169 protein-coding genes, 1 tRNA gene and 3 pseudogenes (1 of these 173 cut by a window edge) are annotated in these 230686 nt (G+C 68.4%); 109 read left to right on the forward strand and 64 right to left on the reverse strand.

Going from position 1 to position 230686, the window contains the following annotated elements; translation table 11 throughout:
- Positions 1 to 114: 114 nt before the first annotated feature.
- Positions 115 to 2145, reverse strand: coding sequence for an AMP-binding protein (locus ACSVDM_RS03275; RefSeq protein WP_439262696.1), 2031 nt, complete (start codon positions 2143 to 2145; stop codon positions 115 to 117).
- Positions 2146 to 2407: 262 nt separating this feature from the next.
- On the opposite strand from ACSVDM_RS03275, the gene ACSVDM_RS03280 reads away from it, so the two are divergent.
- Genes ACSVDM_RS03280 through ACSVDM_RS03295 form a run of 4 tightly spaced genes read left to right on the forward strand, consistent with a single transcriptional unit; the run spans position 2408 to position 7517 of the window.
- On the forward strand, positions 2408 to 6142 hold the full coding sequence (locus ACSVDM_RS03280) for an ATP-binding protein (RefSeq protein WP_439262698.1): 3735 nt from the start codon (positions 2408 to 2410) through the stop codon (positions 6140 to 6142).
- A complete protein-coding gene (locus tag ACSVDM_RS03285) occupies positions 6139 to 6552 on the forward strand; it encodes a roadblock/LC7 domain-containing protein (RefSeq protein ID WP_011207200.1) in 414 nt (137 codons plus the stop codon). The genes ACSVDM_RS03280 and ACSVDM_RS03285 overlap by 4 nt, the downstream gene beginning before the upstream one ends.
- 7 nt (positions 6553 to 6559) lie before the next feature.
- The gene (locus ACSVDM_RS03290; protein WP_067492470.1) at positions 6560 to 6934 is read left to right on the forward strand and encodes a DUF742 domain-containing protein; all 375 of its coding nucleotides are present in this window, start codon (positions 6560 to 6562) and stop codon (positions 6932 to 6934) included.
- The gene (locus ACSVDM_RS03295; RefSeq protein ID WP_174550224.1) at positions 6915 to 7517 is read left to right on the forward strand and encodes a GTP-binding protein; all 603 of its coding nucleotides are present in this window, start codon (positions 6915 to 6917) and stop codon (positions 7515 to 7517) included. Before ACSVDM_RS03290 ends, ACSVDM_RS03295 begins: the two co-directional genes overlap by 20 nt.
- A gap of 49 nt (positions 7518 to 7566) precedes the next feature.
- On the opposite strand, the gene ACSVDM_RS03300 is transcribed toward ACSVDM_RS03295, so the two are convergent.
- Positions 7567 to 8109, reverse strand: coding sequence for a hypothetical protein (locus tag ACSVDM_RS03300; RefSeq protein WP_439262701.1), 543 nt, complete (start codon positions 8107 to 8109; stop codon positions 7567 to 7569).
- Positions 8106 to 8381 carry a helix-turn-helix transcriptional regulator gene (locus ACSVDM_RS03305; protein ID WP_067640988.1) on the reverse strand — a complete coding sequence of 92 codons (276 nt, stop codon included), beginning with the start codon at positions 8379 to 8381 and terminating at the stop codon, positions 8106 to 8108. The genes ACSVDM_RS03300 and ACSVDM_RS03305 overlap by 4 nt, the downstream gene beginning before the upstream one ends.
- 77 nt (positions 8382 to 8458) lie before the next feature.
- Here ACSVDM_RS03305 and ACSVDM_RS03310 point away from each other — a divergent pair, with 77 nt between their 5' ends.
- Both ACSVDM_RS03310 and ACSVDM_RS03315 read left to right on the forward strand, forming a co-directional pair.
- A complete protein-coding gene (locus tag ACSVDM_RS03310; RefSeq protein ID WP_439262703.1) occupies positions 8459 to 9961 on the forward strand; it encodes a carboxyl transferase domain-containing protein in 1503 nt (500 codons plus the stop codon).
- Between the two features lie 92 nt (positions 9962 to 10053).
- Entirely contained in the window at positions 10054 to 10908 is an 855-nt protein-coding gene (locus tag ACSVDM_RS03315) for an aldo/keto reductase (protein ID WP_439262705.1), read from the forward strand.
- On the opposite strand, the gene ACSVDM_RS03320 is transcribed toward ACSVDM_RS03315, so the two are convergent.
- Complete coding sequence (locus ACSVDM_RS03320; RefSeq protein ID WP_439262707.1) at positions 10889 to 12007, reverse strand: NAD(P)-binding domain-containing protein; 1119 nt, start codon at positions 12005 to 12007, stop codon at positions 10889 to 10891. The genes ACSVDM_RS03315 and ACSVDM_RS03320 overlap by 20 nt on opposite strands.
- A 91-nt stretch (positions 12008 to 12098) precedes the next feature.
- On the opposite strand from ACSVDM_RS03320, the gene ACSVDM_RS03325 reads away from it, so the two are divergent.
- The 5 genes from ACSVDM_RS03325 (at position 12099) to ACSVDM_RS03345 (ending at position 16842) form a co-directional block, all read left to right on the forward strand.
- The gene (locus ACSVDM_RS03325) at positions 12099 to 12827 is read left to right on the forward strand and encodes an enoyl-CoA hydratase (RefSeq protein WP_067492584.1); all 729 of its coding nucleotides are present in this window, start codon (positions 12099 to 12101) and stop codon (positions 12825 to 12827) included.
- Entirely contained in the window at positions 12827 to 13960 is a 1134-nt protein-coding gene (locus tag ACSVDM_RS03330) for an MBL fold metallo-hydrolase (RefSeq protein WP_439262709.1), read from the forward strand. Before ACSVDM_RS03325 ends, ACSVDM_RS03330 begins: the two co-directional genes overlap by 1 nt.
- A 60-nt stretch (positions 13961 to 14020) precedes the next feature.
- Entirely contained in the window at positions 14021 to 14269 is a 249-nt protein-coding gene (locus tag ACSVDM_RS03335) for an antitoxin (RefSeq protein ID WP_067492586.1), read from the forward strand.
- Between the two features lie 51 nt (positions 14270 to 14320).
- Positions 14321 to 16588, forward strand: a complete 2268-nt coding sequence (locus tag ACSVDM_RS03340) for an ATP-dependent DNA ligase (protein ID WP_439262711.1) — start codon at positions 14321 to 14323, stop codon at positions 16586 to 16588.
- 74 nt (positions 16589 to 16662) lie between these two features.
- A complete protein-coding gene (locus ACSVDM_RS03345; RefSeq protein WP_225281792.1) occupies positions 16663 to 16842 on the forward strand; it encodes an antitoxin in 180 nt (59 codons plus the stop codon).
- 79 nt (positions 16843 to 16921) lie between these two features.
- On the opposite strand, the gene ACSVDM_RS03350 is transcribed toward ACSVDM_RS03345, so the two are convergent.
- The 6 genes from ACSVDM_RS03350 to ACSVDM_RS03375 form a co-directional block, all read right to left on the reverse strand.
- A complete protein-coding gene (locus tag ACSVDM_RS03350) occupies positions 16922 to 17557 on the reverse strand; it encodes a hypothetical protein (protein WP_067640999.1) in 636 nt (211 codons plus the stop codon).
- Positions 17558 to 17768: 211 nt separating this feature from the next.
- The gene (locus ACSVDM_RS03355) at positions 17769 to 18509 is read right to left on the reverse strand and encodes an energy-coupling factor transporter transmembrane component T family protein (RefSeq protein WP_067641001.1); all 741 of its coding nucleotides are present in this window, start codon (positions 18507 to 18509) and stop codon (positions 17769 to 17771) included.
- Entirely contained in the window at positions 18506 to 20599 is a 2094-nt protein-coding gene (locus tag ACSVDM_RS03360) for an ATP-binding cassette domain-containing protein (protein ID WP_439262714.1), read from the reverse strand. The genes ACSVDM_RS03355 and ACSVDM_RS03360 overlap by 4 nt, the downstream gene beginning before the upstream one ends.
- 101 nt (positions 20600 to 20700) lie before the next feature.
- Positions 20701 to 21480 (reverse strand): metallophosphoesterase, encoded by a 780-nt coding sequence (locus tag ACSVDM_RS03365; protein WP_439262716.1) that lies wholly within the window; start codon positions 21478 to 21480, stop codon positions 20701 to 20703.
- A gap of 226 nt (positions 21481 to 21706) precedes the next feature.
- A complete protein-coding gene (locus tag ACSVDM_RS03370) occupies positions 21707 to 22468 on the reverse strand; it encodes an RluA family pseudouridine synthase (RefSeq protein WP_439263201.1) in 762 nt (253 codons plus the stop codon).
- Between the two features lie 64 nt (positions 22469 to 22532).
- On the reverse strand, positions 22533 to 23519 hold the full coding sequence (locus ACSVDM_RS03375) for an adenylate/guanylate cyclase domain-containing protein (RefSeq protein ID WP_439262718.1): 987 nt from the start codon (positions 23517 to 23519) through the stop codon (positions 22533 to 22535).
- 193 nt (positions 23520 to 23712) lie between these two features.
- Between ACSVDM_RS03375 and ACSVDM_RS03380 the strand changes: the two genes are divergently transcribed.
- Positions 23713 to 24609, forward strand: a complete 897-nt coding sequence (locus tag ACSVDM_RS03380) for an NAD(P)-dependent oxidoreductase (protein WP_439262720.1) — start codon at positions 23713 to 23715, stop codon at positions 24607 to 24609.
- On the opposite strand, the gene ACSVDM_RS03385 is transcribed toward ACSVDM_RS03380, so the two are convergent.
- A complete protein-coding gene (locus ACSVDM_RS03385) occupies positions 24573 to 25307 on the reverse strand; it encodes a MerR family transcriptional regulator (protein WP_439262722.1) in 735 nt (244 codons plus the stop codon). The two genes, ACSVDM_RS03380 and ACSVDM_RS03385, sit on opposite strands and share 37 nt — an antisense overlap.
- Before the next feature lie 61 nt (positions 25308 to 25368).
- On the opposite strand from ACSVDM_RS03385, the gene ACSVDM_RS03390 reads away from it, so the two are divergent.
- Positions 25369 to 25800: a DUF6194 family protein gene (locus ACSVDM_RS03390; protein ID WP_439262724.1), complete on the forward strand. Its 432-nt coding sequence runs from the start codon at positions 25369 to 25371 to the stop codon at positions 25798 to 25800.
- Here ACSVDM_RS03390 and ACSVDM_RS03395 read toward each other — a convergent pair.
- The gene (locus ACSVDM_RS03395) at positions 25789 to 26409 is read right to left on the reverse strand and encodes a TetR/AcrR family transcriptional regulator (protein WP_439262726.1); all 621 of its coding nucleotides are present in this window, start codon (positions 26407 to 26409) and stop codon (positions 25789 to 25791) included. The genes ACSVDM_RS03390 and ACSVDM_RS03395 overlap by 12 nt on opposite strands.
- Before the next feature lie 149 nt (positions 26410 to 26558).
- On the opposite strand from ACSVDM_RS03395, the gene abc-f reads away from it, so the two are divergent.
- From abc-f to ACSVDM_RS03410, 3 genes and pseudogenes are all read left to right on the forward strand, one after another.
- Positions 26559 to 28160, forward strand: a complete 1602-nt coding sequence (abc-f, locus tag ACSVDM_RS03400; protein ID WP_439262728.1) for a ribosomal protection-like ABC-F family protein — start codon at positions 26559 to 26561, stop codon at positions 28158 to 28160.
- 17 nt (positions 28161 to 28177) lie between these two features.
- Positions 28178 to 28816 (forward strand): annotated as a pseudogene (locus tag ACSVDM_RS03405) (CatB-related O-acetyltransferase); the annotation flags it as partial.
- Positions 28817 to 28848: 32 nt separating this feature from the next.
- A complete protein-coding gene (locus ACSVDM_RS03410; protein WP_084457272.1) occupies positions 28849 to 29016 on the forward strand; it encodes a DUF4236 domain-containing protein in 168 nt (55 codons plus the stop codon).
- Positions 29017 to 29045: 29 nt separating this feature from the next.
- Here ACSVDM_RS03410 and ACSVDM_RS03415 read toward each other — a convergent pair whose 3' ends face one another.
- Together ACSVDM_RS03415 and ACSVDM_RS03420 are read right to left on the reverse strand one after the other, a co-directional pair.
- The gene (locus tag ACSVDM_RS03415) at positions 29046 to 29720 is read right to left on the reverse strand and encodes a potassium channel family protein (protein WP_439262730.1); all 675 of its coding nucleotides are present in this window, start codon (positions 29718 to 29720) and stop codon (positions 29046 to 29048) included.
- Complete coding sequence (locus ACSVDM_RS03420) at positions 29710 to 31050, reverse strand: TrkH family potassium uptake protein (protein WP_439263203.1); 1341 nt, start codon at positions 31048 to 31050, stop codon at positions 29710 to 29712. The genes ACSVDM_RS03415 and ACSVDM_RS03420 overlap by 11 nt, the downstream gene beginning before the upstream one ends.
- A 268-nt stretch (positions 31051 to 31318) precedes the next feature.
- Between ACSVDM_RS03420 and ACSVDM_RS03425 the strand changes: the two genes are divergently transcribed.
- The 5 genes from ACSVDM_RS03425 (at position 31319) to ACSVDM_RS03445 (ending at position 41375) form a co-directional block, all read left to right on the forward strand.
- Positions 31319 to 31939 (forward strand): GNAT family N-acetyltransferase, encoded by a 621-nt coding sequence (locus tag ACSVDM_RS03425; RefSeq protein ID WP_439262732.1) that lies wholly within the window; start codon positions 31319 to 31321, stop codon positions 31937 to 31939.
- Positions 31940 to 31954: 15 nt separating this feature from the next.
- Entirely contained in the window at positions 31955 to 38260 is a 6306-nt protein-coding gene (locus ACSVDM_RS03430) for a type I polyketide synthase (protein WP_439262734.1), read from the forward strand.
- Positions 38257 to 39615: an aminotransferase class I/II-fold pyridoxal phosphate-dependent enzyme gene (locus ACSVDM_RS03435; RefSeq protein ID WP_439262736.1), complete on the forward strand. Its 1359-nt coding sequence runs from the start codon at positions 38257 to 38259 to the stop codon at positions 39613 to 39615. The genes ACSVDM_RS03430 and ACSVDM_RS03435 overlap by 4 nt, the downstream gene beginning before the upstream one ends.
- A gap of 63 nt (positions 39616 to 39678) precedes the next feature.
- On the forward strand, positions 39679 to 41016 hold the full coding sequence (locus ACSVDM_RS03440) for a DUF1254 domain-containing protein (RefSeq protein WP_439262738.1): 1338 nt from the start codon (positions 39679 to 39681) through the stop codon (positions 41014 to 41016).
- A gap of 95 nt (positions 41017 to 41111) precedes the next feature.
- Positions 41112 to 41375, forward strand: coding sequence for a hypothetical protein (locus tag ACSVDM_RS03445; protein ID WP_439262740.1), 264 nt, complete (start codon positions 41112 to 41114; stop codon positions 41373 to 41375).
- 29 nt (positions 41376 to 41404) lie between these two features.
- Here ACSVDM_RS03445 and ACSVDM_RS03450 read toward each other — a convergent pair whose 3' ends face one another.
- Positions 41405 to 42040, reverse strand: coding sequence for a TetR/AcrR family transcriptional regulator C-terminal domain-containing protein (locus tag ACSVDM_RS03450; protein WP_439262742.1), 636 nt, complete (start codon positions 42038 to 42040; stop codon positions 41405 to 41407).
- 70 nt (positions 42041 to 42110) lie between these two features.
- Between ACSVDM_RS03450 and ACSVDM_RS03455 the strand changes: the two genes are divergently transcribed.
- Positions 42111 to 43070 (forward strand): zinc-binding alcohol dehydrogenase family protein, encoded by a 960-nt coding sequence (locus tag ACSVDM_RS03455; protein ID WP_439262744.1) that lies wholly within the window; start codon positions 42111 to 42113, stop codon positions 43068 to 43070.
- A gap of 313 nt (positions 43071 to 43383) precedes the next feature.
- On the opposite strand, the gene ACSVDM_RS03460 is transcribed toward ACSVDM_RS03455, so the two are convergent.
- Both ACSVDM_RS03460 and ACSVDM_RS03465 read right to left on the reverse strand, forming a co-directional pair.
- On the reverse strand, positions 43384 to 43767 hold the full coding sequence (locus ACSVDM_RS03460) for a hypothetical protein (RefSeq protein ID WP_439262746.1): 384 nt from the start codon (positions 43765 to 43767) through the stop codon (positions 43384 to 43386).
- Complete coding sequence (locus tag ACSVDM_RS03465) at positions 43764 to 47777, reverse strand: CHAT domain-containing protein (RefSeq protein ID WP_439262748.1); 4014 nt, start codon at positions 47775 to 47777, stop codon at positions 43764 to 43766. Before ACSVDM_RS03465 ends, ACSVDM_RS03460 begins: the two co-directional genes overlap by 4 nt.
- A gap of 409 nt (positions 47778 to 48186) precedes the next feature.
- On the opposite strand from ACSVDM_RS03465, the pseudogene ACSVDM_RS03470 reads away from it, so the two are divergent.
- Positions 48187 to 48755, forward strand: a pseudogene (locus ACSVDM_RS03470) (Uma2 family endonuclease).
- 52 nt (positions 48756 to 48807) lie between these two features.
- On the forward strand, positions 48808 to 49131 hold the full coding sequence (locus ACSVDM_RS03475) for a hypothetical protein (protein ID WP_439262750.1): 324 nt from the start codon (positions 48808 to 48810) through the stop codon (positions 49129 to 49131).
- Positions 49132 to 49206: 75 nt separating this feature from the next.
- Here the strand turns inward: ACSVDM_RS03475 and ACSVDM_RS03480 are convergent, their stop codons facing one another.
- Positions 49207 to 49854: a Uma2 family endonuclease gene (locus ACSVDM_RS03480; RefSeq protein ID WP_439262751.1), complete on the reverse strand. Its 648-nt coding sequence runs from the start codon at positions 49852 to 49854 to the stop codon at positions 49207 to 49209.
- A 209-nt stretch (positions 49855 to 50063) separates the two neighbouring features.
- Here ACSVDM_RS03480 and ACSVDM_RS03485 point away from each other — a divergent pair, with 209 nt between their 5' ends.
- Together ACSVDM_RS03485 and ACSVDM_RS03490 are read left to right on the forward strand one after the other, a co-directional pair.
- The gene (locus ACSVDM_RS03485) at positions 50064 to 50657 is read left to right on the forward strand and encodes a type IV toxin-antitoxin system AbiEi family antitoxin domain-containing protein (protein ID WP_439262753.1); all 594 of its coding nucleotides are present in this window, start codon (positions 50064 to 50066) and stop codon (positions 50655 to 50657) included.
- A 131-nt stretch (positions 50658 to 50788) separates the two neighbouring features.
- Positions 50789 to 51676, forward strand: a pseudogene (locus ACSVDM_RS03490) (exodeoxyribonuclease III).
- A 163-nt stretch (positions 51677 to 51839) separates the two neighbouring features.
- Here ACSVDM_RS03490 and ACSVDM_RS03495 read toward each other — a convergent pair.
- Genes ACSVDM_RS03495 through ACSVDM_RS03505 form a run of 3 tightly spaced genes read right to left on the reverse strand, consistent with a single transcriptional unit; the run spans position 51840 to position 54241 of the window.
- Positions 51840 to 52187, reverse strand: a complete 348-nt coding sequence (locus tag ACSVDM_RS03495; protein ID WP_439262755.1) for a YciI family protein — start codon at positions 52185 to 52187, stop codon at positions 51840 to 51842.
- Positions 52184 to 52828 (reverse strand): CatB-related O-acetyltransferase, encoded by a 645-nt coding sequence (locus tag ACSVDM_RS03500; protein WP_439262757.1) that lies wholly within the window; start codon positions 52826 to 52828, stop codon positions 52184 to 52186. The genes ACSVDM_RS03495 and ACSVDM_RS03500 overlap by 4 nt, the downstream gene beginning before the upstream one ends.
- Positions 52829 to 52852: 24 nt before the next feature.
- Positions 52853 to 54241 carry a DHA2 family efflux MFS transporter permease subunit gene (locus tag ACSVDM_RS03505; RefSeq protein WP_439262759.1) on the reverse strand — a complete coding sequence of 463 codons (1389 nt, stop codon included), beginning with the start codon at positions 54239 to 54241 and terminating at the stop codon, positions 52853 to 52855.
- A 191-nt stretch (positions 54242 to 54432) separates the two neighbouring features.
- Between ACSVDM_RS03505 and ACSVDM_RS03510 the strand changes: the two genes are divergently transcribed.
- Positions 54433 to 55002, forward strand: a complete 570-nt coding sequence (locus tag ACSVDM_RS03510) for a TetR/AcrR family transcriptional regulator (protein WP_439262761.1) — start codon at positions 54433 to 54435, stop codon at positions 55000 to 55002.
- A 147-nt stretch (positions 55003 to 55149) separates the two neighbouring features.
- On the forward strand, positions 55150 to 55440 hold the full coding sequence (locus tag ACSVDM_RS03515) for a hypothetical protein (protein ID WP_439262762.1): 291 nt from the start codon (positions 55150 to 55152) through the stop codon (positions 55438 to 55440).
- 15 nt (positions 55441 to 55455) lie between these two features.
- On the opposite strand, the gene ACSVDM_RS03520 is transcribed toward ACSVDM_RS03515, so the two are convergent.
- From ACSVDM_RS03520 to ACSVDM_RS03530, 3 genes are all read right to left on the reverse strand, one after another.
- Positions 55456 to 55531, reverse strand: a tRNA-Arg gene (locus ACSVDM_RS03520).
- Positions 55532 to 55596: 65 nt separating this feature from the next.
- Complete coding sequence (locus ACSVDM_RS03525; protein WP_439262764.1) at positions 55597 to 56307, reverse strand: DUF1542 domain-containing protein; 711 nt, start codon at positions 56305 to 56307, stop codon at positions 55597 to 55599.
- 100 nt (positions 56308 to 56407) lie between these two features.
- Positions 56408 to 57547: an acyl-CoA dehydrogenase family protein gene (locus tag ACSVDM_RS03530; RefSeq protein ID WP_067641039.1), complete on the reverse strand. Its 1140-nt coding sequence runs from the start codon at positions 57545 to 57547 to the stop codon at positions 56408 to 56410.
- A gap of 154 nt (positions 57548 to 57701) precedes the next feature.
- Here ACSVDM_RS03530 and ACSVDM_RS03535 point away from each other — a divergent pair, with 154 nt between their 5' ends.
- Positions 57702 to 59336, forward strand: a complete 1635-nt coding sequence (locus tag ACSVDM_RS03535; protein ID WP_067641041.1) for a long-chain fatty acid--CoA ligase — start codon at positions 57702 to 57704, stop codon at positions 59334 to 59336.
- A 63-nt stretch (positions 59337 to 59399) separates the two neighbouring features.
- On the opposite strand, the gene ACSVDM_RS03540 is transcribed toward ACSVDM_RS03535, so the two are convergent.
- Positions 59400 to 59792, reverse strand: a complete 393-nt coding sequence (locus tag ACSVDM_RS03540; protein WP_439262766.1) for an SCO5389 family protein — start codon at positions 59790 to 59792, stop codon at positions 59400 to 59402.
- 84 nt (positions 59793 to 59876) lie between these two features.
- Positions 59877 to 60908 (reverse strand): nitronate monooxygenase, encoded by a 1032-nt coding sequence (locus ACSVDM_RS03545; protein WP_439262768.1) that lies wholly within the window; start codon positions 60906 to 60908, stop codon positions 59877 to 59879.
- 261 nt (positions 60909 to 61169) lie between these two features.
- On the opposite strand from ACSVDM_RS03545, the gene ACSVDM_RS03550 reads away from it, so the two are divergent.
- The 7 genes from ACSVDM_RS03550 to ACSVDM_RS03580 all read left to right on the forward strand — a co-directional run bounded on the left by ACSVDM_RS03550 (position 61170) and on the right by ACSVDM_RS03580 (position 103331).
- Positions 61170 to 62030 carry a M23 family metallopeptidase gene (locus ACSVDM_RS03550; protein WP_439262770.1) on the forward strand — a complete coding sequence of 287 codons (861 nt, stop codon included), beginning with the start codon at positions 61170 to 61172 and terminating at the stop codon, positions 62028 to 62030.
- A gap of 304 nt (positions 62031 to 62334) precedes the next feature.
- Positions 62335 to 69543 carry an amino acid adenylation domain-containing protein gene (locus tag ACSVDM_RS03555; protein ID WP_439263205.1) on the forward strand — a complete coding sequence of 2403 codons (7209 nt, stop codon included), beginning with the start codon at positions 62335 to 62337 and terminating at the stop codon, positions 69541 to 69543.
- A gap of 81 nt (positions 69544 to 69624) precedes the next feature.
- Positions 69625 to 75420 (forward strand): amino acid adenylation domain-containing protein, encoded by a 5796-nt coding sequence (locus ACSVDM_RS03560; RefSeq protein ID WP_439263207.1) that lies wholly within the window; start codon positions 69625 to 69627, stop codon positions 75418 to 75420.
- Between the two features lie 140 nt (positions 75421 to 75560).
- The gene (locus ACSVDM_RS03565) at positions 75561 to 82898 is read left to right on the forward strand and encodes an amino acid adenylation domain-containing protein (protein ID WP_439262772.1); all 7338 of its coding nucleotides are present in this window, start codon (positions 75561 to 75563) and stop codon (positions 82896 to 82898) included.
- Positions 82899 to 82960: 62 nt separating this feature from the next.
- Positions 82961 to 100681: an amino acid adenylation domain-containing protein gene (locus tag ACSVDM_RS03570; RefSeq protein ID WP_439262774.1), complete on the forward strand. Its 17721-nt coding sequence runs from the start codon at positions 82961 to 82963 to the stop codon at positions 100679 to 100681.
- A 205-nt stretch (positions 100682 to 100886) separates the two neighbouring features.
- Positions 100887 to 101909 (forward strand): alpha/beta hydrolase, encoded by a 1023-nt coding sequence (locus ACSVDM_RS03575; RefSeq protein WP_439263209.1) that lies wholly within the window; start codon positions 100887 to 100889, stop codon positions 101907 to 101909.
- A 183-nt stretch (positions 101910 to 102092) separates the two neighbouring features.
- The gene (locus ACSVDM_RS03580; RefSeq protein ID WP_439262776.1) at positions 102093 to 103331 is read left to right on the forward strand and encodes a TetR/AcrR family transcriptional regulator; all 1239 of its coding nucleotides are present in this window, start codon (positions 102093 to 102095) and stop codon (positions 103329 to 103331) included.
- Here the strand turns inward: ACSVDM_RS03580 and ACSVDM_RS03585 are convergent.
- Positions 103314 to 104813 carry an aldehyde dehydrogenase family protein gene (locus tag ACSVDM_RS03585; protein WP_439262778.1) on the reverse strand — a complete coding sequence of 500 codons (1500 nt, stop codon included), beginning with the start codon at positions 104811 to 104813 and terminating at the stop codon, positions 103314 to 103316. The two genes, ACSVDM_RS03580 and ACSVDM_RS03585, sit on opposite strands and share 18 nt — an antisense overlap.
- Before the next feature lie 214 nt (positions 104814 to 105027).
- On the opposite strand from ACSVDM_RS03585, the gene ACSVDM_RS03590 reads away from it, so the two are divergent.
- Genes ACSVDM_RS03590 through ACSVDM_RS03600 form a run of 3 tightly spaced genes read left to right on the forward strand, consistent with a single transcriptional unit; the run spans position 105028 to position 107662 of the window.
- Positions 105028 to 106029 carry a daunorubicin/doxorubicin resistance ABC transporter ATP-binding protein DrrA gene (locus tag ACSVDM_RS03590; RefSeq protein WP_067491227.1) on the forward strand — a complete coding sequence of 334 codons (1002 nt, stop codon included), beginning with the start codon at positions 105028 to 105030 and terminating at the stop codon, positions 106027 to 106029.
- Between the two features lie 5 nt (positions 106030 to 106034).
- On the forward strand, positions 106035 to 106838 hold the full coding sequence (locus ACSVDM_RS03595; protein WP_439262781.1) for an ABC transporter permease: 804 nt from the start codon (positions 106035 to 106037) through the stop codon (positions 106836 to 106838).
- On the forward strand, positions 106835 to 107662 hold the full coding sequence (locus tag ACSVDM_RS03600; protein WP_067641594.1) for an ABC transporter permease: 828 nt from the start codon (positions 106835 to 106837) through the stop codon (positions 107660 to 107662). The genes ACSVDM_RS03595 and ACSVDM_RS03600 overlap by 4 nt, the downstream gene beginning before the upstream one ends.
- 40 nt (positions 107663 to 107702) lie before the next feature.
- Here the strand turns inward: ACSVDM_RS03600 and ACSVDM_RS03605 are convergent, their stop codons facing one another.
- Genes ACSVDM_RS03605 through ACSVDM_RS03620 form a run of 4 tightly spaced genes read right to left on the reverse strand, consistent with a single transcriptional unit; the run spans position 107703 to position 111544 of the window.
- Positions 107703 to 108878, reverse strand: a complete 1176-nt coding sequence (locus ACSVDM_RS03605; RefSeq protein WP_439262783.1) for a lycopene cyclase family protein — start codon at positions 108876 to 108878, stop codon at positions 107703 to 107705.
- Positions 108879 to 108926: 48 nt separating this feature from the next.
- Positions 108927 to 110093: an ABC transporter permease gene (locus ACSVDM_RS03610; protein WP_439262785.1), complete on the reverse strand. Its 1167-nt coding sequence runs from the start codon at positions 110091 to 110093 to the stop codon at positions 108927 to 108929.
- Between the two features lie 52 nt (positions 110094 to 110145).
- Complete coding sequence (locus tag ACSVDM_RS03615) at positions 110146 to 111018, reverse strand: ABC transporter ATP-binding protein (protein WP_439262787.1); 873 nt, start codon at positions 111016 to 111018, stop codon at positions 110146 to 110148.
- Between the two features lie 49 nt (positions 111019 to 111067).
- Positions 111068 to 111544 carry a hotdog fold domain-containing protein gene (locus tag ACSVDM_RS03620; RefSeq protein ID WP_067491156.1) on the reverse strand — a complete coding sequence of 159 codons (477 nt, stop codon included), beginning with the start codon at positions 111542 to 111544 and terminating at the stop codon, positions 111068 to 111070.
- A 449-nt stretch (positions 111545 to 111993) separates the two neighbouring features.
- Between ACSVDM_RS03620 and rpsJ the strand changes: the two genes are divergently transcribed.
- The 12 genes from rpsJ (at position 111994) to ACSVDM_RS03680 (ending at position 117552) form a co-directional block, all read left to right on the forward strand.
- Positions 111994 to 112299, forward strand: coding sequence for a 30S ribosomal protein S10 (gene rpsJ / locus ACSVDM_RS03625; RefSeq protein ID WP_003938093.1), 306 nt, complete (start codon positions 111994 to 111996; stop codon positions 112297 to 112299).
- 14 nt (positions 112300 to 112313) lie between these two features.
- A complete protein-coding gene (rplC, locus tag ACSVDM_RS03630) occupies positions 112314 to 112979 on the forward strand; it encodes a 50S ribosomal protein L3 (RefSeq protein WP_067491154.1) in 666 nt (221 codons plus the stop codon).
- Positions 112976 to 113650, forward strand: a complete 675-nt coding sequence (rplD, locus tag ACSVDM_RS03635) for a 50S ribosomal protein L4 (RefSeq protein WP_067491153.1) — start codon at positions 112976 to 112978, stop codon at positions 113648 to 113650. The genes rplC and rplD overlap by 4 nt, the downstream gene beginning before the upstream one ends.
- Positions 113647 to 113952 (forward strand): 50S ribosomal protein L23, encoded by a 306-nt coding sequence (gene rplW / locus ACSVDM_RS03640; protein WP_019045018.1) that lies wholly within the window; start codon positions 113647 to 113649, stop codon positions 113950 to 113952. Before rplD ends, rplW begins: the two co-directional genes overlap by 4 nt.
- A 33-nt stretch (positions 113953 to 113985) precedes the next feature.
- Positions 113986 to 114822 carry a 50S ribosomal protein L2 gene (gene rplB / locus ACSVDM_RS03645; RefSeq protein ID WP_067491152.1) on the forward strand — a complete coding sequence of 279 codons (837 nt, stop codon included), beginning with the start codon at positions 113986 to 113988 and terminating at the stop codon, positions 114820 to 114822.
- Between the two features lie 15 nt (positions 114823 to 114837).
- Complete coding sequence (rpsS, locus tag ACSVDM_RS03650) at positions 114838 to 115119, forward strand: 30S ribosomal protein S19 (protein ID WP_067491151.1); 282 nt, start codon at positions 114838 to 114840, stop codon at positions 115117 to 115119.
- Positions 115116 to 115529: a 50S ribosomal protein L22 gene (gene rplV / locus ACSVDM_RS03655; RefSeq protein ID WP_067491149.1), complete on the forward strand. Its 414-nt coding sequence runs from the start codon at positions 115116 to 115118 to the stop codon at positions 115527 to 115529. Before rpsS ends, rplV begins: the two co-directional genes overlap by 4 nt.
- Complete coding sequence (gene rpsC / locus ACSVDM_RS03660) at positions 115530 to 116327, forward strand: 30S ribosomal protein S3 (RefSeq protein ID WP_067491148.1); 798 nt, start codon at positions 115530 to 115532, stop codon at positions 116325 to 116327.
- Positions 116328 to 116330: 3 nt separating this feature from the next.
- Complete coding sequence (gene rplP / locus ACSVDM_RS03665) at positions 116331 to 116747, forward strand: 50S ribosomal protein L16 (protein ID WP_067491147.1); 417 nt, start codon at positions 116331 to 116333, stop codon at positions 116745 to 116747.
- Positions 116747 to 116986: a 50S ribosomal protein L29 gene (rpmC, locus tag ACSVDM_RS03670; RefSeq protein WP_019045024.1), complete on the forward strand. Its 240-nt coding sequence runs from the start codon at positions 116747 to 116749 to the stop codon at positions 116984 to 116986. Before rplP ends, rpmC begins: the two co-directional genes overlap by 1 nt.
- Positions 116983 to 117252 carry a 30S ribosomal protein S17 gene (gene rpsQ / locus ACSVDM_RS03675; protein WP_067491145.1) on the forward strand — a complete coding sequence of 90 codons (270 nt, stop codon included), beginning with the start codon at positions 116983 to 116985 and terminating at the stop codon, positions 117250 to 117252. Before rpmC ends, rpsQ begins: the two co-directional genes overlap by 4 nt.
- A 108-nt stretch (positions 117253 to 117360) precedes the next feature.
- Positions 117361 to 117552: a hypothetical protein gene (locus ACSVDM_RS03680; protein WP_439262797.1), complete on the forward strand. Its 192-nt coding sequence runs from the start codon at positions 117361 to 117363 to the stop codon at positions 117550 to 117552.
- Between the two features lie 108 nt (positions 117553 to 117660).
- Here the strand turns inward: ACSVDM_RS03680 and ACSVDM_RS03685 are convergent, their stop codons facing one another.
- The 6 genes from ACSVDM_RS03685 to ACSVDM_RS03710 form a co-directional block, all read right to left on the reverse strand.
- Positions 117661 to 119787: a hypothetical protein gene (locus ACSVDM_RS03685; protein ID WP_439262799.1), complete on the reverse strand. Its 2127-nt coding sequence runs from the start codon at positions 119785 to 119787 to the stop codon at positions 117661 to 117663.
- Between the two features lie 122 nt (positions 119788 to 119909).
- A complete protein-coding gene (locus ACSVDM_RS03690; protein WP_439262801.1) occupies positions 119910 to 120746 on the reverse strand; it encodes an SDR family oxidoreductase in 837 nt (278 codons plus the stop codon).
- A gap of 10 nt (positions 120747 to 120756) precedes the next feature.
- Positions 120757 to 121485 carry a CPBP family intramembrane glutamic endopeptidase gene (locus ACSVDM_RS03695; protein WP_133733959.1) on the reverse strand — a complete coding sequence of 243 codons (729 nt, stop codon included), beginning with the start codon at positions 121483 to 121485 and terminating at the stop codon, positions 120757 to 120759.
- A gap of 46 nt (positions 121486 to 121531) precedes the next feature.
- On the reverse strand, positions 121532 to 122473 hold the full coding sequence (locus tag ACSVDM_RS03700) for an RluA family pseudouridine synthase (RefSeq protein ID WP_439262803.1): 942 nt from the start codon (positions 122471 to 122473) through the stop codon (positions 121532 to 121534).
- A 49-nt stretch (positions 122474 to 122522) separates the two neighbouring features.
- Positions 122523 to 123101 carry a putative glycolipid-binding domain-containing protein gene (locus ACSVDM_RS03705; protein ID WP_439262805.1) on the reverse strand — a complete coding sequence of 193 codons (579 nt, stop codon included), beginning with the start codon at positions 123099 to 123101 and terminating at the stop codon, positions 122523 to 122525.
- 35 nt (positions 123102 to 123136) lie between these two features.
- On the reverse strand, positions 123137 to 123328 hold the full coding sequence (locus ACSVDM_RS03710) for a hypothetical protein (RefSeq protein ID WP_067491136.1): 192 nt from the start codon (positions 123326 to 123328) through the stop codon (positions 123137 to 123139).
- Between the two features lie 180 nt (positions 123329 to 123508).
- Here ACSVDM_RS03710 and ACSVDM_RS03715 point away from each other — a divergent pair, with 180 nt between their 5' ends.
- The gene (locus ACSVDM_RS03715) at positions 123509 to 125347 is read left to right on the forward strand and encodes an ABC transporter ATP-binding protein (RefSeq protein ID WP_439262807.1); all 1839 of its coding nucleotides are present in this window, start codon (positions 123509 to 123511) and stop codon (positions 125345 to 125347) included.
- Complete coding sequence (locus tag ACSVDM_RS03720; RefSeq protein ID WP_439262809.1) at positions 125344 to 127080, forward strand: ABC transporter ATP-binding protein; 1737 nt, start codon at positions 125344 to 125346, stop codon at positions 127078 to 127080. Before ACSVDM_RS03715 ends, ACSVDM_RS03720 begins: the two co-directional genes overlap by 4 nt.
- Before the next feature lie 50 nt (positions 127081 to 127130).
- On the opposite strand, the gene ACSVDM_RS03725 is transcribed toward ACSVDM_RS03720, so the two are convergent.
- Together ACSVDM_RS03725 and ACSVDM_RS03730 are read right to left on the reverse strand one after the other, a co-directional pair.
- Positions 127131 to 127550, reverse strand: a complete 420-nt coding sequence (locus ACSVDM_RS03725; RefSeq protein WP_067641067.1) for a TIGR03667 family PPOX class F420-dependent oxidoreductase — start codon at positions 127548 to 127550, stop codon at positions 127131 to 127133.
- A 63-nt stretch (positions 127551 to 127613) separates the two neighbouring features.
- A complete protein-coding gene (locus tag ACSVDM_RS03730) occupies positions 127614 to 128321 on the reverse strand; it encodes a siderophore-interacting protein (protein WP_357147406.1) in 708 nt (235 codons plus the stop codon).
- A gap of 105 nt (positions 128322 to 128426) precedes the next feature.
- Here ACSVDM_RS03730 and ACSVDM_RS03735 point away from each other — a divergent pair, with 105 nt between their 5' ends.
- Complete coding sequence (locus ACSVDM_RS03735; RefSeq protein WP_439263211.1) at positions 128427 to 129701, forward strand: SidA/IucD/PvdA family monooxygenase; 1275 nt, start codon at positions 128427 to 128429, stop codon at positions 129699 to 129701.
- Between the two features lie 119 nt (positions 129702 to 129820).
- On the opposite strand, the gene ACSVDM_RS03740 is transcribed toward ACSVDM_RS03735, so the two are convergent.
- Entirely contained in the window at positions 129821 to 130495 is a 675-nt protein-coding gene (locus ACSVDM_RS03740; protein WP_439263213.1) for a GNAT family N-acetyltransferase, read from the reverse strand.
- Positions 130496 to 130749: 254 nt separating this feature from the next.
- Here ACSVDM_RS03740 and ACSVDM_RS03745 point away from each other — a divergent pair, with 254 nt between their 5' ends.
- The 6 genes from ACSVDM_RS03745 to ACSVDM_RS03770 all read left to right on the forward strand — a co-directional run bounded on the left by ACSVDM_RS03745 (position 130750) and on the right by ACSVDM_RS03770 (position 146408).
- The gene (locus ACSVDM_RS03745; RefSeq protein ID WP_067641071.1) at positions 130750 to 131502 is read left to right on the forward strand and encodes a thioesterase II family protein; all 753 of its coding nucleotides are present in this window, start codon (positions 130750 to 130752) and stop codon (positions 131500 to 131502) included.
- Positions 131499 to 132812 (forward strand): polyketide synthase, encoded by a 1314-nt coding sequence (locus ACSVDM_RS03750; RefSeq protein WP_439262812.1) that lies wholly within the window; start codon positions 131499 to 131501, stop codon positions 132810 to 132812. Before ACSVDM_RS03745 ends, ACSVDM_RS03750 begins: the two co-directional genes overlap by 4 nt.
- The gene (nbtC, locus tag ACSVDM_RS03755) at positions 132805 to 136131 is read left to right on the forward strand and encodes a nocobactin polyketide synthase NbtC (RefSeq protein WP_439262814.1); all 3327 of its coding nucleotides are present in this window, start codon (positions 132805 to 132807) and stop codon (positions 136129 to 136131) included. Before ACSVDM_RS03750 ends, nbtC begins: the two co-directional genes overlap by 8 nt.
- A 13-nt stretch (positions 136132 to 136144) precedes the next feature.
- Positions 136145 to 141220 (forward strand): amino acid adenylation domain-containing protein, encoded by a 5076-nt coding sequence (locus ACSVDM_RS03760; RefSeq protein ID WP_439262816.1) that lies wholly within the window; start codon positions 136145 to 136147, stop codon positions 141218 to 141220.
- Between the two features lie 112 nt (positions 141221 to 141332).
- Positions 141333 to 145931: an amino acid adenylation domain-containing protein gene (locus tag ACSVDM_RS03765; protein ID WP_439262818.1), complete on the forward strand. Its 4599-nt coding sequence runs from the start codon at positions 141333 to 141335 to the stop codon at positions 145929 to 145931.
- Between the two features lie 144 nt (positions 145932 to 146075).
- The gene (locus tag ACSVDM_RS03770) at positions 146076 to 146408 is read left to right on the forward strand and encodes a VOC family protein (protein ID WP_067491115.1); all 333 of its coding nucleotides are present in this window, start codon (positions 146076 to 146078) and stop codon (positions 146406 to 146408) included.
- Position 146409: 1 nt separating this feature from the next.
- Here ACSVDM_RS03770 and ACSVDM_RS03775 read toward each other — a convergent pair whose 3' ends face one another.
- Positions 146410 to 147111: a TetR/AcrR family transcriptional regulator gene (locus ACSVDM_RS03775; RefSeq protein ID WP_439262820.1), complete on the reverse strand. Its 702-nt coding sequence runs from the start codon at positions 147109 to 147111 to the stop codon at positions 146410 to 146412.
- A gap of 55 nt (positions 147112 to 147166) precedes the next feature.
- Between ACSVDM_RS03775 and ACSVDM_RS03780 the strand changes: the two genes are divergently transcribed.
- Both ACSVDM_RS03780 and ACSVDM_RS03785 read left to right on the forward strand, forming a co-directional pair.
- Positions 147167 to 147787 carry a DUF998 domain-containing protein gene (locus ACSVDM_RS03780; protein ID WP_439262822.1) on the forward strand — a complete coding sequence of 207 codons (621 nt, stop codon included), beginning with the start codon at positions 147167 to 147169 and terminating at the stop codon, positions 147785 to 147787.
- 114 nt (positions 147788 to 147901) lie between these two features.
- Positions 147902 to 148606 carry a histidine phosphatase family protein gene (locus ACSVDM_RS03785; RefSeq protein WP_439262824.1) on the forward strand — a complete coding sequence of 235 codons (705 nt, stop codon included), beginning with the start codon at positions 147902 to 147904 and terminating at the stop codon, positions 148604 to 148606.
- 56 nt (positions 148607 to 148662) lie between these two features.
- Here the strand turns inward: ACSVDM_RS03785 and ACSVDM_RS03790 are convergent, their stop codons facing one another.
- The 11 genes from ACSVDM_RS03790 to ACSVDM_RS03840 form a co-directional block, all read right to left on the reverse strand.
- Positions 148663 to 149436: an ESX secretion-associated protein EspG gene (locus tag ACSVDM_RS03790; protein WP_439262826.1), complete on the reverse strand. Its 774-nt coding sequence runs from the start codon at positions 149434 to 149436 to the stop codon at positions 148663 to 148665.
- Positions 149433 to 150809: a PPE domain-containing protein gene (locus tag ACSVDM_RS03795; protein ID WP_439262828.1), complete on the reverse strand. Its 1377-nt coding sequence runs from the start codon at positions 150807 to 150809 to the stop codon at positions 149433 to 149435. The genes ACSVDM_RS03790 and ACSVDM_RS03795 overlap by 4 nt, the downstream gene beginning before the upstream one ends.
- Entirely contained in the window at positions 150809 to 151201 is a 393-nt protein-coding gene (locus ACSVDM_RS03800) for a hypothetical protein (RefSeq protein WP_439262830.1), read from the reverse strand. Before ACSVDM_RS03800 ends, ACSVDM_RS03795 begins: the two co-directional genes overlap by 1 nt.
- A gap of 19 nt (positions 151202 to 151220) precedes the next feature.
- Complete coding sequence (locus ACSVDM_RS03805; RefSeq protein WP_439262832.1) at positions 151221 to 151769, reverse strand: DUF3558 domain-containing protein; 549 nt, start codon at positions 151767 to 151769, stop codon at positions 151221 to 151223.
- 544 nt (positions 151770 to 152313) lie between these two features.
- Positions 152314 to 152766, reverse strand: a complete 453-nt coding sequence (locus ACSVDM_RS03810) for a hypothetical protein (protein WP_439262834.1) — start codon at positions 152764 to 152766, stop codon at positions 152314 to 152316.
- A gap of 272 nt (positions 152767 to 153038) precedes the next feature.
- On the reverse strand, positions 153039 to 153248 hold the full coding sequence (locus tag ACSVDM_RS03815; RefSeq protein ID WP_439262836.1) for a WXG100 family type VII secretion target: 210 nt from the start codon (positions 153246 to 153248) through the stop codon (positions 153039 to 153041).
- A complete protein-coding gene (locus tag ACSVDM_RS03820; protein ID WP_439262838.1) occupies positions 153245 to 153748 on the reverse strand; it encodes a YbaB/EbfC family nucleoid-associated protein in 504 nt (167 codons plus the stop codon). The genes ACSVDM_RS03815 and ACSVDM_RS03820 overlap by 4 nt, the downstream gene beginning before the upstream one ends.
- Positions 153749 to 153843: 95 nt before the next feature.
- Positions 153844 to 155193, reverse strand: a complete 1350-nt coding sequence (locus ACSVDM_RS03825) for a SagB family peptide dehydrogenase (RefSeq protein WP_439262840.1) — start codon at positions 155191 to 155193, stop codon at positions 153844 to 153846.
- A gap of 27 nt (positions 155194 to 155220) precedes the next feature.
- Positions 155221 to 156198 carry an ABC transporter substrate-binding protein gene (locus tag ACSVDM_RS03830; protein ID WP_439262842.1) on the reverse strand — a complete coding sequence of 326 codons (978 nt, stop codon included), beginning with the start codon at positions 156196 to 156198 and terminating at the stop codon, positions 155221 to 155223.
- A 75-nt stretch (positions 156199 to 156273) separates the two neighbouring features.
- Positions 156274 to 158310 (reverse strand): M13 family metallopeptidase, encoded by a 2037-nt coding sequence (locus ACSVDM_RS03835; RefSeq protein WP_439262844.1) that lies wholly within the window; start codon positions 158308 to 158310, stop codon positions 156274 to 156276.
- Positions 158311 to 158407: 97 nt separating this feature from the next.
- Complete coding sequence (locus ACSVDM_RS03840; RefSeq protein ID WP_439262846.1) at positions 158408 to 158827, reverse strand: hypothetical protein; 420 nt, start codon at positions 158825 to 158827, stop codon at positions 158408 to 158410.
- Positions 158828 to 159129: 302 nt separating this feature from the next.
- Here ACSVDM_RS03840 and rplN point away from each other — a divergent pair, with 302 nt between their 5' ends.
- From rplN to ACSVDM_RS03860, 4 genes are read left to right on the forward strand one after another with little or no spacing between them, the layout of a single operon-like run.
- Positions 159130 to 159498: a 50S ribosomal protein L14 gene (gene rplN, locus ACSVDM_RS03845; RefSeq protein WP_019045060.1), complete on the forward strand. Its 369-nt coding sequence runs from the start codon at positions 159130 to 159132 to the stop codon at positions 159496 to 159498.
- 1 nt (position 159499) lies between these two features.
- Entirely contained in the window at positions 159500 to 159817 is a 318-nt protein-coding gene (rplX, locus tag ACSVDM_RS03850; RefSeq protein ID WP_067491085.1) for a 50S ribosomal protein L24, read from the forward strand.
- Position 159818: 1 nt separating this feature from the next.
- Complete coding sequence (gene rplE, locus ACSVDM_RS03855; RefSeq protein ID WP_067491083.1) at positions 159819 to 160382, forward strand: 50S ribosomal protein L5; 564 nt, start codon at positions 159819 to 159821, stop codon at positions 160380 to 160382.
- Positions 160383 to 160386: 4 nt separating this feature from the next.
- Positions 160387 to 160572 carry a type Z 30S ribosomal protein S14 gene (locus tag ACSVDM_RS03860; protein ID WP_040731429.1) on the forward strand — a complete coding sequence of 62 codons (186 nt, stop codon included), beginning with the start codon at positions 160387 to 160389 and terminating at the stop codon, positions 160570 to 160572.
- A 133-nt stretch (positions 160573 to 160705) separates the two neighbouring features.
- Here the strand turns inward: ACSVDM_RS03860 and ACSVDM_RS03865 are convergent, their stop codons facing one another.
- Positions 160706 to 162277, reverse strand: a complete 1572-nt coding sequence (locus ACSVDM_RS03865) for an alpha/beta hydrolase (RefSeq protein WP_439262849.1) — start codon at positions 162275 to 162277, stop codon at positions 160706 to 160708.
- Between the two features lie 390 nt (positions 162278 to 162667).
- On the opposite strand from ACSVDM_RS03865, the gene ACSVDM_RS03870 reads away from it, so the two are divergent.
- The 14 genes from ACSVDM_RS03870 to ACSVDM_RS03935 all read left to right on the forward strand — a co-directional run bounded on the left by ACSVDM_RS03870 (position 162668) and on the right by ACSVDM_RS03935 (position 174345).
- Positions 162668 to 163312 (forward strand): YoaK family protein, encoded by a 645-nt coding sequence (locus ACSVDM_RS03870; RefSeq protein WP_067641123.1) that lies wholly within the window; start codon positions 162668 to 162670, stop codon positions 163310 to 163312.
- Positions 163313 to 163552: 240 nt separating this feature from the next.
- The gene (gene rpsH, locus ACSVDM_RS03875; protein ID WP_067491077.1) at positions 163553 to 163951 is read left to right on the forward strand and encodes a 30S ribosomal protein S8; all 399 of its coding nucleotides are present in this window, start codon (positions 163553 to 163555) and stop codon (positions 163949 to 163951) included.
- 15 nt (positions 163952 to 163966) lie between these two features.
- Entirely contained in the window at positions 163967 to 164506 is a 540-nt protein-coding gene (gene rplF, locus ACSVDM_RS03880; RefSeq protein WP_067491075.1) for a 50S ribosomal protein L6, read from the forward strand.
- A gap of 2 nt (positions 164507 to 164508) precedes the next feature.
- Positions 164509 to 164916 (forward strand): 50S ribosomal protein L18, encoded by a 408-nt coding sequence (rplR, locus tag ACSVDM_RS03885; RefSeq protein WP_067491072.1) that lies wholly within the window; start codon positions 164509 to 164511, stop codon positions 164914 to 164916.
- A gap of 31 nt (positions 164917 to 164947) precedes the next feature.
- Positions 164948 to 165601 carry a 30S ribosomal protein S5 gene (gene rpsE / locus ACSVDM_RS03890; protein WP_067491070.1) on the forward strand — a complete coding sequence of 218 codons (654 nt, stop codon included), beginning with the start codon at positions 164948 to 164950 and terminating at the stop codon, positions 165599 to 165601.
- 1 nt (position 165602) lies between these two features.
- Positions 165603 to 165782 (forward strand): 50S ribosomal protein L30, encoded by a 180-nt coding sequence (gene rpmD, locus ACSVDM_RS03895; RefSeq protein WP_067491217.1) that lies wholly within the window; start codon positions 165603 to 165605, stop codon positions 165780 to 165782.
- A gap of 1 nt (position 165783) precedes the next feature.
- Positions 165784 to 166227, forward strand: a complete 444-nt coding sequence (gene rplO, locus ACSVDM_RS03900) for a 50S ribosomal protein L15 (protein WP_067491068.1) — start codon at positions 165784 to 165786, stop codon at positions 166225 to 166227.
- A 166-nt stretch (positions 166228 to 166393) separates the two neighbouring features.
- Positions 166394 to 167716 carry a preprotein translocase subunit SecY gene (gene secY, locus ACSVDM_RS03905; protein WP_067491066.1) on the forward strand — a complete coding sequence of 441 codons (1323 nt, stop codon included), beginning with the start codon at positions 166394 to 166396 and terminating at the stop codon, positions 167714 to 167716.
- The gene (locus ACSVDM_RS03910; protein ID WP_067491064.1) at positions 167713 to 168258 is read left to right on the forward strand and encodes an adenylate kinase; all 546 of its coding nucleotides are present in this window, start codon (positions 167713 to 167715) and stop codon (positions 168256 to 168258) included. Before secY ends, ACSVDM_RS03910 begins: the two co-directional genes overlap by 4 nt.
- Entirely contained in the window at positions 168258 to 169055 is a 798-nt protein-coding gene (gene map / locus ACSVDM_RS03915; protein WP_067491062.1) for a type I methionyl aminopeptidase, read from the forward strand. The genes ACSVDM_RS03910 and map overlap by 1 nt, the downstream gene beginning before the upstream one ends.
- Positions 169056 to 169139: 84 nt before the next feature.
- Positions 169140 to 170231, forward strand: coding sequence for a BMP family lipoprotein (locus ACSVDM_RS03920; protein ID WP_439262854.1), 1092 nt, complete (start codon positions 169140 to 169142; stop codon positions 170229 to 170231).
- Between the two features lie 10 nt (positions 170232 to 170241).
- A complete protein-coding gene (locus tag ACSVDM_RS03925; RefSeq protein WP_439262856.1) occupies positions 170242 to 171759 on the forward strand; it encodes an ABC transporter ATP-binding protein in 1518 nt (505 codons plus the stop codon).
- 28 nt (positions 171760 to 171787) lie between these two features.
- Positions 171788 to 173056: an ABC transporter permease gene (locus ACSVDM_RS03930; RefSeq protein WP_439262858.1), complete on the forward strand. Its 1269-nt coding sequence runs from the start codon at positions 171788 to 171790 to the stop codon at positions 173054 to 173056.
- Positions 173053 to 174345: an ABC transporter permease gene (locus tag ACSVDM_RS03935; RefSeq protein WP_439262860.1), complete on the forward strand. Its 1293-nt coding sequence runs from the start codon at positions 173053 to 173055 to the stop codon at positions 174343 to 174345. Before ACSVDM_RS03930 ends, ACSVDM_RS03935 begins: the two co-directional genes overlap by 4 nt.
- Here ACSVDM_RS03935 and dtd read toward each other — a convergent pair.
- Complete coding sequence (gene dtd, locus ACSVDM_RS03940; protein WP_439262862.1) at positions 174342 to 174785, reverse strand: D-aminoacyl-tRNA deacylase; 444 nt, start codon at positions 174783 to 174785, stop codon at positions 174342 to 174344. The genes ACSVDM_RS03935 and dtd overlap by 4 nt on opposite strands.
- Before the next feature lie 137 nt (positions 174786 to 174922).
- On the opposite strand from dtd, the gene ACSVDM_RS03945 reads away from it, so the two are divergent.
- Positions 174923 to 175135, forward strand: a complete 213-nt coding sequence (locus ACSVDM_RS03945; protein ID WP_439262864.1) for a hypothetical protein — start codon at positions 174923 to 174925, stop codon at positions 175133 to 175135.
- Between the two features lie 50 nt (positions 175136 to 175185).
- On the opposite strand, the gene ACSVDM_RS03950 is transcribed toward ACSVDM_RS03945, so the two are convergent.
- A complete protein-coding gene (locus tag ACSVDM_RS03950; RefSeq protein ID WP_439262866.1) occupies positions 175186 to 176685 on the reverse strand; it encodes a hypothetical protein in 1500 nt (499 codons plus the stop codon).
- Between the two features lie 281 nt (positions 176686 to 176966).
- Between ACSVDM_RS03950 and ACSVDM_RS03955 the strand changes: the two genes are divergently transcribed.
- Both ACSVDM_RS03955 and ACSVDM_RS03960 read left to right on the forward strand, forming a co-directional pair.
- Complete coding sequence (locus tag ACSVDM_RS03955) at positions 176967 to 177290, forward strand: hypothetical protein (protein WP_225281878.1); 324 nt, start codon at positions 176967 to 176969, stop codon at positions 177288 to 177290.
- Between the two features lie 16 nt (positions 177291 to 177306).
- Positions 177307 to 177807 (forward strand): YbaB/EbfC family nucleoid-associated protein, encoded by a 501-nt coding sequence (locus tag ACSVDM_RS03960; RefSeq protein WP_067491046.1) that lies wholly within the window; start codon positions 177307 to 177309, stop codon positions 177805 to 177807.
- Between the two features lie 50 nt (positions 177808 to 177857).
- On the opposite strand, the gene ACSVDM_RS03965 is transcribed toward ACSVDM_RS03960, so the two are convergent.
- Positions 177858 to 178757 (reverse strand): hypothetical protein, encoded by a 900-nt coding sequence (locus ACSVDM_RS03965; protein WP_439262868.1) that lies wholly within the window; start codon positions 178755 to 178757, stop codon positions 177858 to 177860.
- Positions 178758 to 180098: 1341 nt separating this feature from the next.
- Positions 180099 to 180983 carry a hypothetical protein gene (locus ACSVDM_RS03970; RefSeq protein ID WP_439262870.1) on the reverse strand — a complete coding sequence of 295 codons (885 nt, stop codon included), beginning with the start codon at positions 180981 to 180983 and terminating at the stop codon, positions 180099 to 180101.
- Here ACSVDM_RS03970 and ACSVDM_RS03975 point away from each other — a divergent pair.
- The 16 genes from ACSVDM_RS03975 to ACSVDM_RS04050 all read left to right on the forward strand — a co-directional run bounded on the left by ACSVDM_RS03975 (position 180939) and on the right by ACSVDM_RS04050 (position 208051).
- Positions 180939 to 196997 carry a hypothetical protein gene (locus ACSVDM_RS03975; protein ID WP_439262872.1) on the forward strand — a complete coding sequence of 5353 codons (16059 nt, stop codon included), beginning with the start codon at positions 180939 to 180941 and terminating at the stop codon, positions 196995 to 196997. The two genes, ACSVDM_RS03970 and ACSVDM_RS03975, sit on opposite strands and share 45 nt — an antisense overlap.
- A gap of 33 nt (positions 196998 to 197030) precedes the next feature.
- A complete protein-coding gene (locus ACSVDM_RS03980) occupies positions 197031 to 197309 on the forward strand; it encodes a hypothetical protein (RefSeq protein WP_439262874.1) in 279 nt (92 codons plus the stop codon).
- A gap of 16 nt (positions 197310 to 197325) precedes the next feature.
- Positions 197326 to 197823, forward strand: a complete 498-nt coding sequence (locus ACSVDM_RS03985) for a DUF6301 family protein (protein ID WP_439262875.1) — start codon at positions 197326 to 197328, stop codon at positions 197821 to 197823.
- Positions 197820 to 198260, forward strand: a complete 441-nt coding sequence (locus tag ACSVDM_RS03990) for a TY-Chap domain-containing protein (RefSeq protein ID WP_439262877.1) — start codon at positions 197820 to 197822, stop codon at positions 198258 to 198260. Before ACSVDM_RS03985 ends, ACSVDM_RS03990 begins: the two co-directional genes overlap by 4 nt.
- A 41-nt stretch (positions 198261 to 198301) precedes the next feature.
- Entirely contained in the window at positions 198302 to 199909 is a 1608-nt protein-coding gene (locus tag ACSVDM_RS03995; protein ID WP_439262879.1) for a hypothetical protein, read from the forward strand.
- A gap of 174 nt (positions 199910 to 200083) precedes the next feature.
- Positions 200084 to 201943, forward strand: a complete 1860-nt coding sequence (locus ACSVDM_RS04000) for a hypothetical protein (protein WP_439262881.1) — start codon at positions 200084 to 200086, stop codon at positions 201941 to 201943.
- Positions 201940 to 202725 carry an ESX secretion-associated protein EspG gene (locus ACSVDM_RS04005; RefSeq protein WP_439262883.1) on the forward strand — a complete coding sequence of 262 codons (786 nt, stop codon included), beginning with the start codon at positions 201940 to 201942 and terminating at the stop codon, positions 202723 to 202725. Before ACSVDM_RS04000 ends, ACSVDM_RS04005 begins: the two co-directional genes overlap by 4 nt.
- A gap of 12 nt (positions 202726 to 202737) precedes the next feature.
- A complete protein-coding gene (locus ACSVDM_RS04010; protein ID WP_067491034.1) occupies positions 202738 to 203085 on the forward strand; it encodes a hypothetical protein in 348 nt (115 codons plus the stop codon).
- A 25-nt stretch (positions 203086 to 203110) separates the two neighbouring features.
- A complete protein-coding gene (locus ACSVDM_RS04015; RefSeq protein ID WP_181699504.1) occupies positions 203111 to 203410 on the forward strand; it encodes a YbaB/EbfC family nucleoid-associated protein in 300 nt (99 codons plus the stop codon).
- A gap of 99 nt (positions 203411 to 203509) precedes the next feature.
- Entirely contained in the window at positions 203510 to 203827 is a 318-nt protein-coding gene (locus tag ACSVDM_RS04020; RefSeq protein ID WP_067491029.1) for a type VII secretion target, read from the forward strand.
- A complete protein-coding gene (locus ACSVDM_RS04025; RefSeq protein WP_439262886.1) occupies positions 203824 to 205176 on the forward strand; it encodes a hypothetical protein in 1353 nt (450 codons plus the stop codon). Before ACSVDM_RS04020 ends, ACSVDM_RS04025 begins: the two co-directional genes overlap by 4 nt.
- 33 nt (positions 205177 to 205209) lie before the next feature.
- Positions 205210 to 205545, forward strand: coding sequence for a PE family protein (locus ACSVDM_RS04030; protein ID WP_067491026.1), 336 nt, complete (start codon positions 205210 to 205212; stop codon positions 205543 to 205545).
- Entirely contained in the window at positions 205542 to 206531 is a 990-nt protein-coding gene (locus tag ACSVDM_RS04035; RefSeq protein WP_439262888.1) for a PPE domain-containing protein, read from the forward strand. Before ACSVDM_RS04030 ends, ACSVDM_RS04035 begins: the two co-directional genes overlap by 4 nt.
- On the forward strand, positions 206528 to 207319 hold the full coding sequence (locus tag ACSVDM_RS04040; protein ID WP_439262890.1) for an ESX secretion-associated protein EspG: 792 nt from the start codon (positions 206528 to 206530) through the stop codon (positions 207317 to 207319). Before ACSVDM_RS04035 ends, ACSVDM_RS04040 begins: the two co-directional genes overlap by 4 nt.
- An 89-nt stretch (positions 207320 to 207408) precedes the next feature.
- Positions 207409 to 207714 (forward strand): WXG100 family type VII secretion target, encoded by a 306-nt coding sequence (locus ACSVDM_RS04045; protein WP_067491020.1) that lies wholly within the window; start codon positions 207409 to 207411, stop codon positions 207712 to 207714.
- Between the two features lie 43 nt (positions 207715 to 207757).
- Complete coding sequence (locus tag ACSVDM_RS04050; protein WP_067491018.1) at positions 207758 to 208051, forward strand: type VII secretion protein EsxR; 294 nt, start codon at positions 207758 to 207760, stop codon at positions 208049 to 208051.
- Between the two features lie 175 nt (positions 208052 to 208226).
- On the opposite strand, the gene eccE is transcribed toward ACSVDM_RS04050, so the two are convergent.
- Entirely contained in the window at positions 208227 to 210026 is a 1800-nt protein-coding gene (gene eccE, locus ACSVDM_RS04055) for a type VII secretion protein EccE (RefSeq protein WP_439262893.1), read from the reverse strand.
- A 120-nt stretch (positions 210027 to 210146) separates the two neighbouring features.
- Here eccE and eccB point away from each other — a divergent pair, with 120 nt between their 5' ends.
- Positions 210147 to 211658 carry a type VII secretion protein EccB gene (gene eccB, locus ACSVDM_RS04060; RefSeq protein ID WP_439262895.1) on the forward strand — a complete coding sequence of 504 codons (1512 nt, stop codon included), beginning with the start codon at positions 210147 to 210149 and terminating at the stop codon, positions 211656 to 211658.
- 48 nt (positions 211659 to 211706) lie between these two features.
- Here eccB and eccA read toward each other — a convergent pair whose 3' ends face one another.
- The gene (eccA, locus tag ACSVDM_RS04065; RefSeq protein ID WP_439262897.1) at positions 211707 to 213539 is read right to left on the reverse strand and encodes a type VII secretion AAA-ATPase EccA; all 1833 of its coding nucleotides are present in this window, start codon (positions 213537 to 213539) and stop codon (positions 211707 to 211709) included.
- A 251-nt stretch (positions 213540 to 213790) separates the two neighbouring features.
- Between eccA and eccD the strand changes: the two genes are divergently transcribed.
- The 5 genes from eccD (at position 213791) to ACSVDM_RS04090 (ending at position 222508) form a co-directional block, all read left to right on the forward strand.
- Positions 213791 to 215263 carry a type VII secretion integral membrane protein EccD gene (eccD, locus tag ACSVDM_RS04070; RefSeq protein ID WP_439262899.1) on the forward strand — a complete coding sequence of 491 codons (1473 nt, stop codon included), beginning with the start codon at positions 213791 to 213793 and terminating at the stop codon, positions 215261 to 215263.
- On the forward strand, positions 215260 to 216657 hold the full coding sequence (gene mycP, locus ACSVDM_RS04075) for a type VII secretion-associated serine protease mycosin (RefSeq protein WP_439262901.1): 1398 nt from the start codon (positions 215260 to 215262) through the stop codon (positions 216655 to 216657). The genes eccD and mycP overlap by 4 nt, the downstream gene beginning before the upstream one ends.
- A gap of 12 nt (positions 216658 to 216669) precedes the next feature.
- The gene (gene eccCa, locus ACSVDM_RS04080) at positions 216670 to 220734 is read left to right on the forward strand and encodes a type VII secretion protein EccCa (RefSeq protein ID WP_439262903.1); all 4065 of its coding nucleotides are present in this window, start codon (positions 216670 to 216672) and stop codon (positions 220732 to 220734) included.
- 143 nt (positions 220735 to 220877) lie between these two features.
- Positions 220878 to 221228, forward strand: coding sequence for a hypothetical protein (locus ACSVDM_RS04085; protein WP_378668286.1), 351 nt, complete (start codon positions 220878 to 220880; stop codon positions 221226 to 221228).
- A gap of 20 nt (positions 221229 to 221248) precedes the next feature.
- A complete protein-coding gene (locus ACSVDM_RS04090; RefSeq protein ID WP_439262905.1) occupies positions 221249 to 222508 on the forward strand; it encodes a hypothetical protein in 1260 nt (419 codons plus the stop codon).
- A 55-nt stretch (positions 222509 to 222563) separates the two neighbouring features.
- Here ACSVDM_RS04090 and ACSVDM_RS04095 read toward each other — a convergent pair whose 3' ends face one another.
- Positions 222564 to 222953, reverse strand: coding sequence for a hypothetical protein (locus tag ACSVDM_RS04095; protein WP_439262907.1), 390 nt, complete (start codon positions 222951 to 222953; stop codon positions 222564 to 222566).
- A 253-nt stretch (positions 222954 to 223206) separates the two neighbouring features.
- Between ACSVDM_RS04095 and ACSVDM_RS04100 the strand changes: the two genes are divergently transcribed.
- From ACSVDM_RS04100 to ACSVDM_RS04115, 4 genes are read left to right on the forward strand one after another with little or no spacing between them, the layout of a single operon-like run.
- Positions 223207 to 223563, forward strand: a complete 357-nt coding sequence (locus tag ACSVDM_RS04100) for a hypothetical protein (RefSeq protein ID WP_356985001.1) — start codon at positions 223207 to 223209, stop codon at positions 223561 to 223563.
- An 11-nt stretch (positions 223564 to 223574) separates the two neighbouring features.
- Entirely contained in the window at positions 223575 to 223874 is a 300-nt protein-coding gene (locus ACSVDM_RS04105; RefSeq protein ID WP_439262909.1) for a YbaB/EbfC family nucleoid-associated protein, read from the forward strand.
- 40 nt (positions 223875 to 223914) lie between these two features.
- Positions 223915 to 224226 (forward strand): type VII secretion target, encoded by a 312-nt coding sequence (locus ACSVDM_RS04110; RefSeq protein ID WP_181699468.1) that lies wholly within the window; start codon positions 223915 to 223917, stop codon positions 224224 to 224226.
- Positions 224227 to 224261: 35 nt separating this feature from the next.
- The gene (locus ACSVDM_RS04115) at positions 224262 to 225710 is read left to right on the forward strand and encodes a hypothetical protein (protein ID WP_439262912.1); all 1449 of its coding nucleotides are present in this window, start codon (positions 224262 to 224264) and stop codon (positions 225708 to 225710) included.
- A gap of 45 nt (positions 225711 to 225755) precedes the next feature.
- On the opposite strand, the gene ACSVDM_RS04120 is transcribed toward ACSVDM_RS04115, so the two are convergent.
- The 4 genes in view from ACSVDM_RS04120 to ACSVDM_RS04135 are tightly spaced (at most 46 nt apart) and all read right to left on the reverse strand, a layout consistent with a single transcriptional unit that may run on beyond the window.
- The gene (locus tag ACSVDM_RS04120; protein WP_439262914.1) at positions 225756 to 226508 is read right to left on the reverse strand and encodes a hypothetical protein; all 753 of its coding nucleotides are present in this window, start codon (positions 226506 to 226508) and stop codon (positions 225756 to 225758) included.
- Positions 226509 to 226520: 12 nt separating this feature from the next.
- A complete protein-coding gene (locus ACSVDM_RS04125; RefSeq protein WP_439262916.1) occupies positions 226521 to 226985 on the reverse strand; it encodes a TY-Chap domain-containing protein in 465 nt (154 codons plus the stop codon).
- Entirely contained in the window at positions 226982 to 227473 is a 492-nt protein-coding gene (locus ACSVDM_RS04130; protein WP_439262918.1) for a DUF6301 family protein, read from the reverse strand. Before ACSVDM_RS04130 ends, ACSVDM_RS04125 begins: the two co-directional genes overlap by 4 nt.
- Before the next feature lie 46 nt (positions 227474 to 227519).
- Positions 227520 to 230686: the 3' portion of a hypothetical protein gene (locus ACSVDM_RS04135; protein WP_439262920.1), read on the reverse strand. The gene runs 2479 nt beyond the window's last position; the window shows 3167 of its 5646 coding nt (coding positions 2480–5646); its start codon lies beyond the right edge, outside the window; its stop codon occupies positions 227520 to 227522.

Here is a 230686-nt window from a genome sequence, read left to right on the forward strand (position 1 = left end):
CGCGGTTCTCGGCGCTTGACTCCGCCTCTTCCCTCCCTCCGGGCACTCCTTCGTCGCACCCTCCGGTCAGTCCAGAGGCGGAGGCGCGCCGAGAACAGGGGAAGCCGGGCGGTTCTAGGAGGTAGGCGCTACATGGTCGCCGTCGGGGGTGGTCGGCCTGCCGAGCGGGGGGTTGGCGAGGATGCGGTCGGCCAGGGCGGTGAGGACGGCCGGGTCCTCGATGGTGGCCGGGGGTTCCACGTGTTCACCGGCGGTGAGCTGGCGGATGGTCTTGCGCAGGATCTTGCCCGAGCGGGTCTTGGGCAGGCCGGTGACGACGATCGCGTCGTGCAGGGTGGCGATGGCGCCGATCTGCTCGCGCACCCGTTCCACGAGCTCGTCGCGCAACTGGTCGGGCTCGATGTCGATGCCCTGCTTGAGCACCACATATGCCAGCGGCAGGCTGCCCTTGAGCTCGTCGGGCACGCCGATCACGGCGCACTCGGCGACGGCCTCGTGCCCAGAGATGGCGGCCTCGATACTGCCCGCCGAGAGCCGGTGCCCGGCGATATTGATGACGTCGTCGGAGCGGCCGAGGACGTAGAGGTAGCCGTCTTCGTCGAAGTAGCCGGAGTCGCCGGTGAGGTAGTGGCCGGGGAACGCCGAGAGATAGGAGCGCACGAACCGCTCCCGGTTGCGCCACAGGCCGCTCAGGCAGCCGGGGGGCAGCGGCAGGCCGATGACGATATTGCCCTCGGTGCCGTTGGGTACCGGGTTGCCGCTGGCATCGAGCACCCGCAGGCGGTACCCGGGCACCGGCACTCCGGCGGAACCGGGCTTCACGGGCAGTTCCTGCAGGCCGAGCGGGTCGGCGCAGATGGGCCAGCCGGTTTCGGTCTGCCACCAGTGGTCGACCACCGGAGTGTCGGGATGACCGGCGAGCAGGGTGTCGCTGGCCCACTCGAAGGTGGCGGGGTCGAGCCGCTCGCCCGCGCAGAACAGCGCACGCAGCCGGGACAGGTCGTGGCGATGGGCGGCGGTGGCCTCCGGGTCGGCGCGGCGGATGGCACGCAACGCCGTGGGGGCGGTGAACAGCACCCGCACGTCGTGTTCGTCGACGATGCGCCAGAACGCGCCCGCGTCGGGGGTGCCGACGGGTTTGCCCTCGTAGAGCACCGTGGTCGCGCCGACGAACAGCGGCGCGTAGACGATGTAGGAGTGGCCGACCACCCAGCCCACATCGGAGGACGCGAAGAACACCTGACCCGGGCCCACGTCGTAGATATTGCGCATCGACCAGGCGAGGGCCACCGCGTGGCCGCCGTTGTCGCGCACCACGCCCTTGGGCTTTCCGGTGGTCCCCGAGGTGTAGAGGATGTAGAGCGGGTCGCAGGCGCCCACGGTCACCGGCTCGGCCGGTTCGGCGTCGGCGACGGTGGCGTCCCAGTCCAGCCAGCGCGCGGCGACGGTCTGATCCGAGGCGGGCAGCACGTCGGTGGCGGGCTGGTCCTGGGCGAATTCGATGGTCGGGAACTGTGGTCGCTGTTTGACGAGCACCGTGCGCACCGAGGTGCTCTCGGCCAGGTCGAGGGCCTGCAGCACGATCGGCGGGTACTCGATGCGGCGGCCCGGCTCGAGCCCGCCCGACGCGGTGACGACGAGCACCGGCTCGGCGTCGTCGATGCGGGCCGCCAGCTCGGGTGCGGCGAACCCGCCGAAGACCACCGAGTGGACCGCGCCGATGCGGGCGCACGCGAGCATGGCGATCACGGCCTCCGGGATCATCGGCAGATAGATCACCACCCGGTTACCGGCGACCACGCCGAGATCACGCATCGCCCCCGCGAAGCGTTCCACCTCGCTGAGCAATTCCGCATACGTATAAGTCGTTGTGGTGTCGGTCATGGCCGACACATAGATCAACGCGGCCTGATCCGAACGTCCACCTTCGGCGAGAGTTCCGCCGCGCACATGCCGGTCGAGGGCGTTCACACAGGTATTGAGCTTGCCGTCGGGATACCAACGGGCCGAACGTTTGTCGGCGGCGTCGAGAGTGTGCTCGGGGGCGAGATCCCACTCGATCTCGCGAGCGGCGGCTGACCAGAAGTCGGCTGGATCGACCAGGCTGGTCTGATAGACCGGCCGGTACTCGTGTTCGGTGTCCAAGCCTGTGACTCCTAGCCTCGCTTCGTGCCCGCTCGATAGATCCTGATGATTGTGGCAGACTTCACGCGACACCCGAGGGGGTGCCGCGACCTTTGGTTTTGCCTGTAACGGGCAGGTCATCGCGCGGACCTCTACCGGGAGTCGGCCAAGAAGTTATTGATCCGTTAGAATCTGTTGTCACTTATTCGGGCAGTCGTAGACGCAATTTCTCGGCCAGCCGCAGTTCTCGGCCAGCACCGTCTGGCGAGCCACCATTGCGCCTGTGGAGGTTCGTGATGGCGCACGGTACGAGGCCAGTTTGGAAAGTGAGTGGGAGATGCGTGACGCCGCTAGGTCCGGCAGCAAGCGCTGGGCGCTCGGCAACTGGGACCTGCGTTGGAAGGTTACGGCCGTCTTGGCTGTGCCTCTCGCGGTCGCGGTCGGGCTCGGCGTGTCGAGGATTACCTCCGAGTTCACCGAGGCCAACCGGCTTTCGAGCATCAACGAGCAGGTAGACGCGATTCCGTCGGTCACCTCGCTCAGTGCTGTGACCGCGCGGGTGACCGGTAGCCAGACGGTGCCCGCCGGTCCTGGGGTCACCCTGGTGACCGACCAGGACCTCGTCGACCTCGACGCTGCCATCGCCGAGGGCGAGGCCGAGCTCGGTCGACTCGTCGACCTGCCGAAGGCGCACTCCGCGCTCGAGCGGATGATCGCCCAGGCCAAGAATGTGCGTGCCCAAGGCAAGGGGCTCACGGCCTCGCCCGATACCGCGCTCGCCTCGGTCGAGCAGATGCGCAAGGACAGTGTCTCGATCGTCGAGTCGACGATCGCCCAGGTGAGCAACCCGGTGATGGACACGGCCAAGCTGCGCCTGGTCGACTCGCTCAACACCCGGTCGATCCTCGTCGATCAGCTGGCCGCGATCTCGGAGATGCTGCGCGGATCGCCCGCGGGCCCGCAGAACTACCTCACCGGCGTGGCAACCGAGCGTCACCTGCTCGACGTGCTCGCCAACCGCTTCCCCGACGGCGACCAGGTGCTCGCCGACCTCAAGACCCAGGCCGACATCCGCCAGAACCTGGTGAGCGGGCCCGACGTGGCCGCGGGCAAGCTGCCCATCGGCGAGATGCGTACCTCGCTGGTCACCAGTCTCGTGGCCTACGAAACCGTCGTCGACGAGTCGACCAAGGCCATCGAGACCTCGATGGACGAACTCACCACCTCGGCCGCCACCGGCGCCTGGACCTACACCGCGGTCGTCATCGCGACCATCCTCGCCGCGCTGCTGCTCGCCGTGTTCGTCGCGCGCTCGATGATCGTGCCGCTGCACCGCCTGCGCCTGGCCGCGCTGCGCGTGGCCGAGTCCGACCTGCCCCACGAGGTCGCCCAGCTCCGCAACGGCGCCGCCCCCGAGGACGTGCCGCTCGAGCCGATGCCGGTGCGCTCCGACGAGGAGATCGGTCAGCTGGCCCGCGCCGTCGACGACATCCACGGCCAGGCGCTGCGCCTGGCCAGCGACCAGGCGCAGATGCGTTCGCAGGTCAACGACATGTTCGAGACGCTGGCGCGGCGGTCCAAGTCGCTCGTCGACCATCAGCTCACCCTCATCGAGGCGATGGAGTACGACGAGAAGGACCCGCGCCTGCTCGAGAATCTCTTCCGCCTCGACCACCTCGCCGCGCGTATGCGCCGTAACGGTGACAACCTGCTGATCCTCGCCGGCACCAAGCAGCGGCGGTCGAAGTCGGCCCCGGTCGAGATCGCCGACGTGCTCCGCGCCGCGATCTCCGAGGTCGAGGACTACGAGCGCGTCAAGCTCGGTGCCACCCCGCGCGGTTCGCTCGTCGAACCGGCCGCCTCCGACCTGGCGCACCTGTTCGCCGAGTTGCTCGACAACGCGCTGCGCGCCTCTCCGCCGGAGACCGACGTCAAGTTCACCTTCGCCCAGGCGCACGACCAGGGTCTGCTGATCGAGGTAGCCGACCGGGGCATCGGTATGCCGCCCGCGGAGATGACCGACATCAACCGCAGGCTCGAGCAGGCCGCCGAGCCCGGCCCCGACACCGCCCGCCACATGGGTCTGTTCGTGGTCGGCCGTCTGGCCGAGCGGCACGGTCTCACCGTCCGCCTGCGCCCGACGTTCGACACCGCGCGCGATCCGGGTGTCACCGTCACCGTGCACGTGCCGGTCGGCCTGATCGTGTCGGGTGCCGGTGGCGCGGTCGTGCCGCCGAACCAGCTGCAGAAGCAGCAGCAACCGCCGCAGCCGCAGAAGCCGCAGCCCCAGCAGCCGCAGCAGCCGAGCACCATGCAGACCCGTGCGATCACCCGTACCCCGGGTGGCAACATGATGGTCACCGTCGACCCGGGCGTGAGCCCGCCGCCGACCGGTCCCGGTGGATTGCCGCAGCGTCAGCCGGGCAATGCCATGGCGCAGACGCAGGACGGCAACGAGCAGTCCACGTCGTTGCGCCCGGCCACCCCCGGTCAGGGCAATGTGCCGCAGCGCGGCAAGCTGGCCGCGGCCAACCTGCCCAAGCGCAATCTGGCAGCGGGTGGTCCCGGCGCGCCGCAGCGTCCGCAGCCACCCCAGCCCCCGCAGGGCAAGCCGGGCGAGGCCAAGCCCGCGCCGACGGCCGGTGGCCTGCCGCAGCGTCAGCCGGGAGCCAACGGTGCTCCCGCCCGCGAGCAGGGTCAGCCCCCGCGTGACGCGGCACCCACCCGTGAGGGCGGCCTGCCGCAGCGTTCGCCTGGCGCCAACGGCGCCCCGCCGCGTGACCCGTCGACCGGGCTGCCGCAGCGCGACTCGTCGAACCGCGCGCCGCAGCGCGACCAGAGCGGCGGCCTCCCGCAGCGTGACCCGGCGGCCGGCCCGCAGTCCGGCGGCCTACCGCAGCGCTCGCCCTCGGGCGGTCTCCCGCAGCGTGACCCGTCCAACGGTCTGCCGCAGCGGGAGCAGACCGGTGGTCTGCCGCAACGTGATCCGTCCACCGGCCTGCCGCAGCGTGCGCCGAACAACCCGCCGACCGGACTCCCGCAGCGTGGCGGCCCCGTGCCGCAGCGTGATTCCGAGCCGGTGCAGCGCGATCCCTCGACGGGCCTGCCGCAGCGTGGTGGCCCTGCGCCGCAGCGTGATTCCGAGCCGGTGCAGCGCGACCCGTCGACCGGTCTGCCGCAGCGTGGTGGCCTGCCCCAGCGCGAGCCGACCCCGCGTCTGCCGCACCGCGAGCAGTCCGGCGGCCTGCCGCGCCTGGACAACCCGGCCGGCGGTCTGCCGCAACGGGATCCGGCCAACGGGCTGCCACAGCGCAACCCCGCCGGTGGCCTGCCGCAGCGCACCCCGTCGGAAACGCCCGCCGCCCACCGGGATCCGGCCGACGGCGGCCTGCCGCAGCGCGCGCCCGGTCTCCCGCAGCGCGGTGAAGCCGCGCCGGAGCGCCCACTCGGACCGAATGGGCTGCCCCAGCGTGCTCCCGGCGCTACTGTGGTACCGCAGGCGAACGCCGGGCCGGGAGTGGCTCTGCCGCAACGGGATCGGGATCCTGCGGAGCCGGGGAACGCTGCGTCGGCAGGGCGTGATCCGGGACGGCACAGCTATCGGTCGAATCCGGCCAAGGCCGCGTCGTTCTTCCAGACCAGGTTGCAGCCGGCACCGGAGGGCGATTCCGTGATGGGCGGAACGCCGATCTTCGCGGAGATGATGTCGGCGTGGCTCACGGACGAGAATTCCGACCGGTCCCAGCTGGCCGCCGCCTTCGAATCACCCGGTGACGAAGGTTGGCAGGCCGCGCGACGGGCCGCCGAGGCGCAGGCCGAGGCCCGCACGGCCGCCGGCTTGCCACAACGCAATCCGGGCGGAAGGCTCGTGCCCGGTGGCGTGACCGGTAACGCCGACCGCACACCGAAGCGCGACCCTGAAACCATCAGGTCCAGCTTGAGTCGTCACCAGCAGGGCGTCCGGGATGGCCGCGCAATGAAGGCAATGAACCTAACCGGAGATAAAGGAGACCGATGAACCCCGATCTAGGTGGTACGAACCGTCAGCTGGATTGGCTGGTTTCGAACTTCGCCAACGAGGTTCCTGGCGTAGCCCATGCTGTCCTTGTCTCGGCCGACGGCCTGCTGATGGCCGCCAGTGCCCAGCTACCGGTCGACCGCGCGGAGCAGCTGTCTGCTGTCACCGCCGGTCTGGCCAGCCTGTCCGTCGGCGTGTCGAATCTGTTCGAAGGCGGTACGGTACTGCAGTCCGTCGTCGAGATGGAGCACGGATACCTGCTGCTGATGGCAGTGGGCGACGGCTCCTATCTCGCGGTCCTGACCAACACCTCGTGTGACATCGGTCAGGTCGGCTACGAGATGGCTCTGTTGGTCGAGCGTGTGGGCCAGACCGTCCAGGCCACGCCACGCGTCACGATGGGTTCCTGATGGTGGGATGGACATAGACGATCACCGCATGGGAAGCGCCGAGCCAAGCCTCGTTCGCCCGTACTCGTTGACTTCCGGCCGTACCCGGCCGGCAGTCGAGTTGGCGTTGGAGGCTCTCGTTGCCTCGCATCCGGTCGCCATGGAGCGGCAGTTCGAACTGAACAACCTCGAAACGTCCATCGTGGAGTTGTGCAGACAATCGCCGTCCGTCGCCGAGATAGCCGCCCAGCTGCGCATCCCCATCGGGGTTGCGCGGGTACTGGTGGCCGACCTCATCGAGGCCGGTCATGTTCGGGTCTCGGCGACTTTGAAAGACGATTCCAGCGACGATGAACGTCGCGAGCTGATCGAAAGGGTTCTCAGTGGACTCCGGCGTATTTGATTCGACGGCGCAGGTCGACACCCGCACGAGCAAGCCGACTTCGGCGAAGATCGTTGTTGCCGGTGGCTTCGGTGTCGGTAAGACCACGTTGGTCGGTGCGGTGTCGGAGATCGTTCCGCTGCGCACTGAGGCGTTGGTGACCAATGCCAGTGCCGGAATCGACAACCTCACCGGCATTCCGCAGAAGTCGACCACCACGGTGGCCATGGACTTCGGCCGGATCAGCCTCGCCGACGACCTGGTCCTGTACCTGTTCGGTACGCCGGGCCAGTACCGGTTCTGGTTCATGTGGGACGACCTCATCCGCGGCGCCATCGGCGCCGTGGTGCTGGTCGACACCCGCAGGCTGGAGGACAGCTTCGCGGCCGTCGACTACTTCGAGGCACGTGGCCTGCCGTTCCTGGTGGCGCTCAACGAGTTCGACGACGCACCGAAGTACCCGCTCGAGGACATCCGCCAGGCCCTCGCGGTCCCCGCGGATGTCCCGATCATGTCGATCGACGCCCGCCGCCGCGAGCCGGCCAAGCAGGCTCTGGTCTCGCTCACCGAATACGCGCTGCGCAAGGTGATGCAGGGCTACTGATCGGCGGGTGGGGCTGCGTCGATGAAGGCCGCAGCCCCGGTCTCACCCGTCAGGGTTCCGGTTCGGGATCGGGACGGGTCCAGCCGATGATCATCGCGGGCGCGCAACCGCCCGCCATGATCGCTGCCAGCAGCATGAGTCCCCCCGCGTAGGCGGTTCGATACGCATCGGCTTCGGGGTCGATAGCGCTTGCCCCGATCAGGAAGAACAGACCCGGCAGGGTCAACGACTGGGTGAGCGCGAGGCCGACCGAGCGGGCTTTGTTGCGCTCGGCGATCTCGAATTCGTCGAGCATCTGTTCCGGCGCGTAATCCTGTCCGCCGCTGGCGATTCGCAGCATGGTCCAGGCGGGCAGGAACAGCAGGAGCGAGATCGTCGCGATCACGACCGGCACCACCTGCAGGTCGAACGCGCACAGCACGCCCGCGATCGCCACTCCGGCAAGCGCGGTCGCGGTGCCGATCACCAGTAGCCGCCGACGTCGTTGCGGCCGCCAGCTTTTCAGCATGCCCGCCGTGCGCTGTTCCTGCACGAGCCAGCGCCGCACCCGATAGTCCTGATAGCGGTCGATCAATCCGGTCGCGCTGGTCATGACGTGCCTTTCGTTCGTGGATACACCTCGGCCGAGAGCGGGCCGAATTCCGTGCGGGAGAAGACCGCCTCCACCGGCAGGGCGAACACATCGCAGATGCGCAGCGCCAGGTCGAGGCTGGGGTAGTGGTCGCCGCGCTCGAGCGCGCCGATCGTCTGGACATTGACATTCACCGCGTCGGCCAGGGCCGCCCGGCTCATCCGCTGTTCGGCGCGCAGCACCGCGATGCGGTTGTAGATCGGGAGGGTTTCCCCTCGTCTTACTGGGCTCACACAACATAGTGTTGTAAAAACCCAACAGACTGTCAAGACTATCCGCGACATCGTGATCGCCCGGCTACGCTCTGCTCGTGCAGATTTCGGCGAATGAGGTGATCGCGCGGCTGCTCGACGTCGATTCGTTCGTGAGCTGGGATCGCCCACCGATCGTGCGTGCCGCCTCGCCGCGCTACCGCCAGGAGCTCGTCGACGCGAGCCGCCGGGCGGGCACCGACGAATCGGTGCTCACCGGCGAGGGTCTGCTGCGCGGGCGGCGGGTGGCCGTGATCGCCTGTGAATTCGGGTTTCTCGCCGGGTCGATCGGGGTGGCGGCGGCCGAGCGGATCGTGGCGGCGGTGGAGCGGGCGACCGAACTCGGGCTGCCGCTGATCGCCTCGCCGACCTCGGGCGGCACCCGGATGCAGGAGGGCACAGTCGCTTTCGTGCAGATGGTGAAGATCGCCGGTGCGGTCGCCGTGCACAAGGCGGCGGGGCTTCCGTACCTGGTTTACCTGCGCAATCCGACGATGGGCGGCGTGTTCGCGTCGTGGGGATCGCTGGGGCACATCACCTTCGCCCAGCCGGGCGCCCTCATCGGCTTCCTCGGCCCGCGCGTGTACGAAGCGTTGTACGGCAAGGCGTTTCCGCCCGATGTGCAGACCGCCGAGAACCTCTACCGCAACGGTGTGATCGACGGCGTGGTGCCGATCGAGGTCTTCCGCCGGATCGCCTATCGCGCGTTGAGTGTGTGCGCCGGCCTGCCGCTTCCGTTGTCCGCCGAGCCGGGTTGGGCTGCGCCCGTGCGTAATCCGGGGGTCCTGGCGAATCCCGCGGCCACAGCATGGGATTCGGTGCTCAGTACCCGGCGCCCCGGCCGCCCGGGCATTCGTGACCTGCTTCGCCATACCAGCCAACGGGTTCCGCTCTCGGGCACCGGCCAGGGCGAAACCGACCGCACCGTCCTGCTCGCGCTCGCCCGGTTCGGCGGGCAGCCGTGCGTGGTGTTCGGGCACGACCGGTCCGGCCGCCTCGAGGAGCAGACGATGAGCCCCGCCGCGCTGCGCGAGGCCCGCCGGGCCATGGCGCTGGCGGGGGAGTTGCGGCTGCCGTTGGTCCTGGTGATCGACACTGTCGGCGCCGCGCTGTCCAAGGAGGCGGAGGAACGCGGTCTGGCGGGCGAAATCGCCCGCTGTCTGGCCGATCTCGTCACCCTCGACACCCCGACGGTGTCCGTGCTGCTCGGTCAGGGCACCGGCGGTGGCGCCCTCGCCCTGCTCCCCGCCGATCGGGTGCTCGCCGCGCGGCACGGCTGGCTCGCGCCGCTGCCGCCGGAAGGGGCGAGTGCCATCGTTTTCCGCGATATCGAGCATGCGCCGGAACTCGCCGCGGCCCAACGCATTCGCTCCGCGGATCTCCTCGAGGACGGCGTGGTTGACCGGATCGTGGAGGAGTATCCCGACGCCGCCGACGAGCCGGTCGCCTTCGCCCGCCGCGTCGTCCTGGCGATCGCCGAGGAACTGGCCGCCCTGCGCACCCACCCACCCGAGGAACTGCGCACGCTGCGCCTGGCCCGCTACCGCCGCATCGGCCGGTGAAAAACCGACCTCCGCCCCGGTTCGCACACCTGGGGAAACACGCGAGGTCGCGTCGTTGACGCCACCGGCAACCACTTCTACCCTTCGGTAGGGTGACCTTCCGCAGCGAAAGCAGTCCTGTTCCCACCATCGTGCTCAACGATGGGAACGTCATACCGCAGCTCGGCTTCGGTGTGTTCCAGGTGCCGGAGGAAGACGTCACCACGGTGGTCGCCGAGGCGTTGAAGGTCGGTTACCGCAGTATCGACACGGCCGCGATCTACGGAAACGAGGAAGGCGTAGGTCGCGCGATCCGTGCCTCGGGGATTCCCCGCGACGAGATCTATGTGACAACCAAGCTGTGGAACTCCGAGCAGGGCTACGACAGCACGCTGCGCGCGTTCGACACCAGCATGCAGCGGCTCGGCCTGGACTATCTCGACCTGTACCTGATCCATTGGCCGGTGCCGAAGGCCGATCGCTTCGTCGACACGTTCCGGGCGTTCCAGGCATTGAAGTCGCAGGGCCGGGTGAAATCCATCGGCGTCTCCAACTTCCGGATCCCCGATCTGGAGCAGGTGATCGCCGAGACCGGCGAGATCCCCACCGTGAACCAGATCGAGCTGCATCCCACCCTCGCCCAGCCCGAACTGCGCACCTTCCATGCGAACAACGCCATCGCCACCGAGGCGTGGAGCCCGCTCGGGCAGGGCACCCTGCTGGACGATCCCACCATCGTGAGCCTGGCCAAGGAGCTCGATCGCACGCCCGCGCAGGTCATCATCCGGTGGCACCTGCAGCTGGGCAATATCGTCATCCCGAAGTCGGTGACGCCCTCGCGCATCGCCGAGAACTTCGACGTGTTCACCTTCGAACTCGACGTCGACGCGATGGCCGCGATCAACCGTCTCGATCGGGGCACCCGGGTCGGCCCCGATCCGGCCACCTTCAGCGCCGGTCTGGACTGATCCCCAGGTAGTCGCTCAACTCCCGGGCGGCCGCGCGGCCGGCCCGGTTGGCGCCGATCGTGCTGGCCGACGGCCCGTAGCCGATCAGGTGCACGCGGGGGTCGACCGCGACCTGGGTGGCCAGACGGCCGGTCATCGTGATGCCGCCCCCGGGCCCGCGCAGCCGCAGCGGGGCCAGATGGTCGAGGGAACTGCGGAAACCGGTCGCCCACAGGATCACGTCGGCGGGCTGGAAAGTGCCGTCGGACCAGCGCACACCGGTCGGCTCGATCCGTTCGAACATGGGCAGCCGGTCGAGTACGCCTCGGTCGCGGGCGGCGCGCAGCCGGTCGTCGAGCGGCAGGCCGGTCAGCGACACCACCGAGCCCGGCGGCAGACCACGGCGCACCCGGTCCTCCACCGCGGCCACCGCCGCGCGTCCGTCCGCTTCGGTGAACGGTGTCTCGCGCCAGCGCGGCTCGGTCCTGGTCACCCAGGTCGTCGAGGTGACCCGGGAGATCTCGTCGAGCAACTGCACCGCCGAGATACCGCCGCCGACGACGATCACGTGCTTGCCCGCGAATTCGTCGGCACTGCGGTAGTCGCGCGTGTGCAGCTGACGTCCGGCGAAGCTGTCGGCGCCCGGATAGCGCGGGATGAACGGGTGTTCCCACGTGCCGGTGCCGTTGATCAGCCCGCGCGTGCGCAGGGTTCCGGCACTGTCGGTTTCGACCTGCAGCACCTCACCGCGTCCGGCGCAGCTCTGCCCGTCGGCGGTCCGGTCGCAGACCACCCGCACCGAAACCTGACGGCGAACCCGCAGGTCGAAGCGCTTCTCGTAGAGCTCGTAGTAGTGCGGGACGGCGGTCGCGGCCGGTGCCGAGGACGACCCGGGCGGCAGGGTCTCGGCGAACGACATGCCGGGCAGGTCGTGCACCCGGTTCACGGTGGTCAGGGTGAGCGAGGGCCAGCGGAACTGCCAGGCACCGCCCGGTCCCGGCGCGTGGTCGACGATGACGAAGTCGCGTTCGGGCACCAACCCCAGCCGGCGCAGGTGATAGCCCGCCGACAGCCCGGCCTGGCCAGCGCCGATCACCACGATGTCGAAGTCGGTTCCCACAGCCGCCGATGGTATGCCTTACCGGGCGCCGACCGCTGACTGTGGCAGAGTGAAGACAACCACGTGATCCGGTACTTCTGTGGAGGAATTCATGCTCGGCGTGACCCGCGATGGCGACGTGATCACCATCGAACTGCAGCGCGAACAGCGACGCAACGCGCTCAACGAGGAGCTGGTCGCCCAGCTGCGCACCGCCATGCTCGAGGCCGTCGACCAGGGGGCGCGCGTCATCGTGCTCACCGGCCGTGGCCCGATCTTCAGCGCGGGCGCCGACCTGTCCGGTGTGTACTCCGAGACCTTCCTGACCGGTTTGCTCGACATGCTGCACACCATCGAAAGCCTTCCGGTGCCGGTCATCTCGGCGATCAACGGTGGCGCGATCGGTGCCGGTGTGCAGCTGGCGCTCGCCTCGGACCTGCGGGTGATCGAGCCCGACGCCTACATCGCGGTGCCCGCCGCCAAGCTCGGCATCTCGGTGGACCGCTGGACCGTCGCCCGGCTGGCCGCCCTGATCGGCGGCGGCCCGGCCCGCACCATCCTGCTCGGCGCCGAAACCGTCAGTGCCGCAGACGCTTACGCGTTCGGCTTCGCCAACAAGATCGGCACCGTCGCCGACGCCAAGGCCTGGGCCAAGTCGATCGCCCAACTCGCGCCGCTGTCACTGCGGGCCATGAAGCTCATGCTCAACGACGACGGCACCCGCGCACCGGCCAGCGAGCAGCTGGAGACGGCACTGTCGGCGGCCTGGACCAGCGACGACGCGCAGGAAGGCCGGCTGGCCCGGCAGGAGAAGCGCCCGGCGAAATTCCAGGGGCGCTGATGAATCCGGCACGGGTCGCGGGTTCGGTGGCGAGTGCGCTCGGGCTGGCCTGGGTGGCGCGTGCCGTGTGGGGGCTGCCGAGGGCACTCGGCGCCGGGCCGTCGGAGATCGCGCCGACGGCGCTCGGCAAGTCGTCGTATCGGGACGGCCGTTTCCACAACACCGAGGCCAGCGCGATGATCGCGGCCGGTTCGGCGGCCTCGCTGGTGTGGTCGGGGCTCACCCAGGGGCGGGTCGGGCGGCCGCGGCGGCCGGTGCCGCTGGTGACGCCCGCCGTACCCGAGCAGGCGGAGGAACTGGCCGTCACCTGGTACGGGCACGCGAGCGCGCTGATCGAACTCGACGGGTACCGCGTGCTGACCGACCCGGTGTGGAGCGAGCGGGTCTCGCCGTCGCCGGTGATCGGCCCTGCCCGGTTGCATCCGGTGCCGGGCGCGCTGTCCACCCTGCCGCGCGTCGACGCCGTCGTCATCTCCCACGACCACTACGACCACCTCGACAAGCCGACCGTCGACGAGCTGGTCCGCGCCCAGCGCGCGCCGTTCGTGGTCCCGATGGGAATCGGCGCGCACCTGCGGCTGTGGGGCGTTCCGGACGACCGCATCATCGAATTGGATTGGGGCGGTTCGGTTTCCCTCGGGCACAAGGCTGGCGACCGTGGCTTGACCATTACCTGCGCCGAGGCCCGCCACTTCTCCGGCCGCGGCCTCGCTCGCAACACCACCCTGTGGGCGTCGTGGGCGTTGGCCGGACCGACCAAGCGGGTGTATTTCGGCGGCGACACCGGGTACACGAAGGCGTTCGCGCAGGCCGGTGCGGTGCTCGGCCCGTTCGACCTCACCCTGCTCCCGATCGGCGCCTACGACGAGCGCTGGACCGATGTGCACATGACCCCCGAGGAAGCGGTGCGCGCGCACGCGGCCCTGTGCCTCGGCGACCCCGGTTACGGGCTGCTCGTCCCGATTCACTGGGCCACCTTCAACCTGGCCTTCCACGGCTGGGCCGAACCGGTGCACCGGCTGGTGTCGGCGGCCGCCGCGGCCGGAACCGCGATCGCGGTGCCCAAGCCGGGTGAGCGGGTGGTTCCGAATGACCTCCCACCACGGGTTTCGTGGTGGGAAGATGTGGAGTGAACCTTTCGGCTTAGTGCAGCGATGGGCGATCGCGCGAAACTGGGAAAGGAACATCGGCAGATGAGTCTCGTGGACACCTTGAAGGGCTTGCTCGGTAAGGGCAAGGAGGCCGCCGCGCAGAACGCGGACAAGATCAACGATGCGGTCGACAAGGCAGGCACCTTCATCGACGACAAAACCAAGGGCAAGTACAGCGACAAGATCGAGAAGGGCAAGGAAGCCGCCAAGAAGGCCGTGCCCCCGCAGCAGCCGGGCTCGGGACCTGCCACGGGCGGCACCACCCCGACCGATCCGGGGCCGAAGGCCTGATCCGGTGCGCGGGGGCCGCGACGACGCGGCCCCCGCCGCCGGGCCACGTCGATGGTCCGCCGCGAGTTCCGTGGTGCGCCGGGTGAACCGGATGTCGAGGTCGAGCTCAGCAACCTCGACAAGGTGTTGTACCCGGCCACCGGAACGACCAAAGGTGAAGTGATCGCCTACTATTCGGCGATCACCGATGCCATCGCGCCGCATATCGCCGGTCGTGCGGTCACCAGGAAGCGGTGGCCCAACGGGGTGGATCACCCCGATTTCTTCGAGAAGAACCTGCCCGAGCACGCGCCCGCGTGGTTGCACCGCGCCGCGCTCGAGCATTCCAGCCGCCGGGTGGTGTACCCGCTCATCGATTCCGAGGCGGCGATGGCCTGGCTCGGGCAGCAGGCGGCGCTGGAAATCCATGTGCCGCAATGGCGTTTCGAGGCCGGCGAGCGCGGTCCGGCCACCCGCATCGTGTTCGACCTCGATCCCGGGCCGGGTGCGGGTCTGGTCGAATGTGCCACGGTGGCGCTGGCCGTGCGGGACATGGTCGGGGAGATCGGGATGCGCGCCTTTCCCGTGACCAGTGGCAGCAAGGGAATTCACCTCTACGTGCCGCTGGACCGGCCGGTGAGTTCGCGTGGCGCGTCGACGGTCGCCAAACAGGTGGCCACGAATCTGGAGAAGCTGCACCCCGACCTCGTCACCGCGACGATGGCGAAGTCGGCGCGGGGCGGCAAGGTGTTCCTCGACTGGAGCCAGAACAACGCCGCCAAGACGACCATCGCGCCCTATTCGCTGCGCGGACGCACCGAACCCAATGCCGCCGCCCCGCGCGACTGGGCCGAGATCGAGGACGCGAAGTCGTTGCGGCAGTTGCGTTTCGACGAAGTGCTCGCCCGCTGGAAAGCCGACGGCGACCTGCTGGCCGACCTCGACCCACCGCTGCCCGCCCGCCCCGACTCGCTCACCAAGTACCGCAGCATGCGCGACTCGGGGCGTACGCCGGAACCGGTCCCCGCCACCGCCCCCGAGCGTGGTTCCGACGACCGGTTCGTGATCCAGGAACACCACGCCCGCCGCCTGCACTGGGATGTGCGCCTCGAACGCGACGGCGTCCTCGCCTCCTGGGCCGTCCCGAAGGGCCCACCGACCGAGCCGAAACACAACCGCCTGGCCGTGCGCACCGAGGACCATCCGCTCGAATACCTCGACTTCCACGGCACCATCCCCAAGGGCGAGTACGGCGCAGGGGAGATGACGATCTGGGATTCGGGCACCTACCGCACCGAGAAGTGGCGCGACGACGAGGTGATCGTCGAGTTCGACGGCAAGAAGGTGCGTGGTCGCTACGCCTTCATCCAGACCAAGGGCGACCAGTGGCTGATGCACTACATGCGCGACCAAGGCGCCCGGGAAACGCTGTCCGACACCGGTTCCCGGTCGTTCCCGCACGGCTTGTCGCCGATGCTCGCGACCGCCGGGGACGTGGAGTCGTTGCAGCCCCCGGAGTGGGAGTTCGAGACCAAGTGGGACGGGTTCCGGGTGATCGTCGAGATCGACGACGGCACCGTCACCGTGCGCAGCAGGCGCGGCAACACTGTCACCGCCCGGTACCCGCGCCTGGCCGCGCTGGCCGCCGAACTGGCCGGGCACCGCGTGGTGCTCGACGGGGAGGCGGTTGTCTTCGACGACAACGGGCTCTCGGATATCTCCGCGCTCCAGGCGGATTCGGCCCGCGCGATGTTCGTCGCCTTCGATGTCCTCTACCTCGACGGCACCTCGCTGCTCCGCAAGAAATACAGCGACCGCCGGGTGGTCCTCGAAGCATTGGGGCAACTGGCGCCCTCGATGCGGATCTCCGAACGACTCGGCGGTTCCGGGGCCGAGGCGATGGAGCAGAGCCGTGAACAGGGCCAGGAGGGCGTGGTCGCCAAGCGCGTCGACTCGGTGTATCAGCCGGGCAAACGCAGCCAGACCTGGATCAAACAGCGCAACTGGCGATCCAGGGAGGTGGTGATCGGCGGGTGGCGGTCGAGCGCGGCCCGCCCGTTCAAGTCCTTGCTCGTCGGCATTCCGCACGATGACGACTTCGTCTACGTCGGCCGGGTCGGCACCGGGTTCGATTCCGAACAGCAGCGCCGCATCGCCGAGCAGCTGCAACGCCTGCGCCGCAAGACCTCACCGTTCACCAACGAGATGACGGCGGAGGAGATCAAGGACGCCGAGTGGGTCACGCCGAGCGTCACCGGCATCGTGCGGTTCCAGGCGTGGACCGATACGGGACGCCTGTGGCATCCGATCTGGGACGGTGTGACAAGTTCGCCACGATGATGCTCGCGCGTGAAAGCTGCGCTGTTGCTAGGGTGATCGCGTTGTACCCGGTTCGAATCAGCGAGGAGTACGCGGTGGATTTCAAGAACCTGGCGGACAAGGCGATGGGCCTTGCCTCCCAGCACGCCGACAAGGTCGACGACGTCATCGAGAAGGCCGGTGACGTGGTGGACAACAAGACCGGCGGCAAGTTCGCCGGTCAGGTGGATTCGGCTCAGGAAGCGGCGAAGAACGCGCTGCGCGACAAGGCCTGAGGCCGACGGCGGGCCGGCCGCCACCGGCCCGCCGGACCAACGCGCTGAGAGTTTGCTCCCAGCGCGTTGCCTGCGGGGATTACCCGGTCTGCGCCCAGCGGGTGGTGCCCGGGGGAGCGGTCAAGGTGTTGATCAGGTCGATGCCCGCGACGATCAGGGTCGGCCCACCGGCGACGATGGTGCCGATGATCGCACCGACGGACGCACCGGTGATGAGACCCGGAAGTGCGCCCACGCCGCCCGCGGCCGCGCCGACGACGAGGCCGATCACCGCGCCGATGGCCATGCCGACGAAGCTGCCGATGGCGGTGGCCAGGCCGAAGGTCGAGGCGAAATTAGCCTGTGCCGCATAGTTTTCCGAGGGCGAGGCGACCGGGGTGAGGTTCGGGCGCGCGGTGGCAGCGTCCTTCACGGCCGTCAGTTCGAGCTTGCGGCCCTCGTCGCTGACCGCGTGCGGCAGCGGGTACTCGAGGGCGCCGTCGCGCACCGAAAGCGGCAGCGACAGCAGGGTGGCGCCCGCTTCGTCGCGGACCTGGACGGCGCCGTCGGTGACGGTGAAGGTGCCGTGCGTGAGGGTGGTGACAACAGTGTTGCCGATGAGTTCGGTGCGGTACTCGACGCTCGGCGGCACCGGTTCGGCGTTCGCGACGCCGGTGCCGACGAGTGCTGCCGCGAGCACCGGAATGGCGACCGCGGCGATCTTACGGATGATCATGTGAACATTCCCATCTGGTTTTCATCAGGAGACGTGCCCAAACGAAGGCGCCGCGTTCGTTGCTTCCCCCGAGAAGCGAGCGTCGGCACGTGAAAGCGGTCCAGCTCGGTTGTCGATTGAACGCTAGTCGTCTCGATGGTGTCTCACAGGGGAATTCAGATTTTAAACATGAAATTCCTCATAGATATACGCTATTACGAGCCGTGCTCGTTCACAGTGCGGCGTTGAGCCCGAGCGCACCCGCGCAGACCGCGAAAACGATCATGAGGGCAACGGCATCGCGCCTGGTAGGGGCGCTGGGATGGGCCGTGAGCATGCCTGTGCCACCACGCGCGGTGATGGCCTCGGCCAGCTCGCCCGCGCGGCGTGACGACACCGCCATGCACGCGGTGAGGATGTCGATGAGTGGATTCGCGTCGGAGGCGCGATGCAGCAGGCTCTCCTTGGGGCGCAGCTTGCGAGCCGCGCGCAGCACCCGGATCTCGTCGAGCAGCAGCGGCAGCCCGCGCAGGGTGAGCGCGACGACCACCGCCCACTCGTCGACCGGCAGCCGCAGCTTGCGCAGCGGGGCGCCGAGCTTGGCCAGCGCCGGGGCCACCTCACCCATCGGGGTGGTGAACGCGATCAGCAGCGAGGCCGCGACCAGCACCAGGCCGAACACGACCACCTGTGCGTAGACCAGCACCCCTCGCGTTCCGTTGGGGATGTTGACCAGCGCGCCGAGCACGATCAGCCCCCAGAACCACAGCGGCAGGCGCGGCAGCGCGCCGAGCGGAATCCTGGCCAGCACGGCGATCGCGATCAGGAACGCGATGATCACGCCGAGCACCGGCCACGCGGGCCAGAACATCAGCAGCAGGCTGATGGTGAACGCCGCGATCATCTTGGTGCCGGCCCACAGGCGGTGCACCACGCTGTTCACGGGTACCTCGCGCAACAAAACGGTGCTCATCGGGCCACTCCGTTCCCCGGTTCGTTGCGTGAATTGTCCAGTCGCCACAGCGGTTCGGTGTGCGCGGCGACAGCGCCCACGGTCTGGCGCGCGGTCTCGACGATCACCCCGGAATCCAGATGGACGGTGCGATCGCACACCACCGACACATCGGCCACATCGTGGGAGATGACGATCAGGGTGAGGCCCGAATCACGCAGGCGGGCAAGCAGTTCCACCACTTCGGCGCGGCCCTGCGGGTCGAGCCCGGCCAGCGGTTCGTCCAGGACGACGACCTGGGGATGGCTGGCGACCATCGCCGCGAGCACCACCCGTTTGGCCTGACCGCCGCTGAGTTCGTCGACCGAGCGGGCCGCGAAGGCCCGGTCGAGGCCGACCGCGTCGAGCGCGCGGCCCACCGCGCCGGAACCGGTGGCCTTGCCGCCCCAGTCGGCGATCTCCTCGCCGACCGTCTGCTTCTGCAGTTGCAGGCGGGAATGCTGGAACGCCAGGGTGACGCGACCGATCTGCTTGTCGACCGGGGTGCCGCGCAGTTCGCAGCGGCCCTCGCTCGGGGCGATCAGGCCGGCGATGATCCAGGCCAGCGTCGACTTGCCCGACCCGTTGCCGCCGACCACGAGCAGTGCCTCGCCGCGGCGCACCGACAGGTCGACACCGTGCAGGGCCGGTGCCTCCCACGGTGTGCCCCGGTTGTAGGTGTGGCGCACGTCGGTGAGCTCGAGGATGGGTTCGCCCATCGGTGCCCGGCGCCGGTCGCGGGCCGGTTGCGGCCAGGCCGCGAGCCGGTCGACCATGCGGCCCTGCGCCAGGTGGATCACCCGGCCCGCGGCGCTCGCGTCGGCTTCGTGGTGGGTCACCAGGACCACGGCGGTGCCGTGCCGCTCGGGCAGCCGGGCCAGCAGGGCGACCAGGTCGCGGCGGCCGTCCGGATCGATCATCGAGGTGGCTTCGTCGGCGATCAGCAGGGCCGGTCGCCGGGCCAGGGCCGCGGCGACGGCGAGGCGCTGCTGCTGTCCACCGGAGAGGGTGGCGGTTTCGCGGCGGCCCATGCCGTCGAGGCCGACCTCGGCGAGCAGCGCGTCCACGTCGACCTGGGCGGCGAGTTCGGGCGGTAGGCCCCACACCACGTCGTCGGCGACGGAGACACCGAGGGTCTGGCTCTCGGGACGTTGCAGCACCAGCGCGGTGCCGCCGAGTTTGCCGAGGCCCGCCGAGCCCGGCCGGTCGACGGCGCCGGAGGTCGGTGGTCTGCCCGCGAGCACCCGGGTGAGCGTGGATTTGCCCGACCCGTTGTGCCCGACCACGGCGACGAACTCGCCGGGCCGGATGGTGAGGTCGATATCGGCGAGCGCGTCGGTGGCGGCTCCCGGATACCGGAAACCGACGCCGTGCAGGGAGACGGGCAGCGGCGCGATCTGCCGGTCGTCCTCGGGTGCGTCGAGGCGGTCGCTGCCCGGCAGCCACCGCAGCCGGTCGAGCACCGAGCCGAGCACGAACCAGGAGACGACGGTGCTCACGAATACGCCGAGCGCGACCGAGCCGCCGATGTAGAGCCACCACCAGCGCAGCACGGCATCGGTGGCCTCGGTCGACATCCGGCCGAGCGGTTCGAGCTGCGCCTGTCGTTCGGCGAGGTTGTTGATGCCCTCGGCGGTGCTGCGGATGGCGTCGAAGAACAGCTGCCTGGTCCGGGCGAACAGCAGCAGACTCGCCACGGAGAACAGGCCCCAGCCGAGGCCCGCGACCAGCCCGAGCGCCAGCACGGCGGCGAATCCGCCCCCTCGTCGTTTGACGATGCCGACGATCCCGGCGATGGTCGCGGCGCCGAGCACCCCGAGCGCGGGCATGATCCCCGCCGCCACGAACGTCACCAGTCCGGCGGCGACGGTCGCGGTGACCAGCGCCCGCAGCCGGTACCGGTGGGCCAGCAGCCCGAGCGGAACGGCCGCGACCAGCTGCAACGCGGCCGCCATCGGCACCAGCGACCCCACGGTGATGAGACCGACGGTGAGCCCCGCCATCACCGCCCCGGTGGCCAGCTCGATGGGACGCAGTGGTCCGCGAGGAAGATCCGCGGGCTTGTGATTCACGTGTCCAGTCTGCCAGGGGGTTGCCCCACCGGGATATGCGCGGCGTGTGGATTGTGTGTGGATCCGGTGTGCCCACCTGGTGGTAGGCACGGCGCGCAGGCTCAGATCCGGGGTTCCGCCAGCCAGCCGCCCATCGCGACTGTTCGGAAATGGGTTGTCAGAGCGTGGTTTTCGTCGATGACATGCAATGCGATGGCCGGGTCGGGCGCGTAGTCCATCACGCGGTGCGGCGGGGTGATCTCCCATTCGCCGCCGAGGACCGAGGCGGTGCTCGGGCCGGTGATCATCGGCTTGCCCGCGAAGGTGGTGGCGATGGGGGAGTGTGCGTGGCCGGTGAGGACGCCGATGATGCGCTGGTCGCCCGCGACGATGGCGGCCAGGCGACCGGGATCGGCCAGGGCGATCACGTCGACGATCGGGCTGAACAGGTGGTTCGGCGGGTGGTGCAGGGCGATGAGGATCGGGCCGTCGGCGGGCGCCTCGGCCAGGGCGGCGCGTAGCCATGCGTACGTGTCCTCGGACAGCGCACCGCTCGGCTCGCCGGGGATGCTGGAATCGAGCATGAGGATCGTCAGCGGGCCGACGCGGTTGGCGCTGTTGATGGGTGCCGTCGAGGCGGGCTCGCCGAGCAGGCCGGTGCGGAAGTTCGCGCGGTCGTCGTGGTTGCCGGGGAGCAGATAGACCGGGATGTCGGCGGTCAGGGCCAGGCGCGCCTCGGCGTACTGCTCGGGTCTGCCGGAATCGGTGATGTCGCCGGTGACGAGGATGACGTCGGGCCTGCGCGGCAGGTCCGCCAGATAGCCCATCACCGCCTCGACCCGTTCGGTATTGCGTGCGCTGAGGTCGAAATGGGTGTCGCTGAGCTGAGCCGCCAGGATCATCGGCAGTCGCTTTCTTCTCTGGGATCGCTCCGTTGCGTCAGAGTGCGCCGGGATGACTCATCGGCACCCTTCAAGGCTAGATGACCTGCGCTTATTCGTCTGCATGAGCCGCACCACGGACCGAAACCCATCGCCTGGTCTGTGTGCGTTTTCACCGCGCGAAAGCTCACGTTCCCCTGCGCGAATCAGCCTGCTGTAGTAAGCAGCTGGGAAATCGTCGGGTAGGTCAGAATGCTGTGCGGCGGTCGGCTTCGGTGAGCAGGTGAGCTGCCTCGTCGGGGTCGGCGGTGAACGGTGCCCAGAAGTCGGGGCCGGGGGTGGCACGCAGGTCGAGGACCGGTGGGGTGAGCCAGTCGGCGTCCAAACGCAGCCGCCAGGAGTGCAGGTGAGTGCGGGTGAGGGCGGCGGTGCGGTCGAACAGGGGGTCGCCGAGGATCGGGTGGCCGGTCCAGGCGAGCTGCACGCGGATCTGATGTCGTCGCCCGGTCACCGGTCGCAGGGCGAGCAGGGCTCGATCGTCCTTGCGCGCGACGGTGGTGAACCTGGTGAGCGAGGGGTAGTTCTTGGCGGGCAGCAGGTCGGCGTCGTCGACGAACCAGCGCTCGCCGTCACGGCGGATGGCCTCGCGCGGCGCGGCGATCCGCACCCGGTTCTTGCGTCCCACGCTCAACGGCAGGTCGAGTTCGCCCTGGTCGGGCAGGTCGTCCCCGGACACGATCGCCAGATAGGCCTTGCGCGCGGTCTGCTTGTTGAACTGGCGGGTGAGCTGCCCGTGCGCCGCCAGCTCGGTCGCCAGCAGCACCAGCCCGGAGGTCACCTTGTCGATCCGGTGCACCGGGTACACCTGCGTCCCCGCCGCCTGCGCGATCTCGACCAGATCGGTGTCGTGCCGCTCGCCGGTCACCGAAATGCCCGACGGCTTGTTCAGCGCCACCACCGCGTCATCGGCGAACACCGTGTACGCCTCGCGCACACTCAGCCAATCCATCTCCACCACAACACCCTAGAGAACGGTGTCCCGTACCCCTTCGACACGGTGCTCCGAGCCGAATTCACGCACGGCGGAGGCGGTGGGGGCGCAGGCGGTTGAAGCCGCGGACGCGGACGCTGCGCAGGTGACGGATGGCGAATTCGGGGTGGTCGGCGAGGGCTTCGGCGGCGGCGTCGTCGATGAGGATGTTGGCGGGGCGGGCGACGCCGGTGAGGCGGGCGGCGATATTGACCACCGAGCCGTACAGGTCGCCGAAGCGTTGCAGCACCTCACCGTAGGCGAAGGCGACGCGCAGTTCGGGGGTGCCGCCGACGAGCATGGTCGACTCCTGGATCGCCAGCGCGATCCGGGCCGCGTCGACCGCGTTCTCGGCGGCGAACATCACCTCGTCGCCCACGTTCTTGATCACCCAGCCGCCGTTGTCGGTGATCGCGGCGGTGGTGGTCGACTCGAAAGCCTCCAGCAGCGTGGACAATTCGTCGGGATGCAGGTGCCGGGTGAGCCGGGTGAAACCGACCATGTCGGCGAAGCCGACGGCCAGGGTGCGGGTGGATCCGTCCCCGGCGTCGTCGATGGAACGGGCGATGGCGGCCACCAGATGCCTGCGCCACACATACGCCTGCAACTGCTCGACCTCGACGAGGGTGTCCTCGGCGGCCGCCCTGATCCGCTCGGCCACGGGCAGTGCGGGATCGGCCGCCTCCGCGCGGACCTTGACCTCGGCGAGCACCAGGTCGGCCTGCCATTCCGCCAGCCGCGCCAGGCCCTGACCGATGGTGCGCGCCGCCGCCGCCTGCTGCCGGAGATTCGACGCCGCAACCACTTTCATGCCGCGGAAGGTGCTGACCGAGTCGATATCGATCTGGGCGTAATCGACGGCCTCCTCGGAGTTGGCGGGGAAACCGAGCGCCGTCCACAGCCGTCGGGATTCGCTCTCCGGTACGCCGGAGAGCTCGGCCACCTGGGTCCGGTTGAACCGTCGTGGGCCGCCCAGTAGCGCCTCCTCGACGATGCGCTGTACCAATTCGGTCATCTCGGGCTCCGACATACCTGAAACTTTACGGCCACCGGCTGTACACCCGGGGATGCTCACCTCCGGCCTTGGCATGGTTCACAACAATGACGCCCCACACAATTGTTCAGCCACCGGTGCCCTGACCTGGACGATTACCTGTGGGTGAGCTAGGGACGGGAAAAGTGCGTACTTCTGTGCCGCCCGGATGGCGCCCACACTCGGATCCATGAACAACGTGACCGTGCTCGGCACCGGCGCGATGGGCACCGCGATCGCCCAGGCCTTTCTCGCCGCCGGCTACCGCACCCATGTCTGGAACCGCAGCCCCGAGCGCACCACGGCCCTGGTGGCGGCGGGTGCGATCGCCCATCCCGCCGTCGCCGATGCCGTCGCCGCGAGCCGGGTGATCGTGACGACCATGACGACATTCGCCGCCACCCGCGACAGCCTGGACGGCACCGGTGAACTCGCGGGCCGCGATCTCATCACCCTGAACAGCGGAACACCGGCACAGGCAAGGCAATTCGCGCGCTTCGCGCATTGCGTGGGCGCGCGTTACCTCGGTGGCGCGATCAAGAACGTGCCATCGGCCGTCGGAAACTTCGACACCCTGCTGTATTTCGGTGGCGACCGCGCCGTCTTCGACACCCATGTCGAGACCTTGCGCGTACTCGGCGGCGACGTCGAATTCCTCGGCCCCGATCCCGACCTGGCCGCACTCTACGAATCCGCCGTCGGCGCCACGCTTCTGCCCACCCTGCTCGGCATCTTCGAGGGTGCGGCGATCCTTGCCTCCCGCGGAATCCCGGCCGAGGCGATGGTCGGGTACTCGGCGAAATGGTTGCGGATGATCGAATCCCTGCTGCCGATCCTGGCCACCGAGATCGACACCCAGGACTACAGCCGCCTCGGCGCCACCGTCAACCTGTTCCACACGGCGGTCACCGACGACACCCAGCTCGCGGCGGAGACGGGCATCGATATGAGCTGGCACGAACCCATCAACCACCTGCTCCGTTGCGCGGTCGCCGAGGGGCGTGGTGACCAGAGCATCACCGCACTGTTCGAGTTGCTCGCCGCCGGTACTCAGCAGAGCGCGCGAGCTCGGGGGTTGTGCGGCTGATCCCGCAGGACCTCCGTCAGGGCCGCCGCCGCTTCGACGAGTGCCCTGGACCGTCGGGTGAGCGCGGCCTCTCGGGTGGCGAGGGCGTCGCGTAGTTCTCCCGGCCCGCTGCGCCGGAACTGGGTGAGCACCGTGCGCAGGGTGGTTATGCCGTAACCCGCACGCCGCAACTGGTGCACGATCCTGGCGTCGCGCACCTGTTCGGGCGTGTATCGCCGCGCGCCTTTCAAGCGCTGGGGAACGACCAAACCCGCTGCGTCCCAATGCCGCAGCGTGGAGGTCCGGATGCCGAGCGCGTCGGCGAGTTCGGCGATGCCGAGTGCGTCGGAGTCGCGCACATCCGCTATCGGTTCGGCTCCGATACCGGCCGCCGCCCACACCGCGAGTGCCAGCTCACCGCGTTCGGTGTGCAGGGCGGCGTGGGCCGCGTCGAGCCCGGCCAGCGCCCGCTCGGTTTCCCCGGCGACGGCATCGCGCATGATCGCCTTCGCCGCCACCGGCCCGGTCCCTTCCGCCAGCGCGCGGTAGGCCCGGGCGGCCGCGACATGCGCGTCTCGATAGTTCCGGTGGCCGCCCGGCGACCGTTGCGCGGCGGGCAGCACACCGTCGTTCTCGAGGTCGCGCACCTGCTGCACCGAGTAACCGGCTGCCCGCGCCACATCGACCGTCCGCATCCGGTGCGAATGTAGCTTTGTCATGAGTTCTCCTGGCGGTATCGCGTCCAAGTCCACATAAGCACTTCAATGTGACGCTTGAAGCATGCAGATTACCGAGATCGACGACTTCGTGAGCGGACTCGACGGTGTGCTCGCCCTGCGACCCACCGAGGGCAGCGACTTCCCCGAGATCAGCTGGGGCGATATTTTCTACTACTACGCCCCGGACGGCGTGGTGCCCCGTGGCCAGCCCTTCGCCACGATCGTCACCAAGAACTATCCCGACGACACCGCTTCCGGCCTGGACAGGCCCGGTGCCTTCCGCGTCAACGTCGCGGTCGGCACGGACACCTTCGCCGAATACGCCGACAACCCGCTCGCCGACAACACCTTCGCCCCGCATCCGCAGTACGCCCGGGCGCACTGGCTTTCGATCACGAACCCCGGCCCGGACAACGCCGAGCTACTGCGTGAAATGTTGCGAGAAGCACATGGCCGCAACAAATCACGAGCCGAACGCCATTCAGGACATTGACGGTCGAGTGGTGTGCGGCGACCCGCGGAACGCCCCCGCGCGGGCGGCGAGCGCAGTGCCGGCCGCCGCCCGCTCCGGCAACCCCGGATCCGGCGGGGTGCGCAGCAACATCAGGCAGTGGTACACCGGGGCCGTCGCCGCGATGAGCAGCGCTCGGGCATCGGTGTCGGCGGGGATCTCGCCCCGCTCCACGGCTCGCTCCACGACGATCTCGCACTGCGTGTAACGGTCCTCCCACATCCGTGCGAGCCCCTGCGCGGCCTCCGTCGACCGGAACGACACCGCGATCAGCGCCGACGCGATCGACGGTTCCGCGAGCAACGACTCCTGGATCTCCTCGTTCAGCGCGGTCAGATCCCCGGCGAGCGAACCGGTATCGCGCGGCTGCCAGTCCAGATCACCCGCCGCCGCGATGACATCGGCGAGCAGCCCGCCCACATTGCGCCACCGCCGGTACACCGTGGTCCGATGCACACCGGCGCGCTCGGCGACCGAGTCGATGGTCAACGCGTCGTAGCCGTTCTCGGCCAGTTCGGCGCTGACAGCGGCCAGTACCTGCTCCCGGTTGCGGGCGGTGCGGCCACCCGGGCGCGGTTTCGGTTCGCTCATGAATCTTCTTCTTGCTCGCGGGGAAATCCTGTGGCACGATACTAATGCAATTGTTGTCGCACTAGTGAGGTTGCCGATGCTCCTTCGAAGCGTTCATCACGTCCTGCGGTCCGCTCGGTCCGCGTCCTCGAATGCTTCGGAGTACTTGTATGCCAACTCAACTCACCGCTCGTGCGGTCAGCAAATCCTTCCTTGGGCGCCCGGTCCTCGATGAGGTGACGTGTGCGTTCGCCACGGGCGAGCGCACCGGGATCATCGGCGAGAACGGTTCGGGCAAGTCCACCCTGCTGCGCCTGCTGGCCGGCCGCGAACTGCCCGATTCCGGCGAGGTGACGGTCCGGGCCGACGGTGGCGTCGGCTACCTCGCCCAGGACGAGGAACTTCCACCGCACCTCACCGTGCAGCAGATCATCGACCGCGCCCTCGCCGACCTGCGCGCCATCGAGGATCGCCTGCGAACGCTGGAAGCCGCGATGGCCGATGGTGACGGCCTGGCCGAATACGCGGAGCTGACAACTCTTTTCGAGCTGCGTGGCGGATACGACGCCGAAGCCGAGGTGGAACGGGCCCTGCACGGTCTCGGTCTCGGACTCGTCGCCCGCGATCGCCGCGTCGGCGACCTGTCCGGTGGCGAACAGGTCCGATTGCGGTTGGCCTCGGTGCTGGCGGCGGGCACCGAGGTGCTGCTGCTCGACGAGCCGACCAACCACCTCGACGACACCGCCATGACCTGGCTCGAAGACCACCTGCGCACCCGTCGCGGCACCATCGTCGCGGTGTCGCACGACCGGCGGTTCCTCGAACGCGTCGCCACCGACCTGCTCGAGGTCGACGCCGACCGCAGACGAGTGGTCCGCTACGGCAACGGCTACGCGGGCTATCTCACCGAGAAAGCGGCGGCCAGGCAACGCTGGGAGCAGGCCCACGAACAGTGGCAGGCCGATATCGCCCGCCTGCGCGAGACCGCCGCGACCACCGCCCGCGCGGTGGCACCGGGCCGGGCCATGAAGGACAACAACAAGATGGCCTACGACCGGGCCGGGGGTCGCGTGCAGCAGTCGTTGGCCAGCCGTGTCCGCAATGCGGAGGAACGTTTGCGGCGGCTGCTTGCCGACCCGGTACCCGCACCGCCGCAGCCGCTGCGGTTCACCCCGGTGCTGCGGACCCGGCGGGTGCAGGGGCCGGTGCTCGAAGCGGTCGACGTGGCGGTCGAGGGTCGGCTGCACCGTACGAGCCTGTCGATCGCGGCGGGGGAGCGGGTGCTGATCACCGGACCCAACGGCGTCGGAAAGTCCACGCTGCTCAGGGTTCTCACCGGCGAAGTCACGCCTGACGCCGGCACCGTGACCCGGCGCGGGCGCATCGGCTATCTGGCACAGGAGCCTTCGTTCCCCGACCCGTCGCAAACCCTGGCCGCCGCCTTCGCGCACGGTCGCGCGGGCGACGCCGGTGAGCACACCGAGCAACTACTCGCCCTGGGCCTGTTCGATCGCGCGCAACTGGATACCCGCGTGGCCGACCTTTCCACCGGCCAACGCCAACGCCTGGCCCTCGCCCGCCTCGTCACCGAGCCGGTCGACGCCCTGCTCCTCGACGAACCGACCAACCACCTCTCGCCGGCCCTGGTCGAAGACCTGGAAACCGCCCTGAGCACCTATCGCGGCGCACTGCTGGTCGTCAGCCACGACCGCCGCCTGCGCTCGCGCTGGCGCGGCGCCCACCTCGCCCTCGGCGCCACCGCCACCGTCTGAATCCCGAAGGAGCCCCCGTGCCCGCACCCGACCCGACCACACCCCACCCCATTCCCGACCGCACCCGGGTGATGCTGCTGAAACCGCACGTGACCTCACCCTGGATCGAGGTCGGCGACTTCACCTACTACGACGATCCCGACGACCCGACCGCCTTCGAAACCCGCAACGTCCTCTACAGCTACGGTCCGGAGAAGCTGGTCATCGGCAAGTTCTGTGCCATTGCCACCGGTGCCCGGTTCATCATGAACGGCGCCAACCACCGCATGGACGGCCCGTCGACCTACCCGTTCCCGGTCCTCGGCGGTTCGTGGGCCGACCACATCGACCTGGTCATGGACCTGCCGAGCCGTGGCGACACGGTGATCGGCAACGATGTGTGGATCGGCAACGGCGCGACCTTGATGCCCGGCGTCCGTGTCGGCAACGGGGCGATCATCGGTACCGGCGCCGTGGTCACCGCCGATGTGCCCGACTACGGGATCGTCGGCGGCAACCCCGCCCGGCTGATCCGAACCCGTTATCCCGCAGCCGAAGTCGAGCGCCTGCTGGCTTGTGCCTGGTGGAACTGGCCGCTCGACCACATCACCCGCCATATTCGAACTATCATGGCCGGTAGCGTCGATGCACTGGAATCGGCTGCCGCCGAGCTCGATTCGGATCGACGCGCCGAACCGAAAGGCCAGCAATGCCCATCCGATTCCGCCAGCGCAAATCCTTCGGCCCCCTGAAGTTCAATTTCACCCAGTCGGGCCTGTCGTCCTGGGGGATCAAAATCGGCCCCTGGTCCTGGAACTCGCGCACCAGGAAGAACGCCGTCGACCTCCCCGGCCCCCTGAGCTGGCGCCAGCGCTGAGACCCCGGGGCTTGTTGGTCTTCGCCGCGTCAGGTCAGATCGGAGAAGCGTTCGACCTCTTCGATGCGCCCGGAGACGATCAGCTGATCGCCCTCGGCGACCACGGAATCCGGCGTGGCATAGGTGAATTCGCCGCCTCGGTGTTTGATGGCGACGACGGTGATGTCGAAGTGCTTGCGCAGACCGCTGCCGGTGAGGGTCGCCCCGACGGCCGATCGGGGCGCGGTGGTCTTGGCCATGGCGTAGTCGGTGTCGAACTCGATGTAGTCGATCATCCGGCCGGTGACCAGGTGCGCGACCCGTTCACCCATGTCGTGTTCGGGCAGCACCACATGGTGTGCGCCGACGCGTTCGAGGATCTGCCCGTGCTGACGACTGGTCGCCTTCGCCCAGATCTTGGGAATCCGGCAGTCGGCGAGCAACGAGGTGGTGAGGATGCTCGCCTCCATATTGGAGCCGATGCTCACCACCGCGTGCGGGAAGTCGGGCACCCCGAGCTGCTCCAGCGCCGTCATATCAGTGGTGTCGGCCACGGCCACGTGGGTCAGCAGGTCCGAGTACTGCTGCACGATAAGCGGATTCGAGTCGATCGCGAGCACCTCGGAACCGTGCGTCACCAATTCGCGGGCCAATGCCCCGCCGAAGCGGCCGAGCCCGATGACGACGACACGAGTGCCGTGTTTGCGTGTGGTTCTACCCGACAATGGGGCGCTCCTCCGGTAGTTCGTAGCGGCGGCCGCGGTCGCGCAGCGCGAGCGCGGTGGCCAGGGTGATGGGTCCGAGACGGCCGAGGAACATCAGGGCGACCAGGACGATAAGGCCGGAGTCGGGGATGGCGGCGGTGATCCCGGTGGACAGGCCGACCGTGCCGAAAGCCGAAACCACCTCGAACAGCACGGCATCGAGGTCCATCCCGGTGATGGTCAGCAGGGTCAGCGTGCCGACGACGACAGCGCCGACCCCGAGCAGCGCCACCGTGATCGCCTGCCGTTGCACCGGCGCGGCCAGCTTGCGGTCGAGCACATGCACGGTCGGTTCACCACGAACCTCCGCCGCGATGACGAACGCGAGCAGCGCGAAGGTGGTCACCTTGATCCCGCCCGCCGTGCCCGCGCTGCCGCCACCGATGAACATCAGGATGTCGTTGACCAGCAGGGTCGAGGAGTGCATCGCGCCGACATCCACCGAATTGAAGCCCGCGGTGCGCGGTGAGAGCCCGTGGAAGCCGCCGACCAGCAGTTTCTGCAGTGAACCGAGGGGGCCGAGGGTGCCGGGGTTGGACCATTCGAACGCGGTCACCGCCACGATGCCGAACACCGCGAGCGCGAAGTACGTCCACAGCGTGAGCCGGGTGTGCAGCGTCCACCGATGATCGCGGGTGCGGCGCCGCAACCACCTGCCGACCTCGAACAGGACCGGGAAGCCGAGGCCGCCGAGAACCAGGGCGACGGTGATGGGGACGATGATCCACGGATCGGTCGCGTAACCCATCAGACTGTCCTGGTATAGCGCGAATCCGGCGTTGTTGTAGGCCGAAACGGCGTGGAAGATTCCGAGATAGACGCCGTGCCAACCGCCCTGGTCGTACCCGAACACGAATCGCAGCGTCAACGCGATCGCCGTGATCGCCTCGACCACCAGGCTCATCCGGATCACCCCGATGACCACCCGCCTGCTCTCCCCGAGCCGCAGCGCCTTCGTCTCGGACTGGGCGATCAGCTGCATCCGCAGCCCCATCCGCCTGGCCACCAGCAGCCCGAGCAGCGAGGCCAATGTCATGATCCCGAGGCCGCCGATCTGGATCAGCCCGAGGACGACGAGTTCACCGAACAGCGACCAGTGACTCTCCGTATCGACCACGACGAGCCCCGTCACGCAGACGGCCGAAACGGCGGTGAACAGCGCCGTGACCGGTGCCGTCGCGGTGCGCGATTCCGCCGCTACGGGCAGCATCAGCAGCAGCGTCCCGACGAGCGTCGCGGCGCCGAATCCCAGGACGACCAGCCTGGCCGGATGGTGCGGGCTGGGGAGCATGCGCACCAGGTCCCGGGAAGAAATCACGATGGGCCAGCCTAATCGCCCGACCGGCCCCGGCATCCCGACGCGACCGTAAGGATTTCGTCAAGAATCGGCGCGGACGACCAGTGTGTCTATCTCCCTTGACGCGTAGCGACGTCGCGAAAACCGACAAGTCGTTCCGAATTCTATGCTTGGCAGATGTGCTGAGATAGCCTAACGAAACACAGTCTGCCCGAACGAGTTCCGTGGTCCGGCACAGTGGATCCATTGAGGTACAACAGCGTTGAGTTCAGGAAAGAGTCTGATCGTCCGCCCGGCCATCAGGGCCGACATCGACTCCATGGTGGAAGTGCTCGCCGCCGCTTTCGCGCAGGACGATCCGATCGACGAGTACGTCTTTCCGGACGAGACCGTCCGGTATCGACGGGCCCCGCGCATGTTGCGCGCCATGATCCGGCACCGCTTCCTGCCTGCGGGCGGGGCCGAGGTGGCGGTGCTCGACGGCCGCGTGGTGGGAGTCCTGCTGTGGTACCCGCAGGGCTATCGCCCGGGCGGTTTGCGCGAACTGGTCGCCGGCCCGGAGCTGCTCGTCGCGATGGGGTCCGCGGTGCGTCGCGGTATCGAGGTCGACGCGGCCATGGATCGCGCCGCTCCGCCCGAACCGCACTTCTTCCACGTCTACCTCGGCGCCGACCCGAGCCTGCAGCGCAGCGGGGTGGGCCGGGCGCTGTACGCCTCGTTCACCGACAAGGCCGACCGGCAAGGTGCGTCGATCTGCGGCATCTGCAAAGACGCCAATGTCGGCTACTACGAGGCGCTGGGCAACGAGCGCACCGGATCCGTCCGGCTCGGTGCGTCCGGCCCGGAACTCAACATCATGATTCGCCGCCCGCGGCCGCTCTGACCCCGAGGAATGCACATGACTGACATCGCCATCGTCGGCATCGGCTGCCGTTATGCGGGCGGCATCGACTCACCGGAATCGTTCTGGGACTTCGTGATCCACAAGCGCGACGGCGTTCGCGAGATACCCGAGGAGCGCTGGGACTGGCGCCGCTACTACGACGAGGACCGGCGCGCCCCCGGCCGCATGTACACCAAACGCGGTGCCTTCATGACGGGCGACCCGTGGGCCTTCGACCCGGAATTCTTCGGCATCTCCCCACGCGAGGCCACCAGCATGGACCCGCAGCAGCGGTTGATCCTCGAGGTGGCCTGGGAGGCGCTCGACGACGCGGGCGTGGCCGGACGGGCCGCGGGGTCCTCGCTCGGGGTGTACGTGGGTGCCTTCACCCTCGATCAGATGGTGGTTTCGGCGGGTGCCGCGCTGCCGCACGTCGACCTGCACACCGCCGTCGGTGTGTCGTACACGATGCTGTCGAACCGGCTCGCGTACGCGCTCGACCTGAAAGGTCCCGCCGTGACGGTGGATACGGCCTGTTCGTCGTCGCTGGTGGCCCTGCACCTGGCGTGCCGGGCTATCGCCGACGGTGACTGCGAGGTCGCGATCGCCGGTGGCGTGAACGTGATGGTGCAGCCGGAAACATTCGTCACGATGTGCAAGGGCGGCTTCCTCGCCGCCGACGGGCGGAGCAAGCCGTTCGACGCCGCGGCCGACGGCTACGGCCGGGGTGAGGGCGCCGGGGTGGTGGTCCTGAAGAAGCTGGCCGACGCCGAACGCGACGGTGACCGGGTCTACGCCGTGGTCAAGGCCACCGGCACGAACCAGGACGGGCGGACCACCGCGATCACCGTGCCCAATGCGGAATCCCAGGAAAGCCTTGCGCGCGAGGTGATCCGGCGCTCCGGCATCGATGTTCGCGATGTCACCTACGTCGAGGCGCACGGTACCGGCACCCCGGTCGGCGATCCGATCGAACTGCGGGCCATCGGCCGCGCCTACGGCGCACCTGCCGGACGGCCGGGGCAGCTCGGCGTCGGGTCGTTGAAGGCCACGCTCGGGCACACCGAGGCCGCCTCGGGTGTCGCGAGCATCATCAAGTCGGCGTTGGCGATTCGGCATCGCACGATCCCGCCCCAGGGCTGGCTGGACACGCCGAACCCCGATATCCCCTTCGACGAGTGGGGGATTCGAGTACTCACCGAGGCCGAGCCGGTCGGCCCCGACGTCGAGCGCATGGCCGTGGCGGTCAACGGGTTCGGTTACGGCGGGACGAACGCGCACGCGATCCTGCAGGAGTACCGGCCGAGCGCCGAAACCGTTCGGCCACCCGTGCATTTCGGCGTGCTGCCGCTGTCGGGACGTTCCGAGGGTGCGGTACGTGAGCTGGCGCGTGGGTTCGCCGAACGCATCGCCGACGGTGCCGATCCGCAGCGGCTGGCGGCGGCGGCGTGGCGGCGGCGTCAGCATCATCCGGTGCGCACGGGCGTCGCCTTCGGTGACGACACCGAGCTGGTGCAGGGGCTGATCGACCTGGCGACCGGATCGGGCCGGGTCGCCAAGACCGTCGCCAAACGCGCCGGTGAACCGGTGTTCGTCTGCACCGGCATGGGCCCGCAATGGTGGGGCATGGCACGTGAGCTGCTCACGGCGGAGGGCACTTTCGCTGTCGAGGCCAAGCGGGTGGACGCGGAGTTCCAGGCGGTGGCCGGCTGGTCGATCATCGAGGAACTGTTGCGGCCCGAGGAAGAATCGAGGGTGCCCTCGACCGCCGTAGCGCAACCGGCCAATTTCCTGGTGCAGGTCGCGCTGTTCGCGACGCTGCGGGAGCGGGGGATCGAGCCCGCGGCCGTCGTCGGGCACAGTGTCGGCGAGGTGGCAGCCGCGTACCTGACCGGCATGTTGTCGCTGGGCGACGCCGTTCTCGTCAGCTACCACCGTTCGCGGCTGCAGGCGACCACGGCGGGCACCGGTGGCATGCTCGCGGTCGGGCTCGGGCCGGACGAGGCCGGTGCGCTCGTGGCAGGTGAGGACGCGGTCGATATCGCGGCGATCAACAGCCCGTCGGCGGTCACCCTCGCCGGTGCGGTCGACCGGCTCGACGCCATTGCCGAAACACTCACGGAGCGAGGTGTATTCGCGCGTCGTTTGCAGGTCGAGGTGCCGTATCACAGTGCCCTGATGGACCCGATCCTCGACGAATTGCGTGCCGCGCTCGCCGACATCACCGTCGCCGAACCACGCCTCCCGCTGTACTCCACCGTTACCGGCGAACTGGTCACCGGCGCGGACTGGGACGCCGACTACTGGTGCGCCAATGTGCGCCGGCCGGTGCGTTTCGCGGCGGCGGCCACGGCGCTCGTGAAGGCGGGGCACCGCGTGTTCCTCGAAGTCGGCCCCCACCCGGTGCTCGGCGCCAATATCCGCGAGATCCTCATCGGTGCGGGCGAGACGGGCACGACCATCGCCACCCTGCACCGCAAACAGGGCGACGCGCACAGCATGCGTCAGGTGCTCGTCGACCTCTACGCCGCGGGCGCTCTCGACATCGACGCCCTGTTCACCGAAACAGTCCGCCCGACACCGCATATCGACCTGCCGCGCTACCCCTGGCAGCGCACGGTGCTGCGCTCGGAACTGCCCGAACTGCGAACGCAGCGGCACGGCACCCCGGACGCGCACCCCCTGCTCGGCGACCGGCGCCCCGACGACGCGAGCACCTGGCGGCTCAACCTGTCGACCGCCGCGCTGCCCTGGCTCACCGACCATGTCGTCGGCGGCACCGCGATCATGCCCGGCTCGGGCTACCTCGACGCCGCGCTCAGCGCCGCGGCCGTGCGGGCCGAGTCCGAGCAGGTGGGGCTCGAGGACGTGCGGTTCGTCGCGCCGCTCGTCGTCGACGGTGGTGACGCACCGATCGTCGAACTCCACCTGGAGGTTTCGACCCGTCGCTTCACCATCCGTTCGCGCGGCGCCGCCGGTTCGGTGTGGACCGTGCACGCGACCGGACGGCTCGTCGAGGGCGCCTACGCGCCGGTCGGCGCCGACGTGCCCGACCTCTCCGCGATGACACCGGTCGAACCCGCCGACTTCTACACCGGTCTCGTCGCGGCCGGGCTCGAGTACGGTCCGGCGTTCCAGCGGGTGACCGCGATCCGGCTCGACACGGACACCGTTGTCGCGCAGGTGAACGGTGAAATCGACCGGGATGCGCGCCATCTCGCGCACCCCGCCGTGGTCGACGCCGCCTTGCAAACGGTCGCGGCATTGCTCGCCGGGCGTGCCGCCGAAGGGGCGATGGTTCCCGTCGGCGTCCGCTCGGTGCGCCGACTGGCCGCACTGCCCGCCGAGATCACGGTGGTCACCCGGATGTCCGGTGACGCCGCCGACATCGACCTGCTCGGCGCCGACAACGCTGTCTGCCTGCAGTTGCGTGGCGTGCGCTTCGCCTCGCTCACGCCGGGTGCGGGACCACTGCAGCGGATGAGCGACTTCTTCTACGAAGAACGCTGGGAGCTGCGCGAACCGGTCGACACGACCGCGCTGCCCGGCAACGACGGACTGTTCACGCTGGTCCTCGGCTACGGCGAGGGCGTCGAGGACCGCGTCGAACGGGTGCACCAGGCCGTGCGCACCGGTGCCGCCGGTTCGGCCGCCGTCCTGCTCGACGACGCCGAGCTGGAAGCGAACCTCACCGCCCGCCTCCGCGACCTCTTCGCTCTCGAAGCGGTTGAGCGCGTGCATGTTTGCGTGGTTCCCGGCGCCTCGGCCGACGGCGATATACCCACCCTGTGGACCCTTCGCCGGGTCGCGGCCACCCTCGAGAGCTTCCTCGACGTCCGCGCGAACGAACTCGCCGTCGACCTGCCGATGACCGGCGACGGGTCACTGCACGCGACCGTCGTCACCGCCAACGCCTACGCGCACCCGGCCGACCCGACGCCACCCTCGCTCACCCAGGCCGCGATCGCGGGCGCCCGCCGGGTACTGCTCAACGAACAGTCCCGGTTGCGGTGGCGGCTCGTCGATATCGACGCTCGGGTCACCGAAACCGAACTGGCCGCCGAACTCGCCGTGCCGGGTGCCTTCACCTACGACCGCAGTGACGAGGTGATCCTGCGGGACGGACTGCGCTGGGTCACCGTCGTGGACCGGACCATGCCGCAGCGCCTCGAAACGCTCGACACGGCGGAGCCGCTCACCGATCCGGAGGCGAACTTCGAACTCGAGCTGCCCCGCTCGCGCACCTTCGCCCGGCTGGGCTGGCGGCGGTGCGAACGCCGTGCACCCGGACCCGGTGAGGTCGAGCTGCGCATGCGCGCGGTCGGCCTGAACTACAAGGACGCGCTGAAGGTGATCGGCGTGCTCGGGGAACGGGAGCTGGCGCCCACCTATTTCGGCACGGTGCCCGGTATGGAAGGAGCCGCGACCGTCGTCCGGGTCGGTGCCGGAGTCACCGACGTGGCCGTCGGCGACGAGGTGACCGTGACCTCGAAGGGCATGATCGCCCGGTTCCACACCACCGACGCCGCCCTGCTCGCCCGCGTGCGCCCCGGCACCGATCCCGGTCGCTGCACGAGCGGAACGGCCTTCGCCACCGCCGAACACTCCCTGCTCGAGCTGGCCAGGATCCAGCCGGGGGAGACCGTGCTGATCCACGGCGCCGCCGGTGGTGTCGGCACCGCCGCGGTGCAGATCGCCAAGCAGCACGGTGCCGTGGTGATCGGCACCGCGAGCACCGAGCAACGCCGTGCGCTCGTGTCGGCCGAAGGCGCCGATCACGTCCTCGGTTCACGCTCGCTCACGCTCGTGGACGAGGTACTCGCGCTCACCGACGGCCGTGGCGTCGACGTGATCCTCAGTACCGCACCCGGTGAGCTGCAACGCCAGAACTTCACGATGGTCGCCGAATTCGGCCGCATCGTCGAAATCGGCAAGGCCGACATCTACGCCGGCGGCGTGCTGGAACTGGCCGCCTTCGACAAGAACATCGCCTATTACTCCTTCGACCTGGACCGGATGGCCCGCGTCCGGCGCGACCGAGTGCTCGACCTGGTGCGCGGAATCAACGCCCGGCTCGACGACGGCACCTACCGGGCGCTGCCGTTCACCAGCTACGGCACCGCCGAGGTCGGCGAGGCCTTCGAGGCGGTGGCCCGGTCCACCGGGACGGGGCGCGTCGCGCTCGACCTCACCGAAGCCGAGCCCCTCGTCCGCCCCGCCCTGCCACAAGTGCGTATCGAAGCGGACGCGAACTACCTGATCACCGGCGGTTTCGGGGCCTTCGGCCTGGCCACCGGACGGTGGTTGGTCGGCAACGGCGCCCGCCACCTCACGCTGCTCGGCCGTCGCGGCCCCACCACGGGAGCGGCCGTCGCGCAGCTCGCGGCGTGGGCGCAGCAGGGCATCACGGTGGTCAGCGAACTGGTCGACATCACCGATGCCGAGGCCGTCGCCGGGGTGATCGACCGAGCGCACACGGCCGACCATCCGCTGCGCGGTGTGTTCCACACGGCGGGCGTGATCGACGACAAACGCGCCACGGTGATGGACATCGACAGTCTGTCGGCGGTGTATCGGCCGAAGGTGGACGGCGTGCGCGCCCTGGCGGCCGGTCTCGAGGCGGCAGGCGTGCGACTCGACCACTTCGTGCTGTACTCCTCCGGCTCGACAATGTTCGGTGCCGTCGGACAATTCGCCTACACCGCAGCTAATTCCGCGCTGCAGGCGATGGCCGAATCGGTTGTCCGCACAGGCGGCACGGCGCTCGCGGTCGGCTGGGGTCACATGTCCGGCGGCGGTATGGCCGCCGCCGACGAGCACATCACCCGGTATCTGCGCACCACCGGCTTCGATCCGCTCGACATGGACGAGGGCGCGCAGTATCTGGAACAAGCGCTGCGCCTGGGCATTACGCAGGCGGCGATCATTCCGATCGACTGGGCCAAGGTCGATGCCACCGCGCCGTTCTTCGCCAAGACCGGACGGCTCGAGACGATGATCGCCGCTGCGGCGCAGGATGATTCGGCGGCTAGCAAATTGCGTATCCAGCTCGCCGAACTCGACGAGGACAAACGCGGGGAGGTGGTGGCGTACATGCTGGCCGAACAGCTGGCGCAGGTGATGGGCGTCGCGGCGGATTCGATCGACCTGAGCGTTCCGGTTCCCGAACTCGGCCTGGATTCGCTGATGGCGGTGGAATTCGGTGCGCTGGTGTCGAAGTCGCTCGGTGTCGAGCTGCTGACCTTGCAGATGGGCCGTTCGTTCAGCCTCGAACAGGCGGGAGCGCGGGTGGCGGAGGCGATCGTCGGGATGCGGGCATGAGCGAGTCGGCGCGGGAACTGGCCAGGAAGCTGCTCAACGACACGGTCGGCGAGGGAGTCTCGCGGGCACCGTCCACGCCCCCGCCGGTCACGCGACGGCGCCGGCGCGGTCCGGGTCGCCAGTTCGCCGACCACCCCGAGGTGGCGGCGATGGCGAAGAAACGCGCCACGATCGCCGAACTGTACGACCGATTCGACATGCCGAACCCCGTCTTCCTGCTGCGTGAGAGCGCCAACGACACCGTGATCCGTTGGCGGGGACGCGAACTGGTGAACTTCGGCGCCTACAACTACCTCGGGCTGAGTAATCATCCGAAGGTGGTGCAGGCGGCCAAGGACGCGCTCGACACCTACGGCGCCTCCGCCTCGGCCTCGCGCATCGTCGCCGGGGAGATCCCGCTCTACGCCGAACTCGAGCAGCGCCTGGCCGGGATGTACGACGTCGCCGACGCCCTGGTGACCACCAGCGGATACCTCACCAATGCCGGGGTGATCGGTTTTCTGTTGCGTGACGGCGATGTCGCCATCTGTGATTCGCTGATCCACCGCAGTGTGGTGTCGGGCGTGCAGTGGTCGGGTGCGCGTCAGCTCACCTTCCGGCACAACGACCCCGAGTCGCTGCGGTCGGTGCTGCGGATGGCGCGCGCCAATTTCGACCGTGCGCTGGTGGTGATCGAAGGTCACTACAGCATGGACGGAACCATCGGGAAGCTGCCCGAAATCGCCGCTGTGGCGAGGGAATTCGATTGTGCGGTAATGGTCGACGAGGCGCATTCGCTCGGTGTGTTCGGCGCGAACGGCCGAGGCGTTCGCGAACATTTCGGCCTACCGGGCGACGCCGTCGACATCTGGATGGGCACCCTGTCCAAGGCGCTCGGCAGCTGCGGTGGATTCGTCGCCGGCGACGGCGACCTGATCGGTGCGATGAAGGTCGCCGCACCGGGCGTGGCGATGCTGAGCGGTGGCCCCGCGCCGTCGACGATCGGTGCCGCCCTGGCCGCCCTCGACATCCTCGACATGGAACCCCAGCGCCTGACCCGCCTGTGGTCCAATACCGAGTTCTTCCGCAGCCTGCTCGTCGAACATGGCCTCGACCTGGGTGTTTCCGAGGGCACCCCGATCTTCCCGGTCATGGTTCCGCAGGAGTTCCGCGCCGGTTTCGTCTCGGCGCGGCTGCTGCAACAGGGCATCTACACGGGCGCGATCACCGCCCCCGCCGTCCCGGTCGGCAGCGAACGGTTGCGCTTCTTCCTGACCTCCGAACACACCACCGACCAACTCCGGCACACCGCCGACGAGCTGGCCGAGGCGGTGCGGGTCGCCGAAGCGCTGCCCGCCGTGAACGGCATCGGCTGACGGTTCCCGATCTCACCCGGAACGGGTGATGTATCGCGACCGGCCGGGCGTGACGATTGCCCGATGACTACCGCGGCGTCGAAACCGGATCTGGCAGCACTGGCCGCGGAGGCCTTCGTCTACGGGTATCCGATCCTGGCCGACCTGGACAAGGTCGCCGAAGCGGTGCGGAACGGTTTGGGGGCGACCGCTGCCGCCCCGTTCAACCAGTTCGCCAATGCGGCGTCCCTGGCCGGGCCGGATACGAAATTCGTGTCCGTCAACAACGACACCGTCTATTCGAACGCGATGGTCGACACCAGTGGCGGCCCGGTGCGGTTCGACGTGCCCGAAGCCGACGGCCGCTACTACGTCATGCAATTCGTGGACGCCTGGACGAACAACTTCGCCTACGTCGGCCACCGTGCCACCGGAACCGGGGCCGGATCGTTCCTGCTCGTGCCGCCCGGATGGACCGGTGACGCGCCCGGTGACGTCACCGTGATCCACTGCCCGACCGCGGTCGTCTCGATCGTCGGCCGCTGGGCGGTCGACGGCGAATCCGACCTGCCTCAGGTGAAGGCGCTGCAATCCGGGCTGCGGCTCACCCCGACCGGTACCGGAAAGGGACTGCCGACGCCGGCCACCGGTGTGCCCGACGACCTGCTCTTCTTCGAACAGTTACGCGTCGCGATGGCTGCTTTCCCACCCGCCGAACGCGACAAGCGATACCAGCAGCGGTTCGCCCCACTCGGGTTGCTGTCGGACGAATCCCCTTACCGCGCTGCCGATCCCGACCTCGCCGCGGCGCTGGTCGAGGGTCTGGTGGCGGGCAGGAAGAACCTCGAGTCGGAGCTCGAGCACGCCAGCGGCCCCGTGCAGAACGGCTGGAACCTGGCCTACCACATCTTCGACTACAACCTGGACTTCTTCGAAGTCGGCGCCCTCGACGATCCGGAATGGAAGGTGCCCGATACCGCTGCCCGCTACACGCAACGCACCGCGGCGGCGCGCGGGGGACTGTGGGGCAATCACGGCTACGAGGCCGCCTACGCGATGGTCTACGTCGACAGCGTCAGCGCCGCACTGGACGGATCACAGCGATACCAGCTGACCTTCGCCACTCCACCGCCATGCGGTGCTTTCTGGTCGATCACGATGTACGACGCCGAGAACTTCTACCTCGTCGATAACCCCATCAACCGCTACTCCATCGGCGACCGCACTCCCGGGCTGGTCACCGCCGCCGACGGCTCCCTCACCGTCACCCTCCAGCACGACGAGCCGACCGACCCGACGCAACGTGCCAACTGGCTCCCCACACCCGCCGGCCCCTTCCGTCCCCTGTTGCGTGTGTACGAACCAGACCCCAGCGTCCTAGACGGTTCCTACGAACTCCCACCGATCATTCGACAGCTCTGATCGGTGACCGGAACTCCCGACATCGCAGACTTGATGCGGGCCGCTGGAGCACTTCCCGACGTAGGGTGAGATCGCCTCCGATCGGAAGGGACGCCGTGCCCGAAGTGGTCGTCGCCTACACCCACCTGTTCCCAGGCCTGGAACTCGACCTCCCCGGCGACCGCTTCGACCTCGTCTTCGCCGACGGCAGCGAAGCGGCGGCCACCCTCACCGAAACAGGCGGCGACCCGGCCATCCTGGTCGACGCCTACCGCACCCAGGCGGGCACGGAAATCGCCGAAACCCTCTGGCCTGTCCGGCGTTCGGCGAACGACGAGCGCCGGGTGAAACTCGGGAAGGCCCTGCGCTCGACCAGCTAGGGCCGCAGTGCTCGAGCGAGCGTCGGCCGTCAGTGCAACCGGGTCGCGAGCCCGTCGAGGACAACGGCGAGTTGTCGTTCGAACCTCGGGTCGCCGTCGTCGCGGAGATGTCCGGCGGCCTTGACCAGTTCGGCCCCTTCGCCGAGCCACGCATCACGTTCGGCAAGCGAGTATCGAGCGGGGTCAGCGCTCGTGGATGGGCGGCGCTCCTGCTCTTCGATGACGAAGCCGACCACGAAGGCCGTGAGCAGGTCGAGGGTGTCGTCGGCCTCGGGCAGTGAGAACCCGGCCGCTGTCAAGCGCTCGAGCCACGATTCTTTCGCCTTCACCACGTCGGGGTCGGCGAATCGCGTGCCGCTGAAGATGCGCGCCCCGTCCCGGTGCCTCAGATATTCCGACCTAAGGACGCGGGCGTAGGCGGACACGTCCTCACGCCAGTCGGCGCCGCGCGGGATCGCCGCGAGGGCATCGGTGACGCGGCGCATGACGAACGTGGCCATCTCGTCGAGGAGTTCCTGTTTGTTGCGCACATGCCAGTACAGGGCGGGAGCCTTCACGTCGAGCCGGGTGGCGAGCGCGCGGACGGTGAGGGCGTCCATGCCCTGCTCGTCGAGCAGTTCGAGTGCGGTCGTCACGATCTGCTCCCGGGTGATTCCTTTAGCCACGGTTGACAGCTTAACAAAGTTAAGGCACCGTTGACGGCAACGGAAATTAACTTAGTTAAGGAGCCATCTCATGCGTGCTGCTGTCGTCGAAACCCCTGACGCCACACCGGTTCTCGCGGACTTCCCTGATCCGCAACCGCAGCCGGGCCGGGCACCGCTGAGGCTGGTCGGCGCCGGTTTGCACCACGTCGTCCGTGGGCAGGCCTCCGGGCGCCACTACTCCGGTGGCCCGGCACATCCCCTCGTACCGGGCGTCGATGCCGTCGCCCGCACCGAGGACGGGCGGCTGGTCTACACAGGTTTCGCCCGGGCGCCGTGGGGGACCATGGCGGAATGGATGGTCACGCCGTTCGAGGCGGAACTTCCCGCCGGGGCCGATCCGCTCGCCGTCGCCGCCGGTATGAACCCGGCCCTCTCCGGCTGGATGCCCCTGATCGCCCGGCGCGAGGAGGCGGGCGAACTCGGGACCGTACTCGTGCTCGGCGCGACCGGCGCCTCGGGCGGTCTGGCGGTGCGGGCCGCGCTTGCCCTCGGCGCGAAACAGGTCGTCGCGGTCGGCCGCGACCGCGCGGCGCTGGAACGACTGCGCGGCCCGGGTGTAGTGACCGTCGCACTCGCCCCGGACGCACCCGACACCTGGTCGACCACCCTCGGTGCGGCCGTCGCCGACACCCAACCCACCCTCGTTCTCGACTACGTGTGGGGCACCGTCGCCGAGGCTGCCTTCGCGGCAGTGGGAAATTCCGGCCCGTCCGCCACCAGCGTGCCGCTCGATTACGTGCAGATCGGCACACTCGCCGGAACCGATGCCTCGCTCCCCGCAGCGCTACTGCGCAGCCGCCGCATCCGGATCAGCGGCAGTGGCCTCGGCTCGGTCTCGAAGGAACAGATGATCGCCGAAATCCCCGCCATCCTCACCCGCTTCGCCGACGGCACCTTCGACCCGCCGTACACCACATACCCCCTCAGCCGCGTCGGCGAAGCCTGGGCACATCAGGGCCGCCCCCGCGCCGTCATCGTCCCGGACTGATCGCGGCGTTCCCTACCTGAGCGGCCGGCTACCGGGTTGCGGGTGGGCTACCCGGAGCGGTATCCGGCACCTGTGTGCCGTCCTTCGACGCGCAAACCTGTTGTGGGGCACGGGGATCGACGAACGTGACACTGTCGCAGTTCAATTCGATGTTTCGCCGGAGCAAGTCGAACGCGACCGTCAAGGTCCTACGCGCTCCCGTCAGTCTGCCGAAGGTGCTCCCGTCAATCTGCCGGATAGTGTGTCGTCGATCTGCCGGGAAGTGCGCCGTCAATCTGCCGTCAGGCGACCGGGTTCGCATAGGCGGATGTGGCTACTCGTCGGTGTTCCGGTCGAGCAGTTGATCGGGGGTCAGTGCGGTGATCTCTGGGGCGCTGTCCTGAGACGCGAAGGTGATGGTGACGCCTTGGGTGCTGAGTTCACGAATGTGCTCGAGGAACTGCTCAGCGCGACGCCGTTTGCTGATGCGATCGGCGATGTCGAGGACGGCCAGTGCGGCGGAGGGGATGGACACCACCAGCGCGGTGAGAGCGACAGGGTCGACGCCCTTCTGCCCGTAACCGTTCTGTTCGGAGTTGTTTGTGTCGGAGGTAGAAGATACGTCTGAAGATTCTTGATCCCATTGGCGCAGAAGATCATCGAGCCGCTCTTTGGCGCGGACGGGGCTGTCAGCGGTACCTTGGATTCGGATTCTCATTCTTCCTCGTTCCCGTTCGCTCGATCGAGCAGTTGTTGTACTGATGCGATGAGTTCGTTGTCGCCGATCTTGTGGGCGGCTGACAGGCTTGCAGCGAGGACGTCCTGCGCAAGGTCTGGCTGGCCAACGGCCACAAGTACTTCGCCGAAAGTCTTACCCACAACTGCGATGCCGTCAGCATTCTCGAGATCGCGAAGGCTGCGAAACGCTTCGGCGAGGTTCCCTAGGACAGAGTCGTGATCCTGCCTCGCGATAGCGATCTGAACGAGCCCCCATCGAGCGGTGGCTATGCCTTCAGGATTGCTCAGCTTCGTCTCCGCTTCGAGCTGCTGGTTCCGGAGTCGGACTGCAAGGTCGTACTCTCCGCGTAGTCGGGCGATGTCGGCTTGTTTTCCCCATGTGATTGCAGCCGAGCGGGTGTCGCCGAGGTGTTCGTAGACCGGCAGTTCGTTTTCGCGTCGGATTCGTTCGGCTTCGTCAAATTCCCCGCGCAGTTGGGCGAGGTCGGCCAACTGTCCCCATGTGATCGCAGCCGAGCGGGTGTCGCCGAGGTGTTCGTAGACCGGCAGTTCGTTTTCGCGTCGGATTTGTTCGGCTTCGTCGTGTTCGCCGCGTTGCTGGGCGAGGTCTGCCAGCCTTCCCCAGGTGACCGCGATCGAGTGGACGTCTCCGAGGCGTTTGAGTACCGGCAGGGTGTCGTTGCGGAGGATGCGTTCGGCTTCGTCGAGTTCGCCACGTCGCTGGGCGAGGTCTGCCAGCCTTCCCCAGGTGACCGCGATCGAGCGTATGTCTCCGAGGCGTTTGAGTACCGGCAGGGTGTCGTTGCGGAGGATGCGTTCGGCTTCGTCGTATTCGCCGCGCGCTTCGGCGAGGTTGGCCAGTTTCGCCCTGGTGATCGCGACCTCCCGGATGTCGCCGAGGCGTTTGAATACCGGCAGGGTGTCGTTGCGGAGGATGCGTTCGGCTTTGTCGTATTCGCCGCGTTGCTGGGCGAGGTCTGCCAGCTTCCCCCAGATGACCGCGATCGAGTAGACCTCGCCGAGGCGTTTGAATACCGGCAGGGTGTCGTTGCGGAGGATGCGTTCAGCTTCGTCGTATTCGCCGCGTCGCTCGGTGAGGTTGGCTAGTTTCCCCCAGACGACCGCGACCTCCCGGATGTCGCCGAGGCGTTTGAATACCGGCAGGGTGTCGTTGCGGAGGATGCGTTCAGCTTCGTCGTATTCGCCGCGCGCTTCGGCGAGGTCAGCCAGTCTTGCGGTGACGGTGGTGGCTTCCAGTTCTGAACCGCCATCGGTGAACAGCCGTTGTGCCCTCTTCCACAGTTGTTCGGCATCGCTGAGATTGCCGGTGCGGAGATGGAGGTCGGCGCGGGTGGCCAGCGCACGAGCAGGCTCTAAGCCGGCACTTTCGTCAGTGGTATGCAGTGCCCGGTCGAGCAAAGATTCGCCAATGTCCGCGGCGCCGCTGGTCAAGGCTGCCTCGGCAGTGCGGCGAAGTAGCAAGAGAGGAATCCGCGTTTCATGGCGGTCCAGCAGTGCGATCGCAGTGTTGCCGAGTGCCGCGGCGTCCTCGGCGGGGCCGTCACTCAACCGCATTACCGCGCGAGCGGCGCAGGCACTGACCACGGTGGGGTCCTCGGCCGCCACAGCAAGCCGCGTAAGCTGAAGATCCAGCGCGCGGTCACGCGGTAGCGCAGGGTACTCGCCACCCCAAGTGGCGTACAACACCCTGACGATGGCGGCGGCGACAGAGGTGCGTTCCTTGTCGGTTAGTGGCTCCAGTCGTCCCACGACCAGAGGGTTCACTCTTGTGGCGACAAGGTCGGGGTTGTAGGGGTCACGCTGGGGTTCGAGAAGACCCAGACCGCTCAGGCGAGTGGGGGAGCCCCCAAGCTGATCGGTGAGGATGCCGATGACGGATTCGGGTATCGGCAGGTCGAACAGGTTGGCGGCGCGCAGCAACGCCAGGTTCGCGGGCCCGGCCTCATTCATCAGGGTGTCGAGTGCGAGGTTTTCCAGGAACGTGCGAACCTCGGCATCCGACGGCAGATCTCCTTGTCTCAGATAGGTCTCCATCCCCTTGACCGTGTCTTCGGCATGGGTGTAAAAGACGTTCTCGTTGTAGACGATGTGACGGCAGATGAGGTCTTGCAGTCCGGGATTGCCGCGGCTGGCGGCGACCGCGCGCTCGGCCAGCTCCGCGCGTTCGGTGCGGCAGTGCTCCGTGGTGAGGGCTTGTTGGCGGCGGTGGAGTTTGCGTTGGGCTACCGGTGACATCGACCGTAGTTGGACAGGCGCGAGGCGGGTCTCCACCCCACCGAGGGTGAAGGTGAATCGGCTGGTGATCAGCACTCGGCTGTCGGTGTCGGACGTGTCGAATGCTCGCAGCACCGCGGCCAGCGTCGTGGCGTGGGCGGGGCTCACGCGATGTGGGCCGTCGGGGTCGTCCTCGAGGATCTGTTCGAGGTCGTCGATGATCAGCAGCAGTGGTTGTTGCCCGGGGCCGGTTTGCGCGCAGGGGCCGGCCAGCAGGTCGATCAGCACCGCTCCGATGGCTTGCGGATCATGGCGCACTCGCGCCGATTCCCGTTCGATGAGTTCGCGCGCGTCGCGGTTGGCGTGGACCGCGGTCGCGACCGCGTCCAGGATGGTCATCGCGTCGTAGCGGCCGAACACGACCGCGACGGCGTGGTCGGAGTACCGGTCGGCGATCCGCGCCGCCAGACTCGACTTACCCAACCGGCCCTGCCCGTGCAGCAGTACGCCCGCTCGCTGCCCGTCACGCAACGCCCGCAGGGCGGCCTGCAGTTCGAGGCGGCGACCGACGAACATTCGTGGATCTGCCACTCGCACTTGCTGTTTGCGGTCGAGGAACATCTCTGTGCCCCTGGTGGCCCGCACCAGAGACCGCTTGCGCCGACCCGTCACCAACCGGCCACCACCGGTGGGCCCCAACCACACTCGGGCCATGTGCCAATCAGGATGTGCCGCTGAATCCGTCTCCCGCAGGAGTGCGCGGCGGGCGTCGCCCACCGCGACTGCGAGGTCGGCCCCGTTGGCCACATCGCGATACAGCGTCTTCGCGAACAACGTCGCCGCTCGATCGCCGACCGAACCGTCCCAGCCGATCACCGCTGGGGCTCCGGCGGTGACCAGCGCTGTCACCAGCGAATGCACCAAGCCGCCACCGGTTCCGGCCTCGAAGATTCCGGATGCTGGTGCGTCGGCCCCGGTCGCGGTCAAGCACGCCGACACGAACATCAGCGGCGACATGGTCGGTAGCAGCCGTATCAGTTCACCGGCCGTTGTCGGGCGCGGTCCACCGATGTCGTTCTCCAGCAACAACACCGGTACACCGGAATCGCCGGACTTCCAGTTGTTGCGTCCGTGGCACGACACGTGTACGGCGGTCATTTCGTCGGCCTCGGCCAGCCGGGCACCCAGTTGCTCGGGGTTGCCGGTGTCCTCCACCAGTAGGTCCACCCGCCCGTCCCCGACCGCCTCGAGTATCGCTGCTTCCTCGGCCTCGAAGTCGAGTTCGTGCTGTCCCCACGGGGCGGAGGCCATGAACGCCAACCCCAACCGGAAGTCACAGGGTTCGGGTCCGGATGCCGCCTGTCCGAGCCGCCGCACCACACTGAACCGGACCAACTCGTCCGCAGCCAGAAACCCTGTTCCCGCCGCGGCCAACAACTCCCACGGTGCGCGCAGCATCGCCCACGCCGACTCCGTGGGCGACCGCGGCCCACGTACCTCGAACACCAACGGCGCCGGAGCTCTGTCCAGCAACCCACTCAACTGCCGCTCGGGTCCATCCAGCCAATCGAACAGCTCCCGCCCCACACTCAGCAGCGCACCGTCTTCAGCGCGAGAATGCACCAGGCGCGCGTACCGGGCGGTCAGTTCGTCGAGAAGCTCGACATCGTCCGTCTCGACCACCCGCCGAGGCCCGATTCGCGAATCACCTACCAGCACATCGAATCCGCCGTCGTCGACAACCAGACCGATCATCACAGCTCCGCTCATCCCCGACGGAATCGCTCGCGCGAACAAATCGAAAGACCCACCGCCGCAACAATAGAACCCCAGACGGTCCTCCGGCGACGATCCGACCGACACCGTTCGCCGGGAGGCTCGAAACCCTCGAGCTTCGACGAGTCGACGATCGAGGTGACCGTTCGGCCGAGGAGTTCAGCTCGGCGGGCCGGCGTCCTGAGTCATCGACTCTGCGTCGCCCACTCGGTGTCGTGTGCGCCAGACGCCGCCCCTTCGTGGGCTCGCGTACGTAGAGTCGCGTGCCACACCAGGCGCTACAAGCGGTGCTCGGCTGCGACCAGCATGGGGTTCCAGCAGTGCGAACCCACTAGTATTGGTTCAACTGCTCGGGCCGAGACCGAGGGAGGAGGTGGCCCGCATGGCGATGCCCGTGCCTCACAATGATTATTGGACCGCCGCCGATCTCGATGATCTACCCGAAGACGGCCTGCGATACGAGGTGCTGAATGGCCAGCTCGTTGTGGATGCCGCCCCGAAGCCACGCCACCAACTGCTGATCCAGCGGTTGGTTCGCGTTCTGGTCGATGCGGCACCCGTGGACTCGCTGGTACTCGACGGAGTCGGCGGGATCATCGGAGAAGACGAGCCGATTCCGGATGTCATGGTCGCCACAGGCGCAGTCGACTTGGACGCCGTGGGGTACCGGTCGCGCAGGTCGACCTGGTCGTGGAAGTGGTCTCCAGGTCGACAACCATGACCGACCGGGTCGTCAAGCCGATCATGTACAGCACGGCTGGCATCGCCTCCTACTGGCGATTCGAAATCAACCCTTTCGCGGGGCAGTTCCCTGGTGAAGAGCTCCCGGTCCTTTTCGCCTACCGGCTCGGTCCCGACGGCGGATACGAGCAAACCCACCGCGCTGCCGCAGGCGATACCGCCGACCTTCGCGCGCCGTTCCCGGTCACCATCGCCCCCGCGTCCCTGCTGCCCTGAACAGGGCACGCCGCCGAAGCGGCACCGTCGAAAGCCGAAGGAGGAGAACAATATGTCGGAGCACTGTGCGGTGCCATCAGAGAATTCCGACGCGCAGGCGCACATCGACTTCGCGCATACGTGCTCGGGTTATGCGGGGTTCGGCGGACCGGAGGGGCTCGGCGTAGCCGTACGGCTGATCCGTAGCGATTGGGAAGAGGCAGGCGCACTGCCCGATGACGTACTGATGCTGCGCCGCTGCCTGTTCTACGAGGTCAGGGCGCACAGACACAGTGGCGGCTACACACCGTTCAACGAAGACCAGTTCGTCCTCGATCTTGTGTCCCGCATTCGACTCTTGTCCGGCGGATCAGTCCCGATTCTGGACTTCCGATAACACGAGTACGCCTGACCAGCGTGTGGCCGGCCCCTGGTAAGGGCGGACCGGCCTACCCGGAGTTGAAGACCCTGCTCAATATTCGAGGTCGGCCCACTCCAGGGTGAGGGGGAAGGGGTGGTTCAGTGCGATCTGGGGGTGGACGGTGGGGGACCATTCGCTGACCAAGGCGTACTGGCGCGGGCGCAGCGGGGTGACACCGGTCGGGAGGTCGGTAGGGGTGGCCAGGACGTAGGTCAGGATGGTGTCGATGTGGCGGCCTTCACGGTTCAGGAGGACTTCCCAGTACTCGCTGATCCCTGCTTCGGCGTAGCGGGCCTGTTTCGTCAGCATCTGGCCGATGTGGTTGGAGGGCGAGAGTACTTCGCCAACAATGACGACGTCCTCGGCGAAAATGGGACTCCATGGTTCGTCGGGGCAGTGGTAGACCATGAAATCCGGAGTCAGGAAATCGTCCTTGGCACGGCTGAGGAAGACATTCGTCTCGGTGTCCACCTGCCAGCACTCGCCAAGATTCGCTTTCATACTGCGCCGGGCCGCATTCTCGAGGGCATTGCGCAGGCGAGTAGCGAAACGTTGATGCTCCGGAGGGCCGGTGCGGACCCAGACCGGGCGACCTTTGACCAGTTCGATACGTTCCGACTGGTCGGGCGGTAGGGCGCTCAGCTCGTCCCAGGTCATACGGTCGGGCAGCGCAGGGAACCCGCTCGACGGGTTCGACATCGCTACCCTCCTTGCGTCAGGCGAATTTCTGGTGCCCTCGGCGGCGCACATCGAAGATGGTAACGCGGGCAACCTGGGAATTCACTCCGGTCGATTGATCGTCGTGGCGGATTTCGCGCTGAGCTTAGCGGCAACGTCGAGAGGGACGACTGATCCGTTGGCCCGGCGAATTCTGGCGGGCGCCCCTTCGGACCCTTCGGCCGCAGGATTTGGTCGACATCTACGCACAACCGCGCCCTGAGATCGCGCGGCTCGTCGAACGGGGCGCACTGCATCGCGTCGCTCATGGTTACTACGTGATCGTCGCGCCGGACCATGTCGGCCGGACCTGGCTGCCCGCACTGGAGGCCGTCGCCGCAGGTATCGCGACATCGATTTACGGGCCGGATCAGGCCATTGTCATGGGAATCAGCGCAGCTCGCGCACTGGGAGCAGTGCCACGTGCGCTGGCCACAGCGATCGTCGCAGTTCCGCGCCAGCATCGGCCGATCGCACTGACCGATCGCTCGGCCCGAGTCCAGTTCGTTCGCCGCGATACCGGCGCACTCGACGCCGAGCGTGTCGAAACGCCGCTGGGCCATGCGCTGGCCACGACGCCGGAGCAGACGGTGCTCGACCTGGCCCGACGTCCTGAGCTGGGCAATGCCGAGCCGGAAGTTCGTCCGGCGATCGAGACGCTCTACCGTCGTAGCGATCCGGTGAGGCTCGCGCAGCTCGCTACTGATCAGCGACTGGGGGCGCCCTTCGACGCGCGCAAAGCTGGGCGCGGGCTCGAGAATCGCCGACGTGCCGCCTGGGCGTGAATTCCGAACAGCTGCTGAGCCTCAGCCGTTATCGGTGCTCCCGGTAGGATTCGAACCTGCGACATCCTGGTTTCAGGTCGTGTTCCGGAGCTGCCCGGGCGGGTGACAGGGGGCTCCGGCACAGTGTTGCCATGGGTTCGTCGGTCGCTGACTCTTTCACTGTCGCCACATTCAATGTCAACGGAATTCGCGCGTCACGTCGTCGTGGTTTCGACCAGTGGTTGGGGGCCAGGTCGGCGGATGTGGTCGCGCTGCAGGAGTTGCGTTGTTCCGCAGCCGATGTGGGAACCTTCCCGGGCTATTCGGCGGCAGTGGACGTCGGTTCCGTGGCCGGTCGCAACGGTGTGGCCGTACTGACCAAGGTTCCCGCCGCTGCCGTGCGGACGTGGGTGACCCACCCACCCAGGGCCCGCGGACTCGGTGAGTTCACCGCGCAGGGACGTTATATCGAGGTAGACCTGGCCGACCGCCCGGTGACGGTGGCCTCTCTGTATCTCCCCAAGGGTGGTCTGCCCGCGCATCTCCAGCGCCCGGGATCAATGCGCGAACAGCCCGACGGTGGGGTCAAGTACGAACGCAAGCAGAGGTTCCTCGCTGCGTTCGCCCGCGAAGTGCACCGGAACCGGCTCGCTGCGCTGAATGCGGGACGCGAGTTCGTCCTCACCGGGGATCTGAACATCGCGCACACCCCGCACGATGTGACCAACTGGCGTGCCGCCCGCACGATGGACGGCTTCCTGCCCGCCGACCGCGAGTGGTTCAGTTCGATTCTCGGCACGCGCCGGCTCGTCGACGTGGTGCGACAGGTGCACGGCGATCGCCCGGGTCCACTCACCTGGTGGAGTTGGGCGGGGCAATCGTTCGCCAAGGATGTGGGTTGGCGAGTGGACCACTAACTCGCGACACCCGGCCTCGCCCGCCACGCGAGGTCTGTCGTCGTCGACAAGGAACCGTCACCCGCCGAGCGCCTCTCCGATCACGCGCCCCTCGTAGTGACCTACTCGGCGATGCCCGACTGAGAAGTTCTGGTGCCCTCGGCGAGGCACGCAAAACATGGGCAGCTGGAAAACGCCTGGTCATCGCGGATTCTTATCCGATCTGACAGGACGAGTGGACGGGGGTGCGCGCGATCGGGCGAAGCCGAGCGCCAGCAGTGGTGGGTTGGTCCGATCTCAGTGTTTTTCAGGCGGATTCGAGGATTGGGCGGACCTCGACGGTCTCCGGCGTCGGCAGGGACTTGGCCAGTTCGATGGCTTCCGCGCGGTCGGATACCTCGACGATGAACCAGCCGCCGAGGGTTTCCTCGCCTGCGTGCGCGGGGCCGTCGGTCACCGTTGACGTCCCGTCGGCGGCAGTGCGCACGGTCGCGGGAGCGGTGTGTTCGGTCTCCAAGGCGTCACCGCCGACCAGTTTCCCGGTCGCGGCGAGGACGCCGATCCAGCCTTCGTATTCCGCGCGGTACGCGGCCCGGTCGGCTTGGATCCGGCGGCGTGACTCTGCCGTCTCGAAGATCACGAGTGCGAATTTCATGGGATTTCCTCTCCGGCGATGCGGGCGATGTCGGCCGGGGTTCCGGCCATGATCGTGCGGGCGTGCTCGGTGACCTGGTCGACCGGCCAATCCCACCAGGCGGCGCGACGTAGCCGCTCGATGTCGGCGTCGTCGAAGCGCTGCCGGATGGGTCGGGCCGGGTTGCCGCCGACGATTGTGTAGGGCGCGACGTCGGCGGTGACCACCGCGCCTGCCGCGATGATCGCGCCGTCACCGATCCGGACACCGGGCATGACGGTCGCCCGATGGCCGAACCAGACGTCGTTGCCGACGATGGTGTCGCCGCGGCTCGGCATGGCGGTGACGATGTCGAGAGTCTGGTCGGTCCACCTGCCGCCGAACATGGTGAACGGGAAGGTGGAAACCCCCATCGTCGGATGTTCGGCTCCGGCCATCAGGAAGGTGGTCCCCGAGGCGATCGCGCAATACTTGCCCATGACGAGCCGCTCCGGACCGTAGGCGTACAGGACGTTGCGGTGCTCGAAATCCGTTGCGCCGTCAGGGTCGTCGTAGTAGGTGTATTCGCCCACGTCGATATGCGGTGCGGTGACCAGTGGCCGGAGGAACACCACGCGCTCGTGTGCGGGCAGCGGGTGAATGGTTGTCGGATCAGGTGACAAAACAGAGTTCCTTTCGTTGGCTGACTAATTCGAGCTGGTCGCGAAGGCCACGTTCGAGGCGGTGGCGGTGGAATCTCGGGGTGCGGGCTCGGATCGCACGAGCCACAACCCGGTGCCCACGGCGGTGACCACGGTGATGGCGCCGGCCACGAGGAAAGCGGTGTCGAGGCCGGTCTCGAAGGAAGCGCCGCCGGATTGCTGTGTGCGGACAACGGCGCCGAGTGCCGCGACGCCGAGCACCGCGCCGATCTGCCGGGTGGTGCTGCTGATACCGGAGGCGAGGCCACCTTCCTGCGGGCTGACAGCCTGGATGGCAGCTCCCGTCAGCGGCGACATGGTCAGGCCGAAGCCGATGCCGATGACTCCCAGCCGCCACCAGACGTTCGCGTAGCCGGTGTCGGCATGCACCATGCCCAGCGTCAGCAGGCCGAGACCGGCCAGCGCCAGGCCGGTGGTGGCCACGATCCGGAAGCCGTACCGGGCGGCGAGCCGACCGGCGTACGGGCTGACGATCACCATGGCGAGCGAGAGCGGCAGGGTCTGCAGACCGGCGCGCAGGATCGAGCTGCCCTGGACGTAGACGAAGAACTGGGAAAAGAAGAACGACGAGCCCATCAGCGCGAACCCCACCACGATCATGGCGGTGTTGGACACGGTGAACAGCCGCTGCCGGAACAGCCGCAGCGGCAGCATCGGTGCGCGGCGACGCGCTTCGACGGCGACGAACGCGGCCAGCAGGATCGCCGCGACGGCGAAACTGCCCAGGATCAGCGGCGAGGTCCAGCCGCGGGCGCCACCCTCGATCAGCCCATATGTCAGCACCCCGACACCGAGGACGGACAGTGCTGTGCCAGGGAGATCGATGGCGGGGGAGTTCGGATTGCGGGTCTCGTCGAGGGTGCGCAGACCGGCCAGCAGCAGGATCGCGCCGATGGGCAGATTGACCAGGAAGATGGCGGGCCAGCCGAAAGCATCGGTGAGCACGCCGCCCGCGACGGGGCCCGCGGCCAGGCCGATTCCGCTGAGCCCGGCCCACAGCCCGATCGCCTTGATTCGCTCTTGCGGCGCGGGATAGGCGGCGGCGAGCAGTGCCAGCGAGGCAGGGCTCAGCGCCGCGGCCCCGACGCCTTGCAGCACCCGACCCGCGACCAGCCAGCCGAGCGAGGGCGCGAGGCTGCACAGCACCGAAGCGGCGGTGAACACCGCAACACCGGTCAGGTACACCCGTTTGCGGCCGAACCGGTCGGCGAAGATGCCGCCGGACAGCAGCAGCATGGCGACCACCAGCACGTACGCGTCGACAATCCACTGCAGGCCGGTCAACTGGGTGTTCAGTCTGTGCTGCATATCGGGCAGCGCCGCCCCGACGATGGTGTTGTCGAGCAGGACCATGAATTGGCCGAGGCAGGTCACCGTGAGTAGCACTGCTCGGTGTGATCGACCGCCCATGGGCGTCGGCGTTACCGCCATCTGGATACCTCCAATCGCGAGTTGCGCTTGTCCGGAGTCGATGTCGGCAGCGCATTAATGCAGTTGTGACTGCGTTAGAGGACTGTAACGACGCGGGCGCACAAACGCAAGCGAAACTGCGTTAAGGTATCGGCATGAATGATCGACAGCGAGCCGTACGACCCGGCGGTCGCAGCGCTCGCGTCGGCGCGCAGGTGCACGAGGCGGCCACCGCCCTTATCCGTGAGCGCGGCTACGGCAACTTCACCGTCGGCGAAGTCGCGGCCCGCGCGGGCGTGGCCGACAGCAGCATCTACCGACGGTGGGGCAACCTGGAAGCCCTGCTCGCCGACGTGACGCTGGCCCGCCTCAACGCCCAGTCGCCGATGCCCGACACCGGAAGTCTCGACGGTGACCTGCGCGCCTACGCGGCCAACGTGGCACGAGAGATCACCGGACCCGACGGATTGGCGGTGGTTCGTTTGGCAGTCGCCCTGTCCAGCAACGGTCTCGAGGGCCAGCGGCCTTTCGCGGACCTCGGCGCCGAGCGCATGCGGCAATTGCAAACCATGCTCGACCGTGCCGGCGAACGGGGTGAGCGAGCACCCGACGCGTTGGGCGTGCTGGACCACATCCTGGCCCCGATGTACATCCGCGTCCTGTTCGGGATGGTCCCCCTTACCCCGGACTACCTCGACGGGCTGGTCGACCGATTGCTGCGGTGACGCTTCCCGCTCTCCAGCGCGTGAGTAGACCCCGGGTAGTACCTCGCGGTCGTCGCGGCCACCGGTCTGTGCACGTGATCACCGCGAGCCGGCTCGTGGCGGACTGGAAAGACGCGCTGTTCGCCGAGTACGGCAATATCATCGGTGATGGTCGAGACCGCGCTGCTGGTGTTCCCGAAACTGGCGCTGGGACTGTCCGGATTCGAAACCGGCGCCGCGGCCATGCCTTTGATCAAAGGCGGCCCCGGCGACAGCGTCCCGAAGGTGTGCAGCCGGCATCGTTTTGTATTTCGAATGGACCGAGGGCAACCCGATCGTCAACCTGCTGAGGTGCCAGGAAACAGGTCAGCCTGCACGTTTGCGCCGAAAAGGCTCAACGATGTCATGGTTCCTGATGGGATCGAAGCTGCAACGTCAAAACATCCCTCTACCTGCTGAAATGCAGGTGGAGGGTGGTGCCCTCGGCAGGATTCGAACCTGCGACACCCGCTTTAGGAGAGCGGTGCTCTATCCCCTGAGCTACGAAGGCGGGGGGCTCGCTCGGCGGGCCGAGGTGAGTATAACGCGACGCGGTGGGTGGGTTGGTGGGCTCGGTCAGAAGGCGGGGTAGGTGCCGGTGTCGTAGCCGGGGTCGGTGAGGTCTGTGGGGGTGGGTGTCGCGGCTTGGCCGGTGCCGTCTTCGAAGGCTTCGGCGTCGTAGCCGATGCCGTGCATGCCGGCGAACAGGGCCGAGAACAACAGGACCGAGCCGGCTCCCCAGGCGCCGGCGAGGAGGGCGGGTTTCCACCAGGGTTCGGAGTACCAGCCCGCGGGGACGGGGCGGCCCGCGACTCGACCGCCGGGGTAGTAGTGGCCGGTGGTGGGGGAGTGGTGGGGGGAGGCGGTGATGCGGCGGCCGTTGTAGTCGATGGTTCGGGACTGTTCGACGCGGCCCGCGATGTCCTGGCCGTCGAGGGCGGGGATCGGATCGCCGGGGTCCATGTTCATCGCCTGCCGGGCGGCGCGGATGTAATAGAGGCCTTCGAGGGCGGTGCGGCGAGCGAGGTCGGCCTGGTGGGGTGAGCGCGCGCGGTCGAGTTGGGCGGTGGCGGCGGTGTGGCGTTCGGCGGCGTCGGCGAGGGCCTGGCGGGCGGCTTCGTTGCGCGGGGTGAGGGCGTAGACCTGGCCGCCGAGGCGTTCGATGCCCACCCTGGCCTCGGCTCGTGCCTCGTCGAATTCGCGGGCGGTCCGCTTGTTCTGCTCGGCGCGCAAGTACAGCAGGGCGCCCACCGATACCACCAGGATCAACACCAGCCACCACAGCATCGCACGCCTCATTTCGTCGAGGTGTCGAGATGCCGTCCAGTTTACTGACCGGTTGCGGCGAACGCGCTGACCGTCGGTGATCAGCGCGTTGCCGGATTGCTCAACCGGCGAGATGGCGGGCGATCACCAGGCGCTGGATCTGATTGGTTCCCTCGAAGATCTGCATCACCTTCGCCTCGCGCATGTAGCGCTCCACGGGGAAGTCCTGGGTGTAGCCGTAGCCGCCGAACACCTGGACGGCGTCGGTGGTCACCTTCATCGCGGCATCGGTGGCGGCGAGTTTGGCGACGCTGGCCTGACGCGAATAGGGCAGACCGGCGTCGCGGCGGCGGGCGGCGTCGAGGTAGGTGGCGCGGGCGGTGTCGACGGCGGCGGCCATGTCGGCGAGCACGAAGCCGAGGCCCTGGTGGTCGATGATCTTGCGGCCGAACGCTTCTCGCTCCTTGGCGTAGGCGACGGCCTCGTCGAGCGCGCGCTGGGCCACACCCGTGGCGACGGCGGCGATGCCGAGGCGGCCCGCGTCGAGGGCGCTGAAAGCGATCGAAAGACCTTGTCCCTCTTCGCCGATACGGCGTTCGGCGGGCAGGAACACGTCGTCGTAGGCGGCGGTGGTGGTCGGGATGCCGCGCAGACCCATCTTCTCCTCGGGCTTGCCGAAGCTCAGACCCTCGGTGCCCGCGGGCACGAGGAAGCACGAAATGCCGCGCGAGCCTTCACCGGTGCGTGCGAACAGGGTGTAGAAGTCGGCGCGGCCACCGTTGGTGATCCAGGCCTTGGTTCCGGTGATCCGGTAACCGCCGTCGACGGGGGTCGCGCGGCAGCGCAGGGCGGCCGCGTCGGAACCGGCGTGCGACTCGGAAAGGCTGTAGGCGCCGATGGTTTCGCCCGACAGCATCCCGGCCAACCACTGCTGTTTCTGTTCGTCGGTGCCGTAGGTGAACAGGGGATGGCACGACAACCCGTGCACGCTCACCGCCACCGCGACCGCCGCCCACCGGCTCGCCAGTTCCTCGAGCACCTGCAGGTACACCTCGTACGGCTGCGCGCCGCCGCCGAACTCCTCGGGGTAGGGCAGGCTGAGCAGTCCGGCCGCGCCGAGGGCGGGGAAAACACCCTCGGGAAAGACCCCGGTCTTCTCGCTCTCGGCAACGCGCGGCTCGAGCACTTTGTCGGCGATCTCACGGGTCAGCTCGATCAGATCGCGCGCTTCTTCGGTGGGCAACATGCGGTCAACAGCCATGGCCGTCACATTACGGCGGAGGCCGTCGAACGGTTCGCGCCGACAATGTGTCCGCCGGAATCTTGGCTGGGAGAACCGTTGCCCAGGCCAAACCTTTCGGTAACATCCCGTGTGACGTGGATCATTCCGCGGCGAGGGATTCGAAGGAGCACCGATGCTGAGCACAATGCAGGACGACCAGCTCTCGCTGGCAAAACTGCTCAACTATGCCGCCACATTCCAAGGCGACTCCACTGTGTCCACCTGGACCGGCGACGGTGTTCGCACCATGACCTACCGCGAGCTCGGCGCGGATTCCGCTCGGCTGGCCAACGCGCTGCGCGGGCTCGGCATCGAAGAGGGCGACCGGGTCGGCACCTTCATGTGGAACAACAACGAGCACATGACCGCCTACATCGCGGTCCCCGCGATGGGCGCCGTCCTGCACGCGCTCAACATCCGGCTGTTCCCGGAGCAGCTGGTGTTCGTCGCCAATCACGCCGAGGACCAGGTGGTGATCGTCGACGGCACGCTGGTTCCGCTGTTCGCCCAGTACCTGCCGAACCTGAAGACGGTCAAGCACGTGATCGTCGCCAACGGTGACCCGGCCGCGCTCGCCGCGCCTGAGGGAGTGCAGGTGCATTCCTACCGTGAGCTGCTCGACAGCCAGTCCGCCGAGTTCGACTTCCCCGTCGTCGACGAGCGTTCGGCCGCCGCGATGTGTTACACCTCGGGCACCACCGGTGACCCGAAGGGTGTCGTCTACTCGCACCGCTCCAACTGGCTGCACGCCATGCAGGTGAACTCGCCCAACGGCATGGGTTTCCACGGCGGCGACTACGTGCTCGCGATCGTTCCGCTGTTCCACGCCAACGCGTGGGGCCTGCCGTACGCGGCGCTGATGTCGGGCGCCAACATCCTGATGCCGGACCGTTTCCTGCAGCCCGCGCCGCTGCTGGAGATGATGGCCGCCGAGAAGCCGAGCTTCGCCGCCGCGGTGCCGACCATCTGGGGCGGTGTGCTCGCCGCGCTGGCGGCCGCGCCGCAGGACATCTCGCACCTGCGCACGGCTGTCGTCGGTGGTTCGGCGGTTCCCCCGTCGATGATGCGTGCCTTCGAGGAGAAGCACGGCGTGCGCATTCTGCACGCCTGGGGCATGACCGAGACCTCGCCGCTGGGCAGCGTCGCGCACCCGCCCGCCGGTGTGGAGGGCGACGAGGCCTGGGAGTACCGCTACACCCAGGGCCGCTTCCCGGCCAATGTGGAGGCCCGCCTCGTCGGTGACGACGGCAAGGTCGTCCCCAACGACGGTGAGTCCCTCGGTGAGCTCGAGGTGCGCGGCGCCTGGATCACCGGCTCCTATTACTCGCCCACCGGCGCCGAGGTCGACCCGGACAAGTTCGACGACGGCTGGCTGCGCACCGGCGATGTGGGCAAGATCAGCCCCAACGGCTACCTGACCCTGGTCGACCGCTCCAAGGACGTCATCAAGTCCGGCGGCGAGTGGATCTCCTCGGTCGACCTGGAGAACGCGGTGATGGGTCACCCCGCCGTCGCGGAGGCGGCCGTGATCGGCGTGCCGGACGAGAAGTGGGACGAGCGCCCGCTGGTCGCCATCGTGCTGGCCGAGGGTGCCGCCGCCGAGGCCACCGAGCTGCGTGACTTCCTGGCCGACAAGTTCGCCAAGTGGCAGCTGCCGGAGCGCTGGACCTTCATCGCGGAGGTGCCCAAGACCAGCGTCGGCAAGTTCGACAAGAAGCGCCTGCGCGCCCAGTACGCCGAGGGCGAGCTCGAGGTCGTCACGGTCTAGAACGACGAAAAGGGCGGGCGCGGAATCACTTCCACGCCCGCCCTTTCTGCGGCCGCCGAAGATTCAGCAGTTACGGAGCTCGGGACTCTGGTTCAAGAGCTGGGCGCGTGGGCTGATGTAGCGGGTGTAGGTCTCCCCGCCGACCGCCGAGAGCGGGAAGGCCGCGACCCGGTGGCAGTTCTGGAAGGCCAACTTGACCCCGAAGTGGCGTTCCAGGCCGCCGCGGATGGCGTCGGAGGCAAGGGCGCGCAGCAGCTGACCACGGGCCGCCTCGTCCGGCGGCGGGACCCGGTTGTCGGCGTATTCGTCGGTGCCGGCACGCAGATCACCGGCGACCCGGCTCACCACTTCCCAGGCGTAGGGCAGCGACCGGCGGACACAGTCGACGAATTCCGCGTCGTCGATATCGCCCTGTTCGGCGCGTTCAAGTAAGGCGGCGGGAACATCGAGGGACATGGCGCTCTCCTCCTGCTCGAAGTGTTTCGATGGAATGCGATGCCCGGCCGAGTGTAAACGAAATCCGTTGTCGATAAGCGGGGTTCAGTCCGAAAGGGCGCGGCGCAGCGAGGATTTCGCATCCGACCACAGGGTGGTGACCAGTTCGCCCGCTGGTTGCTCGGTGCTGAGCGAATGTGCTTGCCCGGCCCACAGATTCACCTGATCCGGGTTGCCCGCCGCCCGGCCCTCGGCGCGCAAAGGGGAAGTGGCGTAATGGATTTCAGGATAGGCGGCGGGCGCTCCCGCGGTGTGGTCGACGAGGAACCGGTTGCGGATGCCGCGCGCACGCCGACCGGTGAAGGCGCGGGTGAGCATGGTCGGTTCGGGGGAGCCGATCGCGCCGCGGTGCACCGCGTTGGTTCCGGCTTCCGGGCAGCGCAGCAGGGCCGTGCCGACCTGCGCCGCCCGTGCGCCCGCGGCGAGGACCGCCGCGACCGCCGCGCCGGTCGCGATGCCACCCGCGGCGACGATCGGACGATCGGTGGCGGCGGTGAGCAGTTGCAGCAGGGCGAGCAGGGCGAGGGGGTCGATCGGGTCGTCAGCCGGATCGTCGAGGAAGCACGCGCGGTGCCCGCCCGCCTCGGCTCCCTGGGCGATCAGTGCGTCGGCGCCCGCGTCGAGCGCGATGGCGGCCTCGGCGGGCGAGGTCACCGTCACCCAGACCTCGGAGCCGACGGCGTGCAACCGGTCCACCTCCACCGCGGTGGGGCAGCCGAAGGTGGTCGACACCACTGCGACCGGCTCCTCGGTCAGCAGGTCGAGCTTGTCGGCCCAGCCGTCGGTGTCGTGCTTGGGCGTGCCGAGCGGAAACTCGATCCCGAGTTCGGCCAGGTAGCCCGCGTAGGAGGCCGGATCGGCGACCGGACCAGGCGCGAAGAGGTTCACGCCGAACGGTCCGGGGGTGAGCGTCCTGGTCGCGGCGATCTGCGCGGCCACCGCCTCGGTGCCGAGGTATCCGGCGGCCAGCTGTCCGAATCCGCCCGCGGCCGACACCGCGGCCACCAATTCGGGAGTGGACGGGCCGCCCGCCATGGGTGCGGCGACGACGGGGACGCGCAAGCTCTCGATCACCATGCCAAGAGTGTGGCCCGGCGAACCGGTGTCCACCCCCCGCGACACCGTCGGCAACACGCCTCGAACCTGGGCCCGTTACTGATCAACACCCGATTCACCTGGGAATTTGCCACCGAAGGTTGCGGAATGATCACGGCGCGGTACAGTTCACATCACGACGGATGCCGAACCGTTACACATAGTCCGGCATCGGGAGAGATCCCAGGTCGATCGCGAGATCGGCTTCGTACCGTCATTGTCGCCGGACGCTAGGACGAAACCTTGTCGCAGCACCGTATGGGCCCCGATTCGATCTCCGTCAAGGCTCTGTTGGCCGACGGTGGCGCCGGACGCCCCAGCCGGCACCGCGCCGCGCCCTCGCGCACCGAGCGGGTGCGGGCTGCCGCCGGTGCCGCGGTCGCCGCGGGCGCCCTGGTCGGGACCGCCGCGCAGGTCGTCCCCGCCATCGCCTACGCTGCCCCGCTGCTGCCGACCACCCAGGACGACGTCGAGGAATCCGTCGTTCCCGAGTCGGCCCGCGAAGACGTGAACCTCGTCGCCGCGCAGGAAGTCGCCTCCCACGTCGAGGCGCCCGCGCCGATGCAAGCCGTCGCCGCCCCCATCGCCGCTCCGGTGGCCGCCCCGTTCGGTATCGGCAACCTGCCCCCGGAGATCTCCGGCCCGCTGGCGCAGGTCGAAGACATCCTGCAGGGCATCCAGCACCAGGTCGCGCCGCCGCAGGCCGCCCGCCCGGTCGCCGGTCCCATCAGCTCCGGCTTCGGCGCCCGCTGGGGCGCCATGCACAGCGGCATCGACTTCGCCGACTCCATCGGCGCCCCGATCCACTCGGTCATGAACGGCACCGTCATCGAGGCGGGCCCGGCCTCGGGCTTCGGCCTGTGGGTGCGGGTGCTGCAGGACGACGGCACCACCGCGGTCTACGGCCACGTCAACGACATGCTCGTCAGCGAGGGCCAGCGGGTGAACGCGGGCCAGGTCATCGCGACCGTCGGCAACCGCGGCCAGTCCACCGGCCCGCACCTGCACCTCGAGATCTGGGATCAGGGCGGCGCCAAGATCGACCCGCTGCCGTACCTGGCTTCCAAGGGCGTTCCGATGGAATGGGGCCCGTCGGCTCACTGAGCGGATATCGCCCGCAAACAGGCACGATCGAGTGACGGTGGTTCGTATGAGCCCCGTCACTTTGCCGTTGAACGGGCAACAGTGACAAAGCCTGCGCCGATACTCCTCTGGGCCCGAGATTCTGGGGGCTACCGGCGCGATCCCGGTATGTGTGTGGACGGTCGATATGATGGCTCGATCTGCACGGTGCGGTTGTGGCCGCGCGTCAGGCTCGATGAGAGGTGAATGATCCCGCATGGAAACTGCCCGTCGTTCTGCCCGCGGTAACCGCCGTCGCCGGTCGAGCAGTCCGACTTTCGGGCAGTTGCTGACCGCCGCTGTCGAGTCGTCGGCCGATCGGGTGGCAGTCCGGTTCAATCCCACCGGCGAGCCCACCGATCAGCGCGAGCTCACCTATTCGGAGTTCGACCAGCGGTCGGCCCAGCTGGCGCGGGAACTGATCGGACGCGGCATCGGCCCCGGCGACGTGGTCGCCATCGGCATCGCCCGCAGCATCGAATCGGTGCTCGCGGTATGGGCCATCGCCAAGACCGGCGCCGCCTACGTGCCGGTCGACCCGAACTACCCGGCCGACCGCATCGCCCACATCCTGTCCGACTCCGGTGCGGTCCTCGGCCTCACCACCACCGCGCACCGCGCGGTCCTCGGCACCACGCTGCCGTGGCTCGAGCTCGACGACTCCGCGACCGCCGAGCGGATCGTCGCCCAGCCCGCGCACCCGGTGTCCTACGCCGACCGCGTCCGGACGCTCGACGAGCGTCATCCGGCGTACCTGATCTACACCTCCGGCTCCACCGGCAAGCCCAAGGGCGTCGTGGTCACCCACACCGGCCTCGCCCCGCTGGTCGCCGCCGAACGCGAGCACTACGGCGTCACCGCCGACTCGCGCGTGCTGCACGTGTGCTCGCCGAACTTCGATGTGTCGGTGCTCGAGCTGCTGCTGGCGTTCTCGGCGGGCGCCACCCTGGTGATCGCGCCGCCGCAGGTGTTCGGCGGCTTCGAACTGGCCGACCTGCTGCGCCGCGAGCGGGTGTCGCACATGCTCATCACGCCCGGTGCGCTGGAATCGGTGGAGGCGGCCGATCTCGACGATCTGAAGGTCGTCGTGGTCGCGGGTGACAAGTTCGGCCCGGAACTGGTCGGCCGCTGGGCCGTCGGCGATCGCCGCTTCTACAACGGTTACGGCCCGACCGAGGCGACCATCCTCGCCACCAGCACCTCGCCGATGGATCCCGCCGCCCCGGTGACGATCGGTTCGGCCATCGCCGGAATCGGTGCGTTCGTGCTCGATTCGCGGCTGCGACCGGTGCCCGCCGGGGTGATCGGCGAGTTGTACCTGTCCGGTCCCGCGCTGGCGCAGGGTTATCTGAACCGGCCCGCGCTGACCGCGGAGCGTTTCGTCGCGAGCCCGTTCGGCGCGCAGGCGGGCGACGCCAACGCCCGGCTGTACCGCACCGGCGACCTGGTGCGCCGCAGCGAATCCGGTGACGGTGTCATCGAATACATGGGCCGCTCGGACTTCCAGGTGAAGATCCGCGGCTTCCGCATCGAGCTCGGCGAGATCGACAACGCCCTCACCACGCATCCCGACATCGACTTCGCGGCCACTCTCGGCAAGACCTTGCCCTCCGGCGTCACCGCGCTGGTGTCGTATGTGCTGCCGCGCGCGGGCGCCACCCTCGACATCCCCGCCGTCGACGCGTTCCTCTCGGAGTCGTTGCCCGGCTACATGATTCCGGCCGCCATCATGGTGCTCGACCGGATCCCGCTCACCCCGGTGGGCAAGCTCGACCGCAACGCCCTGCCGGAACCGGTGTTCGCCGCGCGCGAGTTCCGCGCACCGTCCACCCCGGTCGAGGAGATCGTCGCCGACGTCTTCGCCGCCCTGCTCACCACCGGTGGCGACGAGGAGATCCGGGTCGGCGCCGACGACGACTTCTTCGAACTCGGCGGCAACTCGCTGCTCGCCGCCCAGGCGGCCACCCGCATCGGCGCCGCGCTCGACACCAGGGTGCCGGTGCAGGTGCTGTTCGAGGCGAGCACCGTGTCGGCGCTGGCCGAACGGGTGGAACGCCACATCGGCACCGGCTCCGGCCAGGAACTGGTGCCCCAGGAGCGGCCCGAGATCATTCCGCTGTCGTTCGCGCAGCAGCGGATGTGGTTCCTGAACCGGTTCGATCCGGCCAGTGCCGTGAACAACATGCCCATCGCGGTGCGGTTGTCGGGCGCGCTCGACGTCGACGCCCTGCGCGCGGCGGTGCGCGACCTGGTGACCAGGCACGAGGTGCTGCGCACCATGTACCCGCAGGTCGACGGGGCCGGTCAGCAGCTGATTCTGCCGGTGTCCGATCCGCGCGCGGTGCCGGAGATGGTCTGCGAGCAGGTCGCCGAGGAGCAGGTGCCCGGGCTTGTCGCCGAGACCGTCGGTGTCGGCTTCGATGTGTCGCTCGCGCCGCCGATCCGGCTGCGGCTGCTGCGGCTCACCGCGCAGGAGCATGTGCTGATCTGCGTGGTCCACCACATCGCCGGTGACGGTGTGTCGATGGGCCCGCTCACCCGCGACCTGATGACCGCCTATGTGCAGCGCAGCGCGGGGTCCGAACTCCAATTGCCGCCGCTGCGTGTGCAATACGCCGACTTCACGCTGTGGCAGCGCGCCGTGCTCGGCACCGAGGACGACCCGGAATCGGTGCTGTCGCAGCAGATCGGCTACTGGCGCACCCAGCTCGCCGGCCTGCCCGACCAGCTCGCCCTCCCGGCCGACCGGCCGCGCCCGTCGGTGACCACCTACCGTGGCGCCACCTTCGACTTCCGCATCCCCGCCGACGTGCACGCCGGGCTGGACAAGCTCGCGCACACCCACAACTCGACGCTGTTCATGGTGGTGCACGCGGCGCTGTCGGCGCTGCTGGCGCGGCTGTCGGGCAGCACCGATATCGCGATCGGCACGCCGGTGGCGGGCCGTGGTGACGCCGCCCTCGACGACCTCATCGGCATGTTCGTCAACACCCTCGTGCTGCGCACCGAGGTGGATCCGGCGATGGGCTTCGAGGAACTGCTCGCCCAGGCCCGCGCCACCGATGTGGCCGCGTTCGGCCACGCCGACGTGCCGTTCGAGCGGCTGGTCGAGCTGCTCGATCCGGCCCGTTCCACCGCGCGGCACCCGCTGTTCCAGGTGATGCTCGCCTTCCAGAACATGGCGCGCACGGCGCTCGAGCTGCCGGGGATGACCGTGAGCGGGGTGGATCTGAGCATCCCGTTCGCCAAGTTCGACCTGCAGTTCGAGATGGTCGAGGACACCGACCGCCACGGCGTACCGCACGGCATCGCGGTCGGCCTCACCTATGCGACCGACCTGTTCGACGCGGCGACCGTGGAAGGTATCGCCGCCCGGTTCGTCCGCCTGCTCACCGCCGTCGTCGCCGACCCGGCGGCCCCGCTCGGCGGGCACGAGCTGATGGAGCAGGCCGAGCTGGATCGAATCCTGCTGGGCTGGAACGACACCCGTCACGAGCTGGCGCCCGCGCTGCTGCTCGACGGTTACCGCCGTGCGGTGGCCGAACACCCCGATGCGGTCGCGCTCGCCTACGAGGGCACCGAGCTTACGTACCGGGAGTTCGACGAGCGGGTGAACCGCTTGGCGCGCAAACTCGTCGCCGACGGTGTCGGGCCGGAATCGTTTGTGGCGCTGGCCGTTCGGCGTTCGCTCGATCTGGTGGTCGGCATGTACGCCATCGTCACGGCCGGTGGCGCGTACGTGCCGCTCGACCCGGACCACCCCGCCGAGCGCATCGCCCACATTCTCGACACCGCGCAGCCGGTGTGCGTGCTCACCACCACCGCCGACGCGGTCGAGGTGCCCGCCGGAACGCCGGTGATAGCGATCGATACCGTTGCGCTGCAGGGCTTCTCGGCCGAACCGCTCACGGCGTCCGAGCTGGCGAGTCCGGTCCTGCCGCAGCACCCCGCCTACGTGATCTTCACCTCCGGCTCGACCGGCAGGCCCAAGGGCGTCGCGGTGTCGCACGCGGCGATCGAGAACCAGATCGCCTGGATGCTCGCCGAATACCCGCTCGGCCCCGGCGATGTGTACCTGCAGAAGACCGCGACCACCTTCGACGTGTCGCTGTGGGGCTACTTCATGCCGCTGCGCACCGGCGCGAAGCTGGTCGTCGCCACCCACGACGGGCACCGCGACCCGGCCTACATCGCCGAAACCATTGCGGCGCAACGCGTCACGATGACCGACTTCGTGCCGTCGATGCTCACCGTCTTCGCCGCGCACACCGCACCGGGCAGCATTCCCACCCTGCGCGATGTGTTCGCGATCGGTGAGGCGCTGCCGCCGGAGACCGTCGCCGCCATGCGCGCGGTCTCGGACGCCCGCGTGCACAACCTGTACGGCCCCACCGAGGCCGCCGTCTCGGTGACCTACTGGCCCGCCGACGACCCGGGCCGCGGCTCGGTGCCGATCGGTGTGCCGGAGTGGAATACCCAGGTGTACGTGCTGGATTCGCGGCTGCGCCCGGTTCCCGCGGGTGTCGTCGGCGAGCTCTACCTCGCCGGTGATCAGCTCGCACGCGGGTATGTCGCCAGGCCGGACCTCACCGCCGACCGCTTCGTCGCCAATCCCTTCGGTGTGAACGCGCGCATGTACCGCACCGGCGACCTGGTGGTCTGGCGCACGCAGCCAGACGGCCGTGGCACGCTGGAATACCTGGGTCGCACCGACTTCCAGGTGAAGTTCCGTGGTCAGCGCATCGAGCTCGGCGAGATCGAGACCGCGCTGCTCGGCCAGCCCGCGGTGAGCCAGGCCGTGGCGATCGTCGCGGATTCGCCTGCGGGAGAACAGCTCGTGGCCTACGCGGTGCCCAAGCCGGGCGCCACGATCGAACCGGCACCGCTGCTGGCCGCTATCGGTGAGATCCTGCCGTCCTACATGGTCCCGGCCGCGCTGGTCGCGCTCGACGAACTGCCGCTCAACCCCAGCGGCAAACTCGATCGCAAGGCGCTGCCCGCCCCCACCTTCACCGCGGGTGAGTTCCGGGCACCGGCCACGCCCACCGAGGAGATCGTGGCGGGCGTCTATGCCGAACTGCTCGGCATGGCCCGGGTCGGCGCCGACGACGACTACTTCGCGCTCGGCGGCAACTCGCTGCTGGCCACCCGCGCGATCGCCAGGATCAACGAGGCGCTCGACGCCGACATCAGCATCCGCGACCTGTTCGAGGCGCCGACGGTGACCGCGCTGGCCGCCCGGATCAGCGCGAGCGGTGCCGGCGCACGGCCCGCCCTCGTCCCCGCTGCGCGCCCGCAGCGGATTCCGCTGTCGCTGGCGCAGCAGCGCATGTGGGTGCTCAACCAGGTCGATCCCGCGTCGGGCGCCTACAACCTGCCCTTCGCGCTCCGCCTCACCGGTGACCTCGATGTGGCCGCGCTCGACGCCGCCATCGCCGATGTGCTCGGCAGGCACGAGTCGCTGCGCACCCGTTTCCCCGCCACCGACGGCGAGGGCGCCTACCAGGAGATCGTCGCGGTCGCCGAGGTGCTGCCCGACGGCCTGGTCGTGGAGACCACCGACGACGTGCTCGGCCGGGTCGCCGAACTCGCGACCGCCGGATTCGACGTCACCCGTGAGGTGCCCGTGCGGACGCGGCTGCTCACCGACGGATCGTCGGACTCGCTGCTGGTGTTCGTGGTGCACCACATCTCCGCCGACGGTGCCTCGCTCGCCCCGCTGGCGCGCGACCTGATCACCGCCTACGTCGCCCGTACGGGTGGGCAGAGCCCGGCGTGGACCCCGCTGCCGGTGCAGTACGCGGACTTCGCGCTCTGGCAGCGCGAAGTGGTCGGCGCCGACGACGAGCCGGGTTCGGTGGCCGCCGCCCAGCTCGACTACTGGCGCACCCAGCTGGCCGGGATGCCGCCGCTGCTCGAGCTGCCGCAGGACCGTCCGCGCCCCTCGGTGCCGAGCCTGCGCGGCGCGACCACCGAGCTGCGGTTGCCGGCCAAGGTGCACGAGCAGCTGAATCATCTTGCGCGCGAGCACAAGTCGTCGCTGTTCATGGTTGTGCACGCGGCGCTGGCCGTGCTGCTCGCCCGGCTGTCGGGCAGCACCGACATCGCGATCGGCACCGCTGTCGCCGGTCGTGGTGAGCGGGCGCTCGACGAGCTGGTCGGCATGTTCGTCAACACGCTCACGCTGCGCACCGCCCTCGACCCGGCCGGTTCGTTCGACGAGGCCGTCGACCTGGCCCGCGAGACCGATCTCGGCGCGTTCGCCAATGCCGATCTGCCGTTCGAGCGGGTCGTCGAGGTGGTGGCGCCGGGCAAGGGCAGCGCGCACAACCCGCTGTTCCAGGTGGCGCTGACCTTCAGCAACAACGAGACCGCCGCACTCGAACTGCCCGGCCTCACCGTCGCCGCGCTCGACACCGGGGTGTCGGCCAAGTTCGACCTGCAGGTCGACGTGGAGCCGCGCTACACCGACGAAGGCGCGCCCGGTGAGCTGGTCGCCCTGTTCAACTACGCCACCGATCTGTTCGACGAGGCGACCGTTCGTTCCATCGGCACGCGCTTCGCTCGCATCCTCACGGCGGTGGCCGCCGACCCGCAGGTCCGCGTGGGCGACATCGACATCCTCGACGAGAGCGAACGGGCCCGCTTGCTCGCAGGCGCCGCCCAGGCGCCCGCGCCGACCACCGCGACCGGCGGAACCACCCTCACCCAGGCGTTCACCGCCGCCGCCGAGGACGACCCGGACGGCCCGGCGCTGGTCTGGGGCGACGAGCAGCTCGGTTTCGAACAGCTCGACGCCCGCTCCTCGCGCCTGGCACGCCTGCTGATCGCGCGTGGCTTCGGACCGGGTTCCGGTGTGGCCCTTGCTCTTCCGCGTGGCGCCGACTGGGCCGTCGCGGTGTGGGCGGTGCTCAAGGCGGGCGCGGCGATCGTGCCGTTCTCGCGGGAGACGGCGGCCGAGCCGACGGCCAAGATCGGCATCACCACCGGCACGGCACCCTCGTCGGAGCTCGACTGGGTGGTGCTCGACGATCCCGCCGTGCGCACCGAACTGTCCACGCAGTCGGCCCGCCCGGTGACCTACGCCGACCGCACCCGCGCCCTGCGCGGCAGCGACCCGGCCTTCGTCGGTGCCGAGGGTGTGCGCAGCTACGACGACCTCGCCACGGCGGGCTCGCGGGTGCGCACCGAGGCCGAGCTCACCTTCGAATCACGGACCTTCGCCACCGCGACCGACACCTTCGCGGCCGTCGTCGAACCGGTCGCGGCCGGTGTGGCCGGCGCGTCGATGGTGCTGGTCACCGGCGATCCGTCGGCGGCGCTCGCCGAGGAATGGGTGAGTCACCTGTTCGGTGACCGGGCCGGTCTCGACTTGGTCGACACGGGCGAGCTCGAGGATCTGCGCGCGGTGATCGCCGACGACGCGGCACCCGGCGACGCGGGCCGGGCCGAGGTGGTCCTGGTACTCGCCGAGCTGAGCGCCGCCGCGGTCTGAAACCATGACCGAGGGCAGTGACCCAGTTTCGGTGACGGATGAGGTGGATTCGCGATGACACGACCGGTACGCACCCGCCCGGTGCGCACACGCCGCGCCCGGGTGACCGCGCTGCCGCAGCTGCTGGCCACCGCCGTGGAGACCGCTCCCGACGGTGTCGCCGTGGTGCTGGCCGATGCCACCCGCACCCTCGGTAGCCTCACCTACGCCGAGCTCGACGAGCGGTCCAGCCGCATCGCGCGCCTGCTCATCGCGCGCGGGATCGGCGCGGGTGACCTGGTGGCCCTGGGGATTCCGCGCTCGATCGAGTCGGTGCTCGCGGTGTGGGCGGTGGCCAAGACCGGTGCCGGTTTCGTGCCCGTCGACCCGAACTACCCGCCGGACCGGGTGGCGCACATGGTCACCGATTCCGGGGCGGTGTTCGGGCTGACCGTCGCGAGCGCGGCCGAGCGGCTGCCCGCGCAGGTGCAGTGGCTGGCCATCGACGACGCGGCAACGGTGGCGCGACTCGACGAGTTCTCCGGTGTACCGATCACCAATGCCGACCGGGTGCGCCAGATCCGCGCCGAGGACCTGGCCTACGTCATCTACACCTCGGGTTCGACGGGTCTGCCCAAGGGTGTGGCGGTGTCGCAGGCCGGGCTCGCCGGCTTCAGTGCCGAACAGCGCAAGCACTACGGGGTCGAAGCGCATTCGCGGACACTGCATTTCGCCTCACCGTCGTTCGATGCTTCCATTCTCGAACTGCTGCTCGCCGTCGGTGCGGGCGCGACCATGGTGATCGTCGATCCCAGTGTGTTCGGCGGTGACGAACTGGCCGCGCTGCTGCGCCGGGAGCGGGTGAGTCACGCCTTCATCACCCCGGCCGCGCTCGCCTCGATCGACCCCGCCGGTCTCGACGACTTCCGGGTGGTCGCGGTGGGCGGCGAGGCATGTCCGCCGGATCTGCTGCGGCGCTGGGCGATTCCGCTGGCCGACGGCAGTCTGCGGCAGTTCCACAATGTGTACGGGCCCACCGAGACCACCATCGTCACCAATATCAGTGTGCCGCTGAAGCCGGGTGATCCGCTCACCATCGGCGGACCGCTGGCCGGTGTCGCCGAATACGTGCTCGACGACCGGCTCGGCCCGGTGCCGCCCGGTGTCACCGGCGAGCTGTACATCACCGGCGCCCAGCTCACCCGCGGTTATCACGCGCGGCCGGGGCTCACCGCGTCGCGTTTCGTGCCGAACCCGTTCGAGCCCGCCGGTTCCCGGCTCTACCGCACCGGCGACCTGGTCCGCTGGACCACCGACGGCGCCCTGGAGTACGTGGGGCGCAACGACTTCCAGGTGAAGATCCGTGGTTTCCGGATCGAGCTGGGCGAGATCGACGCCGTGCTCTCCGCGCACGAGAGTCTTGACTTCGCCGCCACTGTCGGCCACGAACTCGACAGCGGCGCGACGATTCTCGTGTCCTACGTGCACGCCGCCCCGGGTGCCGTTGTCGACACCGCGGAGCTCACCGCGTTCGCCGAACGCAGCCTGCCCGCGCACATGGTGCCGACCGTGCTGATGGAACTCGACACCATCCCGCTCACCCCTGTGGGCAAGCTGGACCGCCGGGCGCTGCCCGCGCCGGTGCTCGAGCACGCCGCATTCCGCCCGCCCGTCACCCCGGTCGAGCAGATCGTGGCAGGCACCTTCGCCCAGGTGCTCGACGCCGACACCCAGCTCGGCCTCGACGACGACTTCTTCGCCCTCGGTGGCAACTCGCTGCTGGCCACCCAGGTCGCGGCCCGGCTCGGTGCCGCCCTCGACACCGAATTCCCGGTGCGGCTGCTGTTCGAGGCGCCGACGGTGGAGGCCCTGGCGCGTCGGCTCGCCGAATCCGCCGGTGCCGGTGCGCGTCCCGCGCTGGTGGCCCGCGAGCGGCCCGACCGGATCCCGCTGTCGCTGGCCCAGCAGCGGATGTGGTTCCTCAACCAGTTCGATCCGCGGTCGGTGGCCTACAACATCCCGATGGCGGTGCGGCTCACCGGCGCCATCGACGTGGCCGCGCTCGACGCGGCCGTCGCCGACCTGGTGGCCAGGCACGAGACCCTGCGCACCGTCTACCCCGAGACCGACGACGGGCCGGTGCAGCGGATCCTCGACCCGTCGGAGGCGACACCCCGGCTCGAGGTGCGCACCCTGACGGCCGCCGAATTGCCGTCGGCCATGCGGGAACTCGGCTCCCACGGCTTCGATGTGCGCAGTCAGGTGCCGCTACGGGTCGCGCTGTTCCAGCTCGGCCCCGAGGAATCGGTGCTCGCGGTCGTCGTGCATCACATCGCCGGGGACGGCAGCTCGCTCGCCCCGCTCAGCCGGGATCTGATGCTGGCCTACGGCGCCCGTTCGGCCGGTACCGCGCCGGACTGGGCGCCTCTGCCCGTGCAGTACGCCGACTACGCGCTGTGGCAGCGCGAACTGCTCGGCAGCGAGGACGACCCGGATTCGCTGGCCTCGGCCCAGCTCGACTACTGGCGCACGGCCCTGGCCGGGCTGCCCGACCAGCTCGACCTGCCCGCCGACCACCCGCGTCCCGCCGTCCAGTCGCTGGCCGGTGGCCGGGTGCCGATCGAGATCGACGCCGACACCCACCGCGCGCTGCTCGCCCTGGCCCGTGCGCAGGGCGCCACCCTGTTCATGGTTGTGCACGCCGCGCTCGCCGTGACTCTCGGCAGGCTGGCCGGCACCGATGACCTGGCCATCGGAACCCCCGTCGCCGGTCGTGGGGAGGCCGCGCTCGACGACCTCATCGGCATGTTCGTCAACACCCTCGTCTTCCGCACCACCCTGAACGCAGGCGAACCGTTCACCGATCTGCTCGCGCGGCAACGGGAAACGGACCTGCAGGTGTTCGCCCACGCCGACCTGCCGTTCGAACGCCTCGTCGAGGCGATCAATCCGGCACGCTCCACCGCGCGGCACCCGCTGTTCCAGGTCGGCCTGTCCTTCCAGAACCTCACCCGCACCGGACTCGAGCTGGGGGAGACGGACGTCGAAGGCGTGGATGTGGACCTGGCGGTCTCGCAGTTCGACCTGCACGCCATCGTCGCCGACGCCTACGACAGCGAAGGCGCGGCCCAGGGCATCAACGGTGTACTCACCTACGCCACAGATCTTTTCGAGCCGGAGACCGCGCGGGCATACGCCGACCGGTTCGCACGGGTACTCGCGGGAATCGCCGCCGACCCGCGGCGCCCCGTCGGCGAGATCGAGCTCCTGTCCGAGGACGAGCGAACACGAATCCTGCACGACTGGAACGACACCCGGCATGTCCGCCCGTCGACCACACTGCCCGCACTGTTCGACCAGACGGTCGCCGCGCATCCCGATCGGGTGGCGCTGGTCGCTCCCGACGGGGCCGAGCTGACCTACCGCGAGTTCGCGACAAGGGTGAACCAGCTTGCGCGGCACCTGATTTCGCAGGGTGTCGGAGTGGAGGACCGGGTGGCGCTCACCATCCGGCGGTCCGTGGATCTCGTCGTCGCCATGTACGCGGTGGCTCAGACGGGAGCGGCCTATGTTCCGCTCGATCCCGATCAGCCCGCCGACCGAGTGCGCCACGTGCTCGACACCGCCGCGCCGGTGTGCGTATTGACCACCGCGCGTGACGGTTTCGGCGATGCTGTCGCGATCGACACGCTCGATCTCGCCGGGTATCCGGCGAGTCCGATCGAGGCACGTGAGCGGCGGGGCCACCTGCGGCCCGAGAACGCGGCCTACGTCATCTTCACCTCCGGGTCCACCGGCAAGCCCAAGGGTGTCGCGGTGCCGCACGGCGCCATCGTCAACCAATTGCTGTGGAAGACCCAACATTTCGGCCTCACCAGCGATGATTCCGTGCTGCTGAAGACCGCCGCCACCTTCGACCTCTCCGTCTGGGAGTTCTGGACCACCGCCGTGAGCGGCGGCACACTGGTGATCGCCGCACCGGACGGGCACCGCGACCCCGCCTACCTGCTGCGGGTGCTCACCGATCAGCAGGTGAGCACGCTGCATGTGGTCCCGTCCATGCTCGACGCCTTGCTCACCGAATGCGCGGGCGCGCTTCCGGTTTCGCTGCGCCGCGTGCTCGCCATCGGCGAAGCCCTCCCGGCCGACACGGCTCAGCGTTTCCTCGCCGCCACCGACGCCGCCCTGCACAACCTGTACGGGCCGACTGAGGCGGCGGTATCGATCACCGACCACCGCGTCACCGCCGCCGACCGCACCACGGTGCCGATCGGCGCACCGGAATGGAACAGCCGCGTCTACGTGCTCGACGCCCGCCTGCGGCCAGTGCCTCCGGGCGTGGCAGGCGAGTTGTACCTGGCAGGCGACCAGCTCGCCCGAGGCTACTTCGCCCGCCCCGACCTCACCGCCGACCGCTTCGTCGCCAACCCCTTCGAACCGGGCGCCCGCATGTACCGCACCGGCGACCTGGTCGCCTGGAACGCGGTCGGCGAACTCGACTACCGGGGCCGCACAGACTTCCAGGTGAAGATCCGCGGCTTCCGCATCGAACTCGGCGACATCGAATCGGCCCTGCTCGCGGCGCCGCAGGTGGCCCAGGCGGCGGTGCTCGCCACCACCGACCCGCAGCTCGGTGACCGGCTGGTGGCCTATGTGGTGCCCGCCCCCGGCGCCGAACTCACCGCGACCGTCGCCAGAAACGCGGTGGCGCAGGTACTTCCGTCGTACATGGTGCCGTCGGCGTTCGTCGTCCTCGATCGGCTGCCGCTCAATGCCAACGGCAAGCTCGACCGCGCCGCCCTGCCCGCACCGGTCATCGAACCGCGCCGGTACCGTGCGCCGGAAAGCGGCGACGAGATCGCGGTGGCCGAGGTCTTCACCGAGGTGCTCGGTGTCGGCGACCCCGGCCTCGACGACGACTTCTTCGCCCTCGGCGGCAACTCCCTGCTCGCCACCCGCGTGGTCCACCGCCTGCACGAACGCACCGGAACCGCGCTCACCGTCGCCGCGTTCTTCGCCGACCCCACCGTGGGTGGCCTGGCCGAACGTCTCGGTGGTTCGGGACAGCAGGATCTGGCGGCCGCGCTGTCGGTCGTCCTGCCACTGAACGACGCCGCCCGCGGCGGCACGCGGGTCGGCGGTCCGGAACCGCTGTTCTGTCTGCATCCGGTATCCGGGTTGGCCTGGGCGTATTCGTCGCTGGTCCCGTACCTGCCCGCCGACCGGCCGGTGGTCGGCATCCAGTCACCCGCCCTCAGCGAACCCGGCTTCCAGCCCGGCACGGCCGACGAACTGATCGACCGCTATGTGGCCGAAATCCGCGCCGTCCAACCGCACGGCCCGTACCGGCTGCTCGGCTGGTCGCTCGGCGGTGTGCTCGCCCACGCTGTCGCCACCCGACTGCAGGCGGCGGGCGAGACGGTGGCCTCGCTGACCATGCTCGACAGTGTGCCCGGCGCCGACCTCACCGACTTCCGCGCCGAACTGCGTCACGCTCTGCTCGACCTGGGCATCCCCGACGACAAGCTCCCCTCGGCCGAGGATTTGGCCGACCTCGGTGACGACGCCGTGGCCGCTCTGCACACCGCCCTCGCGGCCGACCTGCCGATCTCACGGGACGATTTCGTGGCGATGTACCGGGGCGCGCTGCGTTCGGTCGCGCTGGTGACCGAACTCGTCCCGGACCGGTTCGACGGATCGCTCACCTATTTCACGGCCATGGACACCGGCGGCGTGGACCGTGGCGGCGCTTCGCGGTGGCGGCACCACATCAGCGGGGTCATCGTCGATCACCCCGTCGCCACCACACATCAGCTCATGCTCGCCGACCCGGCGCCGGCCGTCATCGGACCGGTTCTGGACCAGGTCATCAGCGGGTCTGGGCATAGCACCACGTAACGGGCGGGCGGCAGATTACGATTCTGTTGCCAGAGAGTCGGTGTGTCATGGCGCACACCTCGGCGACGGTCGGCGGTGCAAGGTAGAGATCTATGCTGTGTCCCGTTCGGCCTCGTCGGACGCGAGAGGTGTATTGGTCTGTGGAAAGCCCCCGCCGCGCTGGCCGTGAACGTCGTCGAACCGGCAGCCGAGCGCTGTTCGGCCAGTTGCTCACGGCTGCTGTCGAGTCCGCAGCCGATTCCGTCGCGCTGCGCTACAACCCGACCGGCATGCCCGGCGCCGAGCAGGTGCTCACCTACCGTGAGCTCGACGAACGCTCCTCGCGGCTGGCCCGTGAACTGATCGGCCGTGGTGTCGGCGCGGGCGACGTGGTCGCCGTCGGCATCTCCCGCTCCATCGAATCGGTGCTCGCGGTGTGGGCGGTCGCCAAGACCGGCGCCGCCTACGTGCCCGTCGACCCGGCCTACCCCAGCGACCGGATCGCGCACATCGCCGTCGATTCCGGCGCCACCCTCGGTCTCACCACGGCCGCCCACCGGGCGAGCCTCGGGACCAGCCTGTACTGGATCGAACTGGACGACCCCGTCGTCGCCGAGCGCATCGCGGCGCACCCCGCGCACGCGGTGAGCTATGCCGACCGGGTGCGCCAGATCGACCCGGCCCACCCGGCCTACGTCATCTACACCTCCGGCTCCACCGGCAAACCCAAGGGCGTGGTGGTGACCCACGCGGGTCTCGCCTCGCTGGTCGCGGCCGAACGCGAGAACTTCGGGGTGGGCCCGGATTCGCGAGTGCTGCACGTGTGCTCGCCGAACTTCGACGTCTCGGTGCTCGAGCTGCTGCTCACCTTCGCCGGCGGTGCCACCCTGGTGATCTCGCCGCCGCGCGTGTTCGGCGGTTTCGAACTGTCGGATCTGCTGCGCCGCGAGCGCGTGACCCATCTGCTCATCACGCCCGGCGCCCTGGAGTCGGTCGACCCGGCCGGGCTGCCCGACCTGCGCACCGTCGTCGTGGCGGGCGACCGGTTCGGACCGGAACTGGTCGGCCGCTGGGCGGTCGACGGCCGCAACTTCCACAACGGTTACGGGCCGACCGAGGCGACCATTCTCGCCACCAGCACCGCCGCCCTGCACCCGCACGAGCCGATCACCCTCGGCACCGCCGTGCCCGGCATGGGCCTGTTCGTGCTCGACGCGCGGCTGCGCCCGGTGCCCGCGGGCGTGGTGGGCGAGCTCTACCTCTCGGGTCCGGCGCTGGCGCAGGGGTATCTCGGCAAGCCCGGGCTCACCGCGCAGCGGTTCATCGCCTCGCCGTTCGGACCGGGCAGGCTCTACCGCACCGGCGACCTGGTGCGTCGCGTGGAATCCGGCGCCACCCTGGAGTATCTCGGCCGCACCGACTTCCAGGTGAAGGTGCGTGGGTTCCGCATCGAGCTCGGCGAGATCGACAACGCCCTCACCGCCCATCCCGACCTCGACTACGCCGTCACCCTCGGCAAGTCCATGCCGTCGGGGGCCACCGGTCTCGTGTCGTATGTGCTGCCGCGTCTCGGACGCACGGTCGACACCGGCGAACTGGCCGAATTCCTCGCCGAATCACTGCCCGCGTACATGATTCCGGCCGTCATCATGGTCCTGGACAAGCTGCCACTGAACTCGGTCGGCAAACTGGACCGCGCCGCGCTGCCGACCCCGGTGTTCACCGCTCGCGGTTTCCGCGCGCCCGCCACCCCCGCCGAACAGGCCGTCGCCGATGTCTTCGCCGCGCTGCTCTTGCGCGACGGCGCGGGCCGGGTCGGCGCCGACGACGACTTCTTCGAACTCGGCGGTGACTCGTTGCTGGCCGCCCAGGCCGTCGCCCGCATCGGTGCCGCACTCGACGTGCGGGTGCCGGTGCAGGCCGTGTTCGAGGCGCCGACCGTCGCCGCGCTGGCCCAGCGCGCCGAACAGCAGCGGACCTCGTCGGGCGCGCTGGCGCTCGTCGCCCGGTCGCGACCCGCACAGATCCCGCTGTCCTACGCCCAGCAGCGGATGTGGTTCCTCAACCGGTTCGACCCGTCCTCGGCCGTCGACAACATCCCGCTCGTCCTCCGCCTGAACGGGCGCCTGGATCTGCCCGCCCTGCAAGCCGCGATCGGCGACCTCGCCACCCGGCACGAGGTGCTGCGCACGGTGTACCCGGCCATCGAGGGTGTCGACGGGCCGGTGCTGGAAGGCCACGGCCACCAGCTCATCCTCGCGCCCGGCGATCCACTGGCCACCCCGGATTTCGAGGTCGTCGCGATCGAGGAGGCCGAGCTGGCCGACGCTGTCGCCGACACCGTGCTCACCGGCTTCGACGTCACCGCGGCCCCGCCCGTGCGGATCCGCATCTTCGAACTCGACGAGTCCGAACACGTCGTGGCGTGCGTGATCCACCACATCGCCGCCGACGGGTTCTCCTTCGCCCCGCTCACCAGGGACCTGCTCACCGCCTACGCCGAGCGACGCGGCGGGGGCGCACCGCAGTGGCCGCCGCTGCCGGTGCAGTACGCCGACTACACGCTGTGGCAGCGCGAACTGCTCGGCAGCGAGGACGACCCGCGTTCGCTGCTCGCCACCCAGATGGCGTTCTGGCGTGACACCCTCGCCGGCCTGCCCGAACAGCTGGAACTCCCCGCCGACCGGCCGCGCCCCGCCGTCGCCAGTCACGAGGGCGACCTGCACCACATCCATGTCCCGGCCTCGGTGCACGCCGGCCTGCAGAACCTCGCGCGCGAACACAACGCCACCGTGTTCATGGTGGTGCACACCGCGCTGGCGTTGCTGCTCGCGCGCCTGTCGGGCACCCGCGACATCGCCATCGGCACCCCGGTCGCCGGGCGCGGCGAGCAGGCGCTCGACGAACTCATCGGCATGTTCGTCAACACCCTCGTGCTGCGTACGGAGATCGACCCGGCGGTGTCGTTCCGGCAGCTGCTCATCGACGTCCGCGCCCGCGACCTGGCGGCTTTCGGCCACGCCGACGTGCCGTTCGAGCGGCTCGTCGAACTGCTCGAGCCAGTCCGTTCGACGTCGCGGCATCCGCTGTTCCAGGTGATGCTCACCTTCCAGAACCTGGCCCGCACCGATCTCGAATTGCCCGGGCTCACCGTCAGCGACGGTGATTTCACGGTGCCGATCGCCAAGTTCGATCTGCAGGTGGAGGTCGCCGAACACATCGGTGACGACGGCGCGCCGCAGGGCATGGCCGTGTCGTTCGGGTACGCCACCGACCTGTTCGATCGCGGCACCGTCAGCGATTTCGCCGATCGGTGGGCGCGGGTGCTCGGCACCATCGTCGCCGATCCGACCCTGCCCGTCGGGGATATCGATGTCCTCGCTCCCGGTGAGCGCGAACTCGTGCTCCGCGAGGGCAATTCGCCCGGTGTGCCGGTTCCCGAGGTGACCCTGGTCGACCTCCTCGCCGCCCAGGCGCGGCAGCGGCCCGACGCCGTCGCGGTGCGGGCGGGGGAGCGGTCGCTGAGCTTCGCCGACCTGTTCGGCCAGGCCTCGGCGCTGGCCCGTGCGCTCATCGCCCGCGGCGCGGGTCCGGAAACCCTTGTCGCCGTTGCTGTGCCACGCACCGAGGAGCTGCCGGTCGCGCTGCTCGCGGTATTGCTCTCGGGCGCGGGTTATCTGCCGATCGACTCCGGGTACCCGGCACAACGCCTGGAGTACGTGGTCGACGACGCGAAACCCGCTGTGCTGCTTGCCTCGTCGTCGGAATACGACATCCTGCGCGAGGCCGGACACGGCTGGGCGTCGGCATTGCCGGTGGTGCTGCTCGACGAGCGCGCCCTGCATTCCGACGCGCCGCTGCACTCGTCCGAACGTCACGCTCCGCTGCGTCCGGACCATCTGGCCTACGTCATCTACACCTCCGGTTCCACCGGTCTGCCCAAGGGCGTGGCGGTGAGCCACCGCAATGTGCTCGAGCTGTTCGCCAATACCCAGGTGCTGTTCAGCTTCGACGTCGACGACGTATGGACGGTGTTCCACTCCTTCGCCTTCGACTTCTCGGTGTGGGAGCTGTGGTGCGCGCTGGCCGGTGGCGCGTCGGTGGTGGTCGTCGACCATGTCACCTCGCGCTCGCCGATCGAGTTCCGTGCCCTGCTCGCCCGCGAACAGGTGACGGTGCTGAGCCAGACACCGACCGCGTTCGCCCAGCTCGACGAGGCCGACCGCGCCGCCCAGGCCGCGGGCGCCGCCCCGCTCGCGCTGCGCTACGTGATCTTCGGTGGCGAGGCGCTCGACCCGCGCAAACTCGTCCGCTGGTACGACCGGTACGGAAACAGCCCGGCCGCACCGGAACTGGTGAACATGTACGGCATCACCGAGACCACGGTGCACGTGTCGCATCTGGCTCTCTCGCCGCAGCCGTCGGCGACCGCGGGCAGCGTGATCGGTCGCGCCCTGCCGGGTCTTTCGGTCGCGGTGCTCGACGACCGGTTGCGTCCGGTGCCCTTCGGCGTGGCCGGTGAGCTCTACGTCGCGGGCAACCAGGTGACGCGCGGCTACCTCGGCAAGCCGGGACTGACCGCGACCCGTTTCGTCGCCGACCCGTACGGTCCGCCCGGATCGCGGCGCTACCGTTCCGGCGACCTCGGCCGCTGGGTCAGCTTCCGTGGCACCCCGACCCTCGAATACGGCGGTCGTGGTGACCAGCAGGTGCAGTTGCGCGGCTTCCGGATCGAGCCGGGCGAGATCGAGTCGGCGCTGCTCGGCGTCGCCGGTGTCGGGCAGGCGGCGGTGGTCGTGCGTGCCGACGAACACGCGGGCGACCGGCTGATCGCGTACGTCGTCCCGGTGGCGGGGGCAGACCTCGACCCGGTGGCCGTCCGCGCGACCGTCGCCGAATTCCTCACCGGGTACATGGTTCCCGACGCCGTGATGGTGGTGGCCGGGCTGCCGCTGACCGCGAACGGCAAGCTCGACCGGGCCGCGCTGCCCGCCCCCGAGTTCGCCTCGGCGGCGACGTTCCGCGCGCCGACCACCCCGATCGAACAGAGCGTGGCCGAGGTGTTCGCCACCCTGCTCGGCGTGCCCGAGGTCGGCCTGGACGACAACTTCTTCGATCGCGGCGGCAACTCGCTGCTGGCGACCCGGGCCATCGCCCGCATCGATGCCGCCCTGGCCGCCGACCTGGTGGTGCGCGACCTGTTCGAGGCGCCGACCGTGGCCGCCCTGTCCGCGCGGGTGCGCCCCGGCGCGGTCACCAACCCGCGCCCGCCGCTGGTTCCCGCCCAGGATCGGGGCGTCATCCCGCTCTCGCCCGCCCAGCAGCGCATGTGGTTGCTCAACCGCATCGACCCGGATTCCCCGGCCTACAACATCCCGCTGGTGCTTCGCCTGCGCGGCGCGCTCGACGCCTCGGCGCTGCGCTACGCCGTGGCCGATGTGCTCGAGCGGCACGAGGCGCTGCGCACCCGCTTCCCGGCCGACGCGCCGGGCGAGCTGCCGTATCAGGAGATCCTGCCGGTGAGCGCGGTGCTGCCGGGCGGGCTGCCGATCGAGACCTGCGACGACCCGGCCGAACGGGTGATGCGGCTGCTGGCCGGTGGTTTCGATGTCACCGAGCGAGTTCCGTTGCGCGCGTGCCTGTTCACCGTGCCCGACACCGACCCGCTGGCCGAGGAGGAGCATGTCCTCGCGGTGGTGGTGCAGCACATCATCGCCGACGGTGCCTCCCTCGCCCCGCTGGCCCGCGATCTGGTGATCGCCTACCGCGCCCGCGTGGAGGGGCGTTCGCCGAGCTGGGCGCCGCTGCCGGTGCAGTACGCCGACTACGCGCTGTGGCAGCGCGCGGTGCTCGGCGACGAGAACGACGAGAGTTCCACCGCCGCACGCCAGCTCGCGTTCTGGCGGACCACCCTGGCCGGTCGCACCGGAACCATCGAGCTGCCGCACGACCACCCGCGTCCGCCGCAGGCCTCACTGCGTGGCGCCGATGTGCGAACCACGTTGCCCGCCGACGTGCACGCCGGGCTGGCCGAGATCGCCCGCGAGCACAACGCGTCGCTGTTCATGGTCGTGCACGCGGCGCTGGCGGTGCTGCTCGCCCGGGTGAGCGGTGACACCGATATCGCCATCGGCACGCCCATCGCCGGGCGGGGGGAGCCGGAGCTCGACGACCTGGTAGGCATGTTCGTCAACACCCTGACCCTGCGCACCGAGGTCACGCCGCAGCGCGGTTTCGCCGAATTCGTCGACACCGTACGCGAAGTCGACCTCACCGCGTTCGCCCACGCCGACCTGCCGTTCGAGCGGATCGTGGAGGAGGTGGCGCCCACCGGCGCCGTCTCGCACAACCCGCTGTTCCAAGTGGTGCTGTCGTTCCACAACAACGAGACACCGATCCTGCGGCTGCCCGGGCTCACCATCGAGGCGGTGGACTCCGCCGCGCGCTCGGCCAAGTTCGATCTGCAGGTGAACGTGGAACCCACGCACACCGCCACCGGTGAGCCAGACGAGGTCGGTGTCGTGTTCACCTATGCGACAGACCTTTTCGAGGAACACACCGTCGCCGCGCTGGCTCGTAGCTTCGCCGAGATCGTCGCGGCCGTCGCCGCCGATCCCGCGGTCCGAGTGGGCGATATCGACCTGCGCGATGCCAGGGAGAAGGAACGCGAACTCACCGCCGCGGCCTACGCGCCCGCCCCGTCGGCCAACGGCGCCGCGCTGGCCCAGGAACTGGCCGCCGCCGTGGAAGAGGACCCCGACGCGCCTGCCCTCGACCTGGGCGACGCCGAACTGAGCTACCACCAGTTCGACGCCCGCTCCTCACAGTTGGCGCGGTCGCTGATCGCGCGTGGTGCGGGACCGGGCAATGGCGTCGCGATCCGGCTCGACCGGGGTGCCGAGGCCGCCATCGCCGTGTGGGCGGTGCTCAAGGCGGGGGCGGCGGTGGTGCCGCTGCTCACCATCGACGCGCCACTACCCGACGGGCTGGAGGTGAAGCTCGGGCTGAGCCTCGACATCCTCGACCCGCCCGACGGTCTGGACTGGTACGACCTGGCCGACCCGGCCCTGCGCGCCGAACTGGCCGCCGAGTCACCGCGCCCCATCGGTTACGCCCACCGCACCCGCGCCCTGCGCGGCGACGACGTGGCCTTCGTCGGTGGTGGCCGGGTGCTGAACTACGACGAGCTGGCCGGTGCGGCCGAGCGGATCGGGCAGCGTACGGGTCTGAATTTCGAATCACGGACCCGCACGGCGGGCAGGCCGGATTCGGTGGCCGGGGTGCTCGAACTGGTCGCGGCCGGAATCGCCGGTGCGGCTGTCGTTTTGGGGTCCGGTGACGACGGCGCCGACGAGGTGAGCCATGTGTTCACCGAATCGGCGGTCGCTGTCGCCGAACCAGGGGAAGGTGCCGGTGCGACGATCGTCGCGTTGAGTGAGATGATCGGCAACGCCGGCCGGTCGCAGCAGCGGCGTGCGGTGGCTGGGATGGATGGATAGGTACGAGGTGCGTGCATGACCGGGCAGCGGCGAGTCGACTCCGGCGATCGGATGGGGCTGTCGTGACCAGGGCGTCGCGGGCGTCCGGTACCCGAGCCAGGCAGCGGGGCAAGACGCTGCCGCAACTGCTGTCCGTGGCGGTGGAATCCAATCCGGGTGGGGTGGCGCTGAGCTGGTCCGACGGTGTGTCGGCGCCGGTTCGCCTGACCTACGGCGAACTCGACGAGCGCGCCAACCGGTTGGCCCGGTTGCTGATCGAGCGTGGAGTCGGTCCCGAGGACGTGGTCGCCGTCGGCATCGGCCGCTCACCGGAGTCGGTGCTCGCCATGTGGGCGGTGACCAAGGCCGGTGCGGCCTTCCTGCCCGTCGATCCGAACTACCCGCAGGCGCGGGTGTCGCACATGCTCGCCGACGCGGGCGCGGTGGTCGGGCTGTCGATGTCGGCGGCCGTCGATCGCCTGCCCGGCACCGTGGAATGGCTGTGCCTGGACGACCCGGCGGTGCGCCGCGCCGCCGAGGAACACCCCGGCGACCCGGTGACCTTCGCCGACCGGGTGCGCCCGCTGCGGCTGCAGCATCCCGCCTACGTGGTGTACACCTCCGGGTCGACCGGTCTGCCCAAGGGCGTCGTGGTGACCCACGCCGGTCTCGCCGGGTACTGCGCCGAGCAACGCGCCCACTACGGCATCGAACCCACTTCGCGCACGCTGCATTTCGCGTCGCCGTCGTTCGACGCCGCCGTGCTGGAACTGCTGATGGCCGTCGGTGCGGGGGCGACCATGGTGATCGCGCCCGCGGGCATCCTCGGCGGTGCCGAGCTGGCCGAGGTGCTGCGGCGCGAGTCGGTGACGCATATGTTCATCACCACCGCCGCCCTCGCCTCGCTCGATCCCACCGGGCTCGACGAACTGGCCGTGGTCACCACCGGTGGTGAGGCGTGCCCGCCGGATCTGATCCGTCGCTGGGCCACCGGCACCCGGCGTTTCCACGATTGCTACGGGCCCACCGAGACCACGATCGTCACCAATATCAGTGCGCCGCTGGAGATCGGCGACACGGTGAACATCGGTGCCCCGCTGCGTGGGGTCACCGAGTACGTGCTCGACGAACGCCTCGTCCGCGTGCCCGACGGCATGATCGGCGAACTGTACATCGCGGGTAACGGGCTGGCGCGCGGCTACCACCGCAGGCCCGCACTCACCGCTTCCCGGTTCGTCACCGACCCGTTCGATCCGGCGGGTGGGCGCATGTATCGCACCGGCGATCTGGTGCGCAGACGACCCGACGGCGCCATCGAATTCGTGGGGCGCAACGACTTCCAGGTGAAGGTGCGCGGATTCCGCATCGAGCTCGGCGAGATCGACACCGTGCTCACCGCGCACGAGTCCGTCGACTTCGCGGTGACCGTCGGACACGAACTCGACAACGGCACAACGATTCTCGCCGCCTACGTGCATGCCGCGCCGGGTGCCTCGATCGATCTCGACGATGTGCTCGCCCACGCCAAGGCCGGTCTGCCCGCCCACATGGTGCCGACCGCGCTCACGGTGCTCGACACCATTCCGCTCACCCCCGTCGGCAAGCTCGACCGGGCCGCGCTGCCCGCGCCGACCCTGCGCGCCGCCGAGTTCCGCAGGCCGTCCGGGGCGATGGAGGAGCTGGTCGCCGCCGTCTTCACCGACCTGCTGCACCCGGCCGACCCGATCGGCGCCGACGACGACTTCTTCGCCCTCGGCGGTAACTCCCTGCTGGCCACGCGGGTCGCGGCTCGGCTCGGCGCCGAACTGTCCACCCGTGTTCCGGCCGGGCATGTCTTCGAAAGTCCCACTGTCGCCGGGCTCGCCGCGCTGCTGGAGCCACTGAAGGGTGCGGGTGGGCACGCGCCGCTCACCCGGCGTGGCCGGCCCGAGCTGATCCCGCTCTCGCCCGCGCAGCGGCGGATGTGGTTCCTCAACCAGTTCGACCCGAACTCCACGGCCGAGACGATCCCGTTCGCCCTGCGCCTGACCGGGCCGTTCGACGCGCACGCGCTGTACGCGGCGTTGTCGGATCTGGTCGGCAGGCACGAATCCCTGCGCACCTGGTACCCGGTGCTCACCGCCGGTGAAACCGCCGACGGTGACGGTGTGGCCGAAGGTGTCGGGCACCAGGTGATCCTGCCCGCCTCCGAAGCGGTGCCCGAGGTGCTCGTCGACAGCCTGTCCGAGGACGAATTGCCGCTCTGGCTGGCCGAATTCGCCGCCAAGGGCTTCGATGTGGCGGCCGGGGTGCCGCTGCGGGTGGCGCTGGCCGAACTCGGCCCGCGCGATCATGTGGTCGCGATCGCCCTGCACCACATCACCGCCGACGGTGCCTCCATCACCCCGCTGCTGCGCGACCTGCTCGGTGCCTACCTGGCTCGGCGCAACCGGTCCCGGCCCAGCTGGGCGCCCCTGCCCGTGCAGTACGCCGACTACACGCTGTGGCATCGCGAACTGCTCGGCGCCGAGGACGATCCCGACTCGCTCGCCGCCGCCCAGATCGCCTTCTGGCGCAATACGCTCGCCGCCCTGCCCGACCGCCTCGCCCTGCCGACCGACCGCCCGCGGCCGCCCGTATTCAGCGGTCGCGGTGCGGAATACGGCTTCCAGATCCCGGCCGCCGTGCACACCGCGCTCGCCGACCTGGCCCAACGCACCGGCACCTCGGAGTTCATGGTCGTGCACGCCGCGCTCGCGGTGCTGCTGAGCCGGGTGGCCCACACCGACGACATCGCCATCGGCACCCCGGTGGCCGGGCGCGGTGCCCGCGAACTCGACGACCTGATCGGCATGTTCGTCAACACCCTGGTCCTACGCACCCAGGTGGATCAGCGGGCGAGCTTCCTCGAGCTGCTGCGGGCGACCAAACGCGCCGACCTGGCCGCCTTCGCCCACGCCGACCTGCCCTTCGAACGGCTCGTCGAACTGCTCGACCCGGTGCGCTCGCAGGCGCATCATCCGCTGTTCCAGGTGGCGCTGTTCTTCCAGAACCTCGACTTGCCGACGCTGCGGCTGCCCGGCATGGAAGTGGCGCCGGTCGAATTCGGTGGCACGGTCGCGCGTTTCGATCTGCAACTGACCGTCGTGCCCGGCACCGATCCGGCCGAACCGATGGCGGCGCTGTTCACCTACGCCACCGATCTGTTCGACGCGGAGTCCATCGAGAACCTGGCCGGACGCTTCACCCGCCTGCTCTCGGCGGTGACCGCCGAGCCGTCGCTGAGTGTGGCCGAGATCGACCTGCTCACCGACGACGAACGCCACCAGAGCATCGTCGCCTGGAACGACACCACCCATCCGGTGGCGCCGGAGCTCGTGCTCGACGCCTATCGCCGTGCGGTGCAGGCACATCCGTCGGCTACGGCGCTGGTGTACGAGGGTGTCGCGCTCACCTATCGGCAGTTCGACGAGCGGGTCAACGCGCTGGCCCGCGTGCTGATCGGCGCGGGCGTCGGACCGGAAAGCCTTGTCGGACTGGCTGTCCGGCGCTCGCCGGAACTGGTGATCGGCATGTACGCGGTGCTCACCGCCGGTGGCGCCTACGTGCCGCTCGACCCCGATCACCCGGCCGACCGCATCGCCTACATCCTCGACACCGCCCGCCCCGCCTGCGTACTGAGCACCCGTGCCGACGCCACAGCCCTCCCCACGGGGATCGACGTGGTGCTGGTCGACGAACTCGACACCGCCGGTGTGTCCGTCGAACCGGTGCGCCCCGAGGAACTCCGCGCTCCGCTGCACCCCGAGCACCCCGCCTACGTCATCTTCACGTCCGGTTCCACCGGCAAGCCCAAGGGCGTGCTGATCTCGCATGCCGCCATCCACAACCAGCTGGTGTGGATGCTGGCGAAATACCCCCTGGTCCTGGGCGACGTCTACCTCCAGAAGACCGCGACCACCTTCGACGTGTCCCTCTGGGGTTACTTCCTGCCGTTGCGCGTGGGGGCCACTCTGCTGCTGGCGACCCCCGACGGCCACCGCGATCCGGCGTACCTCATCGATCTCATCGACACCCACCGCGTCACCGTCACCGACTTCGTCCCGTCGATGCTCACGGTCTTCGCGGCACAGGCCCGTGCCGGTCGGCCGGAAATCGAATCCGTGGCGAGCGCGTCGGCACGTGGTGAAGGCGCTTCCGGTGTGGTCGTCGACGCCGCGCCAGCCTCGGCCGGATCCGGCGACTCGGCACAGCCGCGACGTGCGCCGGGTGGGCTGCCGCAGCGCGTGCCCGGGAATTCCGCAGGGCTCCGAGGTGGTCCGGCTCGCGTGGCGACGGGCGATGCCGGTGAGGCCTCGCCCGGGCTCGGTGGCTCGACGCAGCCCGGTTCGGGTTCGCGACAGGCGCACGGTCTGGGTGGTCCGGCCTCGGCGGCTCCGGCGGGATCCGTCGGGGATCGTGTCACCCGTGAGCGGCTGTTGCGTTCGGCGCTGGCTACCGCGCCCGCTCAGGAGGACGAGCCGCCGGCGTGGTCGCTGCGGGCCTCGCGGACGTCGGCCAACCCGCTACCCGGCCCCGTAGATGCGCAGCCCGCCAGCCTGTCGACATTGCGCGACGTGTTCGTGATCGGTGAGGCGTTGCCGCCGGAAACCGTCGATGCCATGGCCGAGGTGTGTTCGGCGCGGCTGCACAATCTGTACGGGCCGACCGAGGCGGCTGTCTCGGTGACCTACTGGCCCGCCAGGGCGGGGGAGCGGTCGGTGCCGATCGGCCTGCCGCAGTGGAACACTCGGGTGTACGTGCTCGACGAGCGGCTGCGGCCGGTGCCGCCGGGCGTCACGGGTGAGCTCTATCTCGCGGGCGATCAGCTCGCGCGCGGGTATGTCGCGCGGCCCGGTCTCACCGCCGACCGGTTCGTCGCCGACCCGTTCGCCGCCGATTTCGGTGGTTCGGTGACCGGCGCCCGCATGTACCGCACCGGTGACCTGGTGGTGTGGCGCAAACCGACCGCCGGCGAGCCCCAGCGGCTCGACTACCTGGGACGCATCGACTTCCAGGTGAAGTTCCGCGGCCAGCGCATCGAGCTCGGCGAGATCGAAACGGCCCTGCTGGCAAGCGAATCCGTGAGCCAGGCGGTGGCGATGGTCGCCGCGACGGAACTGGGCGATCAGCTGGTGGCCTATGTGGTTCCGGCGCCCGGCCGCGCCGCCGACCCGGATCGTCTGCTGGCCTCGGTCTCCAAAACCCTTCCGGCGTACATGGTTCCGGCCGCCATCACGGTGCTCGACGAATTGCCACTCAACCCGAGCGGCAAACTCGACCGCAAAGCGCTGCCCGCACCGCATTTCACCACGCGCGCCTTCCGCGCCCCGGCGACCGCGGCTGAGAAGCTGATCGCCGCGCTCTACGGTGAAGTGCTGGGGCGCAAGGACATCGGCGCCGACGACGACTTCTTCGGCCTCGGCGGAAACTCCCTGGTCGCGACCCGGCTGGTCGCCCGTCTCGGTGCTGCCACCGGCAGCCGCATCCCCGTGCGCACCCTGTTCGAGCACCCGACGGTCGCGGCGCTGGCCGCCACCCTCGACCCGGCCGCCGTCGACGCGACGGCGGACACCGTCTCCACCCTCGGCAGCCTGGACCGCCCGGCCGCACTCCCGCTGTCACCGGCCCAGCGCCGCATGTGGTTCCTCAACCGCTTCGACCAGGGCGCCACCGGCGACGGCACCGCCGCCTACAACCTCCCCTTCGCGCTGCGCCTCACCGGCAACCTGGACGTCGGCGCCCTCACCACGGCGTTGCACGACGTCCTGGCCCGCCACGAAGTCCTGCGCACCGTCTACCCCGACACCGGCGACGGCCCGATCCAGCTGATCCTGCCCGCCGACGAGGTCGACCTCGGCATCACGGTCCACCGCATCGGTGAACCCGCCGACCCCTTCGCCACCACCAAGCTCCCAATCGTGAACGTTGCTGCCGATGCGGGCGCACCCGATGCGGCCGGGCGGCCCTTCGTGCGTTCTGGTGGGCTACCGGCCGAGTCCGGGTCAGGCGCGGAGCTGGTCGAACAGATCACCGCACTGGCTTCGACCGCCTTCGATGTGACGACCGAGGTGCCCTTGCGGGTGCGGTTGTTCGAGGTGACCGGTGCCGATCCGGACGCGCCGACGGAATACGTGCTCGCGGTGGTGGTGCACCACATCGCGGCCGACGCCTCGTCGATGGCGCCACTGGTGCGCGATATGACCACCGCCTATCTCGCACGGGCGGCCGGGCACGCGCCCGACTGGGCGAGTCTGCCGGTGCAGTACGCCGACTACGCGCTGTGGCAGGTGGACCGGCTGGGTGCCGAAAGCGACCCCGAATCGCTTGCCGCGCAACAGGTTGCCTTCTGGCAGGCGGAACTGTCCGGGCTGCCGGACCTGCTCGAGCTGCCCGCCGATCGCCCGCGCCCCGCCGTCGCCTCGCTCGCGGGTGACCGGGTGCCGGTGCGGATCGACGCCGACACCCACGCCGGGCTCGCGCGGATCGCGCAGCAGACCGGATCGACGGTCTTCATGGTGCTGCACACCGCCTTCGCCGTGCTGCTCGCGCGGCTGGCCGGTACCGCCGACGTGGTGGTCGGGACACCAGTCGCCGGCCGCGGGGAACGCGAACTCGACGACCTGATCGGCATGTTCGTCAACACCGTCGTCCTGCGCACCCGCTACAACGGGAGCGCGGCCTTCACCGACCTGCTCGCCGACCAGCGCTCCCGCGATCTGGCCGCCTTCGCCGCCGCCGATGTGCCCTTCGAACGGCTCGTGGAGGTCCTCGACCCGCCGCGGTCCACGGCACGTCACCCGCTGTTCCAGGTCGGCCTGTCCTTCCAGAACGTGGACCACGCCACCCTCGAACTGCCGGGTCTGCGGATCGCCCCGGTGCCGGCGGATCTCGCGGTCTCGCAATTCGACCTGCACCTGATCGTCGGCGACGGGCACGCCGAGGACGGCACCCCCACCGGCATCGAAGGGTTCTTCACCTACGCCACCGACCTGTTCGACGCCGCCACCGTGGCCGGGTTCGCCGAGCGGCTGAACCTGCTGCTCGACGCGATCGTGCGGGACCCGGCCCGGGTGGTCGGCGATGTCGACCTGCGCACGGCCGTCGAGCGGTCGAGCGAGATCGTCAGCGGTGCCGCCGATCTCGCGATGCCGACCGGCACCCTCGCCGATCTGCCCGCCTCGGCGCGGCCCGAAGCGATCGCCCTCGTCGCGGACCTGCCGGAGGGCCGTCTCGAACTGACCTATGCCGAGTTCGAGGCGCGCGCGAATCGCCTTGCCCGCCATCTCATCTCGCTCGGTGTCGGCCCGGAGTCACTGGTCGCGCTCGCCCTGCCCCGTTCGGTGGACCTGGTGGTCGCCATGTACGCGGTGGCTCGTTCCGGCGGCGCCTACGTGCCGATCGACCCGGATCAACCCGCCGACCGCACCGACTACATCCTGCACACCGCGGCACCGATCTGCGTGCTCTCCAACGGTTTCCGCACGGACGCGGCGCCCGTGGTCCGGGTGGACCATCCGGCGGTGCAGTCCGCCGATCCGTCTCCGGTGACCGATGCGGATCGTCGGGCGCCGCTGCGTCCGGAGAACACGGCCTACGTCATCTTCACCTCCGGATCCACCGGACGACCCAAGGGTGTCGCGGTCCCGCACGCGGCAGTGGTCAACCAATTGCAGTGGCTTCGTGCCGAATTCGAGACGACCGCGGCCGACGCGTTCCTGCTGAAGACGCCCGCCACCTTCGACCTCTCGGTGTGGGAGTTCTGGTCGGCGGCCGTCTGCGGTGGCCGCCTGGTGATCGCCGCACCCGACGGGCACCGCGATCCGGCCTACCTGGACGCGCTCATCGCCGACGCGAATGTCACCACACTCACGGCGGTACCGTCGCTGCTCGACACCCTCGTCGGCTACTGGGAGGCGACCGCGCCACCCCTGCGCCGTATCCTGGCGATCGGCGAAACGCTGCCCGCCCCGCTGGCGCAGCGACTGCTGAATACCTTGCCGGACACCAGGATCGACAACCTCTACGGTCCCACCGAGGCCGCCGTCTCGATCACCGACCATCAGGTGACTTCCGCCGATACCGAGACCGTCCCCATCGGCACGCCCGAGTGGAACAGCCGTGTCTACGTGCTCGACGAGCGCCTGCGTCCCGTCCCACCCGGCGTGCGTGGCGAGCTGTACCTCGGTGGTGTTCAGCTGGCCAGGGGTTACCTGCGCAAACCGGCCCTCACCGCCGAACGTTTCCTGGCCGACCCCTTCCAGCCGGGTGCCCGCATGTACCGCACCGGCGACCTGGTCATCCGCACGCCCGCGGACAGCGCGACCCATGGCGAACTGATCTACCTGGGCCGCACCGACTTCCAGGTCAAGGTCCGTGGCTTCCGGGTGGAACCCGGCGAGGTCGAAGCCGCGCTCCTCGCCCTCCCACAGGTCACGCAAGTCGCCGTCCTGGCACGCACCGACGCCCACTACGGCGACCGCCTTGTCGCGTACGTGGTGCCGGCGGACTCCCGCGCGGCCCAAGGTGGAGACATCACCGGGGCGTCCGGCGGCACCGCCCCGGGGGCGAGCGCGCACCCGGCTGTCGCCGGCACTCGCTCCGAATCGGCTGCCGGCCGGGCCGCGCCTTTCGGTGCCGGGGCCGCCGAGAACTCGGTCGCGGGCGCGGCTTTCACTGCTCAGGTCGGGGACGGCACGGCATCCGTCCCGGCTGTTCGCCCGGAACTCGATGTGGCGCAGGTCAAGTCCGCGCTGCGGGAGAAGTTGCCCGCGTACCTGGTGCCCGAGGCATTCGTGGTGCTCGATGCGCTGCCGCGCACCGTCAACGGCAAGCTGGACCGCGCTGCGCTGCCAGCACCGGTCTTCGAATCCGCCGCTTTCCGGACACCGACGACGCCTACGGAGCAGCTGATCGCCGGGGTCTACGCCGACATCCTCGGGGTGGATGACGTCGGTGCCGATGACGACTTCTTCGCCCTCGGCGGCAACTCCCTGCTCGCGACCCGTGCGGCCGCCCGCATCGCCGAGGCGTTGAACCGCGCGGTGGGCGTGCGACTGCTGTTCGAGGCCCCGACGGTCACCGAACTCGCGCTGCGGGTGCACCGGGCCGACGAGTTGTCGGCCGCGCGCCCGGTCGCGGGACCGCGCCCGGCCGAGGTGCCGCTGTCGCTGGCCCAGCAGCGCATGTGGCTGCTCAACCAGCTCGACCCCGACGCGACCGTCTACAACATCCCCGCCGCCATCCGCCTCACCGGCACCCTCGACCTGCCCGCCCTAGAGGCCGCCGTCCGCGACCTGTTCACCCGCCACGAAGTCCTGCGCACCCGCTACCCGGTGACCCCGCACGATCGGGTCCGGCAGCCTGCGGCGCTCACCAGGGGAACCGCCGCCGGGCAACCGGCGACCGGTGCGTCGGTGGATGCCACCACAGCGCACCGTGGCACGGGGACGGCTGGGCAGCCGGCGACCGGTGCGTCGGCGGGCGCCACCACAGCGCATCGCGGCACGGGGACGGCTGGGCAACCGGCGACCGGTGCGTCGGTGGATGCCATGGCCGGGCGCGGCACCGAATGGGGGCCTGTGCAGGAGGTGCTGGCACCGGGCGCGGTCGACCTCGACCTCACACCTGTACCGGTCACCGCCGACGACGTGCTCGCCGAAGTTCGGTGCACCGCCTCGACCGGGTTCGATGTCACCGCCGCGCCACCGGTGCGGTTGCGCCTGCTCCGGCTCGGCGCCGACGAACACGTGCTGGTGTTCGTCGCGCATCACATCGCCGCCGACGGCTTCTCGATGGGCCCGCTCACCAGGGATCTGGTGCTCGCCTACACCGCGCGCACCTCGGGTGCCGCGCCCGCGTGGACGCCACTGCCCCTCCAGTACGCCGATTACGCGGTGTGGCAACGCGATACGCTGGGCGACGAGACGGACCCGGCATCGATCGCCGCGAACCAGCTCGCCTACTGGACCACCGAACTCGCCGACCTCCCCGACGAGATCGACCTGCCGACCGACCGGCCACGCCCAGCGGTGCAGTCCTTCGCCGGTGCCACAACAGGTTTCGACATCGATGCCGACCTGCACGCCGGGCTCGCCGCACTGGCACGGCGCGAAGGCGTCACCCTGTTCATGGTCGTGCAGGCCGCGCTCGCCACCCTCCTGGCCCGCCTGTCCGACACCGACGATGTCGCCATCGGCACCCCGATCGCCGGTCGCGGCGCGCGCGAACTCGACGACCTCGTCGGCATGTTCGTCAACACCCTCGTGCTGCGCAGCCGCATCGCGGGCGATGAACCGTTCACCACGCTGCTGGCCGCCACCCGCGACACCGACCTGCGCGCCTTCGCCCACGCCGACGTCCCGTTCGAGCGGGTCGTCGACGCGGTCCAACCGGCCCGCTCGACCAGCAGGCACCCCCTGTTCCAGGTGGCGCTGTCGTTCGAGAACCTCGCGCCGGTGACCGTGGAACTGCCCGGTCTCGCCGTGCACGCCCTCGACGCCCGCACCGCCGACGCCAAGTTCGACCTGCTGCTCACCGTGCGCGAACAGCAGCGCAACGGCGGCATGTACGCCGAATTCACCTACGCCACCGACCTGTTCGACGAATCGACGGTGCGTACTCTCGGTGCCCGCTTCACCCGCCTGCTGGCAGCCGTCGCCGCGGACCCCACCGCGCCCGTCGGCGATATCGACCTGCTCGACGAGCGGGAACTCGCCGCGCAGACCACCTTCGCGGGCCCACCCGCCGTGCCCGCGCGCACCCTCGCCCAGCTCATGGGCGACGCGGTCCGTGCCAACCCGTCGGGAATCGCACTGCGCGGCGAAGGACGCGGCTTCACCTACACCGACCTCGACGCGGCCGCCAACCAGTTGGCCCGTGCGCTCATCGCCCGTGGCGCGGGCCCGGAAGTGCCGGTGGCCGTCGCTATCCGGCGATCGGTGGAATCCGTGCTCGCGCTGTGGGCCATCGCCCGCACCGGCGCGGTGATCGTGCCGATCGACCCCGGCTACCCCCTCGACCGGATCGCGCACATGGTCGCCGATTCGGGTGCGACGCTCGGCGTCACCCTGGCCGCCGAACTTGCCGACCTGCCCGCGTTGCCCGCCGCCGGTGGCTGGGTGGCGCTCGACGACCGCGCGTTCACCGCCGAGGTCGCGGCCAATCCCGGTGTCGCGCTGCGCGAGATCGAGCTCCTCGGCGCCGCGCGCCCGGGCGGCGCGGCGTACATGATCTACACCTCCGGGTCGACCGGTCTGCCCAAGGGCGTCGTGGTCACCCATGCCGGTGTCGCCAACTTCTGCGCCGAACAGGTCGAGCGCTACCGGCTCGACAAGGCCACGCGCGCACTGGCATTCGCCTCGCCGTCGTTCGACGCGTCCATGCTGGAACTGCTGCTCGCCCTCGGTGGTGCGGGCACGCTCGTCGTCGCCCCGGCCGACAGTGTCGGCGGCACCGACCTGGCCGAACTGATCCGCACGGAAGGGGTGACCCATGCCTTCCTCACCCCGACCGTGCTCGCCACCCTCGAGCCCGAGGGCCTGCCCGACCTGCGCGTCCTGATCGTCGGCGGCGAGCACCTGCCCGGCGACCTCGCCGCCGGATGGGACGCGCTGCCGCAGCGCCGCCTGCACAACGCCTACGGCCCCACCGAGGCGACCATCGCCGCCACCATCAGCGCACCGCTGCACGGCACCGACGTGCACATGGGCGGACCGATCCGTGGCATCCGCGCACTGACCCTCGATCCGCGCCTGCACCCGGTGCCCGAAGGCGCCACCGGCGAGCTCTACGTGGGCGGTATCCAGCTGGCGCGCGGCTACCATCAGCGCGCGGGCCTCACCGCCGCCCGCTTCGTCGCCGATCCGCACGGTCCGGCCGGTGCCCGCCTCTACCGCACCGGCGACCTCGTCCGCCGCCGCGGTGACGTGCTGGAATACCTGGGCCGCAACGACTTCCAGGTGAAGATCCGTGGTCTGCGCATCGAACTCGGCGAGATCGATGCCGTGCTGGCCGCCGTACCCGGCGTCAGCTGGGTCAGCACGATGGGCCGCGACAACGGTGCCGGATCGACCATGCTCGTGTCGTATGTGCAAGGCACCGATCTGGAACCGAGCGCACTCACCGCCGCCGCCGCCGAGGCGCTGCCGGACTACATGGTGCCCGCCGCCGTCGTCGTACTCGACGAATTGCCGCTCACCCCGAGCGGCAAACTCGACCGCCGCGCCCTGCCCGATCCGGTGCTCAGCCGCCGCGAATTCCGGCCACCGCGCAGCTCGGCCGAACGCGCCGTCGCCCGCGTGATCGGTGAGGTGCTCGGCCACGACCGGGTCGGTGTGGACGACGACTTCTTCGCCCTCGGCGGCGACAGCATCACCGCCATCCAGGTGGTGTCGCGGGCCGCCGACGCCGGCGTCACCCTGCGCCCGCGCGACCTGTTCGCCGCGCGCACCGTCGGCGCCCTCGCCGAGCGCGCGCAACTTACCGCCGAGGCGACCACCCGGACCGGCGCCCTGCCGCTCACCGCCACCGCCGCCCAGCTCCTGGAAGCGGGGGAGCAGGCCGTCGAACCGCGCGCCCTGCTGCTCGACGTGCCCGCCGACTGCCCGGACGAGGCCGTCGCCGCCGTCGCGGCCGCGGTGATGAACCAGCACCCCATGCTGTGGGCGGTCCTCGACCGCACCGAATCCGACCCGGTACTGCGCATCCCCCCGGCCGCGGAACGCACCGGTGGTGCCTTCCGCAGGCTGGCCGGTGAGGACGGCGAGGCGTCGCTGCCCGTGGACGACATCGTCGCCGCCGCGGCTGCCGCGCTCGACCCCGACGAGGGTCGCAACATCCACTTCATCCTCACCGGTGACGGCCCGTCCACCCTGGTCGTGGTCGCCAATGCGCTCGTGCTGGACGAGGTTTCCTGGCGGGCCGTGGTCGACCAGCTCACCACCGCGTGGAGCCGCGGCCGTCACGCCGCACCCTCGGCGCCCGACGCGGGTCTCGACGACCTGATCCGCCGCCTGGCCGACTACCCGTCCTCGCCCGCCGCCCGCGCCGAACGCGAGTACTGGCACCGCGCCGTGCGCGCCAGGACGGCTGATTCGGGCGACCTGCGCCAGCGCCGCCGGGTATCGCTGAGCATCACCGGCGAGGGCACCGCCGCCGTCGGCACCGTCGCCGAGGCCTACCGCGCCACGGTCGACGAGGTGCTGCTCACCGCCGTCGCCCTCGCCCTGCACACCGCCGCCGATTCGGCGGCCGTCCGCGCGATCGGCAGCGTCGTCCGGCTGCGTGCCGACCAGCGCGTCCTCGGACGGCACGACGCCCAGAACGTGGTCGGCGGATTCACCACCGACTTCCCGCTCGCGCTTCGCCTCGACGGCGTGGACCCGGCCGACGCGCTCGTCGGCGGCCCGGCCGCGGGCACGGCGCTGTCCCAGATCAAGGAACTGTGCCGGACGGTCCCGGCCGGCGGCGCAGGCTTCGGACTGCTGCGCTACCTCGACGCCGACGCGGCCGACACGGTGCGCACCGTCGACCGCGGCCGGTTCGCGCTCCGGGTACGCGACCTGCGACCCGCCCGCGTCCACACGGACGTGGCCGTCGACGATCTGGTCCTCGTGCTCACCGTCGACGCCACCGCCGACGGTATGGTCGCCCGCTTCGACTACGCCGCGACGGTTCTCGACGCCGACGCGGTGAAGCACTTCGCCGAGCACTGGATCCGCGCCCTCGGCGGACTCGCCGAACACGGCCTGCGCCCCGACGCGGGCGGATTCACCCCCTCGGACTTCGCCCTGGTCCGCCTCGGCCAGACCGAACTCGACCGCCTGGTGCGCCGCTACCCCCGGCTCAGCGACATCTGGCCGGTGACACCGTTGCAGTCCGGGATGCTGTTCCATGCCCTGCTCGCCGAGAACTCGGTCGACCCCTACATCACCCAGATCGTCCTCGACCTCGACCCGTCCGTCGACACCGAACGCCTGCACACCGCCGCCCAGACCGTGCTCGACCGGCACGACAACCTGCGCGTCGCCTTCGCCACCGACCCGGCAGGCACACCGCTGCAGGTGGTCATCGACGACGTCGACGTGCCGTGGCAGGTGATCGATGCCGACGAAGCCACCTACGAGCGCATCCGAAGTGCCGACCTGGCAACACATTTCGACATGGCGGTCGCGCCGCAGCTGCGTTTCACCCTGGTGCGCACACCCCAGCGTGCCCACCTGGTGGTGACCAGCCACCACATTCTCATCGACGGCTGGTCGATGCCGCTGCTGCTGCAGGAGCTGCTCGCCGCCTACACCGTCGGGCGCACCCGTCGCCTGCCGAAACCGGCGCCCTACCGCGACTACCTGGCCTGGCTCACCGAGCAGGATCTCGACGCCGCCCGCCAGGCCTGGCGTGGCGCGCTCACCGGCCTGGCCGAACCGACCCCGCTGGCCCCGGTCGAGAAGGGCCGCGAAATCGCCTCGGGCACCGGGGAAACCGGCTTCGCGCTCACACCCGCCGACACCGCGGCGCTGACCCGGCTCGCCGCCGACCTCGGTGTCACGGTGAACACTGTGGTCCAGGCGGCCTGGGGTCTGCTCATCGCCCGGCTCGTCGATCGCGACGACGTGGTGTTCGGCGCGACCGTGTCGGGCAGGCCCGCCGCGCTGCCCGGCGTGGAACGCATGGTCGGGCTGTTCCTCAACGCCATCCCGGTGCGGGTGCGGGTGCGGCCCGAGCACACCGTCGCCGAGCTGCTGCGCACCCTGCAGGACGAGCAGGCCGCCCTGTTCGACTACCACTACCTCGGTCTCGGTGAGATCCAGGAGATCGTCGGTGTCGACGCGCTGTTCGATTCGCTCGTCGTGTTCGAGTCGTTCCCCGTCGACCGGGCGGCGATCGACCGGGCCGCCAGCGGGTCGGCCACCATCACCGGTCTCGACGCGACCAACGGCACCCACTACCCGCTCACCGTGCAGGTGGTGGCAGGCGAACAACTGCGCGTGTCGGTGAAGTACCTGCGCGACGTGTTCGACGCCTACACCGCACACCTGCTGTCCCAACGGTTCTCACTGCTGCTGGCCCGCTTCACCGCCGACCCGCAGTCCCGCCTCGGCGCACTCGACGTGCTGCTCGCCGACGAACGCGGCACCCTCACCGCGCTCAACGCCACCGACGCACCGGAGCTGCTCGACGAGTCGACGCTGCTGACGCTGTTCGACGCCCAGGTGGCCCGCACACCCGACGCGGTCGCGGTGATCGACGGCGAGCACAGCTACACCTACGAGCAATTCGACGCCAGGTCACGGAAACTGGCCGCCACGCTGAGCGCGCTCGGAGCCGGTCCGGAGGTGCTGATCGCGGTCGCCATGCGTCGCGGTATCGACCTCGTCACCAGCATCTACGCGGTGTTGCGCACAGGGACGGCCTACGTCCCGGTCGACCCGGACCATCCGGCCGAACGCACCGAACGCGTGCTCGCCGCCGCGGCGCCGCTGTGTGTGCTCACGACCACGGGCACCGGATTCCACAGCAGCGCAAGGGTCGTCGAGATCGACACCCTCGCCCCCGCGTCCGCCCCGCCGGCCGAACCGGCACCGGACAACCTCGCCTACGTGATCCACACTTCCGGGTCCACCGGAAAACCCAAGGGCGTCATGCTGACCCACCGTCAGCTCGTCGCCCAGTTCCGCTGGGCGCAACGCGACTACCTGCACAGCCCCGGCGATGTGGTGCTGCACAAGACACCGGTCACCTTCGACATCTCCACCTGGGAACTGCTGTGGCCGTTGCAGACCGGTGCGGCGGTGGTCATCGCCCGGCCCGACGGTCATCGCGACCCCGACTACCTCGCCGAGGTCATCACCGAACATTCCGTCACCACCGTGCACTTCGTGCCGTCCATGCTCGACGCCTTCCTGACCGACCGCCGAGCGGGCGAACTGCCCTCGCTGCGACGGGTATTCGCCGCCGGTGAGGCACTGCAGGCAGCGACCGCGCGCCGGTTCGCCGAGGTGCTCCCCGGCGCCGACCTCGTCAACTGGTACGGCCCGGCCGAGGCCACCGTCGTCACGGCGACCGAAGTGACCGCGGCCGAGCACATTCCGATCGGCGAACCGGTCGCCAACACTCGCGTCCACGTGCTCGACCGGCACCTGCGGCCGGTCCCGCCCGGCATCGCGGGCGAGCTGTACCTCGAAGGCGTGCAGCTGGCGCGTGGGTACCTCGCCGCGCCCGCGCTCACCGCCGAACGGTTCGTCGCCCACCCGGGCGGCGGCAGGCTCTACCGCACCGGCGACGTGGTCCGCCTCGACGCCGACGGCGCACTGGAATACCTGGGGCGCAGCGACTTCCAGGTGAAACTCCGGGGTCAGCGGATCGAGCTCGGTGAAGTCGAAGCGGTTCTGCGCGGGCATCCGGCGGTGCGGCACGCCGCCGTCGCTCTGGTCCACGGCCCGACGGGCGACCGCCTCGTCGGCTATGTCGTCCCCGCCGAAACGCGCGCCGAGCAGCCGGGAACCGCCACCCCGGCGGCGGGCTACTCCATCGAAAGCGGTGCGAATACAGGTGGATTGGACGAAGCCGAAGTGCTGTCCTATGCCCGCACCGCGCTCCCGTCGTACATGGTCCCGGCCACGCTGGTCGTGCTCGCCGCGCTGCCGCTCAACGCCAGCGGCAAGCTCGACCGCAAAGCCCTGCCCGTCCCGGCGGCGACCACCCGGCCCTACCGGCCACCGACCACCCCGGTCCAGCGCGCGGTCGCCGAGGTCTTCGCCGAGGTGCTCGGCGCGGGCAAGGTCGGCCTCGACGACGACTTCTTCGAGCTCGGCGGCAACTCGCTCGTCGCGACCAAGGCCATCAGCAGGCTGCGCACCCGCGTCGGCGCCGACGTGCGCGTGCAGTGGTTCTTCAGCGACGCCACCGTGGCCGCGCTCGCCGAACGCATCGACGCCACCCAGGCGGGCGCCGGCGACTACGACCTCGAATCCGACGACGCCCTCGGCGTGCTGCTGCCCATCCGCAACCGCGTGCCGCACGGCACCGAGGCGGGTGGACCGCTGTTCTGCGTGCACCCGATGTACGGGCTGGCCTGGTGCTATGCCGGGCTGGCTCAATACATTCCGGCGCGCAGACCGATCTTCGGCCTGCAGTCACCCGCGCTCAGCGAGTCCGGGTATCTGCCGGGCACCCTCGCCGCCATGGCCCGCCGCTATGTCATCGAGATCAAAGCGGTCCAGCCGCAGGGCCCCTACCGGCTGATGGGCTGGTCGCTCGGCGGTGTGCTCGCCCACGCCGTCGCCACCGAACTGCAGGCCGATGGCGAGCAGGTGAGCCTGCTCGCCATGCTCGACTCGCACCCCGACATCGACGTCCCCGATTTCCACACCGCCGTGCGCGACGCGCTGGCCGAACTCGGGGTCGACCTGAGCGCCGCCGTGGCGACCAACGGGGTGCGCGAACTCAGCGACGAGGCGCTGGCCGCCCTGCACGCGATCATCCCGGCCAACATGGCCGTGCTCACCCCCGAGCGGGTGCGCCGCATCTATCGCAGCGCGGTGCGTTCGGCGGAACTGATCGCCGAGCACCGGCCCGCCGTATTCCGGGGCAGGCTGGAGTATTTCAGCGCGCTCGGACACGAGAAGGCGGCCGCGAACTGGGCCCGGTATGTCGACGGCGAAATCCGCGATCGGCCGGTCGCGGTGGTGCACGATCAGATGACCTCACCGCAGGCGCTCGCCGAGATCGGGCCGCGGCTGGCGGAACTGCTCGACGCGGGCGACCGGGCGACCGGGGCGCGGTGAGGCGGCTGTGGCTGATGCGGCATGATGTGACCGCGCTGTTGTAACGATTACTACTGTTGTATCGAGTGCATAACCCGTAAGGTTCTGCCGTGGTGCAACTACGCCCCGGGAAACCGGGTGCGGACCGAGTCGGAATTCGAGACGAAGCGAAGGTGCGAAAGTGATCCGTCGGCACACCCGGCGTCGTGGCCTCCGAGCCGCGGCGATGATCGCGGCAACGGCAGTGGCCGCCGGACTGTTGTCCGGCCTCGGCATCGCACCCGCTGCGGCCGACCCGATCATCGATTCCAAGAGCCTGCTCGCCAACCCGGTCTCCGAGGACGGTTCCAAGATCGTCAAGGCCGAGGTGAAGGATTCGCGCAGCCTGCGGTTGCACGTGTACTCCGCGGCCATGGACCAGAACATCATCGTCGACGTGCAGCGGCCCGCCGACGCCTCGGTCCCGCGCCCCACCCTGTACCTGCTCAACGGTGCGGGCGGCGGCGAGGATTCGGCGTCCTGGGTCGCCAAGACCGACGCGCTGGAATTCCTGTCGGACAAGAACGTCAACGTCATCCAGCCGATCGGCGGCTCCTGGAGCTACTACACCGACTGGATCAAGGACGACCCGGTCGTCGGCCGCAACAAGTGGAAGACCTTCTTCACCGAGGAACTGCCCCCGCTCGTCGACGGCGCGCTCGGCACCAACGGGGTGAACGCCATCGCGGGTCTGTCGACCTCCGGCACCACCGTCCTCGCGCTGCCGATCGCCAAGCCCGGCCTGTACAAGGCGGCCGCGGCCTACAGCGGTTGCGCGCAGACCTCCGACCCGGTCGGTTCGGAATTCGTGAAGCTCACCGTCGAGACCTGGGGCGGCGGCGACACCATGAACATGTGGGGCCCGCAGGGCTCGGAGGAATGGGTCAAGAACGACCCGTACGTGAACGCCGAAGGTCTGCGCGGCGTGGAACTCTACGTCTCCACCGGCAACGGCCTGCCCGGACCGTACGACACCCTCAACGGCCCCTACGCGCTGCCCGGCGCCTACGGTCTGGCCAACCAGATCGTCATCGGCGGCATCATCGAGGCGGGCACCAACTACTGCACCAACAACCTGGCCAACCGGCTGAAAGAGCTGAACATCCCGGCCACCTTCAACTTCCGTCCCAACGGCACCCACTCGTGGGGCTACTGGCAGGACGAACTGAAGCTGTCGTGGCCGACGCTGGCCCGGGGTCTCGGCCTCTAAGTTCCCCGCGATTCCACCCGAACCGTCCCGCTCGCACCGTCGCGAGCGGGACGGTTCGCGTTTGCCCGACTTCGTCACGCCGTTTGCGAATTGTGGTTAACTTAGGTTGACTGGTCCAGCGCCGTTGCCGGACGGCGCCGAGCCGTCGACGACGGTTCGCGCAACGGGAAGTGAGCAACGTACATGGTCGCCGATCGCAGGGAGTCCCACCGCGGCCCCGAGCAGGCGACCGCGCAGGCCAAGGTGGTCCGCCGCAGGCCAAAAGACCGCAAGATGCAGATCATGCGCGCCGCCGCCAGGGCATTCAGCGCGCGCGGCTACTACCCGGTCGGCGTCGACGAGATCGCGGCCGAGGTCGGCATCTCCGGGCCCGCGCTCTACCGGCACTTCGCCAACAAATACGCACTGCTCGTCGCCGCCGCCGAAGAGGGCGCGCGTGGGCTGCGCGATGTGGCGAAAGCGGCCGATGACCCGGCACTGAGCCCGCACGACCGCCTCGACGCGCTGCTCACCGCCGTGGCCGAGCACAATATCGACATCCGGCGCGAAGCCGGCCTGTACCGCTGGGAACGTCGCTACCTCGAGCGCGAGGACCGCGTCCGCATCCGCGCGTTCTACCGCGAACTCGAGGCGATGGTCGCCACGCCCATCGCGGAACTGCGGCCCGACGCGAGCCCCGAGAACATCACGCTGCTCGCCGTCGGCGCACTCAGCGCCCTGGCGAGCATCGCCGCGCACCGCACCACCCTGTCGCATTCGCGCATGCTCGCCCTGCAGCTCGACATGGCCTGGTCCATCGTGCGCGCCGACCTGCCGCCCGCGCCGGCGCCGGCCGAGCCCGGCAAGCAGAATCGCGGTCTGCCGGTGACATCTAAACGTGAACAGCTGCTCACCGAGGCGATCCGCATCTTCGGCCGCAACGGCTACCACGAGTCGGGTATCGAAGAGATCGGCGCCGCCGTCGGCATCAACGCCTCCAGCGTGTACCGCCACTTCGACAGCAAAGCCGACCTGCTCGCCGCCGCCTTCCACCGTGCGGGCGACCGCCTCGCCGTGGCGATCAGCGAGGCGCTCGCGCAGTCGAACGACCGCGCCGACGCCGCCCGTCGCATCGCCGACGAGCACGCCCGCCTCACCTTCGCGACGCCGGAGATCATGCCGGTGTACTACGCCGAATTCAGCAATCTGCCCCAGGCCGAACAGCATCGGCTGCGCGCGATCCAGCGCCAGAACATCCTCGAATGGGCCAACCTGCTCGACGGCGACCCGATCGAGGCGCGGTTCCGGGTGCACGCCGCGATCGGTCAGATCATCGACGTGGGCAGGCTGCTGCGCTTCGATTCCCGGCCCGAGCAGCTCGCCCGGCTCGGCGCGCTCACCAGTGCGGTGCTGCTCGGCGGGCAGTCAGCGCCCGTGGCGTAACCGGAACGCCGCCTTGGCCAGGCGCAGATGTCCCGGCCTGCGATCGAACGTCGACAGGCGCACCGGTGCGCGGAAACGTCTGCGCGCGATCGACATCGTCCGGCTGAATTCCTGCAAACCCTGCTGGCCGTGGCTGTGCCCCTGCCCGTACTCGCCGACCCCGCCGAACGGCAGGGCCGGGATACCGGTGAACGCGGTCGACGAATTCACCGTCACCACACCGACTTTCAGCTGGGCGGCGATGAACTCGGCGCTGACGATATCGCGGGTGAACACGGTGACGGCGATGCCGTTGCCCGCCGCGTTCACCCGGGTCACCGCGTCGGCCAGGTCCGACACCCGGTTCACCACCAGCACCGGGCCGATGCCCTCGCCGGTGATCGCGATGCTCTCCTCCGGCACCTCGGCGAGCACGATCGGCTCCACATACGGGTCGCGGAAGGAGTCGAGTCCGCCGAGCACCGCGTGCCCGCCGCGGGCGATGGCGTCGCGCACCTGGGAGCGCACCACGTCGACCTGGTCGGCATTGATCATCGGCCCGTAGGCGGCGCGGTTGTCGGCGCCCGGCCGCAGCTTGGCGGCCCGGTCGGCGGCGCGGGCGAGGAAATCGTCGAAGACCGAGTCGGCGACATAGCAGCGCTGGATGCCCGAGGCGTTCTGACCGGAATTGGCCATCGCCCCGAACACGGCGGCCTCGGCGGCTTCATCGAGGGCGGCGTCGACGTGCACGATCATGCTGCCCTTGCCGCTGTGTTCGACGACCACCGGCGTGAGCGAGCGCGCACACTGCGCGATCACCTCGCGGCCACCGGCCTCGGGACCGGCGTAGGCGATCTTGTCCACCTCCGCGCCGCACAGCGCTGTCGCGGTGCGCGCGTCGCCCGTCACGGCCTGCAGCACCGGATAATCGGGTACCACGCGCGTCCAGCTCGCGGCCAGCCAGAGGCCGACGCCGGTGGTGATCTCGTGCGGTTTGAACACCACCGTGTTCCCGGCGGCCATGGCGTAGGCGATGGAACCCATCGGCGTGAACACCGGGTTGTTCCAGGCACCGAGCACGCCGATCACACCGAGCGGTAGATAACCCACCGACGCGTATTGATTGCGGGTGAACCAGCCCGAACGCAATCGTTTGCGGCCCAGTGCGCGTTCGGCATTGCGGGCGGCCCAATCCAGGTTCTCCACCGCGAGCATCACCTCGAGCGCGGCATCGGTCTCCGGTTTACCCGTCTCGTTGCGCAGGATCTCGACCAATTCGCCACTGCGCCTGGCGATATGGCTTCGCCAATCCAGCAGCAGGCTCCGGCGTTCACCGAAATCCAGTTCCCCCCACCAGTTCTGTGTCGCCCTCGCGGTGCGGACCGCGCGCGTGACCTCGGCGCCGCCCTGCACCGGATATTGCGCGAGTTGTTCGCCGGTGCGCGGATCGAACGACATCAGCAGATCGGTACGGCCCGGCAATGCGGCGGCCGATTCGGCCATGGTCACCTCCCTCTACCCGGATGCCAGGGTATGGGCGTGTCGTCGCGGCGACAAGGAATCGGACCGAATCTCCCCGGGCCTGCCGGAGTACCGACCCGGAAAATCGCCGGACCGGTAACATCGCGCCGAACGGTATGGATCACTTACCGGGAAGAAAAATTCCGTGGCGCGCACCCGTTCGATCGGCGCCGCCGCGGCCGATGGTGGAGAGTTGATGCCGAGTTCTATCTCAGTGGATTCGCCCGTGGGTGGCGTCGCGTCGCACGGCGGTGAGCCCGCGGTGCTCGTTTCCGACGTGCGCAAATCCTTCGGCGACGTGCACGCGCTGCAGGGCATCAGTTTCCAGGCCGAGAAGGCCAGCGTGCTCGGCATCCTCGGGCCCAACGGCGCGGGCAAGACCACCACGGTCAAAATCCTGTCCACGCTGCTGCGCCCCGACTCCGGCACCGCCGTCGTCGCCGGGCACGACGTGCTCACCGATGCCGCGGGCGTGCGCCGCTCGATCATGATGACCGGCCAGTACGCCGCGCTCGACGAGAACCTCACCGGACGCGAGAACCTCGAACTGTTCGGTCGCCTGATGGGCCTGACCAAGTCGGCCGCCCGCAAGCGCGCCGAGGTGCTGCTCGAGGAATTCGACCTGGTCAGCGCCGGTAAACGGGCCGTGCGCAACTATTCGGGTGGTATGCGTCGCCGGGTCGACATCGCCTGCGGGCTGGTGGTTCGCCCCGAGGTGGTGTTCCTCGACGAACCGACCACCGGGCTCGACCCGCGCAGCCGCCAGGGCGTGTGGGACCTGGTGACGGCGCTGAAGAACCAGGGCATCACCGTGCTGCTCACCACGCAGTACCTCGAAGAAGCCGACGTGCTCAGCGACAACATCATCGTCATCGACAAGGGCACCGTCATCGCCGAGGGCACCGCCGACCAGCTCAAGGCCAAGACCGGCGGCAGCTATTGCGAGATCATCCCGCTCGACCTCAGCCGCATCGCGGCCGCCGTGCAGGCCCTCGGTGACCTGGTCCCGGCCGCCGTCGCCGCCGAGATCGCGGGCGCCGACAAGCTGTCGATCCCCGCGCCCGACGGCGCGGCCACCCTCGCCGAGGCGCTGCGCAGGCTCGACAACGCGGGCATCGAACTGGCCGACATCGCCCTGCGCCGCCCCTCCCTCGACGACGTGTTCCTGTCGATCACCGGTCATTCGGGCGGCCACTAGTGAGCGTGTCCACCCCCGCGGCGAAGGGGCTCTTCGCCGACCTACCCGCGGTGCACCAGAGCAGTTTCGCGCAGTGGCGCGCGCTGACCGGTCGCATCGTGCGCACCATGGCGACCAAGGGTGAACTGATCGTCGCCGTGCTCACCCCGCTGGTGGTGACCGTCGCGTTCTACCTGCCGCTGCGCTACGTGATGAAGGTGCAGGGCATCGACTACGCGCAGTACGTGATGCCCATCATCGTGCTGCAGACCATGGCGATGACCATGATGTCGAATGCCCAGCTCGCGGCGTTCGAGGCGCTCACCGGGTTGAGTACCCGGTTGCAGACCATGCCGATCGGGTCGCTGGTTCCGCTGATGTCGCGGATCTGCGCCGGTCTGGTCCGTTCGCTGGTCTCGCTGGTCGCGACGGTCGGCTACGGATACCTGATCGGATTCCGGTTCACCGGCGGCGTGGTGCAGGCACTGGCGTTCTGCGGGTTCGCGCTCGCCGTCGGCGTTGTGCTCACCCTCGGCGCCGACGCGCTGGGCAGCCTCACCAAGAACCCCGAGGCGCTCAGCCAGGCGCTCACGCTGCCGATCCTGATCTTCGGCATGATGTCGACCGGCTTCGTGCCCGAGAACAGTTTCCCCACCTGGGCGCGCGGGTTCGCCCGCAATCAGCCGATCTCGCAGTTCGCGCAGACGCTCAGCGACATGGCCGCGGGTCAGCTGTCGTGGGCGGGTACCTGGGTGTCGCTGGTGTGGCTCGGCGTCGCGGCAGTTGTTTTCCTCCCACTGGCGGTGTGGGCGAGTGTGAGGCGATCATGACGACAACGGAAACGGCGGCCCAGCTGCCGGTGGTGCACGCCAAGCCGGAGAGCTCGGTGTCGGTGTGGTTCAGCCACAGTCTCATCCAGACCAAACGGTTGCTGATGGTGTGGCTGCGCGACCCGTCGACCACCATCCAGACCATCGCCTACCCGGCCGTGACGCTGCTGATGTTCCGCATCGTCCTCGGTGACTCCATCACCGCCGCGACCGGCACACCCAGCATCTACGGCCAGGCCGCGCTGCTCACGCTCGTCGCGGCGATGACCGGTGCGGTGGTGAGTGCGCTCGGCTTCAAACGCGAAAAGGCCTCGGGCCTGCTCAGCCGCTTCTACACGATGCCGCTGAACAAGGCGTCGCTGCTCACCGGGCGGCTGATCGCGGAAGCGTTGCGCATTCTCATCACCACGGTGATCGTGCTGCTCGTCGCCGTACCGCTGGGCTTCCTGTTCATGGAGGACCCGCTCACCAATATCGCGCTGGTCTGCGTTCCGATCCTGTTCGGGCTCGGCTTCGCGGTGATGGTGACGGCGCTGGCCACCATCACCGAGGGCGTGATGCTCATCAGCCTGATCGGCATCCTCAACACCCTGCTGATGTTCTTCAACACCGGCTTCGTCCCGATCATCGCCTACCCCACCTGGTTGCAGACCGTGGTCGCGAACCAGCCGATGAGCTGCGCGATCGACGCGATGAAGGGCCTGTCCTACGGCGGTCCCGTCGCGGACCCGCTGCTCAAGACGGTCCTGTGGACGGTGGGGATGATCGCGGTGTTCGCCTATCCGGCCATCCGCGGCTACAAGAAGGCCGCCGAGACCGCGTAGTTCTGTGGAAGGCCGCGCCGTTGCAACGGCGCGGCCTTTCTCATGCCGGTTGCGCGAACGGGTAGTCGACCCAGCGGTTGCGGTTGGTCCAGCCGACCAGGTCGTAGCGCCAGCGGAACGGCCAGGTGTGGGCGACGGTGTTGAACAGCACTGCGCCGAGGGCGGTGTAGTCGTCGTGGGCCGACAGCAGCGCGCGTTGGCCGCGTTCGGATTCGGTGAAGAACGCTTCGAACATGGCGATCGACTGGTCGGTGGTGAGTCGGCCCAGGCCCCACAGGCCGCGCATCCGCATCCAGTACACCGCGCGCGCCTGCCACGGCCACAGCGCCTCGACGGGGTCGGTGCCCTGCTGTACGGCCGAGACGGCGGTGTCGATGAGGGCGAGCGAATCGGCCACGCTGTAACCGGTGCACGGATGCATCATGCCGCCGCGGGAACCGAACGGGATCGCCGCCGCGGCGCCCTTCTTCGGTGGCGGTTGGTCGAGCGGGTAGTGGGCGGCCTCGTGCGGTTCGTCGCCGGTGAGCCGAATGCCGTGGGCGGCAAGACGATTCAACGTCCGCTTGCGCAGTTCGTGCTGGGGCATACCGCCGCGCAGGCCAAGGCTCGTCTCTTCGAAGATGACGGTTCCGTCGCCGAGCGGCACCGCGTACAGGAACGACGGCGGTTCGTCCGGGCCCGCACCGTTCTCCGGTCGCCAGTCCAGCAGTAGACCCTCGCCGTCACCGACCATCGGCGCCGCGGTCTCGGCATCGACGAAGATCCCGTGCGCCGACGCCGCCCGCCGCTTGCCGAGCGTCGGCAGCCCACGGGTGTCGAACACCGTGCCCGCCGAGATCACCGTCCCGTCGGCCAGCTCCACTTCGTGCTGGTCCACCCGCCCGGCCCGCTGCGCGAACACCGTCGCGTCGTCGATCGCGAGCGCCGCGTGCAATCCCGCCTTCGACAGCACACAGTAGGCCCGCTCGATCCGATGCTCGGTCTTGGTCCACACCGTCGGCGCCGCGATCCGCTGCGCGACAGCGCTCTCGGGCAACCAGCCCGGTAACTCGTCCACCCAGCACGAGAACGTCGGCGGAAACAACCGCTCCGGCCGCGGATCCACCGCCGCCACCCGCAACCCGGCCCCGGCAGCCCGATGCGCCAACCCCCGCCCAGCCGGCCCCAACCCGACCACGCAAATATCGAACTCCCGCACACTCACCCCCGCATTCAATCCACACCCCACACCCCGGCGCAAGGAGACGTGACCGGTGTCCCGGTGTCAGTCCTCGAGGGCGAGGGCCTGGCGGAGGGTGAGGCGGCCCTGGGTTTGCATGAGGGAGCGGCGGTAGATCTTTTCGGCCAGGATGACGATGGCGTAGGTGGCCAGGGCCATCAGGGCCAGGGCGATGAGGGGTTCCCACCAGGCGGCGGTGCCTTCGGCGAGGCGGGACGGCATGGCGATGATCGAGGTGATGGGGACATAGGAGGCGATCACGCGGGCGGTTCCGCTGAGGAAGATGCCTGCGAACAGCACGATCATGAGAAGCATCGACAAAGGAGTGGAGGTGGACTGTAGGTCCTCGCTGCGCGTCGACAACGAGCCTGCCACCGCCCACAGGCTGGCCAGGGCGAGGAAGCCGACCACGAAGAACACGACGAACCAGCCTGCGGCACCGGCGATCCGGCCCAGCTGATCGGCCTTGCCGAGGAAGACCAATCCGCCGAGCCCGGCTGCGACGAACAGCACGAGCTGACCGAACGCCAGCACCGCATTGCCGACCACCTTACCGATCAGCAACTGCCGCAACGGAATCGCGCTCGCCAGGATCTCCACGATCCGGTTCTGTTTCTCCTCGACCACACTCTGCGCGATCGACATCCCGAACAGAATCGACGCGAGATAGAAGAGGAAGGCGAAGACCAACGCCACGATCTTGGCCAGGCCAGGATCGATCGCGCTCTTGTCCAGCAACGTGTAGCTCACCTGCGCGCCACGGGTGAGGTCGTCCATGGTTGCCCCGAAATCGGCGGCATTGCGCTGCAAGGCCAGCTGCTGTGCGGCGGCGGTGATGTAGGTGGTCGCGTCGTCGTTCTCGGCGGAGTTGCCGATGAGCTCCCACCCGCCGGGTGTGGGAGCGAGACCTGCCTCCGCCTTTTCGTTCCGAACGTTCTGCTCGACCTCGGCTCGGTCGCGGGCCTGGTACCCGCGGAAGCTGATCTCGGTTCCCGACCGAGCGGCCAGCTCGTTGGCCAGGCTCAGCACTTCGCCTGCGCCGCTGCCGGTGGCGACGACGTCGATTCGTTCCGGTCTGCTGCCGAGAAACCCGCTCACCGCCACCGAGGCGATGATCGCCACGATGGTCACCACCGTCGAGATCACGAAATTGCGATCCCGCAGCTTCACCACGATCTCGCGCGCGGAAACGATCCGCCACACCCCGTTCACACCGCACCTCCTCGGCGCGACGCGATCACGCGATCCGCTGACTCCGGCCGCATCACGCCGTCACCTCCCGATAGATCTCGGCAACGGTCGGCCTGACCTCGGTGAACTCACGCACCGATCCACGCGACAACGCCTCTTTCAAAATGGCATCGGTCTCCGACGCCTCGAAAACCGCACGCCCACCGTCTATTTCAACGGACCGAATCCCGGGATGGGACCGTAACCACTCCGCGTCACCGTCGACGACGAGCCGATATCGCAACCCGCCGGCGGAGCGGAGCTCGTCGACCGACCCCTGCCCGACCACCCGCCCCGAGGACAGAATGACGAGCCGGTCGCACAACCGCTCGACCAGATCGAGCTGATGCGAAGAGAACAGCACCGGCACACCCTTCGCCGCGTACTCCCGCAACAACTCCACCATCGAGTCGACGGCCAGCGGGTCCAGCCCGGAGAACGGTTCGTCGAGAATCAGCGCCGACGGCTCCGCGATCACCGCGGCCGCGATCTGCACCCGCTGCTGATTGCCGAGCGACAGCGACTCGAGCTTGTCCTTGGCCCGGTCGGCCAAACCGAACCGGTCGAGCAGGCCGAGCGCACGGGTCTTGGCCTCCTCGGCGGGCACAGCACGCAAGCGTGCGAGGTAGACGAGCTGATCGAGCACCGGTTGCTTGGGGTAGAGCCCGCGTTCCTCCGGCATGTACCCGAAGGAACGGCGATCCAGCGCGGTGACCGGCCGCCCGTCCCAGCGCACCTCGCCGGACTGCACGGCGAGCACGCCCATGATCATCCGCATGGTCGTGGTCTTGCCCGCCCCGTTCCCGCCGACGAACCCGGTGAGCACCCCCGGCGCCACCGTGAACGACACGTCGTCGACCGCGACCTTGTCGCCGAACCGGCGGACCACATGCGCGACTTCCAGCATCGAACCTCCCCGTCTGTAGCCGTGCTCACAACCGTACCGGCCCAACGGATTACCGGGGCGTGACCCAGGTGGTGATCTCGGCGTGCACCACCTCGACGCCGTCCTTGTCGAAGATCGACACCGGCACCGTCAGCTCGCGCCCCTCGGTGATCGCCGCGAAATCGGGGATCTCGGCCAGCTTCGCGACCGCGCGCAACCCCGACTCGGCCTTCGCCAGGTACTGCACATTCATGCCCTTGGGAATCCAGCGATGGGTGGTCGGCACCGTCGCCTCGCTCAGCATGCCCATCGCCACCTCGGCCAGATTGCACGCGGCGATGGCGTGGAAGGTGCCGAGATGATTGTGGATGCCGAACCATTTCGGCGAGGTCACCTCGCACAGCCCGGGCTCGAGCCGCACCACTTGCGGCAGCACCGTGCCGAAGTAGGGGACCCGGGCCACCATCCCGAGTGAGAACAGCGCGTGCCCGATGCGGTTGTCGGGCAGCTTCTTCCAGCCGCGGTACGTCGCGGTTTCCTGTGCCATCCCCGTATCTTACTCAAAAGTAAGATAAGCGGGAAGCCCACCTGACCAGCGCCGGTGACCCGCCAGCTACCATGGTCGAGCACAGTCCGATCAGTGACCGATGCCTCATGCCCCCCGATTTGAAGAGCCTTGTCGGCATGGTGCATACTGTTCGGGTTGCCTTGCGCAGGATCGTCGCCCCTCGGGGCCGACGGGTCGAGCAGGGCAGGCAGCAGTTGTGTATCCCACCGGTTCGCCGGTGTGGATACGTTCGGGACCACGTTGTAGCAAAAAGGGCGACACGCCCGACCGCGTGGACCGGAGAACCATGACAGATGAACAGCGGCGAGGACTGGGCGGTGCCCGGTGGCGATCTCGAAACCTCACGTGTGTTCGGGCTGTGCAAATGAGGGTGGTGCGGGAGCTTGCTCCTGTGACCACGAAGGAAAGCGGAGAAAAGGACACTTAGCGTGGCGGGACAAAAGATCCGCATCAGGCTCAAGGCCTATGACCACGAGGCGATCGATGCGTCTGCGCGCAAGATCGTGGAGACGGTGACCCGCACCGGCGCCCGTGTGGTCGGGCCTGTGCCGTTGCCCACCGAGAAGAACGTGTACTGCGTCATCCGTTCGCCGCACAAGTACAAGGACTCGCGCGAACACTTCGAGATGCGTACACACAAGCGCCTCATCGACATCCTCGACCCGACGCCGAAGACGGTCGACGCGCTCATGCGCATCGACCTGCCGGCCAGCGTCGACGTCAACATTCAGTGACGGGGACTCGAGATATGACTGACAACAAGAACCGGCCCGCAGCCGGCATCCTGGGCACCAAGCTCGGCATGACCCAGGTCTTCGACGAGAAGAACCGCGTCGTCCCGGTCACCGTCATCAAGGCGGGCCCGAACGTGGTCACCCAGATCCGCACCGTGGAGCGCGACGGCTACTCGGCCGTCCAGATCGCTTTCGGCGCCATCGACCCGCGCAAGGTGAACAAGCCGGTTTCCGGCCAGTTCGCCAAGGCCGGTGTCACCCCGCGCCGCCACGTCACCGAGATCCGCGTCGCGGATGCCTCCACCTTCGAGGTCGGCCAGGAGCTTTCCGCCGACGTCTTCGAAGAGGGCACCTACGTCGACGTGACCGGAATCAGCAAGGGCAAGGGCTTCGCAGGCACCATGAAGCGTCACGGCTTCAAGGGCCAGGGCGCCTCGCACGGTGCGCAGGCTGTGCACCGTCGTCCGGGTTCCATCGGTGGCTGTGCCACTCCCGGCCGCGTGTTCAAGGGCATGCGCATGTCGGGCCGTATGGGTAACGACCGCGTGACCACGCAGAACCTGTCGGTTCACAAGGTCGACGCCGAGAACGGCCTGCTCCTGGTCAAGGGTGCCATCCCCGGCCGCAAGGGCAACGTCGTGATCGTCAAGAGCGCCGTGAAGGGTGGTGCGCACGCATGACCAGCCTCGAGAAGAAGGCCAACCTGACGCTGACCGTTAAGGCTGCAGGCGGCAAGACCGAAGGCACCGTCGACCTCCCCGCGGAGATCTTCGACGTGACCGCCAACGTCGCGCTGATGCACCAGGTCGTCATCGCGCAGCTGGCCGCCGCTCGCCAGGGCACCCACGCCACGAAGACTCGTGGCCAGGTCTCCGGTGGTGGCAAGAAGCCTTACCGCCAGAAGGGCACCGGCCGCGCCCGCCAGGGTTCGACCCGTGCGCCGCAGTTCGCCGGCGGTGGCACCGTCCACGGCCCGCAGCCGCGTGACTACAGCCAGCGGACCCCCAAGAAGATGAAGGCCGCCGCCCTGCGCGGTGCCCTGTCCGACCGGGCCCGCAACGAGCGCATCCACGTGATCACCGAACTGGTCTCGGGTCAGACCCCGTCGACCAAGGCCGCGAAGAGCTTCCTGTCCGAGCTGTCGGACCGCAAGAAGTTCCTCGTCGTGGTCGGTCGCGAGGACGTCGCCGCGTGGAAGAGCGTGGCGAACCTGCAGAACGTGCTGCCGATCGCCCCGGATCAGCTCAACACCTACGACGTCCTCAACAGCGACGAACTGGTGTTCAGCGTCGAGGCCCTGAACGCGTTCGTTCACGGTCCCGCCGAGGCGGCCCAGGAGGAGAGCAAGTGAGCACCATCGCCGACCCCCGCGACATCCTGCTCGCACCGGTCATCTCGGAGAAGTCCTACGGACTGATCGAGGAAGGTACCTACACCTTCCTGGTGCACCCGGATTCGAACAAGACGCAGATCAAGATCGCCGTCGAGAAGGTTTTCGGCGTCAAGGTCACCAGCGTCAACACCGCCAACCGTCAGGGCAAGCGCAAGCGGACCCGCTTCGGTTACGGCAAGCGCAAGGACACCAAGCGCGCGCTCGTGACCATCTCGGCCGACAGCAAGCCCATCGAGATCTTCGGAGGACCGGTCGCGTAAGCGGCTGGCGATCCAGAAAGCAGAGAAGAACTCATGGCAATCCGTAAATACAAGCCGACTACACCGGGCCGTCGTGGCTCGAGTGTCTCGGACTTCGCCGAGATCACCCGGTCGACGCCGGAGAAGTCGCTGCTGCGCCCGCTCACCAAGTCCGGTGGTCGTAACGCGCACGGTCGCATCACCACGCGTCACCGCGGTGGCGGTCACAAGCGTGCCTACCGTGTCATCGACTTCCGTCGACTGGACAAGGACGGCATCCCGGCCAAGGTCGCGCACATCGAGTACGACCCCAACCGCACCGCCAACATCGCACTGCTGCACTTCGCCGACGGCGAGAAGCGCTACATCATCGCGCCGAAGGGCATCAAGCAGGGCAGCCCGATCGAGTCCGGCCCCACGGCCGACATCAAGCCGGGTAACAACCTGCCGCTGCGCAACATCCCGACCGGTACCACGATCCACAACGTGGAGCTGCGTCCGGGCGGTGGCGCCAAGATGGCCCGTGCCGCAGGCATGAGCATTCAGCTGCTCGGCAAGGAAGGGCCGTACGCGACCCTTCGTATGCCGTCGGGTGAAATCCGCCGTGTCGACGTGCGCTGCCGCGCCACCGTCGGCGAGGTCGGCAACGCCGAGCAGTCGAACATCAACTGGGGCAAGGCCGGCCGTATGCGCTGGAAGGGCCGTCGTCCTACCGTCCGTGGTGTCGTCATGAACCCGGTCGACCACCCGCACGGTGGTGGTGAGGGTAAGACCTCCGGTGGTCGCCACCCGGTCTCCCCGTGGGGCCAGCCTGAGGGCCGTACCCGCAAGCCCAACCGCCCGAGCGACAAGCTCATCGTCCGCCGTCGCAAGACCGGCAAGAAGCGCTAAAGGAGGAGGTAAGAAATGCCACGCAGCCTCAAGAAGGGCCCGTTCGTCGACGACCACCTCCTGAAGAAGGTGGACGTCCAGAACGAAAAAGGCACCAAGCAGGTCATCAAGACCTGGTCGCGTCGCTCGACCATCATCCCCGATTTCATCGGTCACACTTTCGCCGTCCACGACGGTCGCAAGCACGTCCCGGTGTTCGTCTCGGACAACATGGTCGGCCACAAGCTCGGTGAGTTCGCGCCGACCAGGACGTTCAAGAGCCACGTCAAGGACGACCGGAAGAGCAAGCGGCGATGACTGAAACCAACACCGAAACGGTTCAGAACCCGACTGCCCGCGCTACCGCTAAGCATGTGCGGGTCACCCCGATGAAGGCGCGTCGCGTCGTGGACATGGTCCGCGGCAAGCGTGTCGAGGACGCGCTGGCCATCCTGCGGTTCGCCCCGCAGGCCGCCAGCGAGCCGGTGGCCAAGGTCGTGGCTTCGGCCGCGGCGAACGCCGAGAACAACCTCGGCCTCAACCCGGCCACCCTGGTCATCTCGACTGCGTTCGTCGACGAGGGTGCCACCATGAAGCGTTTCCAGCCGCGGGCCCAGGGCCGTGCGTTCCGGATTCGCAAGCGCACCAGCCACATCACCATCGAGGTCGAGAGCGTGCCCACTGCCGGCGCTGCCACTCGTAGCCGCCGGAAGGGAGGGGCAAAGTAAATGGGACAGAAAATCAACCCCCATGGCTTCCGCCTCGGTATCACCACCGACTGGAAGTCGCGTTGGTACGCGGACAAGCAGTACGCGGAATACGTGAAGGAAGACGTTCAGATCCGCAAGCTCCTCGCCACTGGCATGGAGCGGGCCGGCATCTCGAAGGTCGAGATCGAGCGCACCCGTGATCGCGTCCGTGTGGATATCCACACCGCGCGTCCCGGCATCGTGATCGGTCGCCGTGGCGCGGAGGCCGACCGCATCCGCGCCGAGCTGGAGAAGCTCACCAAGAAGCAGGTTCAGCTGAACATCCTCGAGGTCAAGAACCCCGAGTCGGATGCGCAGCTGGTTGCTCAGGGTGTCGCCGAGCAGCTGTCCAACCGTGTGGCGTTCCGTCGCGCGATGCGTAAGGCCATCCAGTCGGCCATGCGTTCGCCGAACGTCAAGGGCATCCGTGTGCAGTGCTCGGGCCGCCTCGGTGGCGCCGAAATGTCGCGCTCGGAGTTCTACCGTGAAGGTCGCGTCCCGCTGCACACGCTGCGCGCGGACATCGACTACGGCCTCTACGAGGCCAAGACCACCTTCGGTCGCATCGGCGTGAAGGTCTGGATCTACAAGGGTGACATCGTCGGTGGTCGTCGTGAGGTGACCGCTGCCGCTGCCGCTGCTCCGGATCGCCAGCGTCGCGAGCGTCCGAGCCGCCCCCGTCGGTCCGGTGCCACTGGCACCACCGCGACCAGCACCGAGGTCGGTCGCGCCGCCACCGCAGTGGCGGAGGCTCCGGCAGAGAACAAGGAGGGCTGACGCATGCTGATGCCCCGTAGGGTCAAGCACCGCAAGCAGCACCACCCCAGCCGCTCCGGCATGTCCAAGGGCGGCACCGCGGTGGCGTTCGGTGACTACGGCATCCAGGCTCTCGAGCCTGCCTACGTCACCAACCGTCAGATCGAGTCGGCGCGTATCGCGATGACCCGCCACATCAAGCGTGGCGGCAAGATCTGGATCAACATCTACCCCGACCGCCCGCTCACCAAGAAGCCTGCCGAGACCCGCATGGGTTCCGGTAAGGGTTCGCCGGAGTGGTGGGTCGCGAACGTGAAGCCCGGTCGGGTCATGTTCGAGATGTCTTACCCCAACGAGGAGACCGCTCGCGAGGCCCTGCGCCGCGCGATGCACAAGCTCCCCATGAAGTGCAGGATCGTGACCAGGGAGGAGCAGTTCTGATGGCTACCGGAACACCGGCCGCAGAGCTCCGCGAGCTCAACGAAGAAGAGCTCGTGGCCAAACTGCGCGAGTCGAAGGAAGAGCTGTTCAACCTGCGCTTCCAGATGGCGACGGGTCAGCTCGACAACAACCGTCGTCTGCGCGTCGTCCGCCACGAGATCGCGCGCATTTACACGGTCATGCGTGAGCGCGAGCTCGGCCTGGCCACGGCGCCCGCGGGCAAGGGAGATGCGGCATGAGCGAGAAGAAGGAAGAGCGCGGCAGCCGCAAGGTTCGTAGCGGCTACGTCGTCTCGGACAAGATGAACAAGACGATCGTCGTCGAGCTGGAAGACCGTCACCGGCACCCGCTCTACGGCAAGATCATTCGCACCACCTCCAAGGTGAAGGCGCATGACGAGAACGAGATCGCCGGCGTCGGCGACCGCGTTCAGCTGATGGAGACCCGTCCGCTGTCGGCCACCAAGCGCTGGCGTCTGGTCGAGGTCCTGGAGAAGGCCAAGTAAGGTCCCTCCTCGATCCATCGAGATCGTTGCCACGAAGGCCCGTTTCCCTCTGGGAGGCGGGCCTTCGTCGTGTCGCGGGCTAGGTGATATTGCCGGATATCATGCGGAATGGCCATAACACTGCATCTCGACGGCGATGATGACCGGCGCCTGACCGAGCTGGCCGAGCGTCTCGGACTGAGCGAGCAGGATTTGGCGCAAGGGGCAATTCGCATGTACGTCGCTCGGCACGAGGCGTTCGGTGCGGTGGTCTACTCGATCATGGACGAGCACGCCGTGCTGATGCGGCGGCTTGCGTGAGCTACCTCGGTTGCACTGAGAGTGTCGTTGTTGCCCGCGAGGTGGGCCTGGCGCCGGACGCAGAGCTCGCGCGGAGCTTGGACTCTTGGTCCGAAAGGATGGCCGGCCTCAACCGGTGAAGGCGTAGGGGTGGCGGATCTTCCGGGCGAATTCGACGACGTTGGTGACGGTTTTGCCGGGGACGCCCACTTCGGCGCCGATGCTGCGGGCTGACCAGGACTGGTCGGTGAGTTCGAGGATTTCCTCGATTTGTTCGAGGGTCAGGCGCAGGGGGCTGTGGGTGGCGATGCGGCGGGCGAGGGCGCGGACCTCGGTGTCGTCGTAGTCGAACTCGTCGACAGGGTGGTCTTCGAGGAGGTCGTCCTCTGGGGCGGATTCCTGCGCGGTGAGCGGTTCGTCGGCATCCGAGGTGTCAGCTGGCAGTGTGGCCGACGCGATCGGCTCGGTGACCTCAGTGACCGGTGCGACGGTCTCGGTGACTGCGGTGGGCGATGCGACGGGCTCGGTGACCCGGGCGGGTTCGGGCTCCAGCAGTAGTTGCTCGGCGGGTTCCGTGGCGAGGGTGAGTTGTTCCGGCTCGTCGGCGGGGGCCGGTGAATTGTGTTGCGCTACCACCGGAGTGGGGGCAGACGTGTCGCCGTTGTGGTCACGGGCGACGGGGCCGGCGTGCGCCGTCGCCTCGGGAACGGGGTCGGTGCCGGTCGCTTCGCCGGGAGTGGGCTGGGCGGCGGCGGTGACAGGTATTCGCCGCAACGAGGGGGTGGCGCCATTGGTGTCGGCGTGGCCGGTGCGGCGGTGGTCGGCGGCGGCCCGGTGGATGAGTTCGAGAGTGCCGGGAGCGGTGTGTTTTTCGACGCTCGCGCGACGGCCGCCAGGGCGGTGGGCGGTCACCGGAATCTTGTTGCCCGCGCCGACTGCCGAGCCGGTGCGGGTATCGGTCGGGTCGCTGTGCGGGGCGGTGCCATCGTGCTGGACTTCATCACCGGACGTGGCGTCGTCGTCGGCCTGCGGGGCTTCGCCGCGCTGGGCCTCGCTGTCGTGCGTGGCGTCGGCGTCGAGCGGGACGTCGGCATAGAGCGAGGGCTCGCTGCCGAGCTGGGCGCCCTTGCGGAGTCGGGCTTCGCTGTCGAGCGGGGCGTTGTTGTCGAGCCGGGCTTCGTGGCTGAGAGAAGCGCCGTCGCGAAGCGATTCATCGCCGCCGAGCCGTGCGCTGTCGCCATCTCGATTGCCGGGGAGTGTGCTCTCACCGTGTTCCGTGCGGTTGTCGAAGACGGCATCCTCGCCGACGACCACCGCGGGCTCGGCCCGGTCGGAATCCACGGGCCTTGCCGCACCGGCAGCAGCCGTCTGTGCTGTGGGGAGTGTCGCGGTATCGACCGTGGACAGGCGCGGGTCATTGCCGATCGTCGACAGCGAGTTCGGCTGGGCGACAGCAGTATCCATCCGTTCGGCAGGCGAGTAGCTTCCCGGCAACTCGACCGAGGCTCCCTCGATCAACATCGCGTACCGCGCCGAAACCCAGGCGTGCAACCAGATCACGACACCGACCATCACCGGCGCGATGGAGAACTCGGCCGCCCGCCCCCACGCACCGGAGGCCAGGTGGGGCCCGGCGTTGAGGGCGACGGTGGTGCCGAGGAGGGCGAGTTCGAACACGATGACCTTGCCGCGTTCGAGTTCACGCCCCCAGCGGGCGGCGGTGGTCGCGGCGATCATGATGACGACGATCGGGATGGAGATCATCGCCTCGATGCCGAAGCTGAGCCAGTACAGCGGGTCGCTCATGTCCCCGCTCGGCACGAGGTTGTGCTGCACATTCACCCCGGCCCACACCATGCCGAGCAGCACCACACCGATCAGTGCGCGCGAGGACCATTCGGCGCGCCGGTAGAGCTGAGCGAGCCGCGCGTCGGCACTCGACACGCGGCGGCGCGCGGCCAGGGCTTTGCGGTGCCAACGGGCGTCGGCCTCGTCGGTGCGCCGGATCAAAGCGCCGGTGCGACGGTCACGCTTGTCGGCGGCGAGTTCGTCGGCGACAGCGCGACGCCGCTGTTTACGGCGCTGGGCCCGAATCCATTCGGCGAGTTCGCGTTCGGCGCGGATCTCCGCTTCCGAGAGGGCGTCGTAGAGCGCCGTGTCGTGCTGTAGCGGCAGCTTGCCCCTGGCGGTGGCGACCTGCTTGGCGAGGGCCGTGATCTCGGTATCGGCAGGGTCGATCGACCGATCGTCGGACATCTCGCGCCTTCCGCGTCACTCGAACATATGGACTATCGAACATATGTGTGATTGCAGAGAGCGTAAACGCCGACCGTTCCCGGGTCAACGATCATGGTGTGAAATCGGAGCGGAGAAAGCCCTCAGGCCCCGGAATCGCCGTCGAGTAAACGCTTTTCGTAAGTGGCTCGTGCGGACGAACCGCTAACGGCCGCAAGCTGATTCGGAACGGTCCGCCGCAGTATCAGATCTCGGGCCCACTGGGGAAGCACTCCGGCCCATCGCAGCATCGGCCCGAGCGATCCCGGCACCGTCACCTCGAAGCGTGGCCGCTGGATCACCTCGACGACGGCCCGCGCCACATCGACGGGCTGCAACAGCGGCGCCGCACCGGTGGACGTGCCCTTCGCGAGTTCGGTGTCGACGACCCCCGGCATGATCGCGCTCAACCGCACACCGCTTCCGCGCAACTCCTCCCGCACCCCCGTCAGGTACCCGAGCACGCCGTGTTTGGTCGCCGCGTAGGTCGCCTCCCCGGCGGGTGACACCTTCGACGCCACCGAGGCGATGGTGACGATATGTCCCCGCCCCCGTGCGCGCATGGCGGGCGCCGCCAGCCGCACACCCCGGATCACGCCGTGCAGATTCACCGCGAGCATCCGCGCGGTAGCGCTGTCTGGTTCGTCGTCGAACGCCCCGACCCACATCACCCCGGCATTGTTGACCAGCACATCGACCGGCCCGAGCAGCGCCTCGGTGACGGCGAGAAAGTCGTGGAACGACCGCTCCGAGGTCACATCGAGCTCGCACCCGTGCACCGTCCCCGGCAACTCGGCCGCCGCCGCCCGAGCCGCGTCACCGGACAGGTCCCCGATACACACCAAGGCCCCCGCGGCCCCGAGTTCCCGGGCGATCTCCCGCCCGATCCCGGCCGCCCCACCGGTCACCGCGACTACCAATCCGACAAGCACACGTTTCACCGGACCGATGCTAGGCCAGTGCGGTGTGCCAGACGAGGGCCGCGGCGAGGGCGCCTGCTCCGTTGAGGGACCAGTGCAGGGCGATGGGGGCGAGGAGGCTGCCGCTGCGGCGGCGGAGCCAGGTGAAGACGACGCCCGCGGCGGCGGTGGCGGCGACGGCGAGGGTGATGCCGATGACCTGGCCCGCGAGGCCGCCGCCGACGATGCCGGACAGGCCGGTGTTGCTCGCGGTGAGGCCGAGGGAGGAGGCGATGTGCCAGAGGCCGAAGAGCAGCGAGCCCGCCGCGAACAGGCCGCGCACGCCGAGCACCCGGTCGAGGGTGCCGTGCAGGACGCCGCGGAAGGCGAGTTCCTCGGGGATCACGGTCTGCAACGGGATGACGATCATCGACGCGATCAGTGCGCCGGAGATCGTCGCGTACCGGTCGGCGAGGAAGAAGGGCCTGGTGATCGGCAGTAATGCCCCGATCGCGACAGCCGTGAGCACGATCCCCACCGCGCCGAGCGCGTAGACCGTTCCGCGTCGCCAGTGCCGAGGCGACAGCCCGAGTTCGGCCCAGCCGAGCCCGCGTTTGCGCATCAGGGCGAGCAGCAGAAAGGCCGCGACGGGCACAGTGACGATATTGGCCCAGGCGGTGGTGAAGTGTGCGATCAGATTGGTTCCGGCGAGCACGACCACCACGACGGCGATATCGATATAGGCGTGCAGTCCGGGTCGGGGATCGGCGGAGACGGGCACCCGGTCGAGTGTACGGATTTATTACAGAAGGGAAACGGTCCGTGAGCTACTCGACAGCCCATCCGGACCAACCGGGCAAATCGTGCCACGCCTGCAGAGTTCGCCGCGATTCGAATCGCCGGGGCACGCGACTGATCGGGTCGGTGAATTCGAGGGTGGCCGCCAGTAATTGCAGTGGCCGCGTGTAGTCGTCGACGGATTTGTCGGTGACGACCGGATAGAAATCGTCGCCGAGGATCGGCACGCCGAGGCTGTTCATATGCAGCCGGAGTTGATGGGTGCGCCCGGTATGCGGCCGCAATCGGTACCGGCCGAGCCCGTCGCGATGCTCGACGAGCTCCACGTGGGTCTCGGCATTGGGCACTCCGGGCACTTCCTGCGCGGCGAGCACATGCTTTTCCTTGATGATCCGGCTGCGCACGACCCTCGGCAGTTCCAACGTGGGGTCGTAGGGCGCGATCGCCTCGTATTCCTTGCGCACGGTCCGGTGCCCGAACATCGTCTGATACGCCCCGCGCACGGCCGGATTCACCACGAACAGGATCAGTCCGGCGGTCACCCGGTCGAGGCGGTGCGCCGGGATCAGGTCGGGCAGGTCGAGTTCGCGCCGCAACCGGACCAGCGCGGTCTGCAGAATGTGCTGACCGCGCGGAATGGTCGCGAGGAAGTGTGGTTTGTCGACGACGAGGATGTCGTCGTCGCGGTGCACGATGCCGATCTCGAACGGCACCTCCTGCTCCACGGGCAGGTCGCGATGGAACCAGACCGCACCGCCCGCGACGTACGGCGCGTCGGGCGCGAGCGGCCCGTCCAGGTCGACGATCTCGCCCGCGCGCAGCATCTCGTCGATGCGCGCCGGATCCACGCGCGGCAACCGCTCGACGAGGTGGTCGCGCACGGTCGCCCAGTGCCCGTCCTCCGGAAGCCGGAGCCGGGCCGGGTCGAGGCCGTGCCGCTTGGGCAGCGGCGGCTGCTGCCTGCGTCGCATACCGACAGTCTCGCCGCCGGACGACCCGGCCCCGCCACAGGCCCCCGGTTCAGACCGTGCGCCGGGCCAGACCCGGGTAGTCGACGATCAACCCCGCATCGTCGTAGGACAGGGTGGCGCGGTAGTCGAAATCCGACGAGGTGTAGTCGTAGCGTGGCCCGTCGTCGCCGTCGGTGGCCCGGCGGTAGTGCTGCGGCAGTCGCACCGTCTTCAGGTCGGCGGCGCGGACGTAGACCGCGGGTGCGTCGGCCGAGTCGCCGATGTCGAGTGCCAGCCTGCGCACCGGGAGCGAGTTGGTGAATACCGATGCCTCGAGGTCGACGTCGAGGCACCCGTCCAGTTCGGGTGCGGTGGCGCCGTCGACCTGCCAGCGTCCGAGCCCGTCGGATTGCACGGTGAGCGTGCGCCTGCCGTCGGGATAGCGTCCGGTGATCTGCGCCGAACGGGTGTGCCAGCTGCCGTCGAGCCGCAGCCGGTAGTCGATCACCCAGACGGCGCCGTCCTCGGTTCCGGTGGCGCACCCTTCGACGAGCACGCCACGATCACCGTCGCGGAAATACGTCACTTCGAAACCGGTTCGCGCCTGGTGTTGTATCCAGGCGGCCGATGGGGGCAGGTGAGTGAACACGAAGGGGGCATGCCCCGAAATTCGGGTATCAATCCTCAGCCGGCGCGTTGATCCAGAACCATCAATTTCGCTTCGACGAGAATCTGGCGCGCACGCCGCCGTACCCGGCACAGGTCGACGCTGCATTCGAGGTGTATCTGCATGGCCCGATGCGCTTGTTCGGGCGTCATATTCCCGGGGTCGGTCCGGCAGTCCGCAATTGCCGAAATAATTGACGTGACAAACATTTTCGTACTCCCACCGCGTCGATGGATAACAAGGTAGGAGCAAATTACGCCCGATTCGGTGCGATATCGCCGGGGTTGACTGGCAGTTCACGCAACCTTCCCCGCCCGGCCACAACCACTCAACTTAGGCTAACCTACATCGGCAGAGCTTGCTGTGGACAGGTCGAGAGGGCAGAACGTATGACGGTGCAGGTAGCGCCGCCGCCGGGGGTGGAGTCGGGCAACCGGCCGTCCAAGGCGGCCGCGAAAGCGCAGAAGCAACGAGAAGCGCAGGCGCGCAAGGACATCCTGGCCCCGGTGGCGGGCATGCTCACGGCGGCGAGCCTGATCGTCGCGGTGGCGTCGGTGTGCAGCGTGGTCCCGTTCCTGCTGATCGTCGAGGCGTGCCGCGAACTGCTCACCAGCCCGGTGGACACCGACCGGGTGTGGTGGCTGTTCGGTGCGGCCGTCGCGGTGCTCGTCCTGCGGGCGCTGCTGCAGGCCGTCGCGCTCACCTGGTCGCACGCGGCCGACGCCGGTTACCAGCTCACCCTGCGCCGTCTGCTCGCGGCCAAACTCACCCGGGTGCCGCTCGGCTGGTTCGGCGAGCGCAGTTCCGGCGAGGTGAAGACCTATCTGCGCGACGATGTGGAGGCACTGCACTATCTGGTCGCGCACGCACGGCTCGAGTTCGTCGGCGCGCTGGTGGTTCCGCTGGTCACCCTCGGGTACCTGTTCACCGTCGACTGGCGGCTCACCCTGGTGCTGCTGATCCCGCTGATCGCCTACTTCGTGCTGTTCGGCCGGATCATGGACCGCGACGGTCGCGACCGGCTCGCCGTCTACACCCGGTGGGAGCGGCGCACGGCCGAGGCAGCCATCGAGTTCGTCGACGGCATCCAGGTGGTTCGTGCCTTCGGGCAGGCGGGCAAGGCGCACAGCGAGTTCCAGGCCGCCGTCGACGGTCAGGTGAATGCCGCGCACCGGTTGAAGATGCCGATCATCCGGGTGCAGTCGGCCTCCGACATCGTCGTCACGCCGGTGTTCGTGATGCTCGTCGTCGTGCTCGCCGGGCTGGCGTTCATCGGCGCGGGCTGGGTGGAGCCGCTCGACCTGCTGCCGTTCCTGCTGGTCGGGCTCGGTATCGGCAGTTCGCTGCTCGGTCTCGGTTACGGGTCGCAGGCGTTGCGGGCCGGTGGCGCGGCGGCGCTGCGCTTGCATGAGCTGCGCCAGACGCCGGAACTCGAGATCGCCGAGTCGACCGGTAACGTGCCGGTCGAGCGCGGTGTGGTCCGCTTCGAAGGTGTCGAATTCGGTTACCGCACAGGACACAACGTGTTGCGCGGCATCGATCTGGAACTGACGCCGGGCACCATCACCGCGCTGGTCGGCCCGAGCGGATCGGGCAAATCCACTCTCGCCAAACTGCTGCCGCGCTTCTACGACGTCGGTGCCGGGCGGATCACCATCGACGGTCGCGATATCCGCGAGTTCAGCAGCGAAGCGCTGTATCGCACGGTCGGTTTCGTGTTCCAGGACGTCCGCCTGATCCGTGGGTCGATCCGCGAAAACCTGCTGCTCGCCCGACCCGGTGCCGACGACGCGGCCATCGAACGGGCCGCCCGCGCTGCCCAGATCCACGACCGCATCGTCGCGCTGCCACGCGGGTACGACTCCGAGATCGGTGACGACGCCACTCTGTCCGGCGGTGAGGCACAGCGTCTTTCGATCGCTCGTGCCCTGCTGGCCGACACCCCGGTCCTCGTCCTCGACGAGGCGACCGCCTTTGCCGACCCCGAGTCGGAGGCCGCCGTGCAGGACGCGCTCGCCGCGCTGGTGGCGGGCCGCACCGTGCTCGTCATCGCGCACCGTCTGCACACCATCACCGGTGTCGACCGGATTCTGGTGCTGGACAATGGAACTCTCGTCGAACAGGGCACCCACGACGAACTGCGCTCCACGGGCGGGCTGTATCAGCGCCTGTGGGACATCAACGAGGCCGCGCTCGGCACGCTCGCCCTGGTGGAGGAAACACGATGATCCGCAAGGTTTTCCGCCTCGTCCCCGACGAGTTCGCCCCGCTCGTTCCGCGTCTGCTGGCCGCCATCGTGCTGCAGGCCGTGTGCCAGGCCATCGCGTACCTGCTGCTCGTTCCACTGCTCGAGTCCCTGTTCGGCGACGACCTGTCCGGCGCGTGGACGTGGGCACTCGGCATGACCGCGGCCGTGGTGGGCGTGGTGGTGTTCGGGTACCTGCAGGCCGTCATCGGCCTGCGCATCGGCCTGGGTATGCAGCGTGGACTGCAGACCCGCCTCGGCGACAAGCTCAACGAACTGCCGCTCGGCTGGTTCGAAGGCCGTGAGGCAGGCCCGCTCTCGCGGGTGATGGTCGAGCAGGTGCGCGAGATGCAGGGCCTGATCGCCTATCTGCTCACCAAGGTGCTCACCGGCGTGATCGTTCCGGTGGTCGTCGCGCTCGGCATGTTGTTCATCGATTGGCGCATCGGTGTCGCGATGCTGCTGGCCGCGCCGGTGCTGTACCTGGTCAACGCGGTCGCCAACCGCGCCTACACCGGTGCCGACGCACGGCTGCACGAGGCGGCGGCCGAAGCCGATTCGCGGGTGGTCGAATTCGCGCAGGCCCAGCCGGTGCTGCGTGCGTTCGGCGCGGTCGGCACCGGCAACAAGGCACTCGAGGCGGCGCTGGTCCGTCAGCGTGGCGCGGTGCTGAAGATGATGGTGGCCACGGTGCCCGGTCTGATCGTGTTCGCCCTGTTCGTGCAGGCGGTGTTCCTCGTGCTCGCCTACCTCGCGGTGGTTCAGGTGACCGACGGGGCCATCTCGGCGGCGGCCGCCATCGCCCTGATCGCGGTAAGTTCGCGGTTCATCGAACCGGTGAACCAGGCCGCCCAACTGGGCGCCGCGCTGCGGTCTGCCGCCTCGGCCGCCGACCGCATCACCGAACTGCTGGCCGAGCCGACCCTGCCGATGCCGACCGAGCCGGTCGCGCCCGGTGCGCCCGCCGTCGTCTTCGACAAGGTGAGCTTCGGCTACCGCCCCGGCGAACCCGTGCTCAGCGACCTGACCTTCACCGTCCCGGCGGGCACGACCACCGCCATCGTCGGGCCGAGCGGCGCGGGCAAGACCACCCTGCTTCGCCTGGCCGTCCGCTTCTACGACGTGGATTCCGGTGCGGTTTCGGTGGGCGAACACGATGTGCGCGAACAACCTTCGAACACACTGCTCGATCAGCTCGCCCTGGTCTTCCAGAACGTCTACCTGTTCAACCGCTCGGTGGCCGACAACATCCGCATCGGCAAGCCCGACGCGAGCGAGGACGAGGTGCTGCGCGCCGCCCGCGCCGCGCGGGTCGACGAGATCGTCGACCGGCTGCCCGACGGCTTCGAGACCATGGTCGGCGAAGGTGGCGCGTCGCTCTCGGGCGGTGAACGTCAGCGGGTGTCGATCGCCCGCGCCTTGCTCAAGGACGCCCCGATCGTGCTGCTCGACGAGGCGACCAGCGCGCTCGACCCGCACAGCGAGGCCGTCGTGGTGCGCGGCATCCACGAATTGGCGAAGGACAAAACGGTTCTCGTGGTCGCGCACCGCTTGGCGACCATCGCCCACGCCGACCAGATCCTGTTCCTCGACGGTGGCCGCATCGTCGAACAGGGCACACACGCGGAGCTGCTCGCGCTCGACGGCCGGTACGCGGCGTTCTGGAACGAACGCGAGCGGGCTTCAGGTTGGCGGCTGGAGCCGGTACCGGCCTGAGAACGACGACGGGCGCGACGGGTGTCCCGTCGCGCCCGTCGCTGTCGGGATCAGAAGCCGCGCAGGTGATCCGGGGTGATGTGGATCGGGACGGAGTAGGTGGCGAAGAACTCGTCACGCGTCATCTCGATGTCGACGAAGCCCTTGGTGTACTTGCTCGCGAACTCGGCGAGGGCATCGTCGCTCACCGGTTCACCGACTCGGGCCGAGCCGGTGAACACGGCCACCTCGCCACCGCTCGAGCTGCTGTTGAAATTCAGCGAGGCCCGCGGATTGCGCGCCAGGTGTTGCAGCCGCTTCGCCTTCGGCATCGTGTAGATCAGGAAAGTGTCCTCGCGCCACAGGAACCACACGGGGTTCGGCTGCGGGGTGCCGTCGGCGCCGACGGTGGTGAGCCAGACGACATGCTCATCGGCCAGCCGTGCGGCGACCGTCTCGCCGAGCGGGGTACTGACGTCGAGAACGGACATGGGGACCTCCTCGGAGTAGGAGATCCCCAGTCTAGGACCGGCGCCCGTCGAGGCGCCGGGTCCTCACTTCCAGTAGGCCTGGTACTTGATGGCGGTCTTGGGCAGAGCGTGGTGGGTTTTGAGGGTCTTCACGATCGAGCGGGTGGTGTGGCCGTCGCAGGCGACCCAGGCGAAAGCGTCTGCGGGGCAGGTCATTTCGCTCGCCGCTTCGCGCAGCAGGCGGCCGTCGTCGATGCGCTGCACCCAGGTGACCGTGTGGTGTGGCTTGTTGTGCACGGGGATCGTCGTGTCGGATTCGTACTGCCATTCCAGCCACACTCGCGCGGGGGTGTCGCCGATGGCGTCCAGTAGCGAGTTGATAGCCGGGAGCGAGGCGGTGTCGCCGAAGACGACGTACTCGCTCGGGGTCTGCTCGGGCAGTTGGAAGTCGGAGCCGAGGACGCTGGCGTCGAGCGGGTCGCCGGGCTTGGCGCGGCGCGCCCAGTTGGCGGCGGGTCCGTCGTGCAGCGCGAAGTCGATGCAGACGGTGTCCTCGGCCGGGTTCTGGTTCACCAGGGTGTAGCCGCGGTGGTGCAGTTTGTCACTGTGCTCGTCGGGAATCCACAGGCGGATCCACTGCGTGGGGTGCACCGGGTTGTCGGCCAGCAGCCCGCCCGCGGTGAAACTGATCCGCACGAATTTGTCCGTGATCTGCTCGTTGGCAGTCACCGTGAGGCGGTAGTCCGAGCCACCCCAAGCCTTGACCATCAGGCCGTTGAATCCCTTACCCATGAACGTTAGGTTAGCCTAACGACACTTACTTGTCTGCCCCCGGTGGATAAATAAGGTAAGCCTATGCAACCATGGGCCGTGCTTGAGAGAGTGGAGAACGAACCGGTGCAAACCCTGCTCGTGGTCGGCGCGGGGCCGAAAGCCCTTGCGGTGGCGGCCAAATCGCATGTCCTGCGCTCACTCGGCCTGCCCGCGCCACGCGTGGTCGTCGTCGAGGCGCACGCGGTGGGTGGCAACTGGTTGCCCACCGGTGGCTGGACCGACGGGCAGCACCGGCTCGGCACCAGCCCCGAGAAGGACATCGGGTTCCCGTACCACTCCACCTGGGCCCGCGGCCGCAATCGCGAGATCGATCGCGCCATGTCGGCCTACAGCTGGACCTCGTTCCTCATCGAGCACGGCACCTACGCCGAGTGGATCGACCGTGGCAGGCCGAGCCCGCAGCACCACGTGTGGGCGAAATACCTGCAGTGGGTGGCCAAGTCGATCGACCTCGAGCTGGTGATCGGACGTGTCGAGCAGATCCGCCACGACGACCGCTGGCAGGTGCGCGTCGTCGACGCCGACGGCGCGGCCACCGAGCTGAGCGCCGACGGCCTGATGATCACCGGCCCCGGCCGCAGCAGCCGCGCGCTGGCCGAACACCCGCGCGTGCTGAGCATCGCGACGTTCTGGGATCTGGCGGGGAAGCGCAGCCTGCCCGCCGCTTCGCGGGCCGCGGTGATCGGCGGCGGCGAGACCGCCGGCTCGGCGCTAGACGAACTCGTGCGCCACGAAATGCTCACCATCTCGGTGATCTCGCCCATGGCGACCATCTACACCCGTGGCGAAAGCTATTTCGAGAACTCGCTGTTCAGCGATCCGGTGAAGTGGAACGCGCTGAGCATCCAGGAACGTCGCGACGTGATCCGGCGTACCGACCGCGGTGTGTTCTCGGTGCGCGTGCAGGAGAGCCTGCTCGGCGACAGCCGGGTCCATCACCTGCAGGGCCGGGTCACCAAGGTGGTGCCTGCCGGTGATTCGCTCGCGCTCACGCTGACCAACGAGCTGCGCGCCGATCAGGTGCACAACTTCGACCTCGTCGTCGACGCGACCGGTGGCCAGCCGCTGTGGTTCCTGGAGGTGTTCGATCAGCAGACCGCCGATCAGCTGGAACTGGCGGTGGGCGGCCCGCTCACGCAGAACCGCATCGAATCGTCGATCGGCTACGACCTGGCCGTGAACGGGCTGGCGAGCAAGCTGTATCTGCCGAACATGGCCGCCATGGCGCAGGGCCCCGGCTTCCCGAACCTCAGCTGCCTGGGCGAGCTGTCGGACCGAGTGCTGCGCACGGTCCCGGCGCGCAGCCACGTTTCCGCGGCGCAAGCAGTCTCACGCTGACCCGTGCGGTGAGTTACCCACTGATCTCGCGAGAACATGGGTAACTCACCGGGAACGGGCGACCGTGACCCTCGATCTCGTCTGGCCGCCAACGCGAATCGCGCCGCGCCTGGCCTGGCCTAAATTCGCGGGGAGGCGGGAACAGGCATATCCGCCGGGGTGCGCGGCACCGTGTACAGGAAGATGCGGCGGTCCGGGCGGACGTCGAACTCACCGATGCTCTGCCAGCCCGACTTCTCGAGGCTGCGCCGGATCGGCTCGTTGCGGTGGTCGGGATCGCCCATCATGCGCCGGCAGTCGGGATTGGCCGCGAACACGGCGGCGGGCAGGATCGAGATCCATGCGGACATGATGCCCTTGCCGATCACCGCGGTCTCGGCGGTGGCGATGTGGAAGGCGATGTCACCGGCGTCGGCGTGGTAGAGCTTGCCGATCTCGTCCTTGGCGGCGCGGTAGAACTCGATGTAGGCGACATCGACCACGCCTTTCTCCGGCTGACCGATCACCGCGAAGTCGAGGCTGAGAATGCAGGGGCGTGAATAGGTTCCGGCCAGCTGAGTGCGGAAATTCTCGCGACGGCGCTGCGCGTCCCAGTCCTGTTCCCAGGACTCGAGCAGGTGCGGGCGGGCCATCCACTCTTCGAGCATGTCGGGGTCGGTACCGTCGGGATCGGCCATCCGCAGAGCGAAGGGCGCCTCGAACACCGGCAGGTTCGGCGCGGGGGCGGCGGCTACGTCGGCGGGCAGGTCTGTCTGCTCGCGGGGTAGCGCGGTGGGGGTCCCGGCGGGGTTCATCTGCTGGGTGCTCCATTCCATCGTTACCTTGGTCACCTCAATTGGTAAGGCTAGCCTATACTAATGGGTTGATGCTACTGTTGCCCGACCGATCGCCCGGTGGTTGCCGGAGCGCGCCCGGAGCTGGTTCGGGCTCGGCGGCAACAACATTCGCCCCGGTCCCGGACGACTGCGCCGGGTAGGCCCGTGTCCGGGCCCGGCGAGAGATAGTGCGAAACGGCCGCAGCTGGACGCGGTCGGTGAGGGAGAGCGACATGGCAAGAGAACTCGGCTGGATCAGGCAATTCCAGGCCCCCCGGACCGACTCCCTACCGCCACTGATCGTCTTCCCGCACGCGGGCGCGGGCGCATCGGCCTACCGGGTGTTCGCCAAGCGTATGGCGCAGGACTTCGACACCGTGATCGTGCAATACCCCGGTCGTCAGGACCGCCTGCGCGAACCGGCCGCCGAGACGCTGCCCGAATTGGCCCGCGGCGCCTTCGAGGCCTTCCGTGGCTCCGCGCGCGACACCGGCGCCCCGATCACCGTGTTCGGCCACAGCATGGGTTCCATCGTGGCCTTCGAATTCGCCCGGCTCGCCGAGGCCGCCGGGTTGTCCGTGCGTTTGCTGGTGGTTTCCGCGGCCGCCGCGCCGCAGCGGATCGCCGAGCTACCTGGTCATCCGACCGAGGACGAGGAATTGCTCGACCACATGGCCGCCCTCAACGGCACCGGCGCCGACGTGATGGCCAGCCGCGAGGTGATGCGCATGGCGCTGCCCGTGCTCAAGGCCGACTACCGCGCCTTCGACGCCTACTCCTGCGATGCAGGCGTGCGCGTCGCCGCACCCGTGCTCGTGCTCGGCGGCGACGACGACCCGTTCGTCGGCCCGCGCGACCTCTACGGCTGGGACCAGGCCACCACGGGCGAAGTGGAGGTGAACCTCTTCGCGGGTGGGCACTTCTACGTCGACGAGAACATCGACGGCATCGCCGAGGTGCTGGCCGGACAGGCGCTGACCCGATGAGCGTTGATCCCATCGTCATCGTCGGTATGGGCGTCGAGGCCCCCGGCGGCATCGAAACCCTGCCGGACTTCTGGTCCGCGCTCGCCGGCGGCCGGGAACTGATCGGCCCGTTCCCGCGCGACCGTGACTGGCCGCTGGCCGAACTGTTCGCCCTCGGCAAGCTCGACGGCTGGGCGCCCGTCCGCGACGCCGGTGGATTCCTGGACGGCGCGACGGAATTCGACGCCCAGTTCTTCGGCATCACCCCGCGTGAGGCGGTCGCGATGGACCCGCAGCAGCGGGTGGCCATGCGGGTGGCGTGGCGCGCGCTCGAGCACGCGGGCATCAACCCCGGTGCGCTCGACGGTGATCCGGCCGGTGTCTTCATGGGCGTGTCGATCACCGAATACGGTCCGCGCGCGGCGGGCGTCAACGAGTACAGCGGATACCGGGGCACCGGCACCGCGCTCGGTGCGGTGGCCGGGCGGATCTCGCACGGGCTCGGCCTGGTCGGCCCGTCGATCAGCGTGGACACCGCGTGCGCGTCGTCGCTCACCGCCGTGCATCAGGCCGCGTCGGCGATCCGGGCGGGGGAGTGCGACTGGGCGCTGGCAGGCGGCGTGTGCGTGATGGGTACGCCCGGCGCGTTCTACGAGTTCTCCAAGAACAACGCCCTGGCCACCGACGGCCACTGCCGTTCCTATGCCGCCGACCCGACCGGCACCCTGTGGGGTGAGGGCGCGGGCGTGATCGTGCTGGAACGAGAGTCGCGCGCGAAGGCGCTGGGCCATCGGATCTACGGGCAGCTGCTCGGTTCCCGGGTGAACCACAACGGCGCCGGTGCGCCGATCGCCGTGCCGAGCGCGGACGCACAGCGGCGACTGATCGAGGCGACCGTGGCCGCCGCGGGGGTGAGCGTCGACGATATCGGTCTGATCGAGGGCCACGGCACCGGAACCGCCGTCGGCGATCCGCTCGAATTGACCGCGCTCGCCGCGACTTACGGCAACCCCGATCGTTCCGATGCCCCGCTGCTCGGTTCGGTGAAGTCCAATGCCGGTCACGCGCAGGCGGCCTCGGGCATGCTCGGGCTCATCAAGGTGCTGCTGTGCGGCGAGCACGGCACCATCGCGCCGAGCCTGTGGGCGGATCGGCCGAACGCCGATATCGACTGGGGCGCAACCACTTTGCGTTTGGCGGCCGAGGCGACCGAGTGGAAGCCGCGCCCCGACGGGCTGCGCTACGCCGCGGTGTCGTCGTTCGGTGTCGCGGGAACCAACGCGCACGCCATTGTCGGCCTGCCGGTGCTGGAGGAAACCAATCATGGCTGAGTACCGTCTGCCCGACGGCAGCGTTCCTGTTCTGCTGTCCTCCGACAGTGCCGACGGACTGCGTGCGGAGGCTGCCGCGCTGCGCGACTACGTCGACGCGCACCCTGCGGTGACACCGGAACGGCTGGCCGACATGCTGTTCCGCACCCGGATGCCGCGCCGTCGGCGGGCACTGATCATGGCCCAGCCGGCTACCGGGGGACCCAGGGGCGATCAGTCGCCCGCGCGGGCAGATGGCGGAGCCTGGAACGGTGTGGAACCCCCATCGGCTGAGTTGCGGGCGGCGCTCGACGCCATCGCGACCGGTGCCGACCACCGTGACGTCGTTCTCGGTGACGTCCCCGCGAGCTCTCGCCGCATCGGTTTCGTATTCCCCGGTCAGGGCAGCCAGCGACCCGGAATGGGTGCGCTGTTCTACGCGCAATCGCAGGCCTACCGCACTACCGTCGACGAGTGCGCCGCCATCCACCACGAACGGTTCGGCCACTCTCAGCCGCTGCACTACCTGCTCGGCGACGAGGGGCAGTACGAGGACACGGTGTGGGAAGTGCAGCCCGCCCTGATGTTCCACATGACCGGCCTCGCCGCGCTGTGGCGGGCCGCAGGCGTGGCGCCGCAGGCGACGATCGGGCACAGCCAGGGTGAGCTCGCCGCCGGTGCGGTGTCGGGTGTGATGACCCTGCGCGACGCGGTCCTCGCCGTCACCCACCGCGCCCGCCTGGTCGAGCGCATCTCCCCGCGTGGCTACTCGATGGCCGTGCTCGGTATGGACCGCGAGTCCTGCGAGGCGTTGCTGGCCAGGCATTCGGGCTGGGCCGAGCTGTCGGTGGTGAACTCGCCGCACATCCTTGCCATCTCCGGTGACCGCGAGACCATTGTCGACCTGGTCGCCACCGCGACCGAACGCGGCCAGTTCGCTCGCGAGATCCGCGTGGCCTACCCCGCACACACCTCCATCGTGGCCGAGCTGCGCGCCGATTTCGTCGACATGCTCGGCGACGAGATGAGTAGTACGCACTTCACCGAATCCGAGATCGATTGCTACGGAGCGACGCTCGGCGCGAAGATCGGCTCCGACCTGAATCACCAGGACTACTGGTACTGGAACCTGCGCAACCGGGTGCGTTTCGACAAGGCCGTGATCGCGGCGGGCAGCGATGGCGTGGACCTGCTGATCGAGGTCGCCGAACACCCCGTGCTGCAGCTGGCCCTGCAGGAGAACCTCGGCCTCGTGCCGTCGCGTCCCGGCCTGCCGCAGCGCGACTTCCGTGTCCTCGGAACGTCGCTGCGCACCGCCGAGGGCCTCTCGGAGTTCACCCGTAATCTCGCCCAGGTCGCGGTGCTCGACGCCGGCTACCGCTGGGACGCGCTGCGCGTGGACGACACCGTCACGCTGCCGCTGCGCGACTTCCCGCACACCGTCACCGCCCCGAAGCGCCTCTGGGCCGCCCCCGACGAGTCGGCAACCCCGCCCGAACTTCTGGTCACCACGCCGAAACCCCAACGGCTGGTCGAACAATGGACCCCACTCCAGCGCCGCACCCTGACCGCCCCGCGCAGCCTGCTCGTCGTGGACCACACAGGTGAGTGTGCGGCTCTGGCCGCCGCCCTGGTGAAGGCCGCGGACCGTCACGGTGCCGAGGCTCGTGTGCTCGGCCCGTCAGAACTGAACCCGGCTGTCGGCGCGGGCGCTGAGGCGGACGATCGAGGATCCGCCGCCGGTGCGATGAGCTCCGCCGAACCCGGCGAAGAGCATGCCGCGCGCGGCCTGCCCGACTCGGTGCGTACGCAGCCGTTCGATTCCGTCGTTGTCCTGCTGCCACCGTCGGCGGCCGACGACACTTCTACGGCTGTCGATGCACTGACCTCGTTCTTCGCCGAACGGAACTGGGCCCCAGCGCTTTCCGTGCTGCGTCCGGGCGGCGAATGCTGGCTGCTGACCGTCGGTGGCGAGACCGTGCACGAGAGCGATCCGATCCCCGGTCTGTTCCAGGCAGGCGTCGCGGCCGGGTTCCGCAGCGTCGGGATCGAACACCCCGGTACCCTGTTCCGCCACCTCGATCTCGCCGCGAACGAGGATCCGATCGCGCACGCGGCCCGGATCGTCGGTGCGGTGCATTCCAGCGGTGAGGCGGAGCTGGCGCTGCGTGCGGGCAAGCTCTTCGTCAAGCGATTGGTGGTCGACGAGACCGCCGAAACCGGTTCGCTCGCCGAGGGTCTCGATCACGTGGTGATCGTCGGTGGCACCGGTCAGCTCGGCCTGCGTTTCACCGATCACCTCGCGCGTACGGGCACCGGCCGCGTCACCCTGCTCAGCCGCAGCGGCGAAACCCCGGTTCTGGCAACGGAACTGGCGCGTCTGCGTGGCCTCGGCGCCACCGAGATCGTCGTGCGGTCCTGTGATGTGAGCGATCCGGAATCGGCGAAGGCCTTCGCTGCCGAGATCGCCGACCGCCCGGCCGGTCTGGTGATCCACGCTGCCGTGAACTACGTCGACGCCGAACTCGACCAGGTCACCGCCGAGGCCGTACACACCGCCGCCCGCGCCAAGCTGCACTGCCTCGACACCCTGATCGACACCGTGCCGCTGACCACCGACTGCCGGGTGCTGCTGTGCTCCTCGATGGCCGCGACCATCGGCGGGCGCGGCCAGATCCTGTACGCGGTCACCAACCGCATGCTCGATGTCGCCGCCCGCAGGCTGCGCGCCCGTGGTATCGCCGCGGCCAGCCTGCAGTGGGGGCTGTGGAGCGTGGCGGGCCCGCTCGATGACGCCGGGTTCGCCCGCGTGGAAGAGGCCGGCGTGTTCCCGATGGTCCCCGCCGATGCCATCGAGGCGGGTTTCACCGCGCCGGTGCGCGACGGCATGATCATCGCCGCCGACTGGGACTTCCTGCGCGAGGTACTCGGTGCGTTCGGCCAGGACAGCGTGCTCACCGGTCTCGAGTGCGCGACCGTAGCGGTTTCCGCTGTCGCGCCGAAGCCCACGCCGGTTTCCCTTGTCTCCCAGGAGATTCCGCCCACGTCCGCGCAGTCGTCCGTGGCCGTATCCGCCGAATCGGCGGCGCAGCCCGACAACTCCTCGCTCGAGTTGCGCGTGCGCACCGAACTGCTGAAGGTGATCGGAGGTGACAGCGCCGAATCCATCGACGCGACCATGCCCTTGGTCGCCCTCGGCCTCGACTCGTTGCAGGCCTTGGACTTCCGCAAGCGCGTGAAGGCGGAGCTGGACCGGGATCTGCCGGTCGCGGCGATTCTCGGCGGCGCGTCGCTCGACGACGTCGTGCAGCTGATGGCACAGAACACCAACCAGGGCTAGGGGCCGAAAGAACATGTCAGACACCGAAGCCACCCTGTCCGTCGCGGAACGCCGCAAGCAGCTGTTACAGCAGAAGCTGCGCGAGCGCGGCATGGCCGCGTCCACCGCACCCGTCGCCGTGCCGCGCATCGCGGCGGGAGAGCGCCGCCCGCTCACGCCGGGCCAGCGCCGCATGTGGTTCCTGCAGACCCGCGACCCGCAGGACACCGCCCTCAACATCTGCGTGGCCTACCGCCTCACCGGCCCGCTCGACGCCGATCGCCTGCACACCGCGTTCAACGCCGTCGTCGCCCGCCACGACATCCTGCGCACCACCTACGGTGTGGACGCCGAGGGCGAACCGTTCCAGGTCTTCACCACCGACGCCCGCGCCGAGTGGACCACCCACGACCTGACCGACCTCGCCGAATCCGGCCGTGACCTGCGGGTGGAGGTGCTGGCGCAGCGCGAGTTCAGCCGCCCCTTCGCCCTCGGCACCGAGCTGCCGTTGCGCGCCACCCTGATCCGCACCGGCGCCGACCAGCACGTGGTGCTGTTCACCATCCACCACATCTGCTGGGACGACGACTCCTGGGCCGTCTTCTTCACCGAGCTCAACGCCGCCTACCGCACCGTGCCCACGCAAGCCGACAGCGCGCCCGCGCAGGCGGACACCGTGCAGTTCGCCGCCATCGCCCCCACCGCTGAACCCGCGGCCGACGACGTCGCCTACTGGCGCGACGCCCTGCGCCCCCTGCCCGAACCTCTAGAACTACCCGGCTCGGCCTCGGCAACCGCGGGCAGGCAGGCGCAGCGCCGCACCCACCGGCTCCCGGCCGACCTCGTCACCCGCACCGAACAATTCGCGCGCGAACACGCCGCGACCCCGTTCATGGTGCTGCTGGCCGCCTTCGACGCCCTCGTGCACCGCTACACCGCCGCCGACGACTTCCTCGTCTCCATCCCCGTCACCGACCGCCCGGCGGGCACCGAGCAGCTCATCGGTTACTTCGGCAACACCCTGCTGCTGCGCGCGGGTATCGGCACCGGCGACGACTTCACCACCCTCGTCGCCGCCGTTCGCGAAACCTGCACCGGTGCCTTCGCGCGCCGCGGTGTCGGTATCGATCGTGTGGTGCGCGAAGCGAACCCGGACCGCGTCGCCGGTCGCGACGGTCTCGACCAGTTGGTCCGTCTCGGCTTCAGCGTGCGCAAGAGCGCCGACGGTTTCGCCATCGACGGCGTCACCTCAACCCTGCTCGAACTCGGTGCCGTGAGCGCGCAGGTGCCGCTGGCCTTCGCCGTGGTGCTCGACACCGACGGCACCGCCGTGGTCGAGGCCGAATACCAGACCGACGTGCTGTCCGACGCCCTGGTCGATCAGTTGCTCGGGCACTTCGGTGTGCTCCTCGACAGCGCGTTGCGGGAGCCGACCCGCAGGCTGCGCGACCTCGAGATGCTCGCCGCCGACGAGCGCGCCGCACTGCTCGACCGCTCCCACGGTCTGCTCGTCGACCAGCCCGCCACCACTCTCGTAGCCCTGTTCGAAGCGGCCGCCGCCGCATCGCCCGACGCGCTCGCACTGGTCTCCGACACCGCCGAACTCACCTACGCCGAGCTGCACACCCGCGCGAATCGCCTGGCGCACTGGCTGATCGGACAGGGCATCGGCACCGAGGACATCGTCGGCCTGCGCCTGGGCACCTCGGTCGAGTTCATCGTCGCCGTGCTCGCCGTGCTGAAGGCAGGCGGCGCGTACCTGCCGATCGATCCGGCCTACCCGGAAGACCGCATCGAGTACCTCGTCGAAGACGCGAACCCCCGATTGCTGCTCGGCGCGGTCGAATTGGTCGCCGCCGAGGAGACGGCAGCCGAACTGTCCGGGTCCGCGCCGACCGATGCCGACCGGTTGCGCCCGCTGCGCCCGGCCAACCTCGCCTACGTCATCTACACCTCGGGCTCCACCGGCAAGCCCAAGGGTGTTCCGGTGCCGCACAACGCGATCGCCGAACACATCGTGTGCTTCTCCGCCGAGTGGGACATGACGCCCGCCGACCGGATGATGCAGTCGTCGTCGGTGAGTTTCGACGCCTCGCTCGCCGACATCGCCATCCCGCTGTCGGTGGGTGCGCAGATCGTGGTGCCGAAACCCAAGCCGTTCCGCGACATCCGCTATGTCGCCGACCTCATCACCCGTCGTCAGGTGACCGTGCTGCACATGGTCCCGTCGATGCTGAGCACCTTCCTGCTGCTGCCCGAGGTGAGCGAATGGCGTTCGCTGCGTCAGGTTCCCGTGGGTGGCGAGGCGCTGCCCGGCGAGGTGGCCGACCGCTTCGCCAACACCCTGGAAGCCGAACTGCGCAACCACTACGGGCCCACCGAGGCCGTGGTCTGCTCGACCTACATGCCGGTGCACGGGCCGCAGGGGACCGGCGTGGTGCCGATCGGCGTGCCCAACCGCAACGTCTACACCTACGTCCTCGACGAGGCGCTGCAGCTGGTGCCCGACGGTGTGGTCGGTGAGCTCTACCTCGGCGGCGATCAGCTCGCCCGCGGTTACCTCGACCGCCCCGCGCTGAGCGCGCAGCGTTTCGTCGCCGATCCGTTCAACCCCGGCGCACGGCTGTACCGGTCCGGTGACCTGGTGCGCCGCAACAACTTCGGTGAGCTCGAGTTCGTCGGCCGGGCCGACGAGCAGGTGAAGGTGCGTGGTTTCCGCATCGAACTCGGTGAGGTGGAAGCCGCCATCGCCGCGCACCCGTCGGTCGCCCAGTGCGTGGTAGTCGTGACCGAGGAGCCGGCCATCGGCGCCATGCTCGCCGCCTACGTGGTGCCCGCCGAAGGGTTCATCGACCTCGAGCAGATCCAGGCCTTCGCCGCGGCCGGTCTGCCGGACTTCATGGTGCCCAGCGCGTTCGCGGTGATCCCGGAGGTCCCGCTCACGGTCAACGGCAAGCTCGACAAGCGCGCCCTGCCCGCCGCTACCCCGGCCGTCGCGCGCACCCACCGCGCGCCCGCCACGGCCACCGAACGCAAGATGTGCGCCCTGTTCGGCGCCCTGTTCAACCTCGACGAGGTCGGCGCGGAGGACTCGTTCTTCGAACTCGGCGGACACTCGCTGCTCGCCGCCCGCCTGGTCGCGCAGGTCCGCGCGGAATTCGGCATCGAACTCGACGTGCGCGTCATCTTCGACAGCCCGACCCCCGCCGCGCTCGCCGCGAATCTGGTCGCCCGGTTCCTCGCCGAGTTCGACATGGACCTGGATGCGGTCGATTCCGATGTCGACGAGGCAGCCGAACCGGCGCCCGCGGCCAGCGCCGATGCGGTCGCTGCGGCACCGACCACCCGCCCCGCGATCGGTGGCCGACCGCGCGGCGAGCGCATCCCGCTGTCGTACTCGCAGCTGGCGATGTGGTTCCAGTACCGCATGGAAGGTGCGGGTTCGGTCGGCAACCTCCCGCTGGCCATGCGCTTCGACGGCCCGCTCGACATCGCCGCGTTGCGCGCCGCGCTCGGTGATGTCGTGGCCCGCCACGAGTCCCTGCGCAGCACGTTCCCGGAACACGAGGGTGTGCCCTACCAGGTGATCCACCCGGCCACCGAGGTCGCGCTGCCGGTCAGGGAGATCGCCGCCGACCAGGTGTCGGCCGAGCTGGCCGAGATCGCCCGCTACGCGTTCACCCTCGACGGCGAGCCGCTGCTGCGTGCCGAACTGCTCGAACTCGACGCGAACACCCACGTGCTGTCGCTGCTGGTGCACCACATCGTCGCCGACCACGCCTCCTTCGGTGTGCTGCTCGACGACCTGACCACCGCCTACCGCGCCCGCAGCGAGCAGGGCAGCGCCCCTGCCTGGGAGCCGCTGCCGATCCAGTTCGCCGACTACGCCCTGTGGCAGCGTGAGCTGTTCGACCAGGCGGCGCCGAGCGAGTTCGCGCAGACCCAGATCGACTTCTGGCGCACCGCGCTGGCCGGGGTGCCCGACGAGATCTCGGTGGCCCACGACCGTCCGCGCCCGCCGGTGCTCGGCAAGCGTGGCGAGGTGGTCACCTTCTCGTTGCCCGCGAGCGTCCGCTCCGGTCTCGAGTCCCTCGCGAAAGGTAGTGGCGCAACCGAATTCATGGTGTGCGAGGCGGCGGTCGCGACCCTGCTGCACACGCTCGGCGGCGGCACCGACATCACCCTCGGCACGCCCGTCGCGGCACGCACCGATCCGGCCACCACGAACCTGATCGGGCTGTTCGCGAACATGGTCGTGCTCCGCAACGATCTGTCGGGCGCGACCACCCTGCGCGACACCGTGATCCGGGCCCGCGATGTGGTGCTGGATGCCAACGCGCACCAGGAACTGCCGATCGAGCGTCTCGTCGAGGCACTCAATCCACGCCGTTCGCGGTCGCGGAACCCGTTGTTCCAGAGCATGATTCATTTCCGTGGAGCGGACTGGGCGCCGACCACCTTGCCGTTCGCGACCTCGGGTGCCAGTACGGTCACTGTGCTGCCCGCCGACTTCGACGTCTCGTTCCTCGATCTGAACCTGAGTCTGAACGTGACCGCCGAGGGCGGCATGGATGTGCGCGTCGTCGTCAACGCCGACCTGTACGAACCGGCCACCGCCGCGCTCATCGCCGACGCCCTGGCCGCCACCCTGCGCGCCTTCGCCGACAACCCCGACCAGCCGATCGCCGACCTGCGGGTGCTGCCGCAGGCCGACCTGGACCGGCTGCTCGCCGTCCCGGCACCCGTCGCCACGACGGCCGCCGCCGGGGGAGCCGCCGATTCGGACACCGAGCGCACCCTGATCGCCCTGATCGAGGAGCTCCTCGAGATCGACGACGTCACCGGCGACGACAACTTCTTCGCCCTCGGCGGCGACAGCGTCATCTCCATCCAGTGGTCGGCCCGTGCCGCCGCCCAGGGATTGCCGCTGACCCCGCAGATGGTGTTCGAGTGCGCGACCATCACCGAACTGGCCGCCGCCGTCGACGCCGCGCCCCGCGAGGCGGAAACCGAAGCGCCCGAGCAGGTCGAGCACGCGCCGATGAGCGCGTCCGGCCTCGACTCCGACGCCCTGTCCGCCCTCACCGCGGCCTGGTCCGCACAGGGATGAACAACCCGGCATCCGCGCCGCACCTGTCGGGTACCAGCCCGGCACGGTGCGGCGCCGCATGTCGACCGGGTCTCGGCTATCCGACGACCCGACCACTAGGAAAGGACGCAGCATGAGTGCGCCGCAGATCGAAGACGTACTCGCGTTGAGCCCCCTGCAGGAGGGGTTGTTCTCCCTGTCGCGGATGGCCGGCACCGAGATCGACCTCTACACGATGCAGTTCGTCGTCGACATCGACGGCCCGCTGGACACCGCCCTGCTGCGCCGCAGCGCCCAGGCGATGCTCGACCGTCACCCGAACCTGCGGGCCGCGTTCTGGGACACCGACGTGCCCAAGCCGGTGCAGATCATCCCGTCGCACGCCGAGCTGCCGTGGGCCGAACGTGACGCGGTGGCGAGCGAATTCGATTCCATCGCGGAGTCGGAGCGGCGCGTGCCGTTCACCCTGAGCCGTGGTCCGGCGCTGCGGATCCTGCTGCTGAACGTCACCGACGCACCGCAGCCACGCAAGCGGATGATCCTCACCGCCCACCACATCCTGATGGACGGCTGGGCGGTCGCGGTGTTCTTCACCGAACTGCTCGCCGTGTACCAGGCGGGCGGCAGTCTGGACGGGTTGCCCGCCCCGCGCCCGTACCGCGACTACATCGGTTGGCTCGGCGCCCAGGACCACGATGCCGCCGCGCGTCGCTGGGCCGAGTACCTGGGTCAGGTGAGCGCGCCGCTGGTGCTGGCCGACGGTACCGGTGCGCGCGATTCCTCGGTCCCCGAGACCACCCGACTTCGCCTGTCCACCGGCGAAACCGAAGCCTTGCAGCAGTGGGCGCGCGCCAACGGTATGACGCTCAATACCGCCGTGCAGTTCGCCTGGACGGTGCTGCTGGGCCGGATCACCGACCGTACGGATGTCGTCTACGGCACCACCATCAGCGGCCGCCCGGAGAAGCTGGCCGGTGTCGAGGGCATGGTCGGGCTGTTCATCAACACCGTCCCCGTCGTGCACCGGCTCGAATCGGCCGAACCGGTTGTCGCGCAATGTGCTCGGCTGCAACGTGATTCGTCGACCATGCGCGATATCGGCTACCTGAGCCTGTCGACGCTGCAGCGCGCGGCAGGCCACGGCGCCTTGTTCGACACCCTGTTCGTGTTCGAGAACGCCCCCATCGACGACGCGATCAAGACCGTCACCGCCGCCGACGGCGCCCGGTTCCGGCCCATCGAGATGGAAAGTCTCGCCCACTACCCGCTCACCGTGGTCTCGCACATGAGCGAGGGCGAACTGCTCGTCCTCGTCGAGGCGGTGCCCGCCCTGCTCGGCCACCTCGACCCTGCCGACCTCGGCGCCCGCCTGGTCACCATCCTGTGCACCCTGCCCACCCTCGACGCCGGGGCGACCCTCGACGCCATCGACCTGCTCACACCTGCGGAGCATGCCGAATTAGCCAGTGCTGCCGCAGACCTCGTGCCCGCGCCCTCGTCCACACCCTGGGAGCTGTTCGAGCAGCAGGTCGCCGCGACCCCGGACGCCACCGCCCTCACCACCACCTCGGGCGAACACTTCACCTACCGCGAACTGCACGATCGTGCCTGCCGCCTGGGCGCCGAGTTCGCCGCACACGGTGTCGGCCCGGAAACCGTTGTCGCCCTGATGCTTCCTCGCGGCACCGATGCGATCGTGGCCATTCTTGCCACGTTCGCTGCCGGTGCGGCCTACGTCCCTGTCGACATCAGCTTGCCCGGCGGTCGCATCGAATCCGTTCTGCGCCAGTCGAACCCGGTGCTCGCCGTCGTCCTCGGCAAGGATCGTCACGTGCTCGACGGGATCGCGGGCTCCGGCACCGCGGTGCTCACGTTGGACGACGCCGAGGTCGTCGACCGGATCGCGAACCGCCCCGCGCAAGCCCCCGTCGTCCACCGCGAGCTCGACCACGCCGCCTACATCATCTTCACCTCCGGCTCCACCGGCGAGCCCAAGGGTGTCGTCGGCACGAACGCCGCGCTGGCCGGGTACTTCGCCGATCATCTCGAGCGGTTCTACCGCCCGGCGATGGCGAAACTCGGTCGCCCGCTGCGCATCGCGCACGCCTGGTCGCTCGGGTTCGATGCTTCCTGGCAGCCGATGGTCGGCTTCTTCGCGGGCCAGGGCCTGCACCTTTTCGATGCCGACGAGATGCGCGACGCACACCGAATCGTCTCGGGCATGGCCGAATTCGAGATCGATATGATCGACACGACCCCCTCGATGCTGGCCCAGCTGGCGGCGGCGGGCTTGCTCGATCGTGAGCTGCCCGTCCTCGCTCTCGGGGGTGAGGCCATCGACACCGCCCTGTGGGCACGGTTGCGCGCCCTCCCGGGGACGGCTGTGTACAACTGCTACGGGCCGACCGAGACGACCGTCGAAGCCGTCGTCGCCCCGGTCGCCACCTCGGAAATCCCGACGATCGGCACCGCCAACGGCGGCATGGTCGGCTACGTCCTCGACTCACGGTTGCGCCCGGTTCCGCAGGGGATCGTCGGTGAGCTGTACCTGTCCGGCGTGCAGCTGGCCCGCGGCTACCTGGGCAAACCCGCCATCACCGCCGACCGGTTCGTCGCCGACCCGGCCCGCCCGGGGCAGCGCATGTACCGCACCGGTGACCTCGTCCGCCGCCTGCCGGGTGGCCGCTTCGGTTACCTCGGCCGCGCCGACGCGCAGGTGAAGGTGCGCGGGTACCGCATCGAGGTCGGCGAGATCGAGACCGCGCTGCGCCGCTCGGCCGATATCGACACCGTCGCCGTCACCGTGGTCCGTCGTGCCGGTGGCGCGTCGCTGGTCGGCTTCGTCGTCGGCAAGGCCGGGCGTGCCGTCGTGGTGAGCCGGGTGCGCGCCGACCTCGCGCAGCGCCTGCCCGCGTACATGATTCCCGCGCGCATCGTCGTCCTCGACCGGTTGCCGGTGAACGTCAACGGCAAACTCGACGGGCACGCACTGAACGAGCTCGCCGAACAAGCGCTTTCGTCGGCCGACAGCAATGCCGCCGCCGAGACGCCGACCGAGATCGCCCTCAGCGAGGTCTTCGCCGAACTCTTCGACGGTCGCGCCCCCGGTGTCGACGCCGACTTCTACGAACTCGGTGTCGACTCCATCGTCGCCATCTCCCTGGTGAACAAGGCCCGCCGCCGAGGGCTAGCGCTCAACCCGCGCATGGTTCTGGCCTGCCCGACCATCCGCGAACTCGCCGCCGCCGTCGACGACGCACCCGCCGCCGCCCAGGTAGGTGCCGACTCCTACGGTGTGGTTCCGCCGCTGCCGGTGGTGTCGTGGATGTACGAGTACGGCAACTACCGCCGCTTCACCCAGACCGCCCTGCTCCGCCTGCCTGCCGGAATCGACCGTGCCGGACTGGAATCCACGCTGCAGGCTTTGCTCGACGCACACGACACCCTGCGTGCCGTGCTCACCGATACGCCCGATGGTCCGCGCCTGCTCACCCGCGCGCCCGGTGTCGTTGCCGCGGGCGACGTGGTGATCGAAGCGCCGCGTGGACTCGCCGGTTCCGAACTGGATTCCGCCATCACGGAATACGCGCGTATCGCCAACGACGCGATCGACCCGAGGTCGGGGGAGATGGTGCGCGCGGTGTGGTTCCCGGGTGCACCGGGCTCGTCGGAAGTCGACCAGACCTCGGGCGACGCGAACAATTCCGGGGACGACGCTGATGGCGATCCCGGCGACATCCTTTTGCTCGCGGTGCACCACCTGGCTGTCGACGTGGTGTCCTGGCACATCATGATCGACGGTCTCGCCGCCGCCTGGCAGCAGATCCAGTCCGGCGTCACCCCGAAGATGCTCCCGGAGTTCACCTCCTACCGGCAGTGGTCCGAGGCCATGTGGCAGCGCGCCCGCACGCCGGAAGTGCTTGCCCAGCGCGACTATTGGGCGGCCCAGGTGCGCCGACCCGACGCGCCCCTCGGTTCCCGGCACCCCGCCCCCGCGTCCGACACCTGGTCGAGTCTGCGCGTGAACACCGTCGCCACCCCCGTCGAGGTGACCCAGCGCCTCCTCGACCGCATCGGCAAGGACGAGGGCGTCCGCGAATTCCTGCTCACCGCCCTCACCATGACCATGGCCTCGCTGCACGCGAACAACGGAAACGATCCAGCCGCAGGCGCTTTGATCGCCCTCGAGGGCCACGGCCGCGCCGACGCCGAACTCGGCACCGACACCGCCAACACCCTCGGCTGGTTCACCAGCGTGTTCCCCGTCCGCCTCGGCATCGGGGACCAGTGCGTGGATGTCGCACGCGCCCAAGCTGATCCGGCCGCCGCCCGCAACCTGCTCGACTCGGTAACCCGCCACCTGCGTGAAATCCCGCACCAGGGCCTCGATTACGGACTCCTCCGCTACGTCGACCGCGTCCCCGAACTGCGCACCGCCGCCGAACCCCAGGTCGAATTCAACTACCTCGGCCGAATCGACCTCAGCGGCAACAACACCGACCCGTGGTCTCTGCTGGTCGGCGCCCACGACACCGCCCTCCCACTCGACCCGGAACCCGACCTTCCCTTGCGCTACGCGGTAGACGTCATCGCTGGCATCGGCACCACCCCCGCCGGCCCCGCCCTGACGACCAACTTCCGCTGGAGCACCGCCCTGTTCACCGAAGCACAGGCCGACCGTTTCGCCGACCTGTGGACCCTGGCTGTGCGAACCCTGGCCGCCGCTCTCTGAGCACCTGGACGCGGGCAGCCTCGCCTGCTCGCGTCCGGCATGCCCCCCGCGATGGATCCGCCTGTTCGGCGTTATCGCTGGTTACGCTGGTTCTCGACCGTTTTCCATTCGACGCAGTCCCGCTGTTTTTCGGAAGGAAGCACCATGAGTCCCGCCATCGGCGCCGTCGTCATTCCCGTCTCCGACCTGGAAGCCGCCAAAAAGGTCTATACGGCCCTCTACGGCCAACCCCACACCGACCAGCCCTACTACGTCGGTTACAACGTCAACGGCTTCGAGATCAGTCTCAACCCCCAGGGCGACCGCGCCACCGGACCGGTCGCGATGACCGACGTCGACGACCTCGACGCCACCCGAAACGCCCTGCTCGCCGCAGGAGCCACCGAGAAATCGGGCCCGCAGACAGTTGCCCCCGACCTCCGCATCTGCACGCTGGCCGACCCCGACGGCAACCCCTTCGGACTGCGCGGGAAGTAGGTCACCGACGCGCTTCGATGCCGTTGAGCACCTGCTCGAGGCCGGTGTCGAACTGCCAGCGCAGGTCGTCCTTGCGCCGTGCCTCGTGCACATAGCGCTGGAAGGTCGGATAGCGACCGGTGCCTAGCAGCCAGGTCATCTGGGTGGACAGACCGGTGCGTGCCTGCGCGCCGGTGGTCCAGCCGCGATCGTCCATGAGCGCGCGTAGGCCGATCTCGGCGCCGGTCGCACCCTGCACATACGCGAAAACCGTTCGCGCGGCCGCCATCGCCGTGTCGAGGTCGAGACCGAGGTCGTCGTGGAGCGCGGTCAAGGCGTGCTCGGTCAGAGCCATGCGGTTGGGTGTGAGTTCGTAGACGAGCTCCGGTGCGGTGAGCCGGGTGAGCCAGGGGTGCCGCAGGATCAGCGCCTGAAGAGCCGTCGCAAGCTCACGCAGCGTCGCGCGCCAGCCGTCGCCGGCCGCGTATTCGACCTCGCCGTAGACGAGGTCGACCATCAGTTCCAGCACCTCGTCCTTGCTCGCCACATGCCGGTAGGCAGCCATCGGCGCCACCCCGAGCTCCGTGGCGAGCCGGCGCATCGTGATGGCGTCGAGCCCGTCGACGTCGGCCACCGCCACCGCGGTCTCGGCAATTCGCCTGGCGGACAAGGGTTTACCGGCGTTCCGGTCGCCTTCTGTGAGCCGTTCCCAGAGAGAAGTCACGCCTGTTCCACTCCTGATGTGTACTTAGTACGCACAAAATGTGTACTTTGTATTTGTGAGCATACGCAGTACACATCTGCTGGTGGCGGGCGCCTTCGGTCCGGCCGTCTTCGTCCTCGGCTACCTGATCAACGGCGCACTCCAGGCCGGCTACGACTCCTCCCACGACACCATCAGCGCCCTCAGCCTCGCCCCCCACGGCTGGATCCAGAACAGCAACTTCGTCCTCTACGGCATCCTGACGGTGCTCTTCGCCGAAGGGCTCCGCCGCACCGCGTCCCTGCGCACCGCCGGGTACCTCGCCCTGCTGGTCGCCGCCGCCGGGCTGATAGGCATCGGATTTTTCCCCACGGACCCGGTGCTCGGTTTCCCCGAAGGAGCCCCCACGGTCGTCACCGCGACCGGCAGCATCCACAACCTCGGCGCCCTCGTCGTGTTCACGGCCTTTCCCGTGGCGGCCCTCACCGCCGTGTCCCGCGACGCCCGCATGTGGTCGGCCTTCTCCGTCGCCACCGCCGTGTTCTCGCTAGCAGCGGTCGGAGCCTTCTTCGCCGCCGTGGAATCGACACCGGCCGGTGCCCAATCGGCGGCCGGTTTCTACGAACGCCTCCCGACACTGTTCATCGGCCTCTGGCAGATCGTCTTCGTCTACCGGGTCCTCGCGAAAAGTAGATAACGTGCCGTTCATCGGGAGACGACGTGGCGACCGGTCGGGTGCGAACCTACCGTCCCGGAACGGGTCGCATTCATGCACCAGCGTGGGCCCACACCGGTTACTCGAGGAGTCCCTATGCCCCAGATCGCGTCACGTCTGTCCGTGGTCATCGCCGCGGTTGCCGTCATCACAGCCGGCGGCGGTAGTGCGGCCGCCGCACCGCAGACAGGTGAAATGACCCTCACCTTCGTCCGCCACGCCGAATCGGCCGGCAACGCATCAGGCCTGATCGACACATCCATCCCAGGCCCCGACCTCACCGACAAAGGCTGGGAGCAAGCCGCCGCGGCCGCGCTGCGCCTGGCCGACTGCAAGTTCGACGGTGTCTACGCCTCGACAATGGTGCGGACACAGCAGACCGCGCTGCCCACTTCGGAACTGTGCGACCGCCCCGTTGTCGTCGAGGAGGGCTTCCACGAAATCGAAGCCGGAATCTACGAAGGCACACCCGAGAAGGACGCGATGGCGAACTACTTCGCCGCACCGGTCCAGTGGATGCAGGGCAACCTCGACGCCCGCATCCCCGGCTCGATCAACGGCCACGAATTCAAAAAGCGCATGGACGACTCGATCCAGGACATCCAGGACCGCGGCAACAAGCGCGCCACGATCTTCTCCCACGGCGGCTCCATCATGGTCTGGACCCTCATGACCGTCAGCAACCCCGACATGACCAAACTCCAGTCCGACCCCATCCGCAACACCGGCCGCGTAATCGTCAAGGGCAGTCCCGCGAAGGGCTGGAAACTCGTCACCTGGGACGGCACTCCCGCTGCCTGACACGCGCAGGCCCCACGGCTACACCCGCCGCGTCGAATCCGATCGACGGTAAAGGTTCATCTGCGATCGGTGAAGATGGCTATGTGCCTGGAGAGGCGATGCTCCAACTCGGCGGGTGGGCCGGGGATCACCGTGAAATTGTCGGTGTCGTGGTGTTGCAGGAGGTAGCGGCCGTCGTCGGGGTAGTCGAGCCAGAGGAACGCCTTGCCGTCGGAAGTGGGCCGGGAATCGACCTGGAACCCAGGGAAAACGGTGATCTCGCCCGTGCCGATTCGGGGCCGCCGGAAGAAGCGTTGCGTGTGCTCGACCGGGGACAGGCGGGTGGGGTGGCGAGCGAAGGTCGCCGTCTCTAGATCGCTGCGCCTGCCCTCGAAACGCTGTGTCGAACCACCGTGCAGGCGTGGCAGTTTCGCGACGATCGCCGCTGCCAGGTCGGCCAGCGGGACAACGGAGAGCGTGATGTCGCCGCCTTGCTCGCGCGTCGGCCCCGAGGCCTGAACGGCCAACGCCGCGTGATCCTCCACGATGCCCGCATAAACGCGCACGACCTCGGCCTGACCCGGTCCGTGTAAGCCCTGGATCTCCACCCGGACCTCGGGCTCGAGAACGGCCCGGAACACCCTGTCCAGGACCGCGTCGTACACCTGGGCCAACCTGTGCCCGGCAGCTTCCCGCCGCTGCTGGTGAATTTCCATGGTCTCGGCGAACTCGGGCCGATAGGTCAGCGGGTACGGCATCCGGTCCCGACCGTGCGCTTCCAGCCCGATGGCGAAGGCATGTGGATCGAGCACCCAGGTGTGATCAAGGGTCGGTGCTTGGGGTCGGCTCATGCGCCGATCACCCCGCCCGGCGGCAGCGTCGGTGGCAGCTGCCCGATGAGTTCGTGCTCGCGATCATGGATGAGGTAGTCCGGAGTGGTGTGCTCGTTCTCGTCGTCGCGCCCACCGCCCCTTCCACCGCCGCCCATCATGCCGGGCATCCCGCTCATACCGCGCGCACCCGCCGCCGAGGCCCCCGCGCGAGCGCCGGAGTTCTGCGCCCCTGCGGCTCCGGGTGTGCCTGCGACGGAGCGTCCCGCGGCCGGTACTCCGGCACCACCGGGCACGCCTGAGCCGGGCGATCCCGATCCCGGCGATCCTGAGCCGGGAGACCCCGCGCCGGGAGTCCCGAGTTTGCTGTCGCCGGGTGTGGCCGGTGTCGTCGTCGGCGTCGTAGCAGGCGTTGTGGCCGGTGACTCGGTGCTTGCCGGGCTGGTCGAGTCGTCGTCTGTGTTGTCGTCCTCTTGATCGTCACCGGGAGCGGCCGTCTGCGGTGTCTCGGCAGATGGATTCTCGGGCGTACCAGCAGGATTCGTCGACGCGCCGCCACCGTCGTCGGTGTTGTTGCCCCCGTTCGTATCTCCCGGCGAACCGTCACCCGGCACTCCGCCGCCCGGATCCGTGACATTGTTCCGGGGGAGGGGTAGCACCGGAGTTTGCTGGTCGACGGTGAGCGCACCCGGCTGATAGGTGCCGATCATGAACAGCCGAGCGTCCGCCTCCGCTTCGTTCGCCCGATGCTGAGCGGCCTTGACCACACCGTTGCCCGGGATATGGCCGACGAACCCGTCGAAAGCGCTCACCTCTTCCGGTTTCGGAATGGCGATTTTCGCTTGTCCTAGAAGGCCTTCCATGTAGTCGATACCGTTGGCGACCATCTGGAAGGTGGTCGGCAGTTTGGCGGCCTCGGTGGTGTAACTCTTCACCGCCTCGATCGCCGCAGAACCCGAAGCACCGGACCACTTTTCGGTCAAGACCCGTTCGAAGTTGGTGCGGTAGTTGTTGACAGCGGTTTCGGTGCCGGTGGTGAGCCGACGCCAACCGTCGGCCGTCGCGTTGATCTGCCCGGCATCGACCCCGCCCTGACCGTCCTTGCCCTGCAAGGCCTCCCAGATCCGCTGATGCGGCCAGGCGCTGAACGGCTCGGGTTCCTTCACCGCGGCCTCCTGCATGGTGACATCCGTGCCCGCACGCAACCGCGCCCACTCGTCGCCGATGATGGTGCGGTCGCCCTCCCACGCCAGCTTGCCCTGGTCATCGAGGGCACGCCGTTGTTCGTCGGCGTTATCGGACCGGTCATGGTTGTCGATCACCTTGAAGATTCCGAGCGTGCCGACGTGGAAGACACCCATGCCGATCGACTCGAGGGGATCCCAGAACCCCATCAGATATTCGCCCCCGCATTGCCGATCGCGCCCGCGGACTGCTGATCGACAGCCTGCAGCTTGCCGATGGCGGCGAGGAAGGTGTCGCGCTGGTCGCGGGCGATGGCGATGTGCTGATCCAGGCGTTTCACGGCGGAGTCGTCGGGGTCGTGTGAGCCGCCTGCTACTGCTTTGTTCTCGTATTTGCCGCGGATGGCGTCGGCGGAGGGGAGGCTGCCCCAGCCGGTCAGGCGGTTCAGCTTGCCCGCATCGAGCTTCTGCACTTCTAGGTCGCTGATGTACTGGTCGACCACGGCGGCCAGCGCCTGGCCGAGGTCTGCATCGAGTTTGAACTCTCCGCTGATGGCCTGCTGCTTCATGTTCCGCCAGTACGTGGCGTGATCCTGTGTCATCGTGCTTCCCCCGGGTCGATTACTTCGGCAGATGTGGTTCGAGTGCCGTCGCGTATTGCTCCGCCATTCGGCACAGATCGCCGCCTCGTGGCCCTTCGGTGCTCAGCCACGCGGCTGTGACCTCGAACATCCCTTGCTCTGCCGCAAACGAAACGTAGCAGATGTCAGGAGTGCTGTTCTCCTTCGAAACAAGGCCTGCGCGGGCGTTGATCGTGGTGTCGCGGATGACGGTCACCCCAGCCTTCTTTCGGGCGTCCTCGAGCGTATGACTGGTCGAGAAGACCCCGATATCGCGCTTGCCCGACCCGTATCTGTCGTCGAGCGGCCGCCAGCTACAGATGCGCCATGCTGAGACACCTGAGGGCGGATCGACTGTCACGTGGAACGTGGACGGATCGAGGCCGACCTCCGTGAGCACCTCATCCGACAACGCCCCCCGGCACGGGTTGAACACCTCGATCGTGTCCGGATCCCGCACGGTCGTAGTAGGCCCGGCCGCCCCCTCAGTACTCTCCCCACACCCGGCAAGCACCGCCGCCCCGACCGCACCACACACCACGGCCCGCATCACCCCAACGCTACGCACAGCACTCCTACCTGATCGCCCACGGCCGAATCCCACCGCTACAAACTTAGACGCACCCCACCGCCATCCGGTTCCCCCTTCTTCACCCGACCGGAACTGGCCAGGCAACCGAGGGGGCGGCGGTCGGTCCAGAGCGCGTCGCCCGCAGTGGTGAACCGCTTGGCCCGTTCGGCCCGAGCGTCGGTGACACCGATGGTGCCGAACACCCAGAGTTCAGTTTCCGCAAACCGAGGGAAATGCCGAAAGGTCCGGCTGCGCTCGTGGTTCGGCGCATAGGATCCCGTCTATCCGGGCTGGCCAAGGTGCCTGACGTCTGCATACCGGGTCTCGGCCCGCATCGGAGGCATGGAGGAAGGGAACTGTCGTAACTCTCCTGTTTCCCGTTCCACTACAAGCGGTGTTGAGCCGCGACTCTGGAGATTCAGTACGATGCGCCAGCCGAAATCGAATTCCCTGAGACTGAATTCTTCGGACTCGAGGAAGGCCTCGACAATTTCTCTGGCCTGGGATTCCGCGATCATATTCGCTACCGGTCGATCGTTTCGTCGGTCGGCCAGGATCCCGTTGTTCTGCTGAGCATCTCGGCCCACGCCGCGGCCTGCGACAGCGGTCCACCGCTCGGCTGGAAGTGCAGGGTTTCCTTGTCGATCGTGATCAGTTCCGTCGTCGGCGGATTGTTCGGTTGCTCCAGCTCCGTCACGTGGACCTGATACTGGACCGTTTGTGGGTCCTCGAAGGTCTTCAGTAGATGGATCCGGTGGAGCGGGGGATATACCCGGCTTCCCTGCACCGGTTGGCCCGTTTCGATCGCCTGGTCGAACTCCTCCCCGATCAGGTCCGGCGGCAGGCTCCGATGCGCCGTGATCACCCCGGTGTGTTTGTTCAGGACGTAGTTCCCCTGCCCGAGTCCCATCCCCTGCGACGTCTCTTCCGCCGTCAAGATCCCACGACCCACCCAGCCGTGTTCGGACTCCACCACCCGGAACTCCCGATTCGGGCCGAAGACCTTGGCCAGCATTTGTCGGGCCCGTTCCAGAGTGAGAACTTGTTCCCGCATGGTGCATTCCTCCATTGGCGTCGACAGGAAAGAAGTGCAGCGCCACCGATCCCGCAACCATCACGGGCGTGATCGTGTAGAGCTTGGAACTGCGACCGGAATCGGCACAGCCCCGAAGTGGAGCGACGCTTCGCTGAGCCATGTGGCCGCGCGCGGTTCCGCCTACTTCACCGTTGCGGTTGTCCCGGGTGCCGTCAGGAAGGGCGTCCGGCCACCGCGGGGCCGATACCTGGGGGACACCGTAGAACGAAGACAGGGCCGATCTCGTCTCCACCCCAGCATTCACCTTCGGCCGCGATCACCGCGGCCAGCTGCTGCGCCGCTGTCGTGATGGTCGAGGCGACCGACGTGAAGGCCGGTTGGGTGTTGCGCAGGCCGTCGGGGTCGACATTCAGCGAACTCATCGCAGGTAGTTGCGGTTGCGGAAGTAGCCGTCCTCGTCGTCTTCATCGTCGACGAGACTGCGCGGCGCTTCGGCCACCGGTTCCGGCGTGGGTGGTGGGGGTGGGGCGAGCTGGGCCATCAGTTCTTTGATGCTCGGTGCGCCGGGAACCAGGTCGGACAGGTCGGGCATGGCTGCCGAGATCGGGCTCAGTGCCTCTTCCTGGGTACGGGCGGTCTGCCGGGCGAGCTCGCCGAGGGCTTCGGTGACGGAGCGGCCGAGGGATTCAGGGGTGGACCGTTTGAAGGCGTCGGGCTCGATGTGCACCTCGGACACCCCGGCGATGTTTCCCGAAGCGCGCACCAGTCCGTCCTCGGACCACACGCTCACCAGTTCGGCCGCACGCGCCTGCATTCCGAGCAGCGCCGACTTCTCCGACGCGAACATCTCGAGCATCGAATCGATCTGCGCACGCAGGGCGTTGTTCTCCGCACGAGTCGGCGCCGACCAGTCGTCGTTCATGAAACCCTCGCTCCGCTAGAAAGCACGTCGATTGGTTGGACGCACTCCCCGCGCCGCGGGTTGCATCTTGTGACGTAGCTCTCATACGAACTTTCTCAGCGGGCACGCGAGCCGACGATGATGCTGCCGACGTTGCACTCCTCGAGTTCGTCGATGCCGGTGGCGGTGGCGAAGGCGGAGGTGTCGGAGAAGCCCTGGGCGACTACGCCGAGGTTCATGGCGGTGGCCGAGAGGTAGACGGTCTGCATGAAGACGCCGACGTGCTTGAGGATGTTGGCGTAGGCGACCTGTTCGTAGCTCCACATCACCCGGCCCGCGCGGGCCGAAACCAGCAGGACCACTTGGGGTTCCGCGCCACCGGCCAGGGTGGCCGAGGTGGACTTCACCAGTTTCTGGACGGCGGGGGAGTCGAAGGGGGCCACGTGACGCAGGGCGTGGTCGACCGAATCGTAGTGGTACAGCCCGCTTTCCAGGCCTGCCACATTGCGCACCACGGGGTAGACCTCGAGCTCGTAGGCGCCGCCGCCGGAGGGGTAGGGGCGGGAGCCGTCCTCGCGGGTGCGGGCGCTGCGGAAGAGCAGTTCGCCCAGCTGGGCGGCGGTGACGGGGGCGCTGTCGTCGAAGGCGCGGGTGGAGACGCGGTCCTCGAGGGCGGCCGACAGGCTCGGGTCGCCGACACGAAGCGCGACCAGATCAGGCTTGGGGAGGAAGATCGGGTCACCGGCGAAAGGGGCCCGGCGAGCGGGCAATTCGGGGAACTTGCCCTCGGCCCAGCGGGTCGGCCCGAAATCGTCCCAGGTGACCGTGCGGGCGCCGAGCGTGCTGCGCCGGTGGAACCACAGGTCGGGCGCGTTCCAGGAGCGGGTGGTGAACTCGTGCTCCTCCTCGTCACCGTCGACGAGGAACCCGCACCACTGCAGATCCGCCATGAACTGCGTCTTCACCGCGGCGGCTACCGGCGAGTCGGCGGCGAGCGGACCGTCGAGCAGGGCGAGCAGGCGCGGATCGTGAATGCGCAGATCGCACCACGAGCGCGGATGCTCGAGTACGAAACCCTGTGCGTCGCGGTGCAGCACGGCGAACTTGGACAGCGTGGCCGACCAGGTCGGCAGCGCGACCTCGGGCCGGGGCGCGGGCTGGGCGAACGGGCGGATGCTGTAGAGATCGCGGCCGCCGTCGCGCACGGTCACCGCGAGCCAGCCGCCGTCGGTGAGCTTGCGCATCAGGCCGGTGATGTCGTCACCGGCGGCCGCGGTCGCCATCTCGGCGGCCGTCGCCGGGCCCTGGTTCAGGGTTTTCAGTGCCTGCAGTGCCCCCGCGCCCAGCCCGGTCAGCTTCTCGTTGCGCGGCGGATTGAGCAGCACCGCACCGGCCGGCGTGGTCAAACAGGTGACACCTGCGCGGAGGGCGAACCGAGTCTGGGCGGGATACGGGGAGGCAAGCACGGTGAATCCTCGAGTTGTGGGTGGAGCTTATTTCGCGGCGGCGGCGAACGCGGGTTCGAGTTTGTCGAGCATGTAGGGCACCGACAGGGCGCTCGGCTGGTTGATCGCGCTGATCTCCTGCGTGGTCAGGAACACCACCGAACCCTTGCGCACCGACGGCAGGTCCGCGTAACCCGGCAGCTGGCGGTACTTCTCGTCGAGACCGGGGGAGTAGCCGGCCAGCAGCAGATCGGCGGTGAGCTCGTCGACGCGCTCCGGCGACAGCGCCAGCCGGCCCTGGTTGGCGGGCTGCGCGGTGAGGTTCGCCGGGATCGACATGCCGAGCTGGGTGAACACCTTGGCCGAACCGTCGTTGGGATCGGTGAGCACCATCAGCTGGGCGGGGCTGGCCAGCCAGGTGCTGGCGAAGGTCTTGCCCTTCAGACCCGGGTTGGCGGTGGTGATCGCGGCGATCTTGTCGTCGACCTTCTTGATCGTCGCGGTCGCGTCGGACTCCTTGTGCAGCACCTTGCCGAGGGCCGTGACCTGGTCCTGCCACGGCGTGACGGCGTCCTTGGTGAGCGCGGGAATGGTCGGCGCCACCTTCGACAGGTCGTCGTAGGTCTTCTGATCGGCGATGAACGGGTCGGCCAGGATGAGATCGGGTTCCAGCGCGGCGACCTGCTCGGCGACACTGCCCTGAGTGTTGAGCGCGGTCGCGGACTTCAGGCTGTCGGGCGTCCACGGCGGGGTGCTCTTGGACAGCGCGGAGACATTGTCGATGTAGCCGACGGGCACCACGCCGAGCGCCAGCGTGGAATCGAGCCACTGATTGCCGAGGGCGACAATCTTTTTCGGCGTCCCGGTGACGGTGGTCTCGCCGCGGGCGTGGGTGATGGTCACCGCTTCGCCCGAGCCCGCCTCGTCCTCGGTGGAACCACAGGCGACGACACCGAAGGCGAGCGCACCGGCGAGCGCGGCCACCGCGGCGCGCCGCCAGCCGCGTGAAGTCCGAACTGACGTCATGAGCGCATCCTCCATCGAGCAGGTTTAGGTCAGCCTAGGCTAACCTACGGCGAATCGGGAGGGTGCAAGCCCCGTCTACAGGGCGACGCGCTGGTCGGCGGGCATGAACAGCTTGTCGCCTTCCTTCACATCGAAGGTCGTGTAGAACTCGTTGATATTGCGCACCACCTGGTTGCAGCGGAATTCGTTGGGGGAGTGCGTGTCCTGCAGACCCTGCAGAGTCGCCTCGACGGTCTGCTTGTCGCGCCACTGCCGCGCCCACGACAGGAACACCGAGCGGAAATCGGGCGTCTCGCCGGACCGCTGCGCCACCTTCTTGTACGCCTCCAGCGCGATCTGCAGGCCGCGCAGGTCGGCCAGGTTCTCACCGACGGTCAGCGCGCCGTTCACGTGCTGACCCTCCGGTGCGCCCTCGGGGACGAGTACGTCGTACTGCGCGATGATCTGCTGGGTCTTGGCGTCGAACGCGGCGCGATCCTCCGGCTGCCACCAGTCGCGGCGGTTGCCGTCACCGTCGTATTTGGAGCCCTGATCGTCGAAGCCGTGGCCGATCTCGTGGCTGATCGTCGAGCCGACCGCGCCGTAGTTCACCGCGTCGGTGGCGTCCTTGTCGAAGAACGGCGGCTGCAGGTAGGCGGCGGGGAAGACGATCTGGTTGGTCGTCGCGCTGTAGTAGGCATTCACCGTCTGCGGCGACATGCCCCACTCCGAGCGGTCGACCTCGGTGCCGAGCCGGGCGAACGCGCGCTTGGACTCGAAAGCGTTGATCGCGAGCAGGGATTCGATCAGCTTGCCACGCTTGACCTCCACCGAGGAGTAGTCGACCCACTTGTCGGGGTAGCCGATCTGCGCGACGATCTTGTCCAGTTTGGCGATCGAGGCCTGCCGGGTGGCCTGCGACATCCAGGTGGAATTGGTGAAGTTGTCGCGCCACGCGGCGGTGACATCGGCGACCATCTCCTTGGCGCGTTCCTTCGCCGAGGGCGGAAAGTGCTTGTCCACGTACAGCTTTCCGAGCGGCTCGCCCAGATTGTCGTCGACCACGCCCACGGCGGAGCGCCACATCTCCGGCTTCTCCTCCAGTCCGGCCATCACCCGCCCCACGAATTCGAAGCGCGCGTCGGCGATCGCCTTGGGCAGGAACCGCGCGTAGGTGTCGGCGACGTGCAGCTTGAGGTAGTCGCGCCACAGGGCGATGTCCACCTCGCTCCACAGCTGCGCGGCCGCGGTGACGAACGACGGCTGCCCGACGACCATCTTGTCGAACAGCGACTTGGGCCGGTCGGTCATGCCCGAAAGCCAGGGATCCCAGTCGAACTGCGGTCCGAGCTTGGTGAGCTCGTCCCAGCTCATCAGGTTGTAGGTGGCGTCGGTGTCGCGCAGCCGCACGCTGTCCCAATGCGCGGCGGCGATGCGCTTCTCCAGGTCGAGCACGCGCTGAGCCACCCCGGCGGGGTCGGGCAGGCCGATGCCCTGCGCCAGTTTCTCCAGGTACACCTGGTAGCCCGCCAGCTGCTCGGCGAACTCCGGCTTGCGGTAGTACTGCTCGCCGAGCATCAGGCCCGACTGGCCGACGCTGGGGATATAAGCCTTGGAGTTCTTCCGGTCGATGCCGATGCCCATCCCGATCAGGCCGGCGATCGGTGCGATCGCCATCTCCTTGGCCAGCTCCGGCTTGCCCGGGGCTTTGTCGATTGCGGCGAACAACCCGGAAAGCGGCGTGATGCCGAGGCGTTCGATCTCGTCGAGATCCAGGCGCGCGTCGTAGAGATCCTTGATCTGCTGCGCCTCAGAACCCGGCTCGGGATCGGAAATGGATTCGATGATCGCGCGCAGCTGATCGAGGGTCCGGTCGTTGGCGTCGGTGATCGCGCCGACCGAGGCCTTGTCCGGCGGCAGCTGGTAGTCACGCAGCCAGGCGCCGTTGACGTGGCGGTACAGGTCGTCCTGCGGGCGGATAGCCGGATCGCCCCCGCTCAGATCCACCCCGTTCAACTGCACCGCGGGCGCATCGGACGAGCACGATGCCAGGGCGACGGCCACCGGCACCAACCCCATGGCGGCCAGGAATGCGCGGCGGTCGACAACCGACGGACGGCCGGACTGTGTCACAGGACTTCCTTCCCCGATGCGGCAACCGCACCCATGCTCGTTGCGATCCAGCTCGCACAGGCTACCGGCGCGGCTGCCGTCTCGGGGGCTGCGGCGATCAGGAAGAGCTGCCCGCGCTGCCGGTCGCCAGGTCACAGGCCAAACCACTGCCCGCGTTGATGATTCGCATGACCGTCGGCACGCGCTTGGAGACCAGTGGCATGCCGGTGGCGTGCAGCAGCGCCGTCAACTGCACCTCGACCTCGGATTCCACGTGGTAGAACGCGGTGGCCTTGGCGACGGTGACGCCGCCGACGGTGACCTCGAGGTCGACGGTGTCGCTGGCGAAGAACTTGCCGTTGGCGACGAAGTCGACCTGGGCGCCGACGTAGTCGTCGAGGCCGACGACGTCGATCTTCGAGGTGCAACCGACCGTGAGGGTGTCGGTGAGCATGTCGATGACGGGCCCGGCGGCGGCCTGCGGCGCGAGCACCGTGAGGACGGCGGCGAAGGCGGTGCAGGCAAGGGTGAGTTTCATGGTGGCTCCTCGTCGGCTCGTCCCCGCGACGAGCAGGGGGACCGTAACAACGGGGCACACGCGCGCACGGCAGTTTGAAACATATTCGCTTCAAATTAGGCCGACGACCCCCGATTTGGGTCGACCTGGGGATTCACCTACACTAGACCGGTTGCCTGCGGGAGCTCTGCCCTCGCAATCCGGCCGTGAACCCCCAGTGGTGGACAAAACCGCTGGCAGGCGCGCGTCTGGTTGGCAACTGACCATGTGCGTCGGGTCGGCAATCCGGCGTACGTATACATCCAGGTCCAGGAGGTGCTGAAGTGATTCAGCAGGAGTCGCGACTGCGCGTCGCCGACAACACCGGGGCGAAGGAAATCCTTTGCATCCGCGTGCTCGGTGGCTCGTCGCGTCGCTATGCCGGTATCGGTGACATCATCGTCGCCACCGTCAAGGACGCCATCCCCGGCGCGAACGTCAAGAAGGGCGACGTCGTCAAGGCTGTCGTCGTGCGCACCGTCAAGGAGCGCCGCCGTCCGGACGGTTCCTACATCAAGTTCGACGAGAACGCCGCTGTGCTGATCAAGGCGGACAACGATCCGCGCGGCACCCGCATCTTCGGCCCCGTCGGCCGTGAGCTGCGCGACAAGCGTTTCATGAAGATCGTTTCGCTGGCCCCGGAGGTGCTCTGACATGAAGGTGCACAAGGGTGACACCGTGCTCGTCATCTCGGGCAAGGACAAGGGCGCCAAGGGCAAGGTCATCCAGGCCTACCCGGCGACCGGCAAGGTTCTCGTCGAAGGCGTGAACCGCATCAAGAAGCACGTCGCGGATTCCGCCAACCAGCGTGGCGCCTCCTCGGGTGGCATCGTGACCCAGGAAGCCCCCATCCAGGTTTCCAACGTGATGGTCGTCGACTCCGACGGAAACCCGACTCGCGTCGGCTACCGCACCGACGAAACCACCGGCAAGCGGGTTCGGATCTCCCGTAAGAACGGGAAGGACATCTGACATGACCACCTCTGAGCAGACTCAGCCCCGGCTGAAGGCGCGCTACCGCGCCGAGATCAAGGACGCGCTGAACAGCGAGTTCGAGTACGCCAACGTGATGCAGATCCCCGGCGTGGTCAAGGTCGTCGTCAACATGGGTGTCGGCGACGCCGCCCGTGACGCGAAGCTGATCAACGGTGCCGTCAAGGACCTCGAGCTGATCACCGGCCAGAAGCCGGAGATCCGCAAGGCCACCAAGTCGATCGCGCAGTTCAAGCTCCGTGAGGGCATGCCGATCGGCGCCAAGGTCACCCTTCGTGGCGACCGCATGTGGGAGTTCCTGGACCGTCTGGTCTCCATCGCGCTGCCCCGTATCCGCGACTTCCGCGGCCTGTCGCCGAAGCAGTTCGACGGCAACGGCAACTACACGTTCGGCCTGAGCGAGCAGTCGATGTTCCACGAGATCGACGTGGATTCCATCGACCGCCCGCGCGGTATGGACATCACCGTGGTGACCACGGCGACCAACAACGAAGAAGGCCGCGCGCTGCTGAAGCACCTCGGCTTCCCGTTCAAGGAGAACTGAGCACATGGCTAAGAAAGCACTGCGCATCAAGGCGGAGGCCAAGCCGAAGTTCGCCGTCCGCGCCTACACCCGCTGCCAGCGTTGCGGCCGCCCCCACGCGGTCTACCGCAAGTTCGGCCTGTGCCGCGTGTGCCTGCGCGAAATGGCCCACCGCGGTGAGCTCCCGGGCGTGCACAAGAGCTCCTGGTGACCTCGCGCTCCGCGTGAGCGCAGCCACCTAGGCGAATACCGTACGAAGGCACGGACTTCCCACCGAAGTCCGTGCCTTCGCGCGTTTCGGGGCCGGAGTGTTGTGTCGAGATGCTGTCGCTCGACGACTCCATCTAGCCGAAAGGGGAGTGGTCGATGCCGCAGTGCAGGTTTTCGGGTGGAAGCTGGCCGGTGAACAAGTAGTCGCGTTTGGCTTGTTCGGCGCAAGTGCTCGGGACGTACATGCTGCTGTGGCCGGCGCCTTCGATTACCAGGACCCGGGCGGTGGCCAGTTGGGCGGCGCCGGCGTAGGCGCCGTGCAGTGGGGTCGCGGGGTCGTAGCGGCTGTTCATGACCAGGATGGGGGCGGCGGTCTGCCGGTTCCATGGGCCGGTGTAGCGGTCGGCGTCGCGGGCGGGCCAGAACGCGCAGGGCATGGCGTTGAAGACGGCGGTGCGGCCGAAGTAGGGATTGTGCAGGTCTTCGACGGCGGCGACGCGGTTGTAGGCCGCGGGTTCGGTGGGGACCATGCTGTCGGCGCACTGGATGGCGTAGAACGCTTCGGCCCGGTTGGCGGGGTAGGCGGGGTCGAACAGCGAATCGGGGACGAGGGCGGGGGCGCTGGTCGCCGCGTCGAACAGTCGCTGCAGCAAGGTCGCCAGATCGGCGTAGGTGTCGGGGCGCGACAGGCTGCCCGCGGCGGTCACCACCTGGGAGAACGTCCACGGTGTTCCGTCGAGCACGATGGGGGCGTGGCGGGCCCGTTCGGCCAGCGTGAGCCACTTCAGCTTCGGATCGCCCGCCGAGAACGCGCAGCGCGGTCCCGCCGCCGAGCATTCGCGCAGGAACGCGTCGAAGGTCTCGGCGATACCGACCGCGACACCCTGTCTGGTATCGAGCGGAAGATGGGTGCCCTCCGCGCCGTGCCCGTCGGCATTGCCCTCGAAGTCGAGCGAACCGTCGAACACCATCGCGCGCACCCGGCGCGGAAACATGTTCGCGTAGACCGCGCCGACCTGCGTGCCGTAGGAGATGCCGTGATAGGTCATCGCGCTGTCACCGACCGCGCGGCGCAGCAGCTCCAGGTCACGGGCGGTATTGGCGGTGGACGCGTGATTCAGGATCGGGCCCGCCGCCTGACCGCAGCGCGCGGCGAGATCGGCCGAACGCGCGAAGAACTCCGCTTCCTGACCCGCGTCGGTGGGGGTACCGGGGAAAGTGCCGAGATATTCGGCCTGTTCCTCGGCAGTGGCGAAACAGTGCACGCCCGCGCTGCGCGAGACCCCGCGCGGGTCCCACGACACCAGGTCGAAGCGCGCGCGAAGTTCCTCGGAGAACAGCCACGGCCAGCGCGCCCGTTCCCGTAACCGGTCGACGCCCGAGGGGCCAGGACCGCCGAAGTTCACGAACAAAGTGCCGAGGCGCCTGCTCGGATCGCTCGCGGGAAGCCGGATGGTGGCCAGCTCCAGCTGCGCACCCGCCGGTTCGTTGTAATTCAGGGGCACCCGTGCCAACGCGCACTGGAAACCGTCGTCGCAGTCCGACCAGCTCAATTCGGGAGTCGCCGCGGATTCGGCGAGCCGGTCGACATAGGCGTCGGCGGCGCGAGCGGGGGAGGGAAACGCGAATGTGCCGACACCGAGCAGAACAGCCAGCGCGTAGAAACCGCCTCGGCGGGTTCCACGGCGCACCGAGCGCGAAAACACCTGCCGAGCCTCCTGCACAGATCCGACGAACTCCGTGAAGCTACCACACCGCCCACCTGGGGAAATCGGTTGTCGCCGAACCTGTTTCGACGCCACACCGGGTAGTGCGTTGGATTCATAAAAGTCACACAGAATTCATCGGGAATTACCGGGTTACCTGTGTATTACCGGAACCTGATAATCCTGTGTCTTCTCCGAGAATGTGATCCGAGCAATGGCCGGCAATTCCACTTCTCGCTACCGTCGGGGTTGTCACGACAGCGGGAAGGGTCAAAGTCGATCCCCGATTCGATTCGATGCGAAGGATGTGGGATTGTGACTGCGACCACAGTGAAAAGAGCACGTGACCTGGGCAACCGTCAGCCGCTGCGGGGTATACCGGCAGGCGCGATGACAATGGTGGCGTTTCTTTCGATATTGGCGGGATTTATCGGCGCAGCAGCCTATACGCATTCCGCCGGATACTTCGTGACATTCATGACCGGAAATACCGAACGCGCGCTCCTCGGCTGGTTCGACGGCGACTATCTGCTGGCCGTCGGGGCGATATCGCTGCTGTTCGCCTTCGGTCTCGGCGTGTTCGTGGCCTCGCTGCTGCGGCGGCGGCTGTGGCGCAACGGCCACTACGGCGCCTCGGTGGTGACCACGGTCGCGCTGGCCGCCGCGGTGGTGGTCGACTATGTGGTGAGCCGAACCGGCGGGCAGGAACTGGGTTTCGTCCCGATCATGTTCGTCGCGTTCGCGGTCGGCGCGCTCAACACCGCGTTCGTGAAGAACGGAGAGGTCAGCGTCCCGCTCAGCTACGTCACCGGGACGGTCGTGAAACTGGGCCAGGGCATCGAGAGCCACGTCAGCGGCGGCAGCGTGCGGGATTGGCTCGGCTACGGCCTGCAGTACGCGGCCTTCGCGACGGGCGCGCTGCTCGGTGGCGTGATGAGCATGCTGGTCGGTGGTGAGATGATGCTGATCGTGGCCACCGGCGTCTCGGCATCGGCGATCCTGGCCACCTCGCGGTCGACCGAGCCCGCGCCCTGACCCCGGATTTTGTCCTGACCACGGCGTTGCCTACACTAGAGCGGTTGCCTGGGCAGATCTGTGTCCGCTCCACGCTCGACGTGGGCGGATCGTGCCGGGCGCCGAGCGCTCGTGAAGAGTACTCATCCGGTCGGTAAGTGCCGCCCGGACCAGCCGAATTGTTGTAGGCCCACGGTCGCCTCGCGAAAGCGGGGAGATGCTGCATGGGAACCGCAGCGAGAAAGGTGTCGAGGTCTAACCATGACCATGACTGATCCGATCGCAGACTTCTTGACGCGTCTGCGCAACGCCAACTCGGCGTACCACGATCAGGTGAAGGCTCCGCACTCCAAGCTCAAGGCGAACATCGCCGAGATCCTGAAGCGTGAGGGTTACATCGCCGATTACCGCACCGAAGACGCGCCGGTGGGCAAGGCCCTCGTCGTCGATCTGAAGTACGGCCCGAGCCGTGAGCGCAGCCTGCAGGGCCTGCGTCGCGTCTCGAAGCCGGGTCTGCGTGTGTACGCGAAGTCCACCAACCTGCCCAAGGTCCTCGGCGGCCTCGGCGTGGCGATCATCTCCACGTCGACCGGCCTGCTCACCGACCGGCAAGCGGCCAAGCAGGGCGTCGGGGGCGAAGTCCTCGCCTACGTCTGGTAAGGGAGGTCTGGACTAATGTCGCGTATTGGTAAAAACCCCATCGCAATCCCGGCCGGTGTCGACGTCAGCATCGACGGCCAGGTCGTCACGGTGAAGGGTCCCAAGGGCACCCTGTCGCACACCGTTGCCGAGCCGATCACCGTCAGCAAAGACGAAGCCAACCAGCTCGTGGTCGCCCGTCCCAACGACGAGCGCGCCAACCGTTCGCTGCACGGCCTGAGCCGCACCCTGATCGCCAACATGATCGAGGGCGTCACCAAGGGCTACGAGAAGAAGATGGAAATCTTCGGCGTCGGTTACCGCGTTCAGGCCAAGGGTTCGAACCTCGAGTTCGCCCTCGGCTACAGCCACCCGGTGCCGATCGAGGCCCCGGAGGGCATCACCTTCGCGGTGGAATCGCCCACCAAGTTCTCGGTTTCCGGGATCGACAAGCAGAAGGTCGGCCAGATCTCCGCTGTGATCCACGGACTGCGTAAGCCCGACCCGTACAAGGGCAAGGGCATCCGCTACGCCGGCGAGGTCGTTCGCCGCAAGGTCGGAAAGACGGGTAAGTGATCATGGCGCAAACTGCTAACCAGAAGGCCAAGCGGATTCCGCTGGGCAAGGACGCATCGACGAAGCGTCGTCTGTCGAAGACCCGCCGTCACTTCCGTCTGCGCAAGAAGGTCGTCGGCACCACCGAGCGTCCCCGCTTGGTCGTCAACCGTTCCTCGCGGCACCTGCACGCTCAGCTCGTCGACGATTCGGTCGGCAAGACCATCGCCGCCGCGTCCTCGATCGAGGCCGATGTGCGTGCGCTGGAGGGCGACAAGTCCGCCAAGGGCGCCAAGGTCGGTCAGCTGATCGCCGAGCGCGCCAAGGCTGCCGGTATCGAGTCGGTCGTGTTCGACCGTGGTGGTCACGACTACCACGGCCGCATCGCGGCGCTGGCCGATGCCGCTCGTGAAGGTGGGCTGAAGTTCTGATGACTGAATTTTCGAACGGAAGGAACGTCTGATGCCGGGACGTCAGCGGCGTGACGGCGGCAACGGACCCGCCGGACAGAACAACAACAACCCCAGCGGTGGCCCCGAGGGCAACCGTCGCGGTGGCGGCGATCGTCGCGGCGGCGGCGACCGTCGGGACAACGCGGCCGAGAAGAACCAGCTCGAGCGCGTAGTCGCGATCAACCGCGTCTCCAAGGTCGTGAAGGGTGGTCGTCGCTTCAGCTTCACCGCCCTCGTGATCGTCGGTGACGGCAACGGTCTGGTCGGCGTCGGCTACGGCAAGGCCAAGGAAGTTCCCGCGGCCATCCAGAAGGGTGTCGAGGAGGCTCGCAAGAGCTTCTTCCGCGTCCCGATGATCGGCTCGACCATCACCCACCCGGTTCAGGGTGAGGCGGCGGCCGGTGTGGTCATGCTGCGTCCGGCTTCGCCCGGTACCGGTGTGATCGCCGGTGGTGCGGCGCGTGCCGTGCTCGAATGCGCTGGCATTCACGACATTCTGGCCAAGTCGCTCGGTAGCGACAATGCGATCAACGTCGTTCACGCGACGGTTGCCGCGCTCAAGATGCTCCAGCGTCCCGAAGAGGTTGCCGCGCGTCGCGGTCTGCCGATCGAGGACGTCGCTCCGGCGGGCATGCTGCGTGCGCGTGCGGGACAGGGAGCCTGACATGGCAGATCTCAAGGTGACCCAGATCAAGAGCACGATCGGTGCCAAGGCGAACCAGCGCGCGAGCCTGCGTACCCTCGGCCTGCGGAAGATCCGCCAGTCGGTGGTTCGTGAGGACAACGCTCAGAACCGCGGTCTGATCAATGTCGTGCGCCACCTCGTAACAGTTGAGGAGGTCTGACATGACCATCAAATTGCACCACCTGCGTCCTGCGCCGGGTTCCAAGACCGAGAAGACCCGTGTGGGTCGCGGTGAGGGTTCCAAGGGCAAGACCGCCGGTCGTGGTACCAAGGGCACCAAGGCCCGCAAGAACGTCCCCGCGGCGTTCGAGGGTGGCCAGATGCCGCTGCACATGCGCCTGCCGAAGCTGAAGGGCTTCACCAACCGCTTCCGCGTGGAGTACCAGGTTGTGAACGTGGGCCGCATCGCGGAGCTGTTCCCCGAGGGCGGCACGGTCGGTAAGGCCGAGCTCGTCGCGGCCGGCGCCGTTCGCAAGAACGAGCTGGTGAAGGTCCTCGGTGACGGCGACATCTCCGTCGCCGTGCAGGTGACCGCCGACAAGGTGACCGGCTCCGCCAAGGAGAAGATCACCGCAGCCGGTGGCACCGTCACCGAACTGGCCTGACGGTACTGTAGTCACAGCGACACCGGACGAGTCGAGCACTCGTCCGGTGTCACTGTAGAGTCTCAACAAGTGTTGTCTGCCAAGCTCGTCATCGGCTGACGTCTCCACCACGACGCCGTGTTGGTTCAGTCGCATGGCATGACCATGTCGTTCGCCAGGAGGATCTGTGCTTTCCGCCTTCGTATCGGCCTTCCGGACTCCGGACTTACGGCGGAAGATTCTCTTCACGCTGGGGTTGATCGTGCTGTACCGGTTGGGTGCCGCGCTGCCGTCCCCCGGCGTCAACTATCAGAACGTCCAGGAATGCGTGAAGCTGGTCTCCGGTGGCGAATCCGCCGGTATCTACCAGCTCATCAATCTGTTCTCCGGTGGTGCGCTACTGCAGCTTTCGGTGTTCGCGATCGGCATCATGCCGTACATCACCGCGAGCATCATCATCCAGCTGCTGACCGTGGTCATCCCGCGCTTCGAGGAGTTGCGCAAGGAAGGCCAAGCAGGCCAGACCAAGATGACGCAGTACACCCGCTACCTCTCGATCGCCCTGGCGATCCTGCAGGCCACGGGTCTCGTCGCGCTCGCCGCTCGCGGTCAGCTGCTGCAGGGCTGCCAGGAAGACATCCTCGAGGACACCGGCATCTTCGGCATGATCGTCATCGTGCTGGTGATGACCGCCGGTGCGGCCCTGGTGATGTGGTTCGGCGAGCAGATCACCGAGCGCGGTGTCGGTAACGGCATGTCGCTGCTGATCTTCGCCGGTATCGCCGCGCGTATCCCGCTCGACGGCAAGGCCATCCTCGATACCCGTGGCGCCATGATCTTCAGCCTCGTGTGTGTGGGTGTGCTGCTGATCATCGTCGCGGTGGTCTTCGTCGAACAGGGTCAGCGCCGGATCCCGGTGCAGTACGCCAAGCGCGTCGTCGGCCGCAAGATGTACGGCGGCTCCTCCACCTATCTGCCGCTGAAGGTCAACCAGGCCGGTGTTATCCCGGTGATCTTCGCGTCCTCGCTGCTCTACCTGCCCAACCTGATTTCGCAGCTCACCTCGTCGAGCACCGCGACGGACCCGAGCTGGTGGCAGGAGATCATCCAGAAGTATCTGGTCGATCCGACCAACCCGGTCTACATCGCCGTCTACTTCGGTTTGATCGTGTTCTTCACCTACTTCTACGTCGCGATCACCTTCAACCCGGAGGAACGCGCGGACGAGATGAAGAAGTTCGGTGGCTTCATTCCGGGCTACCGCCCCGGTAAGCCGACCGCCGACTACCTCAATTATGTTCTGAGCCGCATCACCCTGCCCGGCTCGATCTACCTCGGCGCGGTCACCGTCCTGCCGAGTATCGCCCTCGGCAGCGGCAGCACGGGCCAGTCGGCGAACATGTCCTTCGGCGGTGCCGCGGTGCTCATCATGGTCAGCGTGGGTCTCGACACGGTCAAGCAGATCGAGAGCCAGCTGATGAATCGAAATTACGAAGGGTTCCTCAAGTGAGAGTTGTTCTGCTCGGTCCGCCGGGTGCCGGCAAAGGTACTCAGGCCGTCCTGCTGTCGGAAAAGCTGGGCGTTCCGCACATCTCCACCGGAGACCTCTTCCGCGCGAACATCAGCCAGCAGACCGCCCTCGGTCGCGAGGCGCAGAAGTACATGGACGCCGGTGACCTGGTCCCCAGCGATGTCACCAACCGCATGGTCGAAGCCCGCGTCGCCGAACCGGACGCCGCGAACGGTTTCGTCCTCGATGGTTACCCGCGCACGGTCGACCAGGCCGACGCGCTGAAGAAGATCCTCGAGCATCACGGCACCGCGCTCGACGCCGTGCTGTGCTTCGTGGTCGCCGAGGACACCGTGGTCGAGCGCATGCTCGCCCGTGGCCGCGCCGACGACACCGAGGACGTCATCCGCAACCGGCTGCGGGTCTACCGCGAGGAGACCGAGCCGCTGCTCGAGTACTACGACGGTCTGGTCGTGACCGTCGACGGTCTCGGCGAGGTCGACGATGTCAACGCGCGAGCGCTGAAGGCTCTCGGCCAGTAATGGCATTCGGTCGGAAGAAGAAGGTCGTGCCGTTCCGCACGGCGGGCGAGCTCGACGCCATGGCGGCGGCGGGCGCGATCGTCGGGCGGGCGCTGGTCGCCGTGCGCGACGCCGCCAAGCCCGGGGTGTCGACGCTCGAGCTCGACGAGGTCGCCGAGCAGGTGATCCGGGAGGCGGGCGCGGTTCCGTCGTTCAAGGGTTACCACGGCTTCCCCGGCTCGATCTGTTCTTCGGTCAACGACCGTGTGGTGCACGGGATCCCCTCAGCGAGTGAGATTCTCACCGAGGGTGATCTGGTGTCGATCGACTGCGGCGCCATCCTCGACGGCTGGCACGGTGATTCCGCCTGGACCTTCGGCGTCGGCAACATCATCGAAGCCGATCGCCTGCTCAGCGAGGCCACCAAGTGGTCGATGGAGGCGGGCATCGGCGCGATGGTGCCCGGCAACCGGCTCACCGATGTGTCGCACGCGATCGAGCTCGGCACCCGGGCCGCCGAAGAGGTGCACGGCCGCAAATACGGCATCGTCGACGGCTACGGTGGCCACGCCATCGGCCGCGAGATGCACATGGACCCCTTCCTCCCGAACGAGGGCGCCCCGGGCAAGGGCCCGCGCCTGGTCGTCGGATCGGTCCTGGCCATCGAGCCGATGCTCACCCTCGGCACCACCGAAACCACAACCCTCGACGACGACTGGACCGTGGTCACCACCGACGGTTCCCGCGCCGCTCACTGGGAACACAGCGTCGCCGTCACCGAGGACGGCCCGCGCATCCTCACTCTGCGCCCGGAGTGACATCGCGAAGGTCTTTCGCGACTTTTCGGTGAAGTAATGTTTCGAATCCGGCTCGGTGCCGGGGGGATCCTGTATCTCTGAGTAATGAGATCTGGGATCGCGCTGATCGCCGTCGCCGCCACCTGTGCGGCGACGGCGTCGCTCGTCGGTTGCGGTGAGCCGCCTGCCGAGTCGCGCTACACGGGATCGGGCAATACCTACGGTTCGGCGAATGCCGGTTTCGAGACCTGCATGGTGACCGATGCGGGCGGGGTGGACGACAAGTCGTTCAACGAATCCGGCTGGAACGGGGTGAAGGCGGCGATCGACGCCAACCCCGGTGTCTACGGTTCCTACCGGCAGTCCAACAGTTCCGCCGACTACGAACCCAACCTGCGAGCCTCGGCCGATGACGACTGCGATCTGGTGATCGGGGTCGGCGGCCTGATGGCCGAGGCGGTGGCACAGGTGGCGGGGGAGTACCCGGATCAGCGGTTCGCCGTCGTCGACGCGCACGTGGAGTTGGACAACGTCTATTCGATGGAGTTCAACGCCGCCCAATCCTCTTATCTCGCAGGCTATCTCGCGGCGGGGATGACCAAGACCGGCCGTGTCGCGACCTGGGGTGGCATGCAGATCCCCGCCGTGACGATCTTCATGGACGGTTTCGCGGCAGGCGTGGCCAGGTACAACCAGGTTCACGGGACGAGTACCGAGGTGCTCGGCTGGAATGTCGCCGATCAGAACGGTTCGTTCACCGGCAATTTCGACGACACAAGTGCCGGTCGCTCGCTGACCGAGAATTTCATCGCCCAGGGCGCCGACATCATTCATCCGGTGGCCGGTCCCGTCGGCATGGGCGGTGCGTCGGCCGTGCAGGATTCGCCGGGGGTGAGCATGATCTGGGTCGATTCCGACGGGTACGAAGCCGTGCCGGAATACAAAGACATCATGTTGTCGTCGTCGATGAAGGACATTTCCGCCGCGGTGCGCGTCGCGATCGACAACGCTTTCGCCGAGGGACCGAAAGACGGCCGGTATGTCGGCACGCTCGGCAACGGTGGGGTCGGCCTCGCGCCGTTCCATGATTTCGACGGTGCCGTGCCCGAGCGGCTGAAACAGGAGCTCACGGCCCTGCGCACCGAGATCGTCGAAGGCCGGATCGTGATCGACTCACCCGCCGCCCCCAAGCTCTGAGGACAACGACATGCGACTCGAAGTACGGGGACTGACAAAAGCTTTCGGCGATTTCCTGGCCGACGAGAATGTCGACCTGGTGGTGGAACCCGGCCAGGTGCACGCGATTCTCGGTGAGAACGGCGCGGGCAAATCCACCCTGATGAATATGCTCTACGGCATTCTCGAACCGACCAGCGGCGAAATCCTCATCGACGGCGCACCCGTGCGGTTCCGTTCACCCAGCGACGCGATCGCCGCCGGAATCGGCATGGTGCATCAGCATTTCAAGCTGGTCGGCCCGTTCAGTGTGGCCGACAACGTGCAGCTGGGTCGCGAACACGCCAAGCGCGGGATCCTGGACCGGACGGCGGCACGTGACGCGGTGCGCGCGGTGTCGGATCGCTACGGTCTCGCGCTCGATCCGGATGCCATTTGCGAGGACCTGCCGGTGGGTGTGCAGCAGCGCGTCGAGATCGTCAAGGCGCTCTCCGGCGACACCGACCTGCTGATCCTCGACGAACCGACCGCCGTGCTCACCCCGCCGGAAGTGGCGGAGCTGCTCGGCATCATCCGCAATCTCACCGCCGCTGGCATGTCGGTGATCTTCATCAGCCACAAGCTCAAAGAGGTGAAGGCCATCGCCGACACCATCACGGTGCTGCGCCGGGGCAAGGTGGTGGCCCAGGCCTCGCCCGAGGACAGCGAGGCCGAGCTGGCGGCGGCGATGGTCGGGCGGTCGGTGATCCTGACCGTCGAGCGCACGCCCGCCGATCCTGGTGCGGTCGCCTTGGCGGTGCAGGATCTGACGGTGCTCGGCGAGCGGGGCACGGCGGTGCTCGACGGGCTGAACCTCACGGTGCGCGCCGGGGAGATCGTCGGGTTGGCCGGGGTGGAGGGCAACGGCCAGACCGAACTCGCCAGGGCCGTGCTCGGCACCGTCCGCCCGGACGGCGGGACGGTCGAGCTGGGCGGGGTGCCGGTGACCTCGTGGGATCCGTACCGGCGCATCGTCGCCGGGCTCGGCTACATCCCGGAGGACCGTGGCCGCGACGGGCTGGCGGCCGACTTCACCGTGGCCGAGAACCTCGTGCTCAACCAGTACCGCGACGCACCGCTGTCGCATCGCGGCGTGCTCGACAGCGACGCCGTGCGCACGCTGGCCGACAAGGCCATCGCCGACTTCGACATCCGCACGCGCGGCCCGGGCGAGCTCGTGTCGGCGCTGTCGGGTGGCAACCAGCAGAAGGTGGTGATCGCCCGCGAATTCTCCCGTCCCCGTGCGGTTCTCGTTGCCGCACAGCCCACCCGAGGGGTGGACGTGGGCGCTATCGAATTCATCCACAGCCGGCTCGTCGCCGAACGCGACTCGGGGACCGGGGTGCTGCTCATCTCCGCCGAACTGGACGAGATTCTCGCCCTGTCCGACCGGATCGCGGTGATCCACAACGGGCAGATCGTCGGCGAGGTCGGGCCGGACACCCCGCGCGAGATCATCGGTCAGCTGATGGCAGGCCACCGCCCCACCGAATCCGCCACCCCGAGCTGAACTGGCGCCGACATCCTCGAGGATTCCCATGCCGAGTACGACCACCGCGCCGGAGACCGAATCGCCCCGGCCCGAAAGACCAGGTTTCGGCCGCACCTTCACCCGGTATCTGACCGAAGCCAACAGCGTGATGGTGACCATCTATTCGCTGCTGCTCGCCTTCGCGATCGGCGCGCTGCTCATCATCGTCTCCGATCCGTCGGTGCGCCGCGCCTGGGGGTACTTCCTCAACCGGCCCTCCGACGCGCTGAGTTTCTCCTGGCAGGCGGTGAGCACGGCCTACCGTGACCTGTTCGAGGGCGCCATTCTCGACATCGGCCGCCTGCAGGAGTTCTTCGACGGCACGGCTACCCTCGCCCAGGTGCTGCGCCCGATCTCGGAGACGCTCACCTACGCCACCCCGCTGATCTTCACCGGGCTCGCCGTGGGGCTGGCGTTCCGGGCCGGACTGTTCAATATCGGTGGGCACGGGCAGTTCATCTTCGGCATGCTCGGTGCGTTGATCATCGGTTTCGCGATCGATCTGCCGCCGCTGCTGCACGTGCCGCTGGCGCTGGCCGCCGGTGCGCTCGCGGGTGGGATCTTCGGTGCGGTTCCCGGCGTGCTGAAGGCGAAAACCGGTGCACACGAAGTGATCTCGTCGATCATGCTGAACAATATCGCCACCTATTTCCTGCTCTGGGCGCTGAGCACCACCTTCATCCACTCGCTGACCTCCCAGGAGTTGGTGTCCAAGCCGGTCGACATCTCGGCGCGGCTGCCCCGGCTCCTCGGCTGGGCGGGATCAGGGCTGCGGGTGAGTGTCGGCCTGCTGATCGCGTTGGCGCTGGCGGCGGGGATCTGGTGGCTGCTGCGCAAGTCGACGTTCGGGTACCGGATTCGCGCGGTCGGGGCGAATCCGCACGCGGCGCAGACGGCGGGCATCGACATGGGGCGCACGTTCATCACCACGATGGGGGTGTCGGGTGCGCTCGCCGGGATCGGTGGTGGGGCGCTCGTGCTCGGGTTGAACCCGTACACGGTGAACCCCGGAACGGTTGCCGAGTTCGGCTTCGACGGGATCACCGTTGCCTTGCTCGGACGGGCACATCCGGGCGGGATCGTCGCGGCGGCGCTGCTGTTCGGTGCGTTGAAGTCGGGCACGCTGCACATGCAGCCCGCCATCCCGGTCGAGATGTCGACGCTGTTGCAGGCGGTGATCGTGCTGTTCATCGCCGCGCCCGCCCTGGTGAAAACCCTGCTGCACCTGCGCACTCCGCGCGGTGGGCTCAACACGCTGGAAGCGAGGGGCTGGTGAGTACCGCTGTCGCCGAATCGAAACCGGTCGTCGTGACCGAGACCGTGCGTCACCCGGTGGGTGGGGCGGTGCTCGTCGTCCTCGGGGCGGTGCTCGCCGTCGCGGCGTTGCTGTGGATGCCGGACGGGCGGGCCACCACGTTCCGTCTGGATCAGACCGTCGAAAGCAGCTGGACTGTCGCCACTTTCGGCATCGTTGTGACGCTCGCGGTGCTCACCGTGCTACTCGGAGTGCTGATGCTCGCGCGGGCGGTGAGTGCGCGCACGCACGGGGTGATCGTCGGGGTGGCGGCGACCGCGCTGGTGATCGCGGTGTTGTCCTGGGTGGTGACGCCCGGCGTCGGGTTCCCGGTGGAGTTCGTGCTGGCCACCACGCTGTTCCTGGCTTTGCCGTTCATCTTCGGCGCCCTGTCCGGGGTGGTGTGTGAGCGGTCCGGTGTCATCAACCTCGGCATCGAAGGACAGTTCCTGGCGGGCGCCTTCACCGCCGTGCTGTTCGCCTCGATCACCGGTAACCCCTATGTCGGCATCCTCGCGGCGGTGCTCAGCGGCATGGTCTCCACGCTGCTGCTGGCCTGGCTGGCCACCCGTTTCGAGGTGAATCAACTGGTCACCGGTGTGATCCTGAACCTGCTCGCGCTCGGCCTCACCGGGTTTCTGTTCGAGCGGCTCATGCGCATGGACCATTCGCTCAACCAGCCGAGCACGGTGCCGCGCATCGGTGGATTCCTGCGCGATATCGGCCTCGGTTTCCTCACCGACATCCCGATCCTCGGACCGGTCCTCTTCGACCAGAACCTCTTCGTCTACGTGGCGCTGGCCTGTGTGTTCGGGTTGTCGTACCTGCTGTTCCACACCAGGTGGGGCCTGCGCACCCGTGCCGTCGGCGAGCATCCGGCGGCCGCCGACGCCGCCGGCATCGACGTGAACCGGCTGCGATTCTGGAACGTCACCTGTGCGGGTGCGCTGTCAGGTTTCGGTGGCGCGTTCTTCACCATCGCCAACAATGTGGCCTTCAGCAAGAACATGACCGCGGCCCTGGGCTTCGTCGCCCTCGCGGTCATGATCGTCGGCCGTTGGAACCCCATCGGCGCCCTGTGGGCCGCCCTGCTCTTCGGCTTCTCCAGCGCCCTGCAACGCTTCCTCAACACCATGCCCGGCAACCCGATCCCCACCGAATTCCTCGGCATGCTGCCCTACGTGGTGACTCTCGTGGTCGTCGCCGGCTTCATCGGAAAAGCCGTCGCGCCCGCCGCCGACGGTATTCCGTACCGGCCGGGAGACAATTAGCCCTCGAGCAGGACGGTAACCGGCCCGTCGTTGGTGAGGTCGACGTGCATGTGGGCGCCGAACTTGCCGGTCGCGACGGTGGCGCCCAGGTCGCGCAGGGCATCGGCGAAGGTGTCGACCAGGGGTTCGGCGACCGGGCCGGGGGCGGCGGCGTTCCAGGAGGGGCGGCGGCCCTTGGCGGTGTTGGCGTAGAGGGTGAACTGGCTGACGACGAGGATGGGGGCGTTCAGGTCGGCCGCCGAACGCTCGCCGTCGAGGATGCGGAGGCGGAACGTCTTGTCCGCCAAGGCTTTCGCGATGTCTTCGGTGTCGGTGTGGGTGACACCGACCAGCGCGAGCAGGCCGTGCGGCGCACCCGTCGCGGCCGGGTCGATCCGGCCGACGACCTGATCGTCGACTGTTACCTGGGCGGTGGTCACACGTTGCAGCAGTACTCGCACAGTAATCGATCATGCCGGGTGACCCGGATCGACGGTAATCGGGGTGCAATCAATTGTTGCGAACAATTCGACGATTCCGAAAAGCATTGCCCGGCTGCGGTTTACATTTCACGTCGGCTACAGATACTTTTACCGGTATGACGGAAGAGCAAGTGCAGCAACGTAAGAATCTATTCATGGGGGGAATTGCGGCACTGGCAGGCTTCGGCCTGTTCATTCTGATGTTCTCGGCATTCGATATGGAGCCGAGCGGCTTCACCAGCGCGATCACCACGGGCCTGCTGGTGACAGCGGCAGCCTGCTTCGGCAGTGCGGCCCGGATCAAGCGAGACGCGAACCGTAACTCCTGAGCACACAAAGCCGCTGCCCTCGGTGTCCGGTGGGCAGCGGCTTTCGCGTGTCAGTCCTTGCCGAAGAACAGGATGTCGGTGCCGTAGTCGGTGAGGGGGCCCTTTTCGGCGGCTTGGCGGATGCCGCTGCCGGGGAGTTCGGTGACCTTGGCGAACATCGCCGCGTTGCCGAAGGCCGCGCGGACCTGGGTTTCGGAGGCGTAGTCGGCGCCGTAGTCGGCGAGGGTGGCGAAGTCGAGGGGGGCCAGGGGAGTGTCGAGGGGGGCTTGACCCGCGGGACGGCCGAGGGCGGCGTACTGGGTGGCTACGCCGTTGTCGTAGAGGCACAGCTCGTAGGAGATGTTCTCGATGGTGGCGACGGTCAGCACCGGCCACTTCGCCGACAAGGCGACGGCCAAGGGGTGTTTGCCGAGTGCGCCGATCTCCCAGTTCAGGCTCTTCACCGAAACCCAGCTGCCCGAGGCCTTCTCGACGAGCACCACATCGGCGCCGAGTTCGGTGTCCGGGTTCACCTTCGGTTCCTTGACGCCCCAATGCCGTTCGTGCACACCGGCGAAACGACCCGCGTCGACTGGAGTGGCGCCGTGGGCGGCGAAGGCGGCGGTGACAGCGGCGCGAACTTGCTCCAGCGCGTCGGGCGCCGAGCAACGCACCGCGATCGCGCCGTAGGTCGCGGTGATTTCCACGGGCCGCGACGGCGGTTCCGGCATGGCACCGGCGGCCAGCGGCTTGAGGCCGACAAGAGCGAGGCGCCAGTTGATTTCGTCGATGGTCGCCAGGTCACCACCCGACTGGTACAGGATCTGCTGCTGGGTCAACCGGCCGGCGCGCTCGAGTGTCGGCGCCCCGAGCTTGTGCAGCGCCTGGGTGGTCTTCAGGGTGAGATCGAGGTCCTCGATCCGGGTTTCGCGCAGCTGCGCTGTGCTCGCCGAGGTCGTGACCTCCGAATACAGCGCGCGATAGCTCGCGATGGCCTGCTTGCGGGAGCGCCCGACCATCAGCGTCCGCAACAGCGTGCTCAGGCTGGCCAGATACTTGCCCGGCTGCTCGGGTGCCCGCGCGTACATCGCCGCCCGGATCCGCACCGCCGACTCCGTGGCGGCCACCGCCGCCTCGTGATCGAGCCGCATCAACCACACGCCGCACTTGGACAACCCGTCGGCACACATCGCCTGCACATCCGGATAGTCCTGTGCCACTTGCCGATACGCCGAACACGCGCTGCGGATGGTGTTGGTGGCGAGCTGGCGATGTCCGACCAGCCGTGTCGCCTGCTCGAACAGCCGAAGCGCGTCCTGGAGCGCACCCGCGTACTCGTAGGAGACGAAGCCCTCGACCAGCCAGTGCAGGCGGATCGCCACCGCTTCCTGCGCGGGCTCGAGTGCCTCGGCGGTGCGGTCACGGCCCGACGGGTCCTCACGAGTGGCGAGCAGCCCCTGGGCCAGTTCGGTGAGCGAACCGGCCAGCCGGAGGTAGTCCTCGGGTTGCTGGCTACGGGTGTTGGCGCGATCGGCTGCAACGCGCCGTTCGAGGCCGCTCAGGTCGGTCATGAGCGGTTCCGTCGCGACGTCAATCTCGGGCCCCATCATCGTTGCTGCGCAGGTCGGCGCACCGACCCAGGTTGTGGTCTACCGAGTCTGCCACAGTTGGCGCGACCGCGCGGCTCAGCTGTGGATGCGGCTGTCGCCGTGATGAACTCCTGGTGACCAGTGGGTGCGAAACCGCAGGAAAGGGTCAGTATCGGTGTGCGCCTATCGTTCTGGAGGCCTGCGTGCGGGTGCTCGCCGTGGCATACTCGAGAGGTATTACCCGATGGTGGAGGAGCGTCGAGATGGCAGACAAGGTCGAATTCGATGAGCATCTGTTCCGCGGTGCGGCTGCCAAAACCGGTCACGTGAACGATCGGGTCACCAGCATCATGGATACCCTCAAAGCCTCGGTCGAGAGCCACCACGGCTGCTGGGGACACGACACCATCGGGACAACCTTCGCCAACGGCCAGGACGGTTCGGGCGGTTACACCAAGTCGAGCAAGTTGCTCACCGACAACGGTGACGCGGTGGCCGAGGGGTTCGCCAACATGTCCCAGTCTCAGACCGAATCCGCCGAGTTCCTGCACAATATGGAACTCGACAACCGCTACGGGCTGCGCTGAGCTGGTATTCGCGACAATGGTGAACGAGCAGGCCAGAGCCGATATGGCCGACATTCTCGAAGGTGTGCAGGAACAGATGCGCACCATCGCCCGGCTCCAGCAGGAACGCGCGACCCTGACGGCCAGCGCCACGGTCCGCAGACACGTCACAGTGACGGTGAACGCGGACAATGTGGTGATCGAGACGAAATTCGGCCCCGACGTCGAAGACCTCAGCTACGCCGAGATCGCCAAGGCGGTCACCGAGGCCGCCAAGCAGGCGTCCGCCGAGATGGCGCGCAAGACGAGCGAGCTGCTGGAACCGCTGAACACCCAGCGCGCACGCATGCCGAAACTGTCCGACCTGGTGGAGGGCATGCCCGAGATCAAGGTCCCGGAGCCGGTGAAAGCACCCACTTCGCCGCCGAATTCGCCGGCACGTCCGGCCGAAGACGACAAGCCGATGGAGTTCTCCGGAACCGTCGACGTGGACCTCGGCCGTGATCGAGGCGGTTCGGTCACCGACTCGAGCTGGTGAGCCCGGGCTTTCACGGGTAACCGAATATGGCGATCACCATCCCGGGGTGGCTACAGCACCTCGAAATCCTTGCGGGCATGGAATGGCCCGAGGGCAACGAAGACCAGATGTGGCAGCTCGGCGAGGACTGGCGCACCGCCGCCGCCGAGCTCGAATCGGTTATCAAGGATATCGAGGCGGCGAAGGCCGCGTCCATCAAGGCGTATCCCGCCGGCGACGGCTACACCGAGATGGTCAATTCCTTCGACAGCTTGCTCCGGTCCGGTGGTGATCCCGAAAAAGACCGGTCTCTGAAAACGCTGGCCAAGTACTTCAAGGAAACCGGCGACGGCACCTACGAAGCCGGCACCGAGATCGAATATGCCAAGCTGATGTATATTTCGTCGCTGGCATTGCTGGCGGCGGAGATGGCGGCCTCTTTCGCGGCCGGTCCGTTCAAACTCGGACTCGATGCGCTGGCTATCGGTGCGACCCGCATCGCTGTTCGCCTCATTGCGAATCGGTTGCTCGCGTCGATTATTCGTGCGGTCGGCAAGATTGCCGCCAATGCGGTGGTGAAGTTCGTTTTCCGGCACATCATGATCGATACCGTCATCGGTACGATGCAGGAATTCGCCATTCAGCAGTACCAGGTGGAAAAGGGGCATCGCAGCAAGGTCAATTGGGACCAGGTCGGTCTCACGGCGCTGAGTTCGGCGGCCGGTGGGGCCGTGGCGGGGCCGCTTGCGGGTCTCATCAACAAGCGTCTGATGCGCGGGGTGGACAATCCGTCGTGGGCGCGGCAGTACATGAACAGCCAGATCACCGGCATCTCGGCGGGTTTGGCGGGTGCCCTCGCCGGTTACGCGGTGACCATTCCCTTCGGTGCGGGACCGTTCGACTACCGGATGTTGACGGCGGGTGGTCTCAGCGGCTCGTTGACGGGTGCGGCGCGGACCGCCGGTAGTCACGCCTGGCAAAAGGGTGCGCCGGTGCTGTCGAGTCGTCCCGATCTCGCGTCACGGATGAACAGCCTGTTCGGCGATGTGGGTGGGCCGCGGGTCGGTGCCGAACCCGGCGGGACAGGCGCGAACCCCGGAGCTGGGACCGGTGGGTCGAACTCGCCGAGCCGGGCGGGCGTGGCTGGGGACGGGTCGAGCAGTCCGGGCTCGCAGACGCGTCCCGCGGCCGCGGGTGGCGGGAACCAAGCGGCCTCACAGTCTTCGGGATCTGGTGGATCACAAAGTAATTCGAGCAGCTCGGCACAGAGTGACTCGAGTTCGGGCAGCGACGGCGCGGGTTCCCAGAACGGTAGGTCTTCCGCTGCGGATGATTCCGCGTCGAGCGATCGGTCTTCGTCGGGCGAAGGTTCGTCGAGCGATCGTTCGACCTCGGGGGAGTCGTCGAGCGCGGAGGGCGGTTCGTCCAGTGACCGTTCCTCGAACGACCAGGCGGGCGATCGCGGTGCGGGTCTGGCCGGGGAGAACGGTTCTCAGAGTGGCAGTTCTCCCTTCACAGCCGATCCGAATATCGCGGCCGCACAACAGAACGGCGCGCTAGCCGGTGGTGCACCGGTAGGCGCCGATGGTGTCGCCGGCGCACCGCAAGCGGCAGCTCCGGCGACTGCGGGAGCCCCTGCCGGAGCCGGTGCTCCGGCGACAGCGGGCGCTTCGGCGACGGCAGGTGCACCCGCCGCCGGTGCTCCGGCCGCCTCGTCTCCGGCCGCGAATCCAGGTTCTCAGTCGAGTCCCACCGCAGGCGACAACCGCTCCGCGGGCGGCGGCGAACCCCGCACCCAAAGCGCGAAGCCGGATACCGCATCCAGCCGTGCTGGTGTCGCCGATTCGGCACCGGCACCCAGCGCAGGTGGTCCCGCTGTGCACGCCGCGCCGACCGGTGAGCAAGTGCCCCAAACCAATTCGCGCCAAGAGGCTACGGACACGCTCCAGGTGGCAAGCGATTCGGGCATTCCCGAAGCGGGCGCCGCGCCCCGCGCAGGGGCGCCGGACGGACCCGGCCTGCCGCCGCGCACAGGCGAGGCCGACACCGCCGCCCCGCGCACCGCGTCGCCCGACGGCAACGGAGCACCGCCGCGCCTCGGCGGAGCGAACGACGCGGGTACTCCACCGCGCGCGGGCGCCTCTGATGGTGACGGCACCACGCCTCGCGTTGGCGAGTCCGACGGTGAGGGAACCCGACCGCGCGCAGGCGAACCCGATGGGGATGGCACCCCACCTCGTACCGGCGAATCCGACGGTGATGGAACTCGTCCTCGCGCCGGTGATTCCGACGGCGATGGTGCTCGTCCGCGTTCACGGGACACGAACGGTGACGGCGCCCGGCCTCGTGTGGATGAGTCTGGTGCTGAGGGAACTCGTCCTCGCGCGGGTGGCTCCGATGGCGATGGTGCCCGGCCGCGTGTGGGTGAGTCCGACGGTGATGGCACTCGCCCGCGGGCGAGTGAGTTGGATGGCGATGGAACCCGGCCACGTCCAGGGGAAACCGACGGCGATGGCGTCAGGCCACGGGCAGGCGAGGTCGACGGCGATGGTGCCCCGCCACGTGTGGGCGAGGTCGACGGGGATGGTGCCCCGCCGCGCATAGGCGAATCCGATGGCGACGGAAGTCCTCCTCGCGCTGCTGATTCCGATGTGGACCCCGCTCCCTCTCGCGTGGGTGACGGGGAGGGCGACGGCACCCGGCCTCGTTCGGGTGATTCCGGCGAGGACAGTGCCCGTCCTCGCCCGGGCGAGTCCGATGGTGACGATGTTCCGCCCCGCGCGGGCGAGGCCGATGGCAATGCCCGGCCGCGTGTGGGCGAGGTCGATGGGGAGGGTGACGGGACCAGGCCCCGTTCGGGCGATTCCGATGACGACGGGGACGGGAGTCGGTCCGACGACGGGTTGCTCGTTGTTCCCTTGGCCGGAGGTGACGGGGACGGGCGGCCCGGGCGTCGGACGGTGGACGGTGACGGTTCGGGGCGTCGGGATGCGGATGGTGACTCGACCTCGGAGCCGGATGGGGATGCGCGGCAGCGTGATTCGGATGACGATCCGCCGGAGAATCCCGCGCAGGAGGCGTTGCGCGAGATCAAGGAAGCCACGGGGACGCGGCGGATCAAGCCGCCGAAGGGGCCGGTCGGCGAGGCCGGGATGTCCTTGCGCGACATCGAGGGCGCGGCCGGTGGGCGGATGCACGAGTTTCCGGCGGGCACGGCCGATCAGCCGCGGCACCAGGGTGTGGCCGACGAGCTGGTGCGGATGGCGGAGGGGCTGAGCCCGCGCGATATCGCCAAGGGCAAGTTGCCGCGCGCACTCGTCGTCGCCGAACACGTGGTGAACGGTCGCGGTGTCGGCGCCGACGCCTATGTCCTCACCGCGCGCCCCAACGGCGACGGTGGCTTCGATGTGGTCGCCTCCGGCACCCGCCCCGACACCGTTGTGCCGAGCGAGGCACGCAACGTCTCGGCCGTTCTGTTCAACGGCAACGGAAAAGCCGTGTCCCCCAGCGCTTCCGACACTCGCGTGCGCCCCGCCCACGAGCGGTCGATCTACACCCGCGAGGGAACGATCGAGGGCCGCCGCGACGGCGAGACCCCCAAGCAGCACAGCTGGCGCATCCGCGCCGAACGCTCCGACCAACTCGCCACCCGCGAAGCCGACCGCGCCTCCGCCCTGCGCGCCCTCATCGCCGCAGGTGGCGACAGCCTCGACAAGGACACCCGCAAGAACCTCATCCGCGAGGCCAAACGCGCCGAATGGAACGCGAACAACTACCGCAAAAACGGCGACGCCCAATGGAAGGTCATCGGCGGCCGCCCCGAAACCCCGGCCCCGACCCCCCGCACCCCGAACCCCGACACCACCGACCCGGCCCCGCGTACCCCCGACTCCGAAGCAACACCGCCGCGAACCCCGGATTCGGATGTGACGCCGTCGCGCACGCCAGACTCCGATGGACGACCCACCCGGACCGCGGATTCGGACAGTGTGCCTTCACGCTCGGACTCCGGTGATGCGCCGGCGCGCCGCCCTCACAGCGATGAATCTCCGCGAACCCCTGACGCGGATTCGGGCCCCCCGCGGACGCCCGATATCGCCGGACTTCCTGCCCGCGCAGTCGACCCGGACGGCACGCAGCAGCGCACGTCCGATGCCGACGGCGCTCGTCCACGTACTCCGGATGCCGACAGCTCGGCCCCGCGTCGGCCCGATGCGGACTCCACCCAGCAGCGCAGGCCGGACACGGTGCGGCAGCCTGCCGGGGAGGCCACTGCCCCACGGCGCAACGACCCCGACTCCGCCGCGCCGCGCAGACCCGACGTGGACAGCACCCGCCAGCGCACGTCGGAGGCGGATTCACTACGGACGCCCGACAGCACCGGGCCGCAGCGGACACCGGATGGTGCGCAGCGCAATCCTGAGGGGAACGGAAGTGAGGCGCCCGCACGGGGATCCGATGGTACGGATCGCAACCGCGAGGTCGATGGTTCGGTGCGACCCGAGGATGTTCGGGATCTCACGCGGCGTCCACCGCTGGACGAGACACCCGACTTCCTCGCCGAGTCCGATGACATCGAGGAGGGCCTGGAGAACGACGTCTATCAGTCGGCGGACGGCAAGTGGCATCATGTGCTCGACCCGGCGGGGACGTTCCGGGATGTCAACTTCCGGCTGCACGATGCCAACGGGTTCTGTCGCGATCCGCTCACCAGCAGCGAGTTCCGGTATCTCGCGCAGGAGGGCCCCAAGCGCACCTACAAGGTCGCCGATCCCGAGATCGCCAGGGAAATGGCCGACATCGTGGCCGACCGTACAGTGGTGCAGAAGCGCAGCGATGACGCGCTGAAGATCGTCAACCGGTTGATGGGCGAGTTCGGTGTCGCCAAGCTCGGCGACATCGCCAGCAGTCAGAAGCTGGACAAGGTCGTCGCCGAGCAGCGGCGCAAGCTCGAGGACGCCTACGACGACCTGCAACGTGACCTGGCGGACCGCCCGAACGACCCCCAGCTGCAACGCCGGGAAACCGAGATCATCGACAAACTCGAGCGTCTCGACGAATTCGAGCGCGCGGCGGCTTCTTTCAACCGGTTGCGGCCACAACTCGTCGCCCACTCGAAGGCACTCGGTGAGCTCGCCGCCCGCGCGTTCGGTCTCGACCCAGCCGAATTCCCTGGCGCGGTGCTGCTTTCGCCGTTCGACGGGGACATCGACGGCCGTCCGGTCATCGACGGGGCGAATGTGCTCGACGTGGTGGTCTACGTGCCGGGTACCGACGGTGCGCCACCGGCGTTGATCTCGCACGAGGCGAAGGGCGTCGGCTCCAAGCTCGGTGGCTCGAAAGTCGCGAGCGCGGAACAGGGTTCGCCGGAGTACTACCGCCGCACCCTGCGCATCGACAACAACCTGCACCGCATACTCGGTGAGACCCCCGAACAGATGCGGCAACGCGGCATCGACCCAGAATCGCCCGAGGGTCAGGCGCTGATCCGCGCCAGGAACGACCTGCTCGACGCCCACCGGGCGGGCACGCTGCGCTTCGAGTACCACCATGTGCACGCCGACCGGAACGGCAACGTAACTGTCAGCGAGTTCGATCTGGTGCGCGACGGCGATCTCGTGCGTATGGACAATGTCGGTGGATACGATTCGCCCGCACTGCAATCCGATGGTGTCCCGCGCGCCGACGACGGCACCCCTGTCCGCCCGGAGGACCCGGACGAAGCGGCTCGTTTCGACGCCGACCAGCTCGGTGCCCCCGACTCCGACGAGTGGTCGAATCGCAGTCCCGAGGACGTCGCCGAACGCCTCCAGGATCATCTGCGCCAGGTCACCGGCAACCCCGAATTCGAGGTGTTCGGCTTCGATTCCGACTCCGTGAATCCGGAGGTGGCGCGCGAATACGCCCGCGCCATGGTCGACCTGTTCGACCGCAACCCCACCGTCGACCTGCGCCGCGTCGGCATCGGGGAGCTGCCGACGGGCGTGATCGGAATGTCGCAGCCGAGGATCGACCCGGCGACCGGCAGGCTCTACACCGAATCCATCGTGCTCAGCCGCGACCACGCGCAGAGTGCCGAGTTCTTCCGGCAGCGCATGCAGATCGGTGTCGACAACAATCGCTTCGCGCCCGAGGTGCTCAACCGGCCGGTGTACGCGGTGCTCGCCCACGAATACGGGCACGCGCTCGACTACGCCGGCCAGCAGAACGCCCGCCACCAGGCCGAAGACCTGCTCATCCAGCGCTACGCCGACGACACCACCCGCGACCCCGCCCAGTCCTACGACGACTGGCTGCGGCAGCTCAGCGGCTACAGCTTCGACGGCAACGGTCGGCTGCGTCCCGGCGAAGCCGTGCCCGAGGCGTTCGCGGCGCAGATGCTGCGCACCCTCGGTGGCGACGACACCAGCCCGGAACCGGTACGCGCGCTGCACGATCTGGTCACCGATATCGCCGCGCGCCCCCCGGAATCGGTCACCTGGCCGCTGTCCGAGGACGCCGAACGGGTCGCCGAACCCGACGACGTGCCCGACCGCGCCGACCGCGACCTCCTGGCCGACCCGGTGAACGACGAATGGTCCGATCTGCCACCGGCCGAGGTGGGGCGGCATCTGGCCGAACGGATGCGCGACATCACCGGACACGATGTCGAGACCTTCGGCTTCGACCAGCCGAACGTGCATCCGGCGATGGCCCGCGAACTGGCCCGCGGCATCCTCGACATGCAGACCCGATACCCGAATGTCGATGTGCGCAGCGTCGGTATCGGGGAGACCGGACCCGGCCGGGTCGCGGAGACAGCGCCCGAACGCGACCCGAACGGCGGCTACCGCGCCAAGTCGATCACGTTCAACCAGCAGTACTTCGCCGGCAACGGCAGCCTGTTCCAGAACCTCATGCGCGCGAGCAAGCCCGGCTTCTACACGCGCAGCCTGTGGGACCGTCCGGTGTACGGCTTCGCGGTGCACGAGTTCGGGCATGCCCTCGACTACGCGGGCGAACCCCGAACCCGCAAACGCGTGGGGCTGCGTCTGCACGACCACTACCACCGCAACCGGCTCGGCGACCGCGACGGCTTCAACCCTTGGCTCGCGGGCGAACTCAGCGGCTACAGCATGAACAGCAGGACCGGCGAGCTCAATTCGGGCGAAGCGCTCGCCGAGGCTTTCCGCGAAATGGAAGCCACCCGTGACGCGGACGGCACGCTGCACCCGGATCAAGTGAGCCCGGCCGTGCGGATCATGTACGACCTGCTCACCGACGCGGCGCAGGTACCGCGCTCCGACGCGATGACCGTGGATCGCGCGGCCGACGAGATGCAGCTACGTCCGCCGTGGGAGGACGACATCCCCGACCTGGGTGATCTCGGTGCGCCCCGCGACGACGAGTGGTCGGACCTCTCGCCGAGTGAGGTGGGTGACCACCTGCGCGACGTGCTGCGCGAGGCGATGAAAAACCCCGACTTCGACGTGTACGGCTTCGATCTGCCCGGGCTCGATGCCGAGGTGGTTCGCGACTACGCCCGCTCGATGGTCGAGCTGTACAAAGCCTTCCCGCAGACGGATCTGCGTCGCGTCGGCATCGGTGACCTCGACTACGGTGTGCTCGGCCAGACCACCCGCACCCCCGACCGGACCACGGGCCTGCCCTACACCGACATCACGCTCGGCTACGACTACGCGATCAGTGCCATCCACCTGCGGTCGTCGATGCAGGAGTCGGTCGACTCGGGTCACTTCCACCGGAGCGTGCTCGACCGGCCGGTGTACGCCATCGCCGCGCACGAGTACGGTCACGCGCTCGACGCGGCAGGCAGGCTCGCGGCCCGGGCCGACGCCGACGGAACGCTCGACGAAGCCTTCCATGACCACCCCGACGGGTACGCCGATCCGGACTCGTGGCGGCGTCAGCTCAGCGGTTACAGCCGCAGTGGTCCCGACGGTCGGTTGAACCCGGCGGAGGCGCTCGCCGAGGCGTTCACCGAAGTGCGCATGGTCGGCCGCGACCGAGCGAGTGGGCCCGCCCGCACGCTCTACGACCTGCTGATGCGGGAGGCGGAGAATCCGACCCGAGACTATGTGCACAATCTGCCCGAACAAGGCTCCGACCATTTGGAACTACCGGACGGCGGGAATTCGGACCGGTCGGAACCGGACGGTTCCGATCCTGACCGCTCGAAACCGGAAGGTACAGAACCGGATTCCTCGCAGCGGAATCCCTCGGAACCCACGGCCGGACAGCGGGATCGTTCGGAACCGGATGCCTCGCAACCGGATCGCTCACGACCCGACGGCGAGCTGACACGCGACGGTGCGCACACCGATCCACCGCGCACCACTCCGTCGCAGCCGGAATCACCACGCCAGAACAACACCCCGGAGGAAACGCCTCGCCGGCGCCGGTGGTGGCGTTCGGAACAGCCCGCGATCCCGGCCGAACCGGAGCGACGCGTCTTCGTCGACATCGACGGCGAACAGGTGGTCGTTCCGCTCTACCGCGATGCCGACGGTGAATGGCAGGTGGCGCCGCAAGACACGACCATGCGACAGGCGGAGCCCAAGCCGTTCCTGAAACGTGCACTCGCGCAACTGAACAACCACTTCCCGATCCTCAAGCAGCCCTCCGGTGCGCCCAACATCGGTGACAGTGCGGGACAGGCCGCGATCCGCGACGGTGTCCTCGGGATCGGCGACATGATCGCCAACCCGGGCCCGGCGCAACTGCCTCCGCCCAACCCGACGCCGCCGGGAGTTCCGACGGTCGGACCCGGACCCGAGGCCTCGGCGCCCGACCCCACGTTCTTGCGGATCGCCCAGCAGACCCCGGTGTTGATCCAGAACCGCGAGTACCTCCCGCTTTTCGGCAAGCTGTCCGGCCGGGTGCGGCGCTCGGGTGGCGAGTATCCGGCGATGCGCAACGAGGACGGCTCCGAGTATCGTCCCGAGCTCAGCGATGCCGACGCCGACCTGGTGCGCAGGCAGATCATCAGCGATCTGCGGGTCGAGCGCGTCACCTCCGAGGACGCGCGCAACGATCTGCTCGAGGCCTTCGAGCACGCCGGGCGTGGACAGCGCGAACGCATCCTGCGCGACATGCTCGCCAACGACCTGATCACCCAGGACGAAGCCGACGAACTGCACAACAAGCCGCAGCCCGATCCGCTCCCGCCGCTGCCGCCGCCCGTCGACCCGCCGCCGCCCGGTGGGGAGACGCTGCGCGAGATGTTCGACCGGTTGCTCGGCGTCGAGGTGGCCGACGAGCCGGATGCGCTGCGCCGGGAAATCGACCGGCAGCAATACATGGTGATGCGGCAGACCGCGGCCATCATCGGTCTCGGCGATGCCTTCATCCGCGCGCACATCGAGCAGAACGCGCCCTACACCTCCGCCGACGGCGAATCGCAAGCTCCGGTGCGCTTCGGCGGACGGGTGAGCATGATCGACCAGAACCCGATGGGCCGGTTCCTCACCGAGTTCATCGCCGCGTTCGGCCGCGATCCCGGCGTGCTCGCCACCACCCCCCTCGACAACGGCGCCGAACCGCTGCCGATGTTCGGCGACCCCGATGCGCTCGGCCGCGACCAGGGTCTGCGCGACTTCTTCGTGCACGCCCTGCGCCGCGACCAGCTGGCCCACGAATTGGACACGTGGGCAGGGACATTCGGCCTCGGCCCGCACCAGCTCACGCCGGACACGGTCGACGCGTTCGTGCAGAGGCTGTTCGAGATCAATCAGATACGGGCCGAACGGCTCGCCGAATTGATCGCGGCCGTGGAGGATCGGCTGCCACCGCGCGACACCGACGGGCCGACCCTCGGCGAGCCGATTCGCGACCAGGTTGCCCGGCTGCCAGGCGGCGATGGCGCGCCCGATCGGCTCGTCATCACCGACGGGGCACGCGAACGCGACCAGGTTCTCACCGATGTGCTCGCCTCCCAACCGGATCTGGCCGCGCAGATCCGCGACGGCGATCTGCTGGTCGACTACCGCAAGGTGCTCACCGACTTCAGGGGGCAAACCCATCTCGAGCCGGTCGACACACCGCAGGTGCGCGACCACACCGAAAACGTCGACGGCCGCGATGTGCGCATCACCCTGCTGCGCGACGGCGGCGGCGCCTGGCGCCCGATCATCGGTTCGGATGTCGTCCCCGGTGACGGTGCGACGGTGCAGCGCACCCGCGAGCAGATACTCGCCGACCTGGTCGATCTGATCTTCGCCCTCGAGCTCACCCCCGCAGATGTGCTGCCCGGCGACATCGACGAACGGATCGCCGAACTCAAACTCGACAACGCGGTGCGCGCCGCGCAGGTCGAGGGTCTGGCCGACTTCCTGCGCACCGGAAACCTCGTCGAGGACTTCCACACCGTCAGCAACGCGCGCGGCCGCCTCGCGTCCGCCCTCGGCCTGACCCAGGAACAGATGACCGCGGGCAAGCTCGGTGACCTGCTCGCCGACGCGTCTCGACGAAAAGCGTTGCGCGCGCAGAACTTCGACGATCTCGAACTGTACTTCGGCACCCTTCGCGACCTCGACTCCAAGGCGCTCGACGCGGCGCGTCAGCGGTTGGCCGACCGGCTCGTGCCCGACAGTCACATCCATCCGGCGCACCGCCACGACTCGCTACCCGCCGACGAACGCCCGACCACCACCGAACGGCCGACCCGCAAGCAGAAGCGGCTCGCGCGGTACGCCGACCTCGCCGGTGTCGACCATCGGGTCGCGGCGCTGCTGCCCCCGGGCCGGGCCGAGCGGCCGGGTGGGCACAGGGACGACGACAAGGTCTTCGCCGTCGACCCGAAGGGGTTGAGTGGGAAGAAGCTGCATCAGCTGGTGCGGATGCACGAACAGCAGGGCAACGGCGAACTGGTGCGTGAGGCACTCACCGAATTCGCCAAGGCGCTGCGCGACATCGACCGCTATGCCCTCGCGCCGACCGACAGCAAGGACGTCGTCCGGTCGGAAAATCAGAGCGACCCGCGGTCGGACGGCAAGGAAATCGCCGACCCGAGGCTTGTCCGCGAGTCGATGCCGCTGCAGGGGCCCGACAGCATCAACGCGATGCGCCGGGTGATCGCCGACGCGCTCGGCAGTGTCGACGTGGCGGACTTCGCCCGCGCGGTCGCTGAAGGCGCGGGCAACCTCGACCTCACCGTCCCCGGCAACGTCGGCAATACGAATCGGCCGTCTGCGGGCCGCGACTGGGCACGTCTGGTCGGCGTCGACCTGGCGGGCGCGGACGGCGCGACATACGCCAAGATCTACGAGGCGTTCCGCGACGGCAAGATCGAAAAGCACGAAGGTCTGAAGCCCGAGCAGATGGCGGCCGTGATCCGGGCCTTGCGCATCGAGATCGCCGATCGCGCAGCGAAGTTGACGGCGCTGCGGCAGTTGGTGCACGACTACTTCGGGACGAACGGCAACCATCTCGGCACTGAGCCGGGCGAGAGCACTCCGTCCCGGCGTCCACAGCAGCCGGGTAGTGGGCTGGCGGGAGAGGGCGCGCCCGGTCGGCCGAATTCTGCTGAGCAGCAAGGGGAGTCCGGTCCTGCTCGTACCGAGAACGGTGGGGGCGGAAAGCCTCCCGTGCAGCCGCCTCGGTCATCGGCGTCTGATGAACCGGAAGATGGTGGGCACGAACGCGATTCGGACGGCAACCCGTTCGACGACGCGGCCCGCCGGAAATCCGCGGCCACCGACGAGGTGTTCGATCGGCACGATGAGGCCGCCGACGCTCGTCTCGCGGAGACGCTCGAGCGATTGACAGAGGTTCAGCAGGAGCTGGAGCAGGGGCTGAACGAGTCGCCCGCACCGCAACCCGACGAGTCGGTACCCGCCCGCGACCCGCAACCCCAGCCGACGCCGGACAGCCGAATTCGCGACATCCTCGACGAGATCACCCAACTGCGCGGTGAACTCGACGACCGCTCCGTCGACACCGAACTCGACCGCGAACAACTCGCCGCCGACCTCCTCGCCAAGGCCAGAACCCTCCGCCTGGAACAACTCCTGGACCAGACCCGCCGGGAAATCGCTGCCGAATTCGACGAACTCGACCGCCGCGACGACGAGGGCCCCGACGACGACGGCCCCGACGACGGCCTCCCCGCCACCCCCGACCCCACACCGTCCAAGCCCCCGTCCACTCCTGGCGCCGCCCACCAGCCACCACCCCAACCGGGCGTCAACCCGACACCTCCGATGCCTTCGGCACCTCCGATGCCTTCGGCGCCGCCGATGCCTTCGGCACCTCCGATGCCGTCGGCGCCCCCGATGCCGTCGGCACCTCCGATGCCGTCGGCGCCCCCGATGCCGTCGGCACCTCCGATGCCGTCGGCACCTCCGATGCCTTCGGCGCCGCCGATGCCTTCGGCGCCGCCGATGCCTTCGGCGCCGCCGATGCCGTCCGCACCGCCCATGCCGTCGGCGCCGCCGATGCCGTCCGCACCGCCCATGCCTTCGGTACCGCCGGTGCCGTCGGCGCCGCCGATGCCGTCCGCACCGCCCATGCCTTCGGTACCGCCGGTGCCGTCAGCACCACCCACCCCTTCTGTGTCGCCGCCGCCGTCTTCGTCACCGACTACGCCTGTGCCGCAGACGCCCTCGTCGCCTTCTGCGCCCCATACGCAGTCGTCGCCAGAGCAACCGTCGACCCCGGACACCCCGTCCACCCCGCCGCCGGGCGGCCCACCCATGCCGCCGACACCGCCCTCGGGCTCCCCGGAGTCGGGGGACAACGCGCAGGCGCGCAGTGGGGATCCCCTGCGGGATGTGGCCGAGTTCCTGCGGGAGCAGCGGGATCTTCCTGGGCAGCGGGATGCGGCGCCGTTGTCGGAGGATGCGGCTTCGTATGCTCGGGCGTTGGGGGAGGCGCTCGGGTTGGGGGAGCGGTTCTCCGGGTTGCGGCAGCCGTTGGCGGCGTTGGCCGAGCTTGCGGAGTTGGCGCGGGCTCGTGGGTTCCTCGACAGCGCCGACGGGCCGGCTATGCGGTACCCGGCCGACTTCGGGCCGCTGTCGGACACCGAGCTCTACGGTGGCGAGCAGTACTGGCTCACCGAGGCCGACGATGCGACATTGCGTGAGGTCCAGGACGATCTTCGGCGCGCCGGTCTGCCGGTGGACGAGCCGTCCATGCCGACGCGGCAGATACCGCCGCAGGGTTCGCCGATTCTCGCGTCGAATCCGACTGGCCCCGCAGCCCGGGTGCCGGACTCGGATCCGAACCACGCCGCCGACCACGTGCCAACGCCCGAATCGGTGGATCAGACCCGTGATCGTCTGGTGCGCTGGTTCGATCTCAGCGATGCCGATCTCGCCCAGCTCGGCGATACCGTCGCCCACCTGCGGTATCGAAACCTGTTGCGCGCGGCCATGGTCGAGGCCATGGCCGCTGCGATGGACCGCGTCGCCGGAATCAGCGATCCCGCCTTGCGCGCCCAAGCCGAAGGCGCGCGTGACGGCTGGGCTCGCAGGCTCCACGTCGACCCCGGCACCCTCGTGCGCGACCCGGATCGTGCGATCGCCGATGCTCGCGCCGAGGTCCGCCGGGAAGCCGACGACATCCTCGACCTGGCCGATGCGGTCCGTGTCACCGAGGGTGGCGAGAATCCGGACGGGTCCCGCCGCTACAACATCCAGGTCGACGGAGACCGCGTACCCGCGCGGCTCGTGCCCGACGGCGATTCCCGCTGGCGGGTCGAAGAGTCCGAACGCCTCGACCCGCCCGCACCGACCCCCGCCGACCCGTCCGACACGCCCGCGCCGCGCAAGTCCCTGCTGCGCCGCATGTGGGACGCGGTGAACTTCGGGTACGAAGGTCATACGCCCAAGTACCCGTCAGGTTCGGGTATCGACAGCGCGGGCCAGTCGATGCTCGGTCACCAGGCGGGTCTGCCGCTGACCGGTCAGCGCGACCCGAGCCCGGCACCGGGTGACGAATACGATGTCCTGAGTACCAAATTCAGCCCGGTGCGCATCCTCAAGGAAGCCATCACGATGTGGCGCAGCCGCGAGCTTGTGCCGTTCTTCAAGCACCTCACCTCGCGGATCGCCGATCAGGCGGCACCGGACAACCGCCCGCCGACCCTGCGCGACGGCTCCGAATACCGGTACGCGCTCGACGAAGCCGACCCCGAGCTGGTGCGTCGGGAACTCGGTGTCGAACTCGAGGATCTGAAACGGCAGGCTGATGCCGAGGCCCGCGAACTCGCCGCAGGCGAGCAGCGCCCGGAACTGTCCGCGCAGCCGGACACGCTGCCCGACAATGCCGAGGTCGCGCGCTCGACCGCCGAGATGGACAGCTGGACAAGGGAACTCGAGGACGCGGCGTCCCTGCGTGACGACCTCGCCGACACGCTGACCGACGCCGCCGACGACCTCGAGGTTACCCTCGGCGACCCGACACCGGAGAACGTCCGCCGCGTCCTCGACCAGATCCGCTACCAGCAGCTGCGCCGGATCGGTGCCCTCACCGGCATGGCGGAGGCGGGCCGCCGCTTCGCCGCCGAACACCAGCGGATCCCGTTCAGCGACCAGATCGACTTCTTCGACACCGACCCGATGACCCGCTTCCTGATCGAAGTGGTCCGGGCCAACCAGGGTAACCCCACCCTGCTGAACTGGCAGGGGGTGAACAACGGCGGCGAACCGGGGCGCGACTGGGGCGACCTCACCTACTCCGATCAGCCCGGTATCGACCAGGGCATGCGCGAATACTTCGAGAACGCGTTGCGGCGAGACCAGATTCGCGACGAGCGCGCGGTCTGGGCGCAATTGCTGCAGACCGACCTGGCTGACCTGGACGCGGGTGACCTGCGCGAGGTGTTCACCGCCGAAATGGAGCGCATTCGTGAATACGACGCGCTGGCAGCCGATTTCGCCCGCAATGCCGAAACATTCCTGCGTGCGCACAGCGAGGCGGCCGAACTCGCCGACCTGATCGGTGACATGGCGAGCCGGGACTGGGTGCTCTCGCATGGTGGCGCCATGCTGGACGACGGCACCGGAATCGGGCTCATCCCAGGCGATTCCGAGGGTTCGCTGCGGCTGGTCGTCCTCGACGGGCCGTCAGGACATGATCGGGTGCTCGCCGATGCGCTCGGCCGCTACCCGGATCTGGCTCAGGCGGTCAACGACGGTGTGGTCGACGTGCGCTATATCGGTACCGACGTCCGGCCCGGGCGGACCCTGGCCGACGGTCAGGCGGTGCCCGAACGCATCCTCGTGCTCGATCAAGGGTTGCGCGACGTACGGCACTTCAGCGGTGCGGTCGACGGTCGATCCGTTGATGTGACCGCTGTGAACGACGGGTCGGGGTGGCGGATGGTTCCCGACGAACCGGTCGACGACGCGCTCGCGGTGACCGTCCCGACCGAGAGCGCCGATCTTCGTTCGCTTGACGAAATCAGCGCGGCTGTCGGCGAACTCGTGGAGCGGCTCGGCATCACCGAGGCCGATCGATCGTCGGCGCAGTCGCTGGCGGACAAGCTCGCCACCCTGCGGGCCGAGAACGCGGTGCGCGCCAGCCAGATCGAAGCCATCATCGACTACGCCCGCACCGCATGGGATATCGACACCTTCCACCAGGTGGAAGCGGCGCGGCACCGCGTGTCGCATCGGCTCGGACTCGACGCCGAGGAGATGACGCCGCGCAGGCTGGCCGAGGAATTCACCGACCAGGGTCAGCGCAACCCACGCAGGCAGCAGCAGGCCGAAGCGCTGGCGAAGTACGCGAAAGAGTTGAGCGGCATCGACTCCCAGCGGGTCGCAGCGGCCGACGACCGGCTGGTCCGCCGACTCGACGCACTGCGCCGAGCACCGGGTTCCGACGAACCGGTGGTGACGTCGATCAAGCAGCTGGGCGAGGTGGTCGCCGATCTGGTGCACCGCAGCGGCATTCGTGAAGAGCTGGTCGACGCGCTCACCGACTATGCGGAAGAACTCGCCGAGATCGACCACTTCGATCCGCGCGCACACGGTCACAACGCCGTGGACCCGCGCGTCCCCGACGCCGAATTCCCGGTGCACGACAAGGCTGTCCGGCATCTGCTCGACCTCGTCGGCGATCCGTCCGCCTTGGTCGACGTGCCCGAGTTGCTCGGTCTGCTGGACGGTCACACCGATATCGCGCCCGGTCCGGACCGCGGTGCGAGCCGCGACTTCGTCCGCATCCTCGGCCTGGATCTCACCGACGCAACCCCCGGGCGCTGGGCCGAGGTCTACGAGATCTACCGCGACGGCAAGATCGACCAGCACGAACGCCTGACCCCCGAACAACTCGCCGAGGTGCAGGCCGAACTGCGCGACGAAGTCCTGCGCCGCGCCGCCGACATCACCGAACTCACCGACCTGCTGCACCGCGCCGCCGACCTCGAGGTGCAGCGCCTCACCGAGCAAAGAGCCGAAGCGACAAGGGAACTCGCCGACGCCGAAGCCGCCCTCGGACAAGCCCGCCAGGGCCTCCCGATCAACGAATCCGACCTGATCGACCCCCGCACCCGAGCCGAGGCCATCGCCGAACTTCGCTCCCGCACAATGCGAGTCGACGAGCAACAGCCCTGGCAGAACCGCCTCACCGCTTTGGAGCAAGCTGCCCAGCGCGTCGACGATGCCCGCACCACCCTGACCGACATCGACACCGCGCTCAACAACCCCACCCACCTACCTCCGGGGAGCCCCACCCGGCAGTCCCCACTTCCCGCTCAGCCCCAACCCTCCAACGAGCTGGGCGCCGGCGGTCCCGTCAACAGGGCCCCCGTCTCGAACGGGCATGGTGGTGGCAGCACCAACCCGCCGGTTGTGAACGCGTCCGACGTCGACGACACAAGCGTCGACGGTTCCGTCGGCCCTGCCCCGATTACGAACGGGCAGGTCGGTGGTGATCACGCTGCGCACGAGCCCGATGCGAATACCTCGGAACATGAGGTGCTCGGTCCGAACCTGCCCGTCGACACTGGGCCTGCGAGCCGGCCCGTGAACACCGGTGCCGACGACGTCGACACAAATGGGGCAGGCGAGCGGGAACTCGGCACCGACGAAGCCGGCAACGACACGGCCGACAGCGAGGTACGCCCCGACAGCGAGAACGACAGCTCGTCCGATGACGCCCCGGGCGCGCCGACCACGGCACCACCTCACGCGGCACCCGAGCCGGCAAACCGCCCCGTCGGCCCCACCCGTTCCCGAATCCCACACCCCCCGAAGGACTACGACTTCGACTTCCCCGTCCCCCCGCCCATCTCCCCCCTACCACCCCTCGAATTCGACGTAACCCCCTCAGACCCGACCTCCCCGCCCAGCCTGCCGACCCCACCCAGCCCGCCGAACCCGACGCCGCCGGATGTGCCGACGCCTCCAGGTGTGCCGACGCCGCCGGATGTGCCGACCCCGCCGGGCGTGCCGACCCCGCCGGGCGTGCCGACCCCGCCGGATGTGCCGACCCCGCCGGATGTGCCGACCCCGCCGGATGTGCCGACGCCGCCGGGCGTGCCGACGCCTCCAGGTGTGCCGACGCCGCCGGGGTTCCCGATTCCGCCGGGTGTGCCGACGCCGCCGGATGTGCCGACGCCTCCAGGTGTGCCGACGCCGCCGGGGTTCCCGATTCCGCCGGGTGTGCCGACGCCGCCGGGTGTACCGACGCCGCCAGATGCGCCGACTTCTCCGGCGCCTCCGGAACTTCCGGTTCCTCCGGGCGTGCCGACGCCGCCGGATTTCCCGATTCCGCCGGCCGTTCCGACGCCTCCAGGTGTACCGACGCCTCCGGGTGCGACACCGCCGGACTACCCGGTACCGCCGAACTTGCCGGTGCCTCCGGGTATTCCGAACCCGGCTGACTTCCCGATGCCACCGGGCATGCCGCCGGCACCGGGTAGTCCTTCGCAGCCTGATCTTCCGGATCCTCCGGATGGTTCCGTGCCGCCTGGTATTCCCATGCCGCCGCATGTGCCGGCACCACAGATTCCGGTGCCGCCAGGGGTACCTGGTCTGTCTGTGCCGCCGGGGATTCCGATGCCTGGATTCCAGGTGCCGCCGGGTGTCCCAGGCTCGCCGGACATGCCACTCGTGCCTGATCCGATGTCCTCGGGCGGTCTGGATGAGCTGCGGCCAGGGCGGATCGGAATCCCTGGCGATGCTGAGGCTCCGGATTTCCTTCGGGGACTGCAGGTTCCGTCTAACGAAACGGATGTGTCCCGCGCTCCTTGGGCGCAGCCGGGGTACGAAGCGAACCCAGCATCCGGGTCGTTCGCGCCACCTCCGGGCATCGAGTCGGGTGGATCAACTCCTGCGCACTTGCCGCCGCCCTCGAACGCGGCATCCCCGTCGGGCTCCGTCGATCAGGGTCGATTCCAGTACCCGACTGGGCAGGACCGCTCCGGATATCCGGCGAATGGCCGGGCCGGCCTGTACCCGAACGGGAACGAATCGTCCCCACACAGCTCCTTGCCTCAGTACCCAACGACGCAGGGGGAGCACCCGTCAGCGCAAGGGAACTACGGGACGACACCAATCCCGCAGGGACAGCACCCGACGGCCCCGGTTCCGAACGGGCAGTACCCCACGGCCCCCGCCCAGGACGGCCAGTACCCCATGACACCGGGTCCGCAGAACCCCGCGCCACAGCCCCACCACCCGACAACTCAACCCCCGCTCGCCCAATATCCGGGCACCGGGCACCCACCCGCCGCTCCGCCGGCGAACCAACTTCCGTTCCAACCCGCCCACACACAGGAACCCACCTACGGCGTCCCACCGGCCATGCCGATGTCGGCGCCCCCGTCCACTGCCGGAGCCAATGGACACCCCGCCCGCAACTACCCCAGGACCGTCTCGACCGACGGCCTGGTCGTACGCCCCTTCGCCGGCTACGGCGTCCGTTCCCTGTTCGACCCGATCACCGGTGCACTGCAGGCCGGACAGTCGGCAGGTCACGACAGCGGCGTCTACGGTGAGCTGAACGGTGTGAAGATGGTGTTCTACCGGTCGATGGACGGGTTGGCCGTGCGGGTGGGGGATCGGACGTTCCCGCTCGAGGGTGACGCCCGGGTCGACTGGGGGACGGTCGCCTGGCGGACGAACCGGTTCGCCATCGTCATCGGCGATACTGTCGTCTGTGAGCTGGTGTATCGGGCGCTGCCACCGGAGCTGGACCTCGGTGCCTACATCCGTGATGTGGTGCACGATGACCAGCGGCGGACCACGATTTTCGCCCGATGATGCTCAGGCCGCGACGATGTGAGGAGGCATGCGGTGCGGGAGACCGAACCGACCGAGGCCGAGATTCGGCAGAACTTCGACAAGATGCTCGCTTCGGTGCTCAGCGGTGGTGGCATCCATTCCGAGACCGGACTCGACATGAAGACCGAGGACGCGCTGTGGCAGGTGGCCCGCGCCTACCCGAACGCCTCCGACGACCTCGTCCAGGCAGCGCGGACGGCGTTCGCGGGGCAACTCGACGGGTCGAACGCGCGCGAAGCCGACCTGGTCCGGCAACGCAGGCTCGCCGAGCTGGCGAAGAAGCGCCGATGACCGAGGAGGTGCAGGGATGAGCGAGGACCGCCGTCGGGTGCTGACCGACGAACAGCTCACCGAGATCGCCACCGGCCTGCGCGAGCTCGGCGGCGCCAAGCCGATGGATTCGCTGCCCGACCTGGCTGCCCGCTTCGGTTGGCGGGTACTGAGCCCGCACGCGGACCGCGCCCGTCTCGATATCGGCTTCGGCCCGACCAGCGGCCGTGTCTTCGCCGAGGACGGCCGCATCGTGGATATCACCTTGTGGCTCACCAAGGGTGTCCCACAGGACGACGAGGGTCGCACCTGGGCCCGTGACACCTTCGCCCGGTGGGTGGGACTACTGACCGAACTGTTCGGCAGGCCGACCGCGCACATCCCCGGCGAGGTGTCCGCGGTGCGCTGGGCGGGCGAGGCCGACACCCTGATCCTGCGCGACGTGGACGGTTCCCTGCAGCTGACGCTGATGGACAACAACTGGCTCTCGCTCGGCGATCAAGCCGACACCTTGGCTGCCGAGGAATCCCGGTGACCTGGGACGATTTCGCGAAAGCACTGGCGGGAGAGCTGGCTCGCCTGCCTGCGGGCGCGATCGTGAAGATCGTGGAATCACGCGAGGAACGCCCGTCGAGGTTCGCCCAGTTCCTGCAGACCGATGCCGAACTGACAGCCGAACTCGTCGACGACGACCGGCTGGCCACCGAACTCCGCGCAGGTCGGGACGGCACGGCGGTGATCCGTGAACTCGGCTGGCAGCCTCGCGACCGCTACCACGAGAACTGGTGGGCCCGCCTGACCTGGCCCGCGCCGTCAGCCGACTACCGGCGCCTCGCCGACATGGTCGTCGGCGGTCTGCGCGACGGATTCGGGCTGGCGACGCCGGATCCGTTCACCTACGACGCCTGGAACGAACGCCAGGGCAACGCCCTGATCGAGCTGCCACAGCTCGGTCTGCCCCTGGCGACCTGACCGATCAACCGATGAACCAGATGAGGGGATTTTCGCCCGATATGACCAGCGGAGGCGACCGGCTCGATGAGCGCACCACCGAACCGGACCACGACGAATCCACCGAATCTGTTCCCGCGGAACCGAATTCCGTTCCGGCCGAACCGGACACCGCACTCGCGCAAGCCGATACGGCTAACGAGGGCGAGTCCACCGAGGACGAGCCCGATGTCGGTTTCACCATGGCCGACGACGAACCGGAACCCGAGGACCCTGCCGAGCGGGCCAGGAAGATCATGCACCAGGTCGCCCGCGATCTGGCTTCGCTCGCCCCACCGGACTGGCAGCGCCTGCACGCGGCCTTCGCCCTCACGGTGCTGGAGCATTCCTCGATCGCCCTGTTCTCCGGCGACACCATCGAACCCGTGCAGGTGACGCCGCCGCAGGAGATCATCGACCTGGTGTGGGAGCACCGGCTGCTGTCGGCCGAGCTCGGTGACGGGCCGTGGTGGCGCCTGGTGCTGAGTCTGTCGCGTGCGGGCGAGATCGACGTCGACTACGACTACGGTGACGAGCCGTTCCCCGACGAACACCTCCTTGCCCAGGACTCCTACCGCGCCGACCTGGCGGCGTTCCCGCGCCGGTCGGTGCCGGTGTGGTTGTCGGCGTATGTGGCGCACGACGACAAACAGATCCGCGCACCACGCACCGCGGCCGAACAAGAACTCGCCGACCGACGAAAAGGTGTGCGCGCCAGTGATTCCGACGTGGGCCTGCCGCCCTTGCCGCTGATGGTGGCGCGCTGGGCGGTGTTGTCGGCGGCCTTCGTCGCGGTCGGTTCGGAGTTCGGCCCGCGCTCGCTGCCCTCGCTGAACTGGTTCGAAGGGGTGCGGCGCAGCGGAAGTTCGCTGTACCTGCTGCCCGGCAATCGCGCCGTGCTCTCCGGTGGCGTATGGAACTCGCCGGAACTCGCCGCCGCCTACGCAGAGGGCGGACCGCCGACGGGGCTGTACACAGGTGCGCCGTCGTGGATTTCAGCGCAGGTACTCAATCACCGTGCCGCAGGCGGGATGTTGTCGTTCTGCTACTGGTGGACCAATGGGCGCTGGTACCACGGTGATTCGCCCACCGCCGACGGGATCGCCGAGGCCGTACCCGGTTTCTGGAGTTCCGAGACGGTCGCCAGGATCGTCACCGACCTGCTCGGTGTCCGGGCCGACGAGCACCAGCGCGCGGGTGTCGAAACCCTGGTCGCGGCGGCCGAAGCCGGTGTGGTCACCCGCGATACGGTCGTCGAAGTCTTCAGCGACGCTGAGCTTTTCGATGTCGACGCCGCCTTCTTTCAGCTCACCATGGCCGGGGTGACCGCTCGCCTACCCGAACCGATGGCGCGCGAAGACGCGATCGACGTGGTGCGCGCGCACTTGACCGAGACATCCGCCGACCCCGTGCGCTATCCGCCCGACGAGTTGCAGGCGGAACGAATCAGTGTCGGCTGGATGGTTTTCGTCCCGGTGCAACCCGGTGAGATCGCGGTCGGCCGGGCGATCTTCTACGTCGCCGACGACGGTGTGCTGCACCGTTCTTCGTCGGCGGTGGCGCCCGAGGTGTTCGCGGTGGAGTTCGCGGAGAATTTCTACGAGCGGCATCGGTCGGTAGTCTCGTCCTGATGCGGATACGCGCCGGTAACCCTATAATCGTTAGCGTGATTTAAGAATGGTGTTGCCGCGTTGTAAGACTCGGCTGCCATGTTTGCGGGGGCACGACCGGCCGGTGTGCCAGCGATGAGGAGGGGCGTCTACGGATGAGGAACCGCACCGTCGAGACAGTGGGAGTGTGACCTCGTGGGCACACCGATGGACGACTGGCGCGCATTCAAGAAGCCGGGGTCGCTGAAGCTCGAAGACGGCGTGGCAACCAAAGCCGCCGAGTTCTGTGCCGACGTACTCGACATCATCGCAGTCGTGGAAGCCAAGGTCGGTGAGGTCACCGCGATGGCGGGCGGCGGCGCGGGCGCCGAACTGTTCGGCAATCGTGAAGCCGGGCGTGCGCTGGCCAGGGAGTTCTTCAAGGTCGGTACCGAGTTCAGGGACGAGGTCCTGCGCGATCACAAGCAGGTACTCAACGACATGGCGTTGTCGTTCCTGATCGCGGGCAACAACTACAAGAACGCCGACACCGATTCCAAAGACGAACTGGCGCGGATCCTCTCGGCGCGCAATCCCGAGCACAGTGTCGCGCACGCCGAGCAGTTCTGGGGTCCGATCTCGCGGACACAGGACGGCTGGGCCGACGAGCAACGGAAGCCGCCCCAGGAGCGCTACGACAAAGCGGAGAACAACAAGGGGGGTCAGTACGCGGGCCTGCCCGGCAGTGTCAGCGGCTTGAAGGGCCAAGAGGGTGCGGTACGGCCTGTCGTGATCGAGGCCGAAGCCGGTGAGTCGCTGGACTACGACGCCTTCCACAAGCTCGGTAACTCCCTGATGTGGGTGAACTGGATCCTGGCACTGTCCTCTGACTGGCACCGGATGGCGGTGCAACTCGACCGCGGTTTCACCGATTTCGACAACCGGATCAAGGGTCTCGTCGGTGACGACAAGCAGTGGAGCGGGCACGGCGCCGAATCGGCCCGCGACGCGGTGTACCGGTACAACGGGCGCGGCACCACGCTGACCAGGCGGATGTTCGCGCTCAGCGACAACCTGCTCGACGCCTACAACTGGGCATCGGTCACCAAGGCCAATATGCCGCCCAAGCCCGCCTCGGAGTTGAAGCCGGAAGAGCGCAAAACCTGGGAAACCCACGCGGAGGGGGTTTTCAACAACTGGTACGCCGCGGGCGTCGAAGCCTCGGCCAGTGCCATCCCGGTGCTGCCCGGACCCGCAGGCACGGGCAAGGTCGACGAGACCCCGAAGAACCCGGGCAACACCAACCCCGGTGGCACCCCGCCGCCCGGCGGTGGCGGCGGCGCCAACTCTGCCGGCGGCGGCGGTTCGCAGAACTCCGACGCGGCGGTGGCCGCGCAGCTCAAAGCGCAGCAGGACGCCGCGCACAAGGAGCAGATCGCCGCTCTGCAGCAGGCCGAAGCGCAGCGCAAGGCACAGGAGCAGGCAGCCAAGGACGCTGCCCGCGATGCCGCGCAGAAGGCCGCGCAGCAGCAACAGCAGCAGGCGCAGGACTCCGCGTCGCAGGCCCTGCAGCAGATGGCTTCGCAGGCGGCCTCGCAGGCCTCGCAGATCGGTGAGCAGATCTCGGCAGCGGCGGAACAGGCCGCTGCCCAGGCCGCCCAGCAGGCGAGTCTTGCGGGTCTGAGCGGAATCCCGACCACTGCCGCGGCATTGGACGAAGCGGCCAAGAAGATGGGTCTGGCCGGTTCGAAGGGCGGCGGCGCGGGCGGCGGTGCCGGCGGCGGCCTCGGCGCCAAGGTCGAGGGCCAGAACCTGGAGAAGGCTTCGAAGCTGTTCCCGCGGGCGACTGCGACCACCGATCTCGCCGCCATGGCGAGCCGGGCCGGTCTCGCCAATGCCGCGGGTGCGGGCGCGGGCATGCCGATGGGCGGCCCCATGGGTGGTGGCGGCGCGGGTGCCGGTGCCGGTGGTCAGCAGAAGGATCACAAGCGCGCCGACTACCTCGATTCCGTCGAGCACCTGGAAGAGGCGATCGGCGAGGCGCAGACCGTGGTGAGGCCGGTCGTCGAGCAATGAACCGCACCTGGAATCTGACGGACCTACAGCTGTACGTGCTGTGGCAGTGGGCGACCTCCGAGTCCCTCCCGTGGCCGTTCTTCTGCCGCACCCGGACCATCAATCCCGGGGAACTCAAACGGGAGAAGGCCCAGGCGCTCGAGACGCTGCGCCGCGATGAGCCCGAGTTCGTCAGCTTCGTGCTGGAAGCATTGCTCGAGCCCGACATCAAGGTCGTGCTGCACGGCCACGACGGCGTCGATGACATGAAGGTCGACGCGCTGGTGCGTGTCATGGGCTGCCGCCGTGGCGACCGTGGTTACGTGGTTCGCCAGAAACCCGGTGACACCTATTGGAACAGCGGTGGTTACGTCGTCACCGAGTGCGACGCGGTGAGTCTGGCCGACTATGTGGTCCGTGAGCTCCCGGAGAACAAGCCAGGCCGTGAAGCGGACCTGATGCTCGAATCCGCCGACCGGACAGCTCAACTCGACTACTCCTACGCCGTCTCCTCCGTCCATGACTCCTTCCACGACCCGGCCCCGCTGCGTGCCAAGCAGTTCGAGTCCGCGCCGCTGCTGCGCGCAGGCGAGGTCGAAGTCATCCAGGGTCGTTCGCGGTTCGGGCCGCGCGGCGTCACCCGGCACAAACTGAGCTGGCGCGACGTGGTCGACGACGGACGCTATGTGATCGCCGAAGAGGTGCCGCGGGTCGCGACGGCGGCGGATGCGAAGCGTTTCACCGAGCTGATCAACCAGCGCATCGCGGAAGTGGTGCGGGCCATCAAAGATGAACGAGTCTGAGGGGGCGAGGCGATGACGTCGGCACAGCAGGACGAATTTCCCACCGAGTTCGTATCCACGTCGATGACGGGAGCGATCTCGGTGCGGACCACGGAAAATGGTCTGCCCCTCGGTCTTCGGCTCGAACCCGACCAGTTGCGCCGCGACCCGGCGCAGCTGGCCGCCGAGGTGCTCCGCCTGTGCAAGCAGTCGGCCAACCGGGCGGGCATGGCGCGGCGCGAACAGTTCCGCGCGGCGGGGATGTCCCCGGAGATGCTCGCGCTCACCGGCCTGCCGACCGAGGAAGAGGTGGCACGCCAGGAGATCATCGACGAGCAGGACTACGACACCGAACCGCAGAGCTGGCTGCGATCGGTCTGAGCGGCAAGCGAATTGGGGAGGCGACATGGTCGAAACGATGGACGAGCTCATCGCTCGGGTGCAGAAACAGCTCTACCGGCTCACCGATCTCCAGGATGCGACCAAGGCCATCCTGGTGACCGAGACGTCGCCGGATGGAACGGTGACCGTCGAGGTCGACGCCAACGCCGCACTCGTCGGCCTGAGTTTCGCACCGGGCATCGCGAAACTGACGCCCGCCGAACTCGAGCAGACCCTCGTCGACACCGCGCGCACCGCCGCGCATCGTGCCTTCGCGCAACGCGGCGAACTCATCACCGCGTTCAACGAGGAGAGCACGGGTTAGTCATCGACTGTTTACCCTTGCGCGATCGTCGCGCGCCGTCTCGGCTGGTTAAGGTTGACTACGAAACATCAAGTGATGTTTCGAGATTGGACGATTGACATGAGCCACTTCGAAGTTGTCCCTGATGCGTTGCGTGCCTACGGAAGCGCGTCGGCGGCGATGGCGTCGGGTGTCGCCTCGGCCGCGGCGGTCGATCAGGCCGCGACAGTCGCCGCGGTCGTGCCGGTGTTCGGGCTGATCGGGCAGGAACTGCTCGCCTCGTATGCCTTCGCACAAGCCAACCACCTGTCCTCGGTCGCCGAACTGGCCGCGGTGCACGCGGGCACCGCGTTGACCGCGCACCAGGGTGCGGCCACCTACGAGGGTGTCGACGGCGCCTCGGGCATGGACATCGGTTCGGTTCGCACCCAGTCATGACTTTCCCAGGAGCGACCCCGCCGCCCGGGGCGGATCCGCTGGATCCGACCGTGCTGGAACTGCTGCGCGGCAGTTCGCTTGCCCCCATGCTCGACATGCCGGTGAACGACATCCTCGGCTCGATGGGGCTGCCCGCCCTGCCGCAGGTGCCGGAGTTCGTGCAGCTGCCCGAACTGCCGCCGCTGCCGACGATCGACCTGAGCGCGCTGATGCGCCCGCTCACCGATCTGGCGTCCGCGTTCGGTACCGGTCAGCTCGGCACCAACTCCACCGGCGACGGCACGGGAACCACGACGGACCCCACGGAAATGCTGTCGAACGTGAGCACCGTGATGCAGACGGTGATGTCGCTCGGCTCGACGGCGATCCAGACCGTGATGTCGGTGTGGCAGGGCATCGCGGCGATGGAGGCCGCGCAGAAGGCGAGCGAGGCGCAGACCGACGCGGGCAAGCTCGCGGCCCAGAGCACCCAGGAGAAGGCGGTCCTCGCCAACGGCGCCGTCAGCGTCGCCACCGGCGCGGGGCTGATGGCGGCGGTGATCGCGAAGTTCTCGGCGACCATGGCGATGGCGCCGCTGCTGATGGGCTCGGGCGCCGGTGCGGCCTTCCTGGTCGCCTCGGCCGCCTCGTCCACCGCCGAGGCGCTGGCGATCACCGTCAAGACCAAGACCGAACTGGTCGGGCACAGCGCGAGCATGACCGCGGCGGGCGAGAAGGTGCCGATCACCAACGCGCCCACCGGGGTGAACTCGACCGAGCAGCTGACGCAGCTGATGAGCATGATCACCCCGCTGATGTCGACGGCGACCACGGTCGCACAGTCGCTCGGTGAGCTGGCCGCGGCGAATACCTCGCTGTCGGCACCGAAGACCACCACCGAGGGCGACAACACGACCGCCGAGGGAACCGTCGACGGCGCCGAAATCGACGGCGCGGGTGGTGGCGCGAGTGTCGGAATCGGCGGCGGAGCCGGTGGCGCCGTCGGCGCGATCGCCGCGGCGAGCACCCCCTTGAGCCCGTTCCCCAACACTCGCTCGGTCGGCGGCGCGTTGAGCACGCTGCCTGGCGCGATGGGTGCGGCGGCCGCCTCGACCACGTCGGCGGCGGCGGTCACCTCGGGTGGGTCGTCGGCTGCCGGCACGGGGGCGATGCCGATGGGCGCACCCATGGGCGCCGGTCTCGCGCGCGACGGCGAATCGTCCACCGACGACGCGGTGCGCGGTCAGCTGGTCACCGGCTCGCACGGCGACGAGGTGATCGGCCAGATCGAGGGTGTCTCGCTGCCGGTTGTCGGCGCGGCCGACACCACGACCTCGGAAGCGCCGCCCGACAAGGAACTGACGCTATGACGCAGATTTTCGTTCGCACACAGGAGGTTCACCATGGCCGACGTGACAGGTGAGATCTACGACGGCGTGCAGTTCGACGCCGCGACGGCGAGCCAGGCATCGTCCGGGCTCGACTCGCTGGCCGACCGGCTCGCGGCCGACCTGCAGGCGGCCGAGCACGCGCTGACCGTCGCGCCCGCAGGGGCCGACGAGGTGTCGGGCCGCTCGGCGCAGACCGCCAACGAGGTGGCCGCGTCGTACCTGACCCGCGCGCAGGCCGGTGTCGAGGAGATGCGCAAGCTCGCCGCCACGCTTCGCCTGCAGGCGAACCGCTTCAGCGGGATGGAGAGCGACAACACGGCGGACTTCGGAGGTACTCCGCCGCAATGATCGAACCACCACAGCCAGGGTTCACCGGCGTGGTGTGGTCGGCGCGTCCGCCGGAACAGCTGGCGCGGGACCTCACCACGGGGGCGGGGTCTGTCCCCATGGCTGAGGCGATCGGCGCGTGGACACAACTGGCCGCGTCGTTCGGCGCGGCCGTACTGGAATACGAGAAGGTGCTCACCGACCTGCGCGGTGCCTGGCAGTCCGGGCGCAGTGACGAAGTGGTGCAACGGGTTACGGCGCTACGCGAGTGGCTGCTCGAGACCTCGACGGCCGCCGCCGCGAACGCCGCGAAATTCCAGGCGCAGGTCGCCGCCTACGAGGTGGCCCGTCTGGCGATGCCCAATACCGCCGACATCGAGGCCATCCAGCAGGTGCAGCGCACCCTCGAGTCGGTGAGCGGGATGCTCGGTGCGCCGATCAAGGCGGTCGCCGCCGATACCGACACCGAGCACGATGTCGCCAAGGCCGTTGCCTCGCGGGTGATGGAGAACTACGAAAAGGCCACCGAGCCCTTGGCTTCGGCTTGGCAGCACCAGGACCCGCCGCCGATCGCGCCTGCCACGGCGCTGGCCGCCGAGCGAGCCGCCGTGCCGCCACAGCCGACCGCGACCCATCCCGGCGCCATGCCGGGATTCGGTGGTGTCCCGGGAATGCCTGTCCTGCAATCGGTTCCGCGCACGCTGACCAGCTACAACGCGCCGGTGTACGCGCAGTCGGCCAGCAGCGCCGAGGTCACCGCCCGGCCGAATCCCGTGGTCACGCCCGCCGCGGGCACACAGGCGGCGCCGATCGCGCCGGGCCCGGTCGGCGCGGCCGCGGCCCAGGACACCGCGCGGTTCCCGCGGGCGAGCCTGCCCGAGCACACCGAGGAGTTCAGCCTCGACGGCGAGATCCGCGCCGCCCCCGCGGTGCTCGGCGATCACGGCCAGGCGGCCAGGGCCGCGAGCACCGAACAGGGTGGGGCGGAGCCGGGAGGCGGGTCGTGACAACCCTGACCAACGACGCCCTGCTCGCCGTCGCCGATCGCCTCGGCGTGCAGACCTTGCCGCTGACGCTGCGCGTCGGCCTGCAACAGGACTCCTACGAACAGTGGCGCCGCGCCCATGAGCAGGCTGTCGCGGACCTGCGCGACAGCGGTCTCATCGACGCCGAGGGCGAGGTCGATCCCGGCCTGGCCGACGCGCTGTTCGTGCTGGCCCAACCGGATCGTGAACTGGCCGTACGGATCTACGCCGAAGACGGCACCAAGCGCGTCTGCGTCGTGCGCCGGGGCGGCGCCCATGCCGTCGCCGTGCGCACCGATGACACTTTCGAGGTGAATTCGGTGTGGTGCGACGGTTCGGCCGAGGAGCTGGCGCGCCCGGTCCTGGCCGCGCTCGGTCACCGCGAGCCCGCGCAGTTCAGCGGCTTCAGCGCGCCCGCCGACGAGCTGACCCGGCGACTCGACGGTGCGACGACAGCCGCGGAATTCGCCGACGGTCTGTACGCGCTCGATGCCACCGAGCGCGATGCCACCGTGCTCGGCGCGGCGTTCGCCTCCTGCACGGGGCACGCGGAAATCGTCGTCTACAGCCACGAGGACGGCTCGACCACCCGCGCGCCGGGTGCTGTCGCCGTCTACGACACGGGGCGCGGGCGCATCGTCGCCGCCCCGACGATCTCGCCGGATCGACAGATCTGGTCGACGCTCACCACGGGTACCGATCACCGGGTGACCCAAGCGGTCGCAGCGCTGATCGAGGGACTGCCCGGGGGGAGGTGGATGCCGCCGTAGTTCCGCGTCGCAGCGTCGGTCTGCGTCCAGCTCAGCGAGATCGATCGGATCCTCGCGCACACACAAGTTCTGATGAAAGGTTCTGAAATATGTCTCTTACCAACCTCGGTGGTGGCGGCTCGGGCGACTACGGTGTCGACGAAGGCGGCATCAACAATGTTGTGAGCCGGATGGAAGACGCCATCTCCACGCTCAAGACCTCCATCAACCAGATCGACGACTCCGTGCAGGCCGTCGCCGCCGGCTGGTCGGGTGAAGCGCACGGTCAGTTCAAGACCGCCGCCACCGAATGGCACGACGAGGTCACCCGGCTCAACGAGAAGCTGGACCGTCTGTCGCAGGCCGTCACCTCCGGCAAGCAGACGATCGTCGCCTCCGACCAAGAGGGCCTCTGAGCTCCGCGCTGAGTAGCCGTTCACGACAGACAAGGAACAGATCATGACGATTCAGTACAACTCGCCGAAGATCACCGAGATGGTCTCGGACCTCAACAACTACGGCTCCAACATGCGGGCCCAGATCGAAGAGCTCAACGGCGCCGCCAACGCGTTCCGGGAGAGCCTGCACGGTCAGTCGGCTGTGGAGAACTTCAACGCCGCGCACACCAACGTCACCAACGAGCTCGACGACACCCTCATCAAGCTCGACAACCTCGGCAAGAAGGTGGAGAACGCGCTGGGTCGCGCCATCGAGGCCGACGGCAAGGTCGGCGACGGCTTCGCCGATTTCTGAGCTGTCCCGCCTCCCCGGGTCTTTTGGCCAGACTCAGGTGCGGGCGGAGTTGTTGACGCGGTAAGACGTTGGGGTTGGGAGCGTTAGCCCGTTCCCGGTGAGTTACCCATGTTCTTGCTGGATCAGGCGAACGGCCCGACGGATTGTGTCGGGCCGTTCGTCGTTTGTGTGGTTGTCAGCGGGCGGCTAGGGATTCGCCGATGTAGTGCATTTCTTCCGGGGTGGTCACCATGTTCACCGTCGCTGTCGCGGCTGGTGTGCGGACCGTGATCCGGTTGGGCGCCGCGGGATCCTGGATGAGGGTGACGTCGGCGTCGATACCGCCGCCATGCTCGTGGGGTGCGCGCACGTGGACGATGGTGGCGCCACCGGCGTGCGTGGTCGGTTCGATCCCGTCGAACACCAGCACCGTCGTGCTCGGGTAGGGCGCGGCGGGCGTCGGCGGCGGCCCGGGTGGGTGGTAGCTGGCGCCCGCGGAGCGTGGTGCGAGTGAAAGCACCTGCGGTGCGTTGAGATTGGCCATCATCGAATGCCATGCCTCGGGCCGTGCGGTGTGCACGATGGCGTGTGCGCCGAGCGCGGTGGCGCGCAGGATCACCTGCTGGGCCAGATCGAGATTGCCGATCACCTCGAGATGGCGGGTGCCGTCACCGATGAGCGACACCGCGATGCCCTGGCCGCGTTCGTCGGCGCCGATCAGCTGCCCGCAGCCGGCTGTCGGCACCGCGATGTCGGTGAGGGCGGTCAGCGTCCCCCGGTAGCCCTCGCCGTCGGACCAGCGGCCGAGCGAGGCCACCGGGAGGGTGTCGAGCAGGGTGCGCAGGTGCCCACCGGTGATGTCGCGCAGACCCCGGATCGGGATGTCGGTGGGCTCGACCAGGGTGTCGAAGCGCACCACCGCGTTGAGCACCACGGTGCCCGCGTGATCGCTGCGCTGGTCGTGGCGCGGTGCACCCGGGCGAAGCCGCAGCGTGAGCGTGGTCGACAGGCTCGGCACCGCCCAGATATCGGCCAGCCCGCGCGGCGTGATGAGTTCGGCGCCCACCTGGTAGTGGGTCAGGCAGCGGCTCGGTGTGGTGAGCGCGGTCGGCGTCTCCTCGAGCTGATCGATCTCGAAACCGTGGGTGAGTTGCCGTACCGCGCTGTTCATCTCGGACGAGGTGAGCACCGAGGCGGCGATATCGCGGGCCGCCAGCCGGTTCGCCACCCGCCGCGTGGCGATGATCGCGGTGCGCAGCGCGCCCTCGGCGCCGCCGCCCCGTTTCTCGACGGCTTCGGCATTGGTCAGTGGGTCCATGCGCAGCACCAGCCACAGGGTCCGGTGCGCGACGGCGGGCAGCGGGCCGAGGATGCGGTCGTACAGATAAGAAGCCACACCGGTACCCGCCGTGCGCGCACCCGTGGACACCACGTCGATACCCGCGAGGGTGATGTCGAATTGATCGAGGCAGCGCGCGATCTCGGTGAGCGGCAGCAGCTGGTCGGTGCTGAGCGAACCGTGCCTCAGCAGCGTCAGCGTGTCCGGCGGCGGGTCGATCCGCAGCATGGTCAGCAGCAGGTCACCGTCCCAGCGCACTCCGCAGTTGCCGCCGTCGGCCAGGGGGACATCGAACGCGGGCGCCTGAGCGAGTCGTTCGGTGGCGCCCCGACCACGCCGCCGCCCGAACCCGATCGCCATCCGGCCTGCCAGGGTCGTCCCGCGCACGGGAACCAGGCCGATGAGCACGATCAGCGCACCCGCGCCGACCGAACCCCACACCGAGTCCGAGAGCGCCAGCACCACCCAGGCCACCACCGCCGCGACAAGCACGACACCGACCACCGCCCGCAGCGGGAAGATCCGGAACAACCAGAACTCGGGATCGCGCAGAGTGTCGTACGGCGACACCGGCTTCCGCTGCGCTGGGTCCTGCTCCTCGGCCTGATCCCGTTCCCGCTCGGGAAGGGTTCCGGCGCCGGTTCTCCGGCCGTTCATCGTGTCGTTCCCCATCGTTGTCCCAGCTCGGCGTGCGTTCGAAAGTTGGTTCAGGGCAATGTCGGATTTAAGGTACCGTGTCGGCTGAGATGGTGATGGATAGCTCGATGGAGGGGCCGAGTGCCGGCACAGCTCACAACCCGCGCCCAGGTCAACGGCTACCGCTTCCTGCTGCGTCGTCTCGATCACGCGCTGGTGCGCCGAGACGTGCGGATGCTGCACGATCCGATGCGTTCGCAGGTTCGCTCACTCTGGGTGGGGGCGGCACTCGGCCTGCTGGTCGTCGCCGGTGCGGCGATCCTGGGATTCCTGCGACCACAGGGCGCGATCGGTGACAACCTGATCGTGTCGGGCAAGGATTCCGGTGCCCTGTACGTGGTCCGCCATACCGCCGAAGGCGACAAGGTGCTGCACCCGGTGCTCAACCTGGCCTCCGCGCGGCTCATCACCCAGAGCAACGCCGAACCACACGCGGTGAAGGACAGCAAGCTCAACGATCTGCCGCGAGGTCCGCTGCTCGGCATCCCCGGTGCGCCGAGCGCGCTGCCGGGCTCCGGTCAGGGCGACAGCTCCACCTGGTCGCTGTGCGAGACCATCCAGCTGTCCCAGGGCGGCAGTGCGGCATCGGCGAGCGGTGCGACAACCGCCGTCGTCGCGGGCAAACCGGAACTGGGCGAGCGCATCCGCACCGCCGACCCCGCCGCCGCCCTGTTCGTGCGCCACGAGAACAAGACCTACCTCGTCTACGACGGCAAACACGCCGCGGTCGACCCCGAGGACAAGGTGCTGGCGCGCTCGCTGGGGCTGTCCGCGCATCGGCCACGCCCGATCGGTCCGGGCCTGCTCGGTGCGACCGCCGAAGTGCCTCCGCTCGCACCGCCGGTCATCCCGAACGCGGGTCAGCCGGGCCCCGGGCCCCTGTCCAAGATCCCGGTGGGCGGTGTGATCGAGGTGGCGAGCTCCGACCGCACGGCGAAGGCCGAGACGTATGTGGTGCTGGCCGACGGTGTGCAGCCGGTGAGCCCGTTCACCGCGCGAGTCATCCGCAATGCCGATTCCCATGGGCTGAGCGAGATTCCGACCCTGCCGCCGGACGTGCTCCACGAGGTCGCCGTGGTGCGCACGCTGCCCGTCGACGACTTCCCGGAGCAGACACCGGAGATCCTGGCCGCCGAGGACGCGCCCGTCGCGTGCGTCTCCTGGACCAAGACACCGGGAACGAGTCCGGCGCAACGCAAGTCGGAAGCGGGCGACGGCCCCAACGAACGCGCGGTGGTCTCGCTGCTGGCAGGCACCCGCCTGCCCATCCCGGAATCGGCCAAGGTCGTGGAACTGTCGACGGGCGACGGCACCGGCGACCGCGTCGACGGCGTCTACGTGCCGCCGGGCACCGGCGAATTCATCCAGGTGACGGGCATGGAACCGGGCAGCCCGCGCCGGGGGAGCCTGTTCTACGTCGGCGACAACGGTGTGCGCTACGGCGTGCCGGATATGGCGGTGGCGACCGCCATCGGCCTGGGCGGCAGCCCACGGCTGGCACCGTGGTCGGTCATCGGCCAGCTGGTTCCGGGACCGACCCTCTCGCCCACCGAAGCGCTGGCGTCCTACGATTCGCTACCCTCCGGACGCTGAAACGAGCAGGGCCGGACGCTCGTCGCGTCCGGCCCTCGGTTTCGTCTGTCAGGCAGGCCAATTCACGTTCAACGTGCTCAGCAGGCTGGTGAGCGCCGTGCGCATATCGGGTTCCTCGATGCGCATGAGCACCGATTCGTCCACCGCCGAGAGGTCGATCGAATCGTCGTTGGCCAGCCGGAACTCGCGCTCCTCCTCGGCCGCCTCGATGACGTTGCGGATGAAGCGGCCGTTACCGGCGAGGTCGACGCCGCGGCGCGGCTGCCCGCTCTGGTCGGTGCTCTCCTGGTCGTAGAGGTGCGCGCAGGCCTCTACGAGCAGCGCGGCGGCGTCGTCGGAGAGTTGCGAGTCGCGCTTCTTCGCGATCACCTGCCCGATCTGGCCGAGCTCTTCGGGGGTGTAGGACGGGAACTGCAGGCGCTTGGAGAACCGTGATGCCAGGCCGTCGTTGGCGGCCAGCAGGCGGTCGATCTCACCGTCGTACCCGGCGATGATCACCACCAGGCGGTCGCGGTCGTTCTCCATCCTGGCCAGCAGGGTGTCGACGGCTTCGCGGCCGAACGCGTCACCGCCGGACAGGCCGGTCTGGATGAGCGTGTAGGCCTCGTCGATGAACAGCACACCGTCCATGGCCGTGTCGATCAGCTTCTCGGTCTTGATGGCGGTGCCGCCGAGGTTCTGGCTCACGAAGTCGACACGCTTGGCCTCGACTACCTTGTCGGTCTTCAACAGGCCGACACCGCAATAGATCTTGGCGACCACACGGGCGATGGTGGTCTTACCCGTTCCCGGCGGACCGGTGAAGGCCAGGTGCTGACCGCGGGCCGCCGAGGCGAGGCCCTTCTCGGCCCGGATCTTGGCCAGCTGCGCCGACGACTGCAACTTGGCCACCTGGGTTTTCACCGAGACGAGGCCGATCTGGTTGTCGAGTTCGGCGCGCGCCTCGGCCAGCACCCGCTTGGCCCGGTCCTCGGTCTCGGCCTGTTCGATCGCCTGCAGCGACGGGGCGGTCGCGGGATCCCACTTGTCGGTGCGGGCATCGATGGACTCGCGGCTGGTGACGGTGATGCGGTAGGTGCGGTCGCGCATCGCGGCGGTGTTGGCGCTGAAATCCGGTGCCTGCGAATACACCTTCTCGAACAGCGCCTGCGCCTCGTCCTCGCTGCCGGTCTCGCGCAGGCACAGCCCACGGCAGAACATGGCGGTGGAACGGGCCATCGGGATCGGCCCCTGCTCGGCGGCCTCCATGCGCCGGATGGCCTCACCGAACAGCCCGAGCTGCGCACACGCGGTGCCGACCATCACATGCGCGCCCGCAGCCAGATACGGGTCGTCCCATTCGGCCGAACCGGCGAGCACCGTCATCACGTCTGGCCAGCGCTGGGTGTTGTAGTGCAGCACGCCACGGATGTAGGCGCTGATCCGGTTGTCGACATCGGAGTCCGGGTCCGAGAGCAGGGTCGCGCGGCGGGCGGCGAGGTCGTCGAGCGTGCGCTCGGCCTCGTCGTACTCCTTCTCCGCGATCAGATGTGCGGCCCAGGCCAGCGCGATCTCGGTGTAGCTCGCCAGCGGGTAGTCGATGTAGAGGCCGGGCAGGAAGCGGCCCGCCAGCGCGCGCGGCGGCAGCCCGAGGCGGCGCTGCTCGCGATGCAGACTGGTGCTCGCGGTCTTGTACAGGTTGAACAGGACGTCCTTGGTCACCTCGCCCGCGGCGGCACGGCCGAGCCAGGCGTCGCACATCGTCGGATCCCACTCGGTCGCGCGCTGGAACGCGAGCTTCGCGTATTCCAGATCGCGCTCGGATTCCTGTCCCTCGATGGACAGACCCAACGACAGGATTCCGGCGTCGAAGGCACGCTGAGCTTGGCGATTGCCGGTCATTTCTGTCGAGTCCCCGAAGTCTTGGTGTGTGGTTTCTGCGCTGTTCACTTATTACCCAGACTACCGATCGCGGGGGTCTGGTCTGTCCGTTACATTAGGTTCAGCTGCCGAGAGGTTGCAACGCAAACTGTCTTCTACGTGTGAGAGTTCTTGGCTGGTGTCAGAGTTGTTCACTCAGGGGGTGTTCCGCCGCGTGCGGTGTTTCGGGATCGAACGGGTGAACGGCAACTCGTGGTCGGCGGGTGCGAACCGTGATTGACGCACCAGCGGCGAATCAGCGTTCACTCGAGCCGGATCTGTGCCGGGTATCGGTGATCGGTGGCAACACTCAGGTGGACGTCGGTCTACCCGTGACGGTTCCGATCGCGGGGTTCATCGGCGATCTCGTCGAACTGATCGAGTCGCGCAACCCCGACCCCACCGATTCCGAGGACGAACCCGGCGCCTTACGCGCCAAGCACTGGACCCTCGCCCGGATCGGCCGCGACGCCATCCCACCGAGCCGCACGCTCACCGAAGCCGATGTGTACGACGGCGAACTGCTTGTGCTCCGGTCGGTTTCGGCCAAGGAAGCGCCCGCGCTGTTCGACGACGTGATCGACGCGGTCTCGCGCCTGACCACCGAGGAGTTCCGGGGCTGGACCGGTGTGTCGGCCCGCTGGCTCGGCCTGGTCGCGTCCACCCTCACCGTGCTCACCGCGCTGGTGATGCTGGTGATCTCGCGCGGCGAGGGCGACCCGCTCGCCCCGGCCTTCGGGCTCACCGGGTTCGGTGTACTCGCGCTCGCCGTGGCGGGTATCGCCGCGCGCAAGTACGAGGACCGGCTCACCGCCGACTGGCTGTCGCTCGACGCGTTGCTGCTGTTGTTCGGTGGCGCGGCGCTTTTCGTGCCAGGCACGCTCGGCGGACCCCATCTGCTGCTCGGCGCGGCCGTGACGATTGTCGCCGCCGTCGTCGGCCACCGGGTCACCGGGAGCGGGCTCACTCTGTTCACGGCGGCGGCGTCACTGGGCATCGTCGCGTGTGTCGCGGGCGGTGTGTACCTGATCTGGCATCCCGGGCTGCCCAAACTCTCTGCGGCACTGTTGTTCGCGGGCATCGCGATCCTGTCGATGGCCCCGCGCATGGCCGCGCTGTTGGGCCGGTTGCCGGTGCCGCCGGTGCCGACCGCCGGTGCCGCGATCGACCCGGCCGACCACGAACCGCGCCCGACCATCGAGGGCATCGGCGCCATCGGTGCCACCGCGCTGCCGTCGGCCAGCGGCCTCGGCGAACGGGCGCGCGCGGCCAATCAGTACCAGTCCGGGCTCATCATCGCCTGCGCCGCGACGGCCGCCCTCGGTGCGTTCGGTGCCGCCGACCCGCTCGGTTCGGCCCGCTGGCAGGGCATCGTGCTGGCGATCGCCACCGCGATCATCCTGTGCCTGCGCGGTCGCTCCTTCGCCGATCTGGTCCAGGCGGCCACCCTGATCGCGAGCGGTTGCCTCGCGTTCGTCGCGCTGATCGTGGGAATCGGGCTGAGCGGCGACAACATGGAGCTGTTCGCCATCGGGCTGCTCGCCTTCGCGGCGGGCACCGTCGGCTTCGGTGTGATCGGACCGACGATCGAGGTGTCGCCGGTGACCAGGCGCGCCATCGAGATCTTCGAGTACATCCTCATCATCGCGCTGATTCCGCTCGTCCTGTGGATCATGGGGGTGTACTCCATGGCCAGGAACATATGACCGGCTCCGGTCGCCGGGCGCTCCGATTCGGTTGTGCCACCTTGGTTCTCGGTGCGGGTCTGAGCTTCGCTTCGCCGGCGCAGGCCGTTTCGCCGCCACAGATCGACGCGGGCGCGCTCGGTGCGGCCGCGGGGCTCAGTGGGCGCCCGGCACCGCTGGAACCCACCGAACCCTCGGCGCTGTGCAGCGAACCGCTGCTCACCGGGTCGCCGCCCTCGGAACCGCCCATCTCCCAGCAGGTGCTCAACCTGCCTTCGGCCTGGAAGTTCAGCCGTGGCGCGGGACAGAAGGTGGCGGTGATCGACACCGGCGTGCAACGGCATCCGCGATTACCCGACCTCCAGCCGGGCGGTGACTACGTCTCCGGCTCCGACGGCACCGAGGACTGCGACGGGCACGGCACGCTCGTCGCGGGCATCATCGCCGCCAAGCCGAGCCCCGACGACGCGTTCGTCGGTGTAGCCCCCGACGCCCAGATCCTGTCCATCCGCCAGCTCAGCCTCGCCTTCGAACCGGTGAACAAGCAGGGTGGCCAGGATCCCGGCGAGATCAGCAACGACGGCTACGGGAGTGTGCTCACCCTCGCCGCCGCGGTCGTCCGCGCCGTCGACATGGGTGCCACCGTCATCAATATCTCCGAAGTGGCGTGCAGCCCGGCGGGTTCCGATACCGCCGATGCCTCGCTGGGTGCCGCGGTGAAGTACGCCTACGACCGCAATGTCGTCGTCGTGGCGGCGGCGGGCAACGTCCAGACCGACGGGGCGTGCAAGGAACAGAACAAGTCATCGGGGTGGTCGTCGGTGAGCACCGTCGCCAGCCCCGCCTGGTTCGCGCCCTATGTGCTGACGGTCGGCTCGGTGGACGCCGACGGCGGCCCGTCGGAGCTGTCGCTGCGCGGACCGTGGGTGGGCGTCGCCGCGATCGGGCGCAACATCGTGTCCCTCGACAGCAAACCCGGCGGTACCGGTCTGGTCAACGGCGTGCAGACCACCGAGGGCGTCCGGCCCATCGAAGGCACCAGTTTCGCGGCACCCTACGTGGCAGGCCTTGCCGCCCTCGTCCGTTCGCGTTTCCCCGAACTCACCGCGCAACAGGTGATGGACCGCATCACCCGCACCGCGCACGGGCCGGGCAACGGCCGCGACGACGGCATCGGCCACGGCCTGATCGATCCACTGGCCGCCCTCACCGCGCAGCTGCCCGACCAGCCCGTCGCCGAGGGCGCCGACGTGCCGCACCTGGTCGCCGCGCCGGTGCTGCCGCCCGGCCCCGACCCTCGCGCGCGCCGCATCGCCGTGATCGGCACGACCGCGGTACTCGGCGGTCTGCTCATCGGGCTCGGCCTGGCCTACCCCTACCGGCGAAAACGGGCCGAGCTCGACCTCGAGCCGTAATCGAAAGGAACCATGGCTACCGAAGGATTCGTCCGTCGCCCACGGATCGCGCCGCCGCGCGCACCGGGTGGCGAGGTGGCACTCACCGCGCCACCCGAAGTGCCGCGCGCGCTGCCGGCGCCGTTGATGATGAAGATCATGCCGGTAGTGATGATCGTCGCGGTGATCGGCATGATCGCGATGATGGCGACCATGGGCCGCAATATGCTCGCCAACCCCATGTCGATGATGTTCCCGATGATGATGATCATGTCGATGGCGGGCATGATGGCCGGTGTTCGCGGTGGTGGTGGCAAGCGCGCCGTCGAACTGAACGAGGAGCGCAAGGACTACTTCCGCTACCTCGACCAGGTGCGCAAGGATGTGCGACGCACCGGCGGCAAGCAGCTCGAGGCGCTCGGCTGGAGTCACCCGGAGCCCGCGGATCTGCCCTCGCTGATCGGCGGCCGCCGAATGTGGGAACGCCGACCGGCCGACCCCGACTTCGGACATGTCCGGGTCGGTGTCGGCAGTCATCGACTCGCCACCAAACTGGCACGCCCCGAGACCGGACCACTCGAAGACCTCGAACCCGTTTCCACCGTGGCCCTTCGCCGCTTCGTCCGCACCCACTCCGTGGTGCACGAGCTGCCGACCGCGGTGTCGTTGCGCGCCTTTCCGGCCATCAATATCGCAGGGCCAACCGAGGATTCGCGGATGCTCGTTCGCTCCATGTTGATGGAGCTGGCCACCTTCCACGGACCCGATCACCTGGCCGTCGCCATCGTCTGTGCCGACCCGGACGGGCCGTGGGCGTGGGCGAAATGGCTGCCGCACCTGCAACACCCGAACCAGCGCGACAGCCTTGGTTCGGCCCGGATGATGTACACCTCGCTCGGTGAGCTCGAGACCGCGCTCGCCTCGGAACTGATGGAACGCGGCCGCTTCATGCGCAATCCGCAACCGACCCAGGGGCGTTTGCACCTTGTCGTCATCATCGACGACGGGTACGTCAGCGGCAACGAACGCCTCATCAGCGAATCCGGCCTCGATTCGGTGACCGTCCTCGACCTCACCGCTCCCGAGAACGGCCTGGCCGCGCGCCGCGGTCTGCAACTGGTCGCCGAGGCGGGCGAGGTGTCGGCACGCAGCGCCTCCGGTGTGGAGAAGTTCGCCACCGCCGACACCGTCAGCCTCGCCGAAGCCGAGTCCTTCGCCCGCACCCTGGCCAGGTACCGACTGGCCACGGCGGCCCAGATCGTGAGCCTGGGGGAGGGGACCACCGCCGATCCGGGCCTGATGGCGTTGCTCAAGATTCCCGATGCCGCCCAGATCGACCCGTCGAAGGTATGGCGTCCGCGGACGGCCCGCGAACGTCTCCGGGTGCCCATCGGCATCACCCCCGACGGCACGCCCGTCGAGATCGATATCAAGGAATCCGCCGAGAACGGTATGGGCCCGCACGGCCTGTGCATCGGCGCCACCGGCTCGGGCAAGTCGGAATTCCTTCGCACACTGGTGCTTTCGCTGGTCACCACGCATTCGCCCGACGCGCTGAACCTGGTGCTCGTGGACTTCAAGGGTGGCGCCACCTTCCTCGGGCTCGACTCGCTGCCGCACGTGGCGGCGGTCATCACCAACCTCGAGGAAGAACTCTCGCTGGTCGACCGTATGAAGGACGCGCTGGCCGGTGAGATGAACCGCCGCCAGGAACTGCTGCGCTCGGCGGGCAACTACGCCAACGTCACCGACTACGAAAAGGCAAGGGCCGCAGGCGTTCCCCTCGACCCACTACCCGCCCTCTTCGTGGTTGTCGACGAGTTCTCCGAATTGCTCTCGCAGAAGCCGGATTTCGCGGAACTGTTCGTGATGATCGGCCGACTCGGCCGCTCATTGCACGTGCACCTGCTGCTCGCCTCGCAGCGGCTCGAGGAGAACAAACTGCGCGGCCTGGAGTCGCACCTGTCCTACCGGATCGGTCTCCGCACGTTCTCGGCCAACGAGTCGCGCGCGGTGCTCGGCATCACCGACGCCTACCACCTGCCGAGCGTGCCCGGCGCCGGCTACCTGAAAAGCGATGCTTCCGAGCCACTCCGGTTCAACGCGAGCTATGTGTCCGGCCCGTACGTCGCACCGGCGGGCACTGTCGTCGACGACGACGGCGCCCCGGTCGGCAGGCAGCGCCTGGTGGAATTCACCGCCGCGCCGGTCGAGGTCGCCGAGGTGGCGGCCGAGGAAGCCGACGAACCGGCCCAGCGTGTCAGGCCGGAACTGCCGCCGCCACCGCCGAGTGGCGCTGTCGCCGGTGAGGAGGGCATCCCCGACTCGCTGCTCGACGTCGTCGTCAAGCGGCTCACCGGCCACGGCCGCCCCGCCCACGAGGTGTGGTTGCCGCCGCTCGAGGAGTCTCCCACCGCCGACATGCTGCTGCCCGATCCCGACTGGCGTTCGCCGGTGAACCGGCACGGCCAGCTGTGGATGCCGATCGGCGTGGTCGACAAGCCCTACGAGCAGCGCCGCGATGTGCTCACCATCAGCCTCGCGGGCGCCCAGGGCAATGTGGCCGTGGTGGGTGGTCCGCAGTCGGGCAAGTCCACGACCCTGCGCACCATCATCATGGCCGCCGCCGCCACCCACACGCCCGAACAGGTGCAGTTCTACTGCCTCGACTTCGGTGGCGGCAGCATGGCGGGTCTGGTCGGCGTCCCGCACGTCGGCTCGGTCGCCGGTCGCCTCGACAGCGACCGGGTGCGCCGCACCGTCGCCGAACTCACCTCGCTCATGCGTCAGCGTGAGGAGCGCTTCGCCGAACTCGGCATCGAATCCATGGCCGAGTTCCGCAGGCGCAAATTCTCCGCCCTCGAAGCCCGCCAGATCAACGGGACCAAGGCCCCCGCAGGCGACCCGCTCGCCGCCGACCTGTTCGGCGACGTGTTCCTCGTCATCGACGGCTGGAGCGCCATCCGCGAGGAGTTCGAGGTACTCGAACCGCAGATCAATGCCATTGCCACCCAGGGTCTTTCCTTCGGTATCCACCTGATGATCGGTGCCTCGCGCTGGGCCGAGATCCGCCCGGTCGTCAAGGATCAGATCGGCACCCGGCTCGAGCTGCGCCTCGGTGACCCCGGCGACTCGGAGATGAATCGCCGTACCGCCCACCAGGTTCCGGTGGGCAGGCCGGGCCGCGGTCTCACGCCGGAACAGCTGCACATGCTGATCGCATTGCCGCGCTTGGATTCCGACTCCGATCCCACGACCATCGCCGACGGTGTCACCCGGGCCCGCGAGGAACTCACGACCCTCTATCAGGGCAGGCGGGCCCCGGAAGTGCGCATGCTGCCGCTGAGCGTGCCCCGCGACCAGGTGGTCGCCGCCGCCAAGGCCGAGGGCGTGCACCTGGACCGCAGCAAGATCGTCGTGGGCCTGGGCGAGTCCGAATTGCAGCCGCTGGTCCTGGATTTCGCTGTGGAACCGCACTTCATGGCCTTCGCCGACGTGGAATGCGGCAAGACCACGCTGCTGCGCAATATCGTGATGAGCATCGCCGAACAGTCCACCGCCGACGAGGCGCGCGTGATCCTCATCGACTACCGGCGCACCATGCTCGGCGTGCTCGACGGCGACCAGCTCGCCGGATACTCCACGTCCTCGCAGACCTGCGGACCGATGATCTCCGAGGTGGCGGGCTATCTCAGCAAGCGCATCCCCGGCTCCGACATCACCCAGCAGCAGTTGCGTGACCGCAGCTGGTGGTCGGGCCCGGAGATCTACGTGGTCGTCGACGACTACGACATGGTCGTCACCGGATCGACGAACCCGTTCGCCCCGCTGCTCGAGTACCTGCCCCAGGCACGCGACATCGGTCTGCACCTGATCGTGGCCCGCCGCATCGGCGGCGCCTCCCGCGCGCTCTTCGATTCGGTACTCGGCGGAATGAAGAACATGTCGGTGCAAACGCTCATCATGAGCGGCTCACGCGAAGAAGGGAAACTCGTCGGCGACGTACGCCCGAGCAAGATGCCACCCGGTCGAGGCACCCTCGTCTCGCGCAGTCTCGGCATCGAACTCGTCCAGATCGCCGACCTGCCACCGCTCTGATCGACCGGCCCTCGGTCCCCACCTCAAGCAGAAGGTGAAATCTTCTGCCACGCACTATGTTACGGCTCATAATCACGGTATCGTCGCTGTGAAACGCTGTGCGTAACAGTGCTCGGGTGGGGATTCGAAGGGGAGCAGGATCGATGTCAGCACAAGGGGGGTCGGCTTCGCACGCCGATGCGTTCTTCGCGTTGTCGCGAACGGGGGCGATCGAGGTGCGCACCACCGAACAGGGGTTGCCGCTCGGGGTCACCATCGAAGCGGACGAGTTGCGTCGACCGCCGGGTGAGCTGGCCGCCGAGGTCTTGCGGTTGTGCAAGCAGTCGGCGAATCGTGCGGCCTTGGCGCGGCGGGCGGAGCTGTCTGCCGCCGGTGTGAGCTCGGATGTTCTCACCTCGTTGGGTCTGCCGACTCCGGAGTCGGTGGCGGCCGCGGAAGTCGTTGCCGAGCAGGACTACGACACCGAGCCGGACAGCTGGCTGCGGTCGGTGTGATCTATCACTAGGAGATTGTCATGAATACGGTAGCTACCGAGCCTTCGGCCATGGAGCTGTTGCGTGCGAGCGCGATCGGTCCGGCGCTCGATCTCCCGGTGAGTTCGGCGCTCGCGAACATGGGAGTGCCCGCCCTGCCACAACTTCCGGCGCTGCCCGCACTGCCGGATCTGCCCGCGCTGCCCCTGATCGACATGTCGGCGCTCGTCCAGCCGCTCACCGACCTGGCCGCTGGTTTCGGCACCGGGCAGATCGGGACCGGCACGGCTTTCGATCCCACCGAGGCGTTGTCGAACGCGGGCACCATCTTGCAGACGGCGCTGGAAGTCGGGGTGAGCGCCTTACAGACGCTCATGCAGGAATGGGAGGGTGAGGGCGCCGACGCGGCGTCCTCGAAAGCGCAAGCCGTGCAGCAGGATTCGGCGGAGGTCGCCGCGCAGAGCGCCGAACAGAAGTCGGTGGTCACCCAGGCGGCCGCCTCGGTGGCCAAAGGGCTGGCGCAGCTGACAGCCATCACCGCGAGGTTCATCGCCACCGCGACCGCCGCGGCTCCGCTGGCGGCCACACCGGGTGGTCAGGTGGCGCTACTCGGTCTCGCAGCCGAGGCCGGCGCCGAGGCGCTGGCGGTCGTCGCGCAAACGCGTGCGGAGATGACCGCCCACACCGCGTCGATGAACGCGGCAGGCACCAAAGTGGATGTGACGAGCGCACCGTCCGGTATGGATTCCTCGAACATGCTCTCGCAGCTTTCCAGCCTCATCACGCCGCTGCTCTCGTTGGCGACGACCGCATCCGAACAGCTCACCTCCGCGTTGACCGGTGAGACGACCACCGACACGAGCACCGTGGACGATGTCGCACTGGAACAGGATGCGAATATCGGTGCATCGGCCGGTGGCCTCGGTGGGGGAGCCGGCGGTGGCGTCGGAGGTATCGGCGCGGTGAGTGCGGTCGCACCGGCTCTCGGGGCATGGTCCGGTGGACGTGGGTCCACCGGTGGCGCCACCACCACGGGCGCCGCTACCGAGGCCACTGCCAGCGCGTCGAGCGGTGGTCGTGGCGCGGTCACCGGTGGGCCCGGCATGCTGCCGCTCGGTCAGGGCATGGCCAACGCCGCCCGGGCGGGCGACGCGAGCAGCGGTCTGGACGTGCGAACCAACCTGGTCACCGGCGAGCACGGTGACGAGGTCATCGGCGATATCGCCGATACGGCCCAGCCGGTGGTCGGTGCGGCGGCGCAACGCGCACCGCGATCGGGGCAGGTCGACCTTTCGGTCTGACGATCGCGATGCGATGGTTCGCAGCACCTCGAGCGGGTGCTGCGAACCGGATCGTCTAGAAGTAGGCAGTGATGGCCGCGTCGTAGATCTCGTCGGCCAGATCGACATCCGCTGCCGGCTGATAGTTCCGCGCGCGAACATGTTCGACGAATTCATCCGGAATCGCGAGATCGTAGCGGGTCAGATAGTGAATCGAATCGACCCGCCACAGCCACGTGCCGTCCGAGATCAACGACTGGCCACTCCTGATCGACGTATTCGGGTCGAACAGGTCGACCACGCTACCCATGACGTCGAATACCGGCGTGGCAGCGACCATGTATTCGAGGATCCGGGCGCGATCTTCGAGCTGATGCGTGGTGCGTGATTCACGCAGCGAGGGCAGGTCGTCATGACCACTCCGATACATTTCCCGGTAGATGCCGACCGGTTCGAGTTCCAGCATGTGCTTCCTTTCAGGAGCAATTCCCCGATTTGCTTCCCGCAGCGGAGGCCGCGGCCCTCCGATCCCCGCGAAGTTCGTCGACGTGAGCATAGCGCGCGACGTTGTCGAACCCGTTGTGGCAGTTCGGGTCCTGCATTTTCGGATCTACATTTCGAAGATCCCAGGCGAGCCGCCGGAAGTTGTATCAAAGGTTGCCCATTCGCCGCATTTGCGGAATGCTGTACGGAGCAAGATCTTTCAGGGGGGAAATCTCGTGGTTCAGTCAGATTCCGGTGTGCCGGAGGCCGATCCGGCGACGTTCACCGCGACATCCGCATCGGGGGCGATCGCGGTTCGCACCACCGAACGCGGCCAGCCGCTGCGGTTGCGGATTCGCCAGGACGAACTCTACCGACAGCCCGACGACCTCGCCGCCGAGATCGTCGCGCTGTGCCGCCGCGCCGCTGACCGGGGCGCCCTGGCCAGGCGGGCGCAGCTGGAAGCCGCGGGAATGAGCGCGCAGTCGCTCGCCGCCATCGGCGTTCCCACCCGCGAACAGGTCGCGCGCGCGGAATTCGAATACGAACAGCGATACGGTGCCGACCCGCAGATCTGGTCCCCGTCGAACTGAGGAGAGCGATCATGGTTCGTTCGATGGACGAATTGATGGATCGGGTAATGCGCAAGGCATACCGGCTGCAAGATCTGAGCGATCAGCTCGCGGCGATCCGCGTGCGCGTCGGTGCCGCGGACGGAGCGGTGATCGTCGTGATGGATGGCACCGGCGCGCTGGTCGATCTCGAATTGACCGAGGACATTTCCGAACTGACGGCCACCGAGTTCGAAACGGCGGTTGTCGCGGCGGCGGAGGCAGGCGCGAAACGCGCACTCGAACAACACAACCGGCTCGTGGCCGAATTCACCGAAGCGACCACGTCCTGACGTTGCCGACTTTACTCATCCAAGCTCGAAGGAGAATTCAATGAACCAGGTTTTGCAGACCTCACAGGCCGCGATCACCCAATTCGGCAGCGAGCACGCCGCTCTCGCCGGTCAGGTCGCGAGCGCGGGCGCGGGTGCGGCCGGCATGGTCGCCGCGGCGGTTCCGATCTTCGGCCTCATCGGCCAGGACTTCCTCGCGTCGTTCGCGGTGGCCTCCGGCAACCACTTGAGCACCATCGGTGAGATCGCGGCCGTCCACGCCGCCACTTCGGCCGCGGCCGTCAGCGCAGCCGGTGCGTACCAGACCACCGAAGTCAGCTCCGCGGCCGATTTCAACACGGTTATGCCCTAGCCATGGCGACTGAAGACAGCGCGCCCGCGGAAGGGATGGTCGCAGATCCTGCCGCGGCCACCCAAACCGCCGAGGGCGAGACACAGCAGACCGTCGAGGAGATCATCCGCGAGCTGCTCGAAGCCCACGGGCTGGGATCGCTGCTCGACATGTCGGTGCCGGACGCGCTCAGTTCGTTGCAGCTTCCGCAGCTGCCCGATCTGTCCTCCGTGGCCGAGGCGGCCTCTTCGATTCCCCTGTCGAGCCTGATCGAGCCGGTGCTGGAAATGGCGTCCGCGTTCGGCAGCGGTGATACCGGTGGTAGCTCGGGCGGCGGTTCCACCGGCGGTTCAGGCGGCGGCTCGAGCAGCTCTCCCACCTCGGCACTGTCCGGCATCACCGACACGCTCTCGACGGTGGTCGATCTGGCCAAAGACGCGCTGTCGGCGGCGACCGCGCTCTGGGAGGGCACCGGCGCCGATGCCGCGGCGACCAAGTCCACCGAGGTCGCGCAGAACACCACCGATACCGCCGCCCAGGCGGAGAAGATGAACCAGCTGGTGGCAGCGGGCGCTGCCGATGTCAGCACCGGCGTGGCCGAAATCAACGCCGTCATCGCACGTTTCGTCGCGGGGATCACCGCGCTCGCACCGATGCTGTGGACCCCGTGGGGTCAGGCCGCCGCGATCGCGCTGGCCAACGAGAGCATCGCCGAGGGCGGCGCGATCGTCGCGAAAACCCAAGCGGCGCTCACCACCAAGGCCGGCGAAATGACCGCGGCCGGCCAGAAGATCGCCGTCACCGAGGCGCCCAACATCATCTCCGGGCTGACCACCGCACTCAACGTGGCAACCCCCCTGATGAGCATGGCCTCGACCGGCGTGGAGGCACTGTCGGGCCTGGCGAGCAGCGCCACCAGCGCGGTCAGCGAGGGTGTCGACGCGGCGACCGAAGCGGCATCGACCGGCGCCGATGTCATGAGCACCCTGACCGACGCGGCCACCCAGCTCGGTGAAACGGTGTCCTCCGAGCTCGCCGAAGCCAACAGCCTCACCGAGAACCTCGGTGCCACCACAGGTTCCGAAGACAGCGGTGCCGCACTGTCCACCGACCCGAGCTCCGCCTCGGCCGGTGCCGGTGGTGGAGGCGGCGGAATGGGTATGGTCGGCATGGGTGGCATGGGCGGACTCGGCGGCATGCCACCGAGCAGCTCACCACTCAGCAGCACCCCACTCGCCGGTCGGCAGAGCATCGACGTGGCGGCAACCGGCCAGGCCGCGGACTCCACGCGCCAGACGACGGCCGGTGCACCGGGCGGTATGGTTCCTGGCGCGGGCGCGGCCCGCCGCGCGGGTGACGCCGGAACGCACGACCCCGAGCGCACCGGGTTGGTCGCCGGTTCACACGGCGACGAGCTCGTCGGTGCTGTGAGCGGTACGTCGATGCCGGTGATCGGCGCGGACGAGGAGACGTTCGACGAATCGTCGGGAAGTTTGGTGGTCTGACCCGGGGGCCCGGAAACACTTCGCGGTGTCCGGGCACCCGGTCGGTCAATACCTGCTGACGGTGCCGCCGTCGATTCTCTGGCGTAGGCGCGTTCCGTCCAGGTCGATGTAAGGGCAGTCGGTCGCCCCTTCACGGAGAGTTGCGGTGGGGTCGTCGGGGGCGATCCAGAGCAGCTTGCCGGTGTCGAACCAAGGGCGAAGGTCGAAGTCGTGATCACCGAGCGCCCAGGTGTGCTCGTCCCAGCCACGCCAGACCCCATCGACGTCATAGGTGTCGTAGTTGTCGGCGCCCCAGGTGTTTTCGAGGGGCACCCCCAGCTCGCGGACGGTGCTGTAGTAGGTGGTGGCCCACCCGGTGTGTGGGCCGATGGTGATCTGAGTGATGACCGCACGGACGGTCGGGTGGTTCAGAATCGCTGGGATGACGTAGGGAACGTCGGGTCCGGGCCTGCGCGAGAAGGGCGCGGGGGCAACAGGTTCGGTGAGGCGGACAGCGCCACCCATGGCGAGCCAGGTGCGCGGCACGATACTCGACCGACGACGATGGGGCTTGTCGTATTCCCAGTACCAGCCGTTGAGGTCGACGTTGTCCATCGGCCACCGGAAAGCGGCGCCGGAGAACGGGCACCGCGAGACGAGTACTTCCGGGAGCAGTTCGACATATCGTTCGAAGTATTCGAAGGCGTCGTAGATGATCGCGTCGCCCTCTTCGGTGTCGGGCGCCGACTTGTACAGCTCGACTATCCGGTTCCCCGCGTCGAGCAGATTGCTGCGCTCCGCCCTGAAGATATCGCTCATTTCCTATGAATCCTATGCATCGTCGCCCGAGTTCGTGGAGGCAAGGCCCAGCAGCGGAAGGTCCAGATCCCTGTTGCCCGCCTTGCCGTTCCACGCCCGGTAGGTGAGCAGTGCCGGTGCCGCGATACCGAAGACATCGCGCAGACCGACAACCGCCATCGACGCCAGTTTCCGGTAGCTGGTCGAGGGCGCGGGCCAGGGAAGTTCGACCCACCAGTTGTCGACGTGATCGGGATGAGGTTCCTGCCATCCGGTTTCGGTGAGCAGTCGATGTTCGTCGGCGGTGATGCGATCGCTCTCATCTATCCACTCGTCGCCGGCCAGTTGGCCGTAGATTTCGTCATCGGTCTGGGCGAACTGGACGAATCTGCGTGAATCATGGGGTGGTTGCGACGCGGTGATGACGAGGAAGGCGCCGGCGGGGAGCCGCATCAGTTGCTGTGCGAGTCCCTCCGCGAACTCGGTCCAGTCGGTCAAATCACTCCTTCTGCTTCGAGCCGCACGGTTTCGTCGTGAATTGCCAAGTCCGCGTTCGTATCCAAATACAGGTGGATACTGCTGGTCATCTCGATCAGTCGGAGTGTGGTGTCAGACCCGGCCCAGCGGACTTCGGCGTACTCGCCGGGAATTCTGCTCGTCGGCGCGCCGACCGCACCGGTGATGGCGGTTGCCATCGTGACAAAGGTGTCTCGGATATCGGTTCGGGTAGCGGTGGTCTCGCTCGTGAATCCGGTGACGGCCAGTGCGATCTCGTTGGCGCGACCCCGATAGCCCTGCACCGAACCACTGGCGCGACCGAAGCCGGAGTCCAGGCGCACCGAATCCGGTCGGGTGGCCTCGACTCGCCAGCCGAACCTCGCGGCGAGTGCGTCGACGTCGGTCAGCTGCCAGGACCAGTCGAGGTCGCGCAACCGGGTGGCCAGATCGGCGATCTCGTTTCGCGAAAGTGCTTTCCACTCTTTCATATTCGCGTCCTCTTCTTCCCCAGCCGATATATTCGGCAAGAATAGCTCATCGGCCGCGTTCCATTCCTCGTGGATCGCGCGTCCGCTCCCGCTCCCGCGCCAACTGCCTCAACATCGATGGACTACGGCCCTCCTGTTCCATCCGGATGGCGATATCCGGGTGGACTCCTTCGCCCATTTCGACCATCATCCTTACCTCCGTCAACTGGAGCGACACCCCCCGGCTGAGTAGGCTCGCAGCCAGCGCCAGCCGGCGTTCCCGAGAATCGAATTCGACAACGGGTGGCTGACGTGATTTATCGCCGGCATCGAGTGCTCTGTCTTCGACAGCGCGCCCCATATCGTTGGATGCCTGCCGGTAGGCACGGACGTCCAATGTCTTCGCAAGCTCCGGGGCTATCCGGAACCGGGAATCACCCACAGTCCTATTATGGTCCTGTCGAACCAGTTCCCTGTCGAGGGTTTCCATGGAACGGCCGAGAAGTTCGGTGCGTTCCAATTCCAGTGTCTTGACGATTTCCTGACGGTGTTCGTGACTCAGGCCGAGTGCTTCGAGGGTGCGGGCCTCGGCCGCACGCTCGGCCTGAACCAGCCCGCCGAGCGTATCCATCGTTTCGCGCACCAGGGCCGGACCGGGTTCGCGCCCTTGCTCCAGTGTGCGTTCGATCTCCTGGACTCGGGTCAGGGCCAATTCGGCCACCCGACCTCGTTCCAGCGCCGGGAGTTCGCGGGCTTCGACGGCCCGGGTAGTGCCCTGCCTGACGATTTCTCGGCCGAGTGCCTCCACCGGACGCCCGAAGTCGTTGGTTCGGTCCATATCGAGAATCTTGGCCAGTTGTTCGGCGTGCCGGGCGTCGAGCCCCATCGCCTCGATAGTTCGAACCTCGGCGGCACGTTCGATTTGAATCACCTGTGCCAAAGCACTGTATTCCTTGACCAGTTCAGTGATCTCGAGTTCGGCGCCCTGGCTTCGGGCCACGGAAATCTCGCGAGTCAACTCGAGCATGTGCTCGACGAATCTCGCCCGTGCCGGATCCTCGTGCTCACGGAATCGAATCGCGAGAGATTTCGCATCGCGCAGCATCACACGTTCGTTGTATTTTATTTCTGTAGTCAGCGACAGCGCGCGACTCTCGACATCGAGTCGGATCAGTTTCTCGACCAGGTCGCGGTGGGGGCCGAGTTCCACGTCTCTGAACACGGCGATTCTGCTCTGGATTTCGATTTCCTGCATGCGGGCAGCCTGTTCCTGCGCGGCGGCGATCAGTCGGCTGGCAGCCTCCGGCGCCAATCCGAGTCGCAAGTCGCGACTGATTGCTGCTTGCTGGGCCGAAAGCCGGTCAGCCATGTCCGTGGCCTTGCCGATGGTGCTGTTGTCGCGTGCTCCATAGCTGAAGCCGACGGCATCTGGCACAGCACGAAGGAGATCGGGACTGTCGATACCGCGGAGTAGCGCTTCCCTTTTCCGTTCGATCTCTCTGGAGAGGACCTGCTCCAATTCGTCGCGGCTTCGGTACGGGTATTCGGCGTCACGCACCACTCCACCGATTGCGGAGATGCTGGTGTTCGGGCCACCGTCGACGAGGAACCTCGATACCTCGATGGTGCCGTCCATACGTGCGTGCACGTAGTGGTACTCCATGCGCAGGGTTCCATCGTGCAGCGCCCGCGTGAGATCTTCACGGGCCTCGATGACCCGTCTACCTTCGGGGCTGTCGGGGTCCACCCCCCGAGCCCGCATCTCGTCGTGGGTTTCGGTCAGGATGCGCTGGAGGTTCTGGTCGATGTTCAACGTGTGCAGTCCGTACTCGGTCGAACCCTGCTCGGCTTTCCCATGAACTGTGAGCGCGTCACCCAATGGCGAGCCGAGGCCCTTGTTCTCGGTACCGATAAGCGTTGGAGGGGTGCTTTCCGTAGCCGGAACGAACGCTATGGTGTCGATGGTCTTGTAGCCGTCGAAGGCGCCTGCGAAGGGTGAAAGCAGCGTGGCGCTCGGGCGGAGTTCGCTGTCGACCGCGTAGGTGTTTCCGCCCAGCTCGCCCATCGCCTTGGAGGTGGCAACCATCTCGTTTCCGAGGCGGTTGTATATTTTGGCGTTGTCGCGCAGTTCGTCGAGGCGATCGAGTTTCGCGTCTACCTGTGCGTCGCTGAGTTCCCGATCGGCGAGCACGGCTTCGCGCTTGGCGACGATGATCCTGTCGAGTTCCGCGGCTTTGAGATCGTGGACGCGTTCGATCCCGAACTCCGCCATGTGGCCTTTGACGACAGCCCCGGCGCGGTCTCTTTCATGCTGCTGCGCTCGGCGCTCCTGCGAATGCCGCTCCAGTTCCTCACGAACCGCTTCGTCACGCACGACATAGGTTTCCGGAATCTCTTTCTGCGCCTTGTGCACGACGTCCTGCGACGTCAGTGGGTCCGTGACGAACCGGTTCCCATCATGCAGCGCGAATTTCGTGTCCCGGAATGTACCGGGGGCGTCCAGGAGATGATGCAGGCGCCCGTCTTCGGTGCGGTAACTGTCGGCTCGATCATCTGGCTTGTGGAGCAGTCCGTCATTACCGACGATCATGCCGGCCGGTATCGATCCCACATGTGGAGCCGGGCCTGGCGGCCCTGAGCTTCGGGAGTCGTGCGTTGTCTCGGGTATCGCGTAAAGACCGTCGATCGCAGGCGGATCGCTCGATTCGTCGGCCATGAAGTCCCAGCCGTCGCGCCCGTTTACCTCGGCGCGTTCCGATGTGCGTTCCCCCGGCGCCGACGTGGCGTCAGCTCGCCCCTCGGAGGCGCTTTCCGGCGAGAAGGTGAGCCAACTGCCATCGTTGTGGACCACGGCGGGGGAGTTCGGGCGCTGCCGGACACCGACGATATCGGTGGGCGCGTGTACCGGAACACCGAGCCGGTCGGCGATCTGCTGGGCCCACCCGATGTCACCGCCGCTGAAGCAGGAAACGAGCCGGACCGGTGTTCCGGGAACGTAATTCGGGTTGACGAGGATCGCGTCGGCGACCTGCTGTGGTGACAGCGGGGCACCGTTGCCGTCGAGTGGGTGCCCGGATTCGTCGCCGTGCAGGATCACATCGTGCGCGCCGTCGTTGCGCAGGTTCTCGGTGACACGTCGCGCCGCGGGGTCGGAACCAATCGTGGTGCTGTGCGTGCCGTGCGAGAAGGAGACCCCTGCGAGGGTGGACTGCGGTGCCCCGGCGACCGCGTGAG

The organism is Nocardia sp. JW2, assembly GCF_051843015.1.
Classification (GTDB): domain Bacteria; phylum Actinomycetota; class Actinomycetes; order Mycobacteriales; family Mycobacteriaceae; genus Nocardia; species Nocardia coubleae.

Bases quoted from the DNA above. Each gene is read 5' to 3' on its own strand.
- ACSVDM_RS03285 (WP_011207200.1), top strand. From the start codon at position 6,139: ATGAACCCCGATCTAGGTGGTACGAACCGTCAGCTGGATTGGCTGGTT.
- ACSVDM_RS03290 (WP_067492470.1), top strand. From the start codon at position 6,560: ATGGACATAGACGATCACCGCATGGGAAGCGCCGAGCCAAGCCTCGTT.
- ACSVDM_RS03300 (WP_439262701.1), bottom strand. From the start codon at position 8,109: ATGACCAGCGCGACCGGATTGATCGACCGCTATCAGGACTATCGGGTG.
- ACSVDM_RS03325 (WP_067492584.1), top strand. From the start codon at position 12,099: ATGCTCGGCGTGACCCGCGATGGCGACGTGATCACCATCGAACTGCAG.
- ACSVDM_RS03330 (WP_439262709.1), top strand. From the start codon at position 12,827: ATGAATCCGGCACGGGTCGCGGGTTCGGTGGCGAGTGCGCTCGGGCTG.
- ACSVDM_RS03335 (WP_067492586.1), top strand. From the start codon at position 14,021: ATGAGTCTCGTGGACACCTTGAAGGGCTTGCTCGGTAAGGGCAAGGAG.
- ACSVDM_RS03340 (WP_439262711.1), top strand. From the start codon at position 14,321: ATGGTCCGCCGCGAGTTCCGTGGTGCGCCGGGTGAACCGGATGTCGAG.
- ACSVDM_RS03350 (WP_067640999.1), bottom strand. From the start codon at position 17,557: ATGATCATCCGTAAGATCGCCGCGGTCGCCATTCCGGTGCTCGCGGCA.
- ACSVDM_RS03355 (WP_067641001.1), bottom strand. From the start codon at position 18,509: ATGAGCACCGTTTTGTTGCGCGAGGTACCCGTGAACAGCGTGGTGCAC.
- ACSVDM_RS03365 (WP_439262716.1), bottom strand. From the start codon at position 21,480: ATGATCCTGGCGGCTCAGCTCAGCGACACCCATTTCGACCTCAGCGCA.
- ACSVDM_RS03370 (WP_439263201.1), bottom strand. From the start codon at position 22,468: ATGGATTGGCTGAGTGTGCGCGAGGCGTACACGGTGTTCGCCGATGAC.
- ACSVDM_RS03375 (WP_439262718.1), bottom strand. From the start codon at position 23,519: ATGTCGGAGCCCGAGATGACCGAATTGGTACAGCGCATCGTCGAGGAG.
- ACSVDM_RS03380 (WP_439262720.1), top strand. From the start codon at position 23,713: ATGAACAACGTGACCGTGCTCGGCACCGGCGCGATGGGCACCGCGATC.
- ACSVDM_RS03385 (WP_439262722.1), bottom strand. From the start codon at position 25,307: ATGACAAAGCTACATTCGCACCGGATGCGGACGGTCGATGTGGCGCGG.
- ACSVDM_RS03390 (WP_439262724.1), top strand. From the start codon at position 25,369: ATGCAGATTACCGAGATCGACGACTTCGTGAGCGGACTCGACGGTGTG.
- ACSVDM_RS03395 (WP_439262726.1), bottom strand. From the start codon at position 26,409: ATGAGCGAACCGAAACCGCGCCCGGGTGGCCGCACCGCCCGCAACCGG.
- abc-f (WP_439262728.1), top strand. From the start codon at position 26,559: ATGCCAACTCAACTCACCGCTCGTGCGGTCAGCAAATCCTTCCTTGGG.
- ACSVDM_RS03410 (WP_084457272.1), top strand. From the start codon at position 28,849: ATGCCCATCCGATTCCGCCAGCGCAAATCCTTCGGCCCCCTGAAGTTC.
- ACSVDM_RS03420 (WP_439263203.1), bottom strand. From the start codon at position 31,050: ATGCTCCCCAGCCCGCACCATCCGGCCAGGCTGGTCGTCCTGGGATTC.
- ACSVDM_RS03430 (WP_439262734.1), top strand. From the start codon at position 31,955: ATGACTGACATCGCCATCGTCGGCATCGGCTGCCGTTATGCGGGCGGC.
- ACSVDM_RS03435 (WP_439262736.1), top strand. From the start codon at position 38,257: ATGAGCGAGTCGGCGCGGGAACTGGCCAGGAAGCTGCTCAACGACACG.
- ACSVDM_RS03440 (WP_439262738.1), top strand. From the start codon at position 39,679: ATGACTACCGCGGCGTCGAAACCGGATCTGGCAGCACTGGCCGCGGAG.
- ACSVDM_RS03455 (WP_439262744.1), top strand. From the start codon at position 42,111: ATGCGTGCTGCTGTCGTCGAAACCCCTGACGCCACACCGGTTCTCGCG.
- ACSVDM_RS03460 (WP_439262746.1), bottom strand. From the start codon at position 43,767: ATGAGAATCCGAATCCAAGGTACCGCTGACAGCCCCGTCCGCGCCAAA.
- ACSVDM_RS03465 (WP_439262748.1), bottom strand. From the start codon at position 47,777: ATGATCGGTCTGGTTGTCGACGACGGCGGATTCGATGTGCTGGTAGGT.
- ACSVDM_RS03475 (WP_439262750.1), top strand. From the start codon at position 48,808: ATGTCGGAGCACTGTGCGGTGCCATCAGAGAATTCCGACGCGCAGGCG.
- ACSVDM_RS03480 (WP_439262751.1), bottom strand. From the start codon at position 49,854: ATGTCGAACCCGTCGAGCGGGTTCCCTGCGCTGCCCGACCGTATGACC.
- ACSVDM_RS03495 (WP_439262755.1), bottom strand. From the start codon at position 52,187: ATGAAATTCGCACTCGTGATCTTCGAGACGGCAGAGTCACGCCGCCGG.
- ACSVDM_RS03510 (WP_439262761.1), top strand. From the start codon at position 54,433: ATGAATGATCGACAGCGAGCCGTACGACCCGGCGGTCGCAGCGCTCGC.
- ACSVDM_RS03515 (WP_439262762.1), top strand. From the start codon at position 55,150: ATGGTCGAGACCGCGCTGCTGGTGTTCCCGAAACTGGCGCTGGGACTG.
- ACSVDM_RS03525 (WP_439262764.1), bottom strand. From the start codon at position 56,307: ATGCTGTGGTGGCTGGTGTTGATCCTGGTGGTATCGGTGGGCGCCCTG.
- ACSVDM_RS03530 (WP_067641039.1), bottom strand. From the start codon at position 57,547: ATGGCTGTTGACCGCATGTTGCCCACCGAAGAAGCGCGCGATCTGATC.
- ACSVDM_RS03535 (WP_067641041.1), top strand. From the start codon at position 57,702: ATGCTGAGCACAATGCAGGACGACCAGCTCTCGCTGGCAAAACTGCTC.
- ACSVDM_RS03540 (WP_439262766.1), bottom strand. From the start codon at position 59,792: ATGTCCCTCGATGTTCCCGCCGCCTTACTTGAACGCGCCGAACAGGGC.
- ACSVDM_RS03545 (WP_439262768.1), bottom strand. From the start codon at position 60,908: ATGGTGATCGAGAGCTTGCGCGTCCCCGTCGTCGCCGCACCCATGGCG.
- ACSVDM_RS03575 (WP_439263209.1), top strand. From the start codon at position 100,887: ATGATCGCGGCAACGGCAGTGGCCGCCGGACTGTTGTCCGGCCTCGGC.
- ACSVDM_RS03580 (WP_439262776.1), top strand. From the start codon at position 102,093: ATGGTCGCCGATCGCAGGGAGTCCCACCGCGGCCCCGAGCAGGCGACC.
- ACSVDM_RS03585 (WP_439262778.1), bottom strand. From the start codon at position 104,813: ATGGCCGAATCGGCCGCCGCATTGCCGGGCCGTACCGATCTGCTGATG.
- ACSVDM_RS03590 (WP_067491227.1), top strand. From the start codon at position 105,028: ATGCCGAGTTCTATCTCAGTGGATTCGCCCGTGGGTGGCGTCGCGTCG.
- ACSVDM_RS03600 (WP_067641594.1), top strand. From the start codon at position 106,835: ATGACGACAACGGAAACGGCGGCCCAGCTGCCGGTGGTGCACGCCAAG.
- ACSVDM_RS03615 (WP_439262787.1), bottom strand. From the start codon at position 111,018: ATGCTGGAAGTCGCGCATGTGGTCCGCCGGTTCGGCGACAAGGTCGCG.
- ACSVDM_RS03620 (WP_067491156.1), bottom strand. From the start codon at position 111,544: ATGGCACAGGAAACCGCGACGTACCGCGGCTGGAAGAAGCTGCCCGAC.
- rplC (WP_067491154.1), top strand. From the start codon at position 112,314: ATGACTGACAACAAGAACCGGCCCGCAGCCGGCATCCTGGGCACCAAG.
- rplD (WP_067491153.1), top strand. From the start codon at position 112,976: ATGACCAGCCTCGAGAAGAAGGCCAACCTGACGCTGACCGTTAAGGCT.
- rplB (WP_067491152.1), top strand. From the start codon at position 113,986: ATGGCAATCCGTAAATACAAGCCGACTACACCGGGCCGTCGTGGCTCG.
- rpsS (WP_067491151.1), top strand. From the start codon at position 114,838: ATGCCACGCAGCCTCAAGAAGGGCCCGTTCGTCGACGACCACCTCCTG.
- rplV (WP_067491149.1), top strand. From the start codon at position 115,116: ATGACTGAAACCAACACCGAAACGGTTCAGAACCCGACTGCCCGCGCT.
- rpsC (WP_067491148.1), top strand. From the start codon at position 115,530: ATGGGACAGAAAATCAACCCCCATGGCTTCCGCCTCGGTATCACCACC.
- rplP (WP_067491147.1), top strand. From the start codon at position 116,331: ATGCTGATGCCCCGTAGGGTCAAGCACCGCAAGCAGCACCACCCCAGC.
- rpmC (WP_019045024.1), top strand. From the start codon at position 116,747: ATGGCTACCGGAACACCGGCCGCAGAGCTCCGCGAGCTCAACGAAGAA.
- rpsQ (WP_067491145.1), top strand. From the start codon at position 116,983: ATGAGCGAGAAGAAGGAAGAGCGCGGCAGCCGCAAGGTTCGTAGCGGC.
- ACSVDM_RS03680 (WP_439262797.1), top strand. From the start codon at position 117,361: ATGGCCATAACACTGCATCTCGACGGCGATGATGACCGGCGCCTGACC.
- ACSVDM_RS03685 (WP_439262799.1), bottom strand. From the start codon at position 119,787: ATGTCCGACGATCGGTCGATCGACCCTGCCGATACCGAGATCACGGCC.
- ACSVDM_RS03700 (WP_439262803.1), bottom strand. From the start codon at position 122,473: ATGCGACGCAGGCAGCAGCCGCCGCTGCCCAAGCGGCACGGCCTCGAC.
- ACSVDM_RS03710 (WP_067491136.1), bottom strand. From the start codon at position 123,328: ATGTTTGTCACGTCAATTATTTCGGCAATTGCGGACTGCCGGACCGAC.
- ACSVDM_RS03715 (WP_439262807.1), top strand. From the start codon at position 123,509: ATGACGGTGCAGGTAGCGCCGCCGCCGGGGGTGGAGTCGGGCAACCGG.
- ACSVDM_RS03720 (WP_439262809.1), top strand. From the start codon at position 125,344: ATGATCCGCAAGGTTTTCCGCCTCGTCCCCGACGAGTTCGCCCCGCTC.
- ACSVDM_RS03725 (WP_067641067.1), bottom strand. From the start codon at position 127,550: ATGTCCGTTCTCGACGTCAGTACCCCGCTCGGCGAGACGGTCGCCGCA.
- ACSVDM_RS03730 (WP_357147406.1), bottom strand. From the start codon at position 128,321: ATGGGTAAGGGATTCAACGGCCTGATGGTCAAGGCTTGGGGTGGCTCG.
- ACSVDM_RS03740 (WP_439263213.1), bottom strand. From the start codon at position 130,495: ATGAACCCCGCCGGGACCCCCACCGCGCTACCCCGCGAGCAGACAGAC.
- ACSVDM_RS03745 (WP_067641071.1), top strand. From the start codon at position 130,750: ATGGCAAGAGAACTCGGCTGGATCAGGCAATTCCAGGCCCCCCGGACC.
- ACSVDM_RS03750 (WP_439262812.1), top strand. From the start codon at position 131,499: ATGAGCGTTGATCCCATCGTCATCGTCGGTATGGGCGTCGAGGCCCCC.
- nbtC (WP_439262814.1), top strand. From the start codon at position 132,805: ATGGCTGAGTACCGTCTGCCCGACGGCAGCGTTCCTGTTCTGCTGTCC.
- ACSVDM_RS03760 (WP_439262816.1), top strand. From the start codon at position 136,145: ATGTCAGACACCGAAGCCACCCTGTCCGTCGCGGAACGCCGCAAGCAG.
- ACSVDM_RS03765 (WP_439262818.1), top strand. From the start codon at position 141,333: ATGAGTGCGCCGCAGATCGAAGACGTACTCGCGTTGAGCCCCCTGCAG.
- ACSVDM_RS03770 (WP_067491115.1), top strand. From the start codon at position 146,076: ATGAGTCCCGCCATCGGCGCCGTCGTCATTCCCGTCTCCGACCTGGAA.
- ACSVDM_RS03785 (WP_439262824.1), top strand. From the start codon at position 147,902: ATGCCCCAGATCGCGTCACGTCTGTCCGTGGTCATCGCCGCGGTTGCC.
- ACSVDM_RS03790 (WP_439262826.1), bottom strand. From the start codon at position 149,436: ATGAGCCGACCCCAAGCACCGACCCTTGATCACACCTGGGTGCTCGAT.
- ACSVDM_RS03795 (WP_439262828.1), bottom strand. From the start codon at position 150,809: ATGGGGTTCTGGGATCCCCTCGAGTCGATCGGCATGGGTGTCTTCCAC.
- ACSVDM_RS03800 (WP_439262830.1), bottom strand. From the start codon at position 151,201: ATGACACAGGATCACGCCACGTACTGGCGGAACATGAAGCAGCAGGCC.
- ACSVDM_RS03805 (WP_439262832.1), bottom strand. From the start codon at position 151,769: ATGCGGGCCGTGGTGTGTGGTGCGGTCGGGGCGGCGGTGCTTGCCGGG.
- ACSVDM_RS03815 (WP_439262836.1), bottom strand. From the start codon at position 153,248: ATGAGTTCGCTGAATGTCGACCCCGACGGCCTGCGCAACACCCAACCG.
- ACSVDM_RS03820 (WP_439262838.1), bottom strand. From the start codon at position 153,748: ATGAACGACGACTGGTCGGCGCCGACTCGTGCGGAGAACAACGCCCTG.
- ACSVDM_RS03830 (WP_439262842.1), bottom strand. From the start codon at position 156,198: ATGACGTCAGTTCGGACTTCACGCGGCTGGCGGCGCGCCGCGGTGGCC.
- ACSVDM_RS03840 (WP_439262846.1), bottom strand. From the start codon at position 158,827: ATGAAACTCACCCTTGCCTGCACCGCCTTCGCCGCCGTCCTCACGGTG.
- rplX (WP_067491085.1), top strand. From the start codon at position 159,500: ATGAAGGTGCACAAGGGTGACACCGTGCTCGTCATCTCGGGCAAGGAC.
- rplE (WP_067491083.1), top strand. From the start codon at position 159,819: ATGACCACCTCTGAGCAGACTCAGCCCCGGCTGAAGGCGCGCTACCGC.
- ACSVDM_RS03860 (WP_040731429.1), top strand. From the start codon at position 160,387: ATGGCTAAGAAAGCACTGCGCATCAAGGCGGAGGCCAAGCCGAAGTTC.
- ACSVDM_RS03870 (WP_067641123.1), top strand. From the start codon at position 162,668: ATGACAATGGTGGCGTTTCTTTCGATATTGGCGGGATTTATCGGCGCA.
- rpsH (WP_067491077.1), top strand. From the start codon at position 163,553: ATGACCATGACTGATCCGATCGCAGACTTCTTGACGCGTCTGCGCAAC.
- rplF (WP_067491075.1), top strand. From the start codon at position 163,967: ATGTCGCGTATTGGTAAAAACCCCATCGCAATCCCGGCCGGTGTCGAC.
- rplR (WP_067491072.1), top strand. From the start codon at position 164,509: ATGGCGCAAACTGCTAACCAGAAGGCCAAGCGGATTCCGCTGGGCAAG.
- rpsE (WP_067491070.1), top strand. From the start codon at position 164,948: ATGCCGGGACGTCAGCGGCGTGACGGCGGCAACGGACCCGCCGGACAG.
- rpmD (WP_067491217.1), top strand. From the start codon at position 165,603: ATGGCAGATCTCAAGGTGACCCAGATCAAGAGCACGATCGGTGCCAAG.
- rplO (WP_067491068.1), top strand. From the start codon at position 165,784: ATGACCATCAAATTGCACCACCTGCGTCCTGCGCCGGGTTCCAAGACC.
- map (WP_067491062.1), top strand. From the start codon at position 168,258: ATGGCATTCGGTCGGAAGAAGAAGGTCGTGCCGTTCCGCACGGCGGGC.
- ACSVDM_RS03920 (WP_439262854.1), top strand. From the start codon at position 169,140: ATGAGATCTGGGATCGCGCTGATCGCCGTCGCCGCCACCTGTGCGGCG.
- ACSVDM_RS03925 (WP_439262856.1), top strand. From the start codon at position 170,242: ATGCGACTCGAAGTACGGGGACTGACAAAAGCTTTCGGCGATTTCCTG.
- ACSVDM_RS03930 (WP_439262858.1), top strand. From the start codon at position 171,788: ATGCCGAGTACGACCACCGCGCCGGAGACCGAATCGCCCCGGCCCGAA.
- ACSVDM_RS03945 (WP_439262864.1), top strand. From the start codon at position 174,923: ATGACGGAAGAGCAAGTGCAGCAACGTAAGAATCTATTCATGGGGGGA.
- ACSVDM_RS03950 (WP_439262866.1), bottom strand. From the start codon at position 176,685: ATGACCGACCTGAGCGGCCTCGAACGGCGCGTTGCAGCCGATCGCGCC.
- ACSVDM_RS03955 (WP_225281878.1), top strand. From the start codon at position 176,967: ATGGCAGACAAGGTCGAATTCGATGAGCATCTGTTCCGCGGTGCGGCT.
- ACSVDM_RS03960 (WP_067491046.1), top strand. From the start codon at position 177,307: ATGGTGAACGAGCAGGCCAGAGCCGATATGGCCGACATTCTCGAAGGT.
- ACSVDM_RS03975 (WP_439262872.1), top strand. From the start codon at position 180,939: ATGTCCTTGCGCGACATCGAGGGCGCGGCCGGTGGGCGGATGCACGAG.
- ACSVDM_RS03985 (WP_439262875.1), top strand. From the start codon at position 197,326: ATGAGCGAGGACCGCCGTCGGGTGCTGACCGACGAACAGCTCACCGAG.
- ACSVDM_RS03995 (WP_439262879.1), top strand. From the start codon at position 198,302: ATGACCAGCGGAGGCGACCGGCTCGATGAGCGCACCACCGAACCGGAC.
- ACSVDM_RS04005 (WP_439262883.1), top strand. From the start codon at position 201,940: ATGAACCGCACCTGGAATCTGACGGACCTACAGCTGTACGTGCTGTGG.
- ACSVDM_RS04010 (WP_067491034.1), top strand. From the start codon at position 202,738: ATGACGTCGGCACAGCAGGACGAATTTCCCACCGAGTTCGTATCCACG.
- ACSVDM_RS04015 (WP_181699504.1), top strand. From the start codon at position 203,111: ATGGTCGAAACGATGGACGAGCTCATCGCTCGGGTGCAGAAACAGCTC.
- ACSVDM_RS04020 (WP_067491029.1), top strand. From the start codon at position 203,510: ATGAGCCACTTCGAAGTTGTCCCTGATGCGTTGCGTGCCTACGGAAGC.
- ACSVDM_RS04025 (WP_439262886.1), top strand. From the start codon at position 203,824: ATGACTTTCCCAGGAGCGACCCCGCCGCCCGGGGCGGATCCGCTGGAT.
- ACSVDM_RS04030 (WP_067491026.1), top strand. From the start codon at position 205,210: ATGGCCGACGTGACAGGTGAGATCTACGACGGCGTGCAGTTCGACGCC.
- ACSVDM_RS04035 (WP_439262888.1), top strand. From the start codon at position 205,542: ATGATCGAACCACCACAGCCAGGGTTCACCGGCGTGGTGTGGTCGGCG.
- ACSVDM_RS04045 (WP_067491020.1), top strand. From the start codon at position 207,409: ATGTCTCTTACCAACCTCGGTGGTGGCGGCTCGGGCGACTACGGTGTC.
- ACSVDM_RS04050 (WP_067491018.1), top strand. From the start codon at position 207,758: ATGACGATTCAGTACAACTCGCCGAAGATCACCGAGATGGTCTCGGAC.
- eccE (WP_439262893.1), bottom strand. From the start codon at position 210,026: ATGAACGGCCGGAGAACCGGCGCCGGAACCCTTCCCGAGCGGGAACGG.
- eccA (WP_439262897.1), bottom strand. From the start codon at position 213,539: ATGACCGGCAATCGCCAAGCTCAGCGTGCCTTCGACGCCGGAATCCTG.
- mycP (WP_439262901.1), top strand. From the start codon at position 215,260: ATGACCGGCTCCGGTCGCCGGGCGCTCCGATTCGGTTGTGCCACCTTG.
- eccCa (WP_439262903.1), top strand. From the start codon at position 216,670: ATGGCTACCGAAGGATTCGTCCGTCGCCCACGGATCGCGCCGCCGCGC.
- ACSVDM_RS04085 (WP_378668286.1), top strand. From the start codon at position 220,878: ATGTCAGCACAAGGGGGGTCGGCTTCGCACGCCGATGCGTTCTTCGCG.
- ACSVDM_RS04090 (WP_439262905.1), top strand. From the start codon at position 221,249: ATGAATACGGTAGCTACCGAGCCTTCGGCCATGGAGCTGTTGCGTGCG.
- ACSVDM_RS04095 (WP_439262907.1), bottom strand. From the start codon at position 222,953: ATGCTGGAACTCGAACCGGTCGGCATCTACCGGGAAATGTATCGGAGT.
- ACSVDM_RS04105 (WP_439262909.1), top strand. From the start codon at position 223,575: ATGGTTCGTTCGATGGACGAATTGATGGATCGGGTAATGCGCAAGGCA.
- ACSVDM_RS04110 (WP_181699468.1), top strand. From the start codon at position 223,915: ATGAACCAGGTTTTGCAGACCTCACAGGCCGCGATCACCCAATTCGGC.
- ACSVDM_RS04115 (WP_439262912.1), top strand. From the start codon at position 224,262: ATGGTCGCAGATCCTGCCGCGGCCACCCAAACCGCCGAGGGCGAGACA.
- ACSVDM_RS04120 (WP_439262914.1), bottom strand. From the start codon at position 226,508: ATGAGCGATATCTTCAGGGCGGAGCGCAGCAATCTGCTCGACGCGGGG.
- ACSVDM_RS04130 (WP_439262918.1), bottom strand. From the start codon at position 227,473: ATGAAAGAGTGGAAAGCACTTTCGCGAAACGAGATCGCCGATCTGGCC.